This window comes from Blautia faecicola, assembly GCF_004123145.1.
Classification (GTDB): Bacteria; Bacillota; Clostridia; order Lachnospirales; family Lachnospiraceae; genus Oliverpabstia; species Oliverpabstia faecicola.
Genome location: NZ_SDKC01000001.1, coordinates 1,002,843 through 1,233,528, shown reverse-complemented (window position 1 = coordinate 1,233,528; position 230,686 = coordinate 1,002,843). Strand labels below are relative to the sequence as shown.

The 230,686-nt window shown below is 46.3% G+C and carries 172 protein-coding genes, 2 tRNA genes, 6 pseudogenes, 1 riboswitch and 1 other annotated feature (2 of these 182 only partly in view); of the genes and pseudogenes, 29 read left to right on the top strand and 151 right to left on the bottom strand.

Features of this window, described 5'->3' with window-relative positions:
- The 7 genes from ETP43_RS05500 to ETP43_RS05475 all read right to left on the bottom strand — a co-directional run.
- A protein-coding gene (locus ETP43_RS05500; protein ID WP_129257321.1) for a glycoside hydrolase family 31 protein crosses the window boundary here: on the bottom strand, positions 1-1,499 show its 5' portion. Its footprint begins 952 nt before the window's first position; only the first 1,499 of its 2,451 coding nucleotides appear in the window; the start codon lies at positions 1,497-1,499; its stop codon lies beyond the left edge, outside the window.
- 107 nt (positions 1,500-1,606) lie between these two features.
- A complete protein-coding gene (locus ETP43_RS17535; protein WP_243114198.1) occupies positions 1,607-1,945 on the bottom strand; it encodes an MATE family efflux transporter in 339 nt (112 codons plus the stop codon).
- Positions 1,881-2,144 (bottom strand): MATE family efflux transporter, encoded by a 264-nt coding sequence (locus tag ETP43_RS17530; protein ID WP_243114197.1) that lies wholly within the window; start codon positions 2,142-2,144, stop codon positions 1,881-1,883. Before ETP43_RS17530 ends, ETP43_RS17535 begins: the two co-directional genes overlap by 65 nt.
- A gap of 228 nt (positions 2,145-2,372) precedes the next feature.
- The gene (locus tag ETP43_RS05490) at positions 2,373-3,575 is read right to left on the bottom strand and encodes an FprA family A-type flavoprotein (protein WP_129257320.1); all 1,203 of its coding nucleotides are present in this window, start codon (positions 3,573-3,575) and stop codon (positions 2,373-2,375) included.
- Between the two features lie 122 nt (positions 3,576-3,697).
- Entirely contained in the window at positions 3,698-4,402 is a 705-nt protein-coding gene (gene sigE / locus ETP43_RS05485) for an RNA polymerase sporulation sigma factor SigE (protein WP_408608700.1), read from the bottom strand.
- A gap of 44 nt (positions 4,403-4,446) precedes the next feature.
- Positions 4,447-5,304 carry a sigma-E processing peptidase SpoIIGA gene (locus ETP43_RS05480; RefSeq protein WP_129257318.1) on the bottom strand — a complete coding sequence of 286 codons (858 nt, stop codon included), beginning with the start codon at positions 5,302-5,304 and terminating at the stop codon, positions 4,447-4,449.
- A gap of 195 nt (positions 5,305-5,499) precedes the next feature.
- Positions 5,500-7,158: a glycoside hydrolase family 13 protein gene (locus ETP43_RS05475; RefSeq protein WP_022400164.1), complete on the bottom strand. Its 1,659-nt coding sequence runs from the start codon at positions 7,156-7,158 to the stop codon at positions 5,500-5,502.
- A 336-nt stretch (positions 7,159-7,494) separates the two neighbouring features.
- Here ETP43_RS05475 and ETP43_RS05470 point away from each other — a divergent pair, with 336 nt between their 5' ends.
- Positions 7,495-8,397: an AraC family transcriptional regulator gene (locus tag ETP43_RS05470; RefSeq protein ID WP_129257317.1), complete on the top strand. Its 903-nt coding sequence runs from the start codon at positions 7,495-7,497 to the stop codon at positions 8,395-8,397.
- A gap of 20 nt (positions 8,398-8,417) precedes the next feature.
- Here ETP43_RS05470 and ETP43_RS05465 read toward each other — a convergent pair whose 3' ends face one another.
- Positions 8,418-9,770 (bottom strand): MATE family efflux transporter, encoded by a 1,353-nt coding sequence (locus ETP43_RS05465; RefSeq protein ID WP_129257316.1) that lies wholly within the window; start codon positions 9,768-9,770, stop codon positions 8,418-8,420.
- Positions 9,771-9,937: 167 nt separating this feature from the next.
- Complete coding sequence (locus ETP43_RS05460; protein ID WP_129257315.1) at positions 9,938-10,534, bottom strand: GNAT family N-acetyltransferase; 597 nt, start codon at positions 10,532-10,534, stop codon at positions 9,938-9,940.
- A 419-nt stretch (positions 10,535-10,953) separates the two neighbouring features.
- Between ETP43_RS05460 and ETP43_RS05455 the strand changes: the two genes are divergently transcribed.
- The 3 genes from ETP43_RS05455 to aroD all read left to right on the top strand — a co-directional run bounded on the left by ETP43_RS05455 (position 10,954) and on the right by aroD (position 14,751).
- The gene (locus ETP43_RS05455) at positions 10,954-12,954 is read left to right on the top strand and encodes an oxidoreductase (RefSeq protein ID WP_129257314.1); all 2,001 of its coding nucleotides are present in this window, start codon (positions 10,954-10,956) and stop codon (positions 12,952-12,954) included.
- A 125-nt stretch (positions 12,955-13,079) separates the two neighbouring features.
- A complete protein-coding gene (locus ETP43_RS05450; RefSeq protein WP_129257313.1) occupies positions 13,080-13,955 on the top strand; it encodes a shikimate dehydrogenase in 876 nt (291 codons plus the stop codon).
- A gap of 34 nt (positions 13,956-13,989) precedes the next feature.
- Positions 13,990-14,751, top strand: coding sequence for a type I 3-dehydroquinate dehydratase (gene aroD, locus ETP43_RS05445; protein WP_129257312.1), 762 nt, complete (start codon positions 13,990-13,992; stop codon positions 14,749-14,751).
- A 310-nt stretch (positions 14,752-15,061) separates the two neighbouring features.
- Here aroD and ETP43_RS05440 read toward each other — a convergent pair whose 3' ends face one another.
- The 5 genes from ETP43_RS05440 to ETP43_RS05420 all read right to left on the bottom strand — a co-directional run bounded on the left by ETP43_RS05440 (position 15,062) and on the right by ETP43_RS05420 (position 21,498).
- Complete coding sequence (locus tag ETP43_RS05440) at positions 15,062-16,438, bottom strand: hypothetical protein (protein ID WP_129257311.1); 1,377 nt, start codon at positions 16,436-16,438, stop codon at positions 15,062-15,064.
- 166 nt (positions 16,439-16,604) lie between these two features.
- Positions 16,605-17,795 (bottom strand): MFS transporter, encoded by a 1,191-nt coding sequence (locus ETP43_RS05435; protein ID WP_129257310.1) that lies wholly within the window; start codon positions 17,793-17,795, stop codon positions 16,605-16,607.
- Positions 17,796-17,808: 13 nt separating this feature from the next.
- Positions 17,809-18,690 carry a shikimate dehydrogenase gene (aroE, locus tag ETP43_RS05430; RefSeq protein WP_129257309.1) on the bottom strand — a complete coding sequence of 294 codons (882 nt, stop codon included), beginning with the start codon at positions 18,688-18,690 and terminating at the stop codon, positions 17,809-17,811.
- Between the two features lie 23 nt (positions 18,691-18,713).
- Positions 18,714-20,639 carry an FAD-dependent oxidoreductase gene (locus ETP43_RS05425; RefSeq protein WP_129257308.1) on the bottom strand — a complete coding sequence of 642 codons (1,926 nt, stop codon included), beginning with the start codon at positions 20,637-20,639 and terminating at the stop codon, positions 18,714-18,716.
- Between the two features lie 16 nt (positions 20,640-20,655).
- Positions 20,656-21,498: a sugar phosphate isomerase/epimerase family protein gene (locus ETP43_RS05420; RefSeq protein ID WP_129257307.1), complete on the bottom strand. Its 843-nt coding sequence runs from the start codon at positions 21,496-21,498 to the stop codon at positions 20,656-20,658.
- A 210-nt stretch (positions 21,499-21,708) separates the two neighbouring features.
- Between ETP43_RS05420 and ETP43_RS05415 the strand changes: the two genes are divergently transcribed.
- A complete protein-coding gene (locus ETP43_RS05415) occupies positions 21,709-22,617 on the top strand; it encodes a LysR family transcriptional regulator (protein WP_129257306.1) in 909 nt (302 codons plus the stop codon).
- 270 nt (positions 22,618-22,887) lie between these two features.
- Here ETP43_RS05415 and ETP43_RS05410 read toward each other — a convergent pair whose 3' ends face one another.
- A complete protein-coding gene (locus ETP43_RS05410; protein ID WP_129257305.1) occupies positions 22,888-23,673 on the bottom strand; it encodes a shikimate kinase in 786 nt (261 codons plus the stop codon).
- A 305-nt stretch (positions 23,674-23,978) separates the two neighbouring features.
- Between ETP43_RS05410 and trpS the strand changes: the two genes are divergently transcribed.
- On the top strand, positions 23,979-25,040 hold the full coding sequence (gene trpS, locus ETP43_RS05405) for a tryptophan--tRNA ligase (protein ID WP_129257304.1): 1,062 nt from the start codon (positions 23,979-23,981) through the stop codon (positions 25,038-25,040).
- Positions 25,041-25,388: 348 nt separating this feature from the next.
- On the opposite strand, the gene ETP43_RS05400 is transcribed toward trpS, so the two are convergent.
- From ETP43_RS05400 to ETP43_RS05380, 5 genes are all read right to left on the bottom strand, one after another.
- Entirely contained in the window at positions 25,389-26,825 is a 1,437-nt protein-coding gene (locus ETP43_RS05400) for an alpha/beta hydrolase domain-containing protein (RefSeq protein ID WP_129257303.1), read from the bottom strand.
- Positions 26,826-26,993: 168 nt separating this feature from the next.
- Entirely contained in the window at positions 26,994-28,448 is a 1,455-nt protein-coding gene (locus tag ETP43_RS05395) for an SLC13 family permease (RefSeq protein WP_129257302.1), read from the bottom strand.
- A 438-nt stretch (positions 28,449-28,886) separates the two neighbouring features.
- Positions 28,887-30,512 carry a hypothetical protein gene (locus ETP43_RS05390; protein ID WP_129257301.1) on the bottom strand — a complete coding sequence of 542 codons (1,626 nt, stop codon included), beginning with the start codon at positions 30,510-30,512 and terminating at the stop codon, positions 28,887-28,889.
- 85 nt (positions 30,513-30,597) lie between these two features.
- Positions 30,598-31,599, bottom strand: coding sequence for an aldo/keto reductase (locus ETP43_RS05385; protein ID WP_129257300.1), 1,002 nt, complete (start codon positions 31,597-31,599; stop codon positions 30,598-30,600).
- Between the two features lie 147 nt (positions 31,600-31,746).
- Positions 31,747-32,514 (bottom strand): nucleoside phosphorylase, encoded by a 768-nt coding sequence (locus ETP43_RS05380; RefSeq protein ID WP_022399653.1) that lies wholly within the window; start codon positions 32,512-32,514, stop codon positions 31,747-31,749.
- Positions 32,515-32,737: 223 nt separating this feature from the next.
- Here ETP43_RS05380 and ETP43_RS05375 point away from each other — a divergent pair, with 223 nt between their 5' ends.
- Positions 32,738-33,247, top strand: coding sequence for a Uma2 family endonuclease (locus ETP43_RS05375; RefSeq protein WP_129257299.1), 510 nt, complete (start codon positions 32,738-32,740; stop codon positions 33,245-33,247).
- Between the two features lie 71 nt (positions 33,248-33,318).
- Here the strand turns inward: ETP43_RS05375 and rhaD are convergent, their stop codons facing one another.
- The 7 genes from rhaD to ETP43_RS05340 all read right to left on the bottom strand — a co-directional run bounded on the left by rhaD (position 33,319) and on the right by ETP43_RS05340 (position 40,921).
- Positions 33,319-34,140 (bottom strand): rhamnulose-1-phosphate aldolase, encoded by an 822-nt coding sequence (gene rhaD / locus ETP43_RS05370; RefSeq protein WP_129257298.1) that lies wholly within the window; start codon positions 34,138-34,140, stop codon positions 33,319-33,321.
- Between the two features lie 248 nt (positions 34,141-34,388).
- Positions 34,389-35,825 carry an L-arabinose isomerase family protein gene (locus ETP43_RS05365; RefSeq protein ID WP_117524909.1) on the bottom strand — a complete coding sequence of 479 codons (1,437 nt, stop codon included), beginning with the start codon at positions 35,823-35,825 and terminating at the stop codon, positions 34,389-34,391.
- Positions 35,826-35,880: 55 nt separating this feature from the next.
- Positions 35,881-37,287 carry a rhamnulokinase gene (rhaB, locus tag ETP43_RS05360; protein ID WP_129257297.1) on the bottom strand — a complete coding sequence of 469 codons (1,407 nt, stop codon included), beginning with the start codon at positions 37,285-37,287 and terminating at the stop codon, positions 35,881-35,883.
- Positions 37,288-37,419: 132 nt separating this feature from the next.
- Positions 37,420-38,394 carry an AraC family transcriptional regulator gene (locus ETP43_RS05355; RefSeq protein ID WP_129257296.1) on the bottom strand — a complete coding sequence of 325 codons (975 nt, stop codon included), beginning with the start codon at positions 38,392-38,394 and terminating at the stop codon, positions 37,420-37,422.
- Between the two features lie 28 nt (positions 38,395-38,422).
- Positions 38,423-39,757 carry a sedoheptulokinase gene (locus ETP43_RS05350; RefSeq protein ID WP_129257295.1) on the bottom strand — a complete coding sequence of 445 codons (1,335 nt, stop codon included), beginning with the start codon at positions 39,755-39,757 and terminating at the stop codon, positions 38,423-38,425.
- A gap of 19 nt (positions 39,758-39,776) precedes the next feature.
- On the bottom strand, positions 39,777-40,238 hold the full coding sequence (locus ETP43_RS05345; protein ID WP_129257294.1) for an NUDIX hydrolase: 462 nt from the start codon (positions 40,236-40,238) through the stop codon (positions 39,777-39,779).
- 44 nt (positions 40,239-40,282) lie between these two features.
- The gene (locus ETP43_RS05340; protein ID WP_022399666.1) at positions 40,283-40,921 is read right to left on the bottom strand and encodes a hypothetical protein; all 639 of its coding nucleotides are present in this window, start codon (positions 40,919-40,921) and stop codon (positions 40,283-40,285) included.
- A gap of 190 nt (positions 40,922-41,111) precedes the next feature.
- On the opposite strand from ETP43_RS05340, the gene ETP43_RS05335 reads away from it, so the two are divergent.
- On the top strand, positions 41,112-42,509 hold the full coding sequence (locus ETP43_RS05335) for an MATE family efflux transporter (protein WP_022173092.1): 1,398 nt from the start codon (positions 41,112-41,114) through the stop codon (positions 42,507-42,509).
- Between the two features lie 163 nt (positions 42,510-42,672).
- A pseudogene (locus tag ETP43_RS05330) lies at positions 42,673-43,053 on the top strand (transposase); the annotation flags it as partial.
- Positions 43,054-43,148: 95 nt separating this feature from the next.
- On the opposite strand, the gene ETP43_RS05325 reads toward ETP43_RS05330, so the two are convergent.
- The 3 genes from ETP43_RS05325 to ETP43_RS17890 form a co-directional block, all read right to left on the bottom strand.
- Complete coding sequence (locus ETP43_RS05325; RefSeq protein ID WP_164979602.1) at positions 43,149-44,012, bottom strand: sugar phosphate isomerase/epimerase family protein; 864 nt, start codon at positions 44,010-44,012, stop codon at positions 43,149-43,151.
- 134 nt (positions 44,013-44,146) lie between these two features.
- A complete protein-coding gene (locus ETP43_RS05320) occupies positions 44,147-44,725 on the bottom strand; it encodes a DUF134 domain-containing protein (protein ID WP_129257292.1) in 579 nt (192 codons plus the stop codon).
- A 127-nt stretch (positions 44,726-44,852) separates the two neighbouring features.
- Entirely contained in the window at positions 44,853-44,987 is a 135-nt protein-coding gene (locus tag ETP43_RS17890; RefSeq protein ID WP_279222148.1) for a hypothetical protein, read from the bottom strand.
- Between the two features lie 452 nt (positions 44,988-45,439).
- Between ETP43_RS17890 and ETP43_RS05315 the strand changes: the two genes are divergently transcribed.
- The 4 genes from ETP43_RS05315 to ETP43_RS05300 all read left to right on the top strand — a co-directional run bounded on the left by ETP43_RS05315 (position 45,440) and on the right by ETP43_RS05300 (position 48,333).
- Positions 45,440-45,991 (top strand): helix-turn-helix domain-containing protein, encoded by a 552-nt coding sequence (locus ETP43_RS05315; protein ID WP_118710145.1) that lies wholly within the window; start codon positions 45,440-45,442, stop codon positions 45,989-45,991.
- A gap of 87 nt (positions 45,992-46,078) precedes the next feature.
- Positions 46,079-46,990 (top strand): AraC family transcriptional regulator, encoded by a 912-nt coding sequence (locus ETP43_RS05310; protein ID WP_118617500.1) that lies wholly within the window; start codon positions 46,079-46,081, stop codon positions 46,988-46,990.
- A gap of 144 nt (positions 46,991-47,134) precedes the next feature.
- A complete protein-coding gene (locus ETP43_RS05305) occupies positions 47,135-47,734 on the top strand; it encodes an HD domain-containing protein (RefSeq protein WP_118617502.1) in 600 nt (199 codons plus the stop codon).
- Between the two features lie 11 nt (positions 47,735-47,745).
- Positions 47,746-48,333 (top strand): sugar O-acetyltransferase, encoded by a 588-nt coding sequence (locus ETP43_RS05300; protein ID WP_118617504.1) that lies wholly within the window; start codon positions 47,746-47,748, stop codon positions 48,331-48,333.
- Between the two features lie 233 nt (positions 48,334-48,566).
- Here ETP43_RS05300 and ETP43_RS05295 read toward each other — a convergent pair whose 3' ends face one another.
- The 45 genes from ETP43_RS05295 to ETP43_RS05070 form a co-directional block, all read right to left on the bottom strand.
- Positions 48,567-49,283, bottom strand: a complete 717-nt coding sequence (locus ETP43_RS05295; RefSeq protein WP_129257291.1) for a sulfite exporter TauE/SafE family protein — start codon at positions 49,281-49,283, stop codon at positions 48,567-48,569.
- 53 nt (positions 49,284-49,336) lie between these two features.
- Positions 49,337-50,539 carry a class I SAM-dependent rRNA methyltransferase gene (locus ETP43_RS05290; protein WP_129257290.1) on the bottom strand — a complete coding sequence of 401 codons (1,203 nt, stop codon included), beginning with the start codon at positions 50,537-50,539 and terminating at the stop codon, positions 49,337-49,339.
- A gap of 96 nt (positions 50,540-50,635) precedes the next feature.
- Entirely contained in the window at positions 50,636-51,673 is a 1,038-nt protein-coding gene (locus ETP43_RS05285) for a DUF3878 family protein (RefSeq protein WP_243114196.1), read from the bottom strand.
- Between the two features lie 116 nt (positions 51,674-51,789).
- A complete protein-coding gene (locus tag ETP43_RS05280; RefSeq protein WP_129257289.1) occupies positions 51,790-55,146 on the bottom strand; it encodes a TRAP transporter large permease subunit in 3,357 nt (1,118 codons plus the stop codon).
- The gene (locus ETP43_RS05275) at positions 55,143-55,649 is read right to left on the bottom strand and encodes a TRAP transporter small permease (protein ID WP_129257288.1); all 507 of its coding nucleotides are present in this window, start codon (positions 55,647-55,649) and stop codon (positions 55,143-55,145) included. Before ETP43_RS05275 ends, ETP43_RS05280 begins: the two co-directional genes overlap by 4 nt.
- A gap of 263 nt (positions 55,650-55,912) precedes the next feature.
- Positions 55,913-56,153: a binding site (T-box leader), on the bottom strand.
- Between the two features lie 105 nt (positions 56,154-56,258).
- Positions 56,259-57,008: a YdcF family protein gene (locus ETP43_RS05270; RefSeq protein WP_129257287.1), complete on the bottom strand. Its 750-nt coding sequence runs from the start codon at positions 57,006-57,008 to the stop codon at positions 56,259-56,261.
- A gap of 338 nt (positions 57,009-57,346) precedes the next feature.
- Positions 57,347-57,847 carry an SEC-C metal-binding domain-containing protein gene (locus ETP43_RS05260; protein WP_022173103.1) on the bottom strand — a complete coding sequence of 167 codons (501 nt, stop codon included), beginning with the start codon at positions 57,845-57,847 and terminating at the stop codon, positions 57,347-57,349.
- A gap of 939 nt (positions 57,848-58,786) precedes the next feature.
- Positions 58,787-59,266, bottom strand: coding sequence for a methylglyoxal synthase (locus ETP43_RS05255; protein ID WP_022399679.1), 480 nt, complete (start codon positions 59,264-59,266; stop codon positions 58,787-58,789).
- 32 nt (positions 59,267-59,298) lie between these two features.
- Entirely contained in the window at positions 59,299-60,096 is a 798-nt protein-coding gene (locus tag ETP43_RS05250; protein ID WP_129257286.1) for a zinc dependent phospholipase C family protein, read from the bottom strand.
- A gap of 394 nt (positions 60,097-60,490) precedes the next feature.
- Positions 60,491-61,219 carry a Crp/Fnr family transcriptional regulator gene (locus ETP43_RS05245; RefSeq protein WP_129257285.1) on the bottom strand — a complete coding sequence of 243 codons (729 nt, stop codon included), beginning with the start codon at positions 61,217-61,219 and terminating at the stop codon, positions 60,491-60,493.
- 16 nt (positions 61,220-61,235) lie between these two features.
- Positions 61,236-62,426: a phosphopentomutase gene (locus tag ETP43_RS05240; RefSeq protein WP_129257284.1), complete on the bottom strand. Its 1,191-nt coding sequence runs from the start codon at positions 62,424-62,426 to the stop codon at positions 61,236-61,238.
- Between the two features lie 44 nt (positions 62,427-62,470).
- Complete coding sequence (locus ETP43_RS05235) at positions 62,471-62,890, bottom strand: cytidine deaminase (protein ID WP_129257283.1); 420 nt, start codon at positions 62,888-62,890, stop codon at positions 62,471-62,473.
- Positions 62,891-62,917: 27 nt separating this feature from the next.
- A complete protein-coding gene (deoC, locus tag ETP43_RS05230; protein ID WP_129257282.1) occupies positions 62,918-63,583 on the bottom strand; it encodes a deoxyribose-phosphate aldolase in 666 nt (221 codons plus the stop codon).
- A 33-nt stretch (positions 63,584-63,616) separates the two neighbouring features.
- Positions 63,617-64,396 carry a uridine phosphorylase gene (udp, locus tag ETP43_RS05225; RefSeq protein WP_022399685.1) on the bottom strand — a complete coding sequence of 260 codons (780 nt, stop codon included), beginning with the start codon at positions 64,394-64,396 and terminating at the stop codon, positions 63,617-63,619.
- Between the two features lie 82 nt (positions 64,397-64,478).
- Positions 64,479-65,420, bottom strand: a complete 942-nt coding sequence (locus ETP43_RS05220) for an ABC transporter permease (RefSeq protein ID WP_129257281.1) — start codon at positions 65,418-65,420, stop codon at positions 64,479-64,481.
- Complete coding sequence (locus tag ETP43_RS05215) at positions 65,420-66,523, bottom strand: ABC transporter permease (protein ID WP_129257280.1); 1,104 nt, start codon at positions 66,521-66,523, stop codon at positions 65,420-65,422. Before ETP43_RS05215 ends, ETP43_RS05220 begins: the two co-directional genes overlap by 1 nt.
- Complete coding sequence (locus ETP43_RS05210) at positions 66,516-68,060, bottom strand: ABC transporter ATP-binding protein (RefSeq protein ID WP_129257279.1); 1,545 nt, start codon at positions 68,058-68,060, stop codon at positions 66,516-66,518. Before ETP43_RS05210 ends, ETP43_RS05215 begins: the two co-directional genes overlap by 8 nt.
- 26 nt (positions 68,061-68,086) lie before the next feature.
- The gene (locus ETP43_RS05205) at positions 68,087-69,268 is read right to left on the bottom strand and encodes a BMP family lipoprotein (RefSeq protein WP_129257278.1); all 1,182 of its coding nucleotides are present in this window, start codon (positions 69,266-69,268) and stop codon (positions 68,087-68,089) included.
- 194 nt (positions 69,269-69,462) lie between these two features.
- Positions 69,463-70,458: a U32 family peptidase gene (locus ETP43_RS05200; RefSeq protein WP_129257277.1), complete on the bottom strand. Its 996-nt coding sequence runs from the start codon at positions 70,456-70,458 to the stop codon at positions 69,463-69,465.
- A gap of 12 nt (positions 70,459-70,470) precedes the next feature.
- Positions 70,471-71,784, bottom strand: coding sequence for a hypothetical protein (locus tag ETP43_RS05195; RefSeq protein WP_129257276.1), 1,314 nt, complete (start codon positions 71,782-71,784; stop codon positions 70,471-70,473).
- 133 nt (positions 71,785-71,917) lie between these two features.
- Entirely contained in the window at positions 71,918-73,291 is a 1,374-nt protein-coding gene (locus ETP43_RS05190; RefSeq protein WP_129257275.1) for a sodium-dependent transporter, read from the bottom strand.
- Positions 73,292-73,472: 181 nt separating this feature from the next.
- Complete coding sequence (locus ETP43_RS05185; RefSeq protein WP_129257274.1) at positions 73,473-74,093, bottom strand: J domain-containing protein; 621 nt, start codon at positions 74,091-74,093, stop codon at positions 73,473-73,475.
- Between the two features lie 3 nt (positions 74,094-74,096).
- On the bottom strand, positions 74,097-74,933 hold the full coding sequence (locus tag ETP43_RS05180; RefSeq protein ID WP_129257273.1) for a DUF5685 family protein: 837 nt from the start codon (positions 74,931-74,933) through the stop codon (positions 74,097-74,099).
- 63 nt (positions 74,934-74,996) lie between these two features.
- Positions 74,997-75,401, bottom strand: coding sequence for a hypothetical protein (locus ETP43_RS05175; protein ID WP_129257272.1), 405 nt, complete (start codon positions 75,399-75,401; stop codon positions 74,997-74,999).
- 49 nt (positions 75,402-75,450) lie between these two features.
- On the bottom strand, positions 75,451-75,987 hold the full coding sequence (gene bilS, locus ETP43_RS05170) for a flavodoxin family protein BilS (protein WP_129257271.1): 537 nt from the start codon (positions 75,985-75,987) through the stop codon (positions 75,451-75,453).
- A 205-nt stretch (positions 75,988-76,192) separates the two neighbouring features.
- Positions 76,193-76,807 (bottom strand): HAD family hydrolase, encoded by a 615-nt coding sequence (locus ETP43_RS05165; protein ID WP_129257270.1) that lies wholly within the window; start codon positions 76,805-76,807, stop codon positions 76,193-76,195.
- Positions 76,808-76,844: 37 nt separating this feature from the next.
- The gene (locus ETP43_RS05160; protein WP_129257269.1) at positions 76,845-77,048 is read right to left on the bottom strand and encodes a hypothetical protein; all 204 of its coding nucleotides are present in this window, start codon (positions 77,046-77,048) and stop codon (positions 76,845-76,847) included.
- 362 nt (positions 77,049-77,410) lie between these two features.
- A complete protein-coding gene (locus tag ETP43_RS05155; protein WP_181951934.1) occupies positions 77,411-77,791 on the bottom strand; it encodes a nuclear transport factor 2 family protein in 381 nt (126 codons plus the stop codon).
- On the bottom strand, positions 77,791-78,468 hold the full coding sequence (gene tsaA, locus ETP43_RS05150; RefSeq protein WP_334295511.1) for a tRNA (N6-threonylcarbamoyladenosine(37)-N6)-methyltransferase TrmO: 678 nt from the start codon (positions 78,466-78,468) through the stop codon (positions 77,791-77,793). Before tsaA ends, ETP43_RS05155 begins: the two co-directional genes overlap by 1 nt.
- A gap of 85 nt (positions 78,469-78,553) precedes the next feature.
- Positions 78,554-80,050, bottom strand: a complete 1,497-nt coding sequence (locus ETP43_RS05145; protein WP_129257267.1) for a Na+/H+ antiporter NhaC family protein — start codon at positions 80,048-80,050, stop codon at positions 78,554-78,556.
- Positions 80,051-80,663: 613 nt separating this feature from the next.
- Positions 80,664-81,866, bottom strand: a complete 1,203-nt coding sequence (locus ETP43_RS05140; RefSeq protein ID WP_129257266.1) for an LL-diaminopimelate aminotransferase — start codon at positions 81,864-81,866, stop codon at positions 80,664-80,666.
- 129 nt (positions 81,867-81,995) lie between these two features.
- A complete protein-coding gene (gene gatB / locus ETP43_RS05135; RefSeq protein WP_129257265.1) occupies positions 81,996-83,426 on the bottom strand; it encodes an Asp-tRNA(Asn)/Glu-tRNA(Gln) amidotransferase subunit GatB in 1,431 nt (476 codons plus the stop codon).
- Positions 83,427-84,899, bottom strand: coding sequence for an Asp-tRNA(Asn)/Glu-tRNA(Gln) amidotransferase subunit GatA (gene gatA / locus ETP43_RS05130; RefSeq protein ID WP_129257264.1), 1,473 nt, complete (start codon positions 84,897-84,899; stop codon positions 83,427-83,429).
- Between the two features lie 15 nt (positions 84,900-84,914).
- Complete coding sequence (gatC, locus tag ETP43_RS05125) at positions 84,915-85,208, bottom strand: Asp-tRNA(Asn)/Glu-tRNA(Gln) amidotransferase subunit GatC (protein WP_129257263.1); 294 nt, start codon at positions 85,206-85,208, stop codon at positions 84,915-84,917.
- Between the two features lie 22 nt (positions 85,209-85,230).
- Positions 85,231-86,559, bottom strand: a complete 1,329-nt coding sequence (gene aspS / locus ETP43_RS05120; protein ID WP_129257262.1) for an aspartate--tRNA(Asn) ligase — start codon at positions 86,557-86,559, stop codon at positions 85,231-85,233.
- Between the two features lie 29 nt (positions 86,560-86,588).
- On the bottom strand, positions 86,589-87,137 hold the full coding sequence (locus ETP43_RS05115; RefSeq protein ID WP_106491054.1) for an ANTAR domain-containing response regulator: 549 nt from the start codon (positions 87,135-87,137) through the stop codon (positions 86,589-86,591).
- 16 nt (positions 87,138-87,153) lie between these two features.
- Positions 87,154-88,479: a type I glutamate--ammonia ligase gene (gene glnA / locus ETP43_RS05110; RefSeq protein WP_129257261.1), complete on the bottom strand. Its 1,326-nt coding sequence runs from the start codon at positions 88,477-88,479 to the stop codon at positions 87,154-87,156.
- A 237-nt stretch (positions 88,480-88,716) separates the two neighbouring features.
- A complete protein-coding gene (locus ETP43_RS05105) occupies positions 88,717-90,201 on the bottom strand; it encodes a glutamate synthase subunit beta (protein ID WP_129257260.1) in 1,485 nt (494 codons plus the stop codon).
- A 5-nt stretch (positions 90,202-90,206) separates the two neighbouring features.
- A complete protein-coding gene (gltB, locus tag ETP43_RS05100) occupies positions 90,207-94,751 on the bottom strand; it encodes a glutamate synthase large subunit (protein ID WP_129257259.1) in 4,545 nt (1,514 codons plus the stop codon).
- Between the two features lie 14 nt (positions 94,752-94,765).
- Entirely contained in the window at positions 94,766-96,370 is a 1,605-nt protein-coding gene (locus ETP43_RS05095) for a CTP synthase (RefSeq protein WP_129257258.1), read from the bottom strand.
- A gap of 116 nt (positions 96,371-96,486) precedes the next feature.
- Positions 96,487-98,880 (bottom strand): transglutaminase domain-containing protein, encoded by a 2,394-nt coding sequence (locus tag ETP43_RS05090; protein ID WP_129257257.1) that lies wholly within the window; start codon positions 98,878-98,880, stop codon positions 96,487-96,489.
- A gap of 13 nt (positions 98,881-98,893) precedes the next feature.
- Positions 98,894-100,042: a DUF58 domain-containing protein gene (locus tag ETP43_RS05085; RefSeq protein WP_129257256.1), complete on the bottom strand. Its 1,149-nt coding sequence runs from the start codon at positions 100,040-100,042 to the stop codon at positions 98,894-98,896.
- Positions 100,043-100,048: 6 nt separating this feature from the next.
- The gene (locus tag ETP43_RS05080) at positions 100,049-100,984 is read right to left on the bottom strand and encodes an AAA family ATPase (RefSeq protein WP_129257255.1); all 936 of its coding nucleotides are present in this window, start codon (positions 100,982-100,984) and stop codon (positions 100,049-100,051) included.
- Positions 100,981-105,408: a leucine-rich repeat domain-containing protein gene (locus tag ETP43_RS05075; protein WP_129257254.1), complete on the bottom strand. Its 4,428-nt coding sequence runs from the start codon at positions 105,406-105,408 to the stop codon at positions 100,981-100,983. The genes ETP43_RS05080 and ETP43_RS05075 overlap by 4 nt, the downstream gene beginning before the upstream one ends.
- A gap of 36 nt (positions 105,409-105,444) precedes the next feature.
- Positions 105,445-107,118: an ATP-binding protein gene (locus tag ETP43_RS05070; RefSeq protein ID WP_164979600.1), complete on the bottom strand. Its 1,674-nt coding sequence runs from the start codon at positions 107,116-107,118 to the stop codon at positions 105,445-105,447.
- Positions 107,119-107,413: 295 nt separating this feature from the next.
- Between ETP43_RS05070 and ETP43_RS05065 the strand changes: the two genes are divergently transcribed.
- Positions 107,414-109,516: a glutamine synthetase III family protein gene (locus ETP43_RS05065; RefSeq protein WP_129257252.1), complete on the top strand. Its 2,103-nt coding sequence runs from the start codon at positions 107,414-107,416 to the stop codon at positions 109,514-109,516.
- A gap of 13 nt (positions 109,517-109,529) precedes the next feature.
- The gene (gene purF / locus ETP43_RS05060; protein WP_129257251.1) at positions 109,530-110,921 is read left to right on the top strand and encodes an amidophosphoribosyltransferase; all 1,392 of its coding nucleotides are present in this window, start codon (positions 109,530-109,532) and stop codon (positions 110,919-110,921) included.
- Between the two features lie 468 nt (positions 110,922-111,389).
- Here purF and cytX read toward each other — a convergent pair whose 3' ends face one another.
- The 4 genes from cytX to ETP43_RS05040 form a co-directional block, all read right to left on the bottom strand.
- A complete protein-coding gene (gene cytX / locus ETP43_RS05055; protein WP_117525123.1) occupies positions 111,390-112,559 on the bottom strand; it encodes a putative hydroxymethylpyrimidine transporter CytX in 1,170 nt (389 codons plus the stop codon).
- Entirely contained in the window at positions 112,552-113,367 is an 816-nt protein-coding gene (gene thiD, locus ETP43_RS05050) for a bifunctional hydroxymethylpyrimidine kinase/phosphomethylpyrimidine kinase (RefSeq protein WP_129257250.1), read from the bottom strand. Before thiD ends, cytX begins: the two co-directional genes overlap by 8 nt.
- A gap of 250 nt (positions 113,368-113,617) precedes the next feature.
- A riboswitch (TPP riboswitch) is annotated at positions 113,618-113,726 on the bottom strand.
- Between the two features lie 55 nt (positions 113,727-113,781).
- Positions 113,782-115,056, bottom strand: a complete 1,275-nt coding sequence (locus ETP43_RS05045) for an adenylosuccinate synthase (RefSeq protein WP_129257249.1) — start codon at positions 115,054-115,056, stop codon at positions 113,782-113,784.
- Between the two features lie 135 nt (positions 115,057-115,191).
- Positions 115,192-116,505, bottom strand: a complete 1,314-nt coding sequence (locus tag ETP43_RS05040) for a glycoside hydrolase family 32 protein (protein WP_129257248.1) — start codon at positions 116,503-116,505, stop codon at positions 115,192-115,194.
- 466 nt (positions 116,506-116,971) lie between these two features.
- Between ETP43_RS05040 and ETP43_RS05035 the strand changes: the two genes are divergently transcribed.
- The gene (locus ETP43_RS05035) at positions 116,972-118,021 is read left to right on the top strand and encodes a LacI family DNA-binding transcriptional regulator (RefSeq protein ID WP_129257247.1); all 1,050 of its coding nucleotides are present in this window, start codon (positions 116,972-116,974) and stop codon (positions 118,019-118,021) included.
- A 126-nt stretch (positions 118,022-118,147) separates the two neighbouring features.
- On the opposite strand, the gene purB is transcribed toward ETP43_RS05035, so the two are convergent.
- From purB to ETP43_RS18350, 4 genes are all read right to left on the bottom strand, one after another.
- Positions 118,148-119,581 (bottom strand): adenylosuccinate lyase, encoded by a 1,434-nt coding sequence (purB, locus tag ETP43_RS05030; protein WP_022399718.1) that lies wholly within the window; start codon positions 119,579-119,581, stop codon positions 118,148-118,150.
- 112 nt (positions 119,582-119,693) lie between these two features.
- Positions 119,694-120,452, bottom strand: a complete 759-nt coding sequence (locus ETP43_RS05025) for an amino acid ABC transporter ATP-binding protein (RefSeq protein WP_129257246.1) — start codon at positions 120,450-120,452, stop codon at positions 119,694-119,696.
- 10 nt (positions 120,453-120,462) lie between these two features.
- On the bottom strand, positions 120,463-121,110 hold the full coding sequence (locus ETP43_RS05020; RefSeq protein WP_022172854.1) for an amino acid ABC transporter permease: 648 nt from the start codon (positions 121,108-121,110) through the stop codon (positions 120,463-120,465).
- The gene (locus ETP43_RS18350) at positions 121,107-121,322 is read right to left on the bottom strand and encodes a DUF6783 domain-containing protein (protein ID WP_334295510.1); all 216 of its coding nucleotides are present in this window, start codon (positions 121,320-121,322) and stop codon (positions 121,107-121,109) included. Before ETP43_RS18350 ends, ETP43_RS05020 begins: the two co-directional genes overlap by 4 nt.
- Here ETP43_RS18350 and ETP43_RS18345 point away from each other — a divergent pair.
- Positions 121,221-121,532: a DUF6783 domain-containing protein gene (locus tag ETP43_RS18345; protein ID WP_334295509.1), complete on the top strand. Its 312-nt coding sequence runs from the start codon at positions 121,221-121,223 to the stop codon at positions 121,530-121,532. The genes ETP43_RS18350 and ETP43_RS18345 overlap by 102 nt on opposite strands.
- Here the strand turns inward: ETP43_RS18345 and ETP43_RS05010 are convergent.
- The 4 genes and pseudogenes from ETP43_RS05010 to ETP43_RS04995 all read right to left on the bottom strand — a co-directional run.
- Positions 121,450-122,250 (bottom strand): annotated as a pseudogene (locus ETP43_RS05010) (transporter substrate-binding domain-containing protein); the annotation flags it as partial. The gene ETP43_RS18345 and the pseudogene ETP43_RS05010 sit on opposite strands and share 83 nt — an antisense overlap.
- A gap of 376 nt (positions 122,251-122,626) precedes the next feature.
- Positions 122,627-123,772, bottom strand: a complete 1,146-nt coding sequence (locus tag ETP43_RS05005) for a ring-infected erythrocyte surface antigen domain-containing protein (RefSeq protein WP_129257243.1) — start codon at positions 123,770-123,772, stop codon at positions 122,627-122,629.
- A complete protein-coding gene (locus tag ETP43_RS05000; protein ID WP_129257242.1) occupies positions 123,769-125,031 on the bottom strand; it encodes a DUF5716 family protein in 1,263 nt (420 codons plus the stop codon). The genes ETP43_RS05005 and ETP43_RS05000 overlap by 4 nt, the downstream gene beginning before the upstream one ends.
- A gap of 21 nt (positions 125,032-125,052) precedes the next feature.
- A complete protein-coding gene (locus ETP43_RS04995) occupies positions 125,053-128,589 on the bottom strand; it encodes a DUF5717 family protein (RefSeq protein WP_129257241.1) in 3,537 nt (1,178 codons plus the stop codon).
- A 189-nt stretch (positions 128,590-128,778) separates the two neighbouring features.
- Here ETP43_RS04995 and ETP43_RS04990 point away from each other — a divergent pair, with 189 nt between their 5' ends.
- A complete protein-coding gene (locus tag ETP43_RS04990) occupies positions 128,779-129,876 on the top strand; it encodes a pyridoxal phosphate-dependent aminotransferase (RefSeq protein ID WP_129257240.1) in 1,098 nt (365 codons plus the stop codon).
- On the opposite strand, the gene ETP43_RS17350 is transcribed toward ETP43_RS04990, so the two are convergent.
- Complete coding sequence (locus ETP43_RS17350) at positions 129,776-130,204, bottom strand: hypothetical protein (RefSeq protein WP_129257239.1); 429 nt, start codon at positions 130,202-130,204, stop codon at positions 129,776-129,778. The genes ETP43_RS04990 and ETP43_RS17350 overlap by 101 nt on opposite strands.
- Positions 130,205-130,306: 102 nt before the next feature.
- On the opposite strand from ETP43_RS17350, the pseudogene ETP43_RS18340 reads away from it, so the two are divergent.
- Positions 130,307-130,417 (top strand): annotated as a pseudogene (locus ETP43_RS18340) (DUF6783 domain-containing protein); the annotation flags it as partial.
- Here the strand turns inward: ETP43_RS18340 and ETP43_RS18335 are convergent.
- The 37 genes and pseudogenes from ETP43_RS18335 to malQ form a co-directional block, all read right to left on the bottom strand.
- Positions 130,391-130,474, bottom strand: a pseudogene (locus ETP43_RS18335) (DUF6783 domain-containing protein); the annotation flags it as partial. The pseudogenes ETP43_RS18340 and ETP43_RS18335 overlap by 27 nt on opposite strands.
- Positions 130,475-130,642: 168 nt before the next feature.
- Entirely contained in the window at positions 130,643-131,344 is a 702-nt protein-coding gene (locus ETP43_RS04980; protein WP_129257238.1) for a hypothetical protein, read from the bottom strand.
- Positions 131,345-131,451: 107 nt separating this feature from the next.
- On the bottom strand, positions 131,452-132,600 hold the full coding sequence (locus tag ETP43_RS04975) for a hypothetical protein (RefSeq protein WP_207668913.1): 1,149 nt from the start codon (positions 132,598-132,600) through the stop codon (positions 131,452-131,454).
- The gene (locus ETP43_RS04970; RefSeq protein WP_129257236.1) at positions 132,597-143,072 is read right to left on the bottom strand and encodes a hypothetical protein; all 10,476 of its coding nucleotides are present in this window, start codon (positions 143,070-143,072) and stop codon (positions 132,597-132,599) included. Before ETP43_RS04970 ends, ETP43_RS04975 begins: the two co-directional genes overlap by 4 nt.
- A 62-nt stretch (positions 143,073-143,134) precedes the next feature.
- Positions 143,135-144,061 carry a hypothetical protein gene (locus ETP43_RS04965; RefSeq protein ID WP_129257235.1) on the bottom strand — a complete coding sequence of 309 codons (927 nt, stop codon included), beginning with the start codon at positions 144,059-144,061 and terminating at the stop codon, positions 143,135-143,137.
- Between the two features lie 907 nt (positions 144,062-144,968).
- Positions 144,969-145,688, bottom strand: coding sequence for a hypothetical protein (locus ETP43_RS04960; protein WP_129257234.1), 720 nt, complete (start codon positions 145,686-145,688; stop codon positions 144,969-144,971).
- Between the two features lie 334 nt (positions 145,689-146,022).
- Positions 146,023-146,694, bottom strand: coding sequence for a DUF4956 domain-containing protein (locus ETP43_RS04955; protein ID WP_129257233.1), 672 nt, complete (start codon positions 146,692-146,694; stop codon positions 146,023-146,025).
- Positions 146,691-147,440: a polyphosphate polymerase domain-containing protein gene (locus ETP43_RS04950; protein WP_129257232.1), complete on the bottom strand. Its 750-nt coding sequence runs from the start codon at positions 147,438-147,440 to the stop codon at positions 146,691-146,693. The genes ETP43_RS04955 and ETP43_RS04950 overlap by 4 nt, the downstream gene beginning before the upstream one ends.
- Positions 147,430-149,208 carry a CotH kinase family protein gene (locus tag ETP43_RS04945; RefSeq protein WP_243114195.1) on the bottom strand — a complete coding sequence of 593 codons (1,779 nt, stop codon included), beginning with the start codon at positions 149,206-149,208 and terminating at the stop codon, positions 147,430-147,432. Before ETP43_RS04945 ends, ETP43_RS04950 begins: the two co-directional genes overlap by 11 nt.
- On the bottom strand, positions 149,195-150,664 hold the full coding sequence (pelG, locus tag ETP43_RS04940; RefSeq protein ID WP_129257231.1) for an exopolysaccharide Pel transporter PelG: 1,470 nt from the start codon (positions 150,662-150,664) through the stop codon (positions 149,195-149,197). The genes ETP43_RS04945 and pelG overlap by 14 nt, the downstream gene beginning before the upstream one ends.
- Positions 150,645-152,069: a GT4 family glycosyltransferase PelF gene (gene pelF / locus ETP43_RS04935; RefSeq protein ID WP_129257230.1), complete on the bottom strand. Its 1,425-nt coding sequence runs from the start codon at positions 152,067-152,069 to the stop codon at positions 150,645-150,647. Before pelF ends, pelG begins: the two co-directional genes overlap by 20 nt.
- A gap of 39 nt (positions 152,070-152,108) precedes the next feature.
- A complete protein-coding gene (locus ETP43_RS04930) occupies positions 152,109-153,953 on the bottom strand; it encodes a DUF2194 domain-containing protein (protein WP_243114193.1) in 1,845 nt (614 codons plus the stop codon).
- Positions 153,941-154,834, bottom strand: a complete 894-nt coding sequence (locus ETP43_RS04925; RefSeq protein WP_129257229.1) for a hypothetical protein — start codon at positions 154,832-154,834, stop codon at positions 153,941-153,943. Before ETP43_RS04925 ends, ETP43_RS04930 begins: the two co-directional genes overlap by 13 nt.
- Positions 154,831-156,942 carry an NAD-dependent epimerase/dehydratase family protein gene (locus ETP43_RS04920; RefSeq protein ID WP_129257228.1) on the bottom strand — a complete coding sequence of 704 codons (2,112 nt, stop codon included), beginning with the start codon at positions 156,940-156,942 and terminating at the stop codon, positions 154,831-154,833. The genes ETP43_RS04925 and ETP43_RS04920 overlap by 4 nt, the downstream gene beginning before the upstream one ends.
- Before the next feature lie 52 nt (positions 156,943-156,994).
- On the bottom strand, positions 156,995-158,581 hold the full coding sequence (locus ETP43_RS04915; protein WP_164979597.1) for a GGDEF domain-containing protein: 1,587 nt from the start codon (positions 158,579-158,581) through the stop codon (positions 156,995-156,997).
- A gap of 619 nt (positions 158,582-159,200) precedes the next feature.
- The gene (locus tag ETP43_RS04910; protein WP_118252008.1) at positions 159,201-160,178 is read right to left on the bottom strand and encodes a hypothetical protein; all 978 of its coding nucleotides are present in this window, start codon (positions 160,176-160,178) and stop codon (positions 159,201-159,203) included.
- Positions 160,179-160,281: 103 nt separating this feature from the next.
- The gene (locus ETP43_RS04905; RefSeq protein WP_129257226.1) at positions 160,282-161,115 is read right to left on the bottom strand and encodes a hypothetical protein; all 834 of its coding nucleotides are present in this window, start codon (positions 161,113-161,115) and stop codon (positions 160,282-160,284) included.
- A 232-nt stretch (positions 161,116-161,347) separates the two neighbouring features.
- On the bottom strand, positions 161,348-162,424 hold the full coding sequence (locus ETP43_RS04900) for a hypothetical protein (protein WP_129257225.1): 1,077 nt from the start codon (positions 162,422-162,424) through the stop codon (positions 161,348-161,350).
- 6 nt (positions 162,425-162,430) lie between these two features.
- On the bottom strand, positions 162,431-163,114 hold the full coding sequence (locus tag ETP43_RS04895; protein WP_129257224.1) for a PilZ domain-containing protein: 684 nt from the start codon (positions 163,112-163,114) through the stop codon (positions 162,431-162,433).
- Positions 163,115-163,121: 7 nt separating this feature from the next.
- Positions 163,122-163,736, bottom strand: coding sequence for a signal peptidase I (locus tag ETP43_RS04890; protein ID WP_129257223.1), 615 nt, complete (start codon positions 163,734-163,736; stop codon positions 163,122-163,124).
- Positions 163,733-165,712, bottom strand: a complete 1,980-nt coding sequence (locus tag ETP43_RS04885; RefSeq protein WP_129257222.1) for a DUF2357 domain-containing protein — start codon at positions 165,710-165,712, stop codon at positions 163,733-163,735. The genes ETP43_RS04890 and ETP43_RS04885 overlap by 4 nt, the downstream gene beginning before the upstream one ends.
- A gap of 34 nt (positions 165,713-165,746) precedes the next feature.
- Positions 165,747-167,372 carry a hypothetical protein gene (locus ETP43_RS04880; protein ID WP_129257221.1) on the bottom strand — a complete coding sequence of 542 codons (1,626 nt, stop codon included), beginning with the start codon at positions 167,370-167,372 and terminating at the stop codon, positions 165,747-165,749.
- Positions 167,373-167,390: 18 nt separating this feature from the next.
- Entirely contained in the window at positions 167,391-168,134 is a 744-nt protein-coding gene (locus ETP43_RS04875; RefSeq protein WP_129257220.1) for a signal peptidase I, read from the bottom strand.
- Positions 168,135-168,201: 67 nt separating this feature from the next.
- Positions 168,202-169,008, bottom strand: a complete 807-nt coding sequence (locus ETP43_RS04870) for a hypothetical protein (RefSeq protein WP_129257219.1) — start codon at positions 169,006-169,008, stop codon at positions 168,202-168,204.
- A gap of 11 nt (positions 169,009-169,019) precedes the next feature.
- A complete protein-coding gene (locus ETP43_RS04865; RefSeq protein WP_129257218.1) occupies positions 169,020-169,865 on the bottom strand; it encodes a hypothetical protein in 846 nt (281 codons plus the stop codon).
- A 14-nt stretch (positions 169,866-169,879) separates the two neighbouring features.
- Complete coding sequence (locus ETP43_RS04860; protein WP_129257217.1) at positions 169,880-170,731, bottom strand: hypothetical protein; 852 nt, start codon at positions 170,729-170,731, stop codon at positions 169,880-169,882.
- A gap of 50 nt (positions 170,732-170,781) precedes the next feature.
- Positions 170,782-171,678 (bottom strand): hypothetical protein, encoded by an 897-nt coding sequence (locus tag ETP43_RS04855; RefSeq protein WP_129257216.1) that lies wholly within the window; start codon positions 171,676-171,678, stop codon positions 170,782-170,784.
- 149 nt (positions 171,679-171,827) lie between these two features.
- Positions 171,828-176,489, bottom strand: a complete 4,662-nt coding sequence (locus tag ETP43_RS04850; protein ID WP_243114192.1) for a PolC-type DNA polymerase III — start codon at positions 176,487-176,489, stop codon at positions 171,828-171,830.
- A gap of 14 nt (positions 176,490-176,503) precedes the next feature.
- Positions 176,504-177,568, bottom strand: a pseudogene (ispG, locus tag ETP43_RS04845) (flavodoxin-dependent (E)-4-hydroxy-3-methylbut-2-enyl-diphosphate synthase); the annotation flags it as partial.
- A 16-nt stretch (positions 177,569-177,584) separates the two neighbouring features.
- Positions 177,585-178,718: a toxic anion resistance protein gene (locus tag ETP43_RS04840; protein WP_129257214.1), complete on the bottom strand. Its 1,134-nt coding sequence runs from the start codon at positions 178,716-178,718 to the stop codon at positions 177,585-177,587.
- A gap of 74 nt (positions 178,719-178,792) precedes the next feature.
- Positions 178,793-180,142 (bottom strand): 5-bromo-4-chloroindolyl phosphate hydrolysis family protein, encoded by a 1,350-nt coding sequence (locus tag ETP43_RS04835; protein ID WP_129257213.1) that lies wholly within the window; start codon positions 180,140-180,142, stop codon positions 178,793-178,795.
- A 45-nt stretch (positions 180,143-180,187) separates the two neighbouring features.
- Positions 180,188-180,676 (bottom strand): dihydrofolate reductase, encoded by a 489-nt coding sequence (locus tag ETP43_RS04830; protein WP_129257212.1) that lies wholly within the window; start codon positions 180,674-180,676, stop codon positions 180,188-180,190.
- Positions 180,677-180,833: 157 nt separating this feature from the next.
- Entirely contained in the window at positions 180,834-181,685 is an 852-nt protein-coding gene (thyA, locus tag ETP43_RS04825) for a thymidylate synthase (RefSeq protein ID WP_022398417.1), read from the bottom strand.
- 226 nt (positions 181,686-181,911) lie between these two features.
- Positions 181,912-182,463, bottom strand: a complete 552-nt coding sequence (locus ETP43_RS04820; protein WP_243114191.1) for a VanZ family protein — start codon at positions 182,461-182,463, stop codon at positions 181,912-181,914.
- Positions 182,464-183,130: 667 nt separating this feature from the next.
- A complete protein-coding gene (locus ETP43_RS04815) occupies positions 183,131-184,870 on the bottom strand; it encodes an ABC transporter ATP-binding protein (protein ID WP_129257211.1) in 1,740 nt (579 codons plus the stop codon).
- Positions 184,867-186,600, bottom strand: coding sequence for an ABC transporter ATP-binding protein (locus ETP43_RS04810; protein WP_129257210.1), 1,734 nt, complete (start codon positions 186,598-186,600; stop codon positions 184,867-184,869). The genes ETP43_RS04815 and ETP43_RS04810 overlap by 4 nt, the downstream gene beginning before the upstream one ends.
- Positions 186,566-188,116: a 4-alpha-glucanotransferase gene (malQ, locus tag ETP43_RS04805; RefSeq protein ID WP_129257209.1), complete on the bottom strand. Its 1,551-nt coding sequence runs from the start codon at positions 188,114-188,116 to the stop codon at positions 186,566-186,568. The genes ETP43_RS04810 and malQ overlap by 35 nt, the downstream gene beginning before the upstream one ends.
- 269 nt (positions 188,117-188,385) lie before the next feature.
- Between malQ and ETP43_RS04800 the strand changes: the two genes are divergently transcribed.
- Both ETP43_RS04800 and ETP43_RS04795 read left to right on the top strand, forming a co-directional pair.
- Positions 188,386-188,459, top strand: a tRNA-Arg gene (locus tag ETP43_RS04800).
- Between the two features lie 277 nt (positions 188,460-188,736).
- Positions 188,737-189,114, top strand: coding sequence for a BlaI/MecI/CopY family transcriptional regulator (locus ETP43_RS04795; protein ID WP_022399405.1), 378 nt, complete (start codon positions 188,737-188,739; stop codon positions 189,112-189,114).
- Between the two features lie 119 nt (positions 189,115-189,233).
- Here the strand turns inward: ETP43_RS04795 and ETP43_RS04790 are convergent, their stop codons facing one another.
- Both ETP43_RS04790 and ETP43_RS04785 read right to left on the bottom strand, forming a co-directional pair.
- A complete protein-coding gene (locus ETP43_RS04790; RefSeq protein WP_129257208.1) occupies positions 189,234-190,946 on the bottom strand; it encodes a L,D-transpeptidase family protein in 1,713 nt (570 codons plus the stop codon).
- A gap of 222 nt (positions 190,947-191,168) precedes the next feature.
- A complete protein-coding gene (locus ETP43_RS04785) occupies positions 191,169-193,382 on the bottom strand; it encodes a L,D-transpeptidase family protein (protein ID WP_129257207.1) in 2,214 nt (737 codons plus the stop codon).
- Between the two features lie 224 nt (positions 193,383-193,606).
- Here ETP43_RS04785 and ETP43_RS04780 point away from each other — a divergent pair, with 224 nt between their 5' ends.
- Positions 193,607-194,383, top strand: coding sequence for an NTP transferase domain-containing protein (locus tag ETP43_RS04780; protein WP_129257206.1), 777 nt, complete (start codon positions 193,607-193,609; stop codon positions 194,381-194,383).
- A 101-nt stretch (positions 194,384-194,484) separates the two neighbouring features.
- Here the strand turns inward: ETP43_RS04780 and ETP43_RS04775 are convergent, their stop codons facing one another.
- Complete coding sequence (locus ETP43_RS04775; protein ID WP_129257205.1) at positions 194,485-195,159, bottom strand: YkgJ family cysteine cluster protein; 675 nt, start codon at positions 195,157-195,159, stop codon at positions 194,485-194,487.
- A 105-nt stretch (positions 195,160-195,264) separates the two neighbouring features.
- Here ETP43_RS04775 and ETP43_RS04770 point away from each other — a divergent pair, with 105 nt between their 5' ends.
- Entirely contained in the window at positions 195,265-195,783 is a 519-nt protein-coding gene (locus ETP43_RS04770; RefSeq protein ID WP_129257204.1) for a peptidylprolyl isomerase, read from the top strand.
- A gap of 137 nt (positions 195,784-195,920) precedes the next feature.
- On the opposite strand, the gene ETP43_RS04765 is transcribed toward ETP43_RS04770, so the two are convergent.
- Positions 195,921-196,586, bottom strand: a complete 666-nt coding sequence (locus ETP43_RS04765) for a YigZ family protein (protein WP_022399411.1) — start codon at positions 196,584-196,586, stop codon at positions 195,921-195,923.
- Between the two features lie 142 nt (positions 196,587-196,728).
- On the opposite strand from ETP43_RS04765, the gene ETP43_RS04760 reads away from it, so the two are divergent.
- A complete protein-coding gene (locus tag ETP43_RS04760; RefSeq protein WP_129257203.1) occupies positions 196,729-199,338 on the top strand; it encodes a transglycosylase domain-containing protein in 2,610 nt (869 codons plus the stop codon).
- Positions 199,339-199,500: 162 nt separating this feature from the next.
- Here the strand turns inward: ETP43_RS04760 and ETP43_RS04755 are convergent, their stop codons facing one another.
- The 4 genes from ETP43_RS04755 to ftsH (ETP43_RS04740) form a co-directional block, all read right to left on the bottom strand.
- Positions 199,501-200,436 carry an ROK family glucokinase gene (locus ETP43_RS04755; protein ID WP_022399413.1) on the bottom strand — a complete coding sequence of 312 codons (936 nt, stop codon included), beginning with the start codon at positions 200,434-200,436 and terminating at the stop codon, positions 199,501-199,503.
- A 3-nt stretch (positions 200,437-200,439) separates the two neighbouring features.
- Positions 200,440-201,372, bottom strand: a complete 933-nt coding sequence (gene hprK, locus ETP43_RS04750; RefSeq protein WP_129257202.1) for an HPr(Ser) kinase/phosphatase — start codon at positions 201,370-201,372, stop codon at positions 200,440-200,442.
- Between the two features lie 73 nt (positions 201,373-201,445).
- Positions 201,446-203,293, bottom strand: a complete 1,848-nt coding sequence (gene uvrC, locus ETP43_RS04745; RefSeq protein ID WP_129257201.1) for an excinuclease ABC subunit UvrC — start codon at positions 203,291-203,293, stop codon at positions 201,446-201,448.
- A 103-nt stretch (positions 203,294-203,396) separates the two neighbouring features.
- Complete coding sequence (gene ftsH / locus ETP43_RS04740) at positions 203,397-205,484, bottom strand: ATP-dependent zinc metalloprotease FtsH (protein WP_129257200.1); 2,088 nt, start codon at positions 205,482-205,484, stop codon at positions 203,397-203,399.
- A 239-nt stretch (positions 205,485-205,723) separates the two neighbouring features.
- On the opposite strand from ftsH (ETP43_RS04740), the gene ETP43_RS04735 reads away from it, so the two are divergent.
- Positions 205,724-207,208: a DUF1846 domain-containing protein gene (locus ETP43_RS04735; RefSeq protein WP_022399418.1), complete on the top strand. Its 1,485-nt coding sequence runs from the start codon at positions 205,724-205,726 to the stop codon at positions 207,206-207,208.
- 245 nt (positions 207,209-207,453) lie between these two features.
- On the opposite strand, the gene galE is transcribed toward ETP43_RS04735, so the two are convergent.
- The 4 genes from galE to ETP43_RS04715 form a co-directional block, all read right to left on the bottom strand.
- Positions 207,454-208,479, bottom strand: coding sequence for a UDP-glucose 4-epimerase GalE (gene galE, locus ETP43_RS04730; protein WP_022399419.1), 1,026 nt, complete (start codon positions 208,477-208,479; stop codon positions 207,454-207,456).
- A 301-nt stretch (positions 208,480-208,780) separates the two neighbouring features.
- Positions 208,781-209,209 carry a VanZ family protein gene (locus tag ETP43_RS04725; RefSeq protein WP_129257199.1) on the bottom strand — a complete coding sequence of 143 codons (429 nt, stop codon included), beginning with the start codon at positions 209,207-209,209 and terminating at the stop codon, positions 208,781-208,783.
- Positions 209,210-209,240: 31 nt separating this feature from the next.
- Positions 209,241-209,498, bottom strand: a complete 258-nt coding sequence (locus tag ETP43_RS04720) for a hypothetical protein (RefSeq protein ID WP_022399421.1) — start codon at positions 209,496-209,498, stop codon at positions 209,241-209,243.
- The gene (locus tag ETP43_RS04715) at positions 209,499-210,155 is read right to left on the bottom strand and encodes an HAD family hydrolase (protein ID WP_129257198.1); all 657 of its coding nucleotides are present in this window, start codon (positions 210,153-210,155) and stop codon (positions 209,499-209,501) included. It abuts the gene before it with no gap.
- A gap of 258 nt (positions 210,156-210,413) precedes the next feature.
- Between ETP43_RS04715 and ETP43_RS04710 the strand changes: the two genes are divergently transcribed.
- Positions 210,414-210,734: a hypothetical protein gene (locus tag ETP43_RS04710; RefSeq protein WP_129257197.1), complete on the top strand. Its 321-nt coding sequence runs from the start codon at positions 210,414-210,416 to the stop codon at positions 210,732-210,734.
- Between the two features lie 67 nt (positions 210,735-210,801).
- On the opposite strand, the gene ETP43_RS04705 is transcribed toward ETP43_RS04710, so the two are convergent.
- Together ETP43_RS04705 and ftsH (ETP43_RS04700) are read right to left on the bottom strand one after the other, a co-directional pair.
- Positions 210,802-212,466, bottom strand: coding sequence for a glutamine--tRNA ligase/YqeY domain fusion protein (locus ETP43_RS04705; protein WP_022399424.1), 1,665 nt, complete (start codon positions 212,464-212,466; stop codon positions 210,802-210,804).
- Positions 212,467-212,567: 101 nt separating this feature from the next.
- Positions 212,568-214,397 (bottom strand): ATP-dependent zinc metalloprotease FtsH, encoded by a 1,830-nt coding sequence (ftsH, locus tag ETP43_RS04700; protein WP_129259465.1) that lies wholly within the window; start codon positions 214,395-214,397, stop codon positions 212,568-212,570.
- Between the two features lie 167 nt (positions 214,398-214,564).
- Here ftsH (ETP43_RS04700) and ETP43_RS04695 point away from each other — a divergent pair, with 167 nt between their 5' ends.
- On the top strand, positions 214,565-215,071 hold the full coding sequence (locus ETP43_RS04695; RefSeq protein ID WP_129257196.1) for a transcription repressor NadR: 507 nt from the start codon (positions 214,565-214,567) through the stop codon (positions 215,069-215,071).
- Positions 215,072-215,097: 26 nt separating this feature from the next.
- On the opposite strand, the gene ETP43_RS04690 is transcribed toward ETP43_RS04695, so the two are convergent.
- From ETP43_RS04690 to ETP43_RS04665, 6 genes are all read right to left on the bottom strand, one after another.
- A complete protein-coding gene (locus ETP43_RS04690) occupies positions 215,098-217,143 on the bottom strand; it encodes a HelD family protein (RefSeq protein WP_129257195.1) in 2,046 nt (681 codons plus the stop codon).
- 96 nt (positions 217,144-217,239) lie between these two features.
- Positions 217,240-218,610: an aminopeptidase gene (locus tag ETP43_RS04685; protein WP_129257194.1), complete on the bottom strand. Its 1,371-nt coding sequence runs from the start codon at positions 218,608-218,610 to the stop codon at positions 217,240-217,242.
- 96 nt (positions 218,611-218,706) lie between these two features.
- Entirely contained in the window at positions 218,707-221,418 is a 2,712-nt protein-coding gene (locus ETP43_RS04680) for an AAA family ATPase (protein WP_129257193.1), read from the bottom strand.
- Positions 221,415-222,668, bottom strand: a complete 1,254-nt coding sequence (locus tag ETP43_RS04675) for an exonuclease SbcCD subunit D (RefSeq protein WP_129257192.1) — start codon at positions 222,666-222,668, stop codon at positions 221,415-221,417. The genes ETP43_RS04680 and ETP43_RS04675 overlap by 4 nt, the downstream gene beginning before the upstream one ends.
- Before the next feature lie 78 nt (positions 222,669-222,746).
- On the bottom strand, positions 222,747-223,502 hold the full coding sequence (locus ETP43_RS04670) for a hypothetical protein (RefSeq protein WP_129257191.1): 756 nt from the start codon (positions 223,500-223,502) through the stop codon (positions 222,747-222,749).
- 133 nt (positions 223,503-223,635) lie between these two features.
- Positions 223,636-223,818 carry a DUF6472 family protein gene (locus ETP43_RS04665; RefSeq protein WP_022171109.1) on the bottom strand — a complete coding sequence of 61 codons (183 nt, stop codon included), beginning with the start codon at positions 223,816-223,818 and terminating at the stop codon, positions 223,636-223,638.
- 183 nt (positions 223,819-224,001) lie between these two features.
- Between ETP43_RS04665 and ETP43_RS04660 the strand changes: the two genes are divergently transcribed.
- Positions 224,002-224,084: transfer RNA gene (locus ETP43_RS04660), tRNA-Leu, on the top strand.
- A 22-nt stretch (positions 224,085-224,106) separates the two neighbouring features.
- A pseudogene (locus ETP43_RS18330) lies at positions 224,107-224,253 on the top strand (DUF6783 domain-containing protein); the annotation flags it as partial.
- Here ETP43_RS18330 and ETP43_RS18325 read toward each other — a convergent pair.
- From ETP43_RS18325 to ETP43_RS04635, 6 genes are all read right to left on the bottom strand, one after another.
- Positions 224,182-224,355, bottom strand: a complete 174-nt coding sequence (locus ETP43_RS18325; RefSeq protein WP_334295508.1) for a DUF6783 domain-containing protein — start codon at positions 224,353-224,355, stop codon at positions 224,182-224,184. The pseudogene ETP43_RS18330 and the gene ETP43_RS18325 overlap by 72 nt on opposite strands.
- Positions 224,356-224,447: 92 nt before the next feature.
- A complete protein-coding gene (gene thrS / locus ETP43_RS04655) occupies positions 224,448-226,223 on the bottom strand; it encodes a threonine--tRNA ligase (protein WP_022399432.1) in 1,776 nt (591 codons plus the stop codon).
- 382 nt (positions 226,224-226,605) lie between these two features.
- Positions 226,606-227,598: a 2-hydroxyacid dehydrogenase gene (locus ETP43_RS04650; protein ID WP_129257190.1), complete on the bottom strand. Its 993-nt coding sequence runs from the start codon at positions 227,596-227,598 to the stop codon at positions 226,606-226,608.
- 74 nt (positions 227,599-227,672) lie between these two features.
- Positions 227,673-228,782: a DUF362 domain-containing protein gene (locus ETP43_RS04645; RefSeq protein ID WP_129259463.1), complete on the bottom strand. Its 1,110-nt coding sequence runs from the start codon at positions 228,780-228,782 to the stop codon at positions 227,673-227,675.
- 92 nt (positions 228,783-228,874) lie between these two features.
- Positions 228,875-230,029: a cell division protein FtsZ gene (gene ftsZ / locus ETP43_RS04640; RefSeq protein WP_129259460.1), complete on the bottom strand. Its 1,155-nt coding sequence runs from the start codon at positions 230,027-230,029 to the stop codon at positions 228,875-228,877.
- Positions 230,030-230,225: 196 nt separating this feature from the next.
- A protein-coding gene (locus ETP43_RS04635) for a cell division protein FtsQ/DivIB (RefSeq protein WP_129257189.1) crosses the window boundary here: on the bottom strand, positions 230,226-230,686 show its final stretch. It continues 898 nt past the right edge of the window; the window shows 461 of its 1,359 coding nt (coding positions 899-1,359); its start codon lies off the right edge, out of view — the gene reads right to left on this strand; it ends in the stop codon at positions 230,226-230,228.

Genomic DNA, 230,686 nt, shown 5'->3' with positions numbered 1-230,686 from the left:
TGTGTGATCTTGTCAAATTTCCATGGTTCTTTTCCGTTGAACGGATTGTCGGTGCTGTGCAGACGGTTAATCGGAGAGAATACTCCGTATTCTACCCATCTTGCCATCAGTTCATCGTCACGGATACCCATCATATGGCCACCGATATCATGGCTCCACCATCCATATCCAACGTTGCTTGCTGTATTGGTAAAATATGGCTGGAACTGTAAGCTTTCCCATGAGATTACACTGTCACCTGAGAATCCTACCGGATATCTGTGACTTCCCACACCTGCATATCTGGAGAAAGTCAGCGGACGATTACCCTTCCAGCTGCTGTCCAAATAATGATAATGGTTCAGCATCCACAGCGGATCCAGTCCCGGCACTTTGGTAACAGTTCCCTGCTGCCAGTCAAGCCACCAGAAATCCACGCCTTCTTCTTCCAGCGGATGATGCAGATCTTTCAGGTACACTTCCATGAAATGTGGATCTGCAGGATCAAACTGTACTGCAATCTCACTTTCAGGATCGATTCCCATCTTTTCTGCCACGCGCGGATACAGTTCCTCATATGCACGGATTCCGTCAGCCGGATGCACATTCAGTGTAATCTTCATATTGTGCTCATGCAGCCAGGACATAAATCCTTTTGGATCCGGGAAGAAGTTTTTGTTCCAGGTATATCCTGTCCAGCCACTTCCGTACTTTGGATCTACATCGTCAACGATATGCCAGTCCATATCAACAACAGCTACAGAGAACGGCAGTTTTTCGTCTTCAAAACGTTCTACCAGTTCTTTATATTCCTCCTCTGTATAACGATGATAACGGCTCCACCAGTTACCAAATGCATATCTTGGCAGCAGCGGCTGTTTTCCACACAGATAATAGAAATCTTTCAGACTTTCCAGATAACGATGTCCATATCCGAAGAAATACAGATCCTCGCCATCTCCCTGTCTCGGACTTACCCATCCGTCTTCTGTCAGTGCCATCGAATGACTGTCATCCACAACAGCAAAGCCTTTTCTTGAGATGATACCATGCTCCATTTTGACTTTACCGCTGTATTTTTCGTTCATCGGTGTGTCACCCTTCAAATAAGCATCATCACTCAGTTTCATAGCACCGTCGCATCCGTCTAGTGTACGGGCTGTTCCAAGAAGATCACTCGGTTCGTCTCCGTAATTCCAGTTTCTTCCCCAGCCGCCACCGCCACCTATGACTTTGATAGACAGACCGTTTGCTGCAAATGGTTTTCTGTTGTAATGAATCTCCAGAGAATCTGTATAAATAACCAGCTCCTCTTCATCCTCAACGACCTTGAATTCCGGTACCGGGAAATCACGGTTCAGTACGGACTGTGTTGCACGGTCCTCGAATACACCTTCGCTGTTGTATTCCAGACGTACCAGTGCAGATGTCAGCATCGTGATTCGATAGCAGTCGCCCTGAATGATCGCTTCTTTTTTGCTCACCGGATGTGATTCCAGTTTGTATCCTTCCATTCCCATTTTGTAAAAAACCTCCTTTTACTTATATTGTTCATTTTTTATTACAAACCGCCTGATCAGACCGTCACCCAACAATCTGATCCAGCGTTTCTGTACATGTATAATTTTTATACATCATCTCTCGTGATATTCTGCAGCCATTTGTAACTCTTGTAATGTTTGTATACAAACGGCATCTTGACGAACTCGTCCAGACAAAGCAGGAAATATACCCACATTGGCGGCAGCTTCAACACGAAAGCGCTGATAAAGCCAAGTGGTACCGAAAATACCCACATGTCTATTGTATCACAAATAAATCCAAAACGCGAGTCCCCACCGGAACGAAATACACCACAAATTACGGTTGTATTCATCGCCTGACCGATACTATAGTACGCGTTAATAAAGATCATGACCGTCAGATAACCTGTTGCGGTAGGTGTCAGATCCACCATACGCATCATCAGCGGCTTGAACAATAAAATAACAACGCCTCCAAGCACCGAACTTGCAAATGATAGCCGGATCTTTCTTTCCCCAGTACTGCGCTGCCAGCATTGTCGATCCCGAAGAGATTCCGGCATACACCAGCTGCAGAACGAACATCACCTGGTTGGCAAGAGACACCGCTGATAAAGCATCCTGTCCCACATAGCCTACCATAACGACATCCGCAGAGCTAACCGCTGTACTGATCAGGTTCTGTACCGCGATCGGCAGGATCAGAGCAAACAGGGAACGGTAAATCCGTTTTGCTTTGTTTGTGTCTTTTCCATAAAAAGTCCCCCAATTTCTATGGTTTTACTGTACTGATTGTACTATAGAAGTCGGGGGAATTCCTCTATTAAAATTACAAAAAAGTGTACTATTTTGACTTTTTAACTATATGTTTTATGTTAACGAAGAAGTGATCTTCTCAGCCAGCGCTTCCAGGGATGCTTCCTGTGCTTCTTTTACCGCGGAACGGATCGTAACACCTTCCTCCAGAAGTTCGATATTTTTCATACCGGCAAAGATTTCGCGCATCTGTTTTCCGGCAACCGGTGCCCAGGTTCCGTTTTCCATGATGGCTACGGTACGGTTCTGCAGGCTGTGTGCTTTCAGTTCCGACAAGACCGTTTCCATTTTGGTAAAGATACCGCCGTTATAACTCGGTGCTGCAAATACGAGATGGCTGCAACGGAAAGATTCGGATACGATCACGGAAGGATCGGTCACAGATACATCGTACATCGCGATGTTCTTTACCCCTTTGTCTGCCAGTTTGGATGCCAGGATCTCTGCTGCATTTTCCGTATTGCCATAGATGGATGCATAGGCGATCATCACTGCCTGATCTTCCGGTTTGTAGCTGCTCCAGGTGTCGTATTTTTCAATAAACCATCCAAGATTTTCTCTCCAGATCGGTCCGTGGAGCGGGCAGATCATTTTGATTTCCAGTGTTGCTGCCTTTTTCAGAAGGTTCTGCACCTGTACACCGTATTTTCCGACGATATTGATAAAATATCTTCTGGCGTCATCCAGCCAGTCTCTCTCGAAGTTCACTTCGTCTGCGAACAGATTTCCGTTGATCGCTCCGAAGGTTCCGAAACCATCCGCGGAAAACAGGATCTTGTCTACGGTATCATAAGAAACCATTGCTTCCGGCCAGTGTACCATCGGTGCCATCACAAAGGCAAAGGTATGTTTTCCGGTACATAAGGTATCCATTTCTTTTACGATCACGGTACGGTCTTCCACCGGAAAATCAAAGAACTGTTTTAACATCGGAACCGTCTTTGCGTTGCATACCAGTTTCACATCCGGATATCTTCTTACCACATCTCCGATGATCGCACAGTGATCCGGCTCCATATGGTTGACGATCAGATAATCCAGTGTTCTTCCGTCCAGAACATATTCCAGGTTTTCAAAAAACAGTCCGCTGATAGATGCGTCTACGGTGTCTAACAGAACCGTTTTTTCATCCAGCAGAACATATGAGTTATAGGAAACTCCTCTTGGAATCGGGTATACATTTTCAAATAATGCCAGTCTGCGGTCGCTTCCGCCGATCCAGTATAAGTCATCCGTTACTTTTTTCACACAATGCATGTCGTAACTCCTCACTTTCACTTTTGTTTTTCGTAACTGTTCAGTATCTTCACAGTTACATATTTTCTCCATTATACTGTTTTCTGATATCTCTTTCAAGCAATCCGCAAAAATTTCACGTTTTATTCATAGCGGACAATCTCTTTTTTCAGCCGCACCATGATCCGTTTTTCCAGTCTCGAGATATACGACTGGGAGATTCCGAGAAGATCTGCCACTTCTTTTTGCGTCTTCTCTCTTCCATCTGGCTGATTCAGACCAAAACGTAGGCAGATGATCATCTTTTCTCTGGCATTTAACTTATTGATGGCTTTCACCAGAAGTTTACACTCCACCTCATGTTCCAGATCCCGGTAGATCACATCTTCCTCCGTTCCCAGGATATCGGAAAGCAGCAGTTCATTGCCATCCCAGTCCACATTCAGCGGTTCGTCGATCGATACTTCCATGCGGGTCCGGCTGTTTCGTCTCAGATACATCAGAATTTCGTTTTCGATACAGCGGGATGCATACGTCGCAAGTTTAATCTTCTTTTCCGGATTGAAGGTATTGATTGCCTTGATCAGTCCGATGGTTCCGATCGAGATCAGATCTTCCATTCCCACACCGGTGTTATCAAACTTCTGTGCGATATAGACGACAAGGCGCAGATTGTGTTCAATCAGACTTGCCCTCGCCTGCTGGCTGTCTTCTTTTGTCAGACTCTCTATCACTGCGGATTCCTGCTGGGGAGATAACGGATTTGGCAGGACATCTGCTCCGCCGATATAATAGATTTCTCCCGGCTTTCTCCACATCACACGGGAAAAACCCGGTAACATACGCATACGAAAATGACTGGGTAATGCTGCCTGCATCATAGAATTTCCTCCTAACTGTCTATCAGATTTGGATGTAAAATCATCTGACAGTCCCCGAAATAAGAACTGTCCTCTCCTGAAAAAGCGACCACCGGATGGCGGATCACTTTCTGTACTTCCTCATTCTCCAGGTACATGGCATCCAATGTGACAGCGACCAGTAACCCGGATGAACAGCCAAGGCTGGAAAAGACCAGAAAATGCGGATGCAGTCTCTGAAAGGACACATCCTGTCCGCTTTCTGCCTTTCCCATCTGAAATTCTCGTAATTTTTCCATCGTATCTGCGTCGCAGAGCTTTTCGAGCGTTTCTTTTCGGATGATGCTCACCGGTCTTTGCAGTACCGAATCATACAGGCCGTTGCCCGTATCAAAAAATGCATCCACCTCTGTCCTGTGCTCTTCCATCTGCAATTTCACCCGACAGTGGATCTTTCCCTTTTTTCTCCACCGCGTATACAGGGAAAATACAGCAGCATACGCAAGGTAACAGACGGTTCCCGCGAGCAGCACTTCCGACATTCTGTCCAGTCCAAGGAAGCGCTTCAGGACTTCCATCATGCCTCCCATGAGAAATCCTGCTATGTACAGCCCCGCGACTCCTCCGCAGAGTCCTTTTATCGTCCGCAGTCCGCATCCGAACCTTACCATGATCGTGTTGATTGCCACATATGCCAGTATCGTATTCACCGGAAAGCTGACAGGTAAGAGGATCAGCAGACAGTACCCAAACGCTCCGAAAGCCGCCCCTCCAAGAGAAGCAAATACTCCCGCCTTTCCTCTGCACAGTTTTTTTACCAGTCTCAGTAAGAGAAAATCCATCACCAGATTCGTAACAAACAGTACGTCCGGATAGATCGTATAAGACAAAAAGCACCCCCTGTCCCACCTGGAATACTTACTGGAAAACAAGTATTATTATATGGAACCGGGAGTGCTTATTTTGTCAAAAACGAGGTGTCGAACGACAGTTTCGCTCGACACCCCATTCCTGGTTTTTCGCTTTTTCGAAATTTTTATACATATCCCTTCCGAATCAGCGGTATATTTTCCTGCTTTTTGTATTTATTTGTAGAGAATTACTCTTGTTTCATATGGCTGCAGAGCACCTGCTACATGGTTTTTGTAGTTTGTGATCAGCTCTTCGCCTTCTTTTCCTTCGAACAGATCACAAGGTACTTCTTTGTTTGTGAAGTTACAAGCTACCACCAGTTTCTCATCGCCCAGTGTTCTCTCATATGCATAGATATCATCGTTGTCTTCCAGCAGTCCGTGGAATACACCTTCTACGATTACTTCATACTGATGACGCAGCTGGATCAGTTTCTGATAGTAGTAGAATACACTGTCCTTGTCTTCGAGTGCTGCTTTTGCATTGATCTGCATATAGTTTTTGTTTACGCTGATCCACGGTGTTCCTGTGGTAAATCCGGCATTTGCGCTGTCATCCCACTGCATCGGAGTTCTCGCATTGTCACGGCTGACCATCTTCAGACAGTTCAGCATCTCTTCTTCTGTCATCAGACCGCTCTCGGTATACTCTTTGTATGCGTTGATGGCTTCGATATCTTTGTAATCATCGATGGATTTGAAATATGCATTGGTCATACCGATTTCTTCACCCTGATAGATATACGGAGAACCTTTCAGCATATGCAGACAGGTTGCGATCATCTTTGCGGATACCTCGCGGTACATCGGGCTGTCATCACCGAATCTGGATACCGCACGCGGCTGATCATGGTTATCCCAGTACAGACTGTTCCATGCTTTTCCTTCCAGGTCATTCTGCCATTTGTTCATGACCGCGCGGACTTTTTTCATTTCCGGTTTCTTAGTGGTCCATTTGCCGTATTTTCCGTCTGTTGTTCCCATGTGTTCGAACTGGAATACCATGTTCAGTTCGCTTCCATCCAGATTTGCATATTTCTTTGCTTCCTCTGTGGTAACACCTGGTGTTTCACCGACGGTGATCAGATCAAATTTGGAAAGTACACGCTGGTTCATTTCCTGCAGATATTCGTGTACATGAGGTCCGTTGCATACATATGGTGACATATCGCCGTGCAGTCCATCACGGATTTCTCCGTCCGGATATGCAGGATCTTTGGAGATCATGCTGATAACGTCCATACGGAAACCATCTACACCTTTTTCACACCACCAGGTCATCATGTTAAATACTTCGTCACGTACTACCGGGTTCTCCCAGTTCAGATCCGGCTGTTTTTTGGAGAAGCAGTGCAGATAATACATTCCTGTCTCTTCGTCAAATTCCCAGACAGAACCTCCGAAGCATGCTCCCCAGTTATTAGGCTCTTTGCCGTCTTTCGGATCTTTCCAGATATAGTAATCACGATACGGATTGTCTTTTGATTTTTTGCTTTCCAGGAACCATCTGTGTTCATCGGAGCTGTGGTTTACTACCAGATCCATCACCAGTTTGATGCCTCGTTTGTGCATCTCAGCGATCATCCGGTCAAAGTCTTCCATTGTTCCGAAATCGGTCATGATATCCTGATAATCGGAGATATCATATCCATTGTCATCATTCGGGGATTTGTAGATCGGTGACAGCCAGATCACATCCACGCCCAGTTCTTTCAGATAATCCAGATGTTCGGTAATACCATTCAGATCGCCGATACCGTCTCCGTTGCTGTCGGCGAAACTTCTTGGATAAATCTGATAAATAACACTACTTTTCCACCATGCTTTGCTCATATGTTTGTCCTCTTTTCTTTCTTCCGAAAATTTTCTGTATTTTCAGACTCGTTTTCATATATATTCAATATACTATATTTCATTTCCCATTTCTTGTAATATATTGCTATTTTTTTATACTATATTCACTTTCTGTTGTCCTGTTTTTGACACCTTTGTAATATCTTTCTGTATGTTTTTCTCTTTTTTCATAAGAAATACACAAAGCAGAATAATCGTTACTGTGATCCATGCGGTGACTCTTTCTTTTTTGAAAGTCCTGTGATATCTTTAGATTATAAACATAACATTTTCAGATAATACTCAAATATATTTTAATTAAAGGACTGTATTTACATGAATAGCTTATCTTATCACGAAAGTCACTCTCATGGTCCTCTCGGTCTTCCGTTTCAGGCATTCTCTCAGGAAGATCCTTACGGGCAATACTTTGTGCCATATCACTGGCATGAGGAAGTGGAATTTTTATATGTCACAAAAGGAAGTCTGGTGCTGCGTACCCAGAACCGTACCCGGCTGCTTCAGGAAGGGCATATCTATTTTATTAATCCCGGCACACTGCACGGACTGTTTGGAAACAGTCCGTTTTCCCATCATTATGCTCTGGTTTTCCGGCTGGATATGCTGAATTTTCTCCAGGCAGATTCCTGCCAGACCTCTTATCTGGTACCTCTTTGCACCGGAAAATATCTGTTTCCCGATGGCGAGGATCTCCCTTCGGAGCTCACTGATCCGATTGGTTCACTGATCAAAAAGGCAGCCGACGAGTACCGAAACTGCGATACCTCGCTGACTGCTGCTCTCTCGATCAAAATCACACTGTTACAGATTCTGGAACTGCTGTTTGCCAGCCAGTCCTTTATCCCCGGTACCCAGACAGGAGAGCCTTCCGGCGATGGGAATCCGTTAAAAGCTGTATTTTCTTATATTGAATCTCACTACGGAGAAAAAATATCTCTGGAAGACCTTGCCGGCACAATTCATATGAACCGGAATTATTTCTGCCGTTTCTTTAAAGAAAAGGTAGGAAAAACACCGTTTTCCTACCTGAATGAATACCGGGTCAACCAGGCGGCCTCCCAGCTGCTCTCCACCCGGCTTCCCATCACTGAGATTGCATTAAACGCCGGTTTCGAAAATATGAGTTATTTTATCCGTCAGTTCAGGCGTTGCAAAGGCTGTACCCCTTCCGCCTACCGGAATACCAAAGACCCCAAGTCTCTGCCGATTCCGTTCTGACATTCTGTACTTGTTTTTTGTCAGGCAGTCACCTGTTTTTTTGTGCGGGTTACCCACTGGAACACAATCACAAATAACACGCCTTTCACAATGGAAGTCGATGACAGTGCCCACCAGATACCGTTCAGTCCCAGGGAAGTTCCTCCGAGAATAATCGCCAGCGGGATCCGGGCACTGGTAAAGATGATGCTGATCACACTGCAAAGATGTGTCTTTCCCAGTCCGGAGAGTGCTCCCACCGTCGTCGTCTCGATACATAAAAAGGCTTCGCTGAATCCTACAATAATCAGATAATCAATCGCTGTGGCAATTGCTTTCGGCTCATGGAAGAAAATATTGGCGATCGGACGCGGCACACATACAAACAGCACCGTGATGAACAGTCCCCAGATGCCAACCGTCCACTGCGACGCCCGATAGCCCTTCTTTACACGTCCCATCTCTCCCGCACCATAGTTCTGTGCGATAAATGCATTTAACGCGGTGGCAAATCCGTCCGCCGTATTCCACGAGATCGATTCGATCTGTCCGCCCACTCGCTGTGTGGCGATTGCTTCCGCACCAAAAGCGGATACCATACGGGTGATCACCATCGAGATCACACAGTATGCCATTCCCTGCAGTGCCGTGGGAATTCCGATCTTACAGATCCCTCGCAGATATTCTGCCGGGATTTTTTCAAATACCGAGATGCCCTTTAATACATTTTCTTTTTTCTGTTTCACAATTCCCAGAATCATGATACTCATAACGATAAACTGTGCCGTTACCGTGGCGATTGCTCCGCCTGCCGCGCCCAGTTTCGGCAGTGGTCCCGGCCCGAGAATCAGGAGCGGATCCAGAATCATATTTGTCGCTAATCCGATCAGATTCGCATAAAACGGCGTTTTCGAATCTCCCTGTGCCGTATAGATACCCGTCAGAGTCACCGATAAGAACGAAAAGACGATCAGCCCGCAGGCGATCTTCGTATAAATAAACGCCGACGCATACGCCTCCGGATCTTCCAGTTTGAAAAATCTGATCATCTGCTTTGTAAAAATCAGCGCAACGATCGCATACAGAATTCCCATAATAGCTGCCAGCTGAACCGCAGCCTGTGCATACCCATGAGCCTTTTTCTTATCTCCTCTTCCGACGCACTGTGCCACCTGTACCTGTCCGCCCATCCTTGCCATGGACGCAAATCCCTGCGACAGCCAGATAAACATGCCTCCCACGCCGATACCCGCCACTGCCTTTGAACCGAGCAGTCCGATCCACGCCATATCGGTAATGTTATATAAAGTCCCCAGAAACGAAGACGCCATGATCGGTATCGCCAGTTTGGTCAGCGTCTTCAGAATAGGACCCTTCGTCAAATTTCCTTCCATATAATATAATTCTCCTTACATCATATTTTCCTTTTTGTGCTTCATCCGCTTTTTGCCCGGACAGTATCTTGACGAACTGTCACCGGCATCGTAAATTTTTCATACCTGTTCAGTATCCTCACAGGTACTGTCTGCAGAATAGTTACAGTTTTTTGTTCTCTCTGATTTTATACTTCCCATGGTGTCGGATTTTTCTTTAAAAGTTCCGGAAACGGGATCATCGCCGGCTGTTTTTTCTGATGTTCGCCGATTATTTTCTCCATCCACACCATGTGATACCAGGTATCAAACTTATACCCGCACTGATAAAATTCTCCCACCAGCCGGTATCCCAGATGATGATGAAAATCCATGCTGTTGCGGTCAAGATGTTCATCCGGCACTTCCGGCACACTGATGCAGGCATTCAGATTTGTAATATTTTGCTTTTTCAACACCTGCTCCAGTGCCGCATACATCTTCTTTCCAAGCCCTCTCTTTTTTTGATCTTCCCGGATATAGATCGTCGTCTCTACCGCCCAGTCGCAAGCAGATCGCTCATTGAACGTCCCTGCATACGCATACCCCAGAAGCTCCCCGTTTTCTTCCAGTACCAGATATGGGTATTTCGTCAGAATATGACGGATCCGTCCGGCAAAATCTTCCTCCGGCGGTACTTCATATTCGAATGTGATCGCTGTTTTCTCCACATACGGCGCATAGATTTTCAGAAGCACTTTTGCATCCTCCGGCTTTGCCACCCGGATCGTCAGTTCTTCTTTCATGCTATCCCTCTCCTTTTTCAAACATATGTTTTATCTTACCATTCCACCGCCCGATATGCAATGTGAATCCGTATTTCAGTCGTTTTTTATTTAACAAAATTTATAATAACCGATAGAATTTTTTTATCATACCGCAAATAATACGAATTAGTACTTGTTATATTTTTGTTATATAATTAACACATACATGATACCCAGAGTCAAAAAGTCGTAAGTCTGCCGCAAGCTTGCCTGCATGAAGATTTCTGACCTTGGGACTCGCCGAAAACATGAGTAAGCAGCCATTTCCCAAAGAAAAATGCGCGGATCACGAATGTTTTTGAGGATTGTAAGAGTACGAAGTACGGAATAATCCGGTATCAAATGGGTCAAAACACTTTTTGCCCCATCACCTACAAAAATCTCAGGGAGGTTTCTTTATGAAAGGCAATTATCAGCATATCTTCACCCCATTGACAGTGAAAAATATGACTATCAAAAACCGTATCACCATGATGCCAATGGGTACCAACTATGGTGAACAGAACGGTGAAATGAGTTTTCTTCATATTAACTATTATGAGCAGCGTGCCAAAGGCGGTACCGGTCTGATCATCGTGGAAAACGCCAGTGTAGACTCTCCGCAGGGCTCCAACGGTACCACTCAGCTGCGTATCGATCATGACAATTATCTGCCTCGTCTGTTCAAGTTCTGCGAAAATATCCATCGATACGGTACCTGTGTGGCTATTCAGATCAACCATGCCGGTGCTTCGGCAGTATCATCCCGTATCAACATGCAGCCGGTATCTGCCTCTGATGTACCGACCAAAGCCGGCGGCGATATCCCGCGCCCTCTGACCAAAGACGAGATCCTGGATATCGTAAAAAAATACGGACAGGCCGCAAAACGTGCACAGATTGCAGGTTTTGACGCTGTAGAGATCCATGCAGGTCATTCTTACCTGATCAGCCAGTTCCTCTCTCCTACCACCAACAAACGTACTGACGAATTCGGTGGTTCCGTAGAAAACAGAACACGTTTCTGCCGTATGGTCATCGAAGAAGTCAGAAAACAGGTAGGACCTTTCTTTCCGATCATGCTGCGTCTGAGTGCAGATGAGATGGTAGAAGGTGGAAACACACTGGAAGATACTCTGAAATATCTGGAATATGTACAGGAAGAAGTGGATATCTTCGACGTATCCTGTGGTCTGAACAGCTCCATCCAGTATCAGATCGATGCCAATTATATGAAAGACGGATGGCGTTCCTACATGCCAAGAGCTGTCAAAGAAAAATTCGGCAAACCATGTATCTCCATGGGAAATATCCGTGATCCGAAAGTTGCGGAAAAGATCCTGGCTGACGGCGATGCTGATCTGATCGGTATGGGCCGTGGACTGATCGCGGATCCGGAATGGGTAAATAAAGTTGCAACCGGTCACGAATGTGATATCCGCAAATGTATCTCCTGTAACATCGGATGTGCCGGAAACCGTATCGGCTTCAACCGTCCGATCCGTTGTACGGTCAACCCGTCCGTACTCGAAGGCGATACCTACAGATCCCAAAAAGTCAATAAAAACTGTAACGTAGTTGTGATCGGTGGAGGTACCGCAGGTCTGGAAGCTGCCTGTACAGCTGCTGAGGTAGGATGTAACACTTTCCTTCTGGAAGAAAAAGAGACTCTGGGCGGTCTGGCTGCTGAGATCTCCAAGATCCCGGCAAAGAAACGTCTGGCTGATTTCCCGCACTATCTGGAACACCGTGCAGTCGGTCTGGATAACCTCTATATCTTTACCGGAACCCAGGCAACGCCGGAAAATATCCGCAAATTCCATCCGAACCTGATCGTCAACGCGACCGGCTCCGGCCCTCTGCTTCCTCCGATCAATGGTCTGATGGATAATATTGACAAAGAAGGCGGAAATGTTTATTCTATCTTAGGTATGATCAGTCATATCAACGATTTTCCGCAGGATCTGGAAGGCAAAAAAGTCGCTGTTATCGGTGGCGGTGCCGTAGGTCTTGATGTTGTGGAATTCTTTGCGGCACGTAAAGCGGATATCTCTATCGTTGAAATGATGGATCAGATCGGCCGTGATTTGGATCCGGTAACCAAAAACGATACCAGATGCATGATGAAAAAACATGACGTACATCAGCTGACGAAAACTGCCCTTTTGGAAGTAAAAGCAGATTCCTTCCTGGTAAAAGGCAGCGAAGGTGAATACGAACTGCCATTTGACTATGGTTTCGTATGTCTTGGTATGAGAGCCAAAGGACAGCTGTATCCACAGCTTCTGGAAGCATTCGCTGATGACGATGTAGAAGTGATCAACATCGGTGACAGCCAGAGAGCCCGCCGTATCATCGACGGAACCATGGAAGGAAGAAATATTCTTTATCATCTGACCCAAAGAGGTTATCTGGATTAATTGTTATCATATATCGGCGGATTTTTCTCCACCGATATTGATGAAATAAATAAAGCGTAATCATGCTGCTCCATTTACCATTCTTGTCAGTGGAGTAGCATGATTACAGGAAAGGACAAAAAATCATGGCAGAAAGAATCACAGGACACACAGAACTTATCGGACTGATGGCATACCCGATCCGTCACTCCAGTTCACCGGCAATGCAGAACGAAGCATTTGCAAAATTAGGTTACGACTATGCATATCTGGCATTCGAAGTTGGTGCCGACGAAATCGAAGATGCAGTAAAAGCCATCCGTACTCTGAAAATGAGAGGATCCAACGTATCCATGCCAAACAAAACACTGGTAGGACAGTATCTTGACGAACTGTCACCGGCTGCTGAGCTTTGCGGCGCTGTCAATACCATTGTCAATGACAACGGCCATCTGACCGGTCATATCACAGACGGTATCGGTTTTATGCAGGCTCTGAAGGACAACAACATTGACGTCATTGGCAAAAAAATGACCATCGTAGGTGCCGGCGGCGCTGCTACAGCTATTGAGATCCAGGCAGCGCTGGACGGGGTTGCAGAAATCGTAATCTTCAACCGCAAAGATGAATTCTGGGAGCGTGCAGTATCTACTGTAGAAAAGATCAATACCAGAACTTCTTCTCATGCAGTTCTCTACGATCTGGCAGAACTTGACAAACTGAAAGAGGAAATGAACGACAGCTACCTGTTCGTCAACGCTACCGGTGTTGGTATGAAACCGCTGGAAGGACAGTCCGTAGTACCGGACAAATCTTACTTCCGTCCGGAGCTGATCGTTGTTGATGTTCCTTATTCTCCACTGGAGACAAAGATGCGTTCCATGGCTAAAGAAGTTGGATGCAAGACCATGAACGGTCTGGGCATGATGCTGTTCCAGGGATCTGCTGCTTTCGAGCTGTGGACCGGCGAACCGATGCCTATCGAACACATGAAAGAAGTTCTGAACATCAAATACGACTAAAATGTAAAAACGGTTTTCGAGAAAGGAAAACACTATGAATACTGTAAAAGTAAGAAACATTACCATCGGCGAAGGCAGACCGAAGATCTGTGTTCCGATCGTTGGTAAAACCCGCGAGGAAATTCTCAAAGAAGCCGCTACCTTCTCCGCACTGCCTGTAGATGTTGCAGAGTGGCGTGTAGACTGGTACGATGATGTCTTCAATACAGAGGAAGTTCTGACCACCGCAAAGCAGTTGAACGAAGCTTTGGGTGAGATTCCTGTACTCTTCACCTTCCGAACCTCCAAGGAAGGCGGAGAAAAAGAAATTTCACCGGAACAGTATGCACAGTTAAACAAAGCCGTGGCGGAAAGCGGCTATGTGGATCTGGTGGATGTGGAAGCATTTACCGGGGATGAGATTGTGACCTCCATCATTTCTCATGCCCATGCAAATGGCGTAAAAGTCATCGCTTCCAACCATGACTTTGCAAAAACTCCTGAGAAAGACGAGATTGTTCGTCGTCTCAGAAAGATGCAGACTCTCGGTGCAGACATTCCGAAGATTGCTCTGATGCCGACCTGCAAAAAAGACGTTCTGACACTTTTAGAAGCCACTCTGGAAATGTCAGAACAGTACGCAGACCGCCCGATCATCACCATGTCTATGGCCGGAACGGGTGTTGTAAGCCGTCTGACCGGTGAGACCTTTGGTTCCGCACTGACCTTCGGTGCCGCTTCCAAAGCTTCTGCACCGGGACAGATCGGTGTCCATGAATTGAAACAGGTTCTGGACATCATACACAAAAGTCTGTAATGCAGAAAATAACAACGCTTTAAAAACATAATTTCAAATTCCTACTTATTTCATAACCCTTTTATATAATAAACTATAAATGAGCAAATTTGAAAAAATGCACAATTGAATCCGTGATATGCGGACATTTAAGAAATCAAACCAGTTCAGTGTTCACATAATGCACACACCAGCCTATGGAATTTGTGTACTTTTCGGTATTTGCTCATTTATAGTAATAAAGATAAAAAGAGAAGACCTGCCGTAATTTCCCCTTACCACAGGCCTTCTCTTTTTGTTATCTGCTTTTTACGTTATTCTGTATTTTGCTTTACTCTTCTGTGTTCTCAATTTCTTTCTGTCCCGGTTTCCAGTTAGACAGCAGCAGGTTCAGTCCGAATCCCACACCAAGCGCCCAGGCAGAAGCCCAGGCGGTTCCCTGGGTGGCCAGAACCGCAGCCATCACACCACCGATCATCTTATCCCGGTCAGTCTTACAGTAATCCATACCGATTCTCGCACAGACAAAAGCCTGAAACAACAACGTGATCGAAGATCCCACACCGAAGATCGGCCGGAAAAAGCTTACGACCGGTATGATCATAACACTCAGAAATGTTGCCAGACGGAAGGACGCCATACCTCCCAGAAGAGATTTCATCGCTTTTTTTCCTTCCTGGTAGCGAATAGATACCGATACCGTCATACCAACCCATAACGGACCGGAAAGGGGTGGAAACGGTGCAAAAAATGCCAGCAACACATTGCGCAATCCACTGACCATATTAGAACGGCTGGAATTAAAATCAATGTACTCATCATCTCTGGACTGGCGTGCTTCCGTCACTAACGTCTCCGTGGTAACAAAATCGCCAAACGCAATCACATAACTCACCAGTGCCAGCGGCAATGCCTTGAGAAACATGGATACTGGCGGAATCCCCACACCAAAGATGCTGACTTCCGAAAACATTCTCGAAAACTCCGGAATCTTAATAAAAGTTCCGATCTCCAGTCCCGGCATATCCAGTTCTCCGACGATCAGTCCGACGATCATCGCCAGCAGATACGGAAACAGATTCCCATACCGTGCGACCATATCCAGAAATTTTGAATCTTTTCTCTTCTCCTGGTACTTATCAGAAAAACTGATCAGAAGTAAAAGTCCCACACCTGCTACGATCGCGATCGGATATTTGTGCATATTACCGCCCTCTCCGATCTGTCCCGCCATAACGGTGATTGGTGCCGCCAGCAGGATTCCTCCCTTTACCGATGCCGGAACTGCATGGACAAACTTATCTGCCAGCTTCGAGATTCCCATAAACAAAAAGACCAGTCCCACCAGCAGCTGCAGCGCAATCATTGCCTGGATACGCTCTTGCCCTATCGGAAATCCTTCCAGAAAAACAATCGTCAACGGAAGTGTCGGAGTGATCCATCCCGGAACCACCGGATCTCCCAGCAGACTGTGAAGCAGATACAGCATGGTCTCCAGAATCACACAGCTCCACGCCAGCTCATATGGAAGCCCAAGATATTGTTCCAGATAGGGAACCGCACTCAGTGCGGTTACACCGAGAATCAGTCCCTGAATAAATTCTACAGATTCTATTTTGTAATGAATAAACGGCAGTCGAACCTGAAACGGCCCGAACGGAATATAGGGCAATTCATTTTCCCTTCTTTGTCGCTTTGCATGTGCCATAAAAATTCTCCATTTCTCAATTCTTATTTTCGTTAATTTTTAGACAATTTCTGCCTAAAAAAAACCGGTCGACATTCGTTCAGGCATACATCTGGGAAGATCGACCGGAAATCATTTTACATTTTGAATTCTTATTTTCTGAAGTAACTGTTCTGTACTTTCACAGTTACTTTTTATTCTTCTTTACATACAGGGCAAGAAGGATTCCCACAATGGTAACTCCCATATTCAGAAGTAGGATCATTCTTGGAGCGGCTGCACCGCCTGTCTTCGTAATATAACTTGCCAGAGAAATAATTGTATAGTTTGCGATACTGGACGCAATCATGACCATAGAAGTCGCCGTCCCCTTATTCTCCGGGAAAAACGTTGCGGTTGTGGAGGTCGCCAGCTGGAGTACACCGCCGGCGCCTGCATAACCGATCACAAACCCGCCAATCAGACAGATCCATGGTGCCTGAATCAGAAAACACAGACCAAGCATCACGGTGGAAATCGCCGGATACAGGATCAGAATATCAATCTCTTTCAGGCCTTTTTTAATAAAGAAGGCAGTTGCCAGAACCGCAGTCGCTGTTCCCAGTGCATAGAAAGACTGGATAGCGGAGGAATCCGTCATTCCGTAAGCACGTCCCAGCTCCTGGTTACAGTTCAGCCACAGCATAAAGGTGGAAGAACTGGTAAATCCGATCAGCACAGCTGCCAGAGAAACTTTTGTCAGTTTCACTTTACTCTTCTCCTGTTTTTCACCGCTCTTCTTTTCTCTTGCCGGGAACGGAAGTAACAGGATCAGAACTCCATCTATCAGGATCGCAATTCCTGCCACCAGAAAGATGGTGCGATAGGACATATTTGCTGCCGCTACCATTCCGATAAAGAACGGCAGCAGGAACTGACTGATACACATGGAAAATTTTGTAAACAGATTCGCAATCGAAGGATTATTGACATAAATCTCCATACAGGTCGGACTTACACAGGTGTCCAGGAAGGAATTGGCGATTCCGCCCACAATGGCGAATGCATAGGCAATTCCCATCGACGGAGAAAATGCAATTCCGAAGAAAAAGATCACATAACAGATCACACCGATCATACCGCTTAACTTTCGGCCGAACTTATCCGAGATCGGTCCGGAGAACGGAAGGGATATCAGACGACCCAGTCCCAATGCTGCAATAACAGATACTACCATACTGACGTCGACAGTTCCATCACTTCCCACTGTCGCGCCCCACACTTTTGCAAACTGTGGTTTGTACTGTCCTAAAATAGACGCTCCTATTCCATGAATAAAATACGTGAAATACAATGCGAGAGATGTTATCACATAATTCTTCTTGCTGTTCTGTTTCATTTTTTACCTCATTTTATTTTGCGTTTTCCGCCTGGAACTTTTTATATTCCTCTACAGGCATATCCAGGCCGGTATATAATTTGTAGGCTGCAACTCCCTGCCACAAAAGCATACCTTTTCCGCCAATGGTCTTTGCACAGCCGGCTTCTCTTGCTTCCCGGAGGAGTCTTGTTTCTTCGGGATTGTATACAACATCGCATACTACCAGATCCGGACGAAATACGGATTTGTCCGTAATCAGAGAAACATCTTCATGAGGTTTCATCCCTGCCAGTGTTCCGTTTACCAGAATATCTGCTTTTGCGATCTCTTCTTTCAGTTTGTCCTGATCTTCGATACAGAATACCTGAACATCGCAATCCGGTACTTCTTTTTTCAGCTTTGCAGCTGTATTTTTTGCGCGATCCAGGAAAGGATCGTTCGGGTTAAAGATGGAAATAGATGCTGCTCCGTCCAGTGCACACTGCACCTGGATCGCTGTTGCGGCTCCACCGGCACCTAAAACTACCATTTTCTTTCCTTTTACATCTACACCGTGGTCTCTCAGGTTTTCAACAAATCCGATTCCGTCTGTCATATGACCGACCAGTTTTCCGTTTTCGTTGACGATTGTATTGACTGCACCGATGATTCTTGCTGCATCGGATAATTCGTCCATGTTCTGTGCTGCTGCGGTTTTGCACGGCATGGTTACGTTGCATCCTCTCATGTTAAACAGACGCATGGCATCCAGCGCTGCCGGTACCTGATCTTCTTTGATATCAAAAGCCATGTAGCAATAATCCAGATTATGATAGCGGAAGCAGAAATTGTACATATCCGGGGATCCTGAATGTCCTACCGGGCTTCCAATCAGTGCCAATAATCCTGTTGTTCCTTTGATTCTCTGTTCCATCTTCTTTTCCTCCTGTTTTGGGTCTAAATCTGAGATGCCACATCGTAGGCTTCTTTCGTTGCATCCAGTGCACGTCTTGCACGGATTGCATCACCGATTACATAGGTATCCGGTACGATAGCTTTCACCTGTTCTTCAAGAGGATTATAATTTCTGTAACCCATGGAAAGTACAACGGAATCGTAGCCTCTGGCCTCGTGATGTTCGCCGTCTGCTGTCTCATACTCTACGCCGTCTTCGAAGAATCTGCATACTTTTGCTCCGGTAATCTGACCGATACCGTATTCTTCGAAATCTTTCATCAGATATACTCTGTGCTCGTGGATCACATCTGCACCTACGGTATCTCTGAATTCAATGACTGTTACATCGTGGTTCTGTTCGCCAAGAAAGGCTGCGGTCTCACAGCCAACCATTCCGCCGCCGACTACCAGTACTTTCTTACCTGCTGCACGTTTTCCTTCCAACAGATCGGATCCGTAAATGATAGACGGATTGTCGATGCCTGCGATCGGCAGTACCAGTGTCTTAGAACCGGTTGCGATGATCACGCTGTCCGGGTTTTCCCCTTTGATGAAGTCTGCTGTCACCTCGTGGTTCAATTTTATCTCAACTCCATCTTTTTGGCAACGATGAATATAGCTGCGGATCATATTTGTGATGTCACCTTTTCCAGGCGGGTAAGCGGCAAGACGCATGTTTCCACCGAGTCTCGGGCCGGCTTCGTATAAAGTAACTTCGTGACCTCTTTCTTTTGCAACAAATGCTGCACACAGACCGGCAACACCGCCACCGATGACCATGATCTTCTTCGGTGTCTCTGCCTGTTTTAACGGCTCTGCATCATGTCCCAGGAACGGGTTGGTCAGACAGCACAGCGGTTTTCCCGCATACATGTTGGCAACACAGCCCTGCAGACAGGCGATACATGGGATCATATCTTCCAGACGTTCTTCTTTTGCTTTCTTCGGCATATGCGGATCTGCCAGACTCTGACGACCAAAAGCAACCAGGTCACAGCGTCCTTCTTTTACCATCAGTTCAGCGAACTGCGGTTCGGTATAACGTCCTACGGTGATTACCGGGATATTGACCGCACGTTTGATCTCTTCTACCAGATCTGCGGAAAATCCACCGTGAATTACGGTCGGAGCCCACATATATTCATCTTTGATATGAACGGCACGGGATACATGAATGGCATCCAGTCCGCAGGATTCCAGATAAGCTGCGATAGCTGCACTGTCATGTACATCCAGACCACCCGGTACTTCATCATCGGAGTTGATTCTCGCCAGAACAGCGATTTTTCCTTCGGTCTGTTTTTTCACTTCTTCGATGATCAGTCTGGAGAAACGCATGCGATTTTCAAAACATCCGCCGAATTCATCCACACGTTTGTTGGTACGCGGAGACATGAAGGTACTTACCAGATAACCATGAGCCATATGGATCTCTACGGCATCCACACCGGCTTCCATTGCTCTTCTGGCTGCCTCTCCATATCCTTTTACCAGTTCATACACTTCTTCGGTAGACAGTTCTCTCGGAATATCTCTTCCGCAGGCTGCCGGGATGCTGGTAGCTGCTGTGATCGGTGCACCCGCATTTTTCGCATTTCCTTCCGGACCTGCGTTCTGCAGCTGAACGGAAACTTTTGCACCTTCTGCGTGACAGGCGTCTACCACCTTTTTAAAGCTTTCGATGGTAGAATCGTCATACAGACAAGGTTTTCTCGGACCGCCTTTGGCGCCTTTGTGTACAACAGTTGCTTCGATGGTGATCAGTCCGAATCCTCCTTTTGCACGCTCTCTGTAGTAAGCAACGGACTGTTCACTCATGGTTCCGTCGGTGTTGGCAAAGTTGTTGCCCATCGGAGGAACTACAAAGCGGTTTTTCACTGTTACCGGTCCGATCTGAATCGGCTGAAACATTGCTTCAAATTTCATATCTGCTCTCCTTTTCTTAGTTCAGTACTTCCGGCCATGCCTCTCCGAGTACTTTTTTTGTATTTTCGTAAGTATGTTTTGCTGCATACTCGATACCTTTTTCCAGGTTTGCATCACTGATAACTTCTACACCGATAGCATTTGGCTCGATACCTTTTTCACGGATCATTTTTACAAATGCTGCAGTGCATCCGATACCGGTTCCCGGTGCCAGGCGGTCATGCATGGATTCATCTCTTAAGATAGTTGTTGCATACGGTCTTTCCCATACATCGTTGATCTGGATGGATACGACTTTATCTGCCGGAACATCTGCCAGTACGGAAATATCTACCGGCTGGTTTGCTCTTACCCAGTGCCAGGTATCCAGAATCAGTTTTGCATTGTCACAGTCTGCTGCTTTTACTACTGCCCATCCTTTTTTCACATCCGGGATACCGCTGTATGGCATTGGTTCTACACCGATGATATATTTTCCGGCTCTCTGGCACAGCTCACGCAGTTTCTGTGCAGTATATTCTACAGAGTAGTTTTCCATCAGACCACAGTTGATCTGTTTTACGTTAAATAATTCACACATGTGGAAGCACATCTGCTCTTTGTACTTCTGCTCATAAGAACGATGCTCTTCTGCCCACTGTACGATGTATTCTACCTCTGTGACTTTCATATCGTATTTGTCCAGAATGTTCAGGATATCCTGGTCAAATAATCCCTCATTTAAAGCATCTACGTAAGTTTCCGCACGCAGACCGATACCTTCGTATCCGGCATTCTTTGCTGCTGCAACTCTTTCTTCAAATGTACACTGATCTCCCAGTGTCCAGGAACTGATTGTGATTGGAAATCTCTTTGACATCGTATTTTTCCTCCTGAAAAACTCCTTATTTTTGTTATCTAAATTATATATCTTTGTTAAATTCAAAACAAATTGATTGTATGTGACTATTCATAGATTTTGTCAATATATCGTGGTATAATAATAGACATCAGGCGACAACATAACCTTATACTCGACACGTTTGTCTGCCTTTTTGCGGAGGATATTTTTTATAGGAGGCATTCTTTTATGAATCTTTATCATCTACGATATTTCGTTACATTGGCTCATATGGAGCACTACACCCGATCGGCGGATCTGCTGGCGATCACACAGCCCAGTCTCAGCCACGCCATCTCCTCTCTGGAATCGGAACTGGGTGTAAAATTATTTAAGAAAAACGGCCGGAATGTTACCCTTACCAAGTATGGAAAATCATTTCTTACCGATGCCGAAGAAATCCTGGAAAAGCTGGATACTTCTGTGGGCAGCCTGCAGCTGGCGGGAAAAGGAGAAGGCAGGATCGATATCGCCTTTCTCCGAACTCTGGGAAGCGATTTTGTTCCCCGGCTTTTGCGAAAGTTTCTGGACGAAAACCAGGGTAAACAGATTGATTTTTCCCTGCACTGTGACAAGGTCATTACGGACGAGATTCTGAAGGGGTTAAAAGAACAGAAATACGATATCGGCTTTTGTTCCAAGATCAATGATGAACCTCTGATCGAATTTATCCCGGTTGCCAAGCAGGATCTGGTCGTCATCGTTCCGCCGGATCATCCACTGGCTTCCAAGTCGGAGATTCATCTGGAAGAGACTCTGGAATACAAGCAGATCATCTATAAGAGCGGAAGCGGTCTGCGTCATATCATTGATCATCTGTTTGATCAGATCGGTGCTTACCCGGATGTTTCTTACGAGATAGCCGAGGACCATGTAGTTGCCGGATTCGTGGCAAATGGTTTCGGAATCGCCGTAGCACCAGATATCCCGATCATCCACTCTCTGAATCTGAAAGTTCTCCCGCTGATTTCCCCGAGCTGGCAGCGAAACTTCTATATGGCAACCCTGAAAGATGCCTACCATCCACCGGTTGTGGATGTATTCAAACAGTTCGTGATCGAACAGGCACGGAATAATCTGGATTATCGGACGATCTGATTCTGTTTCCGAAGTGAATTTTCTATATTTTACAAAACGAATCTGAACTGGTTCACCGAACTGATTCTTGCTATGTAGCACAACAAATCAAAGTTTCGTGCAAGCACGGACTCTGACTCGTAGTTATCGCGGCAATCAAAATTGGTTCACTGGACCAATTATTGATATACAATGCAACAAAGAGGCGTAAATCGTATTGCTACGACTTACGCCTCTCACTTCGTATTATCTTATAAAACTTCTTTATTTTCTCGTCTGGCTGCCATTCTTTTATTCGTTATCCATCTGGCGCAGTCTGTGGATCAGTTCTTCACAGATCTGCAGTTCACTCTTGCCATCTGTCTCGATGACGATGTCGGCTGCTGCTTCGTATTTTTCTCTACGTTTTTCCATCAGTTCCGCAATAAACGGTACTGTCTTGTTGTTTTCGATCAGCGGGCGATCATGGCTGTCTTTGACACGATCCAGAATTGTCTCCGGTTTTGCCGTCAGAAGAACGACACGACCGTTTTTCTTCATCTCAACAACGTTGCACTCTCTCATCGGTGTACCACCGCCACAGGAGATTACCACGTTGGTACGAGACTGCATCTCGATCAGAAGATTAGTCTCCAGATCACGGAAATACTGCTCTCCATATACTTCGAAGATATCGGAAATGCTCATACCCTCTCTCTCGGCGATGATCTGATCCATCTCGATCACTTCCATGGCAAATGCTGTTTTCAGGAATTCGGAAATCGTACTCTTACCTGCTCCCATAAATCCGATCAGGACGATATTGTAGTTAAACAGTTTTCTCGCCTGAATTCTCTTACTGTTCTGGGTGATGCTTCCGAATACATCTTCCACCTCTGCTTTATGACGTCTGGATTCCATCCGGCGTTCCAGCCATTCTCTCTGTTTTGCTTCCTGCTCCGGCTGCAGGATCGGGATATCATTTGCCTCTTTATATGCCATGATATCCTCTACGATACGGTTACGCATAAGCAGTGCATCCAGGATAATCTCGTCGCACTGTCCAAGACTCTCTCTTAATACTTCCAGCTGATTCATTTTTCTTACCTTCCTTATTCAAGCTTTTTCATCTCAGAATCAATCGCCATATAGGGACGTTTTCTTACATCCCATGACTTTTGATCATTCTTTTTCGTTATTATAACAGGAGTTTTTAAATATCACAATACGATTTAACGTTTTTTCACTTTAAATTGCTAAATTTTTAAAATTTATTTCGCTACTGCCTTGTTTTTCACTTTTGTGCAGTTGACAGTGTTCCGGCCGGGCTTTATAATTAATCTATATTGCTCTGTATAAGCATACTTGTAGCACATTATTTTCAGAGCACAAAGGAGAATTTTATGAAGCAAATTATTTTAACCGGCGACCGCCCAACCGGTCGTCTTCACGTAGGTCATTATGTCGGATCTCTGAAAGAAAGAGTCAGATTACAGAACTCCGGCAACTTTGACGAAATCTATATTATGATCGCCGATGCCCAGGCATTGACCGATAACGCAGAACATCCGGAAAAAGTACGTCAGAATATCATGCAGGTGGCACTGGATTACCTTGCCTGCGGTCTGGATCCGGAAAAATCCACCATCTTTATCCAGTCCATGGTTCCGGAGCTGACAGAACTGACTTTCTACTATATGAATCTGGTTACCGTATCCCGTGTACAGCGTAATCCTACCGTAAAAGCAGAGATCCAGCAGAGAAACTTCGAAGCCAGCATTCCGGTAGGTTTCTTCTGCTACCCGATCAGTCAGGCCGCTGATATCACCGCTTTCCGTGCCACATCCGTGCCGGTTGGTGAAGACCAGATGCCAATGATCGAACAGTGTAAAGAGATTGTACACAAGTTTAACAGTGTCTACGGTGAAACTCTGACCGAGCCGAAGATCATCCTGCCAAGCAACCAGGCCTGCCTGCGTCTGCCGGGTATCGATGGCAAAGCAAAGATGAGCAAATCCCTTGGCAACTGCATCTATCTGTCCGACGAACCGGAAGATATCAGAACCAAGATCATGTCCATGTTTACCGATCCGAACCACATCCGTGTACAGGATCCCGGTAAAGTAGAAGGCAACCCGGTATTCATCTATCTGGATGCATTCTGTCGTCCGGAACACTTTGAAGAATTCCTTCCGGAATACAACAACCTGGACGAACTGAAAGCTCACTACCAGCGCGGTGGTCTGGGAGACGTGAAAGTAAAGAAATTCCTGAACAACGTCATCCAGTCCGAACTGGAACCGATCCGCGAACGCAGAAAAATGTGGGAGAAAAACCTGCCGGATGTATACGACATCCTAAAAAAAGGCAGCGCCGCAGCCCGCGAAACCGCAGCAAAAACTCTGGAAGATGTACGTCATTCCATGCGTATCGACTACTTTACAGGAGATAACCTGCTGAAATAAAATCTTCAGATTCAATTTAAACCAAATTTATCAAAAAATGCTGTACCAAACTCACAAATTTCTGTGATTCGGTACAGCATTTTTTATTATCATACATATCATTCATTGATCCAGTGAACCAATTTTGATTTAAGTGAACAAAACTCGTAGCGTGTACTCCCTTTGAATATTCAATGCCCTACGAAGGGATTCCGGAATCAGATCTTCCAGTACCTTCGCCCATACAGCTTTTCTTCTACCTCCCCCTTTGAACTACCAGCTCAAAGTTGTCCTGCCCACGTTGTCCGCACCCTTTCTCCGGCTCCTGACCTGCGTCCGTCAAACGAAAACAAAAAACATATTTTAATTTTACGCCTCAAACTTAGAACTATGATTCCTGCAAGGAACCGCCAGCTTCAGCGTATCCAGTTTCATCTGGTCTGCATCTTCAATCGAGAAGAATCTCTGCTCTTCCAGCACATCAATAGCCTTGAAGATCTTATCAATATAATTTCTTCTTGTAGGATACAGTTTTTTCAGTTTCTCTTCTGAGAAATATACACAGCAGCTATCTTGGTCGTTTTTCTTAGTACCACTGCAGTAAGTCGCTACCGGCACATCCAGCTGCGGGAAGCGGAAACCACCTTTACAGTTATTGTTTTCATCCAGAACTTCCATATTATTTTCATCCACTTCGATCAGTCCCTGTGCATGTGGAGCCGGGATTCCTTCTCTTGCCCACAGATCCAGGTTGGTCAGTGCCTGACGCATGAACGCTTCCAGTGGCAGTGCGGTAATATCGGTATGCGGCAGTGCGGTAATTTTCTGAATCTGAGCGATTTCTTCGTATCCCGGACGATAAAATGCTCCGGAGAAAGAGTTGTGTGCCTGTCCTGCCAGCTCATACAGACGGAAACGGTCGCCCTGTTCATCACTGTCGGCTCTTCTCAGATTAATATGACCGGTGAAATCTTTGAAATCCCACTGGGTTACGCAGCGAAGCAGCGGAACCGGGCAGTTCTTTGTCATCTGAATCTCATCGGTCACATCAGCCGGTGATTCTTCCTGGTTCAGTGCCACCATACGGCATCCGGAATACGTCAGATAACCATCGTAAGGAACTTCTACCGGTGATACTCTGTCTGTCTCATGGAAGACATTAATATAGGTAGATAACTGCATCGAAGACTGAGAACAGCTGATCGCATATACTTTCTCTACTTCTTTTCCTGCAATCTGCGTACCCTGTTCGGATTTGAAAAGATTACCAAGTTGTGTCAGCATATCCCACAGCAGACCGTCTTCGCAGTCCGGCAGGCAGTGCTGCCACAGTAAAATATTGTGGTTTACCGGTCCCGGATTCGGGTTCGGATTCTTCCAGGAAAGTTTCTCATAACGTTTTGTATCGTACTGTTTTAATGTCTGTGTACAGATTGCACGTACGGTCACACCTACATAGATATCTCCTTCATGCAGCATTTTCTGCCATAACAGACACCACATCGGGCTGACATCCCAGCTGTTCGTGGAATTTAACAGTTCCACTACTACATTTCCGCTGAATTTTTTCGGATCTTTCGGTTTACGGATGATAAAACGGTTGGTATACGGTGCATTGGAAAATTTTACCTGTGCACGACCGTCTTTTAAGGTGTATACATCTGCCTCTCCGGAATACAGATATTCTTCCTCTTCGTAACCGTATTTTTCCAGATAAGTCGGTACCAGCTGACGGTCAGCTGCTCCCCATGGGAAGGAATTTTCTGTACGTGGAAGTAATGTTGCCTGTGGAATTCTTTTTGTCATAAATGTTCTCCTTTCTATCTTGCAGGCAGGACTTATCCCGGCCTGTTATTTTTTTCTCTTGTTGCTATGCATAGCAACGAAAAAGCGGAGACTGCCGCATCAATTCCTTGACAGCCACAGCCTCCGCTATTTTCATGAACCGCTGTGATTACGCTTCACAGTTATTTTTTACATCAGTCCGGCGAACATTCCTGTTCCGATCGGGATCAGGATAGCTGCACAGATCACGATCATGACTGCACAGAAAGCCACACTGTATTTTGCTGTTCCTTTGTATTCGATACCGATATCCGAATAAATGATTCCCATCAGCGGGCATGCGCTCAGCGTACAGATTGCAGTACCACAGATAGCGATAACGGCACATCCGAAAGCCAGAACCTGTGCCTGGTTGATTCCAGGAACGGACATCAGAGCCGGGATACAGCTGGAGCATACGATAACACCGGATACTGTATTGGAACAGAAGTTTGTTGCCAGGCTGGCAACGATCAGTCCGATGACGATAGTTACGATGATTGGCATCTTCGCAACAACCGGTCCCAGGATGTTCTGCAGACACAGAGTGATACCATAATCATCTCCACCTACAGCTCCTGCATAGAACATGATAGCACCCAGGAATACGATCATTCCCCACGGTACTTTCGCTGCTGCTTTACCGAAGTCCATAACCGGTTTTCCGTCAACTGTGATGACACACAGCAGAGCACATACTAAGGTTACAGGTGCTGCGATAGTGATACCGCTGAAGTAAGTAGCAACCGGTCCAAGGAATTCCATGGAAGCCAGGATATAGCACAGAAGGATAACTGCCATACCAGCCAGCGCGATTTTTCCTCTCCTGCTGATCGGATTTTTCTTCAGTTCTTCACGCATCGCTGCATCATCAAAGCTCTTGAACTTGGATACATCCGGTCTCATCCAGAATTTTACCATTAAGATAGCTACGATTACAGCAAACAGCAGATACAGACCTGCAAACTTGAAGTAAGTTGCTGCTGTAAAGTTTCCAAATCCCAGTCCGGCTACGATAGCAACCATAGTCAGGATGTAAGGTCTTCCCCAGATCAGAGTACCATCACACAGCTGAGATACCCAGCCGATCAGCAGACCCTGTGATTTGTAGAATCCATCTTCTTTTGTATAACCGATGGAAGTAGTTACATCTTCCAGCAGTTTGAAGAACAGTACTGCTACAACCTGCGGTGCTGTAAAGATAGAGATAATGATCATAGCCAGTGTGAACATGATCATAAACAGGGTTGGTCTTCCATGAATGAACTTTCTGGAAATGATCCATTTCACGATCCATTCAAAGGCACCACTCTCTTCCAGAACAGTAGCGACCATCAGGAACGGAATAACAGCAGCTCCTACTACGTTACCCCATAAGGTTCCGTAAGCATTGGCTCCCGCATACGTTCCGAGAAGAACTGCTACAGTCACACTCAGAAGAGATGTCCAGCTGGTTCCGCAGGTCAGCCACAGATAGATGGTTGGCAGGAACACGGACAGCATAGCGATTCCTGCTTTTGTCAGCCCGTTTGCTTCCGGCAGAAGAAAATACAGTAATACGCCTGCCAGAACAGCAATGAGAAAATGTTTCTGTTGCTTTTTCATAAGCGATCTCCTTTTGTTTAAAAATATCTTGATGATTCTTGTGCATGATCCCTTTTCCTAACTCTAAAGGATATCATTCCCTTACAGTTATTCTTTTAACACGATCGACCAAATGATTCTTTGTTCAAACCAATTATTTTTTTTGATTTTTCCAAAAACCATTCGTCACATTCACCATGATTTTATTATAAAGGATTGTTAAATTAAAAACAAATAGATGCTCTTTTTGAATTCATAGATTTTTTTTATATTTTTTGACATTTTTTCTACGATCCGTCCGATTAATAGAAAAGAACCTGTAAGTGATATGTTTTTTGGCATGTTTTCTATAGAAACGATGTCAGATACTGTTCTCTCACTTACAGACTCTTTGTTTTTTCTGCTTTTTTATTTTCTGTCTTTCTTCTTTTTGTTCTTTACGTGTTTTCTCTTTTTTTCTTACTCCCCGGTAGCTTCCCGGTAAACTTCGCTTCCCACCTCACTCCAGGATGTTTTTTCCCCGGAGATCACTTCCCCGGTCGTCTTATTCACTGCATAGAATCCGAGCAGCTGGGTATCTTTTCCTGTTTCCACCCTCTCATAGACAAACAACTCGCACTCTCCATTCTTTGATGTCCGGTCATAGACCAGACGATTGTCCCAGCTGTTACCATTCTCTTCACCGCTTTCAAAAATGGCATAAAAGTTTCCTTTTGCATTACAACTTGCAGTCACCTGGGAGACATCTCCGTCATCTGCTATCTCACCATGTTCTTTCATGTATGTATAGACTGCCTGCGCCTGAGACATCAGCGGATCTTCTGTTTCGGTATCTGCTCCGTTCTCTGCGGTTCCATCTATATTTGTATCTGCCGTATTCTCTCCGGTCGTCTGATCTTCTTCGGTTCCGCTATCGTTCTGTGTTTCCCCATCGGATGCATGCTCTGTCGAATCGTCTTCCGGCGTTTCCTCCGCAATCCCGTACGCGATGATCTCATCCGGTGTCAGCGTCCGGCGCAAAAACAGTCCTACGGATTTGTTGTAGTAATAATCCGGCGGATCCAGCCAGTTTTCATGCTTCATCTCGATCACACCATTCGGCTGTACCTCTACCTCCGCATCACTTCCAAAAATCTGAGCTACCTGCATCAGGCTATTCCCCAAAAAGAGACAGATCCAGAGAATCACCAAAAAGATCTTCTGCACAGTCTTTGCATCCTTTCCTTTTTCCGTCTGTTTTCCGATCATCCGGACCAGTTTGACCAGCCAGTACAGCGTGAGCACTGTCCACCCAAAGAAAAGGATGAAAAAGGAGACATACACGACCCAGTCTCTGTAATGATACCGCCATGACAGTAACCCATTGACACTGTAATAGACCCCGGTATACAAAATCAGAATCGCAGCCGGCATCATAATCACCGGCAAGGTAGCTTTCTGCTCCTCCCAGTCACTCACAGCAAGCACCAGTTTGTCCGGATTGCTCTCCGGTAAAAACAGGCTTTCGATTTCCTCCTGTGATAACTGCTGCGGTTTTTGTGGGATTGCATAACAACTGGTCAGCGCTTCCTGCCAGCTCTCCTGTGCATCCAGATATAGCGCTGCTGCCTGATAAAAATAAAAACTGCGAAGCTGCGCTACATTCAATTTTTCCCTTTTCACCAGCTCCAGTGCCTGCAGTGCCATCTGCGGACGGTGCAGTTCGATCTGCTGCCTTGCCATCTGAAGCAGGGTAATGGAGCGAAGTTTTTCCTTCTTTTTATATAAGGTACGGTACATGGCATAATTGTAATCATGCCGCTCCTGCACTTCCCGTTTTCTCATCCGTACGACATCGATCCGATTGCGTGCAACCAGTAACAGTGCCAGAAACACTGCCACAGAACAAAACAGCAGAACGATGGCTTTTAACATATCATTCGTATAATCGTCTCTTTTCAGTGTCAGATACAGCAGACTATAGGTAAGAATCGCTGCCAGAGCGATCAGGATACAATAGATCCGTTGTCTCCGAAGCCGCCACAACCCCAGCCGGTATCCACGGGTTGGCGGTGTGGACGGGTTGGAAAGGTCATAATAATTCATTGCGTATTCACCTCACACTATGATAATAGCTTTTATTTTTTTCTCATCTCGTTTATCTTAGCTTTTCTGTATCAGATACGCAAGACTATACGAATCGTTTACCACAGAATTCAGGTGTTTCCAGGTCAAGATACGCGATTTCTTCATCAGAAAGTTGCAACAGCAGTGCTTCCCGGTTCGCCTTCATCCTGTCTGCTTTTGACATACTCGCGATAGCGAAAATATTCAACGGATGGGAAAATATCCAGTTCATGGCAATCTGTGCTACCGTCACCCCATGTTTTTCCGCAAGGATCTCACAGCGGCGGAGGCGTTCAAAGTTATCCGGACACGCATAGCCTTTCATTGCAAAAGAATCCAGATAGTCACTGGCATGATCCGCATACTCACTTTTCATCCTGCCGGAGAAAAATCCTCTGCCCAAAGATGCATACGCGATCACCGGCATCTGATTTTTTTCATACCATGCTCTGGCCTCTTGATTTTCCGGTCCGGAGATGTTGACGCATCCACCTCCCCACGGATCTTCGATCTGTCGGGCCAGACAGAAATTCGGGCTGGAAACAGAAAACGGGATCAGGTTGTGTTTGTAGGCATATTCATTGGCCTCCTCGATCCTTGTATGTGTCCAGTTCGACGCACCAAACGCACCGATGTTTCCTTCTTCATGCATGGCATTAAACGTCTCCACAGCTACCGCCACATCGGTATCCGGATCATCCCTGTGAAGCATGTAAATATCAATATAATCGGTTTTCAACTCTTCCAGTGACTTCTTCAGGTCTTTTCGCATCTCTTTTTCGTTCACCCGTTTGTTCCACATGGCATCCGGATGGCCGCATTTGCTGAGAATGACTACCTCCTCCCGTCTGCCACTCTTTTCCAACCAGTTGCCAAAGGAATGCTCCGCTTCCATATATACCCTTGCCGTATCAAAAGCATTGATTCCATTGGTCAGAGCCGCCTCAAAAAAATCCGTTCCATCTGCCCCGTCCTGGATCGGTGAAAATGCAGTTCCTGCAAAAATTCGGGATACCTTTTTGTCCACATAAGGAATCGAAGCATATAAATTCTCCTTGTTTTTCATGTCTGTTCTTCCTTTCCCCCAATATAAAGTAACAGGTCAGAACTTTTTCTGCCCGTTTTTAATATCCCCAGTTTACCATCTGCGGCACTCAGATTCTATAGACAAAACCCTGTTTTTTACAAAAGTCATATCTTCCTCTGATTTTCTTTATACCGCCAGTACAGAATCCATACATAATGTAAGTGCATATTCATATGCATTGCCGCCCCAGTTTCTCTCATCGTATCTGTCAACCTCGGCAAGACTGTCCGCTGTATATAATATCATTCCCCAGGTCGCATCCCTGAACGCTGCACAGGCGGCAAGTGCTGAACATTCCATTTCTACTACTGAGCATCCCTCTGCCTTCCTGTATGCAACCTTTTCTTTTGTTTCACGAAAAAATCCATCGGTTGACCAGGTGATCACTTCCTGATATTTCATCCCGTGTTCCAGTATCGTCTTTTCGATCGCTTTTCTTGCCCTTTTATTAATTTCCATAAATCTCGAAGGCGCAGCATAATGGTATGAGGTTCCTTCATCACGCAAAGCTTTCTCCGGTATCAGAAAAGTTCCTTCTGCAAATTTCTCCAACGCTCCGCAACTGCCCGCGGAAATAATTTCACGCACTCCATATCCAATCAACCAGTCCAGAATCTGTGTCGCAGCCGCCGCACCCACCGGTGCCTGGCAAAGCACAATTTTTTCACCTTTATATGTTGTTATATAAACAGGATATTCTTTGGTCATACTAATAAAATACGATACAATCTGCGCTCCGGTCTTCTCCGCATATTCATCAATGTATTCGCCAAGAAAGGCAAATACACATTTTTTCGGAAGAACCAGATTCAGGTTCTCATGCACGGGGCTGATCACTGCCGTTTGTTCTGTATCAAATTCCAATATTGGTATTTCATTTTTTATAATGCTCATATGATTTCTCCTTTTCCCGATTATTTCCGAAACAGCTTTGTGCTAAGATAACATCACTAAAATCTGAAAAGCATCTGCCGGAACTGTAATTTTGGTTATTTTAACAAAGTTTTATCTGTTTTGCAAGACATCTTTATCTGCTCATCATCTACTTTCCTGTTCTTGACGAATATCCTGCAAAACCTTATAATTATCTCAATAAAGTAAGGAGGTGCAGCGCTGTATGAATGATGCCTTACCAATCGAAGATTTAAGCAAAACTTATCTTGAACACTCTATGGTTATCAATAATTTTGTTATCAAAATCGGCAGCCAGATTAAAGACAGCCTGTGTCGTGTTTTTGGCGACGGTGTACAATATGAATGGCGTGAGAATGATGATAAGATAATCATTCCTGATGTCTCCATCATCTGCAACCTGCGAGATCGTAAAAATATTTCTTTTACCGGTATTCCCCGTTTCGTAATGGAAGTTTTATCCAATTCCACGGAAGACTATGACCGACATGAGAAAATGGATATTTACTGTAAGGTGGGGGTCTCTGAATACTGGATCGTTGACTGGAGAAAAAAATCTGTGGAAATTTATCTTTTTGATTTTAGAGAAGATGGTACTGGGTATCCATATCTTTACAAAACCGTCACCGCTCAGAATAAAGACGAGCTGCAACTGGTGATGTTTCCGAATCTTAAGATAACTTTTGATGAATTATTTGATCTTGGAGAATATTAATATATAGAAAAGCAGCAGGAACTGCATGTTGCCTTGTTCCTGCTGCTTTTCACTTTCAGCTTTTTAAATTTTTATTTATCATACAGAAACTCTTCTGAAAGGGTAACGTTAAAATCTTTAGCCAGATGTCTAAAATTATCAGGTGTGATTGTCTGCAGTTTATCAGTTCTCATTGACAGCATTTTTACCAGAATCTCTGCTGACTTTTCTGCTGTATGCATGAGGCCGAATGTGAGATCAAAATCCTCTCCGGCAGCAAACATTCCATGATGTGCCCAGATGGCAAGGTCATATTTCTTCATAAGCTCACTTGTTGCAACAGCAATCTCTCTTCCACCCGGAACCATCCACGGAACTACGCCGATTCCATCAGGAAATACTACAGGACACTCAGTTGCCATTTCCCAAAGTTCTCTTGTAAAGACCTTATCCTCAAGCGGAAGGACAAATGTGAGCGCAATAATATTGGTTGTATGCGCATGATATACGACTCTGTAATTTGGATTCTGAAGCTTCTTTACTTCGAGATTCATAAGGTGGCTGGGCAGCTCGCTTGTCGGTCTTCCGCCATTCACAAGTCCCCATACGATACGATAATTTTCTCCCTTTTCATCAAGCTCTATCATGCAGATGGAATCCTCCGGCTTGATGATCACGTTTCTGAAATATTTTCCGCTTCCGGTCACAAGAAAATACTCTCCGGAAAGATTAGGCACTGTTGTCCCGATTGGCTGCCACTCCTTTGGCTCAAAATTTTCTCTTACTGACTCTACCTCATCTGCCTTTACACGATATGAGAGGTTTCCGCCGTTTCTTTCGTGCCAGCCCTGCTCCCATCCGTCATTTGCCATACGTATAAATCCTTTTACAAATTCTGCATCTAAAAATTTCATGCTATTTTCCTCACTTTTCTACTATATTTATATTATTTGTACCTGATTATCTGCAAAGCTAAAACCATACCGCACTGTACATTTTGCAGATATGACTATGCTTTTTATCTGCATACGTAACTATTCAGTACCTTCACAGTTACGTGCCAAAATGTCATCACCTTCGGTGATGGCATTTTGGCTTGTATGTCTCGGGATTTTGGCATATTCATGTCAAAACACCTCGCGGCACAGTGGCTACTGAATAGTTACCTGCATACAATATCAACCGGCACATCCAGTATCTTTGCCACCTTGCGTATGGTATCGATATGTCTGCCGACTGCTGCTGCCATGTGATGTGTAGGTCCTGCTTCGCTCCAACGGTTACAGAATTCTCTTGCTCCGATTGAAAAACGCGTTCTCATATTTGTGTCTCCGAATGTGAATATCGGGCCATCCTCGTTTACACCCTCTGCCACAACAAACTTAAATTTTCCGTTCATATCCTGGGTGATTCCAAGATAAGTTACAGCTCCGACAGGTGGATAGAACTGTGTCAGATATCCACCGCCTGTTTTTCCGTGAAATACATCTACAATCTTCATGGTCGGCTTTTTCGCCTGTGAAATATCAGCATCTCCCGAGCCTGAATGTCCGATGATACAGATATCCTCATTAAAGTCGATGGAGTACATCTCTGAAAGCTGGCCGGTACCGGCAATTGTTTTTAAGATGCTCATAGCCATAGCGACCTTCATATCTCCCTCAACTGCACAGGCTGTTCCCTGCTTTATAAGCATGGAAAACGCCGGTATCAGCATACTGTCAAGCTTTCCTGCGATTCCCCGGGCAAAACCGTCATAATGAGAGGCTATCATTCCAAGCTCTTCTTCCTTTACCCATTCTTCAAAGGCCACAACATATTTTGCCATGTCCCATACCGTCTCAACGGTAGCTGCTTTTCCGTCTTTGTCCGGTGCTATATCAAATGTCGCAAGTATATCCTCGGCCTTTGCCCTGATTGCGTTCTCGTCTGTGATATGGTCAGCGATCGCCCACATTTTCTCCCAGTCAAACTGCTTTGTGTAAAGCCCCATGCGGTTATACAGATTTGTCTCATCAATATACAGATCCATCATTCCCGGATATGGTCTTCCGATCTGCGCGATATTGGTATAGCGGAATCTTCTTCTGACCTGTGCTGCCTTGCACCACTGTGCTATCTCCGCCGCCACATAGTCATCTCCGCCTTCCACTACACCTGTGATTACTGCATGTCTCTTTCCTGCTCTTTCAAGGTCTGCAACCATCTCTCCGACTGCTCCACATGCATACAGCTCACCAAGCCATTTTGGTGTGTCCGTATTCGCATAATCCGGGGCCTTGAGCTTTTGAACGTTCACCAGAACAACCGGCACATTTAAATCTCTGATTGCCGGAAGCATATTGTAGCTTGTGGCATATGTGAGAAGCTGTAAAATCACCAGGTCCACATCCGCTGCCCTGAATCTGTCTCCCGCTTTCATGGAAAGTTCTTTTGTGGTAACCATTCCTCCATCTACCAGCTCAACAGTATCCGGAATCGTCTTTTTAAACGCCTCATACTGTGCCTCAAACTCCGGAACGAGTGTTGGAAACTGTGGCAGGTATGCACCCAGCGCTATCGAAAAAACACCAACCTTTGCTTTTGTCTCTACTAACATTTGTTTCTCCCTTCTTTTTGATAGCATTTTTGTATTTATCGTAACTATTGTTTTATTAATCCGGACAATATTCTTTTATCTCAAAAGAATCGAAAATACATTGTCTTGCAGCTTTTAAATCATAAAGTTCCTCAGCTGCAATCATCTGTGAAGCTATATTTCCTATCGCAGTGGCTTCACCCGGTCCCGCGTAAACAGTCATTCCTGTTTCCTTTGCGGTAAGCTCATTCAGGTAAGCTGCATTTGCGCCTCCCCCGACTACATGTATATGAGAGTACTTCTTTCCTGTCAGCTCTTCGATCTCCTGAGCAGTCCCTGCATAGCACTTTGCCAGACTGTTATAGATAACGGCTGCCACCTCTGCCACCGACTGTGGAATCTGCTGTCCGCTCTCACTGCAGGCTTTTTTTACTTCCTCTGTCATATTGTCCGGGGCTAAGAATCTGTCAGCGTTTGCATCCACCACGGACTTTATATTCTCTTTTGCCGCCATCTCACATATTTGGGCAAAGCTCGTATCTTGTGCGATTTCTTTCTTTACCGACTGTATCATCCACAATCCCATAATATTTTTCAGGTACCGGAATCTGTAATCATAACCGCCTTCGTTTGTCAGATTGCACTTCCTGCTGCCGGCTGAACAGTCTGCTTCTTTAAGCTCTGTTCCCATAAGTGACCATGTTCCTGAGCTGATATACAAAGCATCATCCGCCTGCGTTGGAATCGCCATAACGGCGGACGCAGTATCATGAGTCGGAGGAAGAATGACCTTGCAGTTGAATCCCACCTTTTCCTGAATGACATTTGATAAGTCTCCCAGCTCATATCCCGGACTTTTTATTTCTAAAAACAGATCCTGCGGATATCCAAGCTTCTCTATGAGCTGATAATCCCAGTCCTTTGTTTTTGCTTTTATCAACTGGGTAGTTGTTGCATTGGTATATTCCTGAGCCTTCCTTCCGGTTAAAAGGAAATGGAAGTAATCCGGTATCATAAGCATTGTCTTTGCATTTGTAAACAGTTTCCAATTTTGTTTTTTTACAGCCATCAGCTGATAAATTGTATTAAAGCTCTGCTTCTGAATACCGGTTCTTGTGTAAAGCTCTGTCTCCGATACAAACTGATACACGGCTTTGTCGATGTCCTTTGTTCTGTCATCCCTGTAGGCAACCGCATCTCCAAGCATTTTGTCGTTTTCATCCAGCAGGACAAAATCCACAGCCCATGTGTCAATTCCCATACTGTAAGGAATTTTCCCCATTTCCAGACACTTTTTCATGCCTGTAAGTATTTCCTCAAAAAGCCTGTCCACATCCCACACCTTATGACCTGCTTTTTCTGTCATGCCGTTTGGAAAGCGATAGATTTCCTCAAGCACCATCTTTCCATTTTCCATGTGTGAAAGCATATGCCTGCCACTTGAAGCACCAATATCAACAGCAAGATAATATCTTGTATCCATATGTGAGTTCCTTTCTTTTTTGTTCGCAACGGTTCTGAACAGTTACCCTTTTTCTATACTCAATATAACAAAAATAAGGACATTTTTTTAGAACCTCATTAGTTCAAAAAACTGTCCTTATTTTCCACGTTATCATTTTTTGTCTTTTCTGTTTTCTTTTCGGTATTTGTGCGGTGTCATTCCGTAACGTTTCTTAAATTGCCTGAAAAAATAGCTTTGATTTTCATACCCGACATCAAGAGCTATTTCTTCAATCGAAAGCTTTGTATCGCACAGCAGATGAACCGCCATCTGAAATCTTTTTCTTTGCAAAAGCTCCTGAAAATTGTATCCGATCTTTTGCTTTATCAGTTTACTTAAGGCGGTCATGGACTGATGCGTATCCTCTGCGATTCTCGTCAGACTGGCATTTTTACAATCGCTGTTTATATATCCGAGCACCGCCTGGACTACTGTCTCTTTATAATCCATAGAAGAGTTGTGGCTCAGATTTTCCAGATGATTCAGAAGATGCAAAAATACAATTCCCATGGAATATTGGTTTATGATATCTTCGTTCGCATATCCGTGCAGCATGGATTCCACCATGTTTTCCATAAGGTTTTCCACCTGCTCATTTTCCTGCAGGCGAAACAGAAGGTAATGCGAAACCGGATCCTTTTGTCTGAATACGCTTGTCACAAACCGGGCAAGAACATTCTCCTCACCAAGCATAGATAAAGGTACCTCAAAAAATTCAGGCAGTGCGATAAAATTGATACCTATATCCTGATAATCCGCTCTTTTTATCGAATGCACAACCTGCTGGTTCAGCATCAGAACATCACCCTTATGAAGCACCAATTCCTTTCCCTCTATGCAATGCGTGATACTGCCCTGCGCCACATACATAATCTCTACATAATTGTGCCTGTGTTCCGGGAAATCAACAAAACGGCTATGCGGACGCACAGTAATAAGCTGACCCCTTTTAAGCAGCAGTTCCCTGTCTATTTCCTCTATCTTTTCCTTTGCATACAATTGTTTTTCAATATCACCCTGACCATCCAGATATTTCTGTTCTTCTTCAGATACCTCCATCAGTTCATCTAACAGCTTCTGTTTCATGTAACATCCTCTTCATACGCTTCAATTATTAATCCTGCTGCATACTGCTCAATGCCGCCCCTGTTGCCGCTTCTTCTTCACATTCTGCCAATGCCAGTTTCACGCCAAACATTTCTTCTACAATTTCACAGAGAACCGGATTCTTTCGCAATCCGTTTCCGGATCCGATCATGCGTTTTATCTGTATTCCGGTTCCGTTCTGAATCGTCTGATACATCTGATAGAGTTCCCTGCTCATTCCCTCGAGAGTCCCGTAAACAAACGCTGCCGGTGTGAAATTGTCCGTACTGAGATTGGTAATACTTCCGGTTTGCTCCGGATGTACTCTGGTTCCGTCAAATGTTGTTTCTATCTGAAGTTTTTGCCTGTTTTCCCTTCCGGTGCAGGATGCTTTCCCGTCTCCTGCCAGTTTCTCCAGGGTTTTGTACAGAGGTTTCTCCTGTCCGGTTGCCTCTTTCACAAATTCTCTGAAGAATTTTTCCAGCAGTGCATACGCTTTTCCTCCGCACAGAGAAGCTCCTGCAAGCAGGTAAGTACCATGTAAGAAAGGTCTTGCTTCGATTCCCTCCGCTGTAAAATACTGATCTGAGAGTACTGAGATCTGTCCGCCGGTTCCCATATTTACCAGCAATGTATTATTCTCATTTCCCGCTGCTCCGAGAAAACTTGCCTGATTATCGCCGATCGCGGTGGTCACGATTCTCTCTCTGTAACTTCCCAGTGCTTCGATTCCGGTGCAGACTTGCGGAAGCCACTGTTCTTCCACGCCCATTTTGGCAAGTTTTCCTGTCATAAAAACATTTTTCGGTACGTCAAAAAAGCCAAAACTTGCAGCATTGCCTGCATGTACCAGTGCTTTTTTTCTCCCGGTCAGCCGCATCCCGAAGTAATCCATAATTGTACAGAAGCTTACTGCCGTATCTGGGATCAGATGGTATCTGAGATTATAAATATGTGTAACCATTCCATAACCGGAGGGAGCCTGCACGCTGCATGTCTGCCGGATCTCTTCTGTCAGCGAACCATTATCTTTCCCACTGAGGCTTCCTCTCGCATCCTGCCAGGTATACAGTGGACTGACGCATTTTCCTTCTTTGTCGATATAGACGATCCCATGCATCTGCCCGGTAAGTCCGATTTTTTCCACTTCCGGATATTCGTCCAGAAAATCATCCAGCATCTGTCTGCTCTTCTTTACAATCTTTTCTGCATCCTGGATCCTTTCCCAGTCCTTTGTCGTTGTAAGAAAGCTCCCGTTTTCAATTGTTTTTGCTTTAAGAATCCGAGGTTTTTGTGTTCCGTTTTTTTCCAGAACCACACCGCTTATGGTTGTTGTTCCGATATCTATTCCTACTGTTTGCATAAATCTTCCTCTCTATCTTTTAGTACAAATGAGTTTTCTTCTCCACAAGCTTATCTCCCTCATATCTTAATTTCAGCGAGAAAAATCTTTCTTCCCCGGAAAGAAGCATATCCAGAAACACTCTGTCGCCTTCCCAGGTCGGAAGTTTTGGCACAACTGTTTTATCTACCCAGCAAAGTTCTCCCTCATCGCATTCGATTAGTTCTCCTGTGTATCCATCCGCTGTGAACACACACATCAGTTCCGCTTCGCAGGTATCGCTGATAAATGTCACCACACCACGGAACCGATACGAGGTAAGTGTAAGCCCGGTCTCTTCCTTCACCTCACGCACCAGACATTCCTCCGGGCTTTCCTGATATTCCACATGACCGCCGACACCGATCCATTTTCCCTCGTTGATATCATTCTTCTTTTTTACTCTGTGAAGCATCAGGTATTTGCCTTCGTTTTCTATGTAACATAACGTTGTCGTTGTCATTTTCTCATTCTCCCGTATTTTTCCATTCCATATTTTAAAGTATACTAATCTTTCTTTGCAAGTTCTTCCAGCACCCACGCGAAGGCCCGGGCGGTCCTCATATCCGGTTCTTTAAAATGGCCTCCGTGATTCCATTCCAGTGTACACGGTATTCCTTCTTCTTTCAGCCAGGTAAACGTCTCTCTGATGCAGTTTCCCACCTGCGCCATCACCGGATTCCTTGTTTTTTCTTCTTTATCGCCAAGACTCAGGTAAATACAGTCACTTCCTACCCGCCGGCTCTTCATATCTTCCAGGAATCCCGGAAACCAGACCGAGGGAGATGTTGCTGCGACACCTTTGAAGCGATCTGTCTGCATGGCTGCCCACAGGGCAAATAATCCTGCCATCGAATATCCACCGATACAGTATTTGCGGTCGTTGTCCGTACACAATTGCAATACTTCTTCCAGTGTATTTTCCGCACCGTCTCCAAAATCTTCCGTTCCAAATACAGCCGGGGCATTCCATGGTGAAAGATCGTGATTCCAGTTTTCCACTTTTACTGCCACAAACGCAAACTCCTGATCCGTCAGTCTGTGGATCTCCCGGATCTCGTTTTCTATTCCCGGCAGATCATGATCTCCCACCATCTGAAGCAAAGTGATCGGTGAATGACTGTTCCCATAATTATATGTAATCATTGCTCTTCCCACACCTCATTTTCCTGTCTTTCGTATTGTTTTCATTATACAGTTTTCGTTTCCGGTTCTCAATGCAAAATATTATGAACTTTTTCTTTTTTCTTGAATCTTACAACAAATAGTGGTATCATACATCGTTGGCGCTTTTTTGCGCTGCGAAGCCAAACATATCATACAGATTGGAGGACCTATGACAAAAGAAAATACTTCTGCCCCTGCAGCAGAAAATAAAATGGGAACTATGCCCATCGGTAAACTTTTATTTAATATGTCGTTACCGATGATGATTTCCATGCTCGTGCAGGCACTTTACAACATCGTTGACAGTATCTTCGTGGCGAAGCTTTCCGAGAATGCCCTTACTGCTGTTTCTCTTGCCTTTCCTTTACAGACATTACTGATTGCTGTTGCAACCGGTACCGGTGTCGGTATGAATGCTCTGCTCTCCAGATCACTGGGGGAACATAAGTTTAAAGAAGCCAATAAGATCGGTGTCAATGCAGCTTTTCTGTATTTTTTAAGTTATCTTGTATTTTTGATTCTGGGATTTACCGTTGTAAAACCATTTTATGCCAGCCAGATCAAAGGTGCGGATGCTGAGATCATGGAGATGGGCATCGAATATCTTCGTACCGTTATGATTTTCTCTTTCGGTTTACTTGCACAGATTTACTTTGAACGCCTTCTAACCTCCACCGGAAAAACACTTTTCAGCATGACTTCCCAGTTATGCGGAGCTCTTACCAATATCATTCTGGATCCGATCATGATCTTCGGTCTGCTGGGATGTCCGGCCATGGGCGTTACCGGTGCCGCTGTAGCAACCGTCATCGGCCAGTGTGTCGCTGCTGTTGTTGCGTTTACCTGCAATCACAAGTTTAACACAGAGATTAAGATCCGTTTTCAGGGATTCCGTCCGGATATCAAAATCATCGGAACGATCTACGCGATCGGCGTTCCTTCGATCATCATGCAGTCTATCGGCTCTGTGATGACGTACTCTATGAACCGGATCCTGATTGCTTTCTCATCCACAGCAACCGCTGTGTTCGGTGTATATTTCAAGCTTCAGAGTTTCTTCTTCATGCCGGTGTTCGGTCTGAACAATGGTATCACGCCGATCATCGCCTTCAACTACGGGGCTCAGAACAGAAAACGTATGATCAAAACGATCAAACTCAGCCTGATCACTGCTTTCTGTCTGACCTTTGTCGGATTCTTATCTTTTGAGCTGATTCCACAGGTTCTTCTTGGAATGTTCAATGCTTCCGAAGATATGCTCGCCATCGGTATACCTGCACTGCGTATCATCGGAGTTCATTATCTGATCGCCTGGTTCTGTATCATCTGCGGAACAGTATTTCAGGCTCTCGGAAAAGCAGTATACAGCATGATCGTATCGATCCTTCGTCAGCTCGTGGTCCTGATCCCGGTAGCCTACCTTCTTTCCCGGATCGGAGGACTGCATGTGGTATGGTGGTGCTTCCCGATTGCAGAGGTTGCATCTCTTGTTGTTTCACTGACTTTCCTGTTCAGTGTCAACCGACAGATTATTTCTAAAATACCGGATGGCAGTGACATTCTGTAAAATACATGCATTTACTATACTTGTAAAAAATATCCCCTTTCACAAAAATTTTTCTTTCGTGAAAGGGGATATTTTTATCCTATCCGGATACTATATCGAAGAATTTGTGCAAATGCTCAAGGCTTGTTTTGAAATAGCATAAATTCATTGGTGTCAGGCACCTTTACACCGGAAACCTTCTGCAAAGAACGTAATGGATGCTTTAGATAAGGCAATTGAGATCACTGCGGATTGTCCGTACAGAAGAACTTTTCATTCTGATCAAGGGTGGGCTTACCAAATGAAAGCATATTCTCATAGACTAAAAGAAGAACGTATATTTCAAAGTATGTCAAGAAAGGGAAACTGCCTGGATAACTCTGTAATGGAAAACTTCTTTGGACTGCTCAAGCAAGAAATTTACTATGGTGTTGTTTACTATAGCTACGAGGAATTAAAATCTAAGATAGAACGTTTTATAAAATACTACAATGAAAAACGAATAAAAGAGAAGTTAAGATGGATGAGCCCTGTTCAATACAGGCTTCATATCCTAGCTACATAAAGAAAAACGAGACGACCGAAATCGTCTCGCAAAAATCTAACTTTTTGGGGTCACCTCATTTTCCAGAGAAGGAAGCGCGTTTTATTAAGTTTAAATCAGCCGATAACGCTTTCGAGATACTCGCGGCTTGCTTTGATGCTTGCGAAAGGCGAAAGAGGAGTGTTGTACTCTTCTTCGGTCTGACGGGCGCAGCAGTCAAGTTCAACAATAATGTAAGGAGCATAGTCAAGCTCAGTTACAGTTTTAACGATTTCGGGGATATCCATGATACCGGTGCCAACGGTGCAGATATCGGTCGGATTTGTACGGCCGAAAATCTTTTCGCAGTAGTTCTCTCTGGTCAGATCGGTAACACCCTCAATCAGGTTGATCGGATCAGCAGATTTACCCATATCTTTCTGATGGATCAGTTTTGCACGGGAACCGAGCTTTTTAATCAGTTCAACAGCCTTCTGTCCGCCGCGGGTTGCCCAGAAAGTATCGACTTCGAAGAAAACCAGTTCGGGATCGGTCAGTTCAACCAGCCATTCATAAGCGGTTTTGCCTTCAACCTGATAAAATTCCTGACAGTGGTTGTGATAATAGAAAGCCATGCCGTGTGCTTTTGCCAGAGCAGCCATTTCATTGCAGGCTGCGGCAACTGTTTTGATCTCTTCCATTGTGGTCATGATACCCATCGGCAGGATAATAGCTTCCGAATGCATCTTGACGTTGTCTTCTACAATCTTAACCATATCTTCATGGGTAGAGGTAAAAGGATCAAAATGTACGTGGCTTGCAATAGCAGTCAGACCAAGCTCTTTTACTTTATTTCCGATTTCTTCGGGGCTGTTGCCGGGAACATCTACATACTCAACATACTTATAGCCTGCTTTTGCAACATTCTCCAGAGTTTTGAGGTAGTCATTTGCCAACTCGGTCATAACCGAGAAAAGCTGTACGCCAACTTTCAGTTTCATAATAAATCGTCCTTTCTTTTGGTATAAAACCATGTTGTTTTTTATTGTACCAAGTCGCTAGCGCGACGTCTAGCCCTAAGTACATCAAACCACTACTTTTTTTTAGAGAAAAACCAAAGAAAGTACTTTATTTCCTATTGATTTTCACCATTTCCGGAACATCCGTGTTTCTCTTCACCACAGTGATGCTCGCCACAGGAGTGACCATGTTCGTGTGTGGTACAGTGTACTTCCGGATTATAGTCAAGGTTTCCTTTCAAATAAGCCTCTATCGCTTTATCTGCATTTCCTTTTACGCCTCCATATAACCGGATTCCTGCCTCTTTCAGTGCTGTCTGTGCTCCAACCTTTCTTTGAATGATTATTTTTCTGACGGATTCTTCGGATCTTTTACAGAGTCTGTTACAGCAAAATACATTCTTTCCATCACATAACTGATAGTCGCCCTCTGAAATATGTAACTTTTTTCCATTTACCACACTGTCTGCCAGTTTATAACGTGCGGATTCATAGATCTCAGTCACTGTTGTCCTTGAGATTCCCATTCGCTCTGCACACTGTTCATGTGTATATTTTTCCAGGTCAACCAGTCGAATCACTTCGTATTCATCTACGGTCATAGTAATCTCTTCTCTCACAGAGATTCCTTCCGGTTTAAAACTGTCATATGCAGGTTCTGTACAGATTTTTCTGCATCTTCTTGGTCGCGCCATAATTTCTCCTTTTTTATTTCCGTCATATGTCGATAATTATCATAATCCTGTTTCCGTATAGAATCAACTAACTAAGAAATTTATTAGTTACTTTGTTTATTTTCTTTACAGGTTTTGTTCAAACAGTTTATACTCTGTTGTTTTTCTCATGATGCACATACCTCCTTTCCTCCGTATTCTTCTGCATCACCTCCCAGACAGCGGTTATGCCCGTTGTCAGTACATCTACTTTTTGTTTGGATTTCTTACGATGATTTTCCATTCTGTTCGGCGTGTTGGCTTCCATTTGTATATGGCGGTGTCAACGTTACAATTGACCTCTATCAGAAATCTTTCTGAATACTGGCAGCTTCTTCGGGGGCACACCAGCCGTTGCCGGAGTATCTTCGGTTTCCACATACTACTCTCTGATACAGCGGTGGAATCCTGTGTTACCTTTAAGCCCCGAAAGGCACCCATACAGCTCATTCAATTTTCAAGGTTTAATAATCAAAAGTTTTGTAAGTATACATTTTTGTACCTATTTCGATTTAATGCCATTATATCCCCGTTACTGCTAATGTCAATAGCACTTCATGCGTTTTAGGTTCTTTTTTGAACTCTTTTTTATTGAATTTCTGCCAATTCGTGTTACAATATGGACAAATAGTTATTCACTTCTTGATTTTACTATCTTCACTGGATGTTTATCAGGACTAATGCAGAGGTGACTTTATGAATTTTAATCTGAAACTAAAAAAAATCCGGACATTCCGGAAAATGACGCAAAAAGAACTGTCAGAGAAGATCGGACTGACCGATCAGCATAGGATTGTACAATATGAAAAAGGCGTTCGTGTTCCCAAAAAAGATTTGGTCGATAAAATGGCACAGGCTCTTGATGTTAATCCTTATACCCTCTATGATACCGCTGGACGTGACGCTTCCGAAATGATGGAACTGCTTTTCTGGCTGGATGAATTTAATCCATCTGCCCTGCATCTGTTTCTTCCTCGGAAATTTCCCGGTGAAAAATGCAATGAAGTAGCAGACACGTCCGTTTACTATCACGACAATGATAGCTGGCCTGCCCATTCTCCTGTCTGTATGTGGTTTGATTATGGGGTTCTGAATGATTTTCTGAAAGAATGGGTGGTTCGAATGAATGAGCTGAAATCCGGTGTAATTACCAGAGATGAGTATTTTGAATGGAAAATTAACTGGCCGCAGACCTGTGATGATTGTGGAAAGTTTGAACCTAAGAAACAATGGCGAAAAAACTTTTAAAACTACAAACCGGAAATTTAAAATGGATTTCCGTATATTTTAACCCATAAAGTAGATACAAAATCCCAGATGTACAGGTGAACAGACATGAAAAATATCCATAGCATTGAATTTTATACTGGAAGCAAGGAAGAATTGCTTCCAGGTTTTGAAAAAGATTTTCCCTATATCGCTTCGAGGGCAGAACTTGACAAATATATAGGGTGTTATGTACCGTGGCACTGGCACAGGACAGTGGAACTTTTTTATATGGAAAGCGGCAGCATTGAATATGATACGCCAGGAGGAAAAATATTGTTTCCGGCCGGAAGCGGCGGCATGATAAATCCCAATGTACTCCATATGACAAAAGCAATATCGCAGAAAGAAAAGAATATACAACTACTTCATATTTTCGACGTTTCCTTACTTGCCGGAGAACAGGGAAGCAGGATTGAACAAAAATATATTTCACCTGTCATAACAGCCTCGCAGCTTGAGATAATCCCGCTTTTTCCGGGCAATGCAGAAGAAGAAAGGATTTTGAAACTGCTTGCTGCCTCATTTCGTTTATCCAGTGATGAATTTGGATATGAAATAAAACTACGGGAAGCCCTAACGGAAATATGGCTCATGCTTTTTGAACTTTCTCGTTCTATGCGTGAAAAGAAAGGGGAACATAACAAAAGCAACGATAAAATAAAGCTGATGATGATATACATTCATGAACACTACAGAGAAAAAATATCTATTCCGGAACTTGCTGCGGCAGCATATTTAAGCGAAAGGGAATGTTATAGAGTGTTCCATGACTGTCTGCACATGACACCTGTTGAGTATATAACAACTTACCGTTTACAAGTTGCCTGTCAGATGTTGGCAAAGGGGCAGGAAGCTGTTACTGTTATCAGTCATGAGTGTGGTTTAGGGAGCAGCAGTTATTTTGGAAAGGTTTTTCGGGAATATGCATATTGTTCACCTACAGAATATAGAAAAAAATGGCAGAATAGTGATAGGTAATGGCGGAAAAGAAATATTTTTCCTATGTCTTTTGCATTATAATGATACCTGTAAAGTAAATCAGCAATTTACAGGAGTAAATATTTCATTATAAAGGGACCGGGCGTTTTATTTTCCAGCCCGCCCTTTTGAAAGGAGTTAAAAATGGAGTTGAACATTCAGACCGCAGAATTGGCATTAAGGGAAGCGTCAGACTCCAATCCGGGAGCATGGGCAGATCATTCCCGGTTTGTAGCCGAAGCCTGTAAGAACATTGCATCACATTGTAAAGATTTATCTTCTGAACAGGCATATATTTTCGGGTTGTTGCATGATATTGGACGCTATGCCGGAGTGAGTTCGGAAAGGCATCTGATAGACGGCTATCGGTACTGTATAGAGCGCGGATGGGAAAAAGCCGCACAGATATGTATATCCCACGCATTTATGATTCAGGATATTGACACATCTATCGGTGTATTTGATGTCAGTGATGAGGATTACCTGTTTATGAAAGAATTTATTGCAAATGCGGTATATGATGATTATGACCGTCTTGTACAGTTATGTGACGCATTGGCTATGCCGACGGGGTTCTGTCTTTTAGAAAAGAGATTTGTAGACGTGACAATACGGTACGGTGTTCACACGGCGACAATAGACAGGTGGAAAAAGATTTTAGAGATTAAAGAACAGTTTGAAAATCAGATCGGCTGTTCAATCTATTCTCTGCTTCCAGGTATTGTGGAAAACAGTTTTCGTTAAGGGGGGATATTATGTATTACGAATCCAGTGATTTTTTGGAAACTGCGGACAGCGATACATTAAAGCAGATTGCCCGCACAAGGGAATTAACACGGGAATATTATTTTTCTGATTATGGAGATGTAGAAAAACGCACTTCCATTCTTCGGGAACTGTTGGGTGGAATAGGGGAAAATGTGGTAATCGACACGCCTTTTCACTGTGATTATGGGAAAAATATATTTTTGGGAAATGATGTGATAATCAATATGAATTGTACCTTTGTGGATAACAAAACGATCCGAATTGGTGACAGGGTATTGATCGCGTCAAATGTGCAGATGTATACATCTTCGCACCCTGTATTGCCACAGGAAAGGCTTGTGCCGAATTGGCAGGAACGCAAGACAACATTTTTCAGAACCTATGCACGTCCGATAGAGATAAAAAACAATGTCTGGATTGGCGGCGGCTGTATTCTTCTTCCCGGAGTCACTATAGGAGAAAACAGCGTGATAGGGGCTGGAAGCGTAGTTACCCGCCCTATCCCTCCTAATTGTGTTGCAGTAGGGAATCCATGCAGGGTAATACGTTATTTTGATGCGGATAGGGAAAGGTAGCAGCATGAAGTATGTCCTATTATAGCACGCAGCAAAAGAAAATACCTCATGAATCTCTCTTATCCGCTAATTCTCTCCGATAGTATCTGTAAAATAAACTCCCCGTCGTACAAACAGCCACAAAATCCGCAATCGGCTCAGCCAAAAATACACCGATGGTTGGATTCGCAACAATATCACATTGCTGTTTAATCCTATTTTTTTACTTCTTTTCCTGCATTGTTCCTGCATTTTTAAAGATTTTTCAAAATCAGCGAAATACCGGACAGTACCAGCAATACCGATGTAATCTTCTTAACATTTTTTCCATCCATATGATTGCTGCATTTGATTCCCAAAAACAGCCCCAAAAGTGCAAACGGAATCAGTTTCAAGACGGACAGAACCGTATCAAACGTAAGTAATCCAAGTGCACTGTATAAAATAATGCGAAATGTGTTGTCCACAATAAAGACCGCGCTGATATTTGCCTTAAATGAGCTGTCCTCGTCCGTCACGCGATTGACGTAAGCGGCCAGCAAAGCGCCCACACCAAAGAGCCCGCACAAAACCCCGGCTACCACACCGATGATCGCCAGCACCAGCCGGGAGGAAGGTACACGTTTTTTGCTGTACTCTCTGGAAAGCATCTCCGCACCCAGTGCGACTACTACCACTCCAAATACCAGCTTGATCGCTCTGGCATCCACATTTTTCAGCAGAAATGCTCCGGGAATACTGCCTGCCAGTACCAGGACTGCCAACGGGATATACACTTTCGGATCCAGATTTTTTCGGTTTTCCCAGGTAAGAATCACATTGGCCGGATAACCCAACAGCAGATCAATTGGAGAAATATTGGCATTTACCGATCCAAAACTGAGAATTGCTGTAAATACCAGCGTGTTGGCAAAGCCACACAAACCTTTGATAAAATAAGCGACGACTACCGCAAGCATCCATAAATACATCCTATTATCTCTTTCAGGCTTTTTTGAAATATTTTTTTATTTTTCGGAAAAAATTACTTTTCGTCAACGACCTGGAAAATAAAAAATTTTAAATAATACGACTCATCTGCCGCCCACAGGATCGGATGATCCGGGGACTGCGTGCGGAATTCTACCTGGCGGAGGCGTTTGTGGGCACTTCTTGCTGCTTCCCGGACGGTTTTTGCAAGGAGTTCCTGCGTCATGAAATGGGAACAGGAACAGGTGGCAAGGTAGCCGCCGTCTTTGACCAGTTTCAGTCCCTTGATATTAATCTCGCGATAGCCTTTGATGGCATTTTTAGTTGCCTGACGGGATTTGGTAAATGCAGGAGGATCCAGGATCACGACATCGTATTTCTCTCCCGCTTCCGCCAGGCGCGGAAGTTCATCAAAGACATTCGCACAACGGAAGATGACCCGGTCTTCCAGTCCGTTTCTTTTCGCATTTTCCGTTGCCTGGGAGACTGCATAATCAGAGATATCCAGTCCGGTTACCTCTGTGGCTCCGGCGATTCCGGCGTTCAGGGCGAACGTTCCCATATGGGTAAAGCAGTCCAGCACCCGTTTTCCCTTGCAGATGCGCTGCATCGCCAGACGGTTGTATTTCTGATCCAGGAAAAATCCGGTTTTCTGACCATTCTCCACATCTACCAGATAATGTACTCCGTTTTCCACGATCTCCACTTCCGTCTTATACGGCTCGCCGATCCATCCTTTCACTTTCGGAAGCCCCTCTTTTTTCCGCTCATTGGCATCGCTTCTCTCGAAGACACCGCGGATGATCACGCCATCTTCCGCCAGTACTTCTTTTAACAGTTTCACGATGGTTTCCTTGAACGCTTCCATGCCGAGTGCCAGACACTCCACCACCAGCACATCTTCATATTTATCTACGGTCAGTCCCGGAAGGAAATCCGCCTCGCCGAAGATCAGACGGCAGGAAGAAGTATCCACGGTGGTCTTCCGGTATTCCCATGCATTTTTTACACGCATTCTTAAAAATGCTTCGTTGATCTCCTGATGAACGTCTCTGGTCATCATACGAACCCGGATCTTGGAATTCTGATTGATAAATCCGCGTCCCATCGGGTAGCCGTCAAAATCGTGCACCAGCACGATGGAACCGTTGGTAAATCCTCCGGTAATACTCTCGATCTCATTATCAAATACCCAGGCACCGCCCGCTTTCAGGGTACGCCCTTCGCCTTTTTTCAGTGTAACTACTGCGTAACTCATATTGTCTTTTCCTCTCTTTGTCTCTGTATTCTCTGTCTGCTGACTCTCACTGTTATTCCTGAAAATTTTACTATGCATTGCTTTTTGTGCTCGGTTTTACAGGATTTCTTCAATCTTCGCCTTCTGGTTCCGGAAGCCTTTTTTCCAGATCATTACATAATATTTTCCTTCAATCGAATCTCTCGATGCTACAAACGGTTCCTCCCGAAAAATATCTGTCCGGTATCCTTTTGCTTCCCACTCTTTCGCATAGTCCTGTGCTCGTTTTCTCTGCTCCCGGAACTGTTTTTCTTCTTTTCCGGAGAATTTTCGTTCCGGATAGGCTTTTGCCGCCTGCCGTACCTGCTGCAACAGGACTTGCGCCACTTTTTTGTGTTTGCTTCTGTGAAGCTGCATGGCGATATATCTTGTCAGTATTTTCACCGGAAACATCGCATACAGACGCACCAGCCGTAACAGCTGTTTATCGCCGACTTCTTTCAGAAGTTCTTCCATCACAGCCAGCGCCTGTCCGGTCGGACGCCACGCATCGTCCCGTTCTACAAGATATTCTTTGCTGATTGCCGGATAACAGGTGTAATTCAACGGTGGAAAATCCGCCAGCGCCGCAAGCTTCTGTTCGCGCCTGTTGCAATATCTGTCACCCAGATACTCCCGTTTATCCCGGAGAATGGCAAAGGTGTACTCCAGCTGACGCAGGTATTCATACCCTTTTACCCAAAAATGACCGATTTCGCCATAATTGTACAAAGAAACTTCTTCTTTTAATCCTGTAAACAGTAACGTACAGACAGATTCTCCCTGATGGACTGTCAGAACATATTTTTTCTTTCTGCCTTCCGTTGTCTCCCGAAATGTTTCTGTTCCCTCATATTCCCGCAGTTCTGCCTCGATCTCACCGTCATACTCTCGCTGATATTCCCCGGTCATACGACCGTTTTCCAGAACAAGAAAACTCTCCACAGCATCATTCATCAGATACACCAGACGGTATCGATTTCCTTTATTTTTCTCTTCCTCATCTTCCAGAAGTTCAAATTCTCCCTGATCCAGCAACAGTTTTAATTTTTCAAAAGGATCTGATAACAACATACTGTCCTCTTTTTTCACAATCTTATCTCCTTGCAGATTCATTCATTTTTACTCATTCCCGCTCATTATAGCATATTTTTCACTTTCTGCCTTCAGAAAGTGAAAAAAGCGTGGAAAAGAACCTTGTTTGTTCCTTTTCACGCTTTTTTATTCACTTCTTACTGAAATGCAGCAATCAGTTCTTTGGCATCATCGTATCCCTGGTTTTCCAGTTCTTTCTGATACCACTCATCGATTCCGTCTACGGCATTCTTGAAGGAATCGATATCCATATCTTCCTTCTTTGTAATGGTTACACCATTTTCATTCTGCCAGCGGCTCATAATCTCGTCATCTCCGGCGCGGTTGATCTCACGTTCATAGTCGGTAGCGAGTTTTCCGCACTCATCGATGACTTCCTGCTGTTCCGGTGTCAGGCTGTTGTAGATGTCTGCGTTGATGCAGAAGAACAGGCAGTCATAGTTGGCGTTCCACAGAGAACAATATGGCTGTACTTCCTGCACACTGGCTGCATCGATGGCCGGCAGCGGATTCTCCTGTCCTTCTACGGTTTTCTGCTGCAGGGCCGTATAAGTTTCGGACCAGTTCATGTTGGTCGCATCTGCGCCCCATCTCTTATAACACTCCATCAGCAGGTTACTTCCTGCCACACGAATCTTCAGGTTTTTCATATCTTCTACGGATCTGACTTCCTGTCTGCTGTTGGTCAGCTGGCGGAAGCCATTTTCTGCAATTCCCATACAATGCAGTCCATATTCATCCAGGATTGCTTTCAGTTTTTCTCCTGCCTCTCCGTCAAGCTTTGCATCGGCATCTTCTACAGAATCAAACAGGAACGGTAAGGATACCACATTAAATCTCGGGTCAAAAGCAGAATAGATCAGGTTGCTGTGCATGGAAATCTGTACCGGATCTCCATCGATCAGAGCCTGAATACCTTCCGACTGGTTTCCGTTGGTCAGCTGATCTGCTGCATAAACATTGACTTTAATTTTACCGCCTGTCGCTTTTTCTACCAGTTCACCGAATTTTCTTCCGCCTTCTGCCCAGGTACTGGTTTCTGTGGTAGAGCAGGTGAAGTTCCAGGTCTGCTCTGTCCAACCCAGATCACTGTGATCTTCCACATCATACGTTCCGGCAGAAGCACTTCCCGCATTGCTGGTAAATGCAGCGATCAGATCTGCGGCATCCTCATATCCCTGATCTTCCAGCTCTTTCTGATACCACTCATCGATACCATCTACTGCTTCCTTGAAGGAGTCGATATCCATCTCTTCATTCTTTGTGATCGTCACGCCATTTTCTTCCTGCCAGCGAGTCATGATCTCATCATCTCCGGCACGGTTGATCTCACGTTCATAATCTACCGCTTTCTGTCCGGCTTCATCAACAACGGCCTGCTGTTCCGGTGTCAGGCTGTCGTAGATATCTCCGTTGATACAGAAGAACAGACAGTCATAGTTGGCATCCCACAGTGAACAGTACGGCTGTACTTCCTGTACACTTGCTGCATCGATTGCCGGCAGCGGATTTTCCTGGCCCTCTACGGTCTTCTGCTGCAGTGCGGTGTAGGTTTCGGACCAGTTCATGTTGGTCGCATCTGCGCCCCATCTCTTGTAGCATTCCATCAGCAGGTTACTTCCTGCCACACGGATCTTCAGGTTCTTCATATCTTCGACGGATTTTACTTCCTGTCTGCTGTTGGTCAGCTGACGGAATCCGTTTTCTGCAATACCCATGCAGTGCAGATTGTATTCATCCAGGATTGCTTTCAGTTTTTCTCCTGCTTCTCCGTCGAGTTTCGCATCTGCATCTTCTACAGAATCAAACAGGAACGGTAAAGATACTACGTTAAATCTCGGATCAAATGCAGAGTAGATCAGGTTGCTGTGCATGGAAATCTGTACCGGATCTCCGTTCATCAGTGCCTGAATACCTTCGGACTGGTTTCCGTTTGTCAGCTGATCGGCTGCATAAACATTGACTTTGATCTTACCGCCGGTTGCCTTCTCCATCAGTTCTCCGAATTTTCTTCCACCTTCTGCCCAGGTACTGGTTTCTGTGGTGGAACAGGTGAAGTTCCAGGTCTGCTCTTCCCAGCCAAGATCACTGTAATCTGCGATATCATTATAGGAATCTTCGGAACCACCGGTGCTGTCTTGTGCATCGTCTGCACTGTCAGAAGAAGCCGTTACCGTTCCGCTGTAAGCACCATTTTCTCCGGCCAGTGCTTTCGGCAGGAAGGTCGAAATTCCGGGAATATAGGTGATCAGTAACAGTACAACCACAGACGCTCCGATCATCGGCATAACAGCCTTGGAAATCTGCTGAATGGTAACTTCCATTCCTTTTTTCAATTTGACAGAAATCGCAACAAACAGGTTGACACCTACCGGAGGAGTTACCTGTCCGATGGCCAGGTTGACCGTTGCCACGATACCAAATGCTACGACATCGTATCCCAGTGCCTTACATACCGGCAGCATGATCGGGATAAAGATGTACATGGCAGAGTTTGCATCAATAAAGCATCCTGCGATCAGGAAGATCACATTGACGATCAGAAGGAATACAAACTGGTTATGCGCTACGCTTCCAAGCAGATCGGAAGCTGCCTGTGCGATACCGAATTTGGTACATACGAAGGAGAACAGGGAGGCACTTGCCACGATCAGCATGATACCACCGGTGGTCTTCGCAGAATCTACCATCAGATCCCACAGATCTTTGATCTTGATATCTTTATAGATAAATAATCCTACAAACAGACCGTATACAACGGATACGGCTGCTGCCTCGGTCGGTGTGAAAATACTTCCGTAGATACCGCCAAGGATGATAACCGGCATCAGGAAGCCCCAGAATGCATCTTTGAACGCATCCCATCTCTCTTTGGCACTTGCTTTTTTCTGTGTCGGCTGGATGTTGTGTTTTCTTGCCTCCAGCATAACAACGATCACCAGAGCCACACCCATCAGGATACCAGGAACGATACCTGCGGTAAACATATCTGCGATGGATACGCCTGTGATAGACGCATATACGACAAATGCGATACTCGGCGGAATGACGATCGCGATCGAACTCGAAGTCGCCATCAGTGCCGTGGAAAACGGTGCGGAAAATCCGCCACGCTCGATCATCGCCGGGATCAGTACCATACCCAGTGCGGCAACGGTTGCCGGACCGGAACCGGAGATTGCTCCAAAGAAGCAGGCTACGATAACACACACGATTGCGATACCACCTCTGGTGTGTCCCACGCAGGTATCAACGAAACGGATCAGTCGTTTGGAAATACCGGCTTTTGCCATGATGTTACCGGACAATACGAAGAACGGGATTGCCAGCAACAGGAATTTGCTGATACCGGAATACATGTTGGTTGCCACGATCGTCAGTGAAGTACCGGAGTACAGGATCGCACAGATCGATGATAATCCCAGGCAGATACCGATCGGGATTCCAAGGATCAGGAATACAAAAAACGAAACAAATAATACCGCACTGATCATTTTTCCTGTCCCTCCTTATCTTTTTTGCTCTTTACACAATAGTCAACAAAATATTCAATCATATGAAGTGCCATGCAGGCTGCTCCGATCGGCACGAAAGACCAGAAGATCCATTCCGGCCAGTTCAGTACGAACGTTCTCTTTCCGTTCTCTAACTGAGTGATAACCTTGTCCAGACCATATTTAAACAGCACTACAGTAAATGCAACACTCAGAACTGTGTTGATCACCATCAGTACCTTCTGTCCTTTCGCGGACAGTCTGTCCGGAACCAGTGACAGATTAACCAGCTCCCCGTCACGTGCGGCCAAAGCAGCAGCCATCAGCGTGATCAGTACAAATACCGCAACGACAAGTTCTTCGGTAAATGACCAGGACTGGTGAAGGAGCTTACGGGATAATACATTGCCCACAGTAAGCACCACAATCAGGATCGTAGCCAGGACAAGAATCAGCTTTTCCACCATAGCTACGCCGTTCATGATTTTTTTGTACGTTTTCATTACGCATCCTCCCTTGTTTTTTTGACTAGCCGTATCGTGTCCGGTTTCTTTTTTCTTTCAGGTGATTTTTTGCATAACGAGAAAAATACGCTTCGCGAATTTTTCTCGTTGCATTGCATATCAATAATTGATCCAGTAGATCAATTTTGATTATTGCGGCGGTCGCTTGCGGCATCTACCTTATACGCCGCAGTGCGCATCCTCGCGGATTTTTTTACTTTACAGGGAAGCAATTTCCTGTAAAGTAAAAAAATCCGCCCCGAACTCGGGACGGATAAAAATATTCCGCAACCACCCTGTTTCCTCCTTGAAACAAGCACGAATACAACGCACCAGCATACGCGGTTTCTGTAACGGGAAACGCCCGTGAAAGCCTATTCGATCCTTCTTTCGACTTTCCTTCTCAGAGATGATCTTCAAAGCAGGAAGGTTACTGTCTCTCACCACCGGCAGCTCTCTGAAAACGCTTACACTGTTTCTACTTCTTCTCTTCACTGAATTTCTTTCTTATATTACCACGTTAAAGTGATTCTATCGCATTTTCGTTTGTGCGTCAATATATTTTATATATATTCTTTTTTATTTTTTTATTTTGCACAAAATATATGTTTATCTTTTATGCAACATTTCCCTTGCCAATGCAAATGCTTCCCGCACCCGATAGTGATACAGCAGGACACTCTTACACGGTGCTGCGATACCACAGACTCTCTGATATCCATACCTTTTTGCCAGCAGGACACCCCGGTATACATGGAAATTGTTGGTGATAATACCCACCTCATCATGCTGATAATCCATATATTTTCGGCTGAACCGGAGATTCTGTCTGGTCGTTGTGGATTTCGCTTCCATCAATAACCTCTCTTTGCTGATTCCTGCATTTACCAGATACCGGCACATGCACTCCGCCTCCGAGATTTCTTCCAGTTTTCCCTGTCCTCCGGACAAAATCGCAATCGTCTCCGGATTCGCACGCAGATACTCTTTTGCGGTATCCAGCCGGTCTTTTAATGCTCTGCTCGGCTTCGTTCCCTTCACCTGGCATCCCAGCACGATGATATAATCGAGATTTTCCACACCCTGCGCCTTCATCCCGGTTCCGATCTGATATTCCAGATAAAAAAACATTCCAAGACCAGCCAGGATACAGACTCTCAGGATAACAACTACGGCTCCCGGCACAAAAAACGGAATACCGGCAATCTTACATCCGATCCGACATCCGCCCCAGGCAGCCAGCAACAGCCCCGCCACCAGCCAGATCCACAACCCGGACACCCGGTAACCGGCGTATCGGACACCTGCTATGTAATACAAAATAAATATCATTCCCAACAGGATCGTAATAACTCCCATACGTTCCTCCTATCTTTCTTATACACAGCCACCGTTCTCACGGTAACTGCCAGTTTTTTCGTATAAATACGAACTTTCACCTATAATCGGGTAGGATGTAAATAATTATTTTATTTACATCCTACCACACCACCTGGCATACGGTTCCGTACCAAGGCGGTTCTTTAGTTTACATAAACTACTAGATAATAGTCAAACATGGAGGTATATCCTAACTTGGCTATTATTTTATTCGAAAAGATTTGGTTCAAGACTTTCACCCATTAGAAACGTGCGCCGCAAGGCGCACACGAAAAAGAGCGGGTAGTTTCTCTGCTCCCCGCTCTTTTGCATTTTCCTTATCTTCCGCAACAGAATTTGTATTTCTTTCCGCTTCCACATGGACACGGATCGTTTCTTCCAACTTTTGCACCTTTGATGATCGTGCCGGATTTCTTCTGTTCCATGTACAGAGTTTTCTTCTTCTCCGGTGTGAAGATCTCATCCCACATCGGCAGCTCATACAGCCAGTCTGCTTTTGCGTCTACCATGTTCTTGTAAAGCAGCTCTTTATCAAATCCCAGATTGACTTCGGTATCTTCTTCCATCTCTTCGATCGGGTTCTGAACCTTTAAACTGTCATTAATACCATCCAAGAAACCTGTCATTGTCATAACATTGACTTTATATTTATCAGCCAGTTCCTTAACAGTTCCACGTACTACTTCATCCGGATTGGAAAGCAGCTGTTCGTAGATCCCTTTTTCAATTACAAAATATTCTGCCCAGAATTTCTGCAGTTTCGCTTTATCTGCCTGCTGAGAGTATGCAACATCTCTCCACTGTTTTAATAATCCCATGATTACTGTACCTTCCTTCAATTCAATTGGTAAATTATACTCCACGGATCTGCTACTGCTCATATAATTTTCTTTCAGTAGTCCAGACACTTCCGTGTGACTCTCTTTAGTATAAACGAAATACCGCAGATTTTCAAGCACAAATCACGTTTTCTCATGCTCCAGACCACACAAAAAAGTGAGTACCGAAATCTTCTTTACGATTCGATACTCACCTTACATTGCCGGCTCTATCATTGCATAACCTCTCTTTCTTAAATTATAAGGTAAATCATAAACTTTCTGGTGGTCTGTACCTCCTGCTTTTTTAAATTTTTAAATGGGGTAAATCCTTACTTTCTCATTGGACTGTACCTGACTTTCTTAAAATTTGTTTTTTAGGTGTACCTTTACGTTTTCGGTGGTCCGTACCTTCCTTTCTTGAAAATTACATCTGGAGGGATGCTGCCTTTGAACTTTACGTTAAGTTTCTGGTGGTCTGTACCTCTCTTTCAAGTTCCTTTATTATTGTGTTTCGTTCTTTTCTTTTGTTGAGTATATAGTAACTCTTCTTCCTTATTTTGTCAATAGTTTTTTATAATTTATTTTATTCTTTTAAATTTTCAGAATCTTTTATCATTCAAGTACACTTTTCTCACTTATCCAAAAGAACTTTCCAGCCACTTCCCCTTGCCTTACTCTTCCTCCCCCCACCACTACCCAGAAAGGGAGCGCAGGCAAGACGGGGACGGACAACCTTATGCTGGTGCTTTTAGCAAAGATGAGATCCAGCATTTACGAAGACTTTCGCGAGGGTCAGCCGACCCTCGTGAACATAGTCGTAGTTAATGCTTAGCTCAGCTTTGCGTTACCAGCGGTTGTCCGTCCCCGTCCTGCCTGCGCTCCCTTTCGTCCGAATAGCCGATAATCCGAGCATCCAACAAATCCGAGTAACACTCCTTACTTCTGGAAAGCCTTCACCCTCTCCTGAATCGTAACATTAAAATTCTCCACTCGTCTCTCATAAGTCTCCTCCATAAACTTCGACGTCAGCAGAAAATCCGCCGTAGCCAGATTATTCGCAACCGGAATATCATAAACCACCGCGATACGAAGCAGCGCCCGCACATCCGGGTCGTGTGGCTGTGCCTCTAACGGATCCCATAAAAACACCAGAAAATCGATACCGCCCTCAACGATCCGGGAACCGATCTGCTGATCTCCACCAAGAGGACCACTGCAGTACCCCTTCACCGGAAGACCCGTCTTCTCCGCGATCAGCTTCGCCGTAGTACCCGTGCCACACAGAAAATGATTCTTCAGTACATCCTTGTTCCGGTCACACCACTCCACCAGCTCTTTCTTCTTACCGTCATGAGCAACCAGCGCAATGTGCTTCGTCTTCTCCATCGTAAAACCGATAAACTTCTCATTTGTCATAAACATTCCTCCTTCATTCTTTATAGATTTCCTTAATGATAATCTCTCAAAAAACGACTCGAAAGCGTCGTTCCCGTTCCATACAGACACTGATACAGATTCTCTAGAATCGCCGGTGTCTCATCCAGTGCCTTCTGATAAAGCTCCATCAGCCGTGTTGTTGACTCCCTGCATGAAGGATTTGCCTTTTCCCGCATCACCTGACCTTCCAGGATATCATAACATCCCAGTACATGCATGCCGCCAAGCACGATCTTTTCCTTGATCGGATTCCTGCAGGTCAGAAGCTTATCATACATCTTCTGTCCCTCCAGCGCCCGGTGAATCTGCTTCGGTGTCACCGATGGGAACATCCGCGCGATCACCCTGCAGTTTTCCTCCGAATCATCCAGGACACTCGCCGGAAGATACACCCTCGGCTCCTTTCCCGTCTCCAGCATCAGATACCGGTCAAGTTCTGTCTCGATCTCCGCGTGAGAGATCCCCGTCTGCTTCTCAAACCTTCCCACATATCCGTGGCAGGTGCTGTCCAGCATAAAATGGCAGGCAAATCCAAACAGATACGATGCCAGCTGCGGTGACGGGCTGATCTCAAACTCCCGGATTCCTTGCTGGAAGAATCCAAACGCCGGTTCTTTGTGCATCCGCGGTCCGATCTTATTGATCCGGCTCTGCGGCAGGCGAACCGGTTTGTAATAAAAGAAAATATCCGGTCCGTGCTGACCGATCCGGTACAGTCCCTTTCCCTTTCGGATCACCGCTTTGATATGTTCCGGTAATTTCTTGTATACATCTTTTCCAAACTTGTCATGCGTATATGTTGTCGGCATATCTATCGTCCCCTTTTTTCAGTTCGGGAAATACTCCCGTTTTCTATTATCCCCTATCGTTGTTCAAAAGTTATGAATTGCAGGTTAAATTCCTGTAAACCTGCTGTGCAATTCCATTCACACAAATTATTATAATTCTTTTCGCTGCCGGAAACAAGAAAATTTATTCTGAAAAAATCTGAAACTTTTGTGTTTCTTTCTGAATATCTTCTCATTTTCCGGTCATACTATAAATAGCCGGTGGGGAGATGACACAAAGGCGTGACGCTTTTCATTGGCCCGAAAGAAAAACTGCGCCGGATCCCCCCTCCGGCCTGGAATAACGAAAGAAGAGATGAAATACTTATCCTCCCCTTTATAAGCTGTCGCCCTGTGCGGCAGCTTTTTTATTGCTTCAGTCAATATCCAGCTTTTCCGCAATCTGTGCTTTCATTCTCTCATACTGTTCCTGATTGATTTTGATCTGGTTCCCCTGTTTTTTGATCAATCCCTGTTCAGAAAGTTTTTTCACCGCCCGGTTGACGCTTTTCAGACAAAAGCCTGTCTTGTCAGCCAGACTTTTCTGCCCTTCTCTGACCCACAACACACCGCCCTGTCCGTACTGCTCAAAATAATCCACAAACAGCAGCGCCAGCCGGTCCGCTCCCTGCATCAGCAGAAGGCTCCGCTCATTTCGCGCCTGCTCTAACAGATATTCACCAACCAGCTTTGCCTCATATTTGAGGGCATGAATATCCGCATACATCCATTTTTCAAACACTGCCCTTGGAATCTTTACGATCGTGCACCGCGTAACCGTCCGCAGCGACGTCTTATACTCCTCCAGATCCATCAGAAATTCCATTCCGCCAAAAGCATACACATTTTTAAACTGCATGTAATCATACGCCACTCCGAACACCCGATAGTCTGTGGCTACCACGATCCCCTGTGCCACCAGATAGATCGTATCCGCCGGATCATTTTCCCGGACAAACGTCACTCCTTTTTCCAGTGTCTCCACCGTGAACGCATCCAGAAGCCACAAAGGAGCAGTCTGAAAATACCGTTCAAACTGCTCCCTTCTGTCTTTTTTTACATCTTTTAAAAACGGTAGCCTCTGGTACAAATATGCTTTTTCCATACTCTACCTCTCTTTTTTATACCAGTTCTTTTAAAATCGAAGTTCCGATCGTTCCCTCCGGCATCTGTACCCCGAAGTTTTCTGCGATCGTGGCACCAATGATTGCAAAGGTATCCTGATTTGGCAGTTTGCCGCCCTCTTTCATCTGTTTTGCATAGGCGATAAACGGCACATACTCTCTGGTATGATCGGTTCCGGTGTAGGTCGGATCGTTGCCATGGTCAGCGGTCAGGATCACCAGATCGTCCTCCCGCATGGTTTCCATCAGCTTTCCAAGTCCTTTGTCGAACTTTTCGATCTCTCTTCCGTAACCCTCCGGGTTTCTGCGATGTCCCCACAGAGCATCAAAGTCTACCAGGTTAACAAAACACAGTCCGTGGAAATCCTCTTTGCAGATGTCTACCGTCTGCTCCATACCGTGTAGCGAACTTTCGGAGTGGTAGGTCTTTGTGATTCCTTCGCCACAGAAAATATCATTGATCTTTCCTACGCCGATCACATCGTAGCCTGCATCTTTCAGTGCATTTAATGCGGTGGCGTTGGACGGTTTCAGGGCGTAATCGTGGCGGTTGCTGGTGCGTTTGAACTCACCTTTTTTCTTTCCGATATACGGTCTTGCGATGACGCGTCCCACTCTCCACTCATCTTTCAGTGTCAGTTCTCTCGCGATCTCGCAGCAGCGATACAGATTCGCCAGATCAAACGTCTCTTCATTTCCACAGATCTGTAACACGGAATCCGCGGATGTATACACGATCATCGCTCCGGTGTTGATCTCTTCTTCTCCCAGTTCTTCGATGATCTCCGTGCCACTCGCACTCTTGTTTCCGATGACACGCTTACCACAGCGCTTTTCCAGTTCGCCGATCAGTTCCTGTGGAAATCCGGTTTCCGTGAAGGTTTTGAACGGTTTTGTCGTGTTGATTCCCATCATTTCCCAGTGTCCGGTCATCGTATCTTTGCCGTTGCTGGTTTCGCCGATGCGAAGGTAACGTCCGATCGGGTTCTCCACGCCTTCCATCTTGCCGCCTTTGTGAAGGTTCAACATTCCGAGTTTTTTCAGGTTCGGGATATCCAGTGTTCCCATGGTATCCAGGATATGTCCGAAGGTATCCACGCCCTTATCGCCAAACCGTTCCGCATCCGGCATCGCACCGATACCCAGAGAGTCCAGTACGATTACAAATATTCTTTTATATGCTTCCATCTTAAGTCCCTCCTGTTCCTGCCATTTTTTTCATTATATCCCGTTTATGCAAGATTTGCCGGTCCGAATCCCTGTGGAAGAAGTTCTTCCAGCGTATACACATCGTATTGTTCTTTGCTCACTGCAAGGATCACTTTGAAGGTTTTCGGATCGCAGAATTCCATCATGACCTGTCTGCACACGCCACACGGTGCTGCGTATTCGGTCAGCACGCCGTCTTTTCCGCCGACGATACAGATCGCATCAAACTCCCGTACGCCTTCGCTTATCGCCTTGAAAAATGCGGTACGCTCCGCACAGTTGGTCGGTGTATACGCTGCATTTTCAATGTTGCAGCCGGTGTAATACAGACCGTCTTTTGCCAGCAGTGCTGCTCCCACGTGAAAATGAGAATACGGTACATAGGAGTATTGCAGCTGTTCGATCGCAAGATCAATCATTTCTTCTATCTGCTTTTTTTCCATCTTGTTTCCTCTTTTCCGTCTAAAATCTTAATATCCTGTTGCTTCTTCCTTTTTGATCAGTTTGATGATACGGCTCGTTCCGAGACGGTCCGCGCCGAGTTCCAGGAATTTTTCCGCATCGTCCATGCTGGAGATGCCGCCTGCTGCCTTGATCTTCACGCCCTCGCCCACATGTTTCGCAAACAGTTCAATATCGGCAAAAGTCGCACCGCCGGTGGAGAATCCGGTGGAAGTCTTGATATAATCGGCACCTGCGCGCGTTACGATCTCACACATTTTGATCTTCTCTTCGTCTGTCAGCAGACAGGTTTCGATGATTACTTTCAGGACTTTCTCCCCGCATACTTCTTTTAAGGTGCGGATCTCGTTTTCGATCGCATCGTATTTTTTGTCTTTCAGCCATCCGATGTTGATGACCATATCGATCTCATCGGCACCGTTTTCCAGCGCATCTTTTGTTTCAAATGCTTTGGTAGCTGTGGTCATATAGCCGTTCGGAAATCCGATAACGGTACAGATGGCTACTTTTCCCTGTACATACTCACTCGCCTGTTTTATATAGCTTGGCGGAATACACACGGATGCGGTCTGGTATTTTGCACCGTCATCACAGATCTGACGGATTTCTTCCCAGGTGGCTCCCTGTAATAACAGGGTATGGTCTACATGTTTTAAGATCTCATTTGTCTGCATAACTTATTCTTCCTCTCTGAATCCAGAATGAAATTATTTGTTCTGGTCTGCTTTGATCATGTTACGGATTGCCTGTACGGCTACCTGGATCGCTTTTTCGGTATCGTGTACCACCGGGTTTTCCAGTCCCAGTTTTTCTCTTTCCTGATTGGCTACGACCAGGAAACAGGAGCCAGCGCGGACTCTCAGGTGGCTTGCCACGATAAAGAGTGCTGCGGATTCCATCTCGGAAGCGAGGCAGCCCATGCGTTTCCATGCCTCCCATTTGTTCATCAGTTCGTAGCTGACCGGTTTTGTCTCCGGCTCATGCTGACCGTAAAAAGCGTCTTTGCACTGTACCACACCGGTATGATACTGGCAGCCTTCTGCTTTTGCAGCTTCCACCAGTGCATTGGTCACGGACAGATCTGCCACTGCCGGGAACTCGATCGGTGCGTACTCTTTGCTAGTTCCTTCCATACGGATCGCTCCGGTGGCAACGATCACATCACCGCTCTTTACTTCTGTCTGCATACCGCCACACGTACCGATACGGATAAAGGTGTCTGCACCGCAGCGATACAGTTCTTCCATTGCGATGGATGCGGACGGTCCGCCGATACCGGTGGAGGTCACACTTACTTTTACCCCATCAAGAGTTCCTGTATACGTTACATATTCTCTGTTGTCCGCTACAAGAACCGGATCATCAAAATATTTTGCAATCTTTGCACAGCGTTTCGGGTCACCCGGCAGGATCACATAGCGTCCCACTTCTCCTTTTGCTACCTGAATATGATACTGTCTGCTTGCATCTTCTGAATAATTTTTCATGTTTATACCCTCTCTCTGTTTCTTTTTGCAGCTGTCCGGCGTTATCCCAATGTTTGCCGGACAGTTGATGTATTTTTTATTTTTATCTCTGTCCCTTATCGTACGGGATACCTTCCGCTTTCGGTGCTCTGGATTTTCTAGAGATAAATGCCAGAACAACCAGAGAAATAATATACGGAAGCATGTTATATAAACTGCTTGGCAGTTTCAGTGCCACTAACGGGGCAAATCCTGTATACACGTTGGACAGTGCACGGAAGAATCCGAATAACAGGGCTGCCAGTCCGATATTGACCGGTTTCCACTGACCGAAAATCATAACGGCAAGTGCAAGGAAACCAAAACCTGCCACACCATTCTCAAATTTCCATTCGCTGACACCGGCGGTGATATAGACCAGACCGCCAAGTCCGCCGAGTGCTCCGGAGATCAGGACACCGGCGTAGCGCATTTTGTATACGGAGATACCTACGGAATCTGCTGCCTGCGGATGTTCGCCACATGCACAGAGGCGCAGTCCGAATCTTGTTTTGTACAGTACAATATGTGCTGCGATCAGAACGAGTACGACGATCAGCATAAACCAGTTAAATTCAAAATCTCCGATATTTACCAGAAATACCTGTTTTGCTTTCCGGTATACGATCGTGGAGGATACGTTGTCCGGGTTCTCTGCCACGTTGATGGCTCTTACGATGACAACGGCTGCCGCTGTTCCCATCAGGTTCAGTGCAGTACCTACCAGTGTCTGGTCGGCATTGAAGTTAATAGCTGCCACACCAAGAAGCAGGGAAAACAGTACACCCATCAGAAGGCTTGCCAGAACGACTAGTAAAAACATCACGATCGCCGGTACGCCTGCCGGAACGAATTTCATCGCCAGGGCTCCGCCGAGTGCTCCCATAACCATGATTCCTTCCAGCCCGATGTTGATGACACCACTGTGTTCCGAAAAGCAGCCGCCAAGGGCTACCAGCGCCAGTACAGAGGCGAAAATTAATGTATATTGAATCAGTAACAACATCAGCGGGTACCTCCTTTCTCTTCTTTCTTATCCAGATAACGGTTCAGCCAGCGTTTGAAGAAAAATACAAACGCGCACAGATAAATGATAAAGGCTGAGATCAGATCAGAAATCTGTGTACAGTATAACGTGGTATCCACATAGGTTCCACCGCTGGTGATATGCTGGATAAAGTAAGAAGCAAACAGGGTTCCGATCGGATGCAGGCCGCCAAGGAACGCAGCTGCGATTCCGTTAAATCCCATTGCCGGTACGCTGGTCTGCTGTACCATCCACTGCTCGATACCGCTTAAGTAGAAGACGCCTGCGCCAAATCCTGCCAGACCGCCTGCGATCATCATGGTCACGATGATATTTCTCTTTTCTTTCATACCACAGTATTTTGCTGCCTGTCTGTTGCTTCCGGTTGCCTTTAATTCATAACCGAATTTTGTTTTGGACAGGATCACCCATACCAGGATTGCCATCAGGATGGCTAACGGTACACCGATGGTCATGTATTTGTTATGAAACAACTGATCCAGACCCAGTTTCGGGAGCATGGCTTTCTGATTGAAGTTAAACAGCAGTTTGGTATACGGTGTGGAAGTATCTTTTACCGTTGTCAGCAGCATGTTCACGCCGTACAGAGAGATCCAGTTCAGCATGATACAGGAGATAACTTCGTTTACATTTAAGTACGCTTTCAGTGCACCGGAGATTCCTCCGACGATAGCTGCCACGATCACACCTGCCAGAAGGCATACATACCACGGCATCTCAAATTTCAGTGCCATGTACAGACATCCGCCCGCACCTACGACATACTGTCCGGCTGCACCGATGTTAAATAAGCCCGCTTTGTAGGCAAATAATACGGACAGCGCACACATTAACAGGGCAGATGCCTTGATCAGTGTCGTACCGAAATACTTCGTTGCCGCCGCTGCATTCGGATAGTAGAAAAAGTTCTTCATAATTGCCACGATTGCTTTTCCTGCGCCCGCCGGATTGATGATCAGCAGTACGATATAACCGATCAGAAGACCGATTGCGATACAGATCAGGGAGGCAAGCACCGTCTGAAAAGCATTATTTCTCAACAGCTTCTGTTTTTTATCCATTTTCTTTTGTCCCCTTTCTCTTTGAGCCTGCCATATACAGTCCCAGTTCTTCTACGGAAACTTTCTTCGGATCAAATTCTCCTACGATTTCCCCTTCGTACATTACCAGAATCCGGTCAGATACGTTCATGACCTCATCCAGTTCCAGGCTGACTAACAGTACTCCTTTTCCGGCATCTCTTTCTGCTACCAGCTGTTTGTGGATATATTCGATGGCTCCTACATCCAGACCACGGGTCGGCTGTACGGCGATCAGAAATTCCGGATTCTTGTCGATCTCTCTTGCGATGATCGCTTTCTGCTGATTACCACCGGACATGGAACGAACGGTTGTGATCGCACCCTGACCGGAACGGATATCATACTGTTTGATCAGGCGGTTTGCATAGGAACGGATCGCTTTTCTTTTCAGGAATCCAAATTTATTCGTAAATTCCGGCTCAAAATACCGTTCCAGAATGATATTGTCTTCCAGTGAGTAATCCAGCACCAGACCGTGTTTGTGACGGTCTTCCGGGATATGGCTCATACCGGAGGTGATACGGTTTCGGATGGACATATTTGTAATGTCCTGTCCGTTCATCGTGATGGTTCCTTCTTTTAAAGGCTCCAGTCCAGACAGACCGTACACCAACTCTGTCTGCCCGTTGCCGTCGATGCCGGCGATGCAGACGATCTCACCTCTCCGCACATCGAAGGATACGTGATTGACTGCGCTATTTTTGTGGCGTTTGGATGCCACGGTCATATTTTTGACGCTCAACACCACTTCTTTCGGCTGTGCTGGTTTCTTCTTTACCACGAAGTTTACGTCACGACCTACCATCATCGCAGATAATTTTTCCGGTGTGGTGTCTTTGATATCTACGGTTCCGATGTATTTTCCTTTTCGAAGGACGCTGCAGCGGTCGGCAACTGCCATGATCTCTGCCAGTTTATGGGTGATAAACAGAATACTCTTTCCTTCTGCTGCCAGGTTTTTCATGATGGTCATCAGTTCCTGGATCTCCTGCGGTGTCAGCACAGCGGTCGGCTCGTCGAAGATCAGAACTTCGTTGTCACGGTAAAGCATCTTTAATATCTCGGTTCTCTGCTGCATACCTACGGTGATATCTTCGATCTTTGCGTCCGGGTCTACTTCCAGACCATATTTTTCAGAAAGTGCCAGGACTTTCTTTCTCGCCTCGTCTTTTTTCAAGAAACCGCCTTTTGTCGTGGTTTCCACACCCAGCATGATGTTATCCAGGACAGTAAAACATTCCACCAGTTTAAAATGCTGGTGTACCATACCGATGCCCAGTGTGTTGGCATCGTTCGGATCCTGTATGTCTACTTTTTTTCCGTTTTTGTGGATTTCTCCTTCTTCCGGCTGATATAAGCCAAACAGTACGCTCATCAGGGTGGATTTTCCTGCACCGTTTTCTCCCAGGAGTGCGTGGATCTCACCTTTTTTCAGCTGCAGCGTGATATTATCATTTGCCACGATGCCAGGGAACCGTTTGGTTATGTTCAGCATTTCAATGACGTATTCGCTCATAGTTTTCTCCTTTTTCTATCTTCCTTTTATTTGATGCTGCCGTAGTCGGTTGCCTGGATCTCCGTCTCCGGGAAGCTGGTGGTGTCACCGGATACGGTCAGTTCGCAATCGTACATTCTCTGTACCAGATCTCTGTAATCATCTACGGTAAAGTTGTCATCCCACTGGGTGGTTGTTTCCGGAAGCTGTACATAGTTTTCTTCCGGGTTTGCGGATTCCAGACCGAGGTTTTCCATCTCTCCGGCATATGCATCCCAGGTACCGCCTTTGATCGCGCTCAGCACGTTGTCAATGGTTACCTGCAGACCTTTCATCGCAGATGTCACGGTCAAACCGTCTTCATACTCATCAATGGTTGCGGACTGGTCAAGGTCTACACCGATGATCTTGCCGCCGGTCTTGACTGCCGCTTCCGCTGCGGATGTATAGATACCACCGCCACAGGCAAATACGATTTCCACGCCTTTGGAACCAAACCAGGTATCCATATAAGCGGTGATGTCCGCATCGCCGTAGAACTGACCGCCACATACATATTCCACCTGTACTTCATCGGTGATGCCAAGTTCTTTTGCTGCCTGATCAGCACCCTGTACATAGCCGTAACCGTAACGGTTTACTGCCGGAACTGCCATACCGCCGAGGAATCCAAGATGACGGTAGCCAAGTTTTACTGCCGCGTAACCTGCCATGTAACCGGAAAGTTCTTCCTGGTAAGTACAGCAGAATACATTTTCTGAATGATAATAATCTTTTACATTATAGTGATCCGGGTTGTAATCGTATCCCTGACCGATTCCTTTTTCACAGATATCTCCGGCACTTACGTCGAGTGCCAGGAATTTGATGTCCGGGTACAGGTCGGACTCGTCAATGACAGTCGGTGCAAATACATAACCGGACAGCACGATCACATTCGCTCCGTCGGCAACTGCCTGATCCACACTGGCGGTTCTCGCCTCATCAGAGTCGCTCTGCGGTTTGTAATAGTTAAATTCGATATCGTTTTCTTCGCCCCATGCTTTACAGGCTTCGTAGGTCATCTGGTTAAAACTCTGGTCGGTGATATCACCGGAGTCGGTAATCATCGCAACCTTCATCACATCGTTTGCTGTATCCCCCTGTCCGTCATTTCCGCTGCCACAGCCTGCCAGCATGGACATCGACAGGATACCTGCCAGCAGGAATGCTGCTGCTCTTTTCTTCATGTTTCTTTCTCCCTTCTTTTTCCGGTCATCCGGTAAATCGTTTTTCTCTTTGCAAGTTGCTTACGTCTCACTCATTTCTGTATGCTCAGTATATGCACATTTTACACTTTCGGATAGGACATGTGTCCTTTTTTCTTTTACTTTTCTGTAATTTGTCGCTTTGTAATAATTTGCGCATATCCTTTTTGTGCATATCATCTATAATAGCATTGGCTGCTGCATCCATTCGGGAAAATCTGTTGTTTCATCTGTCTGCAATATTCTGCTTCACTCCCTGCTGTTTTCAGAATTGTCAGAGATTTGTGAAGATTCTGAATATCTGCTTTCATATCCTCACTGTGATTGCCACGCCCCACCAGTTTCAGGTGCGTGATGCCGGCTTCCTGTAACCGGTACAGCGCACACAGACCGCATCCACTCGCGCCACACAGATCATCTTCCATTTCTAAATATTCCGGTTCGGAAGAAACCGCGGATTTCCCTTCTTCTCGGAATGTTTCCAGCCGTTTCTTCCATCCGGGATCTTCTGCTTTCTGCGGTCGCAGCCAGTAGGGTGTGCGACACAGATGTCCCAGTTCATCGCAGTGCAGGGAATGGCAGAAACTTCCGGAAAACTGACACAGTTCGTTCAGCACAAACGCTTCAAATTCCGTCCTGCTTCGTTTTCCTCCTGCTTCCTTCTCTGCCGCGATCATGGATGCCATATCTTCTATCGTATTCTTTCGGTGAAAAATCATACGTTTCAGATCCAGATTCTGAAAAGTTTCCACCATTTTGCGGTTATTTTCTCCCGTCTCTCCACTCAGATGGATCTGACAGTCCACCCCCTGCTGCCGCAGATATACCATCAGTGCTGGATCCGCCAGAATAAAACTCTGAAAGCCAAGATCCATACAGCTTCGGATAATCTCCTCGATCATCGGATACTGTTCGGGGATGTAATACAGGGAATTAAAGGTCAGATGCACCGGGCGCTGATAGTCTTCCCGCATGGCAGCCAGAATCTCCAGTTCACTGTACGCTCCCAACTGTACCTGATAACAGAGCACTTCCCGGCGGTTCAATGCCAGCGTGGTTCCGTACCGTTTCGTCCACGCATACGGCACATACCCACAGAAAAATTCATCCGCTCCCGCCTCACAAAATGCCGGATAATCGTCGATACATCCGAGTCCTGCCACAATTTTCATACGCACGCCCTCCTACAGTCCGATCACCAGACGGTCGATGCCTGCCTGTTGATATGCTTTCAGCTTTTCCGGATTTTTTACAAGTTCCGCATCCAGCCCGAACAGAGAATTGTACCTTCCTGCCATATGCAGATGTTCCGGGTAAAGATACGCATACTGTTCACAGTATCCCGGACAGTGCTCCGGCAACCTCTGTTTTCCCCGCTCGCCCTCAGTACAGCTCGCATACAACGGGCAGTACTGGGAAGTATTGGTCTGGTAATATGGCAGATGCAGGCTGTTCTTTCCCTGTGGAAATACCTGCGGATACCCACAGCTTTCCCACTCATAGCGGGTGATCCCGTATGTATCCTTTAAAAACGTCCGATAAAAATCCGCCTGCAGATTACTTTCTCCCAGTCCGCGGGTACTGCCTTTTTTATAGCGCATCCGCGGATCCTTTTTCTGCTTGTTCAGAAGGACTCCGAGACAGGGTTCCAGATGCTTCCCGCTCTCTTTCACCAGTGCTGTCATTCCCCAGTCATTGACGAGAATTTCCACCCTGGTCTGCCGTTTTTCACACCAGTTGTCCACTTTTTTTAAGAGTTTTCCCCGCTCTTCCACCTGAAACTCCCGCATACAGGGGAATACCAGGGTGATTTCCACATTTTCCACAATTGCCTTTTCCATCAGGGCAAACAGCTGCTCTTCTTTCGGAAATAACAGATGGCAGAATGCATTGCCGATATACAGGCGATCGGGGATTGTTTTATACTCTTCCCAGCCGTCGATTCCATTTTCTTTCCAGTACTGCTCGGCAAATCTTTCTATTGGATTTCGTTGATACAGGTCATACCATGTGTTCCGGTCAAGTTCCAGAGCGAGTTCCATGCCCTGTACCACCGGCTGGATCCGTGCACCGGAAAACCAGATGGCTTTCTGCTCTTCCATGCTCTCCGCATGGATCTCGTCCTGATCCGCCGGATAGTTGCAGACGATCTGCGCCATCTCTCCGTCCGTTCCCTCAAGCCGTGCCCGGATATATCCGGTGTATTTCCGGAAAAGTTTCTGTACTGCCTGTACATAATCTTGCTGGAACACCTCGACGGTATAACTTACATACCACTGCTCCTGCCTTTTTTCCATGAAATGATAACTTTCTAACTCCACTTCCCGGTACATGCTTTCAGATAAATCATAGAATCCGATCCGTATATGCCGCGGTCTTTCCACCTGTTCTCTTACCCGAAAGCAAAAGCTTTCTGTGGAAATCTCCGTGATCCTCACTTCTTTGTCATCGACAAATCCTGCCAGAAGTCCGAATGGAATCATCTCCACACTCTGCATCCCGCATCACCTCCCCGTCTTTGCGCCAGATATTTTTCCTTCCTCGTAACACGAAAAACCCCTTAGTAACGTTCCTTTTGTTCCGTTACTAAGGGGTTTCCTTCACATCTATTCGCTAATACCTCTGTTTGTTTTAAGCAAAGAATTTGTCATAGATGCCATAACCAAAGATAAATAAGATCATCAGCGGCAGGATGTAAGACAGATACACACGCATCCACTCCTGCATCTTGAAACCTTTTCCTGTGTTGGCTTCTGCTTTGAAGTTTTTCCAGCCCCATCCGTAACGGCTGGTACAAAACAGCAGATATACCAGAGATCCCAATGGCAGTAAAATGTTACTTACCAGAAAATCTTCCAGGTCTAATACTGCACCGCCAAAGATGGAAAATCCATCCCAGCTCCATACATTATATCCCAGAACACATGGCAATGACAAGAGGATAATCCCAAACAGATTCACAAGACTGCTCTTTTTTCTGCTCCATCCGGTCAGTTCCATCACACAGGATATAATATTTTCAAAAACTGCCAGTACTGTAGAGAATGCCGCAAAGGTCATAAAAATAAAGAACAAACTTCCCCACAGTCTTCCCATCGGAATATGGTTGAAGATATTCGGCAGGGTAATAAAGATCAGGCTCGGTCCGGATGTCGGACTTACTCCGAAGGTAAAGCATGCCGGAAAAATGATCAGACCGGATACGATTGCCACAAATGTATCCAGAATCGCAATATTTGCAGATTCCCCAAGCAGTGATCTTTCCTTTCCGATATAGCTTCCGAAGATCGCCATAGCTCCGATACCAAGGCTCAGGGTAAAGAATGCCTGATTCATCGCCGTTACAATGGTATAGCCGATGCCCAGTTCTTTCATTCTTCCAAAGTCCGGAATCAGATAAAACTTCAGACCTTCTGCCGCTCCGTCCATCATGATACTGTTGATCGCCAGCACTACCATGATGGCAAGCAGTGCAATCATCATTACTTTTGTGATTTTCTCCAGACCATTCTGCAGCCCTCTGGAACATACAAAGATACCAATGGCCACTACAACGATCATCCAGAACGCCATAACAAGCGGCTGCGACAACATCTCATTAAATACTCCGCCGACCTGATCTGCATCAAGTCCTGCAAACTTACCGGTTGCTGTCAGATAAAAATAGTGCAGCATCCATCCTGATACAGTTGTATAAAACATCATCAGCAGATAACAGCCAATCACGGTGATGTAGCCGTGAATATGCCATTTCTGCCCCGGTTTTTCCAATGCCTGATAAGCTTTTACCGGACTTTTCTGGCTGGCTCTGCCAACGGCAAACTCCATAGTCATAACCGGCAGTCCCAGAATCACCAGAAAGATCAGGTAACACAGTACAAACGCACCGCCGCCGCCTTTTCCTGCAATATAAGGAAATTTCCAGACATTACCGATTCCGATGGCACATCCGGCAGATATCAGGATAAATCCCATACGCGACTTTAATTTTTCTCGTTCCTTCATTCATCTTTCTCCCTCATATAGATTTTTACAAAATACGTAACTGTTCAGTACCTTCACAGTTACGAGCCAAAATGCATTTAAACCTTCGGTGATGACATTTTGGCTTGTATGTCTCGGGATTTTGACATATTCATGTCAAAACACCTCGCGGGACAGTGGCTACTGAATAGTTACCAAAATACTAACAGGGCATACAACAACAGCCCGGACAGAGCATATTCATGCACAGGCACTGGCAGCACCAGTTTCCCATACCTTCTCCCGGTTTCTGATAGCCGTATCCGGTACTCATATTCTGATACCACTGTCCCTGAGACTGCAGCTGCTGATAAAGTCTCTGATACATCAGGTTGCCCGGTTCCATCTCCATCGCTGTTCTGGCATCCTCCATAGCACTTGCTGTATTTCCCGCTCCGGCACTTGCAATGGCATGATAATAATACCATTCTCCATTTTTTTCCTGCATCCTTTCCAGGACATTTAAAGCCTCCCGGTAATGACCGGCATTGATGTAGTTCACCGCCGCACGCATCTCCATGGAACGCTGATCATCCTGTGTCTGATACCCTCCGGACTGATAACCACCGTACCAGGAGTTTTGAGAAGTTCCCTGTTCCCGTTCCCTCACGATCTGATCATAAGCCTGCTGTACCTGTTTGAACATCTCTTCCGCCTGCTCTTTATTGGGATTATTGATATTCGCATCCGGATGATATTTTCTGCTTAGCTTCCGGTATGCTTTTTTGATTTCGTCCATGCTTGCATCTCGCGATACACCAAGGACGCTGTATGGATCCAACATTCCTTATTTTCTCCTCGTCTCTTTTTCCCGGGACTTTATTCTGTCATATTTTGTCCAGATACCAGAATACAATATATTTCGCAAAATGTCCACATATTCTATGATCGGAAGTTTTTCAAATTGGCGAGAAGCTTCAGCCGCTTCCATCATCAGAATCTGTCTGGCCCGGTCACCAAAGTCTTTTTCCTGTGCGATCGGCTTCCATGGGTTATAGTTTCCTTTTTTTCTGTCTTTTTCAAGATCCTCATAGGCATCCATCCGGTAGATGAATCTTCCCATGGCACAACCGATCTTTCGCATTGTATCTGCCCAGACATCTTCTTTCCAGACATAGATTTCACCAAGCATCTCTCCCGTATCTGCTGCTGCCCTGTCAAGATCCGTACTCGCTTCCTGCTCACATGCTTTCAGCTTTTGCAGATAGGTTTCGATTGCTCTCGCCTGCCGCGGATATTTTTCCTTTAAACGTTTTACGTCTTTTTTTAATGCTGATGCAAGTATAAGAGGAACCGGTTTTTTCTCGTCCTCCCAGTCGTCTAACAGATTATAATAACTCAACAGTACATTCATATCCGCCGCATAGGCAGTCCACTGGTTTCTCAGACAGAGATGCTTTTTGAACGGATGCATGGCACAGAAGTGCTCTTCCCGCTTTGTTTCCGTCTCATACAGGCCGGTCAGCAAAATTCCGAGAAAGGTCACATCATACGTCAGAGTAACCCTGGAAGTTTGTCCGTGACCTTCTTTTAGATCCTGGCAGACTCCGCAGTAAAATCCATGATAGATCCGGTAGTCTTTGATCTTCATTTCTTCCATATTGGTTGTAACGTAGCCAAACATCCTTCCTCACCTCTTTTCTTTGTTTGTCTGTTTATGATCTGTTCATCCACTTCATAAAATTAATCAGGTGCGTTTGATAAAATTACAGTTGCAATTTGGACAGTGAATCGATATTTTTCCTTTTCCTTTTGGTACCCGGACTTTTTGTCCGCAGGTCGGACATTTGTAAATTCGATGGGTGCTGTCTCTGTGACTTCCGGTCAGTTTGTTCCATTTTGTTCTTACTTTTTCACGTGCCTGGATATAATGCTGATTTTCCTGGTATCTCGCAGAGATATCTTTGGAAAGAATACGATAGTAATCATAGATCAATACGAGCAGAATCAGCAGGGAAAAGATTGAACTTCTCACAAAGAAGGATACGAGCAGAAGTCCGAACAGCAGATACATCAGAAATCTTCCCAGTTCATCTATTCTTCCGTACCTGCCCTGCATAAATCGATATAGTTTGTCTCTCCAGTTATTCATTGTTTTCTCCCCGTTCTTTTTTTACTGTCACCACATTCTCAGCTCTTTCTCACATATCTGTGCAGCTTTCTGCTTTTTCCCATGCTTCCCTGGCAAATGCAACTGCATTCTGTATATCTGCATCGTCCGGGTGCAGCAACGCTTTATCAAAGTTTCGGATCAGCATCTGTGCTTTTTCTCTCTGCTCCGGATTCTCTTCCATGACTTCATAACGTTTTCGTACCTGCATCGGCATCTTTCCCATGCAGAGAAAAGCCCCCAGACAGCTGTTGTCTTTCGGAATCCACTGTTTTACATTTTCCACAATTCTGTCATAGTATTCCTGACTCTGCCCGAATCCGCAGGTTCCAAACAGTGCGATCTGACTGTTATGTACTTTTTTCAGAAGTTCCTGCACTTCGATGGGGCAGTCTCCTTTTTCCACACAAAATCCCACATACAAAAGAGGGCTTTTCCCAGGTTCCGTATTGCAGTTGATTTCCTCGATATCTCCGTTACCAAGCTGTTGTAAACTCTGATAAATACAAACTGCCAGCCGCTGGGTGTTTCCCGTGTGACTGACATACATGATTTTATAATCTAACATGATATTGTTTCCCGCCTTTCCATCTGCCCGCTTTTTTAATTTTTCCGGTATTCAACATCTTTATTCCAGATGTCGTTTTGTCAACATGTTTACTGTATACTACTTTCCTGAGTATTACAAGGATCGGCATCTGAATTTTTTCTAAAATTTTTGTTATGTAAGCTGAAGGAGTATCTTTATAAAATACATGTTATGTTATTTCATTTTACTTTCCATTTTCTCTTTTCAGCAACGTTTCCAGGTCTTTTTTTGCCTGTTCATGGTTCTGAAACAGAATGCCGTGGATCCCACAGGCTCCGGCTCCTGCGATGTTGTCTTCCCGGTCATCAAAGAATACGGTTTCCCTAGGATTGAGTTGATACATCGTGCAGAGTTTTTCATAAATCTCTCGATCCGGTTTTGCCATTTTATAAACATAAGAAAACAATGTTCCGTCCATGTAGGGCAGAAATTTCATCTTGTGGCTGGACAGCTGATACGTATGCTCCGCATAGTTAGACAGGATATAAAGATGGTATCCCTGTTCTTTCAGGTTTTTTATCCAGCCTTCGACGTATGGCATCAGTTCCACCACATCACCAAGATTGTCATATACCATCTGCACTTCTTTTTCAAATCCCGGTGCATTTTTTCGAAAGCCATTCCAGATTTCTTCTGTTGAAAGTATCCCGCGGTCAGATGCTTCCCACAGCGTACTTTCAAAGATCACCTTACGCAGAGTCTCTACTGTTTTTTCTGAAAATCCAAGGTTCTTCAGATAGTTTTCCGGAGTATAAGACATCAGAACCTGCCCGACATCAAAAACGATATTTTTTATCATGTTTCTCTTTCCTCTTTTCTGTGTATTATTTTTCACTTTATTTGTTTCTGTTTTTCAGATAACGGTAGATCATCATGTAGGCATACAATAATACCGGTACGATGATCGTTGCTGCAATAGAGGCTTTGAACCAGCCAAGGGAGTTTTCACTTCCTGAGAGGGCAAAGATCATAGTGGAGGCGTAGAGAGCCAGCAAGAGGACTACGCCGAGGATAGCCAGGATGCGTTGTAGTTTTTTCATAGGAATCTCCTTTTTTGTTTTGCTTCTTTTATTATACTGGTTTCTTATCGGAAAGCAAGAGGAGTGTTCAAAACGGACGAAGTGGAAAGGCGGACACGGCGGAACAGACAGCCGCTGGTAACGCAAATCCGAGCTAAGTCCTAAGAAGAACTATAATGCCAGTTCGCGGAGAGCCGCTCACTGTCAAGTTCTTCTAAGGACTGGATCTCATCTTTGCTAAAAGCACCAGCAAAAGGCTGTCTGTTCCGCCGTGTCCGCCCTTCCACTTCTGACGCTTGGCTGATTTTCAGGTGTGATTGCGAATGATAACTATTGTTTATCTCTCTTTTCTGATTCATTTCTGAACAAATCTTAATCTTATTTTAAAAGTTATTCTGGGTTATTCCGTATGGATATTTGTGTTCGCATTTGGACTCGAATTCTTTGAGATTGTATATTTTTTTGTTTTCATCGAACTGTGCGATGGTTACACCGTCAAAGGCTCCCGGAGTGTCGCAGTAGTCGCACTGGAAATACCACTCAACGATTGCTGTGTTCTGACAGATGTAGATCTGTTTGATGTCCCATTTTTCTACAGTTCCTTTTTGGTTCCAGTCATAAAACCACTGTTGGATCTGCCGGATTCCCCGATATTCCGGACCGTAACATTCGCTGTAGATGATGTTGTCTGCAAATATATCGGTCAGGGGTTTCGCGTCTTTGTTCAGCCAGCAGGCAAAATAGTTTCTGATGATTTCTTCCATTATTTTTTTTCTCCTTCATTTACCTCGCATACATACAGGGTTTCTTCTTCTACGCGGAACTTGATTTCCAGACCGGCGAAGGGGAATCCGTAGATTCTTTCGGGATCCTGCTGATAGGCGGGGCGGGGATCCAGAGACAGGATCTGGATCAGGGGTTTTTGTTTTGATTGCGGAACTTTGTTCAGGAGTTCCGGCGGGAATTGTACCTGAAGGTGGTCGTCGCGATGAGCAGTTGCGAAGCTTCCCCGGGCTTCCGGGTGGCTGTCGGCATAGGGGATGTAGGGTTTGATGTCGTAGATCGGGGTTCCGTCCAGAAGATCAGCGCCCTGGATATGAATGACCGGGCCTTCGTGAGGATCCAGAGCAATGTCTGTCAGTTGCACACTGGAAAGTCCGATCGGATTGGGGCGAAACGGGGATCGGGTGGCAAAGACGCCGACTCTTGTGTTTCCTCCCAGTTTTGGCGGACGCACGGTTGGGGACCATTCTTTTCGGATGGACCGGGAAAATTCCCAGATCAGCCAGAGGTGGGAGTATTCTTCCAGTCCTCTCACAGCCTCCGGGTTCTGATATTCCGGATAAAAATGGATCTCGGCTTCAAGGTCTGTCAGACCGCTCTGCCTGGGGATTCCGAATTTGCTTGTAAAATCACTTTTTATATAAGCAACCGGACGCATCATGCGCCCGGTTGTCTCGTTGCCTTGTATATCAATAATCGGTCCAGTGGATCGATTTTGATTCTGGTTGTTATTCATATGTCGTTTACTCCAGATTTACTTTTCCACATTTTTTGATCAGCATTGCCAGTACGATCAGTTCCAGCACCAGTCCTACGATCAGAGCCAGCCAGCCGTTTCCAGTGAATCCGCCGACCAGATATCCGGCCAGGCAGCAGCCTGCTACCGTCATAGCATACGGAATCTGTGTGGACACATGATTAATATGGTTACACTGTGCACCTGCGGATGCCAGGATGGTGGTATCTGAGATCGGAGAAATATGGTCTCCGCATACAGCACCAGCCAGTACGGCTGCCACGTTCAGTGCCAGTAAGGACACGTTGTTGGTATTGATCACGGCTGTTACGATCGGGATCATGATACCGAAAGTTCCCCAGGATGTTCCTGTAGAGAAGGAAAGTCCGATCGCTACTGCGAAGAACAGTGCCGGAAGCAGTACACCGATGACAGCGTTTCCGCTTACCACATTTCCTACGAAGTTTCCAAGTGCCAGGTAATCCGCGGAGCAGATACCGGACAGCGTCCATGCCAGTGACAGGATCATGATTGCCGGTGTCATGGCTTTGAATCCCTGTACAAAGCTTTCGCAGAACTGGCTGAAGGTAATGATCTTACGGAGCAGATAAAAGAAGAAGATAAATACCAGGGTAAAGAAGGAACCCAGTACCAGACTCAGTGAGGAATCACAGTCTGCAAATGCTGTGGCTACTCCTGCTCCGTCAAGGATACCGCCGGTATACAGCATCGCGCTGATACAAAGAACGATCAGTACGATGATCGGCAGAATCAGGTCGATGACTTTTCCGTTGCCAATAATTTTGATTTCTTCGTCTCCGTCCGCGGTTTCTTCTTTTTTTCCTATCAGATCTGCATGGTATTTTGCCATCGCACCGTAATCAAAATTCTTACCGATCAGGATGATCATGAAAATGATGGTCAGGATCGCATACAGATTGAACGGAATGGTTCTTAAAAATAAGGAAAATCCGTCGATTGCGCAGTCATCCGGCAGGGAGGATCCTACTGCTGCCGCCCAGCTTGAGATCGGTGCGATGATACAGACCGGTGCTGCTGTGGCGTCGATGATGTAAGCCAGTTTTGCGCGGCTTACTTTGTATTTGTCTGTGACCGGGCGCATAACAGTTCCCACGGTCAGGCAGTTGAAGTAGTCGTCCACAAAGATGACTACGCCGAGGAGCATGGTTGAGAACAGTGCACCTCTCTGGGATTTGATTTTTCTGGATGCCCAGTCTCCATAGGATTGAGAAGCGCCTGATTTTGTGATCAGGGCTACGATGATTCCAAGGAATACCAGGAAGAGCAGAATGTTCACGTTGTCACCGATTTTCCAGTTCATGACTTCTATCATGGTCTGGGTGGCGGCAAGGATGTGGAATTTTGTAAAGAGCAGCGCTCCCGACAGAATTCCGATGAGTAGTGATAAATAGACTTCTTTGGTCCATAAGGCCAGGGCGATCGCCACGATGGGCGGGACTAAGGCCCAGATTGTTCCTGACATGTTTGTTTCCCCCTTCATGTTGGTTTTAATTTTTATGTTTTTCGGTTAATTATAGCATGGTAACGTAATGGTGTAAATGGGTATTGTGCAAACGGATGAAGAGCAAAGTTGTATACAAGACGGAACGGGCAAGGCGGACGCAGAGGAAGACGGAACGGGCAGGGGAAGCGAGGGACGTGGGCAGAGCAACTTTGAGCTAAGCATTAACTCCGACTATGTTCACGAGGGTCGGCTGACCCTCGCGAAAGTCTGCGTAAATGCTGGATCTCAAAGCTTGCTCTAAGCGCCCACAAAGTGTCCCTTCGCTTTCCCCTACCCGTTCCGTCTTCCTCTGCTGGGTTTGGGCTGAGACTGGATGCTACGGTTGTATGTTCCTTCAAGGTGATTGTAAGTGTAGAATGCTGTACTTTTTTTAATCTCAGGTGATAAGGCTTAGATTATTTTTATATTTTCTATGTTTTTATTTTCTTTTTTTACAACTACTAATTGATTGATACATAACAAACGATCCCATCCTTCTACAATTTCCCTCAGAAACAAAATTTCTGATAGTTTTTATTACAGGAGCCTGTTTCTGCTTTTCCTCTTCCACCCCTCTGCTCTTTAGGTTGGTTTATTTCGCGAAGAGTTTTTTAAAGCGGTTCATGGCTTCTACAGTGGATTCGTAGGTTCCGAAGGATGTCAGGCGGAAGTAGTTTTTGCCGTTTTCGCCAAATCCGGCACCCGGGGTTCCTACAACCTGGATGTTTTCAAGTAAGTAGTCGAAGCAGGTCCAGGAGTCCATGCCGTTCGGGCACTCGAACCAGATGTATGGGGAGTGGATACCACCGTAGAACGGGATCTGAAGTTCTGTCAGAGTGTCTGCGATGACTTTGGCATTCTTTTTGTAGTAGTTCAGGTTTTCCTGGCATTCTTTGATTCCTTCTTCTGAGAATATAGCTGCTGCCGCGTTCTGTACGATGTAGGAGGTTCCGTTGTATTTGGTGCTCTGACGGCGATTCCACATTGTGTTCAGGGACATTTCTCTTCCGTCGGAGGAGGTAAATACCAGTTCTTTCGGAACTACGGTGTAGCCGCAGCGGGTTCCGGTGAAACCGGCGGTTTTGGACAGGGAGCAGAACTCGATAGCGCATTTTCTGGCCCCTTCAATAGCATAGATGCTTCTTGGCAGTTCCGGATCGGAGATGAAGGCTTCATATGCGGAATCGTACAGGATCACGGCTTCGTTTTCCAGTGCGTAGTCTACCCATTCTTTCAGTTGTTCATAGTTATAGCATGCTCCGGTAGGGTTGTTCGGGGAGCAGATGTAGATGACATCTACATGCTGGCTGTGGTCCGGCATCGGAAGGAAATCGTTATCTGCATTACCGCTGATATACGTCACTTTATTTCCGCACATGGTATTGGAATCCACATATACCGGGTAGACCGGATCCGGGATCAGGATCACATTGTCGTGACCGAAAAGCTCAGTGATGTTTCCGGTATCGCTTTTGGCTCCGTCAGAGATAAAGATCGCATCTGCATCCACATCTACACCATTTCTTTTATAATAAGCGGCGATGGCATCTCTGGTCTTGGCATATCCCTGTTCCGGGCCGTAACCTTTGAAAGTCGCTGCCTGTCCCATCTCATCAACACTTTCATGAAGAGCTTTGATGGCGCATTCGCACAATGGACGGGTAACATCACCGATACCCAGACGGATTACCGGTTTGTCCGGATGTTTCTCGGTGTAGGCTGCTGTACGGTGTGCGATCTCTGAGAAGAGATAGCTGTCTTTCAACTGCAGATAGTTTTCATTTAATTTTGGCATGATATTGGTTTCCTTTCCTTACGCATTTTTCTTTATGGTTCTATATTAGAGCGTGTTTGAAAAATTTTTCCGCAAATATATTACAAATCAAATAAATATTTTTTCAAACACGATTCCTGATCTATGGATTTAAAGTTTCTTCCGAAGCAGTTCGTTGACCATTCCCGGATCTGCTTTTCCACGCATCTTTTTCATGACCTGACCAACCAGGAAACCAAGGACTTTTTCTTTTCCACTGTGGAATTCTTCCACGGTCTTCGGATTCTCCGCAAGTACCTGGTCAACGGCTCCTTCGATGGCGCCGCTGTCAGATACCATCAGAAGTCCTTCTTTTTCCATGTATGCCAGTGGTTCCACATCGTCTTCGAGAATTTTCGCAAATACTTTCTTGGCGTTGGCCTGGTTAATCTTTCCTCCTTCGACCGCCCGGATCAGGTCTGCCAGGTGTTTCGGGGTAAAGTCCATATCTTCGGCTTCCATTCCTTTTTCTTTCAGCAGGCGCAGTCCCTCTCCCATCAGCCAGTTGGCTGTTTTTTTCGGATTTCCGCACAGATCGGCGGTCTGTTCAAACATATCTGCCATATGTTTGGTCTGCGTCAGAATAGAGGCATCATATGCCGGAAGACCATACTGTTCTTCGTATCGGGCTGCGCGTTCTTCCTGAAATTCCGGCTGACGGCTTCGGATCTGTTCCATCCATTCGGTCGGGATCTGCATCGGCTGCAGATCCGGATCCGGGAAATAACGGTAATCTTTGGCATCTTCCTTGGAACGCATGGCATGGGAGGATTCTTTGTTGTCGTCCCAGCGTCGGGTCTCCTGAATGACTTCTTTTCCTTCTTCCAGCAGTTCGATCTGACGTTCTCTCTCGCCCTCGATCGCGTGTGTGATCGCTTTGAAAGAGTTCAGGTTCTTCATCTCGGTACGGGTTCCCATATGGTCACTTCCGACTTCTCTTACGGAGAGGTTGACGTCGGCACGCATGGAACCTTCCTGCAGTTTACAGTCGGAAATACCAAGATACTGACAGATCATACGCAGTTTTTCCAGATAGGCGATAACTTCTTCTGCGGTACGCATATCCGGCTCGGATACGATCTCGATCAGCGGGACACCGCTTCGGTTATAGTCTACCAGAGAGCAGTCTTCCCATTCATCATGGATCAGCTTTCCGGCATCCTCTTCCATATGCATCTCGTGGATCCGGATGGTTTTCTTGCCGTTTTCTGTCGTGATCTCGAGATGTCCGTCGTGGCAGATCGGCAGGTATAACTGGGAAATCTGGTAGTTTTGCGGGTTGTCCGGGTAGAAATAGTTCTTCCGGTCGAACCGGCAGTACCGGTTGATCTCACAGTTTGCTGCCATGCCAAGTGCCAGTGCATATTCCACTACTTTTTTGTTCAATACCGGGAGGGATCCTGGCATACCGGTACAAACCGGGCAGGTATGGGTATTTGGTGCTGCACCAAACTTTGTGGAGCATCCGCAAAAGATTTTCGTTGCCGTGGCAAGTTCTACGTGAACTTCCAGACCGATCACGGTTTCATACTGTTTTGCCATTTATTTTTCCTCCTTTGCCCAGGCTTTGGAAAATTCTCCCCGCAGCTGTTCGTAAGCGGCTGCTGCCCGGAGTATCTTCTTTTCCTGGAAGCAGTCACCGATCAGCTGCATACCGATCGGCAGTCCCTTGCTGTCCATACCGCACGGAAGGCTGACGGCCGGAAGACCAGCCAGGTTCACGGCCACAGTGTAGATATCGCTCAGGTACATCTGCAGCGGATCACTTAAACTGGTGCCGATCTTCGGGGCAGTGGTCGGAGAAGCCGGAGCCAGGATACAATCATATTTCTGGAATGCTTTGTCGAATTCCTTCTTGATCAGACCCTTTGCGCGCAGTGCTTTCATATAATAGGCGTCGTAGTAACCGGCGCTCAGTACGAAAGATCCCAGAAGGATTCTTCGTTTTACTTCCTCACCGAAGCCTTCTGCACGGCTCTTTTTGTACATTTCATGCAGTTCTGTCGCATCCGGGGTACGGTAGCCGTATTTTACACCGTCGAAACGCTCCAGGTTGGAGCTTGCTTCCGCGCAGGCAATGATATAATATGCCGGAATTACATAATCCACCATTCCGAGGGAGAAGAATTCTACTACAGCACCGTTTTTACTCAAGGTATGAACGGCATCTGCCAGTGCCTTTTTCACCTCTTCGTCGCAACCTTCTGCCAGATATTCTTTCGGAATACCGATACGCATACCGCTTAATCCGCCGGATACCAGGCTATCATAAGATTCCACCGGTACATCGGCGCTGGTGCTGTCTTTGCTGTCATGTCCTGCGATGATCTCAAAAAGGGCTGCACAGTCTTTTACATTTTTACCAATCGGTCCGATCTGATCCAGAGAGGATGCGTAAGCGATCAGTCCATAACGGGATACTCTTCCGTAGCTCGGTTTCAATCCGGTCACGCCACAGTAAGCTGCCGGCTGACGGATGGAACCACCGGTATCGGAACCGAGTGCCATCACCGCTTCTCCCGCTGCCACAGCTGCGCAGGAACCGCCGGAAGAGCCACCCGGTACATGCTCCGGATTCCAGGGATTTCTGGTAACGCCGAATGCGGAAGTCTCTGTCGTACTTCCCATGGCGAATTCATCCATATTGGTTTTTCCGAGGATAACCATTCCGGCATCTTCTAACTGCTTCACTGCCTGTGCATCATAGGTCGGCACAAAGTTTTCAAGCATTTTTGAAGAACAGGTGGTTTTCTGTCCTCTGGTACAGATATTATCTTTCACGGCAACCGGTACACCTGCCAGCGGACCGGTGTATCTGCCGCTTTTGATTCCTTCTTCTACTTCTTTGATCCGATGAGCCAGAATCTTTTCATCCATGGAAACATAGGCATGTACCTGGGACTCTGACTTTTGTATCTGTTTTTTGCAGGCTTCCACTGCTTCTTTTACACTGACGGAGCCGTGCCGGATCTGTTTTGACAGTTCCAGCGCAGACATCTGTAAGATTTCTTCCATTGCTTTTTCCTCCTGCTATACGGTCTTTGGTACGATGTACTGGTCTTCCTTGGCCTTTGGTGCGTTGGCCAGTGAATCCTTTCTTCCATCCCCGTTGGTCACTTCATCTTCCCGGAATACATTGACATTCGGTAAGATGTGTACCAGTGGTTCTGCCTGATCCGTATCCAGTTCATTTAACTTTTCCACATAGGTCAGTATTTTTTCCATCTCATCCATGGCTTTTTGTCTCTCTTGTGGCGTCAGTGCCAGTTTTGCCAGAATCTCTACGTTATCCATGGTTGCTTCATCTATTTTTCTCTCGCTCATTCCCTGACTCCTTTCTGCCGTCCTACGGCTCCAGTCTGCTCATATCTCTCGGGAACAAGCAGGCTTCTCTTACATTATCTTCTCCCAGTAACTGCATCGTCAGTCGTTCCAGACCGATACCCAGTCCACCGTGCGGCGGCATACCGAAGCGAAACGCATCCAGATACTGTTCCAGTCCTTCCTCTGTCATGCCTTTTGCCTCGATCTTTTCTTCCAGCATGTTCAGATCGTGGATACGCTGTCCGCCGGTGGTGATCTCAAGGCCATGATACAGAAGGTCAAAACTTAAGGTATAACGGGTATCTTCCGGATCATCCATCGCATAGAACGGACGTTTTTTACTCGGATAGTGTGTGACAAATACAAAATCCGCATTGTATTCTTCTTTAAAATATTTTCCAATCAGTTCCTCTTCTTCCGGTTCCAGGTCGAAGGGGTTTCTGATCTTTCTGTTGTATTTTTCGGAAACCAGACGTTTCGCTTCATCAAAGCGGACATAAGGGATCTTTTCCACATCCGGCAGTGTGATGTTCAGAAGTTTCAACTCTTTGCTGTACTCTTTTTCCAGCAGGTTCATCGTATACTGCAGGAAGCCGGTTTCCATCGCACAGATATCAAGGAAACTGTGGATATATCCCATCTCAAAGTCCAGACTGGTGTATTCGTTCAGATGTCTTCTGGTGTTATGTTTTTCTGCACGAAACACCGGACCGGTTTCAAAGACACGGTCGAAGACACCGACCATCATCTGTTTATATAACTGCGGGCTCTGCTGCAGAACAGCCGGTCGATGAAAATAAGAAAGCCGGAACATATTCGCGCCACCCTCGGCACTCTTCGCACCGATCTTTGGTGTGTGGATCTCGGTAAATCCCTGCTCATAGAGGAAATCACGGAAGCCTCGAACGATTCCTTCCTGAATACGGAATCTTGCCCGTTCTCTGATATTTCTCAAAGAAAGGGAGCGACGGTCTAATTTTGCTTCCAGAGAAGTGTTTAATTTCCATTTGTCAATGGGAAGTGGCAATGGACAGGATACGTGAGACAGGTGACGGATGGTGGACAGCCGTACTTCTTTCCCATGGGGAGCACGCTCTTCGTCTTTGATCTGACCGGTCACATGGATGTAATCTCCCTCTCTGATCTCAGAAAGTTCCAGATCTGTCTTTCCTTCTTCCCATACGGTCTGGATCAGTCCTTCCCTTTTTCTCAAAATCACAAATGCGATTTCACCCATATCACGGATGCTGTGCACTGCCCCTTCCAGAATAATCGTTGTTCCTTCCTCTGCTTTCAGCAGATCTTCTAATTCTGCTTCTTCCTGTTGTTTTAATCCTGTAATGAATTCCATATCACATTCTCCTTTTCATGCAATTTCCGTCAGCCTTCTTCAAACAGTAAGGTCAGGATCATCTGTGCTGTCTCTACCATGTTGGTTCCATTATCCATGCTGCTTTTTTGAATATAGCGATGAGCCTCCTCTTCACTCAGATGATTACGTTCCATTAAAAGTACTTTCGCATTTTTTATATAATTTTCTTCCCGTTCACTGCGCCGTTTCGGTTTTCTGGCTTTCTTTGCCATCCGTTCCATCTGGTGCAGTACCATCTCTGCGGTATTGACCAGATCGTAGACCTTTAACGGTGTGGTAAGAGATAAGATTCCGGTGTCTGCCGCACTGACGGTACTGGCAGATCCCAGAAGTACCAGTTCGAAGTGAGGGGGAAGGCTGTCCGCGAGTTCCGTATAATACATATCTTTCAGATGATACCCGCTGATCACCATTCCCGACTCATGTTCCCTGATCTCCGAAAGAGCAGCGGAAGCGGTAGCGTAAGCAAATACCTGAGGAAATCCATGTCCCATCAGGATCTTACGGATTTTCTTTGCGTCTTCCAGTTTTGGTAAGACGATTACCACCACACTCATCAGCTGCCTCCCTTATCTATACGCGATACAGATATCGGTTCAGTTCCCATTCGGAAACCTGTGCCAGATAATCTTTCCATTCTTTCCGTTTGGCTTTCATATACCCTTTCCGATATGTTTCTCCGAGAACCTCGAAAACCAGCGGATCCTGTCCCATCGCCTGGATCGCTTCGCCGAGATTTTCCGGCAGCATCTGAATGCCGAGAAGATTTTTTTCTTCTTCATTCAGCTTCCGGATGTCTTTGGTCAGTTCTTCCGGAGTTTTCATGCCATTTTCAATTCCTTCCATACCGGCTGCCAGACACAGGGCAAATACCAGATACGGATTGGATGCGGAATCCGGACTACGAAGTTCCAGATTGACTTCTCCGCCGCGCTCTTTTCTCACATGTACCAGTGCATTTCTCTGTGTTCTCGACCAGGTGACCTCCGATGGTGCTTCAAATCCCGGAACCAGTCGTTTGTAGGAATTGACCAGAGGATTCATCACTGCGGTCATGCCCTGGATGTGATGCAGGATGCCGGCAAGAAATGCTTCGCCCTCCGCACTTAATGTTCCGTCCTCTCCTTTAAATACATTTTTTCCATCTTTCATCAGACGCATATTCAGGTGCATCCCGGAACCGTTGACTTCCGCCCGCGGCTTCGGCATAAAGGTTGCATGCAGACCATAGCGTTTTGCGATCGTGCGGACTGCCATCTTGAATGTCATAATCTTGTCTGCGGTCTCCGTTGCATTTTCATAAGTAAAGTCAATCTCATGCTGTGCCGGGGAAATCTCATGATGGGAGGAATCGATCTCATATCCCATCTCTTCTAATGTAAGAATGATATCTCTTCTCGTATTTTCTCCAAGATCGATCGGTGAGGTATCAAGATAACCGGCTTTTTCATGCGTCAGCGTTGTCGGCATTCCGTTATCATCGGTGTGGAACAGGAAAAATTCACATTCCGGATTCACCCGCAGCGTGTATCCTTTTTCCTGTGCTTTTTTTACTACTTTTTTCAGGATCGATCTCGGACTGTCCTCGATCTCTGTTCCGTCCTCTCTGCACACATCACAGAGGAAACGTGCTACTTTTCCCTGCTGGGGTCTCCACGGCAGAATCGAAAAAGTACTCAGATCCGGTTTCAGATACAGGTCATTTTCTTCTTCCCCGGTAAATCCATCCAGAGATGCGGTATCAATGGTACAGCGGTTCTCCATGGCTTTGATCAGTCTGCTGCTCGGGATCGCCACATTCTTTAATACACCAAACATATCTGTAAACTGCAGGCGGATGAATTCGACGTCCTCTTCTTCCACCATTTGCAGAATCTCCGATTTACTATAATTCTCCATATATGTTGTTCTCCTTTTTCTTACGACTTTGTTACCGTTTCTCAGGCTTTTGGCTTCTTGCCGCTCCTCAGGATGATTTTTTACAAACCAAAAAGGGCGACCTTATCCAGAGTTCCCCTCCGGATAAGACGCCCTTGCCTTTTATGTTCCGTATTATAGCAATCGGACTTTCTCTTGTCAATACTTCTGTCGAAATTTTATCGGTATATGCCTACGGCTTGCTCCGCACCAAGCTGCTTAGAGGTTTGTATAACCCATCAAAGACTTATCCACTTCTCTTGCTGCCTCTCTTCCTTCCCGGATTGCCCAGACTACCAGGGACTGACCGCGGTGCATATCGCCGGCTGTGAAAACACCCGGAACGCTGGTTTCGTATTCGTCCGGTTTTGTCAGAACATTAGTTCTCGGATTCAGATCGGTCTTGAAGGCATCAGTGACGTATTTCTGGCTTCCCAGGAAACCGGCTGCGATCAGTACCAGCTGCGCATCTATAACTTTCTCGCTTCCCTCAACGGGAACCATCATCATACGTCCGCTCTTTTCATCTTTTTTAGGCTCCAGGCTGACAATCACTGCTTTTTTCACGTTTCCGTTTTTGTCTTTCTGGAATTCTTTTACCGTTGTTTTATAGATTCGCGGATCCTGACCGAAGACTGCGATAGCTTCTTCCTGACCGTAATCGGTTTTCAGTACCTTCGGCCACTCCGGCCACGGGTTGGATGGCAGTCGCTCCACGGACGGTTTTGGCATCATCTCCAGCTGTGTGACGGATTTTGCTCCCTGGCGGACAGCGGTTCCCACACAGTCGTTACCGGTATCGCCACCACCGATGACTAACACGTGTTTTCCTTTTGCAGAGATTGCCTTTCCATCTGCAAATCCTGAATCCAGCAGGCTCTTGGTCACAGAAGAAAGATATTCCACTGCAAAGTAAATATTGCCGCTCTCTCTTCCCGGTACATTGATATCCCTGGGGTTGGAAGCTCCGCATGCCAGGATCACCCGGTCAAACTGTTTTTTCAGTTCTTCTGCGGTAATGTCTTTTCCCACATCCACACCGGTCTTAAATTCCACGCCTTCGGCTTTCATCAGCTCGATTCTGCGATCCAGAATCTTTTTATCCAGCTTCATGTTAGGAATACCATAACGGAGCAGTCCACCGATCCGGTCATGGCGTTCGAAAACGGTCACACTGTGTCCTCTGCGGTTTAACTGCTGCGCAGCTGCCAGTCCGGAAGGACCACTTCCTATTACCGCCACTTTCTTTCCGGTACGGATCTTCGGAGTCTGTGGCTGTACCCAGCCCATCTCGTAAGCATGTTCGATGATCGCGCGCTCATTTTCCTTTGTAGATACCGGTTTTCCGTTCAGATTACAGGTACAGGCTGCCTCGCAGAGTGCAGGGCAGACACGGCTGGTAAATTCCGGAAAACTGTGTGTCTTCGAGAGTCTCTCATATGCCTGTTTCCAGTTGCCACTGTATACCAGATCATTCGTCTCCGGTACCAGATTGTGCAGCGGGCAGCCGGAAGCCATGCCAGCTAACATGGCTCCGTTCTGGCAGAAAGGAACGCCGCACTCCATACAGCGCGCTCCCTGTTTCTGCTGTTCCTCTAACGGCAGTGGAGTACGGAATTCGTTAAAATGACGGATTCGTTTCAAAGGTTCCTCTACTGCTGCGTTTTTTCTTTCATATTCCAAAAATCCTGTCGCTTTTCCCATTTTTCTTACTCCTCCGATTTGGTCTGGAAACTTTCATAGAAGGCTTCCATCTGTGCCTGCTCTGTGCTCATACCTTTCTCTTCCAGTTTTGCAGAAAGAGCGATCATCTTCTTATAATCGTTCGGGATGATCTTTTTGAATTTTGGCAGATACTCCTGGAAATGTTCCAGAATCAGCGCACCTCTCTCGGATCCTGTTGCTTCCACATGTTCCTCGATCAGTTCTTTCAGTTCTTTGATATCGTATTTGTTTTCCACTTTTTCAATGGAAATCATATCTTTGTTCAGGTTCCGGTACAGATGGCTGTTCTCGTCGAGTACATAAGCGATACCGCCGCTCATACCTGCTGCAAAGTTCTTTCCGGTCTTACCGAGAACGACCACGCGACCACCGGTCATATATTCACATCCGTGTTCTCCCACACCTTCTACAACTGCGTAGGCACCGGAGTTACGGACTGCAAAACGTTCACCTGCCACACCATTGATAAATACTTTACCGCTGGTGGCTCCATACAGGGCTACGTTACCGGCGATGATATTCTCTTCTGCTTTGTATCCTCTGTTCTTCGACGGGAAGACAACCAGTTTACCACCGGAAAGTCCTTTTCCGTAGTAATCGTTGGTATCACCGCACAGACGCAGAGTCAGTCCTTTCGGGATAAATGCTCCGAAACTCTGTCCGCCGGCACCGGTACAGTTGATGGTGATCGTATCTTCCGGCAGTCCGTCTTTGTGCTGACGGGTGATCTCTGCTCCGAGGATCGTACCGAAGGAACGGTCGGTGTTGCCGACTTTCAGATCCAGAGAAGCTTTCGTTCCTTTTTCTACGGCTTTCTCCAGTTTCTTTAACAGCACTTTCTCATCCAGAGTCTTCTCCAGCTGGAAATCATATACTTTTTCCGGAGAGAAGGTCACACTCTCTTTTTCTCCCACATATGGGTTGTACAGGATCTGTGACAGATCCATCTTTGCTGCCATCGGTGTTTTTGCGTCTTCTTTTACTTTTAACAGGTCGCTTTTTCCTACCATCTCATCGATTGTACGAACACCCAGTTTTGCCATATATTCGCGCAGTTCCTGTGCGATAAAGCGCATGAAGTTTTCTACGTATTCCGGTTTTCCTTTGAAACGTTTTCTCAGTTCCGGGTTCTGGGTAGCCACGCCGACCGGGCAGGTATCCAGGTTACAGACTCTCATCATCACGCATCCCATCGTTACCAGCGGAGCGGTTGCAAAACCGAATTCTTCCGCACCGAGCAGTGCTGCGATGGCAACGTCACGGCCGCTCATCAGTTTACCGTCAGTTTCGATTCTGACACGGTTTCTCAGACCGTTCTGTAACAGGGTCTGGTGTGTCTCTGCAAGTCCCATCTCCCATGGAAGACCTGCGTTGTGGATGGAGCTTTCCGGAGCGGCTCCGGTACCTCCGTCGTATCCGGAGATCAGGATAACCTGTGCACCGGCTTTTGCAACACCTGCCGCTACCGTTCCGACACCTGCTTCGGAAACCAGTTTTACAGAGATGCCTGCGTATTTGTTTGCATTTTTCAGATCGTAGATCAGCTGTGCCAGGTCTTCGATCGAATAAATATCATGATGCGGCGGCGGGGAGATCAGGCTTACACCCGGTGTGGAATGTCTTGTCTTTGCGATCCACGGATATACTTTTTTCGCCGGAAGATGTCCGCCTTCCCCCGGTTTTGCACCCTGCGCCATCTTAATCTGAATCTCTCTTGCACTTACCAGATATCGGCTGGTGACACCGAATCGTCCGGAAGCTACCTGTTTGATGGCAGAGCATCTGTCACGGTCGGTTCCTGCAGAATCCAGTCTGTCATCACTCTCTCCACCTTCACCGGTGTTGGATTTGCCATGCAGATGATTCATCGCGATCGCCAGTGTCTCATGGGCTTCCTGTGAAATGGAACCGTAGGACATTGCACCGGTCTTAAACCGTTTTACGATCTCGTCGACACTTTCCACTTCATCGATCGGCACACCGCCGTTTTCCGGATAGTTAAAGTCCATCAGGCTTCTCAGGTAGCCGCTCTGTTCCTCGTCTACCATCGCGGTATACTGTTTGAACATGTCATAGCTTCCGGTCCATGTGGACTGCTGCAGCATATGAATGGTCTGCGGATTATAACGGTGTTCTTCTCCACCGCTTCTTCTTTTATGTTTTCCAAGGCTGTCCAGTGTCAGATCACTTGCCAGTCCCAGCGGGTCAAATGCCTGAGAATGTCTCTCATCCACCTGTTTTGCGATATCTTCCATGGTGATACCGCCGACACGGCTGACCGTTCCGGAGAAATATTTATCAATGACTTCCTGTGAGATACCAATGGCTTCGAAAATCTTCGCGCCCTGGTAAGACTGGATGGTGGAAATACCCATCTTGGAAGCAATCTTTACGATACCGTGCAGAACGGCTGCATTGTAGTCGTCCACTGCGGCATAATAATCTTTGTCAAGCAGTCCCTCTTCGATCAGTTCCTGGATGCTGTCCTGTGCCAGATACGGGTTGACTGCGCATGCACCATAACCCAACAGGGTTGCAAAATGATGCACTTCTCTCGGTTCTCCGGACTCCAGAATCAGTGCCAGAGAGGTCTGTTTCTTTGTATTTACCAGATGCTGATGAACGGCAGATACCGCTAACAGGGACGGGATCGGCACATGGTTTTCATCCACACCACGGTCGGAAAGAACCAGGATATTTGCACCGTCTTTGTACGCTTTGTCCACTTCCACAAACAGACGGTCAATCGCACGTTCCAGTTTGGTACTCTTATAGTAAGTGATCAGAACAACCGCTACCTTGAATCCCGGTTTGTGCATCTGTTTGATCTTCAGCATATCGGTATTGGTCAGGATCGGATTGTTGATTTTTAATACCTGGCAGTTTTCCGGTTTTTCCTCTAACAGATTGCCTTTTTTTCCTACATAAATCGTGGTACTGGTGACGATCTCCTCACGGATCGCATCGATCGGTGGGTTGGTTACCTGGGCAAATAACTGTTTGAAATAGTCAAATAACGGTCTCTGTTTCTCGGACAGTACTGCCAGCGGGGTATCCACACCCATGGCTGCGATCGATTCTCCACCGTTTAATGCCATGGTACGGATGGAATTTTTATATTCTTCATAGGTGTAGCCGAATGCTTTCTGCAACTGTTTTCTCTGCTCTTTTCCGTATTCTTCCACACGTTTGTTCGGGATTTTCAGCTCTTTTAATTCTACCAGGTTGCTGTCAAGCCATTCACCATATGGCTGTTTTGTCGCATAGATTTCTTTCAGTTCTTCATCCTGATAGATTTTTCCTTTTACAGTGTCTACTAACAGCATTTTACCCGGATGCAGACGCTCTTTTAACACGATCTCTTCTTCCGGTACTTCCAGAACACCGACCTCGGAAGCCAGAATCACATCACCGCTCTTTAATACATAGTAACGGGATGGACGCAGACCGTTACGGTCAAGAACCGCACCGACCAGATCACCGTCGGAAAATACGATGGATGCAGGACCGTCCCACGGCTCCATCATCGTTGCATAATACTGATAAAAGTCTCTCTCATCCTGATCCAGCGTCTTATTGTTGGTCCATGGTTCCGGAATCGTGATCATAACAGCCAGCGGAAGCGGCATACCACTCATCACCAGGAATTCCAGGGTGTTGTCAAGCATTGCAGAGTCGGATCCTCTGGTATCTACAACCGGAAGGATCTTGTGCAGCTGATTTTTCAGATGGGAGGATTCCATGGTTTCCTCACGCGCCAGCATCTTATCGGCATTACCGCGGATGGTGTTGATCTCACCGTTGTGTACGATAAAGCGGTTCGGATGTGCTCTCTCCCAGCTCGGGTTCGTGTTGGTACTGAAACGGGAGTGTACCATGGCGATGGCAGATTCATAGTCTTTGTCCTGCAGATCGCCAAAGAAGGTACGCAGCTGTCCTACCAGGAACATACCTTTGTATACGATGGTACGGCTGGACATGGATACTACATACGTATTTTCATTACTCTGTTCAAAGACACGGCGGGCGATGTACAGTTTCCGGTCAAATTCCAGTCCTTTTTCCACACGGGCAGGTTTTTTGATGAACGCCTGCACGATGTGCGGCATACAGACTCTCGCTTTATGACCGAGAACATCCGGATAAACCGGGACTTCACGGTAACCGAGAAGTTCCAGACCTTCTTTTTCCACGATGATCTCGAACATCTTCTTTGCCTGGTTACATTTCAGTTCATCCTGTGGGAAGAAGAGCTGGGCGATACCATACTCTCTTTCTTCTCCGATCGCGATTCCCAGCTTGTCACATTCTTTTTTAAAGAATTTGTGGGAGATCTGTAACAGAATACCTACACCGTCACCGGTTTTTCCCTCTGCATCTTTTCCTGCACGATGCTCCAGATTTTCTACGATTTTCAGAGCATTTTCTACTGTGGTGTGGCTTTTGATGCCTTTGCTGTTGATGACTGCTCCGATACCACAGTTATCATGCTCAAATTGCTGTCGATATAAACCCTGATTTTCTTTCATCACATTTTCTCCTCTCACTGGTGATACGCTACTGCTGCCTGGATCAGTCCACGGAACAGCGGATGTGCGCGGTTTGGTCTGGATTTGAGTTCCGGATGTCCCTGGGTTCCCACAAAGAACGGATGACCCGGGATCTCAAGCATCTCTACGATACGTTTATCCGGTGACAGTCCGGAAAGTACCATTCCATTTTCTTCCAGTTCCTGTCGATAGTCGTTATTTACTTCATAGCGGTGACGGTGTCTCTCGCTGATTTCTTCGGTTCCGTATACTTCTCTTGCCTTGCTTCCTTCTTTCAGGACACACGGGTAAGCACCAAGGCGAAGAGTTCCGCCCAGGTTTTCCACACCGTTCTGTTCCGGCATCAGTGCGATGACCGGATGTGTGGTTTCCGGATCCAGCTCGATGCTGTTGGCATCTTTATATCCGATCACATCTCTGGCAAATTCTACAATTGCCATCTGCATACCAAGGCAGATGCCAAGGAACGGGATCTTTTCTTCTCTTGCATAGCGGATCGCTTCGATCTTTCCTTCCGTACCACGGGTTCCGAAACCTCCCGGTACCAGGATACCATCCACGCCTTTTAATTTTTCAGCTACATTTTCCGGTGTGATCTCTTCGGAATCTACCCAGCGGATCTTTACGTTTGCACGGGCTGCGATTCCGCCGTGTTTCAGCGCTTCTACCACACTCAGATAGGCATCATGCAGCTGGATGTATTTTCCGACCATTGCGATCTCCACTTCGTGGATCGGATTTCTCAGGTCTTCTACCATCTGTTTCCAGTCGGTCAGATCCGGTTCCGGGCAAGGCAGCTGAAGGGATTCACATACCACCTGTGCCAGATGTTCTTTCTCCATGGCAAGCGGTGCTTCATACAGATACTCCACATCGAGGTTCTGCAGTACATGATTGACCGGCACATTACAGAACAGTGCGATCTTGGCTTTCATCTCCTCGGAGATCTCATATTCGCTTCGGCATACCAGTACATCCGGCCACAGTCCCATTCCCTGCAGTTCCTTGACGCTCTGCTGGGTTGGTTTTGTCTTCATCTCTCCGGATGCTTTCAGATACGGAATCAGGGTTACATGGATCAGAACCGCATTCTCATGACCGATCTCATGCTGGAACTGACGGATGGCCTCCAAAAACGGCTGGCTCTCGATATCACCTACCGTACCACCCACCTCGATGATCGCAATGCGGTTTTCATCCTCTGACTTTGCTTTATAAAAATGATCTTTGATCTCATTGGTAATATGCGGAATGACCTGTACGGTTCCTCCGCCGTAATCTCCGTGGCGTTCTTTCTGAAGCACGGACCAGTAGATTTTTCCTGTCGTTACGTTTGAGTTCTTGTCCAGGCTCTCATCAATGAACCGTTCATAGTGTCCCAGATCCAGGTCTGTCTCGGTACCGTCGTCTGTTACGAACACTTCTCCATGCTGAATCGGATTCATCGTACCCGGGTCCACGTTGATATACGGATCAAACTTCTGCATCGTCACCTGATAACCTCTGGCTTTCAGAAGTCTTCCCAGGGAAGCTGCCGTAATTCCCTTTCCCAGACCGGATACCACGCCGCCTGTTACAAACACATACTTTACTGCCATCACATTTTCCTCCTCTTTTGAAAAAACTAAAAAGTAAAAAAGGCGTCAGAAACCCTTTCGGATCTCTGACGCCTTTGTCAGTGTTTTTTTAATGCTACTATTATGTCTCTTTCCTTTTATTTTGTCAATTCTTTTCTGTCGTTTTTTTTGTTTTTTCTTTTTTGCCCTGTTTTTCGACGGATTTTTCCAATTATCCGTGCAACATAGCCATAACGGAGCAGGATTCTGCCCTTTCGGTCGAGTGTTTCTTTTCCGATCTCCTGCAGCTTTTCCATAAAGCTGTCGATGGTACGCATCTCATAGGCTTCCAGTTCCATCTGTCCGTAGAGGGATTTTTCCATGATCCTGCAGACACGAAGATACGAACCGGCTTCCACACCCGGATATTTTTCATGGATTTTTTCGTCCACTTCGTCGGTCTTCCATCCAAGACTCATCGAAATTCCGAGAAATTCCAGAAGTTTTTCCATCTTCTCGGACATCATATGAATCTTCTCCTTCTGATCCACCCGTTCATACTTCCGGTGCATCGATTCGTAATCCCAGATTCTTCCGATCTCAAGGACTCCCAGCAGCACCAAAGCAAGAATGATCAACAACGTGACACCCCCCAGTATAACGGCTCCCATGCGGACAGCCACACGTTTGAGTGCATCTCCGTTCCTTCTTGATCCCGTAGTATCGGTCGCCTGATTGGCTTCAAATGACGGATCTTCCAGTACCGCATTCTTATTGACCTGATCCGGTGCACTGATCATCTGCTGTAAGGATACCGCATCGTAATAATACCCCGGTGTGGTATCCAATGGCAGCCAGCCCACACCATCAAAATAGACCTCCACCCAGGCATGTGCGTCCGCACCGGTCAGGGTGTTGGTTCCACTTTCTTCTTTTTGGATCTGATCCGCGGATAAATAGTAGCCCTCCACATAACGTGCCGGAATTCCATAGGCGCGAAATGCTTCCGTGGCTGCTGCCGCATAGTAAACATCATTTCCCTGTTTTCCTTCTGTCAGGAACCAGCGGATCGGATCTTCTCCCTCCGGAATCTGCGGCATCATCTCGGTATACGTTGTCTCACCGCTCAGACATTGCCGGATCTGATTTAACGCACTGTAGATACCGTCACTGTCCGTCTCGTAATCATCCCAGAAAATCCGCTGCATCAGCCGCTGCATGTCACTATCTATCGTGGTATAGGTATGATAAACAAATTCCCGGTAGACCGCTTCTGCCTCCTGATATTCCTGTCGACGATCCGTATCCGGATCTTCTACCCAGTTATCCGCAACCGTCAGTTCACCCGGTCTGCTTCCTGAGATCTCCTCCCAGCGATACGAACGGCTTCCAAAAAGTCCTCTGCTTGCCAGTCGACTGTCTTTTTCTTCTTTTACACTGCCGTTGATCATCCGGACATAGGAAACCGGCGTGTAAATATAATAGCGGGACGCATTTTTTACTTTTACCTGTACCTGATTCCCCTCCGGTACATCCTGTTCTTCCCCTAACTGATTGTATGCTGCGACCTGTGTCAGCGGATCAAAACTCCGCGCCTTTAACCAGGTAAACATTCCTGCATTTTTTCCGCTGTAGGCGGCATCAGACATTTCTTCCCACTGTCCGTTCTGATAACTGCCTCCTACAAATCCCCGCAGATACAGATTCTTTTCCTGCTGACCCTGTACTTCCAGCATTACTTCCGTACTTGCATGCAGTTTGCCTGCCTGATACAGATCTCCTTCCGGCAGGATATCTTTTCCATAACGGATCTCATGCACTTTTTCTTCTACCTGTTCCCGGAAATCCATGACGGTTTCCATACCGGCTCTGTCACTGCTCATACCCGCCGCACATAATAAAACGGCGATTCCCAGCGCCCAGACCACCATGCTTTTCGTAATCCAGGTTTTTCTTCCGGCGATCCACATGCCACAGAGTCCTGCCAGCAGGAATCCACATGCAACCGGGTTATAGGTAGCTCCGACAAGCTGTATGACGATCCACACCGTCACCATGACCATACATACGATCCGCTGTTTCTTTTTTACCAGAACCAGAATCCCCTCTCCCAGGACAAGTGCCATCACCAGGGAAAATGCCTGCACATTCTGTTCCGTGGTCTGCGCGTTAAAAAGGGCTACACCGCCCTCCTGTGACAGATTCCATCCGGTGATGATCGCATTGATCCAGGAAAGGAATCCGGTCAGGTATCCGTGAAACCCGGTAACGATCAGCAGGAGCAGCCACGGAATCCCGTAGAGTATCCCCTTTATAGAAGTTTTTTTCCCGTACTGTTGTGCCAGCACACTTCCCAACAGACCGATCCCTGCCGTCACCGCGATCAGGATCCCCATACCGGTCTTCTGTCCCCAACTCTCCACAAAGGAGATCAGGCTTCCGGTCATCAGTACCAGCGCCAGACAGATATCCCACAGGATCAGCTGGTATTCTTTATTTTGTTCCTGCAAGGGGATGTTCTGTATCTGTATTTCTTTTGTCTTCTGCTTCATCTCTTCTTCCCCTTTAACATAGAATCCGATAGGTTTCTTCCTGTTTTTCTCCTGCCGGGATCTCGATCAGCATACCATTCTGCTTCAGGCTGGTGTAGGAGAGTCCTTTTTTCGCTAATGACTGGATCACCGTGATACCAATCTTCTGTTCCAGTCCCCGTACCCCTTTCTCATAATCTCCACAGGACAGGACCACCAGCCGGTTAAAATACTGTTCCAGATGCTGCATCTGGAAATATTCCAGTCCCGTACCCCCGATCGCCTGTACCGGAATGGAAAGCCACTGCGGAAGTATCCTGGAAAATTCTTTTTCATTCTGTATCTCATAGAGCTGAAGTCCGTTTCTGGTGGGAATCGCAAGGCAGAAGCCTCTTCCTTTTTTCAGAAGCTCTCTCGCAGCCTCCACGCCCACAGCGATGACCGTGTTCATCTCTGCCTCTCCATCCGGTCTGTTCAGCTGATCCAGCCCGTAGTCCGGGAGCAGCAACAGTGTATGATGCGAGGGATCACTCGCCTGACGGATCACCAGATCATCCGTCTTGCTGGTCAGTTTCCAGTGAATAGCACGGATGTCATCCCCCGGTGCATATTCCCGCAGTTCAAACATCTCGCTTGGATCATTTCCTTTTCTGTTCTGAAGAAATCCATCTGTCTGAGAAGATCCTACCGTTCCTGCAATCCGCTCCATCTGTACACGCATCTTTGGCGGATACAGTACCGTATAAAAGGTCTGTCCCGCTTTCAGTGGAATGCGGAAAAGGCCCAAAAGATCCATCACCCACACACGGGTGCACTCGAAACGTGTCTGCCCGCACAGCCGCAGTTCCACCGGCAGGGAAAACGTCTGTTCCTTTCCTTTCAGTGGCAGCAGAAATTGCAGACATTCGCTCCGGTCAAACATCTCATTTTTCACTTTCAGTTCGATCTGCACCCGGTCCGCAACCCGGAGCGCACCTTTCGAATATATGGCAGCCGCCACCGGTTTTTCTTTTTCCAGACGGATCTTTATGCTCTTTCCGTCTCTCCGGATCAGGATTCCAAACACCGGGATCAACAGCAGTGACAACAGCAGAGCCACCAGCAGAAACGATTTGCCGGAGAAAAATAACAAGATTGCAAGGATTCCTGCCAAGCACCCATAGGCCAGCCGATTTTTCCACATAGCCTTCTACCTTTCTGCCTTCGGACGGATGTCATCCATGATTTCCTGAAGGATCATCCTGGCATCCTCTCCGTCAGCCTGTGCCTGCGGACGAAGTACCAGACGGTGTGCACACACATCTGTGTAGACATTCTGTACATCTTCCGGAATCACGTAGTTTCTTCCCCGGATGATCGCGCTGGCTTTTGCCATCTTTACCAAAGCGGAAACACCTCGCGGAGAGATTCCCAGCTCTACCAGCGGATGATTTCTTGTCGCTTCACACAGTAAGATCGCATACCGCAGCACATCCTCGGTCATCTGTACGGAAGTCAGATAATTCTGTACCTCGATCACGTTCTGCGCCGTCGTTGCCGGCTGCAGCTCCTGTAACGGATTCTGATAACGCTGTGCATTGATAATGTTCATCTGGTGTTCCAGTGTCGGATAGCCGATTGACAGACACACCATAAAACGGTCCAGCTGAGACTCCGGCAGCGGCTGCGTACCAGCAAATCCCAGCGGGTTCTGTGTGGCAATACAGATAAACGGAGACGGCAGATGATGTGTCTTTCCGTCCACAGTGATCGTATGTTCCTCCATCACCTCTAGAAGTGCCGACTGTGTCTTCGGGGAGGTACGGTTGATCTCATCTGCCAGAAGCAGCTGACAGTTTGCCGCACCGTCACGGTATTCAAAACTGTTGGTTTCCCGGTTAAACATCGTAAACCCTGTAATATCTGACGGCAGCGTATCCGTGGTAAACTGAATACGCTTGCAGCTAAGTCCCAGTACCTTTGAAAATGCCAGTGCCAGGGTGGTTTTTCCAACCCCCGGGCAATCCTCCAGCAGCACATGTCCTCCGGCATAAATCGTCATCAGAATTTTTTCGATAATATCGTTTTTTCCGATAAATGCCTTATTTACCTCCGCAATGATCTGCTTGGACTGTTCTACTATCATTCCTGTGTCTCCTCTCCGCTACCATTTCCGGCAGTATCTGTATTTTCCTGATTTTCTTTTTTATTTTCTGTTCCCTCCGATGTCAGAGCGTCCTTTTCCGCACTGCCACCCGTCGGGTTCTGTTTCTCTTCCTTTGAAGAATCCTCCGTCTTCTGTTCTGTGTCCGGATCTTCTTCTGTCTCTTCTTTCTTCCGATCTTCCTGTACGCCGTCCGTCTCTTTCGTTTCCTCTTCCGATCCGGAAAGTTCCTCGTCTGTTTCCGCCTCTTCACTGTCCGGCAGATTGTCGAGCGTCACACTCAGATCCTTCGGATCCGTGATCTGTTCCATACCGATCATGGCGCGCAGCTGGTTTTCCAGCGGAAGTAAACGGTTTGCCACCTCGATATCCACTGCCTGATCCGAATCATCCTCTCCTGCCTCTGCCAGTTTGGCTTTTATACTCTCACGCATGGCCGCAAGATCCTCATAACCTGCCATCGGGAAGATCCAGGACTGGATATAAGTCTCCTCGCTTCCATCCGGCAGCATCATATAGATCGGCGTACTCGTCGTGCCAAATACAAACGGGTGCTCTTCAGACCATCCTTTCAGTGCCGGCGGTGTCTCCGACATAAAATACAGCATCAGGGAATCGCTTTCCACGCCGTCAAATGCATTGGTAAAAATACCGGAAATCATATCCGGGATCAGTACCATACCCAGATTTTTTGCACGCTTAAAGGCTCCGGTTCCAATGTAATCCAGGAACCAGTTATCCGGCAGGTTATCCAGCTGCATCCACAGATTCATAACGGTGATATCCGACGGTGTTCCCGCCAGTGACAGCATCCCCTCATTGTCCAGATGGTACGGATAATAGTCTACCGGTTCGCTCACTGTTTCGGTTCCGATCATCCTGCGGATTCTGTTTTCTGCCGACAAAAGAGCTGCCTCCACCAGTTCATCCACCTCTTCATCCGAAGGGAATTCCCAGGTCAGCCAGTCCATATGCTGATATCGGATATCATACCACATATTCAGATATGCCGGATAATCCCCGGATTCCACATAGCCGGCATAAAAATACCGCCATTTTTTCACATAATTCACTTCACTGCCTTCCGGAATCCGGATCTTCAGATTGGCTTCTTCTTCCTCCTGTGTCCAGCCAAAGTTAAACTGGAAACCGGAAGTTCCCAAAACGACCAGACTTGGAGCTGTGTAGTCATTGATCGTAATGCTGGTAAGCTGATTACAGTCATTGAACAGACCGCTGTACAGTGCCACGCTGTCCTGCATCGTGCCAAACTGTGCCGTTGTCAGACTGTCACAGCCGCCAAACGTGCCCTCACCGATCTGTCCGATATTATCTCCCATCGTCACACTGGTAAGCTGATCACAGTTATACACCGCATAGCTTGCCAGGTAGCAGCTGTCGCTCAGTGTAATATCACCTCCCAGCTGCGAACTGTAAAATGCACCGCTGTCGATCCACAGCTGACCGAGATTTTCCCAGTTGACGGTATACCGTCCGCTTTGTGTGGTGGTATACTCCAGTGCCTGGCTCCAGATCTCCAACGTGGTATCCGGCAGACTGACCTGTGCATCCAGATGTCCTCCGGAACGAAGCAGCAGCCACGGTTCTCCGGCCGCATTGGTTCCGTAAAGTGCCTTTCCTGTTTCGCCCACTTCCACGACCTCAAATGAATACACTCCTGATTCTTCGGTAAACCAGATGTTTCCGTAATATCCTTCTGAATTCGTCGGTGTAAAAAATGTCCGGTTTCCAAAAGTATCTGTGAGTCCCGGATCGTAATCCTCATCCATCACGCCCTGTGGCGCATTGGACGCCACAAAACGGAGTGCTTTACACCCGTCAAATGCCTGATTTCCGATCTCGATCACATCCCGTGATTCGATGATCACACCCTGCAGTGCCGTACAGTTCCCGAACGCCTCATAGCCGATCTTTTTAACACTCTCCGGTAAACTTACCCATTCCAGATCCCCGGCTTCGCTGAATGCATAATCATCCACTGCCGTGATTGTAATCGGATTGCCTTCCTGATCCGTCATGACTCCGTCAAAACTCTGCAAACCGTCCGGAATGGAAATCAGCGTGACTTCTTTTTCTCCGTCCTCTTCCGTCACGGCATAGGAATATCCTTCCTTGGAAGTTGCCAGAAGTTCCACTTCAACATCCTCTGATGCCCCGGAACCCTTCAGCTGTTCCTGCACCACCCGGTACTGTAACTTTGTATAGCACAGAATCTTCCGGATCCCGCTGTTTTGGAAACAGTTTTCTTCGAGCCCGATATTTTCTCCGTTTTTCGGCATCAGCAGTGTCGCAACATTCTCTACGCCATCAAAAGCACCTTCCTCAATGTTGGTTACTTCCGATGCGAGCTGCACTTTATTTCCCGTTGCATCAACCAGACGCCGCATGGAACCGTTCTGATCGATCATGCAGCCATATTTCATCCGATACATTCGGGTCGGTTCACTGATCGCAACAACACAGTTTCCCGGATCATCTTTCAGGCTGTCCCAGTTTTCCTTCATAAATTCTTCCAGCAGGTCATCTTTTACCAGAATCTTACAGTTTTTCAGATTTTCATACGAGATCTCCGGCATCTCCTCCATCGAGGACGCATCGATTTTAAGGGTCTGGATCTCATTTTTCTCGCTGACTGAGACTTTGGTAACGCCTTCTTTTACCGTTATCTCCTCTTTTTCATACGGAATGTTCAAATACTCCGTTCCGCTTTTGTTAGTCAGAACTCCGTCATCCGCCATCGCATAGCACGGATTGTTCTCACCTACCGAATAACCCTTCTTTACTTTCAGTCCGTCATTATTTCCGGCAATGTAAAGAACCGTATCCGGGATATCCAAATAATCCACAGAAATATTGGCATCATCGTCCATCATAACCGCCTGGATATATTCCGGTACTTCCAGACGCGTCTCGTTCTCTCCGGCTGTTTGCAACGCACTCTTTTCCACGCTGGTCAGTGCCTGCAGGTAGCACAGGTTATCATACTGCCAACCGACATCAAACGTATCTGACATCCACACCTGTCGCAGCTGAACCGTGTACGCCAGATCCAGTGCCACCGGATCTTCCGGTTCCAGAATGTGACGGCCGACGGTGGCTATATAATACCAGTCCACCAGCTTTCCATCCTCACTCCAGCCCGGAAAAAGTGTTGTCAGCCCGTCTTCCCCAAGATACATCACCTGATACCGCAGGAGATTCAGCATGGTTCCCTCTTCCAGATGCTGATCCGAGTTCAGTACCTTTGTCGTATCCAGTACCTGATTTTCCTCGGTGATCGCCTCTGTCATGACATAGATCCTGCTGTCTTCCGGTGCATACGGAACATCCATCTGTGTCCATTCCGTATCATTTGTGGAGAAACGGTATCCCACCCGGATCACCATCTGATCAGCATCGATGTCTTTCGGGATTGTCATCGGAAACACATCGCTCCAGGTTTCTCCGCCGTCAAAGGAAACCGCCTCGATACGGATATAGTTATCGAGCGCATTGCTTCCCCATACATAGAAGCTTCTGTTTCCCTTGCTGTCATCGATATAGGCAAAGGTCTCGAGTGCATTGTAGGTTCTCGTCTTATCTATGATCTGTCCCTTATACAGCATACCATCTGTATTGAACACGGACTTCTGTATAATAACCCCTTTTGTATTTTCCGGATTCTTGAAATTATTGGATACATCTTCCGTATAAGGGTTGCTGTCTCCACCTATAATTCCCGGAGTTGCCTTGTTGCTGTCCGGATCTTTCGCGGAACTGGCAGGACGGGTTGCCGGTGTCGGCGTCGGTGTCGGGATCAGCGGATCATCCGTCTTGGAATCCGAAGAGTTCTGTCCGTTGTTGCTGTCCGTTCCCTGATTCTTATCCGTACCGGAAGAACTTCCGTTTCCATTCCCGGATTCTCCCGTACCGTTACCGTTTCCACCCTGGCTTACGGTTCCCTGAATGATCGTATCAGCATTTCCTTTATCACCCGTCAGATTGTAGATCGGCTGTCCACTTCCCTGACCGGCCGGGCTTTGTACACCACCTGTGGCGGTATCTCCAAGCACCGTAATATTATTGGTCTGATTGCTCTGGTCGAGAAGACCGTTCTCAAACAGATATTTTCCATTCTGTGATCCCGAAACAGGGCTCTTGTCCTTTGGGAAATCTGTATTTTTTTTCCAGTATTCGCTTTCTTCTCCCTGCTGCTGTTCCTGCTCGCCTGCCGCTTCCTCATCGTCAGAAAAGACAACCTGATTCTTCTGTAATTCACGATCTGTGTTAAATGGCTGAAAATCATTGCCCGCCTGATACGCAGATACCAGTGCCACCGTTCCCACAGTCAGTGCCGGGACTGCAATTGCCACAATCCCCGCTCGCTTCATCTTCTTTTCGTCCATTTTTATCCCTTGTTCTCTTTATCTTTAACCTGTTATTTATAGAAAATTTTTAATCTCATGCCGCAGCGCGATAAAATCCACCGGTTTTGCGAAATGACCGTTCATGCCACTCTCGGCAGACAGCCGTTCGTCTTCGACAAACGCATCCGCAGACAGCGCAAAGATCGGAATCTTCCGCGCATCCGCCCGGTGCATCGCCCGGATCGTCCTTACAGCTTCCCGGCCGTCCATCACCGGCATCTGTACATCCATCAAAATAAAATCAAAATATTGTTCCGGATGACTGCTGAAAGCTTCCACTGCCTCCTGACCATTCTCTGCTGTGAGTACTTCCGCACCCATCTCCTCGAGAATCTCTGTCGCAATCATCGCATTCATCTCATTGTCTTCTGCTACAAGGATCCGACGGCCGCGGAACACATCTTCTTCCTGATCCGTCTGCTCCTGTCCGGTTTTCTTCGGCAGTTCCATTGTCTCCACCGGCTTGCTTGCGATCGGAAGATGGAGATACACGGAAAAGTCCGATCCGACTTCCGGCGTACTCTCTACCACGATCTCACCACCCATCAGTTTTACCAGCTGATCGGTGATCGCCATACCCAGTCCGGTTCCTCCGTACTGTTTCGCCGTATCGGCACTCTCCTGCTCGAACGGACGGAAGATCCGCTTGATAAACTTCGGATCCATACCGGTTCCGGTATCATGTACCCGGATCATCAGATCGACGGTCTGATCCTGCAGCATCATCTGCCGGAATGTCACCACGATCTCACCCTCTTTTGTAAACTTCACTGCATTTGACAGGAAGTTGATGATGATCTGGCTGATACGGAGTTCATCCCCGACTACATAATCCACCGTCATCTCCTCGTAATTGACCGCATAACGGATGCCGCGGCTTTCCAGATTCTTCGCAAACATATCATAAAGCCGCTGTCCAAGACCTGACAGACTGAACACTTTCTGTTCCAGTTCCACTTTTCCCGCTTCGATCCTGGACATATCCAGAATATCGTTGATCAGCGAGAGCAGATGTTCGGACACTTTTTCTGCGTTTTCCAGATACAGCATCGCCGGATCTGTCTTTTTCATCTTTCCTTTTGCAAGGGTCAGCATACCCATGATACCGTTCATCGGTGTCCGGATCTCGTGGGACATCCGGTAGAGGAAACTGGTCTTTGACTGGCTTGCCTCTCTGGATGCATCCAGCTGGGTCTCATACTGCCGGATCCTGTCATGGATCCCGGTCGTTGTCTCCAGCCAGATCAGTTCATACCCTTCCTGCGGGCTTTTCTGTGCGGTCATATGCATCCACTGTCCATTACTCAGCTGCATCTCCGCCTGGAAATTTTCCCCGCCGTTCCATGCACGGTATTCTTTCCATATTTTTTCTCCCTGCGCGGGATCTTCCAATATAGTGGTAAATACCGTGATATCTTCTTTCAGCCGCTGTTCGGTAACTCCGGTCATTCCTTCCAGATCACCTGCTGTATATACCGGCATCATATCTGCTTTCCGGATCAGAATGCAGACCTCCTGCTTTCTTTTTTCCAGCGTATCCAGCAAAATCTGCTCCGGATCCGTTTTCTTTCGTTTTTTTCCGGTTCCTCCGCCTCGCATCCGTATCTTTCCGACAAGTACGATTGCCACCAGTGCCTCCGCGCCGCCAACCAGCACAAGCGGAAGATGTTCTCCTAATATTGTAAGCATTTGCGTAATCTGGATCATAATTCCTCCTTGTTTCTCCTTTAAGCGCAAAAACCTCAGTTTATTAATCAATCATAGCACTATCCCATTTTATATTCAACTGCGTAATGCTCCGTTTTCTCCAGAATCCGTAAAATTTTTTAATTTTTTTCAATTCAGGGATTGACAACCGAAAATTTCCGTGTATACTACATGGCATAAAGCAAAGGCGCTTTGAACTTGGAAACAGGTTCAGGGCGCCTTTTTTGTCTTTTGATATTCTGAAAACAATCTGGGCAATCAGAAAGGAGAACAAACCATGACACATGAAGAAATTCCTATTTTATATGGAAGCCTTGTATTCAACGATAAGGTAATGCGTAACAAACTGCCGAAGGACATGTACAAAGCCCTTCGTAAAACAATCGAAAACGGAACTCACCTGGAACTGGACGTAGCCAATTCCGTAGCCGTAGCCATGAAAGAATGGGCGGTAGAAAACGGAGCTACCCATTACACACACTGGTTTCAGCCAATGACCGGTTTCACCGCTGAGAAACACGACAGCTTCATCACACCGGTTGGTGACGGCGAAGTTATCATGGATTTCTCCGGAAAAGAACTGGTAAAAGGTGAACCGGATGCATCCAGTTTCCCATCCGGCGGACTTCGTGCTACTTTCGAAGCAAGAGGTTATACAGCATGGGATCCTACCTCACCGGCTTTCATTAAAGATGGTACTTTATATATTCCGACTGCATTCTGCTCTTACAGCGGAGAGGCACTGGATAAGAAAACTCCACTGCTCCGTTCCATGGAAGCACTGAACACAGAAGCAGTAAAAATGCTGAAACTTCTGGGAAATGAAACCGTTACCAGCGTGTCCACAACGATCGGACCGGAACAGGAATATTTCCTGGTAGACAAAGACCTGTATAAGAAGAGAAAAGACCTGGTATTCTGCGGACGTACTCTGTTTGGTGCACCTGCTCCAAAAGGACAGGAAATGGAAGATCATTACTTTGGTTCCCTGAAACCAAAGGTTGCTGCTTATATGCATGATCTGGATGTAGAGTTGTGGAAACTTGGTATCCCGGCAAAAACAAAACATAACGAAGTTGCTCCTGCACAGCATGAGCTGGCTCCGATCTTTGATACCGCAAACGTAGCCGTTGACCACAACCAGCTGACCATGGAAATCATGAAAAAAGTGGCTGACAAACATGGTCTGGTATGCCTGTTACATGAAAAACCATTCGAAGGCATCAACGGAAGCGGAAAACATAACAACTGGTCTCTCGTAACCAGCGATGGCGACAACCTGTTAAATCCCGGAAGCACACCGGCACAGAACATCCAGTTCCTGGTATTCCTGATGGCTGTTATCAAAGCCGTTGATGAATATGCAGATCTGATGCGTGTATCTGCAACCAGCGCCGGCAACGATCACCGTCTGGGCGGTAACGAGGCTCCGCCAGCAATCGTATCCATCTTCTTGGGCGATGAACTGACCGCAGTTCTCGAATCCATCGAAAACGATACGTTCTTCGGAAAACAGAAAAAAGTACAGCTGGATATCGGTGCTCATGTACTTCCACACTTCGTGAAAGATACCACAGATCGTAACCGTACTTCACCATTTGCCTTCACAGGTAATAAATTCGAATTCCGTATGCTTGGTTCTGCTGCATCTGTTGCAAACCCGAACGTGGTACTGAACACCGCAGTTGCAGAAGCTCTGGCTCAGTTCTACACCGAACTGGAAGGAACCAAACCGGAAGATATGGAACAGGCCGTACATGAACTGATCAAACGTGCCATCCGCAAACATAAAAAAGTCATCTTCAACGGCAACGGTTATACCGACGAGTGGGTTGCTGAAGCAGAAAAACGCGGATTATATAATCTGCCGTCTACTCCGGACTGCCTGCCACAGCTGTTAGCAGATAAAAACGTGGAACTGTTCACCAAACATCATGTATTTACAAAAGAAGAACTGGCTTCCCGTTATGAGATCAAACTGGAAAACTATGTAAAAACCATCGGTATCGAGGCTCGTACTCTTGCAGAGATGATCACCAAAGATTTTCTGCCGGCTGTCAGCACCTATGCCGCAGAGGTTTCCAAAAACGCAGCAGCAAAGAAATCCTTTATGGCTGCCGCTGATACTGCTTCGGAAGAAGCACTGGTTGAAAAACTGTCCACTGCTTACACTTCTCTGACTGCAGAGGTAACAGAACTGAAAACCCTGATTGATACTTCTTTCGCTCTGGAAGATACCCAGAAATGTGCAGAAGCATTCCATGATCAGGTACTGGCAAAAATGGAAGACATCCGTACTGTTGCCAGTGATATTGAAGCTTTAATTCCAGATTCTATCCTGAGCTATCCTACTTACGATCAGCTTTTGTTCTCCCTGTAGTGAGGTGGAATCTATGTGCCAGGATGAACGGATTAAAGAAGCCTGCGGTGTATTCGGTATTTATAATCCCCACGGGGAAGATGCAGCCTCTTCCATCTATTACGGGCTCTCTTCCCTGCAGCACCGTGGACAGGAATCCTGCGGAATCGCTGTGTTTGACACCAGCGGTCCCAAGGGAAATATGAATGTACAAAGAGGGATGGGACTTGTCAGTGAAGTTTTTAAAGAAGATGTTCTTTCAAATATGAAAGGAAATCTCGGTATCGGACATGTCCGTTATTCCACAACAGGGGCGGCTACATTGAGTAACGCTCAGCCCCTGGTTCTGAATTATATTAAGGGAACTCTGGCTCTCGCTCATAACGGAAATCTTGTAAATACCGAAGAGCTTCGCAATGAACTTGCGCAAAACGGAGCCATTTTCCATACAACAACTGATTCAGAGGTTATTGCTTATTATATTGCCAGAGAAAGAGTCCGTACCAAATCGGTCGAGGAAGCGATCATGAAGACCGCCGAAAAGATCAAAGGTGCTTACGGTCTGGTCATCGCAAGCCCGCGCAAGCTGATCGGTGTCCGTGATCCCCTTGGACTGAAACCTCTTTGTCTTGGTAAGAGAGATGATTCTTATATCATCGCCTCTGAAAGTTGTGCACTGACTGCAATCGGTGCACAGTTCCTCCGTGATATCAAACCTGGTGAGATCGTAACGATCACCCGGGAAGGTATCACCTCTAACCTTACCTTATGTCAGTCCCGGCAGGCTCATTGCATTTTTGAATACATTTACTTTGCCCGTCTGGACAGCAAACTGGACGGCATCTCCGTATATGAGTCCCGACTTCGTGCCGGTGCAGCGCTTGCCAAAGCCTATCCCGCAGATGCTGACCTGGTCGTCGGTGTTCCTGACTCAGGAATTACTGCCGCACAGGGATTCGCGGCGGAATCCGGAATTCCTTTTGGACTGGCATTCTATAAAAACAGCTATGTAGGCCGTACCTTTATCAAGCCTACTCAGAAGGAACGGGAATCCAGTGTACGTCTGAAATTAAGCGTTCTGGAATCCGCTGTCAAAGGAAAAAATATTGTGCTGGTCGATGACTCCATCGTGCGTGGAACCACGATCGCCAATCTGATCCACCTTCTGAAACATGCCGGTGCAAAAGAAGTGCATGTGCGCGTCAGCTCACCGCCTTTCCTGTACCCATGTTATTTCGGTACCGATGTACCGTCCAATCAGCTGTTGATCGCCTCTTCCCATTCAACGGAAGAGATCCGACAGTTAATTGGAGCTGATTCCTTAGGATATATGAAGATTGAAGATCTCCAGTCGATGGTCGGTGACCTGCCGCTGTGTAAGGCCTGCTTTGACAATCACTATCCGATGGATATACCAAATCAGTAATCGCGGAAGAAGTATTACTTCTCCGATTACATACATCACATTTTTCTTACGCAAGGGCGTATACCTCTCTCCAAGGGTATGCGCCTTTTCCCGTTGGGTTGTATTGAAAAAGGGGACGTCCCCGGCGGAAGCGTTCTCCTTGCAGCAACGTGGGCAGGGTAACTTTAAGCTAGCCACCAACTTCGACTAAGACTCTCGCGAGAGCGCTCGAGCCTAAGTCTACGTAGGTGTCGGATCTTAAAGCTTACCCTAAGCGCCCACAAAGTGTTGCTGCAAGGAGAACGCTTCCGCCGGGGACTGGTTTTTCAATGCTGTAGACCAATTCATGATATGTGATACGTCTAAAAAAGACGTAAGTCTTATTTCTATGACTCACGCCTTTCGTTTTTCAGATACACTTTTCCGACTGGATATCCGCTTACTTTTCTGGCTATCCCAATCACTTTACTATATCTGTATTTTTATTTTCTATTTCTTTTTACTGATTTTTCCCCAGATCAGACACAGTACCACCGTGATCGCAATATCCGGCAGTGTATTGCCTACCGGGATGTCTATTTTCATCAGGATCCGGTACAAGATAAAGCCGATCACCCACAGTACCATATTGGAAATCTGGATTTCTTTTTCGCTGTGGTCTTCTTCTAATAGGAAGAAATCCGCAATCTGGATCGCGATCATCGGAGCGAATACGGATCCGATCAGGTATAAGAAGTTTGTAATATTATCCATCGGATATACGATAGCTGCCAGGGCACCTACGACAGTAACCGCAATGGCGATATATTTTCCGTTCAGCTTATGGCTGAGGGTCTCACTGGAGATTCCTGCGGAATACGCGTCCAGGAAGGTCGTAGTAACGGTGGAGAAGATGATGATCAGCAGTCCCACGATACCAAGACCTGCTTTTACCATGATCTGGGCGATATCGCTCTCGCCGGTATAGATGGCTGCTCCCATACCGATCAGGTACATCCAGCAGCTGATCACACCGTAGACGATAGCGCTGACTGCGGTTGCCTTTACCGGCTGTTTTGCTTCTCTCGTATAATCACTGATCAGCGGAAGCCAGGATAACGGCATCGCCACTGCCAGTTCCACAGCAGCGCCAAAGGTCAGTCCATCAGCTGCCACGGTCTCTGCTGTATAATCTCCGAAGAAAATAACTTTACAGAGAATCAGGGTAAGGATGAATAATGCTGCCATGGCAACCGTATTCAGCTTTCCAAGGTTGGTGATACCGATCACGATCCATAAAACGATCAGCGCACCGATCACCAGACACCAGACCCAGTTGCCCACACCGGCGGCCTGATTGGCGGCCAGCGCACCGTCATAGATCATGATCGCGGTCCAGCCCACCAGCTGGATCACATTCAGAAGGGCAAAAAACAGGCTGCCTTTTTGTCCAAAACTGATCTTTACGGTTTCCATGGCACTTTTTCTTACTTTACCACCGATCACACCTGCAAGGAACAACAGGATGCATCCGATCAGATGTCCCACAAGAATCGCTGCCAATCCCTTTTTCATGCCCAGCGAAGCCAGGTACGTTCCGGTCAGGATCTCGGCGATCGATACCCCCGCTCCAAACCAGATCAGGCCGTTTTCAAATAAAGAAGTTCTTTTCTCACTCATGATCAGATGCCTCCTTTACATATTCTCCGGTAATGTCGAACCCGTGGTTCATCGGACCACTGCCCTTGCCGAGATCCAGCATAGCTGCCAGAGCACCGGAAATATAGGCCTTTGCGCGCTCTACAGACACATCCATAGGAAATCCCTTTGCCAGGTTGGAAGCGATCGCGCTGGAGAGCGTACAGCCGGTTCCATGAGTATTCGGGTTATCGATCCGTTTTCCGTAAAACCATTGGCAGGTTCCTTCATGATAAAGCAGGTCATTGGCATCATTCACCTTATGACCGCCTTTTAGCAGAACCGCACATCCGTACTGATCACCGATCACTTTAGCCGCCTCCATCATCTCCGCCTCAGAAGTGATGGTCATACCGGAAAGTACTTCTGCCTCCGGGATATTCGGTGTCAGGATCTGTGCCAGCGGAAACAGATATTCTTTTAAGGTGCTTACCGCGTCTTCACTGATCAGTCTGGCTCCGCTGGTAGCCACCATAACCGGATCAACCACGATATTTTTTGCATCATACTCTTTCAGTTTTTCTGCAATCTTTATGATCAGACCGGAGGACGAAACCATTCCGATCTTCACTGCATCCGGAAAGATATCTGTGAAAATATTGTCCAGTTCCTCTCCTAAAAATTCCTCAGTTGCCTCCATAATTGCTGTTACGCCGGTTGTATTCTGGGCTGTCAGAGCCGTGATGGCACTCATGGCATATACGCCATTGGCCATCATCGTCTTGATATCTGCCTGGATGCCGGCGCCTCCGCTGGAATCACTGCCAGCGATTGTTAATGCTGTTCTCATATTTTTTCTCCTTTGCATATGAATTCACCATTACTTTTTTATAGCGACGAAAGGTGGTGCCCCCAATCCGCCGCTTATATCAGCTCATAAAACATGCTTTGCATGTTTCATGAGCATTCGCGGTATTCGCCATAATTCCATGCAAGCATGGATTCTGGCTCATTACTCGCGTATCAAAATTGATTCACCGGATCAATTATTGATATGCAACGCAAGCCAAAACAGACACACCAAAAGGATGGTGTGCCTGTTTTTCTCTGTAAATCATCCCTACGTTGGCATTATCCAAATCAGGTTATGGGTCGAAACGCTGCCAGTCTCCTCTCAGCCTGCTTATGCAAGCTCCCCGTTTTCTATTCGGTTTTGAGGATTGCAAAATTGCACAGCAATAAAGCAATCCCGGTATAGCATTTCTTATCTGTAGATGATATCATCTCTTCCCGGACCATTGGAAATCATGGTGATCGGGAAACCAATCTTCTCTTCTACGAATTCGATGTATTTTCTGCAGTTTTCCGGCAGATCTTCGTATTTCTTGATACCGCGGATATCGCATTTCCATCCCGGCAGAGTTTCATACACCGGCTTTGCCTTTTCCAGCAGTGTGGTGGTCGGGAAGTCTGTAGTTACTTTGCCGTCGATGTCGTATCCTACACATACCGGAATCTCATCCAGATATCCCAGAACATCCAGTACGGTGAACGCTACATCGGTAGTTCCCTGCATACGGCATCCATATTTGGAAGCCACTGCATCGAACCATCCCATACGTCTCGGTCTTCCGGTTGTTGCACCGAACTCGCCGCCGTCTCCGCCTCTGCGTCTCAGCTCATCTGCCTCGTCTCCGAATATCTCGGATACGAATGCTCCTGCTCCTACTGCGCTGGAGTATGCTTTACATACGGTGATGATTTTCTTGATCTCATATGGCGGTACACCTGCTCCTACTGCACCGTATCCTGCCAGTGTGGAGGAAGAAGTTACCATTGGGTAAATACCGTGATCCGGGTCTTTTAAGGATCCCAGCTGACCCTCTAACAGGATCTCTTTTCCTTCTTTCAGTGCGTTCCACAGGAACAAAGATACGTCGCATACATATGGCTCCAGCATCTTCTTGTAGCTCATCAGCTCTTCAAAAATCTCTTCCGGTTTCAGAAGCGGTTTGTGATACAGATACTCCAGCATAACGTTCTTTTTCTCGCAGATGCCTGCTACTTTTTCTTTCAGCGCTTCCTCGTCAAACAACTCGCTGACCTGAAAACCGATCTTTGCAAATTTATCAGAATAAAAAGGAGCGATACCTGATTTTGTGGATCCGAAGGATTTGCCACCCAGACGTTCTTCTTCGTACTGATCAAACAGAATGTGATAAGACATTACCATCTGTGCACGGTCGGAAATCAGGATCTTCGGTGTCGGTACCCCTTTGGATACGATATCCTGGATCTCTTTAAAAACCAGTGGTACATTCAGTGCAACACCGTTTCCGATCACGCTTGTGGTATGATTATAAAATACACCTGACGGCAGAGTATGCAGTGCGAACTTGCCGTAATCATTTACGATGGTATGTCCGGCATTGGCTCCACCCTGGAAACGAACGATAATGTCCGCTTCTTTAGCCAGCATATCGGTAATCTTACCTTTTCCTTCATCTCCCCAGTTTGCTCCAACAACAGCTTTAATCATTTGGTTACCTCCTGACGGGTTATCATCATTTTCTTTACAAAAATGATTATACAACACTTTTCTTATTAGTAAAACTTATTATTACTTATAAATTAAAGTCAATTATAAATTTCCTTAATAAGTATACCATCTTTCTTATTTTCCCACCAGAACTTTTTCATATTTTCCGAAAATCTTTTTCGATTTTCCGTAAACCACATGGCTGAGCACATACTGACCGTCGTTGACAAAGATTTCAATCAGATGATCGTTCACCAGAATATCCAGCTGTGCCGCACCCTCGATCACCGGAGTCGCATCAACAGTTCGCACTTCGTCACATCCTTCAAGAACGGCTGACCGGTCGCCAACGATCTTTCCTTCGCTGCGGCTGATCACATACCCGCCAATATTTAAGGTTTCTCCCTCAGAAAGATCCGTCCGGATCCGGAAGACTCTTCCACTCTCTGCTGCCTCTTCGGCTGTAGTTTCCGCGCTGAGGTATGCGTCCACCTGTGGATGCATGTGGAAATACAGATGTCCCTCTTTTTCTTCCACCACGCGGGCACTGCTCATCATACCGTTCCATGCCGGGCGATCCGTACTGTCTGTCACTGCCATCGGCATACGCATCCAGGAGATCATCACTCTTCTTCCCTCCGCGTCCAGTGTCGTCTGCGGTGCATACAGATCCAGACCGTAATCCACATAACTGTGAGTATCCGGCAGCTTCAGTTCACAGGTCTTCGGATCAAATTCCGCCAGCGCCCATACAGCCTGGTCCGGATATTTCTTCTCCCCCGGTGTAAGACGCATCGGACAGCCGATGAAAATCCACTGATCATTCTGAGAAAACAGATCCGGACACTCGATCGTCCATCCGTATGATTCTGACCGGCACTGATTTGCGTAAGTCCAGTTTTCTCCGTCTTTACTCGTATAAAAGAGAACTCTTCCGGCGTCATGATACGAACTTCCCATCATCATATAATAGCTGTCTCCGTCTTTCCACACCTTCGGATCTCTCATCTTCGGCTCTCCGACCTCTTCATCATGAACAGTCGGCAGCACCTTCTTTTTATCCCAGTTATTAAAATGGAACCCGTCTTCCGATACGATCATTGCCTGGCTCGTCTGAATGGCATCGTCCAGTACCCGGTGAATATCTTCCGGGTTTGGTTTCAGATATTTTACCGCGCTGTAATAAATCTTCAGCTTACCATCTTCTTCCAGTGCAGTACCGGAAAACACACCATTCTGATCATATTCTTTGGTTGGAAACAGTGCGATTCCCTGATACTCCCAGTGCACCAGATCCTCACTGACAGTATGTCCCCAGTGCATGGTTCCCCATTCCGGTGCATGGGGAAAATGCTGGAAAAACAGGTGATATTTGCCTTTATAATAGATAAAACCGTTCGGATCGTTGATCCAGTTTCCCGGAGCTTTTACATGTACAAAATCTTTCATTCTTATCGTTTCCTTTCTTTCGATGCTTAAAGTAACCGGTTACTTTTTCTTTTATCATATCATTCCCCTGTATTTTCGTCAATCTTTTCCCGGATTTTTTCATTTCCGGTTTTCTGAATGATGTTACCGGTTACTCGCTCTTTTCTTGTTTTTTTGAGAATTTTTTGCTATACTGGATGAAGGAATTGAAATGATTTGTAACTGTTCAGTACCTTCACAGTTACAAGCAAAAATGCATTTGAAATCACCTTCGGTGATGGCATTTTTGCTCGTATGTCTCGGGATTTTGGCATATCCATGCCAAAACACCTCGCGGAATATTACCTACTGAATAGTTACAACAATTCAACTACAACGGGTCTGACACACACGATATGCCTGAGATCTTTTCCGGCAATCGTCGGAGATTTGATTTGTACGGCTTCGACTCGTTGTTCCTATAAAAAGAATGTATGAGGCAACGATTATGGCACGAAAACAGAATGTAACCTTCGCGGACATTGCAAAATATACGAATTTTTCCAAAACAACCATTTCCCGGTATTTTAATAACCCGGATTCCCTTACCGAGAAGAACCAGAAGATCATCGCAGACGCACTGGAAAAGCTGAATTATCAGGAAAATAAAGTGGCACGGATCCTGGCAAGCGGACAGACCGAATTCGTCGGTGTGATCATCCCGAACCTGTTTCTTCACTATTATTCCGAGATGCTTGACCGGATTCTTTCCACCTATGAGACGTTTGGGTATAAATTCCTGGTGTTTTTAAGTAACGGAGATGCTGACACCGAGCGGCAGTATATTCAGGAACTTCTCGCCTACAAGATCGAGGGGCTGATCATTTTAAGCCATGCGATCCCTTCAATGGAACTTGCCAACCTGCATATCCCGATCGTAGCGATCGAGCGGGAGGATGCTCACATCAGCAGCATCAACACCGATAACTACATGGGTGCGATCCAGGCGACCAGTCTGCTCTATCGTCACAACTGTGAAGTGCTTTTCCACATCAACAATCCGACCGCCAAAAGTATCCCGGCATACGGTCGAATCGAAGGGTTTGAAGATTTTTGCAGGGAACAGCAGATTCCACACCGCATCTTTCTCCATGAGATGAAAGATCAGACAGCTTCCCAGGAGCATCTGAAAGAGATCCTCTCCGAGATCGAGGCGGACTCTCCCGGCAGGAAAAAGGGCATTTTCGTCTCCAACGATACCCACGCCAGCATCCTGGTCAATCTGCTGGTACGAAAATACGGTAAACTCCCGGAAGACTACCTGATCGTCGGCTTCGACGACTCCCCCGCCTCCCGAAACGCCATCTTCCCGATCAGCACCGTGGCTCAGCAGATCGATGTGCTCGCTACTGAAGCGGTGAAACTTCTGGTGGAGCAGATTGAAGAACATAAAAACAGCAAACACACACCGGTCAGCGAACCGGTACACAAGATGATCACACCGGTGCTGATCCGCAGAGAGACAACGGAGCGGGATCCGCTGGCAGAAAACGATTAAACCACCTTTTTGTCGTATGCCTGGCAACGAAAAAACTCCCCCGATTGGAATATATGATATTGGATCTTCCAATCAGGGGAGCTTTTTTACACTTTATATTTTGTTATTTTCCGTCTTTCCGGCCTTTTATACATTGATCTCAGCAGTCATACCCAGCAGGTCTTTATTCTCTTCCAGCATCGGGTTGATGACGTTTTTCAGGAAGGCATCTACCTGTACGGAAGCGCGTCCTGTGTATTTTGCAGGATCCATGGTTTTTTCCAGTTCTTCCAGGGTCAGGTTGAATGCCGGGTCAGCAGCGATCAGCTCCAGAAGGTTGTTGTCTTTTCCTTCTACTTTGACGGTCTTTCCTGCTTCCATGGACAGTTCACGGATTCTCTCATGCAGTTCCTGACGGTCACCGCCTGCTTTTACAGCATCCATCATGATGTTTTCCGTAGCCATGAATGGCAGTTCGGAACGCAGTCTCTTCTCGATAACCTTCGGATATACCACCAGACCGTCTACCACATTCAGGCACAGATCCAGGATACCGTCGATGGCCAGGAATCCTTCCGGAACGGACAGTCTCTTATTGGCAGAATCATCCAGGGTTCTCTCAAACCACTGGGTAGCGGAAGTAATTGCCGGGTTCATCGCATCTACCATCACGAAACGGGACAGGGAAGCGATACGCTCACTTCTCATCGGATTTCTCTTATAAGCCATGGCGGAAGATCCGATCTGGCTCTTCTCGAATGGTTCTTCTACTTCTTTCAGATGCTGCAGAAGACGGATATCGTTGGAAAACTTATGTGCGCTCGCTGCGATGCCTGCCAGAATATTGACCACTCTGGTATCTACTTTTCTGGAATAGGTCTGGCCGGATACCGGATAGCACTGTTTGAATCCCATCTTTTCAGCGATCATCGGATCGATCTTATCGATGGTTTCCTGATCTCCGTCGAACAGTTCCAGGAAACTTGCCTGTGTTCCGGTTGTTCCCTTGGAACCCAGCAGTTTCATAGTGCTTAAGACATAATTCAGATCTTCCAGATCCAGCATAAACTCCTGCATCCACAGGGTGGCACGTTTACCTACGGTTGTCGGCTGCGCCGGCTGGAAATGGGTAAATGCCAGTGTCGGCAGATCTTTGTATTTTTCTGCAAATTTTGCCAGCTCTGCAATCACATTCACCAGTTTTTTCTTTACCAGTTTCAGAGCTTCGGTCATAACAATAATATCGGTGTTGTCACCTACATAACAGGAAGTTGCACCCAGATGGATGATTCCCTTTGCCTTCGGGCACTGTACACCATATGCATATACATGAGACATAACATCATGACGTACCTGGCGTTCTCTCTCTTTTGCCACATCATAGTTAATATCGTCTTTGTGCGCTTTTAATTCGTCAATCTGTTCCTGGGTGATCGGCAGCCCCAGTTCTTTCTCGGTCTCTGCCAGTGCGATCCACAGGCGTCTCCAGGTACGGAACTTCATATCCGGGGAAAAGATATACTGCATTTCTTTGCTTGCATAACGCTCAGATAACGGACTTACATATCTGTCTGTACTCATATATAATCTCCTTTTTCTTGTACTTGCCGCCTCTTTACGGACGGCTTACATTTTATCGGCTGTACGCCTCACAACAGTAAAATTATATAATACCGCCCCCGGAAACGCAAGCTTAGTTCTGATGAAATTTTCCTAAAAATTCCTTCATTCTTGTATGGTCTGCACCAAATACCTCCTCCGGTGTTCCCTCCAGTGCCACCACACCTTTATCCATAAAGATCACACGGTCAGAGATATTTTTTGCGAATTCCATCTCATGGGTCACGATCACCATGGTGATATCCAGATCCGCCAGAGATTTGATGACTTTCAGTACTTCACCGGTCAGTTCCGGATCCAGTGCGGAAGTCGGCTCATCAAAGAACAGAATCTTCGGATTCAGTGCCAAGGCTCTTGCGATAGCTACACGCTGGCACTGTCCGCCGGATAACTGATATGGATAGGCATCTGCCTTATCTTCCAGCCCCATCTTTTTCAGCAGTTCCATCGCCTCTTTGTACACCTCGCCTTTGTCCCGTTTCTGTACATGGATCGGCGCATCTGCTATATTCTTCAATACTGAATAATGTGGAAACAGATTAAAGTTCTGAAAAACCAGCCCGAAACAGGAACGGATCTCTTTCATCTCTTTTTTATCCGGATGCATCACTTTGCCGTTTTCTACCCAGGCAGCTTTTTTCCCCATGTACAGGATCTCTCCGCCGTCAATCTCCTCAAGCATCGTCGCGCAGCGAAGCATCGTGGATTTGCCGGAACCGGAAGGACCGATGATAGAAACGATTTCTCCTTCTTCCACCGCCAGAGAGATATCTTTTAAAACCCCCAGTCCGTCAAATTCTTTTTTGATATGATTCATTTCCAACAGTTTCATGTCGACCCTCCTAGCGATAATAGTTCAGTTTCTTCTCAAACAGTTCCATCACCCAGGCTACCACATAGTTAAATACATAGTAGAAAATACCTGCGATAAAGAACGGTACTACAGTAGTCTGTGCAGCTGCAATCTGTTTTGCAACGGCAAACATCTCGATATAAGATACGGAATATACCAGAGAGGTATCTTTGACCAGTGTGATGACCTCGTTGGTGACAGATGGCAAAACGATTTTTACCACTTGTGGCAGAACGATCTTGAAGAAAGTCTGTACTCTGGTGTAGCCGAGCAGCTGTGCTGCCTCATACTGTCCGGTCGGGATCGATTCGATACCGGAACGATAGATTTCCGCAAAATATGCCGCATAGTTCAGAGAACACCCCAGAATGATGGCTGTAAACTTATAACCGCCGATATTCATGCCCCACAGATAAAACGGTCCGAAATACCAGATCAGCAGCTGCAGCATCAGCGGGGTTCCACGCATGATGGAAATATAGATCTTCACCAGCCAGCTTAGTGGCTTAAACCGGCATACGCGTCCAAAATATACGATCATTCCCAGTGGAAGGGAAAAAATCAGGGTCAGAAAAAAGATCAGACAGGTCTGCCCAAAACCCGCCGTCATCTGTCGTACCATTACCTCAATACTCATTGCTTATCCTCCGTGTTATAAATACTGAAATATAGCTTTGCATTTGCCCCTTTACAGCAAACATGCCCCCCGGAAAGCCTAGAGCGTGTCTGAAAAATCATTTCCGCAATCTGCAATCCCCACTTTGCGGGAGATTTTACCCTTATTCGGTTGCCGTAGCCCGCTACGCCGCCCTCATTCGGATAAAATCTCCCACAAACTGGGACTCGCAGCTCACGAAAAGCCTTTTTCAAACACGCTCTAACGCCTCCCGAGGGGTTACATTTTTTCTTATCCGACGTTTCCGTCTTCTTATTCAGCTTTTAAAGTCACCATATCGGCAATCTCATATTTTTCTGCCAGTTCTGCAACTTTCCCTTCGTTTGCCAGTTCCTGCAAGTCTGCATTTACGATGTCACACAGTTCCTGGTTGCCTTTTTTAAAGCCGATCGCATACTGTTCAGTGTTCAGTGTCTCGTCGAGGATCTTGAATCCTTCTCCTCTGGAGTTTAACTGATATTTTGCAACTCCGACATCGATTGCCAGTGCATCCAGCGCGCCTGCCTGTAATTCGGTAAATGCGGTGTTGTAATCTGCGAATTCATTCAGAGATCCGAAGGTATCTGCCAGTTCTTTCTGTCCGCCTTCGTCTTCACTCTGTAACAGATCCAGTGCTGCGGAGGCTGCCTGTACACCGACGGTCTTTCCAGCCAGATCACTCAGCTGTTCAATACCGGAATCTTCTGCAACTACGATTACCTGGCTGTTATCTACATACGGTACGGAGAATGTGTAGTCATCTTCTCTTCCGTTCATGGTAAATCCGTTCCAGATGCAGTCGATGGAGCCAGAATTCAGTTCCATATCTTTGGAATCCCAGTTGATCGGTTTTTTCACCAGTTCCCAGCCTTCTTTGTCACATACTGCCTGCGCCAGTTCCAGGTCAAATCCGGTGTACTCGCCGTCATCATCCATGTAACCGTATGGCGGATATTCTGCATCGAAACCTACGGTGAAGGTTGTTCTGCTGCTCTCATCCGTAGTTTCTGCGGATGCATCCTCGCTGCTGTCATCGGCAGTGTCTGTGCTCTCGGTCTTGCTTGTGTCTTCAGTCGCTGTATCTTTACTGGAACCACATCCTGCAAACAGGGACAGTGCCATTGTTGCTGCTAACATCATACTTATTGTTTTCTTTTTCATAATAATTACCCTCCGGTTTTTCATATGTTAACACTCTATCATAGTAAAGTATTAATGTCAAGACATTTTTTGAAATTTGTCTTTGTACTGTGGACATTGAGAAGGAGTGACCTTCTCGATGTCTGCTTCGCAATGCACAGAATTTATGCCTGCGGATAATTCTCTGAACATCCACCTTCCATCAATAAATGATTCACCGGACCAATTATTGATATGCAATGCAACTGCCGAAAAAGCAGAGCGCATCGGTTTTATTCACCGTTTCGCTCTGCTTTTCCCGTTTTAACCTGATATTCAATTATTTTTATTTCTCATTATTTTTTATTGATATTTTTTATCAATATCCCGTACTCTTATGGTACTCTGCGGTCAGCTGTTCCAGAAGTTGTTTCATTCCCTGCTGATAATCCTCTTCTCTTCCCTGCTGTTTTTCTTCCAGCAGCTTTTTATATTCCTGACCTTCCGGAGTGTCGTAGAGGTCTTCCACAGCCTCTTCCACTTCGACATAGATCTCTTCCTGCCGTTCCTCGTCGACTTCCAGCTCTTTTGCCTTTTCCACGAAAGCATCCACGCCATGCTCCATATAAACAGCGTACAGAAGGCTCTTCACCGCACCCATCGTGTGCAGTTTTCCATAGGCGATCTCAAAGCACCGGATTGCTTCTTCCATCTGAAACAGTCTCGCATAGGCACATCCCATGTTGTGATAGATTTCCCCGATAAACTGTTTTCCGAGAAGGATCTCCTGGTGAGGAAGTTCCGGATCTGCTGCCACTTCTTCCTGTTTTTCTTCCTGCAAAGAAGTAGCATCTGTCTCCGATGTATCTTCTTCCGGTTTCTCTGACTCCTCGACATTCTCCGTTTCCGCACGCTCTTCCGGATCTTCCACCATATCGATCGTGATCGCAACCGGAGACTCCGTCTCTGCCGCTTCCTCTGTTTTTATTTCTGTCGATGCTTCTGTAGTTTCCGCCTCCTGCACGGTTTCTGCCTTTTCTGCTGCAACCGTCTCCGGTTTCCGGGTATCTGTCACCGCTGCCTCGTCCTCTGTCTCCTGGCGGAGTGCTTTCTGATAAACCTTGATGGCATTCACGTATTTTCCGTGTTCCATCAGATAATCGCCTTTTCGCTTCTGGCGCAGCACTTCCGGTTCTTTTGCAAGCTGCTGGATCTGCTGATTCAGTTTGCGGAACTCTTCCAGAGACAGATAATTGATCTCTTTAAACACCGGAAGAATAAAATCTCCCACTTTCATATCATCGTCATCCAGATGCTTATACAGATTGTCTGCCAGCTTTTTCAGTCCCAGCTGATCCCGGATCCAGAAACACAGTTCCTCGTTCAGGATCGTGCTGTCCAGCAGATAGATGTTATGATAAAAATAAAAGCACAGTTCTTCAATGGAATAAATATTTGTACTGATGTTTTCAATATAGTAAGGCAGTTTCGCCCGTTTTACCTGACATAAAATATATCCGCTCATTCTTCTGCCCCCCGACTCTTCATCGTCTCATGCCATGTGAGATTGCTTGACGGATACAGATCACCGAATCCCATATCTATCACATCAATCCTGCATTCGTCCGCTGCGGTAAATTCCAGATGTACATGCAGTCTCGTCGCTTTCGCCGGACGCTCCGGGAGTCCCGGCAGAGACATACTGTAACGCACTTTTCTTGTATTTTCCATATCAGACACGACAAATTCCAGTTCCCGGGTATCGTCCAGAATAATCTCGCAGTCTCCCATCGCCTCGTACCAGTTGACACCGGACACGATCAGCGGGTGATACGCCGATGTTCCGAACACCGTCATCTCCATACCGACATTTTCCCGCACCAGATCGTTGCCCACATACAGATAGCCTTTCAGATTCCGCTCTTCCGTCTTTTCTTTTGCCGCATAGCAGGCTCCCTTGGAAAACAGGTTGTTTCCGTAAAATACCCGGCGCTGGTGCTTGCAGAGTTCTGCCACGGATTTTTCCGCCCATTCGCGTTCAAACCCGTCACCCACCAGATAAATACTCGAGTACACTTCATTTTCCAGAGATTCCATCACAAACTGGCAGAAGTCCACATCGCGCTGCAGCGCTTCCGTATGAAGCGTGGTATGCTCGCCTCTTCTCACGCCGACGCGCACCGGACGGCTGCTCCGGTTCATCTCCAGTTTTGCATAAGATACCGCATCCTGCTCAAAGATAAACAGTCCTACATTCCGGCTCCAGATCTCCGGTTTCTGGTATAATGTATGATAATAGAAACTTTCCTCATAATCCTGCAGGAAACAGCGGTTTCTTGGAAATCCCATCTCCTGGCATGCCACCCGGATGTTTTCCACCATCGGACGCGTCAGCACCGGCGTGGTGATCATCAGTCCGCTGATGCTTTTTACCAGATCCGGAACGCCAAGGATACGAAGCGCATTGCCGATGAATTTTCCGAGAAGTTCTCCGACTTTCCATGTGGCTCCGTCCACTTCCACCGTCTCCTGTTCGAGACACAGTGTATACAGATTGTCCACAGCGATCTCATCCTGCTGCTCCACAAAATACTCCACTTCCAATCCGAAATGCCATTCATCCTCTCCCGGCTTCTTACTGAGTGCATTCGGGAAAGTATACTGTCCGGTTCCCACCTTCACTGGCAGGGAAACCGGTTCTCCCTCACGGCGGTCGTAATAACACAGCTGTGAGACTTTCTCCCCAAAATCAAATCCTACCAATATATTCCTGACTTCGTTCATTTTTCTGCCTCCATCCGTGTCTTATGCATGGAGTACCGGGAACATTTTTCTTGCAAAATGTTCTCTCTGCAGGTACTGTTCCATCGCTTTCTCTGTCTGTTCACTCCGTCCGAGTTTCTGACCTGCCAGCATCTGATTGATCAGCTGGTACTTCGTATTTCCCTCCTGTAAGGACTCTTCCATCGTCAGAAGTTTTTTATCGGTCTGTCTCGTATCATCCGGCAGTTCCACCGTCAGATAATACTCCAGCGTTTCTCCGTAAAATAACAGGAATTCCTTCACAAAGATGCCCTGATACATATTTTTCATCGGTTCGCTCTTAAAACTCTCACCGGTGTCGTTGTCCCGGATCAGACGGTAATGGATCGTCACCCTTGCGCCCGCCGGATACTGTACCTCGACGAACTGTTTGTCATCCATCTGATACGGCTTGGTCAGTCTTGCCGGGAATTTGCGGTAAAATGCAAAACGCAGACTGTTTTCGGTACACTCTTCGAGGATCTGATCTGCCAGTTTTTCCTGTTTTTCTGTATAAGTATCCAGGCTTGCATAATATTTCAGAAGTGCCAGATGGCAGATCCGGTCGACTTCCAGTTTTCTCTCACAGCACTGTTCCAGACACCGGAAAATATAAGGATCTGTCTCTTTTTTGCCCAGGAAATATCCGTATGCCCAGAAGGAACTATAGGCAAGTGCCACCGATTCTTTTCCTTTCTGCGCCATGTACTGTTCAAGCATCGCAGCACCCTGCCGCAGATAGACACGGCCAAACATCGAAAGCAGAAGGATCTCTTCTTCCAGTGCATAGGTATCCAGCTGGAAACCACGCATCCGCTCCCATAAAAGTGCCATCTGTTCCACAGAACCCAGCAGATTGTCACTCAGATACAGCAGGATGACTTCATTGTAAAGTCCCTGTTCAAATACATGCTGTGCCAGATAGACCAGTTCTTCCTGTTCCACAAAATCATAATCCAGGATCAGGTAGCTCGTAAGCTTCATCAGGCTTTCCGCACTGATTCCTTCGTATCCGTAACGGCTGATGATCTCCAGTGCCATCGTATACATGCCTTTCTGGATCAGGATCTCACACAGCAGCACTTTGTCCACGCTTGCAAATGTCATCAGATCCATCTTTTTCAGATAGGTATCCAGCGTATCATCTCCCGCATGTGCCGCGTAATATTTCAGGATCTTTCTGCATATCGTATGGCGATAAGACTCCTGGAATTCCGGCATCTGTACGATGTGCTGATAACAGCCCAGCGTTTCCAGGGTGATCGGTTTTTTGCCGTCATTCTGGCATACTGCCAGTAAAAATCCCGGTGTGGTCACATCCAGTGTCACGCATGGCTCCAGATAGGATTCTTCATCCATCAGTTTTTGCAGATTGTAATCTACTGTTGTTGCATATCTTCTTCGTTTTTCATCTTCAAACAGAATTCTCGCATCCGGGGTATACAGCTGAATATATGCCGCTCCGTCCGTACACGGATAACTTTGTTCTTCTTTCAGTTCTCCGTGGCATACGATCACGCTGCGGATCTTCGGATCATCACAGTACACCCGATAGGAGAACATCACTTTTGCCAGTGCCTCCCCGAGTGCCGGTGTGGCGATCTCCCCGATACATTCCTGATAGATCGTCGCGTAATCCTCACTGATCTTTCCTTCCATCAGTGCTTCCTGTGCGAACGCTTCCATCGCTTTGCGATAATTCTGATAGGTTGTTCTGTCTACTCCTTTGTTGCGGATTACATTTGCATACACGGATGCACGTTTTCTGCTGCTTAATGTATTGTTGTATACAAAGTACATACGGATAACCTGTGGCAGAACACTCTGGAAGCCCTGCGGCATGGTTTCGATATAATATTCATATAACCGTGTGATCCGGATGTCTGCTTCCACCGCCAGCTGATACCAGCGGAAATATTCATTCTTTGTCGGCTGACCCTTCATGATGTATTTGCAGATATGATCCACCATATCATTGTCCGGGTATGCCTCGTAGCATTTTACCAGAAGACGGTAGATCACCGGCTGGAAATTCTTCACGTATTCGGAGAGATGTCCGATCCGCATGGTCAGTTCTTCATTTAATCTGCCATGGCGTGCCGCATAGTGAAGTACCTGTACCATAAACGGAGACAGTTTCTTGAGATATCCGGCTTCTTTTTCCAGTTTTTCATACGCTGCCAGATACAGAAATGGGCTTCTGCATCCGAGATCAAACAGTTCTTCGAGCATATACATCTGTCTGCCCGGTGCATGCCGGTATTCCTCGGAAGTATCCATCAGCACCCGCAGGATCGAATAGCTGCCCGGATTCATCCGGTAGAGATTTTCGATCCGGGTCTGCGCTGTCATCTCCTGATCCGGTGTTGCCACGGATGCTTTCACAGCCATCGCGAGATACCAGGCTTCCTCTTCCATCTGTTCCTGCGTAAATTTCAGTTCCCGGAGCGGCCACAGCACCGATTTTGCATTTGCCAGATCTCCGGTCTGCTCATAGATATAGGCTTCCATCAGCTGCTGTTTCGGATAATAGCATCCGAGGTTTCTGAGTCTCTCCAGTTCTTTTAAGGAATCCTCTTTCCACTCGTCCTGTCCGATCTCTCCCAGCAGGTATTTTTCATACAGACCGGCCAATGCCGCCTGTCCTTTTTTCTCATACATCCGGTTGCTCAGTTCATAGGACACATTGCCGGAGGCTTTCACTTCATATACATACGTTCCGTACACGGTTTTGATCCGGATCTGACCGTATTTTCTTCCATTTCCCAGTTTTTCTTTCCGGATCAGGTATTCCAGACCGTAAACACTTCCGATGAAATCCTCGTTGGTGATCACTTTCTTTTCCACTTCCAGAAAATCCCCGGTCACTTCCACTTCCATGTGGGTGTAGCCCCAGGTACTTTTATACAGATTCAGACAATCCTTGACTGTGGTATCCAGATGATCCCAGGTCTGCTCGGTTTTCTCCAGACGCAGCGTCACCGGTTCTTTTTTTCCGGTTCCGATCAGAAATTCCTCCATATGCTGATAGGTAACCGGATTCTGTGACATGCCGCGGTAAAGGCTTTCATAGCTCGGATTTTCTCCCTGCAGCACTTTCAGAAAGCTCTCACTGGTATAAAGGCGGAACGCCTCCCGGTAATCGCTCTCTGCCAGTTTGATAAATGCTTCCAGACTGTCGATGGCTCCGCGGGATGTCTGGATCCCGTCATCGGTGATCACCGCGTGTACCGGCACCTGATATTCTCCCAGATTGCTGTTGATCGTGATCACACCGTCCACCGTATCCCCGGCGGAAAGTCCCTTCACATCCAGTCCGTAGGGGATGCATACGGTTGTGCCCGAAAATTTTTCTTTTGCCAGCAGTACCCGGCGGTTGGATGACATGGTCATTCCTTTGATCCTGCGGTTATCCTCCGCCGCCACATGCAATTCTCCCCGGACATTTTCCCCCTCATTGGTTGTAAGGTTGATCTGTGCATCGGAAAGAGTCAGCTTTGGTACTTCATATTCAAATCTTCCGTTTAGTAACTGTTCCATTCTTCTTTTCAAAGTATCCACCTGCGCTTCTTCTTTTATCGACCTTGACTATTTTTTTCTTATCATTATAATGAAACTGATATTATTGTTACCCGTTTCATGTTCTTTTGCAGAATCTCCTGCAAAAATACTCATAATTATATTTATTATACACTACGCAAAACTTTGTTGCAAGGAAAGAGGGATATTATGATTAAACACAAAGATCATTTTCACGGCAGTGACCTGGAAGCCATCGAAAAATATTATCATATCAAAAAGGAGGATATCGTCAGCTTCAGTGCGAATGTCAATCCGCTGGGAATTTCTTACCAGCTGCGTTCCACGCTGGCAGACAATCTGGATGCGATCACAACCTATCCGGACCGGGAATACACGGCTCTTCGCACCTGCATCGCAACGTATGCGGGCACACAGCCGGAAAATGTGATCGTCGGAAATGGTTCTACCGAGTTGATTTCTCTGTTTATCCAGACGAAGCATCCGAAAAAAGCGCTGGTGCTTGGACCGACGTATTCGGAGTATGAACGGGAGATAGCGCTTGGCGGCGGTACGACACTGTATTATCCGTTAAAAGAAGAAAATGGGTTTCATATGGATGTGGAAGACTTCTGCAAGCATCTGTCGGATCAGCTGGAACTTCTGGTGCTCTGTAACCCGAACAATCCGACTTCCACCGCAATCACCTGCAGCCAGATGCGCCGGATCCTCGATGCCTGTCTGCAATATGGAATTTTCGTGATGGTCGATGAGACGTATGTGGAGTTTGCGCCGGAGGAGAAAGAAGTGACGAGTATTCCGCTGACGAATTATTATACGAATCTGATCATTCTTCGCGGTACTTCGAAGTTTTTCGCGGCTCCGGGACTGCGTCTGGGATATGCGGTAACGGGAAATCAGGATCTGATCAAGTCGATCAATACGCGAAAGAATCCGTGGACGATCAATTCGCTGGCGGAGATTGCCGGACGGCTGATGTTTCCGGATGAGGAATATATCCGTCATACCAGAGAACTGATCTGTGGCGAGCGTGACCGGCTGTTTCAGGAGTTGTCCGGCTGGGACAGTGTGACGGTGTATGAGCCTTCGGCGAATTTTATTCTGATGAAGATCCGCAAGCCGGGCGTGACTTCTCAGGATCTGTTTGATCACTGTATCCGAAAGGGACTGATGATCCGGGATTGTTCTACGTTTCCGTTTTTGGATGATCATTTTGTGAGGTTTTGCGTGATGCTGCCGGAGCAGAATGAAAAGTTGTTAGAGGTATTTCGGGAAGTGTTGCTCTAAATTTGTAGTAATAAGAAACACGCTCTGCGAATGTCTCATTGTTCGCGTAAATAATCATCTGTTCCGGTTTTTCCGTCAATAACCAGCGTATAGTACTTTGTATTTTCCGGATCATCAGAACTTTTGGACCGTAATAGTCGTACTCTTTACCGTTCCAGATTCTGATCGTGGCATTTTCTTTGGATAGAACCTTTTTCAGTGTACCATTTGAAGCATTATCATCCACTTTCAGCGGAAGCAGATCCGAAAGATATACAGATGTGTACTTCTTCTTCGAGAAATCCTCAAAACCAGGCTTATCAGATGTCACAGTCTTATCAATTGCCATAAATGCTGCATTTGACTGTGCACTGATATTTGTGGTTGTTCCTTTAACCGTATTATTACTTACAAACCAAGCATGTGTACTTGACCCAGCGCTAGAGCGTGTCTGAAAAAGGCTTTTCGTGAGCTGCGAGTCTCAGTTTGTGGGAGATTTTATCCGAATGAGGGCGGCGTAGCGGGCTACGGCAACCGAATGAGGGTAAAATATACCGCAAAGTGGGGCTTGCAGATTGCGGAAATGATTTTTCAGACACGCTCTACAGCGGCAACACATACCATGACAACATTACTTACTGAATAGCGCTGCTTTTTAAGGCTATAATCTCATAAGAACATCTGCTTAATGATTGTAAGATCAGCTTTCGTAAGGCTTTCAGAGCGGGGATTTTTATTTCAACTTGCATTGTCAGGAATTAAGTTTAGTTTGTCAGTTAAAGACATATCAGCCCGCCATGAGATATATCATGTCCGTTTCCTTGTTGTTCTGCACTGTTTCATCCCAGGAAATGTGCAAAATATAATAATTTACATAAAACTCCCCACTCGCATCCTTCTTCTTCGGAAGCGTTTCCTGCACATTTGATTTCCAGTAAAGGGGCTCTGCAGCCTGTTGCACATTCTTGTACTCTCCATACGTATTATTGTGATAGGCGTTCGTGGCGTGCTTTCCATCCGTAGCCAGATTCAGATAATCTCCCGGCAGCGATTCACCTTTTTTATATTGTTTGCCAAGATACGTAATATCACCGTCTTGGGTCGGCGATGATGTCTTATAGATGGAATACGTAAAGCCAATATTTGTAGTATGCGCAAGCTGCAGATAATAGCTTTTTCTCGCTTCCGCACTGTATACACAAAACACCACATCTTTTGTTTTCTGATCCCCGGAGACATCGATCGTGCCAAGCTCCAGCTGCTCTATATCCTGCATATCTCCGGCTTTGATACTCAGTATATCTGGTTTCTTTATCTCTGTGATAGTTTCCATACTTCTTTGCATGTACAGCCATGCAAGAACCGGAACTGCCAGAAGGGCAAGTGCCGTCAATACCACTGCCCATATAGCCCGTCTTTTTCGTCTTTCCTGCTTCCAGTCCTTCTTTTGTTTCCTGTGCTCCTGCTGTTCTTCTGCCGGCTGGCTCATCTGCCTGTTCCCTCCTTGTAAAATAGACTCTGTCTGCTTTTGCGTAAAGCGGACATTCGCAATACATCCCTGCTGCTCTGCTGACAGAGCCCAGCTTCACGACTTGCTCACTGTGCGTCCAGCTTCAGTTTTATAAAACGGGCGTTGCTGCCCAGATGCTCATCTGCCTGATTATAATAAACAGCAAGTGTTCCGTACATGACCGGATTGAAATCTGTTCGCATCTGGTTCAGTTTCTCTGCTGTAACCGTTCCTTTAAAATCTTCACTCTCTTTCCAGTAAAAATATCGATTATCCTCTGAACTGCACATGGTCTTAAATAATGTTTCCGGAAGCTCTGTAAGATGATTCGATCCATCCTTCCAATCCTCCGGAAATAAAATCGGTCGTTTTCCAATGCTGCTTTGATCCTTCACCAGATAAGAGCCAAGCATTTCCGGCCATACCCAGTAAAGTGTAACCGGATAGGCCGTATCTTTTTTCGCATTTTGAACAGACCAGATCAGTTTTCCATTTTTATCTCTGGATAATACAACGCCTTCGGAGTCCAAAGTCATCGACCAGGGACCGGCATCTTTGGAAATCCAGCCCTTATAAGAACGTGCATCGGAATCATAGCCTGCAAACAGAAGGACATGACCCTCCAGTAACTGCTGTGCCTTCGTATCTGCCTCTTGCAAATTTGATGATGTCGCCGCTGTTTCCTCTTCCGTATAGCCGGTCAGCGTCAGATCCAGTGTCACGCTCAGTGGTCCCTCCTTATGCGAAATGATATAGAATGTCATTTTCCCACTGGCACCAGGCTCAATTCCAGCTTCTGTATTATTGTTCATATTGCTGTCATCGGTAATTGCCCAGGTGATTGAGGTATTGCTGCCATCCGTTGCCAGAAAGTTCTGGTTTTTGATGCTGCTTTTAGTTCCTTTCGGTACATCCAGCAGCTTATCATACACGCCTGCGGAAGTTTCACTATTTGGTTTGGCTGCGGCAGCAAGCTCAAACTCACTGCCTGCAGACTGAACCCTTGTCGTTGATATCGTCACCTTATTATTACTGACAAACCATGCAATGCAGGCAATAATAATCACAATCAGCGCAGCAGACATAATGATACCTGTCCTAAGAAAAACCTTCCACTCATTTTTGACCTTACTTATCTCATCCCTGGCCTGCTGCCGGTATTCCTCCGGGGTCAGTCCTTCCTTTTTTTTTCCCTGCATCCTCTCACCTCGTTTCTGCTCTTCTGTCAGCATCATTTATTTCCGGCTTCTGCGCCCTGCATTGTTTCCATAATCTGCTGATAAATGCGCGCGTTCGTATAGATAACGTAATCCGACGCTTTTGTACCATCAATTTCCTTATCATCCTGATCAAGCAGCACGGCTGTCAGGCGCACCTTATAGTTGGCATATGTATGTTCCTTTGCTTCAAATGCTTCTCCAGTAAGCGGCGTAAAATCAATATAAGCAAATTCCTGCTTATCCTCAATTGGGACAAATGACTTCGTCCACTGGCATGATTTTTCTGGTGAAGAGGAGGGCTCCCCGGCAGCTTCCATACGCACAGACATAAGATATTCTCCAATCTCTAACGGATTCTCTGCATAAGTTCCGTCCTGATTCTTTTGGAACAGTTCCAGCGTATACTGAATCTTTGCCGCCTTCTTAAGGACCTCGGAATCCACACTGGAATAATCATACTTTGCCCTCGTTTCAATCGTATCAGAAGAATTTACCGCATCGCTCGGATTAATTCCAAGCTGGCGCGTAGCATCACTAATCCCTGCGATTGCAAAATACTCCAGAATGGCTCTGGATGGATTCTCCGTATAATAGCGTTTGGTATCCTCTTGTGTGCGTTTATTCGTAGTAATCGGCAGCTGATTGTCCGTATTTGCAATACGTGAAACGGCCATAACTGATATACCACTATTGTCGTTGCTATTTGATGTATCCCGCTCTGGAAAATGATCGGATGACGTATAGGTAAGTGTGATTTCCGCCGTAACTGTTACTGCTGTGTTATCGTCCTTCGCCTTCTCCAGCGATTTTTTCATGTCACTGCCTCCGTATTGCAGCGTTAATGTATCAAGTCCCGCTACGTTCTGGCACTTATCTTCTTTCTTAACATTTAATCCATTGCCTGTCAGCGTATATGTATAAGATACATTCTCCGTACCAATCACATCATATTCACCACCGTTTAGTTCCTTCAGGTATTTTTTCAGACTGACATCAAATCTGTGATAAAATTCAGACGGACCGACTTTATCAAATCGATCTTTTCCTGCTTCTGTCAGCTTCAATGTACTTTGCAATTTTATTTTTACACTGTCTCCATTTTCCATGACCGTATCATTCATCTCACTTCCATTATGAACACGAGTCGTGGAAACCGTAAATTTCTGCTCAACGCCATTGTATACCACATAGCCGGATCCGGACTTCCTTTCATCTGACGTAATTTTAGCCGGAAGTGTTCCTTCTTTACGGGAAATTGCTCCATAATTTAACCGATTGTTGATAACGGAATATCCTGCTGTTTCCGGAACCTGAACAGTCAGATAATATCCCTCACTTCGAGCTTCTGATTTGGATGCTTCCGTGATCGTTATACGATACTTGCTGGCATCCTTATCGTTCTCTTCTGCTCTGCGGTAATAGGTCGTTCCTACTCTGACTGTTGCTTTAGCCGGATCATTTTCTATTACATAATACGTTGTTCCTTCTGCCTCATCCGTAACCGGATCTGAAACCTTCATGTTAAGTAAGTCGCAGATATAGACCGGACGAAATGCAGTCTGTCCATCTGCTGTCGTCATCTGTGCAAAATCAAATTTATGCAGATCTTCTGTACCAGTTGTCGTATAGGTATAATACTGCTTCGTCTGCCTGTCTACCAGTGTCAGACGTGTTCCGGACGGCAGCAAAGCCTTCCCGGCTTCCGCCGTACTCCCCGATGCCAGATCCATGATTTTGTCGTAAGACCAAAGCAGATTCTCTCCATTATCCAGCATCGACTGCCAGTTTGTATCTTTCTCATAGCTGTATTCTATGTAAGCAGTCAGTGGTTCATCAAAGCCAGCCGTTGCATAGTGATTGGTTGCTTCATCATTCATTGGATAATCTGCTGCACAGTAATCAGTTCCAGCAAGGAATCTTGTCTTGAAGCTGATATAGAGCACCTTTTTCACCAGCACCGGTATGTACAAATGAAATGGCTCTGCTTTATCATTGGTCGGATTTGCATAAGTGACATCCAGCAATGTAAATTGGCTGTTCTGATTGTCGTAGGCATTCGGAACGATGCTGATTTTCTTCTCCTTACTAATACTTAAGCTCGCATTTTCTTCGCTCTTTGCTTCGAAAGAACTCTTTGTGGCATCCCACTGATAAGTTGTTGCGGTAATGCTCTGGATCTGTTGTTTTGCATCTGCTCCGCTGCCGACATTCGTCATGGCAGCTATGTAATTCCAGATCATCGTATCCACATCTGCGGTGTTATTTACCACAAGTACCGGGAAATCAACGTTCTCGCTCACGTTGGTAGTTGCGCTTTCTTCTTTCCTGTACGTCGTCATGTAGGCATCATTGGCCGTATCTAAGAAATTCACAAATTCTGCTTTATTCTCCAGTAAATTCCAATAAACATCAGAAGCAGGTGTCCCTGCCTGTAAGCCCCTTAAAATAGCATTGGCTGTTGTACTGCCTTCTTGCATTCCGACACCATTACCGGTCATAACTGTGCCGTCAACAAAAGGTACACTGCTCTTCGGATTAACATCCAGCCATGGGCTGGCAGATGAAGATGGTTTGTCTGTGGAATTGATCGGCTGATAAGTCTGATCCACGGATGCATCTGCATAAACAATCGCAGCAGTTCCATTTTTTGTACCGATATCCTTCTGCGGAAAGACATCCCCCTGAACTGCAACCGCTACCAGATTGATTTTGCCATTTACGCCGACTTTACCAATCCAAAAACCTGACGTATTTATTGTTTGGATACTTGCAGTCGATAACTCGTCTATCTTTGCTTTGTTATTATAACCAAATTTACAATTCTTTGCTAACAGATTATATCCATTGACTTTGTTAGTGTACGGATTCTTAGTATTGTTTTCCGTATTACCAACTAACAATGCTGCGTATCCATTATCCTTATTATAAGTTACTCCAGTCACGTTATAAAATTCCATATTCGATGCCTGTATACTGCCATCCATAGCTCCGACAAGACCACCTGTATATCGTCCAAGAATGTTCACATTTTTTTCCTGACAATTTCGGAATGTGGCTGTTCTGTTCGGGTTGACATATCCAATAAATCCACCGATCCAGTTCATATCTGTCTTAATATTGAGATTCTCTTCACTGCTGTCACGAATCGTCACATCGACAGCTGAGTAGCCTACGAAACCACCAGTAAATTGCTGACCATTGATGACCGAATCCGACGTAATCACTACTTCTGAAATCGTCAGTGGTCCTTCGTGATATCCGATAATTCCTCCCGTGCAGGCACTTGAAGATTTCTGGTTGGAATTAATCTCTAGCGTAATCTTCATAGAAGTAAGGGAACATTTCTTCACTTCGAACGTACCACCTTTTCTTCCTGATGCCAGCAAACCACCAAGATCTCGCAGATTCTTGCCTGAAACACTCAAATTCTGTGCGCTTACATTCTCTACTTTTACGGAACTGAAATCATTTGCGCCCACAAGACCACCTGCAGCAGCTGTATAAAAGCTTTCCGCATGTGTAGTAACCGATAACCGATTCACATTTTTCACATTTTTCACATTTTCAGAACCGCCTTCATTTCCGGTAATCGTCAACTGACCATACCCTATATTCCAGCCTACTAATCCACCTGTACTTCCATCGTTATTAACCCAATTTGTTACATTTTCGTTCTGAATTGTCCAGTTGGTAAAGGATACATTCCTTGCTGCATTCTTATATCCATCGATATACCCAATGGCTCCACCCGTCATAGTCCCCCCATACACGTTTATGTATTCCAGATGAAGACCATCAAAGGATACCGTACCAGCGGAATTGGCCGTTCTTGCAGCAAAACCGCCCACACCAATATGAACTTCCGGATTTGATCTTCTTGTCACACACATTAAATTACTATTTGTATTTGTATCAAATAATCCAAGCTTAATGTTTCCTGATATCTTAAGATGTTTTACCTTACATCTATCTGTAAAGTGAAAATCCACAAACAGTCCGGCACCCTGATTTCGCCACGCACCATCGCTGTATTCCGTATGATAATCATTCTGATTCATATTTAACGTAATCACCGTGTCTGCTGCCTGATCAGCATTTATACTCTTAATCAACAGATTGCGGCGATATACTTCAGGAATACTGCAGTCATTGCTCCAAACATGCTTATTATTTCCATAGCTGGAACCAATTCCCCGGAAACCATTTCTGTAGCTGCTCATATCAATGCTGTTTGCCTTAAAGGTAAGACTGACCGGATTATTGACAGCTGTACTGCTTTTTCCTGCCAAACGAGCCGCCACTGTTCCTGTGGTATAATTCTTCACCAGATAGGACACGCGATTCTTTGCCGTATCGCTGCCTGCAGCACTTGCAACTCCGCCACAATAAGCTTCATCTGTAAGATTCGCAGCACCTGTCGCTGTTCCAATTCCTTCATAGGATGCAGTACGTGGTTTACCATATTGATAAGCATCTACGACTTTGTCCACATCGGTGTAACTGCCACCTGAGTCCATCGCCCCTGCGCCGCTATTTACAATCGCGGAAAGCAGCCACAATCCCTGGGCAGAGGTTACAGTAACATTCAGGCTTCCACTTGCTTCGCTTACCTGAAGGTCATTTGTTCCTGCTGTCAAAGTCGGAATGGTATAGTTTTTATCCGTGTTATTTACAGTGCATCCTTCCGCACAGGCATAGCCATCCAGTACGCGTCCCACATAAGGATTACGGTAAAAATAATTTCCGCCATCTGACGCTGTTTTTCCATCGACTGTGCCATCTTTCTTTACCATATTCACTGTTTTATTGGCCGCTGCCGCAGCTGTGCACGCAACCGTAAAGGTATTGGATGTTCCATCCATATTTCTAAATACCACGCCGCCACCGGTCTTTTCGTAGTCCGTGTCTTCTGTGACATGGGTTGCACCGCCGACCAGACCTACATAGCCGCCTGCTGCGATCATCTGTGGATAAGTTCCACTGAACGTCACGGAATTTTTAACATAATTTACTGACACATGATCAATGATTGTATCCCCGCCCATGCAGTAACCAACTACACCGCCAAAAAACGGATTTCTTCTGGTCCCCGGAAGACTTCCCGCCTGCATGGTGATCGTTGCCCGTGAATAATCCACGATCAGATCCTTTACGACACTTCCCCGACTATATGCAATCAGACCTCCAAAGCTGTCTTTATTCTCATTAGTTCCCGTTAAGGCAACTGTAATATTCTGAGAGGCACCTACAATGACTCCGCTGAACGGATTCTCTTTCGTACCTAGTCCGCCAAATCTTTCTGCTGACAAAGTAATATTCTTATCAATCTTATAATATGCATTCAGCAGATAATTCGTTGCTTTTTCCGTATCAGCTGCATCCCCATTCTCGTTCTTCCAGGCTTCGTTCTCCCAGGTGTAAGCAATATCTGTTCCTGTTGCATCACTGGTCGCACCATTTTGGAGATGATACCCTTCTGCAGTCTGTGTCTGATTTTCCAATACTTTTGAATTGAAAATTGCCTGGAATTTTGAAACACTGCCCGGATTCAGAATATAGGCTGCCAGTGAGCTCAGCTGATGCGCATCTTCAATAATATACGGATCTCCATACGTTCCACATCCCTTCAGAAGACCGGTTGTCTTCTGATTAATATCCAGCTCATACTTGCTCTCTGTAATATTCTGCTGTGTATGGACATAGCGAATAAAATTCGAGCTGCCATATCTTGATTTCACATATGCTTCATTGGCATTTTTCCCCTGTTCATCTGTGATATAGCTGTCACCGTCATAATATTGATACTGTTTATCCGGATTACGTCCGTTTGTTCCTGTATTCGTCAATTCTACACCGTAAGTGACCTTATCATCCGTACTATTGAAATTATACGTACCGGTACCTTCTGAAGAATACATAAAGGATTCTAAAAGAGTTGCCCTGGTAAATATTGTATGGGTTGTATGATAGTCAACCGGCACATTCCCATTGTTATAAACGGATGTAGACTTCGATGCATCCTCTTTCAGACGTCCATCCAGTGCAATATTGGAAAATGAAAGAGTCAGCTTCGTTGCCGTCGCACTGCCGACTTTACCGATCAGACTGCTTGCTGCATAAGCTGTTGTCTTACCGGATCCTTCTCCTGTCGTATAACCTTCTCCTGTAGAAAGCGCATTTACAGTTAATTTGACTGCCTGATCCATACGATTAATCAGAAGCGGTGCATAAGCTGCGCCATCTTTTGTTATCTCTGTCACACGAATTCCAGCCAGTGTCACATTATTCAGGCTGATTTCAACGATATCGCCGACCGGATCACCGATTACGCTTCCATAAATCAATGCACCGGAACTGTAGGAACCGGTCTCTGCTGTACTTTCCTTTCCTACCGTTCCCGAAAAAGAAGTATTCTTTACCGCTATATTGTGAGTGGTATGATAAAATAATCCATGCTGCATCAAATAATGTTGATGGTCAGAATCTGACAGCGGTTTATTCTTACTTTTCGTCTCTTGTGCATTCATGCCATCATAATCAAAATTCAGACTGGTCGGCGTCTGATTCGTTCCAAGATTCACTGCTCCCAGCGGTGTCACCGGATAGTAGGAATATCCAGTCAGGTCAATTGAGCCGGAGATCGTGACATCTGTCCGCTTTCCCTGCCTGAAATAGCCTCTGATATTTACTGCCGCATACTGTGCGGCACTCCAGAGCACCATATCTTCCGGTGATGTGACACTGTCCAAATTCAAAGTCGGATTATTCTTCCTGTAACTGTCCAGATTGTAGTAGTATCTTGTATTTCCATTTTTATAATTGCCTAACTGTCCGATATAGGTATTTTTCCCTGTACCTTCTGTATCAATACGCTTTGCTGTTCCATTCCCGTCACGCACTGCCAAAGAAACTACTGCATTACTGTTGCCAGCATCATCCTTCTTTGTCGTACCGACCAGTTCATCAAAGTAGTCTGAGTTGATTTCAATCATTACCGCACCACTGCCAATCTTATAAGCAGCGTCGGAAACATTTCCCCATGTACCTGCTTCGAGATACAGTGCAGACTCTACTACTTCCTTTCCACTCTGTGTCACTTTGATCAGACCGGTTCCCACCAGCAGACCGCTTGGCGTATCCTGCGTTGATTTTCCGGTAAATGTTGTTGTACTTTCCTTTTTTTCAAATATGATGCTGTTCGCAGCGGTTGCATTCCAGTATCCGGTTGCCTGATATACCAGACCGCCAAACTGGGCATTTGCATTCAATGTAGCTCCGGAAATCGTGACTCCGCTTTTGCTGGCTGTATTGTCCGCAGATGCTTCAAACACTACATTCGTATTCTTCCACTGATAGCCAATAAGTCCGCCACTGGTTGTTTTTGCATTCGCTGTATCAATTTTCTCTTCCTTCACCTGAAGATTTGATATCTTAATCGTTGTGTCTGCTGACGTAGTACCATTCTGTGTTTCGCCCCTGCTGACTGCGATCAGACCACCGACTTTAGCATTGGAAGCAGATTTTGATGTGATGTAACCGCTTAATGTACAAACGTCAACCGACACTTCACAGCCTCCCATCACTTCCGCTGCCAAACCACCAATTCTCTGATTCTCGGTAGTACGTTCATCCGTAAGCGTGGAATCGCTTCCCCATGTACAATTCTGAAAGGTCAATTCCTTACCTTCACATCTTCCCAGGAAGCCTGCCTGCCAAACGTGGAGCTTTTGGGCAACAGCTTTTTCTGCAACAGCTTCTTCTGCAACAGATACTTTGGTATTAACAGTCACATTTTTAAAAGCTGTAGTCCCGCCTGCCAGACCGATTGCCGCTGAGACGAATGCCGGATATCTGATATCATCTGATTTTTCTTCCTCATTTACATTCTGAGGAACTCTGCAGGCAACAGTGCCCGCAATTGTAAGATTCTGAATTGTCACATCACCGGCGAACGGAATCAGCGCCAGACTATAATGTGCATCTCTCTGATCACTCCTCTTTGCGTAAAGCTGCCCTGCTGCATTGTCTTCTGTACCTGAAACATTTGCACCATACGTTGTCCCGATATCCAAAGTAATCGTATGACTACTGCCTTCAAGCGTTCCTTGAAATTTCTGACCAGATACACCGTTATCTTTACCAATCCCCAGAATACCGGTGCCGGTAAGATCAATATCTTCGTTAAGTATCACTTTCTGCGGTGCTGCCGCATTTATTGGGGTAGCAAAGCTCAGCGTCGTGGAGCTTCCTCCTGTGTATGCTTTCGAGAGATCAAATGCCAGCACATATGCCGCAAATGTATTGGCACTGCCAAGCTCTGATCCGTTTCCATTATGCACCTGAACCGTGTGTGCATCTTGATCAAATGTAAACACACCATTGCTTCCTTCAGACAGTTGATCGCCAAGGCGTATTACTGCACCCCAGTTTCCGATATCAGAACCGCCTCTATCTGCACCGGTATAACGGTTAAGACTCCATCCGCTTCCGTCTGCATTCAGACCATTGCCATTACCTAGTGCATATACCAGTCCATCATCATTATTTCCTACGATCTGTCCCACATGATGGTATGCCGTCGTAATCCTCTGACCCCTTAAATCTGTTGCCCCATGCATACGCAGTACACCCTTTACCAGATGTCCCACCAGGCCACCCCGACCATCCACATTGTCAGCATCAGATGACAGGTCACTGTCATTACTACTTATTAACGTTACATCCCCAACGTTTAACAGACCATCGTTCATTTTTCCAACCAGTCCGCCAAAGCTGGCTTTAGGATCCTTCTTCATATCAGATGTAGTTACTGATACGTTTTCTATCTCAACATAACTGCTTCCAGATATGGCACCAACGATTCCACCATAAGAACTATTTACATTCGCACCGCCTGAGGTACTTGCACTGATCGCATTACCGGACTCTCCCTTGATCGTCAGCATATTGTTCATCTGCCCTGACTGATACGTTCCGATTATTCCACCAAAATTCGTAACTGCACCTGATACTTCCGACGTCACGGTAGTTGCGGTATTTGCTGAAATAGAAATCGCAGTCTTCTCTGTGCTTATATTTTTCAGTACACCAACCAGACCTCCGACATCCTGCCCGCCGGAAATCACAAGCTTCTTAAACTGATAATTAGAAAGATCACAACTAACTGCGTTCTCTTTCGTAACAAGCCAGGAACCGATCAGTCCGCCGGCTGCTGATGTACTGCCGGCTTTTACTGTAAGTGTATCTGCAAAACTAAAGGCTGTCGTCTGTTCTTCTCGCTGAATGCTTCCATCTGTTACACTGCCAACAAGCCCTCCTGCATTTCCGGAATCGGAAGTGACTTGATCTACGGAGCTTCCTGCGATTGTCAATCCTGCACCCGGCTCCATATGGCCGACAAAGCCACCTGCATCCATCTCGGCTTCCGTCGCTTCGACTTTGATGCTTCCTGCACCGGAAGCTTTCTCAAATTCTGCTGTCAGTGAAGTATTTTCAGCCATTGTATTACAAAAAAGACCCGTATGGCTCGATGTACGGATCGTTAGCTCTTTTGTGAACTGATTTTCAAAAGTCAGAGTGGCACTGGTTCCATCTTCCATTGTACCGATCAGACCACCGATGACTGCATTTGATATCTTGTCCGAATTTAGATCTCTCAGTACGATTTTACCGGTTAAAGGTTCATCCACTTCGCCCTTTTTTAACGTTCCAGCCAGCAAAGGTTCCTGCATGGAAGGTGTGCTTTCTGAAATACAAAATGGGATTGTTCCAAGATTTGCGTTTGTCGAAAGTGCATTAAAGAGAGAACGGGATGTTGCTATAGAATACTGTGTGGCAGCGGTTCCCTGATCCAGTTTAAAGCTTCCTTTATAAGGGTGGTTTTCATCACCCAGCCCAAGGAACTTGTAGCTGATTCCATTTAAGGTTACGGGCTGAGTAAGATCCCAGCCAGTTGTTGTAATTAATTGAATATTATACTCTTGATACTCTGCTGGGGAAACATTAGATAACAAAATTAATCCTTCCCCATCTGTAACCTCTACATTTTGGTGGTCCTTAACATTCAATTTGCCGGATAATTCAGCTGCAACTTCCAGCCGCAGACTCGGACTTTCTGCATTAGACTCCATCCCCTCTGCCAAAAGCTTCTGTGATAATTGAACCTGCTCCGATTCTTCCGTCGCTGCTTCTGTCTGGGTCTCCTGCTCCTTTGAGCTTTCTTCTGAATCCGATTCTGTCTGGGCCTCCTGCTCCTTTGAGCTTTCTTCTGAATCCGATCCTGTCTGGGCCTCCTGCTCCTTTGAGCTTTCTTCTGAATCCGATCCTGTCTGGGTCTCCTGCTGTACTTCTTCCGCAATTGTTTTTGACTCGCTGTCTGACTGCATCACCGAAGTCGCAAAATCGCCGTCCTCAAAATTATTCTCTGCTTCTACTGAACTCTCATATCCTTCTGTGCGTTCTGCCAATGCCGGTAACGTCGTACTCATTACCATACCTGCCGCCAGTCCGACTGATATGACACGTCTTATCCAACTATTTCTTCTCGTCATTATTTTTCTTCAACCTTTTCTGTAAAAGTAACCTTCACCAACTGTTCCAAATCAGCCCAGCTTTTTCTACTTAATTCCGATAGCTTTTCAGGGTTTCTGTAAAACTGAAATTGAACGGCCGTCGTCGCACCATCCACATCAAAAGTATAAGAGTTTGTCACCTGATTACCCCCCGTCGTCCATTTACTAAGCTGTAGACTTTCTGGCCAGGTCATCGTCACTGTTCCGGCTCCGTTTCCTGAGATTTCATAATTAAATGCATCATAATCATCTGGTGTACGTCCATTTGCCTGAGAATCAAGAAAATGTCCGGTCCAGCTTTTGACCGCTTCATAATCCGCAAAAGAAAAGACAGCCGCAAGCTTCTGACGATTTACAGTCTCCTTACTCCCTTCGGATGGCTCGGCAACCACCTGAATCTTCACCTTATCCTTTAAGTCTACCGGTATCACAAATCGATACTCGTTTTTCTTTGCACTTCCGGTCTTTAATTCCTGATTCTCCAGGGTACACGTTCCATTTTTATCAAATGGCTTGTTATTCATCTTAATGTCTGTAATATTGTCCGGAAGCTTTCCACCATCCATTGCATACAGCTGTGCGGTTACCTTATAGGTAATATCGTTTAGATTATACCGTTTACTGTCCCCCAAAATATAGTTGCAAACCTGAACGACAAAGGTAGATGTTCCGTCCTTCTCTGCAAGTGAAATACGCTTAACCGGATAATTCACATCATCCAGATTTAGCTGTGAAAGATAGTTTGAGCTGAACATAGTATCACTTTGCGTTCCGGTAGACACCACTCGTTTCACACTGTTAAAGCTTGTATACGCTGCAAAGCTTTCATATATAACAAGAGTCAGCACGCCAATGATAAAAAGAATCCCGGCCAGCCTGATCCATTTTCCTGTTTTTTTCTTCATTTTATTTCCTTCCTGCAGTTTCGTTCTCTTTTGTAAGAATATCGGTATCTCACCTTATAGTCAAGACTTTTCCGTCATAGAATTCGAATTTGCAATCGTTATCATCTATATACTCCCTCTCTGTATACTCCAACTTATATACTTCATCTCCTATGATTCATCTTTATATGCTTTGCTGCGTGTCTGGCTTTCCTCTCTGGTGTCCACAATGCTTTCTGTGCCGCGTGTTCCCTGTACCGGATAACCTCTGTATCATCATTCAGGCAGAAGATCTGCGTATTTGTCCGCAAGACTTTTTATTTTATTATATACTTCATTATTCATATTATCTGAAAGCCCCTTTCTGCTCAGGCAAAAATATCCGTATAATATATTATCATAACAAAGGCTTTCATTCAATCTGCAAACAAGCTATAGCATTAAGCATTTTTCCGCTTGCAATACAGGGTCAAATCCTGCTTATACCCCTCGGACGTGTCAATTCGTTTAACGATTTTTTTATCTGCTTTCATAAGGCTTTCAGAGCGTATAGCCGTATGCCGGCTTGCATTGTCAGAGATCTGACTTAATTTTGCCTATTTTGCACATTGTTTTTATCTGTTATACATATAACCTAGATTATTCACGGTTATGCCGTGTGAAGTGACTAAAAGCCATATAATTACTGTATTTTAATTGAATATTGCTGTTTCACCTATCAAGTGAATAAAAAAAGAGCATCCATTTGTGGTAAAATTAAGGTGTCGAATCTTAAATAATAACCCAAAGGAGCCCTTTATGAGTATTGTAAACACCTTAGCCTTAGAAAGCAATAGACAAATTAAAATTAACCTAGATTATTCACGGAACAGTATCTGAATTGATGACTGCGCCATAAATATTAAAATTGCTCCATGAATAATTCAGGTTAATTATTTATTCTGCATTTCTGCTGTAAAGTAAACTGTAACAGCATTTGTTGCAACCAATTGATCATTCTGCAGATCTTCTGTATTAACAGATGTATTTGTTTCTGCTGTTGTGTCTCCACCTTCGTAATACAGATATACATGAAGAGGTGTATCTGTTCCTGCTGTAATGCATAATCAGCTCCTGTAGCATCTGAATAACTTCCTTCAGTTCCTACTAATTTTAAGTTACCTTTCAGAGAACCATCGTTAAGATCAGTACCATAACCCGTCATAAATTTACCCTTTGTTACTCCCTGCTCTTCACCAAAAGTAGCTGGATACAGTGGCTTTGTCGCAACAGTTGTGGTAACTGATGTAGTATCAACACTACTTGCACCTGATGTACCATTTTTAATGGTCATATATGCAGCATCAGACTGTGCACTAATTGTACTGGTTGTTGCATCAACCTTATTATTTTTCACAAACCAAGCATATGTACTTGATCCCAGCGCTACAGCGGCAACGCATACCATGGCAACGTTTCTTACTGGACGATGATACTTTTGAAGGATATAATTCAAACAAAACAACCTTTTAACGATTTTATAACTTGCTTTTATAAGGCCTTCAGAGCGTATAGCCGTATACCAGCTTGCATTGTCAGGGATTAGGATAAACTTTTGATATTTTGCACATCGCTTTTTCCCAGCGTACACATATTTGCCAGAAACCACCTCCTACTGTTCCAAGGAGTCCTGGTCTCTGATTTTTTGACTTTCCAGACAAAAATAAACCCGCTGTCATCTGCAGATCTCTCCACAGACAACAACAGGTTCCCCCTGATGCATTTATTTACTTTACCATCCGTTCAATACCATCGGTCATACGGATTTCCACACACCTTCTTTGTCTCTGGTGCCTTCTCAATACTCTTCTCCCATTGTCTTTAACAGATCTGCATACAGATTCTTTAATTCCAATACTTCCTGAGTTCAATACTTCCATCCATTCTGTCCATGAAAGGGAATATATATTCTTAATGAATCAACCAGTTATAATCTTTTCATTTTATCCGTGATACTCTCCATTATACTGGATCAATGTAATATCTTCTACATTTGTGATCTTCCGGATCTTCTCTGTGAAATCGAGATCATTCTGCCGACAGAATACCTCAACTGCCATCTCTGTTTTCTCCCCACGCATCGTCTTTGACTTTATGAAGTATTTCATTCTGCCAAAGCTGCGGATGATCTCATCACCGGCTTCATCCCCCTGATAATGGATCACAGCGATATAGATTCTGCCTTTCTGCTGCTTATGATAAAACAGATAAATCATAATGATCATAACCGCTGCTGCAATCAGTGCCAACGGATACATTCCCGCTCCAGTCGTGATACCTGTCGTGATCGCCCAGAAAAGATAGAGCAGATCCATCGGATCCTTCACCGCCGTACGGAAACGTACGATAGACAATGCACCGACCATACCAAGGGAAATCACGATATTCGTACTGATTGCCAGAGTAACCATGCAAGTGAGAAGTGTCATGCCGACCAACGTAACTGCAAAGCTCCGAGAGAAGATCACCCCTACATAAAACTTGCTGTAAACCATATAGATCACTGCTCCGAGAAGCAACGCCATGATCAGCGAAATTGCCATCTTCGGTGCATTAAAGCTGCCAAATACGCCGGATTCCAGCACCGACTTCTTAATCATATCTTGTATACTCATAATAGTTTTCTCTCCTGTGTTTCATTCCAATATTCAAATCCATGCAAATACTGCGATTTTTCATAACAGAGTACATATTTTGATACTGCTGTGAATTCCTGTGCATTTGGTGGAAGCAAGTCACGCACGATCTGTGGAAGCATCTCTGTGAATTTCACTTCCATAACCAGTTTCCCCGGTTCAAGCACCGGAAGTGTCGGAAGGGACGGATCAAAGATGTCATAACTTCCAACCGCTGCCCTCACATCACTGTCAAATGTAATCCTGACTGTCCCCTCATCCATGATCCACGGTACACGATCATAGTCAACGATCGTACGTGGACGCATGAGATTGCTGACGCATTCCACATAAAATTCTCTGCACAACGGATATGGACTTCTTAATAAAAATTGATAATCCCCATCGAGGATCTTATAGAATTCTTCCTTTGTCAGCGGAGCACTTTCTTTATAAATATAACTTCCGAATTTCTTCTTCCGCTCCAACTTAATCGAACGGTCACTACAATCATAAATACGGATTCGATATTTTTTTCGCATCAGGACACCCGATTCCTTTTCCGCATAAGCGTTGTTGAAATAATCTTCAAAATAAAGGCTGCGGATCATATAACCATTTCCCTTTGCATTTGGATCCTTTTTCAGCAAATGCTTCATCCTCAGCTCCAGCAGTTCTTTTTCACTGGTACTGATCAGATATTTCCATTCATTACGGAAGCGTTCTTTTGATAAATCATTCCTCATAAATATCTTCCTCAACATTTTGTCCGCCTGTAATGTAGAAACATTTCATACCATAATTCTTTCCATCATCTGTTACATAATAATCAAAAGCATCCTGCGTCTGTCCAGATGTATTTGTCGCACGGATACGCACAAAATACTGACCATCTGCCGGAACTGTAGTCTCCGCTTCCGGAATTTGAATATTATCCTTACGAAATACAATCTTATTAAACTTATAATCTTTTGCCAGTTCAACTGTATAAGTGATCGTCTCTGCATCAAAGTCATACGATGCGTCCCAGTTGAACTTCAAAATATTTCCCTCGATCACCGGTTTTCCAATATAAAACGGCATTGGCTTTTCCAGGCTCTCCTTATAAAGTTCATAATTTTGTTCTACCTCTGAAGGGATTGCCGATGCAATTGTTTCATACTTCGCTTCAGTCAACGGTGCATACATCTGGTCCGGCATCTGATTTAAATACTTCTGAGTAACTGTACGATATTCCTCTATCATACTACTGATCCGATCCACACTGAGATAGGATCTCAGATCCTGAATCGCCGCATCAAGTTCCTCACGGAAATCCTCCGACTGCAGACATCTTTGAAAGAGAACATTTCCCCAGTAATTACTGACTCCACATTCCCAACTTCCCTGATCGAAACGATTCTGAATGTTGTATTCGGTTCTCATGAAAGAGCCGTCATTATCCCACGCGATCAGATACCATGTGTCCGAATTCTGTGGACTATATAAATATGTATTACGATTCTGTGTATCTACATTTCCGGTCAGTATCTGATACGCCATCCAGTACGTCAGATTTTCTCTGTCAAAATATTGATCCAGAATATCCTCAATCGGTTGAGAAGTATCATTCAGATCTGTCAGCATTTGAATCAGTTTCGTATGATCTGAATCTCCTTTGATCTCCAGGAGCTTTTCAAAGGCTTTCTGGTCATAGGTCGGATCGTCTTCTTTTTTTATCACATCTTCATAACGGAAAAACTCAAACGAATTAATTTTGTACAACTGTCCCTTCGAATCCATTCCATGATTCTTCATTCCTGTCTTGTTGAGCTGTTCCACCTGTGTGTACAATCCATAGTCCTGGAATTCTGAGCTGTCCCCCTCGGTAAGATCTCTTACATATAAATGTACAAACTGGGTTCTAAGTGACATCAGCTGCGGTATCCCTTTCAGAAGATCGTAGGACAGCTTATTACGGAAACGCATTCCCTCTGTCTGATGTTTATTCAGATTGATCGTGCGCTGTCCACGCCAGGTTCCCTTATTCTTCTTCAGCTCAATCTTATAGTTTTTCTGCGAATTACGGCTCGATGTCTGTCCTCTGATCTGCACGGTAGCATTCGGCACATTTTCACCATATCCAACCTCCCCGCTCTGCGGACCTGACTCATCACCAACCTGAAGAAGCGCCGCTGTCTGGTAACGTTCTACTCCCATCTTGTCATAATCATAGGCCGAATAACTGTTAATCTCCTTCCAGGTATGAGCCGTTCCCTCTGAAGAATTTCCACGGGAAACGGTGAGATACATCGTCACAACACTTGTCTCGTCATCATTTTCATAGAGCCTATCCTTATCCCTGAGGTGAACGTCGTTGATATCCTGTGTCTCTGCCTTTTTTATCTCTTCCTGTTGTTCTGTCTGTTTCTTTGAAGTATCCCCTGTTTTCTCCGGGGTGGTACATCCCGTCAGGCAACAGGACATTCCTAATAAAAGGGCACATCCCAACGCAAGTAATTTATATTTTTTCAAGCTTATCTCCCCTCTCTATTTTCTCTTCCAAAAAGCATCCAAGCCGTGTGAAGAAACCTGTTTTATCCTCTGCCACAATCGGCTGTACGCTCAAAATATAATACGGAAGTTTTTTTATAAAATATCCAAGACGCAGTGTACAGATCAAAAAGAACACTGCACTTCCCAGTAAAAATCCAAACCCATAATACACCTGTGGGAAGAATAAAGACACACAGGTAAATGTCGTCGTACACGCGGCGAACATTCCTGTTGCAAATAATGCTCCCTTGTAATCTGTAAAATAAAGTAAGATCAACATCATTGTGTTAGCAATTGCATAGAGTCCATAGCCGACACAGAGTGTCCTAAAATATCCTTCCATAAGATCATTAAATCCAAGCGGAAGATATGTCAGAAGCAGCTGTCCGATCGAAATCGCCAGTGCCGTTGTAAGTAGCTGCTTTAACGCCGTATATTTCAGCTCCATGTTTAAAACCTTTCTCATCTCATTTCCCGCCTGCAGGATATCCTTGATTTCTCCCTTGTCATTAAACAAACTATAATAATTCCGATATTTCGGATAGAAATTCACTTCCACAGATACAACGAAATTAACGGTTGTAATAAGAATCGTCAAATAGGCGATCATCGCAGGTACATCATGATACGGTGCACCATAAAATAATCCCTGAACATGTACACGGATCGGTCCGCACCACATGATAACAAGATGTGCAAATAGTCCGATGTTCGTGAACAAGCCTGTAAACGCAAGCGGAAGGAACTGATCCACCCAGCGTAAAAAGAAAAATGCACTGATCTCTCTCTGCGGAAAATAACGGTACAACAGCGTCACATCCCAAAGCAGCATGATTCCATAACCGATCGTAACTGCGATCATCAACGCCTCTACATGTGGAATCCCAATCAGGATCAATAGGAATCCGACCAACAATGATACCGCTACCGCTGTAATAAATGAAATAAGAATCCCTTTGTAATCCTTGATCGCTGTCAGATAACTCATCGCATTCCAGGTGACGATCAATTCTCCGAAAAACTCCAGACACAAAAACTGATCGATCAGATTGATTCCTGAAAACAGAAGAAAAATCCCATACATGATTCCGCCGACTACAAGCAGGATCGCTGTTGAACCCCAGAAAGAAGAAAGCACCGCCTCGTGGCGTTCTTCATACAGCATATCCGCAATATATCTCGTCACGACCATAGAGAAGAAACTGGTCACAGTCAACGAAGCGAGAAGTGTGTAAGTAATCATACAGTTCAGAAGTTCCCGGTTATGTCTCGTCGCACCGGTATGATCGCAGATAAAAGCGATTCCTACCAACAGCACGATACCAAGCAGCATCGGACCTGTACAGATCACTCCTGCATACCCATACGCTTTTGCCGTCGCTGCAAGTCCGCGCTTCTGGAATAATTTTTTTAACTCAAATCCGATTCCGGCCATCTGCCTCTTCCACCTCCTGATACATCTTCCGGTACTTTTCAATCATTTCTTCTTTTCGATAATATGCTTTCACTCGTTTCTGTGCATTCTCCCCCATGCGGAGTCTCCGAGCTCTGGAAGCGCACATCTGATCCATTGCCTGCGCGAGCCCCTCTCGATACATCGGTGGAACACAATATCCTGCTGTTCCGTATCGATCCTCCTCATTACCATTCAGAAGCTCCCTGCAGCATCCTACATCTGTAGTCACACAAGGCCGCCTTGCAGCAAATGATTCTAAAACAGACAGCGGCTGTCCTTCCGATATACTCGTCAAAATTGTAAAATCCAGCTTCTCCATATAAGAGATGATATCCACTCGTCCTGTAAAGATCACATTTTCCAGATGAAGCTGATCGACCAGCGCATAACACTCCTGCGCATACTCCTCATCATCGACGCCTCCCATAATGTGGAGACGCACATGTTCTCTTGTCGTGCAAAGCTCATAAAACGCATAGATCATCGTCTTGATATCCTTGATCGGTGCCAGACGCACGATCGCACCGATGTCAACCCATCCGTCTTCCTCTTTCAATGGAATAGGGGAAAGCCTTTCATAGTTGATTCCGTTCTCAACGACACGACATTTCTCCTTGTCACATCCCATCTGGATCTGTGCATGCATGGCATTGGTAAATAATGCTGAGACTAGAAACGCTCTCGTATAAATAATATCCGACAGCATATAGAAGAAAGAAATCCACTGCTTTTTAAATGCCGGCTGTACCCATTTTGCACGAATGATCTCTTCTTCACGCTCTCTTGTGTATATTCCATGCTCTGTCAGCAGCACTTTCTTCTTATAAACATACCCGCCTAGGCATGCAAGAAGTCCGCCATATCCTGTACAGATTGCATGGTAGACATCTGCTTTGGGCACTTCACTTCCCATTAGATAAAGGACCGGAAGTAGCATAGAACGCATTGTGTGAAATGCATCCGCAAACGGAGTATATGGATAATCTTTTATACAGCACTCCGTCAATATATTCAGGAATTTCTCACTTCTTAAAAAAGACATAGGATTCAGCTTCTGGTCATGATAGAGCCGAAACAAGATTTCCCAATTCGGGCGTCTACACAGCATCAGCTCTTTCAGGCTGTTCGTCTCTTCCTCTGTAAAGGCATGAAGCATTTTTCCTGAATCCTTCAGCCGCAAGGCGTCATCCAGAAAGACCTCGTGAACTTCTACAACATTTTTCGGAAGCTCGTAGACAAATTTCCCTTTATCCTTCGCATTTGCTCCAATCACCCACAGAACAAACTCATGTTCTTTCATTTCATTGATATACTGGTGCATCCAGGTAGATACACCTCCAAATATGTAGGGATAACACCCCTCCAATATGAGACAGATTCTCACAATTAACTCCTTATCTGTCGCGTGTTACCGCTTTGTATTTCAATCTTCTAATTTCTCAATAGTTACTGTTGGTTCCTTTGCCTGAAGCAGATAGAGATTTCCTGTCAGATGTGTAAGTTTTCCTCCCGAAACTTCACCTGGTGTTCCTTCATTGATCCTCACCATAAAATATGCTTCATCATAGAAGTTTTTAAGCTTCAATTCTATAGACTGCTCTGTCACTGTCTTTGTAAATGTAACCGCTCCATAACGCTGGATCGCACCGGATAGTTCTGAACCGGTGAGTTGTCTCAAGGACGGTGCCGAATCCACCAGCCAGTCCATATATTCAGCGAGGTTGCTCTTCATCTTTTCCCAGCCAAGCGCTGCACCGCGGTCTTCGTCCAGAAGATCATCCGGATGAATAAAATGACTGTTCACAAAATGCATATTTAATTCCGACAGTGCCGCCATCTTCATATAATCATCGATAATTGCACCGGAGATGATACGCGGCTGTTCTACAATCCCATCCTTTGCAACTTCAAATTCCTGCACATACGCAAACTCACCGGTGAAATAATTACTGGCGATCGTCCGGATCTCCGGGAAATCTTTCGCGAGCATCTCTCTTCCTTCTGCTGACAATACATTGGACGGCGGTACATAGACTGACATTGATACACTGGGAAATGTATCCTCTCCAAAATGGATCAATTCTTTTACAGCCTTTTTCATGGCCGCCTCATTTTTCCATGTATCATACGGAAGCACGTCACCATAATCCACATTTGAAAGACTCAACGGCTGATGATTGTATCCATGATACCCGAGTTCTCCACCTTGATGAAGCAGCATATTTCCAAAATACTGAAAACGTCTGGTATCCTTCTGTTTCTTAATCGTTCCATCCGTCGCATCCTCATAATTTTCAATAATCACACCGGTATAGCGAATGTTGTGATTGGATGCAAGCTCCTGCATATCCGGCCACCACACATCCATATAGAAATTACTAATGCTCATTCCATAGTCCCGCTTCACATAAGTAGCATCTCCCTCCGGAACCGGTGATGGAAAGTCATCCAGATAAAATGCTGATCCATTGATCACCGGATAAACCCCCACATCAGTAAGGAGACTGTAGGAAGCCGCATAGAATCCACGCACCGCTTTCTCATACAGTCCAAAGTTGTCTACTACAAACTTCCCTTTTCCATATTGGTTTTCCCAGATCAGCGGCGCTCCCTTTTCATCTCTGATTCTCGCATATACCTGTGCTTTTTCGCTCAACTCGACCGCCCAGGCAGCATCATACGGATCTGTGATCGTATAAGCCTGTCCCCCGCCAAGCATAAATTCCGGTTCAAAATAAATACTGTCTACAAGTGTATTGGCATATCCGGAAGAAATGATTCCAAGCTTCTGCTCAATCACTGATGAATACGCTGTTTTCTGAAGTGTCAGGGCAAAAAGTACATTCCCACCCTCTGACACCCAATCACACAGTTCCATAAGATTCTCTTTCAACGGACTTACATCACTCAGTAATACAACAACCGTTTCATAAGCATGATAATCTGGAATAGATGATGCACTCTGCAGGTCTACCACATCTGTTCCAACCTTCATATCTTTAAAAATTTGTTGAAACTGCTCCCATGCAGCCACACTCGCCTCATCTTCACTGTTACGAAGTACCAGACAAGTCTTCGGCAGTGATTTCGCAGCCATCTGTTCCGTAACCACTTCTTCCTGACTGAGATATGCGACTTTTCTGTTTTTTTCAGTATATTGAATTCCACTTCGTTCAGCAAAAAGGACGCCCGCGATCATCAGAAATACACCCAGGATCACCAGCATACTTTTAAACGGAAATGTTTTCAATGATTTTAATCCAGCCAAAAAGCCAATACCTCCTTACTCTTAGACGACAGATAGATCTGCTCCTCTTTCATCTGTCTTAAACACTGCTGCAACTCCGCTCCCTTTTTTCGTTCTGCCAGATACCGGATCTTCAAAATCCAGAACTCCTCTTTCCGATGCCATTTCTGATCCATCAGCCCTAGAATCTCTTCCGCCTGAACATAATCTCCTGTTTTCATCAGATTTTGGAACAGACGCACACATGTGGAGAGCGTCGTTTTCACCTTCAGCTTTTGTCTTAAAAGACGGATATAACGTTCCCTCTGTTCTCTCTCCATCTGGGCTTCCAGAATCCCCTGATTCAGATACTCTTCCATAAAATCACAGTACTGCTCCAGAATCTCCGGATCGTCCGGTGATGCCGCATACAGCTTCTCCATCTTCTGCAAACGAAAATCATATTCCTTGGAAAGTTCAACCATGGCTGTGATCGCATAATGGACAACCTCTACATCTTCATTCATGCGGGCCTGTTTCAGAAGATCCATATATTCTTCCGGATCATCATTTAACACATCCATGATCAGTTCACGGCGCACTCTCGGTTCGTTAATCAAAAGTGCTTCCTCTAACGGAACGATCTTTTTGTCCGTATCCGAAACTGCCTGAAAAATATTTTTATAAATCTCTTCATTTATACGAAGCTTTTCCACTCCCGGTTCTATCCTATTGTCTCTTCTGGTCAGCATTTGCAAATGCAAAAGCAGCACGCACACTATTCCCCAGAAAGGAACGAAGATCACAAGTGCCATCAGACATTTTTTCACCTTCAGCAGATGTGCCTTTATCCCCAGCCAGACCAGCACACAGCAGACAATATGTAACAGGATCAGGAATACTCCAAGCACTGTCTGAATCATAATTTTTCTCCTGTATTTGCATTCTCCACGGTATCGATCTCATGACAGACGAAGCCGTCATTTTCCAGTCTTGCAAGAATGATCGGCAAGGAACTTCTGTCCGTCTGTGAAAGAATGAGGAAGAGCTCTCCTTTTTCAGAAATCCCCCTGACATCATTTTCACGAACCGAAGCCTGTAGCGCTGTGTCTGCCTCTTCCAGTGTCATCTTCGGATACTCCAGCTTCAAAAGCACATAGGATGCCCGATTCTCCTCCCTCATAGAATGGAAGGAATACAGCCGTTCTTCAAAATACTCCTGCTTCAATATACGTGTACCCTGCACGTACTGCCTGTTCTTGATTGCCTCCTGATATTCCAGTGCGCGCAAAAGTGCTGTTTCTACCAGACCGCAGAGAATCTGGAACAGATTCAGATAATAGAGGGAAAGCTGTTCATTTCCCACTTTCTGAATGAAAATCAGCATCACGAGCTCTCCATCCTTGTGAATCCCGTTCATATACATCGGATAGCCGTCCAGGAAATTCCGGTTTACCCACACCTTTCCGGACACAATCGTCTCTTTCGCTTCCAGATAATCATCCAGACAAATGGATTTTTTCAACACATCTGTCATTCCCTGGGATGCGATCTCAAGACGTCCATAGCTCTGATTCTTTCCAACTGAATAAATCGCAAATGTATGATTCTCAAGAACTGATTCCATCACATGCAGAGTTTCAATAAAAAGCTCCTGCGGAAGAATGATATCCAGTTTTTTCGTAATATCAAAAATCTTACCAAAGCTGTCACGGCTTCCCAGAATCTGCTTCTTGTACTGCCGTTTATCAGAAAGCGTCTCCTGATACATTTCTCTCATAAACAGAAATTTATCCAGGATCAGTTTATTCTCCTCTTTCATGAATTGAATATTATCTCTGTTTTTCAGTCGGATGTAACCACAGATCGCGCCGACTGCAAAATAGAAGATAAACGGAATCCAGTTCGAAGGTTCGTAGAAAAGTGTCGTCCAGCCGATCCCGGTTTTCGTATATGCTGCCAGCAAGGAAAGTGTTTCCAGCCCCGCTGCAGCAAGCCCGTAATTAATGCCGTACAGACTGCTGAACAGCACGATGTAAACAAGCCTCAGATCGATCATCTGAAACTGCACCTGATTTCCCGCCACCCGGTTCAGTGCTTCAAAAACAAAAAATGTGAGCAGCAATTCCGCGATTTTCACGATTTTATCATGTACTTTCAAAAAAGTTTTTACTACATCGATCTTCCGTGTCTTATGGTTCGTTTTCTCACAATAATCCTCATAAATTTCTGTGAGATCCTCCAAAAGAGAAATCTTCGGAAACCAGCCGTATTCATTTCTCAGAACGTGGTCATCAGATATCCCATCCCGGATCAGCACATCTGACAAATAGGTAATGTTTGCAGCCGGAAACATCTGTGCCAGTCTCTCCCCGAACTGTTGAAAAGTAAAATGAAATACCTGCGGAACCTGAAGACAGGCGCTCCCCTCTCCCCAGTTATCAAAAATCTTGTATAATAACTCCCCAAGATCACTTAAAGCAAGAAAATGCATCTCCTGTGCCGGTGCTTCTTCAAATGTAATCTGCTTCTTATTGATCACAGTTGAGAACAGCTTGAAAAAATAATCCTCCTCATAAGTACCGGAATAAAGATACGGCACACGCAGAATCTTGACAGCGATCTGATGCAGCTCGCCGTATTGCCTGCAGAACTCTTCTGCCGAGCGGACCATCAGCGTCTTTCCTGTTGTATCTTCATATAAACTATCCGGTCCTGTAATATACAGAAGCCTGGAATTCAGATTTCCCTTATAGTAATGTAATAGCTTGCGTAAAGTCTCAATCTCACCCTCCATCGTCCCATGAAATGTAAGATAATTAGAAAAATAAATCACTCCCTCAAATTCATACGTCTTGAAAATGTCTTTGAATTCTTCCTCCGTCTTCGGCATCGGGTATACCGATAAGCTCTTATTACGATTTGACTTTTGTTCAGTCTCTCCAAGAAGAAGGATCTGACACTCAGGGAAAGCCTCCTCGATAAATTCTGTTGTAATATATCCGATATTTCCGGTCACCAGTAATTTCATACGTCACCTCGTAATCATATATTGCGCATTTCTATCATTTCCAAACTATCATTTATGCAGAAGGTGTATTTTCTTTTATCCTCTTTTTGTCTTTATACATCTTCTCGTCAGCACAATGGATCAGCTCCGGCAGATTCTTTTCCTCTGCATCTGTCCAGGCGTATCCCATTGCAACAGAGATAGGAATGTCACTTTGTTCATCGACAAATTCAATCTCCGCTCTGACTTGCCTTATGATCTCTTCTGTTTCTTCGGCTGTCTTGTTTTTCAGGATAATCACGAACTCATCACCGCCGATTCTGTAACACTGACCGTTCTGTCCAACGGCAGCTCTCATACACTTTGCGATCGTGATAATAAGCTCATCACCTTTATTATGTCCCAGACTGTCATTTATCTTCTTCAGATTGTTGGCATCCATCATTATGTAGGAAATCATTCCCGGGAAAACAGCATTACTCTTGTTCTCCTCCAGAAATGCCGTTCTGTTTCCAAGACCGGTCATCGTATCCATATAGGCCATTCTTGCATAGATCTCGACATTGGCATGCTCCTGAACCTGCTCATACATTACGATACAGGCTGCATTGATCAAAAATGCGATAAATATCGCAATACCGACCGAATAGATATAGGAATAGCTCACTACATTTCCATAATAAAATAAAACGAGTGCTATAATGCTGAAAACGCAATATGCTACACATCCATTAATAACTCTTTGCAATTTAAGATTTTTATGCTTTTTGTTCTCATTGACCCCATTCCAGATCACGCGCAGAAGTGTTACTGTCATAAACAGATGTTCACAGATAAGTATTATGATCATCATATCACATCCGCTGATATAATTTAACAGATAAAGGACTAAGTTAAAAACAAACAGCTTACGCATCACGGACAGCATCCCGTGTTTGCCCGGCATGATCTCTTTGATAAATTCCAGAAGAGGGAACGGCAATGTGAAAAAGGACAAGAATGATATCTGCTCAATAATACTGGTGTGCTGAGTGACTAACAGCAAAATCTGCGAGTCTGTCACCACCCAGATTCCTTCGGTCAAAATACAGATTCCCAGATTCCGCAGTGCACGGTAGATCTTCTCCGTTTTTCCCGCTTTCATATAAAGACAGGCGACAATACACATCACACCAAGAACAAGTGACAGTACACCGATAAGCACCGCATAAAGGTTATCCTTTATGATCTGTCTGTACATACTGGTTTTGTCTCCTATCAATATCCCCGACCTCTCAATGCCTTTCAGATTATCTTTCGTCCCACCGATAAAGCTGATCGTCAGACTGTTTCCTGATGGAATATCAAACAAATGCACCGATCCATCTCTTTTTCCGTTCCTGTGATAGATCGTCTCATCGCCCACACGCACATAATAATTTTTCCAATGGGATCTGAGAAGCAGCACCCATTCCTCGTGCTCTCCTCTATCTGAGAGACTGAAAGTGACCTCCGCCTTCGTAACACCGTCGGAAGCATCAATCGTCCACTCACCTTCCGGAGCACTTACTTTTCCTGTAAAAATTCTGTCTGGAACATTCTCATATCTCCCGCAAATGTATAATGCAGCTACCATAAAGAAGATAATTATAAGAGTAACTGCAGTATGTATCTTTTTCATAATCATTCTCTCTTATAATATTTTTTGCCATTCCGGCAGATATAATCGCGTCAGCATAACTGCTGGATTATTTCTGATTATACCATAGATTCTCATTTTTGAGTTTATTTTTAGAATAAAAATCCAACACAGTAATAAAGGGTGGTAAGTCATGAACGAAAATGAGCAGAAAGTCGGCTCAATCGCCGATCAAAAAAGTAAGATAAGGTAACGTTATAAAGGAATCACCCCTGATGAACTTGATGTGATTCCGGCTCTTCCGCAGGAAGATATCAGTATCCGCAGTGCTGGATTTTCGTCCACAATTCTCATTGCTTTCACCTGGAGTTCACGATATTCTGAGTGATTCTTTTTCAGATACTTAGTCACTCATTTCTCCACCGATTCCCATAATGTACTTTGTTCCCACATGATATCCTGCTTTTTTCGCATATTGCATTTCTCCCTTCTGAAGTTCTCTTTTCAGTTACATGACTATACCAGAAGTCGTGGAAATAGCAATTCATCAGATGTACCGAAAATGCGTGGAGGAGATTGGGGATAGTAGACAATATGGGGATATTTGGGTAAAAGAAAAGCCATGGCTTGTGCCGTGACCTCTCAATTCATATTTGCTGTCTTATTCAGCAGAAATACCTGCCAGTTTTACATTTACGTTATAAGTTGCCGGATCTTCTGCGGCTGCATTATTAATGCAGTCAGCATCCGTACCTTCCATCCAGATATATACTCGCATCTTTACGCCATCATATCCTACGGAAGAAGCAATTTTCTGTGTATCACTCGTTGCATCATAATCATTACCATTCTTTGTCGCAACCCAGTTTCTATTTTGCTGATCTGTATAATGAGTCGCATAAATATACGGGTATGTAACCATAAGCGGCTTTAACTTTCCATCATCGGCTGTACCAATATACGTCCAACCATCGACTCCTTCAGCATCATTGCCCTTGCCTGTTTCTTCATATGGTGCATAGACTACTTTCAATTCTTCGTTTCCATCATCACTGTATGTGCCATCTGCGTTTTTCTTGATATTCTGAATAGTAATACCCACACGCAGAGATTTTGGAATGGTATCCGTTGTTGGTGTTCCGTTCGTAGTCAAGGTAACTGGACTTCCTTCTGACGCATCTAAATATACATCAGCAAGACCCGTTTCGGTAATTGTGTAAAGAACATACTCACTCTTGATATATGCATAATGAGTTTCCCCACCTGCCATATATTCTCCAGGTTTTGAATTTTCTCCGGTAATAAAAGTGGGCTGCATATAGGAAGCAACTTTTCCTTCACCGTTAATTCCCTGATTCACATACCATGTTTTTAAGTCATTTGTAGATGATGGACTTATCTTTCCACCCTCTGTTGATGCCACCAATGATGTCTGTTCCCCACCATGTTGTGGTCCCTGCTTAGCAGTTGCAATCTGCAAAATAAATCCATTTGTTGTTGCACTGATATTGGTTGTGACCGCTTCAACGGTATTGTTTGCAACATACCATGCGTAAGTTGCCGATGTTAAGGCTATTCCAGATATTAAAACGGAAGCAGCAGTCGCTATTAACTGCATTCTCATTTTCTTTATGTTCATTTTCCATCCCACCTTTTTCAGTTTCTACATGCCAAAAAGTAGAAATTCTTTTCTACTCTTTGGCATGTACCCCACGCCACAACCGTGGGATACTATAACTATCTTATTTGAACTCTGTTGGTGTTGCAGAAAAAGATACTGTTGCACCAACATTCTCCTGAAGTGCTGTAAGCTGTGTTGTTTTAACCTCTTCATTTGCACCATCATAGAACGCATAAAGTTTAACATTAACATCGCCTTCTGCTTTTCCAAATGCATCAGTACGGATAATGCCAAGTTTCTTTGTCGTATCATCTGTCACAACAGTACCTGCCAGACAAGAAGCCTCAACACCTGTCGGAGAAACCAATGCCCAGTTGTTCTGATCAATATATACAAGAACTCTAATAGCACCTGCTAACTTTTTGTCAGAACCAGTAGATACTGTCATGCTATCAACTTTCAGATTTGTAAACTGTCCGTCATATGTACCAGTACCAATATAGAACTGATTCAGAAGTGCATAGTCAGCAGTAACAGCTGCAGTTGGATCACCTACAGCAAAACGAGTACCACTCTTTTCTGCTGCATTATCTTTTTCTTCAGCATAAGCAGATTCAAACTGATAAATTTTTGTATCTGCATTTTCTTTAGAAACATTAAAGTTCTTTGCCCACTGTGCTGGATAAAGTGCAGCGTCTTCATATGTCTTTCCAGTTCCAACTTCTTCGGCAGCAGTTGCTGAAGATGTAGAAGATGTACTTGTTTTCTTTGTATCAATTACCAGATAAGCAGAGTTACTCTGCGCACTGATATTTGTTGTTGTAGCTTTTACATTATTATTACTTACAAACCAAGCATATGTACTTGATCCCAGCGCTACAGCAGCAACGCATACCATGGCAATCGCAGCTGCAAGCTGTTTTTTCAGCGCTTTTACGCTTTTTGTTTCGTTCATTTTCCTTCCTCCTTAGTGTTATTTTTAAGTTCTGTTATCTTGTCGATTTCCTTTGCTGCCTGTGCACAGATCAAACTCCCACCGGGCCCGATTGAAAGAGTTTTCTCCTGCACCAGTTGGTGAGGATCTCATCTGTGACACAGGATACGCGGTCTAAACTTAAAAACCTGTTACAATATTAGTATTTATATAATCGGCAGTTGTGGTACCGGTTATAACGAATGAATGATGATTATTTGTTTCTTCTTGTTTTCCAGGTGATCTTGTCATCTGTATAATAGCTTCCATTCGGCGCTTCGTTTCCGGCTGCGTTGATCGGCTTGTTGCCTGTCAGCGTATCTTTGATGTCAGTGATAAACTTCCACAGCAGGCTGGTGTGATCGTCATAATCTGCGTCGATACGCATACTGAACTGCACGCTACCTCCGATAATGGAATCGACACATTCCGAATCATCGCCTTCCATCCAGATTACGATGGTATATTTATCGACATTTCCTACAAGGAAATCTTTTTCTTCATAGGTACATACCGTATCCTTTGATTTGAAGCTGGTACAGCCCTGCTCATCGCCGCCATCGGCGGCAGGTTCCGCATAGACGATCCGCTCTCCGTTTCGCCATACGGCAACGCGGACTGCGTCCTCCGCTCCCTTGGCACAGGAATCCAGTGTGATTTTGGCGATGTAGCCAAGATCCTCTTTTCCTGCATTTCTTACATAATAAGTATACGCCATGTAATTCTTTCCATTGTGAGCGCCTTCCACATCATCAAGATCTGCCGGAAGATCCTCTATGGATATATTGGTGGCATCTGCTACCGTCGTTGCGGTCAGTCTTGCAGTTGCCCCGTCGAAATCGCCGTTGTCAGCAATACTGATTCCTTTTCGATACAGTTCCAGACGGTCCAGGTTGATGGTGAAGTTTCCCATCTTCTCCTGCATGAACGCCGCGATAAACAGAACCACGACCAGAAGAAGCATCCCAAGCAGGGCAAGGTTTAACTTGTCCAGTCGCAGCAGTGCCGCACCGATTCTTCTTCGCTTTCTGTGCGGCAGGTACATACTGACGATGGATTCCGGATTCACTTCGTCTCCGTACTTGCTCATCATCTCCTCGAGCTCAGCGATTCGGATCAGCTGTTCCTGTCGGAACTTCTTTTTGCGCCGCCGCTTCCACCAGTTCTTCTCTTCCGGTTCCCCGTCCTCTTCGAAACTGTCTGCGGAGGTTTCCCCGGTGCTCTCTTCTGTGATCTTCGCGCCGGGTTCCTCTTTGAATTTCCTTTTCTTTTTTTCTTTCTTGTCTCTCATAGTCTCTTACAGTTTATATCTCTTTTTCACATAAGCTACATATTCCTGCATCTGTCTTCTCTCGTCCAGATTGGAGAAACGAAGCTGTGTACCTGCCAGGAAACGGAACGGACCGCCTTTCGGAAGTTCCCTCATCCAGCAGATCGCGCCTACCACTTCATGCTCCGGCTGACCGTCGCTTGCGGTTCCCAGCCGTGGCAGCGTAAAGATACAGCTTTCTCCTACTTCGAACCAGTGGTTCATATATACGGCAAGACCGTTGTTGGAAATATCCATCGTCTCGCCCTGTTCTTTATCGATCTCACCTTCCGAGTTCAGTGCCCAGGTGTCCTGCATATAAGTCACCGGAAGTTCAATCTTCATACGGACATCCCGACGCTGGATAAACTGCCGGTTCTCTGTCACCCGGCGTACCTTCCAGTAGCGGCGGATGCCTTCTTTGACTACATCGTCCACATATCCGGCAACAATCGCCTGTTCTTCGCCTTCTCCGTAGCGAAACAGGATCTTTTTCGTCTCATCTGCAACCAGCGCTTTCCCGTCCACCATAGGAACAGACACAAGAAATGCTGATTCATCCAGCGCTTTATTAAATGTACTTATCATACTGAACTGTGGTTCCTGTCCGGCGGGCACATCAAATGCCATCCGCATCTTGGTTCCATGTTTTATCTGTATATTTCCTGCCATCCTATTTCTACTCCTTGGTTTCTTTCTCTTTTGCCTCTCTGATCTCACGGAGGGCTTCTTTTACCGCCTTCTCCTCTTCCTCCTGTGCCAGCGTATTCGCCAGTTTTGCAGTTTTTACAATATTGCTGATCAAAATGATTGCCAGGGGAATCAGAATGATCGGAATAAAGATCAGAGGATTCGATACCAGACGTGCCAGTTTTCCCAGTACCAGCGATGAGGCAACGACCTTTCCGATCAGATATTTTGCATCCACCGTATAGGCATCCACCACATTGTTGGCATCTCCCTTGGTTGTATAGATCCAGTAATCTCCGTCTTTTTCCACTTCCACCACACGGTGGGTATTGACCGCCCCGTCCAGTGCGGGATCTTTCGAATAAAAAGAAATCACATCATTACTTTTTATTGTATCAGGTTCTACATTTTTCACAAGGATTAATGTATCAATTTTATATTCCGGTTCCATACTTCCCGTCGTGATCCGCAGTACCGTGTACCCGCCGATTTGCGGGGCTTCCCCCGGTTTGGTCAGTACCACGGTAAGCAGTACGACAACCGCCGCGGCTATGACCAGTACCGAGATCAGATTGACCAGTGTAAAAAATATCTTTTTTATCATTTTTTGCGCTCCCGGCGTTCCTGAAGAGCGTTGAGGATGTATTTGGACAGGCTGTTTTTTTCTGCCTTTGCAAGTGCTTTCACTTTCTCTTTTTCCGCCTGCTCGACCGCTTTCTGCGAAGCGGTTTTTACTTCGCTGATGGTCTTTTCCGTGCGTGCATTATTTTCTTCGATCGCTTTTGCCGCTTTTTTCTCTGCCATCTCCACGGATTTACGCGCTTCTTTTCTTGCTTTTTTCGCCTCGTCTTTTGCTTCTTTTGCCGCCTCCTGGGCCTTCTTCTTCTCGTTTTCAAGTTCTGCCAGTTTCCGGCGGAGGCTTTCGGCTTCTTTCTGTGCCGCCTGGAGTTTTTCTATCGCATACTGTTTTTCTTTTTCCAGTTCGGCGTCTGCTTCCCGCTGCACTTTTTCTATGGATTCTTCTTTTTCTTTTCTTGCGTTATCTACGGCTTTCTGACTTTCTGTGCGGATCTTCTCTACGGTCTGATCCCTGTCCTGATTTGCCGCCGAAACCGCTGCCGCTGCTTCTGCTTTTGCCTGTTCCACCTGGGTTTTACAGTCTTTTTTCGCTGTTTCCACGGCATCCGCCGCTTCCGTCTGCGCTTTCTGTACCTGTTCATCCCGGTCTTTTCTGGCTGCCTCGGCGATCTCTGCTGCCTCTTTCTGTGCCATATCCACAACCTTCCGCGCTTCCAGATCTGCCTGTTCCACCGCAGCCTCGGCTTCTTTTCTGGCTGTCTGCTCTTTTTCCAGCTGCGTCTCGATCTCCGTCTTTTCTTCTTCCAGCTGTGCTTTCGTATCTTCCAGGATGCCCAGCTGTTCTGCTGCGGAATCGAGCTGCCACTCCAGATCATTCACGGAATGTTCCAGTTCTTCTCTCTTCTTTGTTTCCTCGGCGAGTTTTTCTTCCGCCTCGATCTGCGCCTGTGTCACTTCTTCCACAAAGACCTTCCGGATCTCCACATCCGGGATATCCCGATCTTCCACGATCTGTTCCTCAATCTTTTTGACGAATTTCGGTTTCACCGGCTCCCGTTTCTCGGTTGCCAGTTCTGTCATATGACGCGGATCAGACTCCAACAGGCTTTTGAATACCGTATAGTTGGTAATCATATTGATATACATCTGTAACAGGTATTCCTCATCGAACTGTAATGTGGAATCCTGTTCTTCGATGGTGTATCCCACTTCGTCATAACTTTCGATGAACTGCCACAGTTTGTAACAGGTCCGGTAATCCGGATCTTTCATCATCAGGTTGGTTCTCTGGATTGGGCTTCGCACCTTGGCACACCCGTTCATGATATCACAGAAAGAACTCGTCCGGAGGATCCTTGACAGTCTCCGCACACGGTCGATTCTTTTGAACAGGTCCATGTTGTCGGTATCATTTTCCACAAGGCTCTGACGGTTTTTGATGGTCATCTCCACTTTATAGGAGATCTCCTCGTAAGCGTCATCCACCTTACTCTCCATGGACATGACATTGCAGGTCTCATCTCCGGTTGACCAGAAGATGACATCCGTTCTCTTATCTACGAATGCAAACAGACGCTGAATCAGATGGTATACAAAACGGTTTTCGTACAGGTCATAGCTTTCTTCCGTCGTTACGTTCAGGATACGGGTCGGCTGGATCTCTCCGTTTTCGTCCGATGCGATAAACTGGGTATTCTGGCTCAGATGCCGCACACTGTCTGCGGTGATCTTCTTTGCCAGAGCAACCGGAACCACCTCCTCGGAGGTCGCGATAAAACGCCGCGGTTTGTCCACAATATTAAAGATTGCTTCGATTCCCTCTTCCACTACGGTAAGCCACCGTTCGTCCACCACTTTGTGAAGTACCCGGTACTGCTGCTGCAGGGTGTTGTTACCCGCCTGCACCATCTCAAACAGATATTGAAAATACCGGTCATCTTCCAGGGCTTCTCCCACCTGGCCTGTGTATTTTTCATATAACTCACTGATCGTGTCTGCCATGTCTTTCTCCTTGCATCTGTCTTTCTCTTAACTGTTAATACAGATTCTGGATTCTTCTCAGATAGCTCTTGCTGTCTTCCATCTCTGTTTTTCCAAATGTTTTATCAATGTAATTGATCAGACCGGTGATCTCATCTCTTACAAAAGTAACGTTCATACTCTCAAATTTTTTCAGTACCTTACGCGCTATGATGTAATCCATACCGCCCAGCTCGGTTCCGCCGCATGCCACGTAAACCGGAATAAAATCGTACATCTGCTTCATGATACGGTTTCCGAAAGAAAGCTTGAATCTGGTGATCAGATAATTGTCCAGTTTCTGCATCTTCTCGAGAACTTCATCGCTGATCGGATACTGTTCTTTCGCTTTCTCGAACAGTTCCTGCAGATGTTCTGCGGTGATGTCGCAGTTCGGTTCCGGATCACACTCGAAAGCATCTGCTCTCTCGTTCAGCTCGATCGGCATCGCACGGTCGTATACCTTATCGGTGATCGTAAAGGTAGAATCATCGTTGTTGGCAGTACCGACAAACCAGGCAGCATCGGATACCTTGATCTTACCGGCATCGAATTTGACCGGATCGCCTTCCCACGCGGTCGGCACCAGATCCAGCACCCACTCGTCCTTGCTTGGCATCTCCAGTACGGACAGCATCTCGGCAAAGTAATACTCGATACGCGCCAGGTTCATCTCGTCCAGTACGATCAGGGTCGGTACCGGTGTATAATTTGCTTCATATAAAGCACGCAGGAATTCGGTTTCGTTGAATCGTTTGGAGAACTCGTTAAAGTAACCAAGTAACTCTGTACGGTCTCGGTAGGACGGCTGTACGGATACGATGGTTGCCGGATTCTCCATATATCGGCTGAAGGAATACGGCAGACTGGTTTTACCGGTACCGGAGATACCTTCCAAGATCAGCAACTTACTTGAAGCCATACCTGCAACGAATCTGCGGACGATCTCCGGCGTATAGTACAGTCCCATCTGACTTGCCGCAAATCTCCGGAAGCCTTCCACAAAGTCTTCCAGTGAGATCTCGGTGTCAAATACCGGATACTGATAATCTTCGTATTTTTCATCCACAAGGGACAGTTTCGGAAAACGATGGGTAATTTTTGCAGCCACCTTGTCGGCAATCACAGATACCGGAACCGGCGCACCGGATGCTGCCACCGCTGTTGCCGCTGCCTCTGCTGCTTTCTGCGGATCTGTGACATTTTCCACGGTCGGTATCTCATCATCCGTAAGCGCGGAAGCTCCCATATACGGGATTCTCTCCGTACCGCCCATCGCATTGACTTTCAGTGCCAGAATGCTGTTCTTTTCTTCCATCAGATCCAGCACCTGTTTGTTCAGTCTTCCGATCTCTTTGTACAGAACTTCGTTATCTACGTTATCTACTTTCAGCTGATGGCGCAGGATTGCCCGACGTACCAGCAGAATGATTGCAACAATCGGAATCGCCGCAAGTATCAGCATCAGTAATACTGATAAGATCTTTCCAACGATACTCAGCGTCGGAAAATAGGTTTTAAAAATCATGAAATATTCTGCCCAGCCTGTAATCAGCAATTTCAGGGAAGCTGCCAGCCAGGAGACAATATTATAAACAACCTGTGACAGAAGTTCATAAGCAAACTTCAAAAACTCACTCACGGCTTTTCCCTCCCTGTTTTATTTTTCTTTCTCAGACTCTTTTTTTGCTTTTTCCAGTTCTTCTTTCGCCTGAGCACGAAGTGCTTCCGCTTCTTCTTTCATTCTTCTCGCTTCTTCGAGTGCTTCCTGCGCGGACTGTACTTCACTGGCAGCCGCCTCGGCACCGGTATTTTTTGCAGCTTCGATCTCTTTTGCAGTCTCAACTGCCATTGCTTTTTTCAGTCTTACACTGATCATGATCAGATTGTATACCTGATAGATGAAGAACAGAAGCATCGGAAGTACGATGATGATCAGGAATCCGGTACTGCTTGACAGGAAATCCATCAGGGTTCCGGCTTTTGCAATATGCCCTACATATTTACCGACGATATCTCCGTCAGAGATCATATGCTGATCGGCGATTCCATCGTTGTTATCACCGATGGTGGTGAAGGTTCTTGCCTCTCCGTTGGATTCGATTTTCTGGATTCTATGGGTATTCAGTGCATATTCGTTGTCAATAATGGTATGGAAGGTGATGATATCTCCTTCTTTTAATTTTGAAGTGTCGCATTTATGTATGAAGATCAGGTCTCCTTTTTCGAAGGTCGGCGCCATGGAATCTGACTGGACTACCATCGGGGTATATCCCAGCAGACTGGACACATTCTGCTCGTCTCTTGTCGCCATCGTTGTAAATGCATATAACGCTGCCACCAGGATGATCACCCATAACAGGATGCTGACAACGATCGTTCCTACTCGTTTTACTGCTTTCATTCCTTTTTTTCTCCCTTGTTGTGTGTTTTCTTTTTTTCTTATAAGTATCTATCTTTAATAGCTTCTGCTATGAATTCTCTGAAAATGGTTTGTTATCCTCTGTGGTTCCGGTAAATCGAAGCCGGATAGCATAATCTGCTGATTTGAGGGAATCCGTACATGCCGGATCCGTTCCTTCCATCCAGATATGTACCTGAATGGCTTTGTCCGTCTCTTTTTTCAGAGAGAACATCGTGTTGGTATCGGTCAGCTTCATCGCGGAAGCAGACGGAAGTCCGAATGTTTTTACCTTGCCGGATCCGCTCGCCGTATCTCCCATGCCCGGATCGTAGATCCAGGTGGTATCGCCCTCGGTAAGGGCGATCCGCATCGCCTGCGGAAGTTCCGGATTCTTCGACAGGATCGCTGTTCCATCCTGCTGCCCGTCACCACTGTTTGCACTCGTCAGATGGACGATCATATCCTCCGCTGCCATAAAGTGCAGGGTAAATTCCAGATAGGCGCCGCTTCTCGGATCTGCCACCGAACCGTTCTCAAACGTAAAGGTGGACTGGTCGGAAGTCGTCACCGGCTGGAGCGGTGTATCCAGAAAAGAAAATCCTTTCTCCTGCTGGATCCTGTTTCCAATCTGTCGGAAAGACAGTGTTTTTACATATTGATCGATGGTACTGTGCGCATCCAGATCCATACGAAGGGATACATCCGCCATGATATCCAGGCTCATCGTTCGTACTCTTGTATTGTCCGCAATCGAGAACCAGGCAACCGTTGCCGCCGTCACACCTACCAGTGCCAGCATCGACAGCAGGATGGAGATGTACATTCTTTTTTTCACGGTAAGGGTTCCTTTTTTCTCTTGCTCGTTCTGTTTCATGTCTGACCCTCCTACTGGCTGATAACACCATAAAATGCCAGAAACAGGTCTGCCTGTTTCAGTGTGATCGACTCGGAGCAGTCCGGATCGCATCCTTCCAGATAGAAATAGATATCTACCGGATAGATCGTATTCAGTTCCATACTGTACAGCGCATTCTGCGGTACCTGGATCCCGTTATTTTCAAAAGTCACGGTATAATCCTCCGCGGAAGCACCCGGGTCGGTGACAGGACTTACGGAACCGCCGGAAGAATGAAGCACCTGATTTGCTCCCAGCGTCTGTCCGTTTACCACGGTGTGAAGCACCTGATTTGCGGAAGCATTGCTACTCTCACTTAACTTCAGGATCACCGGTGAACCTCCGTCAAATTTCAGTCCCAGTCTGGCGGCATTGAGCATCGTTCCGTCGACGTCGCTGCCCAGAATATCATCGCTCTGATCCAGATACAGGTTCAGTTTTGTTCCGCTGTCCCATCCGCTTCCCACGGCCCGCAGATACACTCTTCCATGATAATAATACTGTTCATTCTCCACCTGACGGAATACCGTTGCCTGTCCATCCTGTGTGAACGGTACATAGACAAAGTTCGTCAGGTCATCGGTGGAAACCGGCATGAGATCTCCCGCATCCGTCTGATTCACCTGCTGGATCGGAACGCTCTCCTGACTCTGAAAACTGCTTCCGCCGTATGCACTGATCTGTAATTCCAGTTTTTCTTCTCCTGTCCTCGCTGTTGCCACACTGGTCTCTACTTCCCGGTTGGCAGTGAACCATGCATAGGTAGATGCCAGAAGTGCCATCATCGCAAACACGGTGGTAATCACCTGAAACCAGGTTTTAAAACTGCGCCACATGACTCTTCTCCTTTCTAACTCTGCTGTACATCCACACCGGCAAATGCTAGTTTGATCTCTGTATTTCTGTTCTGTACCGGGTTGGAACACTGGTCATCGCATCCCTCCAGATACAGCCAGTATTCTACCGTCGCGATCTCGTCCGCATTCATCTGCACCACAATTTTATTTCCTGCCTGGTACGCACCGTCCGAACTGCCTTTTTCCGCCATATAATCTCCGATATTTTCCGCCGGATCTGTCGTGTAGGACGGCTGACCGCTCTGGGGAATCGATGATACGACCGAATTCGCTGCCGATATGGTTCTCACCGACTGTGCGCCAGAGGTGGAACCAAGATCGTCGAGTTTCCAGATCCAGGTCTTTGTTCCCGTATGGGACGTGATCTTCATTCCCAGTCGCATAGCCGCAAGTGCCTGACTGTCCGATCCGAGATTCAGTTCTTCCGGATTAAAATACACATCACAGGCTCCGCCTTCGCATTTCAGATAAACCGTTCCATGAAGCAGCTTGTCTGTCAGGCTGCTGTCGACACTTTTATATAGAAGGGAAATTCCCTCTTTGTTCTGTGCCGTCGCCTGATAAAAATTTTCCAGATTGGCAGTAGAGACCGGCTGCAGCGCATCCGGGTTGGCATCGAGCACCAGATTACAGGACTTTTCAAACGGTCCTGACCGGGCTGCCGAGATCAGCAAAGATCCGTTTCCGTCGCTGACCGTTCCGCTGACCGGTGTTACGTTGGTAGAGGATATACCGGAAAGAGTAAACCAGGCAAATGTCGTACCGCTGGCAACAACCAGCAGGAACAGTAACCATATGACTGCTTTCGCAAACGATTTTTTCAGCTGCTGCGCATCTGTTTGCATTACATATTTCCCCTCTTTGTTCCTTTTCTTTTGTTTTTTAACATTTTTCTTTATTGTACCATACCTGCAAAGGAAATTGCCAGTTTTTGCAGGGTCTGATCGCAAAGATTTGAGGTGCAGTCCTCATCACACCCCTCCAGCCAGATATACACATCCACCTGAACAGGTGTTCCCCGTGCACCGTCACTACCTCCTGTCACCGTACACAATTTTGTGGATTTCGCTTTCAGCGTGGTTTCTCCGGTTGTCTCATCGTAATTACAGTAATTTGCCTTCGTATATAAGGTATAATCACTGGTGGTATTGCCGTCTTTATCCAGCACATACCCTTCCTCACCGGTGGACGTATTGTATTCTGCCTCCGGATTCTTCGCATCGCTGATCGCGTAAATGTATTCATTTTGTATTGCATCTGTCCGTCCCGGCTGATGTACCACAAAACCGACACGGATCGCCGATGAGATCGGCGCTTCCTCACTGCTGTCTTCGAATGTGATATCCGAAATATACACATCCGTGCTCTCTCCGTTGCTTCGCAGATAGAGGCTGGTCTTATAATAGTCCTTGTATTTATCGCTGTACTCCGCATCTCCAAACAGATTGGCTACCAGGTTCGGCTGATTTTCCTTTCCGTTGGTAAAGCCGAACACCTTTCGAAATCCGTCCTGGATACGGTTTGTGGATACCGGATTCAGTTTTCCGGTAAAACTCTCCAGCATGGTGGACGATTTGTATGCGGTTTCGTCATCGTATTTGTTACTGATCTGGAGATTGATTCCCGTACCGGCAGCCATACGCACCTTCGTCGTATGCCGGCCGGTATTGTATACATACCATGCATATGTGGCTGCCATCGCTGCCAGCAGCGCGATAAAAAAGACCAGAACCGCAACAGTGAATCTTCCTTTCAGCTGTTTCGCATTATTCCCCTGTTCTGCTGTATTCATACTCGTAATACGCGGTTTCTCCCTTTCTATGTTTTCGTAACGGTTTCAGCCGTTTGTCAATTACTTTTTCCCTTCTGAAACCTTTTTATGATATCATGCTAATATTTTCTTTTCAATTACATATTTTGCTTTCAATTACTTTTTTCTGTTTATTGAAAATCAAACAGCGAAATCTGGTTCGATTCCGGGATATCGCCGAAAATATGCAGGTCATCCATAAAGTCGATAACGCTCTTGCTGACCTTTGTCCGCTGCCGGAAATCATCTTTCGACAAAAACTGTCCGTCACGCGCCGCAAGCACTACCGCGTCAGCCGCCTTATCTCCCAGTCCTTCGATGCTGTCCAGCGCCGGCATCAGCTTGCCGTCCACAACCTGGAACCGGTGTGCCTGTGCCTTGTAAAGATCCACCTCCGTAAACGAAAATCCTCTCGCATACATCTCCTGCACGATTTTCATATCTTTTACGGTATCCTGTTCTTTCTTCGTCAGTGTGTCGCTCCGCTTCTTATAATCTGCCATATAATATTCCAGACGCTCCCGTCCCATACACATCAGTTCATAGGAAAATGCAGAAGCACGGATGCTGAAATAAGCCGCATAATAAGCCAGCGGATAAAAGATCTTATAGTACGCGATCCGGTACGCCATCATAACGTACGCCGCCGCATGCGCTTTCGGGAACATGTATTTGATCTTCTTACACGACCAGATATACCAGTCCGGCACATCGTGGGCTTTCATCTCCTCTTCCCACTCCGGTTTCAGTCCCTTACCCTTACGGACACTCTCCATGATGGTAAACGAAAGCTCACTCTCCAGTCCCTTGTTGATCAGATAGATCATGATATCGTCACGGGTACAGATCGCCGTGGAAATCGTCGCCTTTCCTTCCTCGATCAGCGTCTGTGCATTGCCCAGCCATACATCCGTACCATGCGACAGACCGGAAATACGGATCAGATCGGAAAATGAGGTCGGTTTGGTATCCAGAAGCATCTGGATAACGAAATCCGTACCAAACTCCGGGATGCCAAGACACCCCAGCGGGCATCCGCCGATATCTTCCGGTGTGATTCCCAGTGCCTCCGTACTCTTAAATAACGACATGACGCTCTGATCATCCAGCGGTACCTGCTGTGCATCAAAATGTGTGATATCTTCCAGCATACGGATCATAGTCGGATCATCGTGTCCCAGAATATCCAGCTTCAGCAGGTTCGCGTCGATGGAATGGTAATCAAAATGCGTCGTGATAATATCGGTATTCACATCATTTGCCGGATGCTGTACCGGGGTGAAGGAATTGATATCTTCACCGAACGGAAGAACGATGATACCGCCCGGATGCTGTCCGGTGGTTCGCCGGATACCCGTACATCCCTGTACGATCCGGTCGATCTCGCAGTTTCGCTTGTGCACGCCACGCTCTTCGTAATAATTTTTCACATAACCGAACGCTGTCTTATCCGCCAGCGTACCGATGGTTCCGGCACGGAAGGTCTGTCCCGCACCGAAGATAACCTCTGTATATTTGTGTGCCTTACTCTGGTACTCACCGGAGAAATTCAGGTCGATATCCGGCTCCTTGTTTCCCTTAAATCCAAGGAACGTCTCAAACGGAATATCAAATCCCATCTTCTTTAACGGTTTTCCGCACCGCGGGCATACCTTATCCGGCATGTCACAACCGGCACGACCGGAGTATTCTTTCACTTCGTCCGAGTCAAAATCCACATAATAGCACTCGCCGCACAGATAATGCGGGCTCAGCGGATTTACCTCCGTGATTCCCGCCATCGTGGCAACAAAAGAAGAACCTACCGATCCTCGGGAACCTACCAGATAGCCGTCCTCGTTGGATTTCCACACCAGTTTCTGTGCGATGATGTACATAACGGCATACCCGTTGGAGATGATGGAGTTCAGCTCCCTCTCCAGACGCGCCGATACGATTTCCGGAAGATCGGGTCCGTAGATCGCATGTGCCTCGTTATAACAGATATCACGGAGCATCTGGTCTGAATTTTCAATGACCGGCGGGAATTTACCGTCTCGGATCGGGCAGACGCGGTCACACACATCCGCGATCTTGTTCGGGTTTGTGATGACAACCTCTTCCGCCTTCTCCGCTCCCAGATATTCGAATTCTTTTAACATTTCTTCTGTGGTCCGCAGATACAGCGGCGCCTGATCATCCGCATCACTGAATCCTTTTCCGGTCATGATGATTCTTCGGTAAACTTCATCCTCCGGATCAATAAAATGCACATCGCAGGTCGCAACCACCGGTTTCTGGAACTGTTCACCAAGCTTTACGATCCGCCGGTTCAGATCCCGCAGATCTTCCTCGCAGGTTACATTGTCCCGGTTTTCGTCCCGCACCATGAACATGTTATTGCCGATCGGCTGGATCTCCAGATAATCGTAGAATTCTACCAGACGGGCAATCTCCGATTCCGGCTCATCCCTTAAAATCGCCTGGAACAGTTCTCCCGCCTCGCAGGCAGATCCGATCATCAGCCCTTCTTTGTATTGCAGATAGACACTCTTCGGGATCCTCGGCCGCCGGTTATAATACTCCAGATGGGATTTTGACACCAGACGATACAGGTTCACACGTCCCACCTCGCTGGTTGCCAGAATGATCGCGTGATAGGTCGGCAGTTTTTTGATCGTATGCTCCGAGAGTTTTCCCGCCTCATTTAACGCATCCAGATCAAAGATGTCTCGTTCTTTGCACATTTTAATGAATTTTACAAAAATTTCCGCCGTACATGCCGCATCGTCCACCGCGCGGTGATGGTTCAGCAGGGAAATATTCAGCGCCTTCGCCACTGTATCCAGCTTGAACCGGTTCAGTCCCGGCAGAAGCATCCGGGCAAGACCTACTGTATCCACATAGGTAAATTCCTGTTCGATGCCAAGCCGCTTGCAGTTTTCGATGATAAAACTCATATCAAATCCGGCATTGTGTGCCACCATGACCGCACCTTTGGAAAATTCCAGGAATTTCGGCAGCACGTCTTCGATCGTCTCCGCGTCCACCACCATGCTGTCATTGATGCTGGTCAGCTGCTCGATCTTAAATGGAATCGGCACCTGCGGATTGACAAAGACGGAAAAACGATCCACGATAGAACCCTTTTCCACACGCACCGCACCGATCTCGATGATCCGGTTTGCCACCGGACTGAAACCGGTTGTCTCGATATCAAATACGACATATGACTCATCCAAACTCTGCCCCTTGCTTCCGGTGACCATGCCTTTCACATCATCTACCAGATATGCCTCCACGCCGTAAATGACTTTAAACGGCGGATAGACCTGTTTCATCTCATCCTTCGTCGCCTCCGGATGATCTTTCTGGTACTGTTTGCGGTAATCGCTGACGATATCGTCATACGCATGGTTTGCCTCCGGGAAGGACTGTACCACCCCGTGATCTGTGATTGCGATGGCTGGATGTCCCCATTTGTAGGCGCGTTTTACCAACACACTCGCATCGGTAACGCCATCCATATCACTCATCTTTGTATGGCAGTGCAGTTCCACACGTTTTTCCGGGCTGTTGTCCATCCGGCTGGTGGTAAAATCACTGATTTTCTTGATGCCCGCCAGGGAACCGATCGTGATTTCATGGTCGAACTTGTCGATCGTGGTCACACCTTTCAGCTTCAGAAAAGCACCTTTTTTGATCGCACCGCTGATCTCCGGCACCTGCTCGTTGTGCAGGAACATCTTTACCGTGATCGTGTCGGTAAAGTCTGTGATGTTGAACATGTAGATGGTCTTCTCGTTTCGGATCTCTCTGGCTTCCACGGAGGTTACCTGTCCACGGATCGTGATCTCACCCATCTCTCCGGCAATGGAATCAATCGTGATCGCATCATCGTCAAAATCTCTTCCGTAGATCACATCCGGGTTGTCCGAACGTTTCAGCGGGCGCGGACCATCACCATAACGGCCTTTCTGGAAATTGCCGCGACCGCTGTTTCTTCCACCGTTCCGATCCCGGAAGCCGCCTTTGTTCGCATCTTTCCCTTTTCCTGCCGCAGCTGCCGGCTGTTTTCCACCGTCCGCACCGATTTTCTGTGGTGCGTTCCCCTGTGGTTTCTGTTCTTTTCCATCGGCTCCGATCACCCGGTCTTCGGCAAACGGGGCTTCCACACCCTGCCCGGACAGATCTTCCTCTGCATCCCTGTCACGGTTTTTGTTACCGACTTTGGAATGTAACAGAATCTGTCTGGCTTCCTCCTGGATCCGCAGTTCACTGTTCTTTCTGCTCTTACTTTCCACCGGTTTCCGATACGCCGGATGTACTTTCAGGTTAAAACCACAGCGTTCACAGAAAATCTTTTCCAGCACCCGCACCAGTTCGTGCTCCCGGTCTCTCGCGATCACTGAATCGTTCATCACCAGATCCATCGTCTCCGGATCGCTGAATGTGATTTGTGCGGTATAAAACATGTTATATTCCAGTGCACTGTACTGCTTTAATTCCAGCAGAATACTCTGGCGGTACACATCCAGGAAATTTTCCGGCGTATACTGGCTGGAGAGTTGGAATTTTTCGATAATTTTCACCTGCAGAGGTGCATTGGCAAAAAACTGTTCTTTGATCGCCGCTTCCAGATGATAAATATGCTTTTTATGAATCCACTGCCTACTCAGAACATAAACCCGCAGACAGTCCTTCTGCGGGTTTATCGCTACTTTCATTACTTTTACTTCCCCCAGCAGGCTTTCCAGTTCCGGATCCACCTTCAACTGGGGAAATACATCTAAAAATTCTTTTTCTGTCATCATGTCTCATTCACCACTTATGCATTCCAGTGAAGTAACTCATCCCGGAGTGTCTCCAAAAGCTGATCCTCCGGTACTTTTTTGATAATCTCTCCTTTTTTGATCAGAAGTCCCACACCTTTTCCTCCGGCGATTCCGATATCCGCTTCCTTCGCTTCTCCCGGTCCGTTTACCACGCAGCCCATAACAGCCACTTTGATATTCAGAGGAATATCCTGTACCATATCTTCTACTTTGTTGGCAAGACCGATCAGATCGATCTGCGTTCTTCCGCAGGTCGGACAGGATACCACTTCGATGCCGCCGTTTCGGAGTCCCAGTGTCTTCAGGATCCGTTTGGCGGATTTGACTTCTTCGAGCGGATCTCCGGTCAGGGATACACGGATTGTATCGCCGATGCCCTGATAGAGAATGATGCCGAGTCCTACGGCAGACTTGATATTTCCGGAAAACAGGGTTCCCGCCTCGGTGATTCCCACATGGAGCGGATAATCGGTCTTTTGGGCAATCAGTTCGTGTGCTTTTGCACACATCAGAACATCCGAAGATTTGATGCTGATCACCAGCTGATCGTAACCCATATCCTCAATGATCTTTACTTTGTCAAGCGCGCTCTCCACCAGACCTTCTGCGGTCACACCGTGGTACTTTTCCACCAGTTCTTTCTCGAGAGAACCGCTGTTTACACCGACACGGATCGGAATCTGGCGTTCTTTCGCCACATCGACCACCGCCTGGATGCGCTCCCGGCTTCCGATATTGCCCGGATTGATACGGATCTTGTCCGCACCGTTTTCCATCGCTGCGATCGCCAGTTTATAATCAAAATGAATGTCTGCCACCAGCGGGATATGGATCTGTTTTTTTATCTCCCCCAGTGCTTTTGCGGCCTCCATCGTAGGCACAGCACAGCGGATGATCTGACATCCCGCCTTCTCCAGTGCCAGAATCTGTGCGACCGTTGCCGCCACATCTTCTGTTTTTGTATTCGTCATCGACTGGATCAGTACCGGATGACCGCCGCCGATCACCTGATTTCCGATTTTAATTGTTTTTGTATGTTCGCGATACATTGCTGCACCTTCCTTTTTTTGTTTATTATCGAATTTCCAGCAGTTTGTTTTTCAGTTCATCTTCCATCTTGCGAAGTTCCACTTCTGCTGCCTGCCGTTTCACTCTGCCGTCTGCCTGGATCTGCATCACTTCATCCAGTGTGGAGATCAGGGATGCATTTGTATTCTGCAGGGTTTCCAGATCTACGATACCGCGCTCGGATTCTTTTGCAGCTTCCACGGATGCCACTTTCAGCACTTCTGCATTCTTTCTTAACAGGTCGTTGGTCATATCCGTAACCTGACGCTGTGCTTTCGCTGCCTGAGACGCATGTTCCACACCGAGTGCCAGAACCATCTGACTCTTCCACAGCGGAATCGTGTTGACTACGGTTGTCTGGATCTTTTCTACCATCATGGTATCACTGTTTTGTACCAGACGGATCTGCGGTGCGGTCTGGATCGAGATCATCCGGGTCAGTTCCAGATCATGGATCTTCTTTTCGAAGCGGTCACACAGTCCAACCAGATCTTTGACTGCCTGTGCGTCCTCCGGCTGTCCACTCGCCTGTGCTTTCGCCATGAGCTGCGCCAGTTCGGTGGTCTTTACTTCTTCCAGTTTCTTCTTTCCTGCCAGAATATACATGGAAAGTTCTTTAAAATAAAGCAGGTTCTGCTCATACATATGATCCAGCATCGCCACATCTTTCATCAGTTGTGTCTGATGATTTTCCAGTGCGGTACAGATCTTTTCCACATTATTTTCTACTTTTTCGTATTTTGTCTTCATCGTGGTGATCTTATCCACCGGTTTCTTTAAGAAAGAGAAAAATCCTTTTTCTTCTTCCTGTGCGTCAAAACTTTTCAGTTCCGTCACCACATTGCTCAGCATATCGCCCACAGATCCCAGATCTTTGGTCTTTACATTTTCCAGTGCTTTCTCGGAAAAATCAGCCATCTTTTTCTGGGTTCCCGCACCATACTGCAGGATGCCGTTGGTATTGCGAATGTCGATCTGTTTCGCGAAGCTTTCCACCATCTGACGCTCTTTATCATTTAACATGCTGTCGTCCAGTTCCGCTTTTTCTTCCTGTACCGGAACGACCGGAGCTTTCTCCTCCGGCACCGGAGCCGGATCAAAGGTCAGGGTTGGCATCTCCATCTCATCTAAGGTACTCATATTTGTTCCTCCTCATCTCTTCTCTGCATATTCAGATTCTTTTTTCCCGTTGCCGACAAATGCATTTTCATTCTTTACTGCTGTTTTCTGTCTTCCGCACTCTGTTCAAAGGCTCCTTTTGTCAGTCCTTCCTGTGCAAACATCGAATGTAATACGGAAATATCCGAAGAAATGTCCATCGCACGCTCTTCAAAGAAGCTGTTCAACAGTTTTTCAAATGCCTGGTTGATCGTATCCAGGGTGTCTTCAATCTCTTTTTTGGTCTTTTCGTTCTGCTCCGTCCGGAAACTGTCCAGTTCGATTTCCCGGTAAGCATCCACCAGTTTTCTTGTCGTCGGCAGATAATAGTTCATAAATCTGCGAAGATCAGAAGCCAGATCCGGCTGTTTTTCCACTTCCTGGAAGATCCGGGTGATAATCGCCTCAAGGCGGCTCAGCTTTCTTGTGATCTCTTCTCCCGGAAGGTCGTCGTTACATTTGCGGATATAGGCAATGTATTCCTGTCCTTCTTCAAGGATCTTTCTGCACTCTTCCGGCATCCGGGAGCGCTGTTCTTTCTGTTTCTGCTGTTGCAGCTGTACCGTTTTCGCCTGTTCTTCGGTCTCAAGATACTGCTGATACATCGCATCCGTGACGATCAGACAGGTTTCTTTCTGATCCAGATGTCCCTGCCGGAACATTTTTTTATCGATCATCAGTTTCAGATCTTTGCGGACTTTTTCTTCTGTCTTTCCGGTCTTATCTGCCAGTTCTTTGATGTTGCAGTATGCCCGGTCACCGATCTGCTGTACATACTGCCGGAATCTTTTTACACGACCGCGGAGTACAGATCCGGTGATTCCCATGCCGAGACTTCCCGCTGTGATCACTCCCAGAATAGAGGTTCCGATAATTTCCGGTGCATGCGGAAAGATCGCTGTCACGATTCCCATAATGATCGTACTGAGTGCAAATACCCCGGTCAGAGAATATCCGGTGATGGCAAGAACCGTTCCTGTGATTCTTCCCGGCGGATTCGGTGAATAAATTGCAGGCAGCTGTTTTCCCTGCTGCGCCTGCTTCCATGCTCCCGATTGATACGCCGGTGCCTGATTTTTTCCATAGTTTTTCCGGTATGTCACCTCAGTTTTTCGCCATCCGGTGCTTCCCGACTCTCTCCAGGCTTCTTTCCACTCCCGCTGCGCGGTCTGCATGCCTTCCTTGAAGCCTTCCTGCAAGCCGTTTCCTGCCTGCCGCATGCCCTCTTTGAAGCCATTTTGCAGTTTTCCGCCCATATTGTACACTTCCTGTACGGATGCGCTGACCGTCTTTCGAACCTGTTCGTTTAACTGCTGATAGTCCCCGCTGTTGATGGCATCCTGGACAACTTTCATAAAGTCGCTTTCCTTGTTGTTTTTCTGATCCTGCCAGTCATTTTTTTCCATGTTGACCTACTGTCCTCCTGGTCCTTCCTGTTACTTTTTGTATTTTTACTTTCTCTCGTATTTTACGAAGGTATACTCCAGATCAAAATATGTCTGTTCATCGCTGGATGCCGTAATCTCCCACGCCGGATCCGCGTCTAGATTTGGGAAATGGGTGTCCGCCTCAAATGCGAAATCAATCTTTGTCACATGTGCCACGTTGCAATATGGAAGCATTTCTTCATAAACTCTTCCACCGCCGAGCACATAAATCTCTTCGTCATCGTAATTTTTCAGTTCTTCTAACAGCTCGTCGATGCTGTGCACGATCACTGCATCTTTCACCTGGTAGTTTTTGTCACTGGTCAGTACCACGTTGGTTCTGTTTTTTAAAGGCAGTCCGTTCGGAAAGCTCTCGAGTGTCTTTCTTCCCATGACAACGACTTTTCCCATGGTTTCCTGACGGAAAAATTTCATATCGGAAGGGATGCTCACCAGAAGTTTGTTATCTTTTCCGATGCCCCAGTTTTTATCTGCTGCTACAATAAGATTCATTGTTTTTCTCCTGTCTTATACATTTCTCACTTTCACCCGAAAATCCGTTCTTTCTTTATGATTCCGGGGGAAATTCTGTTCTTTTTCTCGTAATTTCTGCAAACCTGCTACAGTTACGCATCATATTTTATTTACAATTTTCCGCATCTACACAGTCTTACACAGCAATCGGGATATTTTTAATCTGTGGTCCGGTTACATAATCTTCCACATGGAGATCATCCACGGTAAATGCATAGAAATCCTTAACTTCCGGATTCAGCCATACCTTTGGTGCCGGATGGGTTTCTCTGCTGATCAGTTCTTTTACCAGCGGAATATGGCGGTCATAAATATGTGCGTCCGCGATCACATGGAGCAGTTCGCCCGCTTTCATATCGCACACCTGTGCGATCATCATCAGAAGCAGTGCATACTGGCAGACATTCCAGTTGTTCGCCGCCAGCACATCGTTGGAGCGCTGGTTTAACACACCGTTCAGTGTCAGTTTGTCGCTGTCTTTTTCTTTTGTCACGTTAAATGTCATCGAATACGCACACGGATACAGGTTCATCTCATGAAGATCCTGATGTACATAAATATTGGTCATGATTCTCCTGCTGTAAGGGTTGTTTTTCAGATCGTATAACACACGGTCGACCTGATCCATCATGCCTTCTTTATACTGATGTTTCACTCCCAGCTGATACCCGTAGGCTTTTCCGATGGAGCCGTCCTCGTCTGCCCAGCTGTCCCAGATATGGCTGTTCAGATCATGAATGTTGTTTGATTTTTTCTGCCAGATCCACAGAATCTCGTCAAACGCGCTTTTCAGCGCCGTTCTCCGAAGCGTCAGCGCCGGAAATTCTTTCGACAGATCGTACCGGTTGACCACGCCAAACCGTTTGATCGTATAAGCACTCTCCCCGGTATCTTCCCACACCGGACGTACTTTTTCTCCTTCCGTGCTTAATCCGTTATCGATAATATCCTGACACATGCGGATAAATAAATCGTCTGCGTAACTCATTGTTTTCCTCCTTGTTCGAACCGGCGTTTTGCCTGTTCGGAATCACTGATTTTATTATAATATAGTGGTAGTTCTAATTCAATCTTATTCTGTCTGTTCCGCTCATCTGTTTTACTGTTTTCAGACAGTCTGTTATTTCTATCTCTCTTATGATTGATCTGCTCACATCGCAACCATTTTTCACAGCAAAATCCTGAACTTTTGCATGATACTACTTTTGTCTCAATCAGCGTTCCTGCATCTTTTTTCTCTTTTGCTTTCTCTTTCGTTTCCGCTCTCTTTCCAGTTCTTTCGCACTCTTCACGGCTGCCCAGCCGACGATCTGCGTTCCTGTGATACCGATCATCGCACCAAACGTATCGATGCAGACATCCCGCACCGACGGTCCACGCCCTGCCACAAACGACTGATGATATTCATCCGTCGCCGCAAAACCGGCACATAAGAATCCCGCCAGCAAATACAGCCAGATCCCCCGGACACCGTACGCATACAACGGCACACAAAGCGTGATCGCCAGCACACAATATTCGGTCATATGACCGAGTTTTCTTACATAATGATGGTATTTGTTCGCATACATCTGAATCTCGCTGTCCGTCAGTTTCATATCCAGCACTTCTGATCCGACTTCCACCAGTTTTACACTCACTTTGAAACTCAGATCACCCGACTCCGTACCGTTCTGCGCCGAAAAAGAAAATATCATATACATAACCAGAAGAGCCGGGAGGAAGGATAAAGGTTTCAGAAGGGTGATGATGACTTTATGCAACATGGGTTTGCCCCCTTTTTGATTTTTGGATTCGTTGGTTTTGGGTGAAATAGATTTGGTCTATACTATAGCATTTTTCTGAGGATGTGTCAAAGTTTGTTGAGGTAGTGTGTTCAAGTTGTTAAGGTAGTATGTTCAAGACGGACGCAGAGGGAGCGGGCTGCAGGGGCGAGGGACGTGGGCAGGGCAACTTTAAGCTAAGCATTAACTCCGACTATATTCACGAGGGTCAGCTGACCCTCGCGAAAGTCTGCGTAAATGCTGGATCTCAAAGCTTGCCCTAAACGCCCACAAAGTGTCCCTCGCCCCTGCTGCCCGCTCCCTCTGCTGACGTTTTCTGGAACTAATACGGGCTGATATGGTTTTGTTGACTTATAAAGCTCTTTTCCCAGATGTCCCCCCTTTTGCAAACAAACAGCGGCAGGTTCCTGATGGAACGTTCGTGCAACACTTTGTGGGCGGTTAGGGGAAGCTTTGAAATCCAGCCCTTACGTAGACTTAGGCTCGAGCGCTCTCGCGAGAGTCTTAGTCGAAGTTAGGGATTAGTTCAAAGTTCCCCTGCCCACGTTGCACGAATGTTCCATCAGGAACCTGCCGCGTCACTTTTTGCATACTATTTGCCTGAACATTCCATCCGGGATCTGGCGCGTCCCTTTTTTGCATATCCTATCTACACGTTACAAAACTGACTCTGATACAACTGCGCATAGAACCCTTTCTTCTCCAGCAGTTCCTCATGTTTACCAGTCTCCAGGATATGTCCGTCTTTCATAACCAGGATCACATCCGATTCCTTAATAGTTGACAACCGGTGTGCCACCACGAAACTTGTCCGTCCTTCCATCAGCTTCTGGAAAGCTTTCTGGATACGGATCTCGGTCATGGTATCGATCGAGGATGTCGCCTCATCCAAAATCAGTACCGGCGGTTTTAACAGCATCAGTCTTGCAATACAAAGCAGCTGTTTCTGTCCCTGGGACAGGCTTCCGCCGTCCTCGCCCATTACCGTGTCATATCCATTCGGAAGACGCTTGATAAAACTGTGGGCGTGTGCCTGTTTGGCTGCTTCGATTACTTCTTCCCTTGTGGCATCCGGTTTGCCGTAAGAGATATTTTCCAGGATGGTACCCGCTTTTAACCAGGTCTCCTGAAGCACCATTCCGTAACTGGAACGGAGACTTTCCCAGGTCAGATCCTGAATCGGCACGCCGTCCAGTGTGATCTTACCTTTATTTACATCATAAAAACGCATCAGCAGATTGATCACCGTCGTTTTTCCGCATCCGGTAGGACCGACGATTGCCACACGCTGTCCCGGTTTTACTTCCAGGTTCATATGCTCGATCAGCGGAACCTCACTGGTGTAAGAGAAACTTACATCCTCGAATCCCACACGTCCTTCCACATGATCCAGTGTCTTCGCATCCGGTGCATTTTCCGGTACCGGTTCCTCATCCAGGAACTGGAAGATTCTTCCCGCACATGCCAGCGCGTTCTGAAGCTCTGTTACCACACCGGAGATCTCGTTGAACGGTTTGGTATACTGGTTCGCATAGTTCAGGAAACTGCTCAGCTGACCAACCGTGATTCTTCCCTGGATCGCAGAAAAGGCTCCGAAGATACCAACACCCGTATACACCAGTCCGTTGACAAAACGGGTGGACGGGTTGGTGATGGAAGAAAAGAACGTTGCTTTCAGACTGCATGACTGTAATCTCTGGTTAATGTCATCAAACCGTTCCTCTGCCTCTTTTTCATAGGCAAATGCTTTTACCACCTTCTGGTTTCCAACCATTTCCTCCACCAGAGAGGTCATCTCTGCTCTCGTTTCAGACTGTAACCGGAACATGGTGAAAGTACGTTTTGCGATAAAGTTTGCTACGAAGAACGATAACGGTGTGATCAGTACAACGACCAGTGTAATTCTTCCATCAATAGAGATCATAAATCCCAGAGTTCCGAGGATCGTCATCACGCCGGAAAACAGCTGGGTAAATCCCATCAGCAGACCGTCGGAGAACTGATCCACATCTGTGGAAATCCGGCTGATCGCATCACCCGGCTGGTGTGCATCCATATAGCGGAGCGGAAGAATTTCCATATGGGCAAATACGCTTCTGCGGATATCATCCACGATCTTGTACGTCATTTTGTTGGTCAGAAGGCTCATCACCCACTGAGATACCGCGGAAATCGCAGTTATGACTGCCAGCTGGATCAGTACCAGTTTCAGATCTGGAAAACTTACCAGTCCCTTTTCCACCATACAGTCGACACCTTTACCAATCAGGATCGGGGAATACAGGGTAGCCGCTACTGTGACTGCCGCCAGCACCAGAATACTGACCACCAGATACGTATACGGGCGAATCAGTTCCAGGACACGGTTTATGGTCTTTTTATTTTTCATAACTGTGCTACCTCCTGACTGGAAAACTGTGACATACAGATTTCCTTATATACGTTACAATTCTTCAATAATTCCTCATGGGTTCCTTTTCCCACAAGTTTTCCATCATCCAGAACCAGGATCTGGTCTGCATTTTTTACGGTTGCCGCACGCTGGGATACCAGGAATACGGTTGCTTTTTTCGTATTTTCTTTGATGGATCTGCGCAGTGCCGCATCCGTTGCGAAGTCCAGTGCGGATGCACTGTCGTCAAGGATCAGGATATCCGGCTCGCCGACCAGTGCTCTCGCGATGGTCAGACGCTGTCTCTGTCCACCGGAGAAGTTTCGTCCGCCGGTTTCCACTTTTTCATCCAGACCTTTCTGTTTTTTCTTCACCACTTCTTCTGCCTGCGCGATCTGTAAGGCTTTCCACAGTTCACTCTCTTTCGCGTCTTTTTTCCGCCACTGCAGATTGCTCCGGATCGTTCCGAGGAACAGAACCGCTTTCTGTGGAACCACACCGATCTTTTCACGCAGATGCTGGAACGTGTAGGTTTTTACATCCTGACCGTCCACCGTCACCGAACCTTCGGTAGCGTCATAGAACCGCGGGATCAGGTTGACCAGCGTGGATTTTCCGGATCCGGTACCGCCGATGATGCCAATCGTCTCTCCCGGCATCGCAAAAAAACTGATGTCCATCAGGGAAGCCTCCTGTGCGCCGCCATAGGTAAAGGTCACATGATCAAAAGCAACCCGCGATTTTCCGCTCTCTTTCGTGCCTTCTTTCGTTCCCTCTTCCATGGAACTGTTTACCTGGAAGACTTCATTGATACGGATCGCACATGCCAGCGCTCTTGTCACTGCCACGATCAGGTTTGCCAGGGCTACCAGCGCCAGCAGGATCTGGTTCATATAGTTGACCAGCGCTACGATCTCTCCCTGAGATACGCTGCCGATTTGTACCTGCCAGCCACCGAACCACAGGATACACAGGATCGCAATATTTACCATGACATAGGTGACCGGGTTCATCAGGGCGGAAATCTTACCTGCATACAGCTGGGTATCTTTCAGACTGCCGCTGATCTCATTAAACTGCTCTGTCTCATCTTTTTCTCTGGAAAATGCACGTACCACTCTGGCTCCCACATAATTTTCTCTCGTATGAAGCACGATCTGATCCAGAATACTCTGTACTTTTTTATAGATCGGCACGGTAATCCGCATGATCAGGTAAATCGCCAGTCCGATCAACGGCACAGCAATCAGGAAAATGATCGTCAGTTTCGCGCTGATGGTAAATGCCATCATAACCGCACCGATGACGATGAACGGAGAACGCAGGAACAGACGAAGCATCATGTTGACACCGGTCTGCGCCTGGTTGACATCGCTGGTCATACGGGTGATCAGTGTCGGTGTTCCGATCTGATCCAGTTCATTGTAACTGAGACTGTTAATGTGTCCAAACAGCGCTTTTCTCAGTGCCGTTCCAAATCCCATCGCCGCTTTTGCAGCAAAATACTGCGCCGTCAGGGAACATACCAGTCCCAGCACGCCCAGTCCGATCATCAGTGCACACATCCTCCAGATGTACGACTTGTCCCCGTTCTGGATACCGACATCGATGATGTTTGCCATAACAATCGGAACCAGCAGTTCAAAACTGGCTTCCAGCATTTTAAACAGCGGTGCGATGACCGACTCTTTTTTATATGCTTTCAGATACTGAAGCATCTGTTTCATCTTCGTTTTCCTCCTGCTCTTCTTCGGTTTTCGGAGGAACCAGCATTCTCTGGAACGTATCGGTCAGCCAGCGCAGACGTCCGATGATATCCTCACGGAACTCGCCCGGAAGCATCCTCCATTTCCAGTTTTCCCCCAGTGTCGACGGATGATTCATTCTTCCTTCACTGCCACAGCACAGAAGATCCCACATCGGAATCACTGCCAGATTGGCAACACTGGCTTCTGCCGCCCGGATAAAATCCCACGGGATATCTTCCCACGGACGGTCATAGTTATTCAGATATGCCTTTGAATACTCTCTCGCCCAGTCGTTCATGCCATAATACCAGGCTTTTGTCGTATCGTTGTCGTGCGTTCCTGTATACACGACACAGTTTCTCTTATAATGATGTGGCAGATAGAAGTTCGTATTGCCGGAATCAAAGGCAAACTGTAGGACTTTCATTCCCGGATATCCTGTCTCATCCATCAGATCAAACACCTTATCGTCCAGTGTTCCCAGGTCTTCCGCGATCACATCCATCTCTCCCAGTGCTTTTTCCATCGCCCGGAACAGATCAATGCCCGGTCCTTCTACCCATTCCCCTTCCATTGTATTTTCTGCATCTGCCGGAATCGCATAATACTCTGCAAATCCACGGAAATGGTCGATGCGAACGGTATCATACAGGACAAAGCTTCTCTTCATACGCTGGATCCACCATTTGTATCCGGTCTTTTTCTGTGCTTTCCAGTCATACAGCGGGTTCCCCCACATCTGGCCGGTTGCAGAGAAAGCATCCGGCGGGCAGCCTGCGATCGCACTCGGCACACCATCCTCGTCCATCTGGAACATCTTCGGATTTGCCCACGCATCCGCACTGTCGATTGCCACATAGATTGGAAGATCTCCGATGATCGTAATTCCCTTCTTATTGGCATACGCTTTCAGTTTGTTCCACTGACGGTCAAACTCATATTCCAGGAACTGGTAGTATTCCATCTCTTTTTCCAGTTCTTTTTTCTTATTCTGTACTTCCTTCGAACCGCTCTTTCTCAGTTCTTCCGGCCAGGTTGTCCACAGTGCTCCGTTCTGGCTGTCCTTGATCGCACGGAACAGACAGTATGGTTCCAGCCATTCCTGCTCTTTTTTGCAGAATGCATGGAATTTCTCATCCGCTGAAAAACGTTCGTAGGCTTTTCTTAAAATCTCATTTCTTGAAAAATAGATTCTCTCATAATCTACAAATCTCGGATCCCCGCCACACTGTAGCCATTCACATTCTTCTTTATAAAGAAGACCTTCTTCCACCAGCGTATCCAGATCGATAAAATACGGATTGCCTGCGAATGTGGAAAACGGCTGATACGGAGAATCTCCATATCCGGTAGGTCCTAACGGAAGAACCTGCCACTTTGACTGTCCTGCACGTTCCAGACAGTCTACAAATTCATATGCTTCTTTTGAAAAACAGCCGATTCCATATCTGGATGGCAGTGAAGAAACAGGCATCAACACACCACTTGCTCTCATTTGTATATCCTCCCTGTGTATTTTCCTCTTGACGTAACTGTTTCGTGTCTTCACAGTTACCTATTAACAGTAGCACATCGTTTCTTTCTTTTCAAGCAATCTGTACGGTTTCCTTCGGTCGGTTTTCCTCTTTCCCACTCCCTAATTTCACCTGTTTTTCTAACAATTAAAAAAATTTAATTTTTTTCAAAAAAAGTGTTGACATTTGCTCATCTCTCCCGTATAATAGGCTTTGTTGTGAGGGACATCCAAACAACACAAAATAAAATGTGCGTTTAGCTCAGCTGGATAGAGCGTTTGGCTACGGACCAAAAGGCCGGGGGTTCGAATCCTCTAACGCACGCTTAACCGTCAGAATTTACTTCTGGCGGTTTTTTGTTGTGATAACGAGATAAAATTCGCAAAGCGCATTTTATCTCGTTGTATTGCAAATCCACTTTATTTGTCTTATTTTCCATCATCTGTCATCCGACAACGCTTCCAAAAAAGTCAATAAACTGCCTGATTTTTCCATAATTCTATTGATTTTTTTCACTTTTTTCTTTATACTAGAGGAAGTTGGAAATGGGGTTTTTCGTATATTCAAATACGAAGAAAGCAATTTTACGGAGGATAGAAATATGTATGGATTGACACCCAGGGAAGAACAGATTATGAATACCATATGGAATATGGATCATCCTTGTCTGATTTCAGAAGTTTTAAAGGCAGAGCCGTCTTTAAAACGGAATACAGTAGCTCCCGCGCTGGTTGTCCTTGAAAATAAAGGTTATCTGAAAGTGGATTCGATTGGAAAATCTTATACCAGAACAGGAAAAGCGTATGTGGCTGCTATTTCAAAAGAAGCTTACAGAGAACAGAAGGCATTTTTAGATGCCATTTCTCATAGTCGTGATACAGAAACCGGAGTTCTTGATTTCCTTACCGCTTATGTAAAATCAGCAAACATGAGTCCTGATTTCCCGGAGCGGATACGGAAGGTACTTGAGAGCTGCTAAAACAGCGTGAACTCGTGTTTCCGGTAAGTTTCTCTGAAACGGACTGCTATGACAACAGAAACCAAAAAACCTTCGCAAGGTTAACCTTGCGAAGGTTTTTTATTTCTGTTACTGTTATTTTATTTTGGTGCTGCCGGATCGGTTGGATCCCATGTCTGCCATGCCGGAATCTTGATCGTTGCCGGTTTGCCAAACGGTGCTGCCAGGGAATCGCCGATCGTTACGGTGGTTCCTACTGCACAGTTGTCATAGATCCATTTTGCATCTCTTACACACAGACGTACACATCCGTGAGATGCCGGCTGTCCCAGCATATTGTAGTTGGCTGCGTTCAGGTTTTTCACAGTCATGCTATTTCCGGCTACGGAGTGGAACAGCACACCGCCTACGATTCTCGTGCAGTACTGTCCGTAGGAAGGTCCCATCAGAGTATGCCAGCGGTACTGTGCCAGCGTGTTATAAGTACCGGTCGGGGTCGGAGTTGCCGGCAGACCTACGGAACAGGCAAATGTTTTGACCGGGATATCATATCTTCCGGTTTCGCTCTTTGCATATACCATAACCTGGCAGGTTCTGCGGTTTACTGTAATATAATAGGAAGACTGGCGACCAAGTACGCTGTCGAGATCCTGTAACATTGCTCCGCTTCCGTTAAAATAATATTTGTAGGATCCGACACGGTTCCATCCGGTTGCCATAGCTCCGCTGGATTTCAGATAATACCAGCCACCGCCGTTTCTTAACCAGCCCGTCTGCATCGCTCCGTTGCTGTCTGTATAGTACCAGTTCTTTCCGTCGTTCACCCAGCCCGTCTGCATCGTTCCTGCAGCGTTACTGTAATACCAGTGTCCTCTCACCACATACCAGCCCGTCTGCATCACGCCGCTGTTTCCAAGATAGTACCAGCCCGTGTGCGTCTGTACCCAGTCTGTCTGCATCACGCCGTCCGCGTTCATGTAATACCAGTGTTTTCCATCATTCACCCAGCCCGTCTGCATCGTTCCTGCGGCATTGCTGTAATACCATTTGCCTTTTACCACATACCATCCGGTCTGCATCACACCGCTGTTGCCAAGATAGTACCAGCCGGTATGATTCTGTACCCATCCTGTCTGCATCGCTCCGCTGGCGCTCATATAATACCAGTTTTCTCCATCCTGTACCCAGCCGGTTACCATCGTTCCGTTTTCATCAAAATAATACCTGACACCTTTTACCTCATACCAGCCGGTTGTCATCGTTCCGTCTTCTTTCAGATAGTACCAACCGCTGAAACGCTGCAGCCATCCTTTGTATGGCTTTCCGTTCTGATACCAGTACCATTTGCCGTCGATCTCATTCCAGCCATCCGAAATCTTTAATGTAGCCGTTCCTTTTCCTGCATCAAAAACATATTCTTTTCCGTCTGCTGCCAAAAATGTACCGGACTGTGCAACCCCGTTTTCATCCAGGTAATACACTTTATCTCCGATAGTCTGCATACCGGTTTTCGTATAATCCCGGTTGCCGTTCTGATCGTAATAGATCCAGGTATTCGCAGCGATCTGCTGCCATCCACTCTTTACCGCTGCGGTTGCCGCATCCTCACTGTCTGCCTGCTGTCCGTTACTGTTTTCGTCCTGTCCGTCTGTCGGATCAGCTGCATCGACAGTTCCGCCTTCTTCATTTTCTGTTCCCGGGACTTCCACATTTTCCTCATCCTGGAGCACTTCCTGTACACTTTCACTCACCTGTGCGGTTCCCTGTGTTGCATCTGCCGCATACGCCGGAACAGCCATCGATAATGAAATCAAAATTCCCAGTCCAAATAACAGACGTCTTCTCTGCTTCATGATATCTCTCCTCTCGCTGGAATTTTTTTCCTTTTCATGCGTTTATTTTATTACAAATAAGCCGTCTTTTCAACCCTCGTAACGAATGTTTAAATGTTCTTCAGCAAATTGTAATCAAAATTAGTCCACCGAACCAATTATTGATATGCAATGCAAGAAAATCAGCCTTGAACACATTGCATATTCCAGGCTGATTCTCTTTTCGTTTCGTATACCAAACGCTTACTTTTTATTATTGTTTTTTCCTGCCAGAATCTTCAGTGCCACCTCATCGGTCGGATCCCAGTTCTGTCCTGACGGAATCTTGATCGTAGCCGGTCTGTCAAACGGTGTTGCCTCTGTATCGGAGATCAGAACCGTTGTGTAAAGACCACAGTTATCATAGATCCATTTTGCATCTCTTACGCACAGACGTACGCATCCGTGAGATGCCGGCTGTCCCAGCATATTGAAGTTTCCGGCGCTCAGTGCAAAGGTCGGATCCTCATTGCTACACGCTACAGAGTGGAACCAGTCACCATAGATATTGATCTGTGTTCCGTATTTTCCGTAAGACGGTCCCATCAGTTCTACCGGATTGCTCCTTTTCAGAGTCGCATACTGTCCTGCATGGGTCGGTGTACCTGCCTTTCCTACGGAACAGGTGAAGGTTTTTACCGGGATATCATATTTTCCGGTTTCACTCTTCGCATATACCATAACCTGGCATTTTACCCGGTTGACCGTGATCTGATAAGAGGACTGTCTTCCAAGGATATTGTCAAGATCCTGCTCCATTGCACAGTATTCATTGAAGTAATATTTGAAGTTGCCGATCCGTTTCCAGCCTACGGTTGCCGCACCGCCTTTTGCAGCATCCAGGTAATACCATTTTCCCTTGATTCTTGCCCATCCGGTCTGCATTGCTCCGCTGGCATCTGTATAATACCAGCCGCTCGGGCACTCTACCCAGCCGGTCATCATGGTTCCTGCTGCATTGCTGTAGTACCATTTTCCGTTGACTACATACCAGCCGGTCATCATCGCACCGTTACCGGAGAGATAGTACCAGCCGCTCGGAACTTTCAGCCATCCGGTCTGCATCGTGCCGTTGGCATCCATGTAATACCAGACACTGTTTACCTGTGTCCATCCGGTCTGCATCATTCCATTTTCATCAAAGTAATACCATTTTCCATTGACCACTTTCCAGCCGGTTGCCATTGTTCCGTCTTCGTTCAGATAATACCAGCCGCTGAAACGCTGCAGCCATCCGGTATGCATCGCACCGCTTCCGGTGAAGAAATAGTAGGTACCGTCGATCACGCACCAGCCAACCGTCATGGCTCCGTCTTCACCCATATAATATTTGGTCTTTCCGTTCGGGCTGACCCATCCGGTCGCTACGGAAGCATCGGTGTTGATCCAGTACCAGGTATTGTTGATCAGATTCCATCCTGCCTGCTCCAGTCTTGCTCCGTAGATATCGCTGTAATACAGCTTACCTGTTTCATCTTTGTAGAATCCGGTCATCATCTTGCCGTTTTCCGGGTTCATATAAAAGTGTTTGCCTTTGACAACCCGCCATCCGGTAGCAGGTTTTCCATCTTCATACCAGTAATAATCTCCGGCAACCAGTTCCCAGCAGTTATCTGCTTTTACTACTGTTCCTTTCTGTACATCACAGATATAACCGATACCGTCCAAGATCTGGAATCCTTTCTGTACGATTCCATCTTTGTTCAGACAGTAGGTTTTTCCGTTTACCTCCTGGATGCCGATCTTTGTCTCATCGCGGAAGCCGTCTGCCTGCAGATAATACCATGCGCCGTTGATCTGGTACCAGCCTTCTTCCTGTATCGCTCCGACACCTTTGTCTGCTTTTACCCAGAAACTCTGTTCTACCTGCTGCCAGCCGCTGATACCGGTATCGATGGTTCCGTCGGTTCCCATATAAAACCATGCAGACCCATCTTCCGCATCGTTGACCCATGCATTTTTCACCATGCTTCCCAGATCATCTTTTTCCGGACTCTCACCCACGTTCTGGAAGAAGTATGTACCTGCCTTCAGTGCGGCTTTTCCCGTTGTCGCATCACCGGTCGTTGTCTTTTCTACTTTTACGGTTCCTGTAACCAGATACCCCTCCTGGTCGAACCAATATGTTTTTCCATTGATCACATACGCGCCATCCGCAGCGTTTGTCTCCTGATTCAGCTGCAACATCCATTTTGTATCGTCATTCACCGAAACTTGTTTCCACTGTGGTTTTACGGCCTGTTCCGATACATCGGTCAGCAGATCCTGTTCCAGAACTTCCTGTACATCCTGGGTTACCTCCTGACTTGCAACAGACTGTTTGCCGGACTCTCTGTTTACTGCGGCTGCTGACGGAACTGCCATGGACATTGTCAGAACGATTCCCAGTGCAAGCAGTATGTTCTTTCTTTTTTTCATCTGTTCCCCTCCTTATTATTGCAGATGCCTGTTATACTCCATCTGTTCCCAATCATTGTAGTACATTTTTCCACACATTTCAATTCCATCTGTTCACAAATTTCTTACAATATTCTTATCTCCTTCTGTGCATTCCGTTTCCTTCTCTGCTTGACATTCTCCCGAAACTGCACTACAATCGATACGTTATTATTGTGTTTTAACCACAGGAGGATTCTTTCGTCATGGTAAAGTCTGAATTCGATGACTGTTTTCAAAATGGCAATTACGATGCGCTGCGTCCCTATCATGTAGATAACGCCATCATTCTTGCCGCCGGTATGTGTTCCCGGTTCAAGCCTCTGTCTGATACGAAACCAAAGGCATTTTTAAAGGTCAAGGGGGAGATCATGATCGAGCGCATGATCCGTCAGCTGATCGAGGTTGAGATCCCGGAAATTTATATCGTTGTCGGTCATCAAAAAGAAGCATTTTCTTATCTGGAAGAAAAATACGGCGTACACCTGATTGAAAATACAGAGTATGCAGTCCGGAACAATCTTTCATCCATCTATGCAGCACGAAAGGTACTGAAAAATTCTTATATCTGTTCGTCTGACCTGTACTGTATGGAAAATATTTTTGATCCTTATGTCTATGAGTCTTACTACGCGGGTGCATTTTCCGCAGAAAAGACAGCCAAATTATGTGTCACCACCGGTTTTAACGGAAAGATCTCCCGCATCCGGAGAGGCGGCAGCAACTGCTGGTATATGACCGGTCCCGCTTACTGGGACAATCAGTTTTCCGCCCGTTTCTGCGAACTGATGCTGAAAGAATACGACGCACCGGAATCCGCAGATCTCAGCTGGGAAGCTTTCTTATGCAGCCATCTGGACGAGCTTTCCATGGCGCTTCGCAAATACCCGGAGGGCATTATCCGCGAATTCAACAGTCTCGATGAGCTTTGTCTTTTCGATACTTCTTATATTCCGTACCGGGATTCACTGAAGACAACCTGACCTGTCAGACAAAGATACAACCGTCATACATCATAAAACCGGAAGAGTGGAACCAACGCGTCCCGCCCTTCCGGTTTTTTCTACTCTCGGAATCCGGGATTTTATCCTGCGATCCCGATCTGCTGTTTTGCTTCCCGGAGCCTTTCTTCAAACTGTTCATAAAAATCCCGTCCTGCCTGATACGGTTTCTGGTAAAACTGTGCCAGCAGATACAGATGAATCTTCTTTACAAGAGCCTCCTGTGAGATTCCCGCCAGCACTTTCTGTGCATCCTTCTGGAAATAATGCCACTGTGCCACAAACCGCTCGTATTTTCCAATCTCTTCCACACCGAGCCAGTTTTTGATCTTTACTTTGGACTTCGGCTCCTTTTTGCACTCATAGATCTGAAGAAAATACTGAAATCCGCCCTCGCCGTCATAGCATCTTCCCAGCGGAAACAGCCGGCAGATCCCCGGACGGATCGCATGGATGTTGCAGCGACCTTTTTCATTCAGAAACGGGCACTGTTCTTCCTTTCCCACCATCTTCATATTCGGCTGGATAAACCCGTCCACCACATGCAGTTCCACACAGGTGCTTAAGAGATCTTCAAAGGAACATTCCAGCCCCGTTGTCAGCCGGTAAATATCCATCGGATCCAGAAAGATCGAGCTTCCCATCCCCCGACAGCAGTCGGAACATCCCTGACATTCACCGCATCCTGCCTTTACCATATCTTTATTTGTATATAATTTCCCGTCGGATATTTCCTGTAAATCAATTTCTCTTTCCATAAGTTCCTCACATATTCTTTTCCTTGCGCCTTTGTTCTTTCCATATTATAATGAGTTCTGACAGCTGTAACAGCTGAAAAATGAAAAGACAAAGGAGCGTTTATCATGTCAAATCCTGTTATTACGATTACAATGGAAAACGGTGATGTGATGAAAGGCGAACTCTATCCGGAGATTGCCCCGAACACCGTCAACAACTTTATCAGTCTGGCAAACAAACATTTCTACGATGGAAAGATCTTCCACCGTGTCATTCCGGGATTTATGATCCAGGGCGGATGCCCGGAAGGAACCGGAATGGGTGGTCCGGGATACTCCATCAGGGGAGAATTCGCACAGAACGGTTTCGCCAATGACCTGAAACACACACCTGGCGTTTTGTCCATGGCACGTGCCATGCATCCGGATTCTGCCGGAAGCCAGTTCTTCATCATGCATGAGACTTCTCCACACCTGGATGGTGCTTATGCAGCTTTCGGTAAGATCACCGAAGGTCTGGATGTCATCGATAAGATCGCGACTGTACAGACCGATTTCCGTGACAGACCGCTGGAAGATCAGGTGATCGCAACAATCGTGATCGATACCCTGGGTGAGACTTATCCGGAACCAGAGACTGTTTAATAAACCAATTGCCGCTATATACTATATAGCAAGATAAAAACGTCAGTGCCGCTTTTTTGGCACCGGCGTTTTTTCAACTCCTTACTCGCATATATCCTGATTTTCTTATCTTTTCACCCATTTTCTGGCGATACTGTTTATCCTCGCAACTCCTCTCCCATCAGGATCTGTCCGTTCCACACCGCATAATAACAGCTGTCCACAATCTCCTGACTTGCCCGCGCATTCGTCGCCTCGGTCAGCAGTTTCTGAAAATGCTCCGTCTCGCTGAGCGGAAGCAGTACACGGAACCGCACTTTATCGGTATACTCTGACTCCAGCACCGGTATTTTGTTCTCTCCGATCAGATACTGTATTTTTCCGACACCATTATAATCCGTTCCGATCTCGAGGATATTTCCATACTGTTTTTCGATCAGATCGCTCTGCGCCAGTCCTTCCTGCACCGCCTTCGAATACGCGCGCACCAGTCCGCCGGTTCCAAGAAGCGTACCGCCAAAATATCTCGTCACGACAACTGCCGTATTGTACATGTCTTCTCCCAGCAGCACATCCAACATCGGTTTTCCCGCCGTTCCGCTCGGTTCTCCGTCATCACTGCAACGCACACATTCCCGCCGTTCCCCGATCACATAGGCAAAGCAGTTATGTGTGGCGTTCCAGTATTTCTTTTTCATCTCTTCGATAAACGCAAGCGCTTCCTCTTCCGTCTCCACCAGCCGTACCGTGGCAATAAAACGGGATTTTTTTTCGATGATTTCTCCCTCTTTTCCACGATAGACTGTTTTATATCGCTCCAACATGGTAATTCTCCTTAATAAACATGATTATTTTTTATTATAGGGGATTTTCCTGCACGGATGCAAGGAAAATGTGAACTTTTTAATATAGGCTTTTCTTGAATTTTGAAATTTGCTATAATAAGCAGATAAAGGAGGTACACAAATGAATTTTGGAAAAAATTCCACCCATAAAAAGCGAAAACAACTGTCTTCCGCCTCCTCGAAGAGAGGAAAACGGGCGGGTGTTACTTTTCTGCGTGTTCTGTTCCTGAGCTTTGCTGCAGTATGCGTGATCTTCTGCTGCATGGGCGTCGGCGCTTTCCGTGCCATTCTCGATACTTCACCGGATATCTCCGATGTAAATATCATGCCCAGCGGCAATGCCACCTTCGTATACGATGCAGATGGCAATCAGCTTCAGAAACTCTCCGCTCCGAACGCCAACCGTATGTCGGTATCGATCAGCAAGATTCCGCTGGACATGCAGCATGCGATTGTTGCCATTGAGGATGAACGTTTTTATGAGCATAACGGAATCGATATTCAGGGAATCCTGCGTGCCTTTGTAAACGGTGTTTCCCATGGATTTCATTTTAATGAGGGTGCAAGTACCCTGACACAGCAGTTACTGAAAAACAACGTATTTACCAACTGGACGAACGAAGGGAAGATCGAGCGTTTCAAACGTAAGATCCAGGAGCAGTATCTGGCGCTTCAGCTGGAGGCTTCCCTGACCGCAGAGGGCATGGACACAAAAAGCGTGATCCTGGAAAATTATCTGAATACCATCAACCTCTCCGCCGGAACCTATGGGATACAGGCGGCAGCACAGCGGTATTTTGGAAAAAACAGTGAAGACCTGACGCTGTCCGAATGTGCCGTACTGGCTGCAATCCCGCAGAACCCTTACGCGTACAACCCGATCCGTTTCCCGGAGGAAAATGCAAAGCGCCGCAAAAAGGTACTGACCAATATGCTCGATCAGGGGTATATTACCAAAGCGCAGTATGAGGAAGCGCTTGCCGATAATGTCTACGAACGGATTCAGGCGACGGATTCTTCGCAGGAAACCGCCACTCCGTATTCTTATTTTATCGACGAACTGACTTCCCAGATCATTACCGATCTGCAGGAGCAGAAAGGGTACACCAAGGTACAGGCACAGAATGCGCTTTACAGCGGCGGTCTCCGTATCTACACCACCCAGGATCCTTCGATCCAGTCCATTCTGGATGAGGAATATCAGAACGAAGAAAACTTCCCTGCTCATACGCAGGTTGGTATCGACTGGGCTTTAACGGTGCAGAAAGCGGATGGGACCACACAGAACTACAGTAAAGAAATGATGAAACTGTATTTTAAAGATCACGGAGACGAAAATTTCGACCTGCTGTTTGACTCGGAAGAGGAAGCACAGAATTATGTGGATCAATACAAAGCAGCTGTCGTAGGCGAAGGCGAAACTATCGTTGCCGAACGAATCAGCTTTGCTGCACAGCCGCAGTCTTCCATGGTGATCATCGACCAGCACACCGGTTATGTCAAAGCTCTCGTCGGCGGCCGCGGGGAAAAAACCGCCAGTCTGACGCTGAACCGTGCAACCGACACCTACCGGCAGCCGGGTTCTACCTTCAAACCTCTGGCTGTTTACGGACCTGCGATCAACGATCTGGGACTTACGCTGGCAGACACCTATGTAGACCAGGCGATCGCTTATGAAAATACCAACCGACCGGTCAAAAATGCCTACAGCGGTTATCGCGGTACAATGACGATCCGCGATGCCCTCAAATATTCCTGTAACACCATCGCCGTGCAGTGTTTCCGTGACATCACACCACGACTTGGCTACACGTATCTGAAAGAACTTGGCTTTGATAAGGTTACCGATCATGAAGTCATCAACGGTCAGGTATATGATGACGCGCGGGAACCTACGGCACTTGGCGGTATCACCAATGGTGTCTCCACCCTGGAACTGACCGCTGCCTATGCGGCGATCGCAAACGGCGGCACTTACACCAAACCGGTATTTTACACCAAAATCCTCGATCAGAACGGGGATGTGGTTCTGGAAAACAAGCCGCAGACAACCAAAGTGTTCCGTGAGAGCACCGCATATCTGCTGACAAGCGCTCTCGAGAGTGTTGTCAATGACGAAGGCGGTACCGGTAACGGACTGCAGCTTGACAATATGCCGGTAGCCGGTAAGACAGGTACAACCTCTGCAACCCGTGATGTGTGGTTTGCAGGATTTACCCCATATTATACCTGCGCGGTATGGGCAGGTTATGACACCAACGAATTTCTGGAAGATGACTGCAAATCGTTCCACAAAACACTGTGGAAAAAGGTTATGAGCCGGATCCATGAGGATCTTCCGTATGTAGACTTTGAGATGCCTTCTACCGTAAAGGAAGCGACGATCTGTACGTCCAGCGGACTGCTGGCAGGCTCCGGATGCCCGACCCGTACCGAATATTTCGAAACTTCCACTATCCCTACGGTTCGCTGTACCCGCCATTATGTGGCTCCGACACCGTCTCCGTGGCACTCACACGAAACGGATCCGTCAGACTCCGACGAGGATGCAGATACCGATACCGATGGAACCGATACAGACGGAGATGGAACCGATACAAACGGAGATGGAACCGACACCGTTCCGGGCGATGATTCCACCGTGCCTGCGGCTCCGGATGACACTGCCCCGGTACCGGACACTCCTGCAACACCGGATACAGCCCCTGTGCAAGATTACTCTGCCGGGTAGGGTACTCTGATATCTGCGATGGAGTTTCCATAAAGGATTTCACAAAAAAAGAATGGAACATATGTGCTAAAAATTCACATATGCTCCATTCTTTTTTATTTACTGAAAATTACTTTCCGACAGCTCCTGAATCTTTTTTACAAATGTATCAGAATACCTGTTTTACGCAACTACCAGTTTTGCAGCTCCGTAGATTCCTGCATCGTTGTCCAGCTTTGCCAGAACGATCGGTGTATCTTTGCAGCTGATAAAGGCATGTTCTTTATAATGACCTGCCACAGCGTCGATCAGAGGCTGTCCGGCTTTGGATACGCCACCGCCGATAACGATAACTTCCGGGTCAACCACGCAGGAGAAGATTGCCAGTGCGGTTCCCAGATATCCGGCAAATTTGTCCACGATCTGTTTTGCAACACCGTCACCTTCTTTGTATGCATCAAAGATGGTTTTTGCGCTGAAATCATCCAGTGTCAGTTTTGTCTCAGCAGTATTTTCTGCCATGATCTTTTTACCGATTCTTACGATACCGGTAGCGGAAGCTAACTGTTCGAGGCATCCTTTATTTCCACAGTTACAGCTTTCGGTTTCTTCCGGTTCCACACATGCATGTCCGATCTCTCCGCCTGCTCCGTGTGCACCGGTAACGATCTTTCCGTCCACAATGATACCGCCGCCGACACCGGTTCCCAGGGTAGCCATGATCAGGTTCTGTGTACCTTCTCCGCCGCCTTTCCACATCTCACCGAGCGCTGCAACGTTGGCGTCATTTCCTACCTTTACCGGGATCTGACCCAGCAGTTCTTCCAGAACATCTGCCAGCATCGTACGTCCCCAGTGCAGATTGACTGCTACCTGTACTTCTCTTTCTTTTACAACCGGTCCCGGAACTCCGACACCAACACCGATGACATCTGCTTTTGCAATGCCTTTTTCTTCCATTTTTTTCAGAATGGTCTCTGCCACATCCGGAAGAATCGCTTTTCCGTTTTCTTCTGTACGGGTTTTGATCTCCCATTTTTCCAGAAGTTCACCCTCTGTTGTAAATAATCCGCATTTTACGGTTGTTCCCCCGATATCGATTCCAAAACAGTAACTCATTTTTTAGTCCTCCTTCTTTCTTGCCAGGTTCGCCTGTACACGGTTGTACAGCTCCTGTGCCGCATTGTATCCCATCTTTTTCTGACGGTGGTTGACTGCCGCAGATTCTACGATAACAGCCAGATTTCGACCCGGACGGATCGGCAGAGAATGGCAGACAACTTTGTTGCCAAGGATCTCTGTGTATTCTTCTTTCAGTCCCAGACGGTCGTATTCTTTATCCCGGCTCCACTCTTCCAGTTTGATGACCAGATCGATGGACTGGGTATTTTTTACACTTTCCACACCGAACAGCGTCTTCACATCGATGATACCGATACCGCGCAGTTCGATAAAATGCCGGGTGATATCCGGTGCGGTTCCCACCAGTTCCACATCACTGACTTTGCTGATCTCCACCACATCGTCACTTACCAGACGATGTCCACGCTTGATCAGTTCCAGCGCAGCCTCGCTCTTACCGATGCCGCTCTCACCCATGATCAGGACACCTTCACCGTATACATCCACCAGTACACCATGGATGGAGATGCACGGTGCCAGCTGTACGTTCAGCCAGCGGATGATCTCTGCCATAAAATTGGATGTGGTTTTTTCTGTTACAAGAATCGGCACATTGTACTTTCTTCCCATATCAAGCATATCTTCATCCGGTTCCGTCATCGTCGTAAAGATCACACAGGGAATCTGTTTGGATACAAAATTCTCAAAACTGCGTTTTCTCTCTTCCGGATTCAGATGCATCAGATAGGTGTATTCTACATAACCGATAATCTGTACACGTTCAGAGGCAAAATGTTCAAAATATCCTGTCAGCTGAAGGGCAGGTCTGTTGATATCCGGAAGGGTGATGCGTACATGTTCCATGTCCACTTCCGGCGTAAGATTCTTCAGGTTCATTTCCTGAACCAGTTTGGTCAGTTTTACAGCCTTCATATCTCGCTCTCCTTTTTCAAAAACTTTATAAATATCTTATCACATGCGAGCACAGACTGCAAGAAATCAACCATCAGGAATGGAAAAATTGATAGACTTTTTGTGCAGACTGCCGATTCATCGACGGAACCTTGCCGAGTTCTTCCTCACTCGCCGCCCGGATCTCCTCGATTGATTTGAAATATTTCATCAGTGCTTTTCTCCTGGTCGGTCCGATGCCCTCGATATCATCCAGGATCGAATGTACCTGTCCCTTGCTGCGAAGCAGGCGGTGATATTCGATGGCAAAACGATGCACCTCATCCTGGATCCTCGTGATCAGTTTAAATCCCTCGCTGGTATGGCTGATTGGGATCTCATGATCCTGATAATACAGTCCTCTCGTCCGGTGATTGTCATCCTTAACCATACCACAGACGGGAATCGTCAGCCCCAGATCCGCAAGTACCTGTTCCGCCACATGCACCTGACCTTTTCCACCATCCATCAGGATCAGGTCCGGAAACTGGCTGAAACCGCTGAATTCGTCTTCTTCCTTGTCTTTCTGTTCCTCGATTCCCCTCCGGAACCGCCGGGTCAGCACTTCCTGCATGCTGGCGTAATCGTCCGGTCCCTGTACCGATTTGATCTTGAACTTACGGTAATCGTTTCTTTTTGGTTTTCCCTTTTCATAGACCACCATGGAACCTACCGACTCAAAACCGCTGATATTGGAAATATCGTAGGACTCTACTCGCTGTAAACTCTCCAGTTCCAGCAGATCACAGATCTCCTTCATGGCTCCGATCGTTCTGCCCTCTTCCCGCTTCAGCTTTTCTTTGTCCTGTGTCAGTACCATCCGTGCATTCCGTGCCGCCAGCTCCACCAATTTCTCCTTGGTTCCTTTTTTCGGCACCCGGATATGGACTTTCTGTCCCCGTTTTTTGCTGAGCCACTCTTCGAGCACATCAATCTCGTCAATCTCCCGTTGCAGCATCAGCTCTTTCGGGATAAACGGCGTTCCCGCATAAAACTGTTTGACAAAGTTCAGAAGGATCTGTGACGGTGTGGCATCCGCTGCGATCCGCAGATAAAAATGATCTCTTCCGATCATCTTGCCCTCTCTGATAAAGAAGACCTGTACCACCGCATCCTCCTCATCCATCGCCATCGCGATCACATCTTTGTCCTCGCCCTGGCTTCCGGTGATCTTCTGGCGCTCACCGATCTTCTGCACACTCTGCATCAGATCCCGGTATTCCCCGGCTTCCTCAAACCGCAGTTCTTCCGACGCCGCAAGCATCTTTTCTTCCAGTTCTTTCAGCAGCTTTTTGTAATCTCCGTTCAGAAAATCCAGCACGCCCTCGATCTGTTTCTGATACTCTTCTTTGGAAATATAGCCCTGACACGGTGCTTTACACTGTTTGATATGGTAATACAGACAGGGACGGTCTTTGCCGATATCCCGCGGAAGATTCCGATTGCAGGTACGGACATGGTACAGCTTCCGGATCAGTTCCATCGAGTCCTTGACCGCATTGGAACTTGTGTACGGTCCGAAATATTTTGCTTTATCCTTTTTCATTCTCCGCACAAACAGTACCCGCGGATATTCCTCATTGACCGTCACTTTCAGATACGGATAGGTCTTATCGTCCTTGAGCATCGTATTGTATTTTGGCCGGTGTTCTTTGATCAGATTACATTCAAGTACCAGTGCTTCCAACTCGGAATCCGTGATGATATACTCAAATCTCGCGATCTGCTGCACCATCTGCTCTTTCTTTACCCCGAGATTTCTGCTGCTCTGAAAATACTGCCTCACCCGGTTTTTCAGGCTGATCGCTTTCCCCACATAGATGATCGTATCTTTCGCATCGTGCATGATATAGACGCCCGGTTTTCCCGGCAGTTTCTTCAGTTCTTCCTGAATATCAAACATTCCCGCATCCTTCCCTTCTTTCTCTCTTTATCAGATTTCTGCTTTTGAAAAAAGGAAAATGGGGCAGTTTTCTGTTCCATTTTCCTTATTCTGTCACTTCTTTTTATTCCTGTACTGGAGACTCCTGTGGATTCTCATTCACCGGCTCCTGTACCTTCTTTTCTTCTGTATCATTACTATCCGCTGATACATCCTGTGCTCCGGTTTCTGCCACCGGTTCTGCATCCGCTTTCTTCGGTGCTTCTTCTGCAGGTTTTTCTGGCAGTTCCGGCTGCGTTTCCGCTGTACCTTCCACCTCATGGAAAATCTGCATGAATTCTTTTCCGGTGATCGTCTCGCGCTCGATCAGGAACGCAGCGATCTTATCCAGTGTTTCGCGGTGTTCAGAGAGCAGCTGTTTTGCCTGCTCATAGGATTCTTTCAGTATCTTCATCACTTCGTGGTCGATTTCTGTCGCTGTCGCATCGCCGCAGTTCAGAGTTGCACGACCGTTCAGATATTCATGTTCCACGCTTGCCAGTCCCATCAGTCCGAATTTTTCAGACATACCGTACTGGGTGATCATCGCTTTCGCGATCTGAGTGGCTTTTTCAATATCGTTTGACGCTCCGGTTGTCACATTGCCAAATACCACTTCTTCTGCAGCACGACCGCCTAGAAGACCTATCAGCATCGCTTCTAACTCAGCCTTGGTATTCAGGTATTTTTCTTCTTCCGGCACATGCATGACATAACCGAGTGCTCCCATCGTACGCGGTACGATCGTAATCTTCTGCACCGGCTCCGCATCTTTCTGCAGGGCACTTACCAGTGCATGACCAACTTCATGGTAGGACACAATCCGGCGTTCCTCCTGGCTGAGGATCCGGTCTTTCTTTTCTTTACCGACCAGTACAACTTCCACTGCCTCATACAGATCTTTCTGAGAAACCGCTTTTCTTCCGTTCTTTACAGCAAGGATCGCAGCCTCATTGATCATATTGGCAAGGTCGGAACCCACAGCTCCCGAAGTTGCCAGTGCGATGGCATCCAGATCTACGGTTTCATCCAGAGACACATCTTTGGCATGTACTTTCAGGATATTGACACGGCCTTTCAGATCCGGGCGTTCCACGATAACACGACGGTCAAAACGTCCCGGACGAAGCAGCGCCGGATCCAGGATCTCCGGACGGTTGGTTGCCGCCAGGATCAGGATACCCTTGGATGAATCAAAACCATCCATCTCCGCAAGCAGCTGGTTCAGTGTCTGCTCACGCTCATCGTTACCGCCGCCGTACCGGCTGTCACGGCTCTTACCGATCGCATCGATCTCATCAATAAAAATGATACACGGTGCGTTCTTTTTCGCTTCTTCAAACAGATCACGGACACGGGAAGCTCCAACGCCGACGAACATTTCCACAAAGTCGGAACCTGACAATGAGAAGAACGGCACATGTGCTTCTCCGGCAACTGCCTTTGCAAGCAGTGTCTTACCGGTTCCGGGAGGTCCCACAAGAAGGGCTCCTTTTGGCAGTTTTGCACCGATCGTCGTATATTTTCCCGGATTATGCAGGAAATCCACCACTTCCTGCAAGGATTCCTTCGCTTCATCCTCACCGGCTACATCCTTGAACGTAACACCGGTTTCTTTCTGTACATAGGCTTTGGCTTTGCTCTTTCCGACACCCATCATTCCGCCGCCTTTGTTCATCTTTCTCATCACCCAGTTCATCAGGAAAATCAGAAATACAAACGGTATCAGCAGACTTAAAATCGTATAGATGATTGATCCGGTCGGATCCGGCTGGATCTCGTTGAATGTGATCTCTTTTCCGGTTTTCTGTTCCGCTTCCAGAAGTCTCGCTGTCAGTGTGGTGCTGTCTTCCATCGCTGTGGTAGAATATTCAAATTCCACACCTTCCACTTTCTGTTCTCTCGGAACGATCGTCAGTACACCGCTTTGCAGTTCTACCGACTTGACTTCTCCTTTATCCAGCATCTCCAGGAATTTGTCATAAGTGATCTCTTTCGATGTGGAACTCTGTAAAATATTGCTGAATACTGTCCAGATCAGCAGGGTTGCCAGTACGCAGATCAGCAGCACCAGCAGAGATGATTTATTCTTTGGCCCTCCGGGTCCGCCATTTCCATTCGGTTCCTGTCCGTTCGACCCCTGATCATTATAATTATTCGGTCTTTGGTCCATAATTTCCTCCTTCTAATACCTTCATTATTATAAATATTTCTTTATGATAAATCAACTCTTTTCCCTCTTTCGTCACCGAATTTTCAAATTCCTGTAATTTTTTCATTTCTTTATAGCATTTCTCGCTGTTTTTGTAGTATACTAGGGAATGAATTTTTATTTTTATAACTGTCCGATAGGCGGTGTTAAAAAAACACAGAACAGTTATCTTTATTTTTTATACAGGAGGACAAGGTTAGATGAAAATCGGATTTGACAATCAAAAATATTTATCCATGCAGTCTGAGCACATCCGGGAACGTATCAATCAGTTTGACAACAAGCTCTACCTGGAGTTTGGAGGAAAGCTTTTTGATGATTACCACGCATCCCGTGTACTGCCGGGTTTTGCACCGGACAGCAAACTGCAGATGCTGATGCAGCTTTCTGATCAGGCAGAAATCGTTGTTGTTATCAGCGCCGGCGATATCGAAAAAAATAAAGTCCGCGGGGACCTCGGTATCACCTATGATGTGGATGTGCTGCGACTGATCGAGGCATTCCGCGGAAAAGGTCTGTATGTGGGAAGCGTTGCGATCACCCAGTACACCGGTCAGAAAAGTGCAGATGCCTTCAAGAAAAAACTGGAAAAACTGAATATCCCGGTATACATTCTGTATTCCATCGACGGATATCCGAACAATGTTTCTCATATCGTGAGCGACGAAGGCTATGGAAAGAATGATTACATCAAAACCACCCGTCCTCTGGTCGTTATCACAGCGCCGGGACCTGGAAGCGGAAAGATGGCTACCTGCCTGTCTCAGCTGTATCATGAACAGAAACGCGGCGTCCGCGCCGGTTATGCGAAGTTCGAGACATTCCCGATCTGGAATATCCCGTTAAAACATCCGGTTAACCTCGCATACGAAGCTGCCACCGCAGATCTGAACGATGTCAATATGATCGACCCGTTCCATCTGGAAGCTTACGGCGAAACCACTGTCAACTACAACCGTGACGTGGAGATCTTCCCGGTACTCGAAGCCATGTTTGAACGGATCTTCGGCGAGTGCCCTTACAAATCTCCGACAGACATGGGTGTCAACATGGCTGGAAATTGCATCATCGACGATGAAGTATGCCAGGAGGCTTCCCGTCAGGAGATCATCCGCCGTTATTATCAGGCGAAAGCAGGTCTGGTAGATGGCTCCAAGAAAGAAGACGAAGTCTTCAAACTGGAACTGCTGATGAAACAGGCGCATATCACACCGCAGGATCGTAAAGTTGTCGGTGCTGCCATGGAACGTGCCGAACAGACCGGTGCACCGGCTGCTGCCATGGAACTGCCGGACGGCAAGATCATCACCGGAAAAACTTCGGATCTTCTGGGACCATCCGCTGCCCTGCTTCTGAATGCACTGAAAGAACTGGCAGGCATCTCCCATGAGACACATATTCTTTCCCCGGCTGCCATCGAACCGATCCAGATCTTGAAAACCGCTTATCTGGGAAGCCGTAACCCGAGACTGCACACGGATGAGATCCTGATCGCTCTCTCCAGCAGTACCGCGCTGAACCCGGCTGCACAGAAAGCCCTCGATCAGATCCCGAACCTGAAAGGCTGCCAGGTACACACAAGCGTGATGCTGTCACAGGTGGATATCCAGACCTTCAAACGCCTCGGTATCCAGCTGACAAGCGAATCGATTTATGAGCATAAATCGATTCTTCATAATGCGTAAATAACGGTAAATATATTTCAAAAAGAGAAGCCGAAAGGAAACTTAAATGTTCCTCTTCCGGCTTCTCTTTTCACTTTTCTCAACAAATATTTGCGTTTCCAGTAAGTGCAATCTTGGACTCGTTGCCCGCGTAAACGAAATAAAATACGCTTTGCGAATTTGACTCGTTACTCGCGTAAATAAAAAACAGTCCCCGGTTCTCATTCTACAGGAAAACCGGGGACTATATGTATTACATTTCTATATTATTTTTCTTCAGTTGCATATCCATCCGGGTTCTGGCTCTGCCATCTCCAGGAATCCTGGCACATCTCTTCGATGCCGTACTGTGCTTCCCAACCCAGCTCTTCTTTTGCTTTGGTAGGATCGCAGTAGCACATAGCGATGTCGCCTGCACGTCTCGGTTTGATCTGGTATTTTACTTCATGACCGCATGCTTTTTCAAATGCGTGAACCACATCCAGTACGCTGTAGCCATGTCCTGTTCCCAGGTTGTATACACGAACTTCCGGTTTTTCTTCCAGTTTCTTCAGTGCTTTTACATGACCTACTGCCAGGTCTACTACATGGATGTAATCACGTACGCCGGTTCCATCCGGAGTATCATAGTCATTACCGAATACTCCCAGGCATTCCAGTTTGCCGATGGCAACCTGTGCAACATACGGAAGCAGGTTGTTCGGGATTCCTTTCGGATCTTCACCGATCATGCCACTCTTATGTGCTCCGATTGGGTTGAAGTAACGAAGCAGGATAACATTCCATTCCGGATCTGCAGTGTGCAGGTCTGTCAGGATCTGTTCCAGCATCCATTTGGTCCATCCATAAGGGTTGGTACAGGTTCCTTTCGGGCATTCTTCTGTGATCGGAATAAATGCCGGATCTCCGTAAACGGTTGCAGAAGAACTGAAGATAATATTTTTTACACCGTGATTTCTCATGGCATCGCAGAGATTCAAGGTACCTGCGATATTATTTTCATAGTATTCGATTGGTTTTACTACAGATTCTCCAACTGCTTTCAGACCTGCAAAATGAATCACTGCATCTACTTTTTCTTTGTCGAAGATGTCATTCATTGCCTGTTTATCACGGATGTCTGCATTGTAGAATACTACTTTCTTTCCTGTGATTTTTTCTACTCTGTCCAGAGCTTTCTCACTTGCGTTATAAAGGTTGTCCACTACAACAACGTCGTAACCTGCATTCAGCAGTTCCACGCATGTATGGCTTCCGATATAACCAGCTCCACCTGTAACTAAGATTCTCATTTGCTTTTCCCTCCTAAAGAAACTTAATCGTAACTGTTCAGTACCTTCACAGTCACGAGCTAAAATGCATTTAAAATCACCTTCGGTGATGGCATTTTGGCTTACAGGTCTCGGGATTTTGGCATATTCATGCCAAAACACCTCGCGGAATATTCCCTACTGAATAGTTACTTTAATTCTTATATCTCATTTAGTGTAGCATCATCCGTTTTAGAATTCAATGTCTTTTACAAATATTTAAATAAAAATCCAACATGCGTATACATTTTGTCTGATTTTTTCCATATATATCGATGTCCGGCTATGCATTTGCGATCAGGAGCAGGGCACTCATTCCGATCATGCCGACTGTTCCGATCGTCGCGATGACCTGTGCGATCATAAAGCTTCTCTCTCCTGCGATCCGATGAAATCCTTTCCACAAAAGCATACCAAGAGCTGCCCCCAGTGTATTGTTGATCACGTCTGTGATATCACTTGCCCCGATTGCGAACACATATTGCAGAGTTTCGAGAATCAGGCTGAATCCCGCACCGGCAAGGATCACTTTCCACCAGGATCTCTCTTTCACCAGCATACCGGCATAGACACCAAACGGTACAAAAATCAGGATATTTTCCACCAGTTCCCACACATCCAATTGTCCGTTTATGATCCCGGAATCGCCATAAAGGATCAGATTGATATTTCGAAGATGCGGCAGATCCGCCGGTGTGATGTTGAATTTCATTCTGTGTATCCGTTCTTTTATATTCGTTGTATTATCCTTCCACGATCAGATACGTTCCATCCGGCAGAGGGAAGATCTCGCTGGCTTCGAGCAGTTCTTCTTTGCTCATGCCTTCCACGTCCATACCGCTCTCATCCAGATATTCTTTTACTTCTTTGATATTTTTTACCACGACAGCCATACATTCTTCCAGAAATTCTTCTGCTTCCTCGTAAGTCTCTGCCACCGGCTCATCAAAAAGCTGTCCCTGATTTTTTAAAAAAGTTTCCACACACGCTTTGCTATACATTTATTTCTCCTCCTGTATCTTCAATAATGCTTTCGGGTGACCGATAATCTCATCCGCATGATTTTCTTCCAGTTCCTTCCGGTCCCGAAATCCCCACAGGACACCGATAGTATACATCCCTGCTGCTTTTCCGGTCTTCATATCTGTGTTCGTATCTCCCACATACATGCACTCCGACGGCTCCACCTGCAGTTTTTTGGCTATTTTCAGTGCTCCGGATGGGTCCGGCTTTTTCTTCATCCCCACTTCCAGTCCCTGAATTACCTCAAAGGTATCTGTTCCAAACAATCCTGTCACAGCCAGACAGGTCGCCTCATGCGGTTTATTAGATAGCACTGCCAGCTTTACGCCTCTGCGTTTCAGTTCTTCCAACGTCTCTTTCATTCCGTCAAATACCGTGACTTTATATAACGGATTTTCGGCAAAGATCTCACGGTACAGTCTCTGACCTTCTTCCAGATGACTCATGTCTGCTCTTGCAGCTTTCATGCACCGCTCCATCAGCACATTCCCGCCATCACCGGCATGATATTTATAGTCCTCCACAGGCTGTGCCGGCGCTCCAAAACGTTCCAGAATCTGATTTGCCACATTTGCAATCGATTCCACGGTATCCGCCAGTGTTCCATCCAGATCAAAAATACAAGCTTTATACATTCCAGTCCTCTTCCTTTCAACACCATCTGCCATTGTTTTATTTTTATCCGGCTTTTCGGACAACAATCTCAGATTTCTTTCATTATACTTCCTGCCACCACCCAGTGCAAGCAAAAACACTCTGTAAAAATAACCCTTTCCTTTTACTGTAAAATGGATTAAAATAGATACAAATATCGTAACTGTTCAGTATCTTTCATCTTTACAGTTACAGAATATCACCTGATTGGAAAGTACGAAAAAAGGAGACTGACGCAAATGAATAAAAAACTTTTAAAAACCATTACCGGCATCGCCGTTGCCGGTGCTGCTCTGGGCGCTGCTTTCGCATATGTAAAAAAATGCAAAGAAGTCAATGACCTCGGAGAAGAAGACTTCGACGACCTGTGGGACGACGAAGAAGAAAAAAATCCGGAAGTCAACAGCTGCACACCATGCCGCAGCTACACCACCATTCCTTCCGATACTCCGGTTCCGGAGGATGAGGAAGAAGAAAAAAGTAAAGAGGCTGAAACCGAAGAAGAAGCCGAAACTGGCGAAAGCGAAGAAACCGATTCTGAAAAAACAACCGAAGAATAATTGCTGAAAACCAATGGGGACGGAGAAAAGTGGCAAAAAGCCACTTTTCTCCGTCCCCATTGGTTTTCTATTTCGGCAGTTTGAATGAACTCTTCAGAGAAACGATCCGGTTGAATACCAGTGCGTCTTCTTTGGAATCTTTCGCATCTACACAGAAGAATCCGTTTCTTACGAACTGGAAGCTGTCGTATGCTTTGGCATCTTTCAGGCTCTTCTCTACATAGCAGTTTTTCAGAACGGTCAGGGAGTTCGGGTTCAGGTTCAGGGAACCGTCTTCGTTGTATACCCCTTTTTCTTCATCAATGATATTTTCATACAGACGAACCTCTGCCTGTACGTTATCCTGGGCGCTTACCCAGTGAATGGTTCCTTTTACTTTTCTTCCGTCCGGAGAATTGCCTCCCTTGGAAGCCGGATCGTAAGTACAGTGAACGGCTGTTACGTTGCCCTCTTCATCGGTATCGTAGCCGACGCAGGTTACAAAGTATGCGTTCATCAGACGTACTTCGTTGCCTGGGTACAGACGTTTGTATTTTTTCGGAGGTTCTACCATAAAGTCTTCTCTCTCGATATACAGTTCTTTGCCAAATGGTACTTTTCTGGTCCCCAGAGTTTCGTTTTCCATGTTGTTCGGAGCTTCCAGCTCTTCGATCTGACCTTCCGGATAGTTGTCGATGATCAGTTTTACCGGATCCAGGATCGCCATTACACGGGAACGTTTCAATTTCAGATCTTCACGGATACAATACTCCAGCATCGCATAATCTACGGAGCTGTTTGCCTTGGACACACCACACAGTTCCACAAACATCTTGATGGATTCCGGTGTAAATCCTCTTCTTCTCAGAGCGGCGATAGATACCAGACGCGGATCATCCCATCCGTCTACGATGCCTTCTTCTACCAGACGTTTGATGTAACGTTTTCCGGTTACCACATTGGTCAGGTACAGTTTTGCGAATTCGATCTGTTTCGGCGGATATGGATATTCCAGTTCTCTTACCACCCAGTCGTATAACGGACGGTGATCTTCAAATTCCAGCGTACAGATAGAATGAGTAACTCCCTCAATTGCATCCTCGATCGGATGTGCGAAATCGTACATTGGGTAGATGCACCATTTGTCTCCGGTGTTGTGGTGTGTCATATGTGCCACACGGTAGATAACCGGATCTCTCATATTGATGTTCGGAGATGCCATATCGATCTTGGCACGCAGAACTTTCGTTCCGTCCTCGAACTCACCGTTTTTCATCCGTTCAAACAGATCCAGGTTCTCTTCCACGCTTCTGTCACGGTACGGGCTGTTCTTTCCTGGCTCTGTCAGGGTTCCGCGGTACTCGCGGATCTGCTCTGCTGTCAGGTCACAGACAAATGCTTTTCCTTTTTTGATCAGCTTGATGGCTGCTTCATACATCTGGTCAAAATAGTTGGATGCGAAGAACAGGCGGTCTTCCCAGTCAGCTCCCAGCCATTTTACATCTGCTTTGATGGACTCTACAAACTCGATTTTTTCTTTGGTCGGGTTGGTATCGTCGAAACGCAGGTTGAATTTTCCGTTATATTCCTGAGAAAGACCATAGTTTAACAGAATGGATTTTGCATGTCCGATATGCAGGTATCCGTTCGGTTCCGGAGGGAAACGGGTGCAGATTGTCTCGTATTTTCCCTCTGCCAGGTCCTTTTCTATAATCTGTTCAATAAAGTTCTTGGAAACTACTTCTTTTTCCATTACGCTCCTCCTCAATTCAAAATGGAGCGTGCCTGAAACCAGACACGCTCTGATATAATCTTCATATTACCACATTTTTTTTAAGAATTAAAGGGCTTTTTCTATTGTCTTTCCAGAATCTGCATGAATTCTTCTCCGGTGATGGTTTCGTTTTCATACAGGTATTTTGCCAGCTCATGCAGTTTCATGATATTGTCCTGCAGAATCTGCAGTGCTTTCTCATGCTGCTGTCTTACCAGTTCGACCACTTTTTTGTCGATCAGCGTCTGTGTCTCGAACGAACAGGTCAGAGAAGAATCGCCGCCCAGGTACTGGTTGCTGACATTTTCCATTGCTACCATATCGAACTCATCGCTCATACCGTAACGTGTGATCATGCCTCTTGCCAGTTTGGTTGCCTGCTCGATATCGTTGGAAGCACCGGTCGTGATCGAATGGAAGATCAGTTCTTCCGCTGCACGTCCACCGGTAAAGGTCGCGATCTTGTTTTCCAGTTCTTCTTTGTTCATCAGATAATGTTCGCCGTCTTCCACCTGCATCGTGTAACCAAGTGCTCCGGAAGTCCTCGGGATAATCGTGATCTTGTGTACCGGTGCGGAGTTCGTCTGTTTTGCCGCTACCAGCGCATGACCGATCTCATGGTAGGATACGATCAGTTTTTCCTTCTCGGAAAGTACGCGATTCTTCTTCTGATAACCGGCGATAACCACTTCGATGCTCTCTTCCATATCTGCCTGCGTGGCAAATCTTCTGCCATCTCTGACCGCACGGAGGGCTGCCTCATTGACAATATTGGCAAGTTCCGCACCGGAAGCTCCTGCTGCCGCTTTCGCGATCGCGCTGAAATCTACGTTGTCTGCAATCTTGATCTTCTTTGCATGAACCTTCAGGATCTCTTCTCTTCCCTGCAGATCTGGCAGTTCCACCGGGATTCTCCGGTCAAAACGTCCCGGACGAAGGAGGGCAGGATCCAGGGAATCCGGACGGTTGGTCGCTGCCAGGATGACAACACCTTTCGAACCGTCAAATCCATCCATCTCGGTCAGCAGCTGGTTCAGTGTCTGCTCTCTCTCATCGTTGCCGCCGATATTGCCGTCACGCTTTTTACCGATCGTATCAATCTCATCGATAAATACGATACACGGTGCTTTTTCGTTCGCCTGTTTGAACAGGTCACGCACTTTTGCGGCACCCATACCTACGAACATCTCCACGAACTCAGATCCGGAGATGGAGAAAAACGGTACGTTTGCCTCACCGGCTACTGCTTTTGCAAGCAGGGTTTTACCGGTCCCGGGAGGACCTACCAGCAGCGCTCCCTTCGGCATCTGTGCACCGATATCCTGATAGCGTTCCGGATGGTGCAGATAATCTACGATCTCTGTCAGCAGCTCTTTCGCTTCATCCTCACCTGCCACATCAGAGAACTTGATACCGGTAGATGATTTTACATAAATCTTGGCGTTGCTCTTTCCGAACATCATACTGCCCGGACCTCCGCCCATGCTCTTTGCCATTTTCTTGGACAGCCAGTTACCGATCAGAACAAAGATCAGGATCGGGATCACCCAGCTGAAGATCAGGGTACCCAACATGGACTGTTTCTGCGGAATCACAGAACCAAACTTTACATTCGCCTGATTCAGCCGATCTACCAGCTCAGGGTCATTCATAGTTCCTGTCTTGCAGACCTCTTCCCTGCCGTTTACATTTACTTTATAGTAAATTACAGCATTCTGTTCCTGTACCTCTACTTCAGTTACATTACCGGCACTGACCTGGCTTAAGAACTCGTTATATCCGGTCTCTTTTACACTTCGCTCACTCATCCAAGGCACCAGCAGAAAGTTCAGAGCCAGCAGGACGATCAGCGCGATCGCATAATAAAAGATCACCGGTCGTTTGGGCGAATTATTCTTGATTTCATTCATATCCATCTTCGTCTCCTTTCTCATGTGCTTTATTTTATACCCTGGGAAATACTTCCTGCAAGAAAACTATCAGAAAATTTTTATAAATTTCTCATAAAATATGGCTGGAAATTCTTTTCTTTCTGGCATATACTCTTTTATAGAATGTTTACGACAGGAGGGATCTCATGACAGGCAGCGAACGCCGACAGGAATTATTACAACTTTTATCCGGAACGCAGACACCGCTTTCCGGGACTGCACTTGCAAAACATTTTGGCGTCAGCCGTCAGGTGATCGTGCAGGACATGGCTCTGCTTCGCGCGCAGGGACATGAAGTGCTTTCCACCAACCGCGGCTATCTGATCCAGGCACCGCTTCGTGTCTCCCGTATTTTCAAAGTTTTTCACACCAGCGAGCAGATCGCCGATGAGTTATGCACCATCGTGGATCTTGGCGGTACCGCGGAGGATGTCTTTGTCCACCATAAAATCTACGGACAGATCCAGGCACCCCTGCATATCTCTTCCCGCAGAGATGTACAGATCTTTCTGGAAGAATTAAAAAGCGGCAAATCCACCCCGTTAAAAGATGTTACCTCCGGATACCATTATCACACCGTCTCCGCAGATTCCAATGAGACACTCGATCTGATCGGGCAGGAGTTAGAAAAGAAAGGATATCTCTGCCAGTAATTTTCTGGCTGTGATATCCTTTTTCTTTATACCTGTTTTTCTCCTGACGCAATCTGATACATATACAGCTCATGCAGTGCCCTCGTCGCGCAGATATATTTCGCCTGCCGGATCAGTGCGTCCTCCGGCTGCCGTCCCCAGACGGTAAATACCTGATCAAATTCCAGTCCTTTCGCGAGATAGAACGTTGTCACTGTGATGCCCTTTTTGAAACGGGAGCTGTCTTTGTTCATATAGGTAACCGAATCCTCTCCCAGCCGCTCTTTCAGGGCTTTTGCCAGCTCCCAGGCTTCCTGATCCGTCATGGTGAGCACTGCGGCAGTTTCATAGCCATCCGGCTGCACCCGCAGGTGCTCCGCGATTTTTTCCACCGCTTTCTCCGGCTTCCAAAACACTTCTTCCACGACCGGTTTTCCGTGACGTTCAAACAGCTCCAGATCGGTAATTCCGGCAAGTTCCGCCGCATACTTGGCGATCTCCACCGTATTCCGGTAACTTTTGTTCATCACGATCTTTCGAAGTTTCTTTCCCAGAATCCCCGGTAAAAACTTCAGCACATCCTGCTGTTTTTCATCCATCGTCTGCGCCTTATCTCCGAGAATTGTCATCTTACACGGAAACAGCATTGCCAGGATCTGGTACTGCATCGGGGTATAATCCTGCATCTCATCGATCACCAGATGCTTGACGCCCGCCCGTTTTGCTGGCTGCACCAGCCGGTATTTCAGATAGAGTACCGGGTAGACATCCTCATACCGCAGCATCCGTTTCTCATACCACACCCGTGGAAGCGGACGCATCCCGATGGATTCGAGAAAACGGCTGTAGAGTACATAGATATCTCTCGTCTCATACATCGCCATGAACTGATCGTAAAAATACTGCTGCTCTTCCTCGTTCAGATCCCGTCCGGCAAGTGTCTCATAATCATCCACCACATACTCCCGCACCGCATCCATCCGGGATAACAGCGGAATCTCCAGAAAACGGGTGTAAAACAGCGTCAGGATCCGGGATGCTTTGATCTCATAGTTTCGATAGGTGAAATCCCGGATATCCATCAGGCTGTCTTCCAGCTCCATCAGGTATCCTTCCATCTGATTCAGGAAATCCGGAGACTGTTTTTCCCAGTACCGTCCCCGTTCCTTGGGATGCACAAGATTCCGCTCAATCATATCATACCGGTCTTCGCAGTCCGGCGCCACATCTTTCAGTTCCCGGTAGGCAAAGAGATCAAAACTCATCTCCTGAATATTTTCTTCCCCGAGTTCCGGTAAAATATGTGAAATATAATCCGAAAATACACCATTCGGCGATAAAATCAGAATATTCGAGGATTTCAGGTTTTTCCGGTCATGATATAAAAGATACGCAATCCGATGAAGTGCCACCGAAGTCTTTCCGCTTCCCGCCGCTCCCTGGATCACCAGGATCCGGTCGCTCGTATTGCGGATGATCGCATTCTGTTCCTTCTGGATCGTGCGCACGATATTTTTCAGCTGAACATCCCCGTTCGCACCCAGCTCCGCTTTCAGGATGTCATCATCGATCTTCACATCACTCTCGAAAGCGTACACCATCTTCCCGTTTTTGATCTTATATTGCCATTTGGAGACGATTTCCCCGTCCATACGTCCGCCCGGCGCCTCATACCAGGCTTCTCCCCGGTCAAAATCGTAAAACAGACCGCTGACCGGTGCCCGCCAGTCGTAGACCAGAGGCGTCTGTCCGGTTCTCTCGGCGAAGTTTCCGATGCCGATATAAAAGCTTTCCGCCTCGTCCTCTCCGTCATAGCAAAAATCCACTCTTCCAAAGAAAGGGGAATCCAGCATTTTCTGAAACCGGTGCTTCAGATGCATCTGCTGCTGGTTTGTGTTCAGCTGATTCAACAGGGCCTGCTGATTATCATAATCCTCATATCCGTACTGGTCCATCTCCGTATAGTTTTCCCAGTAATATTCGTGCATATCTTCCACTTCTTTTGCCCCTTCTTGCAGGGACAGATTCAGCTTTACGATTCGTTCGTTCAGTTTTTCTAGTACCAGATTTAAGTAAGCAGTTTGGTCTGTCATCTTCCTCTTCCTTTTACACAAGAGGCTGTTGTACGGTCTTTCCGGCACGCACCACAGCCTCTGTTTTATATCTTTTTTTATTTCTTCTTTATTTCTTTACATCTCATAAAATGCCTTGTAGCATTTGGTTGTCTCGTATACATCCGCCTTAGAACTTACCTCATACGGCGCATGCATGTTCAGGATCGGCACACCGATATCGATCACATCCATACCGTAAGCTGCCGGGATGTAAGCGATCGTTCCGCCGCCGCCCGCATCGATTCTTCCAAGTTCTGCGGTCTGATATGCAACATTGGCATCGTCAAAGGTTTTTCGCAGGCTTCCCAGATATTCTGCACTGGCATCGTTGGAACCGCTCTTTCCTCTGGAACCGGTGTATTTGCTGATGGCTGCACCTTTTCCCACATATGCGGAGTTATTTTTTTCAAATACTTCGGCATACAGCGGATCGTATCCGGCATTGACATCTGCGGACAGCATCTTGGAGTTTTTCAGGGCACGACGCAGTTTCAGGTCTGAATATGCACCCAGGCTGTTGATCACTTCTGCAACGGTATTTTCCAGGAAATGCGCATGCATACCGGTTGCTCCGACGCTTCCGATCTCTTCTTTATCCACAAACAGGCATACTTTTGTCTTTGCGGATGGTTTACTGTGTAAGAATCCCATCAGAGAGGTAAAGGCACAGATTCTGTCATCCTGTCCGTAAGCCATGATCATGCTGTTGTCCAGACCGAAATCTCTTGCCGCTCCTGCCGGTACAACTTCCAGTTCTGCGGACACAAAATCTTTTTCCTCGATACCGTACTGTTCTTTTAACAGCTGCAGCACATAGGCTTTCACCGGATTTTCCTCTTTTTCGCCTTCTTTTTTATCGATCGGCTGGCTGCCTACCAGAAGATCCAGATCCTCGCCTTCGATAACAACGCTTCCTTTTTTCTCCATCTGTTTTGCGGACAGGTGTACCAGAATATCGGTCACACCGACAACCGGATCTTCCGGTTTCTCACCGATATTTACCTGCACGGTCGTTCCGTCTGTTTTTACGATCACACCGTGGATCGCCATCGGAGAAGCTACCCACTGATATTTTTTGATTCCGCCGTAATAATGGGTATCCAGATATGCCATACCACCGTTTTCATACAACGGGTTCTGTTTGATATCCAGACGCGGAGAATCGATATGGGAACCGATCAGGAGCATACCGTTTTCGATATCATCTGTTCCGATCTCCATCATGATCACGGATTTTTTCATATTTTCTGCGTAAATTTTATCTCCGGCTTTCAGCTGTTTTCCTTCACGGATCACATCCTCCAGATTTTCAAAACCATTTTCTTTTGCGATTCTGCAGATATTACTGCTGCATTCCCGTTCTGTTTTTCCTGCATCCAGAAATTCCCGGTACATCTTTGCCAGTTTCTGGATCTCATTTTTTTCTGTCTCATGATACTGTCTCATGATTCTTACCCCTTTCTGCTGTATAACTACTTTTTGTCTTTGCAGACCATATTAAAAACAGTACCACAAATTTTGCGGTCTGCATAGGTCTTTTTCTTATTTCCACTCGACTTTACTGCCGGATTTTCCTTTTGTCACCACCAGTTTTTGCTCGATTTGTTCTTTCAGCTCTGTCACATGGGAAATGATTCCCACCAGGCGGCTGCCGCCGGAAAGTCCCTGCAGGATGCGGATTGCCTGTTCTCTCGCATTTTCATCGAGCGAGCCAAATCCCTCATCAATAAATAACGTATCGATGTGGACGGCTCCCACAGCCTGTGTGATCACATCCGTCATCCCGAGTGCCAGCGCCAGTGCCGCCATGAAGGATTCCCCGCCGGACAGTGTCTTGACATCCCGCACCTTTCCGGTGATCAGGCTGTACACATCGAGATCCAGCCCGGCATTTCCCTGAGTAGAGAGGTTTTCCAGGCTCCTGCATTTTAACAAAAACTGTCCGGCTGCCATCCGTTCCAGATGACGGTTCGCACAGCGGATCATCTGTTGAAAATACTGCCGCTGCATATACGATTCGAGATCAATCTTTGCTGTACCGGCGAGACTGCCGTTTGCGGTACGGCTGAGCGTATTCAACACCTGATACCGTTTTCGCAGTTCTTCCCTCTCCTTTGTCAGCTGTTGCAGCTTCCGGGCCGCCTGCTGATTCGTCTCTCTGCGGCTGTACAGTTTTCGGAGTTCTCTCTCCTGCATCCGCTGCTGTTCTTTTTGCTCTTTCAGCTCACTTTCCGTCTGTGCAAGATCCGGTGTTTCTTTTCCTTTCAGCTGCTGTCTCAGCCAGTTCACTTCCTGGCGGCTCTGTCTGAGCTGTTCTTCATAGGCTTCCAGCGCTTTTTCCCGGCGCTCCAGCTCTGCAGGTTTCATGCATGCGTTCTGAAAATCCTCTTCCGTCTCAAACTGCTGCTCGCTTCGCATCGCTTCATAAGCTGTCCGTTTTTCTTTTTCCTGCTCTTTGAAAATCTCACACTGTCGCTGTACCTCTTCGAGCTGCCCTTTTTTCCGGTTCTCTTCCTGTAAAAACTTTTGCAGGCTCTGCGTGGCTCGATCCAATTCTTTTTTTGAAACCTGGAGTTTTTCTTCCCCGTCTTTCAGTCGTTTCCTGGCTTTCTCTTCCCATTCTTCCCAGCGGTTTTTCATCACTTCCAGGCTTTCTTCTTCGTTCTGTTCCCTCTGCAACAGGCGCATCTGCTGTTCCCGGATAACCGCCATTTCCTGCTGATAGCGATTTTCTGTCTCCTGGTACTTCTGTCTGCACGCTTCCCGGTCATTTTCCGCCTGATTCCGGCGTTCCCGCTCCTTTTCCACCAGTTCCTGGCTCAGATTTGCCAAAGGCCGTTTCGCGGGGGAAGGGTGGTGCAGCGAGCCGCAGACAGGACACGGGGCATTCTCTTTCAGCTGTGCGGCAAGAATCCCCGCCTGTCCGGCAAGATATTCCTGATACAGTGCCTCGTAGCGTTCTGCCTGCTGCCGGTAAGCGCGATCTGCCCTCTGGTAACGGTCCGCCTCCTGCTGTCTGTGTTTTTCCAGACGTTCTGCCTCTTTCAGATGACTCTGGAGCTGTCCATACTGTTCGAGTGCCTGTCGCAGCCGTTCGAGAACCGGCACCTCTTTTTCTTCCAGTTTCTTTACATAGCTGCTCCAGGTTTCCTCTTTCTCTTTCAGTTTTCCGGTTTCCGCTTTCCGTTCCTCCAGCCATCCTTCCAGCTGTTTTTCCTGCATCTTGGCCCGTTTTCTGCTCTCCGCCGCCTCACGGTAGCCTGCATAGACCGTCTCTACTTTTGCCGCCCGTTTTGCAGCACCGATTCGTTCTTTTTCCTGATCTTTCTCCTCTCTCTCCGCTTCCAGTACGCCGAGCCGTTTTTCCAGCTGCGCAAGTTTCGCAAAACTCTGCGCCCGCTCTTTTTCCACACTGTAGCGCTGATTCAGTTTTTCCAGCACCGCAGTTGTTTTTTTCATCTCTTTTTGGCTCTGTTCATACTGCGCTTTCTCTTCTTCCAGTAAACGCTCGGCAAAGGCAAGCACTGCCTCCAGATCCGGTTCTTTCTGCCCGGTTCTCAGAAGTTCTTCCTTTTCCTGCGCCGTACTTTCTGAAACTTCCAACTGTTCTATTTCCCGCAGACACAACTTCCGGTTGTCTTCCAGTTCGCCGTAACACCGTTTGCTTCTGTTTTTCAGTTCTTCCTGCACACGACCGAAGATCCGGGTGTCAAAGATCCGGGAAAAAATTTCTTTTCGTTCATCGGACTTTGCCAGCAGCAGCCGCAGAAAATCCCCCTGCGCGATCATCGCGATCTGCATAAACTGTCTGGCATCCACCCCGAGGATCTCCACCAGTTTTCGATTAACCTCCTGTCTGGTTCCCGGATACAGACTGCCGTCTGGCTGGTACAGTTCCACACTGCCCCGCTCCTTTGTCATCGTCCGCTCGCCGTCTTTGTTCCGCCGTTTGCTCTCCCGCTCGTATTCCGGACTTCGAAGCACCCGCCAGACCTGTCCGCCGGTGGAAAATGTCAGATCCACGTACGTTTTTGTCCCGCTCGGCGCATACTGGCTGCGCATCATGGTTCCGTCTCTCCGTCCTCCACTGGTCTGTCCGTACAGTGCATAGGTGATTCCGTCAAAGATCGTTGTCTTACCTGCCCCGGTATCCCCGGTGATCAGAAATACGCCCTGCTGTACCTGTCCGAAATCTATCGTCACACAGTCCGCATAGGAGCCAAATGCGGACATCGTCAGTATCATCGGTCTCATCCTTCATCCTCCCTGACTTTCGCAAATACTTCTTCAAGCACTTCTGCCTCTTCCTCAAGCAGCTGCCGCCCCTGGATCTGGGAGAAGAACTGTTCAAAGACCAGCTTCGGATCTGTCTGTGTCTCCTCTTCCTGTCCGTCCTCCCATTCTTTCGCAAGTTTCCAGTTTCTCTCCGTACGCACTTCCAGAATATGCGTAAAGATCCGCTCCAGCTGTTCCTTCGGCTGATACAGTTCCTGTTCATCCGTCAGAACGATACTGACATAATCCTCACTGACGCGGTCTTTGTTGGCTTCCAGGATTTCTTCGAGGGTTCCCCGGATCACACATACCTCGCGCAATGGTTTCAGCGGATGCAGCCGGATGACCGGTTCCTGTCCCGGCGCTTCCAGGATCACTTCCGTCACCGATTTTTCCTGTGCCCACTCACTGACCGAATATTTTAACATCGATCCGCAGTAACGGATGCTCTCTCTTCCCATCGACTGCGGACGGTGAATATGTCCCAGCGCCACATAGGAAAATGGTGCCAGACACGCGGTTTCCACCTGATCGAGTCCGCCTACCGTTATCGTCTCGGAATCACTGGTTTTAGGTATCTCCCCGCCTGCTGTGTAGAACTGATGCGAAATCAGGATATTTCTCCTGGCAGTGTCGATGTTCTCCCTTTCGAGAAGAAATTTTACCGTCTCGTTATAATCCCTGCGGATCTCTTCCCTTTCGGTTTCCGGCTCTCTATCTGCCTCCTGGGAGCCGTAGCTTCCCTGCCCTGCTCCGTCTTCTCTGTCCGTTTTTTTCCTGCTCTCCTCCATCAGTTTTCGCACATATCCCGGCTTTACAAACGGCAGCATCCAGACATCCGTCTCGCCCCACGCATCCTGAAACGTCACTTTTTTCAGATGTTCGTTTTCTGACTGTGGACAGCTGCCCGCCACATAGACCTGCTGCCGGCTCAGAATCTCTGCCCCGAAAGACAGCCGCTCCGGGGAATCATGATTGCCGCTGATGATCAGCACCGGAATCTTCGGTTCCAGCTGACTTACCTTAGTAAGAAACCGGTCAAATACGGTAACTGCCTCCGCCGCAGGCACGGATTTGTCATAGACATCCCCTGCGATCAGGACGCCGTCCGGCCGCTCTTTATCGATCAGTTCGTAAATTTTGTTCAATATCCACTCCTGATCTTCCAGCAGTGAATAACCGTATAACTGTTTTCCGATATGCAGATCGGATAAATGAAAAAATCGCATCGTCTCGCCTTCTTTCTATTGCAAAAATCCCCGCATCGCCGGTGGCTTTCCGGCTTGCAGGGATTTTGATTTTCTGTTTTATTCTTCTGTCTTCTCCGAAGTTTCTTCTTCCTGTTCATTTTCTTCCGCAACCGTATCTTTTGCTGCTGTTTCCGGATCAGCCCCGGCGCTCTCTCCGGCTTTTTCCAGTTCTCTGGTCAGTTCCAGCGGTGTGATATCTGCCGGTGTCACCTGAGTGGCATGCTCCATCAGACTTTTTTTCTGACCTGCTTTTGCCGGCTGTACGGAAGCTTTTGCTTTTCCTTTTTCTTTCTCTTTTCCCTTGTTCCGGTTATTCGGTTCCACCGCATAGATACGATCCGGATGATTCTTCGCTACTTTTCTCAGACTGTTGACTGCCCATAACAAAAATCCCGGTAACAGCAGATTAGAAACAATCATAATTGCACTCGTCATATGAAGCAGTGTCAATGCGACACCTGCTGCCACTTCCACAACCAGAATCACCCATGCCATCTTCCACAGAAGTGCATTTTTGTCCAGACGGTTGCTCAGCCGTGCACAGAAGACTCCTACAAATACCTCGATCACTGCCTGCAGATAATAGATCACGCTGCAGATACGAAGCGTTCCGCTTGTGATACCGATCTGTTTTAATGCCTCCAGAATATCTTTGTCGCCGCCGTCTGCCATACCCGCCATTGACCAGCAGCGCATACCGTAAGACAGGCTGGATGTCAACGCTGTCACTACCAGCATGATTCCGACCAGCATAATGATCATCTTGCTGTTGAGTGCCCGGCGCATTTCTTTCTGATCCTGATATTGATACATAATTTTCCTCCGTTCTCCCTGTTTCTTTTTCTCACTTTCTGTAACTGTTTTCTTTCTTCACAGTTACCACTATCTTTCAATTCTAATGAACAATCTTTTGTTTGTCAAACCGAAACAGAGACTTTATTTTTTTTTACATTTGTTTTCTCACGATCCGATATTCATCATCCAGCTGATAATATGGACACTGATAAAAGGTATCGCTCAGAAACCGGTACATCTCATCTTCATCCAGATCTACTTCACAGCAGTAGCAATCGGATTCTTCATCGTATACGTAATTTGCACAACTCTCACAGTTTGTCTGTCCTGCCATCGCTTCTCCCCCGTTTTTCTATTTCTATGTAAAAAGCTCTGTCTTTTTATTATATCTGCTCCCTTTCTCCGATACAAGAGGAAATCCTTTTTTACTGTTTACTTTCGATACAAAAAGAAAATACTTGCTTTTTATTCACTGATATGATATCATAGATTTCGGTTTTAATAAACCATTTTCCATGCCGCTGTGGCGGAATTGGCAGACGCACTTGACTCAAAATCAAGCGGTTAACAGCCGTGCCGGTTCGAGTCCGGCCAGCGGCATCTGAGCTGTTGCATACAGAGTATGCAGCAGCTTTTTTATTTACTCATAATGAGCGCTAGAGCGTGTTTGAAAAAGGCTTTTCGTGAGCTGCGAGTCTCAGTTTGTGGGAGATTTTATCCGAATGAGGGCGGCGTAGCGGGCTACGGCAACCGAATGAGGGTAAAATATACCGCAAAGTGGGGCTTGCAGATTGCGGAAATGATTTTTCAGACACGCTCTAGCAGGCTTCCGCCTGCTAGAGCGGTATTCGCAGAATTCCCATGCAAGCATGGGACTCTGCTCATTACTCGCGTAAAAAATCCCCTGTCGGAAGGTTTCATCTCAAAACTTTCCGCAGGGGATTTCTCATACTTTATCTGTAATTAGTTTACATGAATGTGTTCTCTGGATTTTTCTTTGATCTCTGCTTTGATCTTTTCTACGAAAGTATCCAGCGGCAGAACGGTGGTTTCTTTTTCGCCATGCAGACGGAAGGAAACGGTTCTGTCATCTTTCTCGTTGAATCCGACAACCAGCAGGTACGGTACTTTTTCTACCTGACCTTCACGCATACGGTATCCCAGTTTCTCTGCACGGTCATCCAGTTCTACACGGACATCTGCTGCTTCCAGTGCATCCACGATTTCCTGTGCATAGGCATTCAGCCCTTCATCATCGGTCTTAACCGGCATAACGCGCGCCTGAACAGGAGCCAGCCAGGTCGGCAGATTTCCTTTGGTCTCTTCCAGGATGTATGCCATGAAACGATCCAGAGATCCCAGGATTGCACGGTGCAGAACAACCGGTGTCTGTTTTTCTCCGTTGCTGTCGATGTAGGACAGGTTGAATTTTGCCGGCAGGCAGAAGTCCAGCTGGCAGGTAGACAGGGTGATCTCGTTACCGATCGCCGGCTGTACGTTTACATCCAGTTTCGGACCGTAGAATGCAGCCTCTCCGATCTCTTCCGTATATTCAATGCCGATGCTGTTCATTACATCACGCAGTGCATCTTCTGCTGTGTTCCACATTTCATCATCATCATGATATTTTTCTTTGTTTTCCGGATCACGAAGAGACAGTACACAACGGTAATTGGTGATACCGAAATCTTTGTAGGTGTTGAAGATCAACTCTACTACTTTGGTAAACTCATCTTTGATCTGTTCCGGTGTTACAAACAGATGGGCATCGTTCTGGCAGAAATGTCTTCCACGCTCGATACCTTTCAGAGTTCCGCTGCTCTCATAACGGAAATCATGTGCGATCTCACCGATACGGATCGGCAGGTTTTTATAAGAATGTCTTCTGTTTGCATAGATCATCATGTGGTGCGGGCAGTTCATCGGACGAAGAACGAAAGATTCTCCTTCCATCTCCATCGGCGGGAACATGTTCTCTTTGTAGTGATCCCAGTGCCCGGAAGTCTTATACAGGTTTACCGTACCAACACACGGTGTCATAACGTGCAGGTAACCCAGTTTACGCTCTTTTTCTTTGATATAGTTTTCCAACTCCTGCCAGATTGTATATCCCTTCGGCAGGAACATCGGCAGACCACGTCCAACCAGATCGTCTACCATGAACAGGTTCATGTCTTTTCCGATCTTTCTGTGATCTCTCTCTTTTGCTTCCTCGAGCAACTGCAGATGTGCTTCCAGCTCTTCTGCGGTCGGGAAACATACACCGTAGATACGCTGCAGCATCTTATTCTTGCTGTCACCTTTCCAGTAAGCACCGGAGTGACGGATCAGTTTGAAATGTTTACAGAGTTTTACGTTGTCTACGTGAGGTCCACGACAGAGGTCGGTAAAGTCTCCCTGATCGTAAACGGTGATATTTCCGTCTTCCAGATCTGCGATCAGATCCAGTTTGTACGGATCATCGGCGAACATTTCCAGTGCTTCTTCTTTTGAAACTTCACGGCGAATGATCTTTTTGCCGGATTTTACCACTTTTTTCATCTCTTTTGTGATCTTTTCAATATCCTCATCACGGATCACATCATCGCCAAGATCGATATCATAATAGAATCCTTCCGCAACAACCGGTCCAACCCAGAACTTTGCCTGTGGATACAGATGTTTGATCGCCTGAGCCATCACATGGGCGCAGGAATGGTTCAGTGTTTTTAACTGTTCATCTTCTTTAAAATTTACCATTTTTCTTCTCCTTTTTCAGATTATCAACGCGCGACGAGATAAAATACGCTTCGCGAATTTTACTCGTTATCGCGGTACTCGCGTAAAAAAGCACCCTCAGATGACAGATTGCCACCTAAGGGTGCTGTTATGCACGGTTCCACCTTATTTTTTCTCTTACTGCCGATAACAGAGCAACCCGGTAACGCTTCGGATGAAATACATCCTTCTACGCACAGCTCAGAAGTGGTTTTCCTGCAAACTCTCCATAAGAAACTTCCACCATACATTTCTCTCTCTGTAAGGATCTGACTGCATTACTTTCTTCATCCATGCTTTTCATGCTATTTATTTCTAAATCGGTTCCATTATAATATAATACCGGTGGAAATTCAATGCTTTTTTACTCAACTTCCACTTCATTTCCTGTTCTTTCGCCTTTTGTGAATGCCATCGCATTGTTCAGTGTAGTCTCGCTGATCGCATCCAGTGCTTCGTAAGTAAAGAATCCCTGATGGGAAGTGATAATGACATTCGGGAAGGACAGCAGTCTTGCGGTGATGGAGGTCTCCATGATCTCATCCGAACGGTCCTCAAATACATTTTTTTTCTCTTCCTCGTATACATCCAGGCCGACAGCGAAGAACTTTCTCGCGCGGATACCCTCGATCAGATCCGCTGTTTTTACCAGACCGCCACGGGAAGTATTGACGAGGATCACACCGTCTTTCATCTTCTGGATGGATTCCCGGTTGATCATATGATAAGTCTCATCCATCAGCGGGCAGTGAAGGGAGATCAGATCACTCTGCGCCAGCAGCTCATCCAGAGATACATAGGTCACAAAATCCAGTGCCGGATTCTGATATTTATCATACGCAATGACATTCATACCGAATCCATGGCAGATTCTTGCCATTGCCGCACCGATCTTACCGGTTCCCACGATACCGGCTGTTTTCTTATAGAAGTTTACCCCCTGCATACCGCCAAGGCTGAAGTCATTTTCACGGACTCTCACGTACGCTTTATGGATTCTTCTGTTGGCAGCCAGTGCCAGTGCCATCGCATGTTCCGCTACGGCTTCCGGAGAATATCCAGGCACACGCATCACTTTGATTCCACACGCAGCCGCTTTTTCCACATCTACATTGTTAAATCCCGCACAGCGCATCAGGATCAGTTTAACACCGCATGCATGCAGAACCTCGATCGTCTCGGTTCCCACATCACTGCTGACAAATGCACAGATCGCATCGTAACCTTTTGCCAGTTTTGCAGTGCTCGGAACCAGTTCGGATTTCAGATATTCGATCTGAATATCCGGATAGTCTTTTGCTTTTGCTTCAAACGACTCTTTATCATAACTTTTCGTATCATAAAATAAAATCTTCACAGCATGTTCCTCCTTTTTTTCTGTCTTTTTACGTACAGAAACATTATTTTCCAGGCAGTTGCCTGTCCTCCTTATTATATCCGTTCTTCTTTTTCCTGTATACATTTTTTTAGAAAATGATAGATTTCCTCATCAGTAGGCGGACATCCCTTCAGATACGTGGCAAATCCTCTGGTACAGCTGCCGATTCCCAGTGTTCCTGTTTTCCCCCGATAGCCCTGTCCGATACAGATCTTCGTATCCAGTTTTTCCAGAAGTCCTTCTTCTTTTAACCGGTCGAGTGCCGGGATCAGATATCCGTAGCAGGCACTGCAGGATTCCACCTCTTCTACCGCATCCGCGACTTCCATGACTTTTCTCCTTCCGATCTTTACCACCTGCGAAACCGGTGGATTCAGTTCCCGGATCCGGGCGTGTGTCCAGTCTGCGCATCCTGCTCCCAGCGTTTCTGCCATCCGGATATACGGCACTTCTTCCACCGCATAGCCCATCTCCTGGCAGACAAATGCATCAACCAGCACCGGGTCTCTTCCGGCGATCAGACGGTTCATCTCTACCGGATTGCCTCCGTCCTCAAAATCCCAGTCCCCGCAGATATTGTCAACCAGAATAAAATCCTGCGGCAGACCGATTGCCAGATGAGCGATCGGTTTATGCAGTCCCATCGCATGAAAATGACGTTTTTCCCGGTTTGGAAGCAGTCCTTTCATATTTTTCAGCGCACAGGTGATCTTCGTCTGGCAATGCCCCTTCATCACCGGCACATTGATCAAAAAGTCCAGGCTCTTTGCCTCCCGGCAGATCTCCAGCTCCATCCCGCCGCACTCCGTCAGTTCTCCGGGATCTGCCTGCATATCCTTAAAGGGAACCTGATACGTTTCGCTCAGGCGATCATATCCACAGACTTCCATGGATTCTCTCGTCTTATCCCCCACCCAGGAGCCTTCCAGCATGATGAGATTCTGAAATCCCGCCTCCTGCAGATATTCGATGATTCCCGCCACAACTTCCGGATGCGTCGTCGCCCCCCAGGAAGCCTCCGACGGTGCCACCAGATTCGGCTTGATCCCGATCTTTTTATCCCGCGCTCCGATCTGTGCGGAAAGTTCTGCCGCATGCAGGATCTCTTTTGTCATCGCTTTATAATCCGTTCCGTGAATCAACAGTAATTCTTCTTTTTCCATGTTCATTCCTTTCTGTTCGTTTTCCAGGTATTTTTTTCTATTAAAGTCAAAAACCCCGGAGCTAAGCCCCCGGGGTTCGTTACTTTTCTGTTTTATCTTCTTTTCAGGAAATCCGGAATCTGGATATCTTTTCTCGGAACAGTACTGCTGGTCGGTGCTCCCGGATTTGCTTTTGGCATCTGGAAGCTCGGCATTGTCATGCCCTGAGAAAATGCAGGTTTTTCCGGTGCTGCTTCTCTTACCGGTGCAGTCTGTACCGGCTGAGCAGTTACTGCAGAAGCTTTGCTTACGCTTGCCTGTTTTGCAGTAGCATCGTTCAGTCCTGTTGCGATAACGGTGATCTTAGCGGAATCTACTGCGGTATCATCGTACATGGCACCAAAGATGATGTTTGCATCTTCGCCTGCCAGGTTCTGTACATAGCTTGCAGCATCGTTTGCATCCATAAGAGAGATATCTCCGGAGATGTTAATGATCACATGGCTTGCACCCTGGATGGTTGTCTCAAGCAGCGGACTGGATACAGCTTGCTGTACAGCTTCGAGTGCTTTGTCGTCGCCCTTTGCCTCGCCGATACCGATATGAGCGATTCCTTTGTCTTTCATAACAGTCTGAACATCTGCGAAATCCAGGTTGATCAGTGCCGGCATGTTGATCAGGTCTGTGATGCCCTGTACTGCCTGCTGCAGAACTTCGTCTGCTTTCTTCAGTGCTTCCGGCATTGTAGTACGACGGTCAACGATCTCAAGCAGTTTGTCGTTCGGGATAACAATCAGAGTATCTACGTTGTCTTTTAATTTATCAATTCCCATCAGAGCGTTGCTCATACGGGTTTTAGCCTCAAAACGGAACGGTTTTGTTACAACACCAACGGTCAGGATGCCCATCTCTTTTGCGATGCCTGCAACAACCGGTGCAGCACCTGTTCCGGTTCCGCCACCCATACCACAGGTAACGAATACCATGTCAGCACCTTCCATCAGCTGACGGATCTCTTCCATGCTCTCTTCTGCCGCTTTTTCACCGATCTCCGGTTTTGCTCCGGCTCCAAGACCTTTTGTCAGTTTCTCACCTATCTGTAATACGGTAGGAGCTTTGCAAAGAGTCAAAGCCTGTTTATCAGTGTTCACTCCGATAAACTCCACACCGCCGATTGTTTCTTCTACCATGCGGTTTACTGCATTATTACCGGCTCCACCTACACCAATTACTATAATCTTTGCAGATGATTCCGCCTCATTTGTCATAATCTCTAACAAAGTACTTCCTCCTTCTTTGCTTGCGCTTATATTTATTCCCTTCAGGGTACTTTTGCCTTATCTTAAAGAGTTACATATAGTTATATAATATAATTTCTTTTCTGATTAATCAACTATTTTTTTCAGATTTCATACTTTTTTTCGAATTTTGTAAGGTTTTTCCGGATTTTTGTTTTCCTGCGGTTTACTCCCCGGCAGTTTGCTGTGTGCCGGATGAATCTGCACCGCTTTGCGAAGCTCCGTCTGCTTTTCCGGCGCTTTCTGTCTCCTGTCCCGAAGCATCCTGCGTCGTACCGGCATCACTTCCGTCCGCAACTGTATCTTCCTGTGTGTCGCCATCCTGCGTATCTTCACCGGAAGTTGCCGGATCCGAACCCGCATCCTGGGCAGCTGTATCCCCTTCTGTATCCGCTGTATCTGCCGCCGGGTCTGTGGCTGCATCCTGTCCCGGATCCGTCGTCTCCTCACTGAAATCTTTTCCCTCGATCTGTGCGATCTCCATTTTCAGTGTATACAGTGTCTCTTTCGAGAAAATAATGTTGGTGATGTCCGTATCGTAATCTTCCAGATGAAGTATCCCTGTAAAATCCGTTAATTTCGGAAGAATCGCTGCCACCCGGGTGATTTTTTCTTCCAGCAGTCTGT

Bases quoted from the DNA above. Each gene is read 5' to 3' on its own strand.
- ETP43_RS17535 (WP_243114198.1), bottom strand. From the start codon at position 1,945: ATGATGCGTATGGTGGATCTGACACCTACCGCAACAGGTTATCTGACG.
- ETP43_RS17530 (WP_243114197.1), bottom strand. From the start codon at position 2,144: ATGGTAGGCTATGTGGGACAGGATGCTTTATCAGCGGTGTCTCTTGCC.
- ETP43_RS05490 (WP_129257320.1), bottom strand. From the start codon at position 3,575: ATGCATTGTGTGAAAAAAGTAACGGATGACTTATACTGGATCGGCGGA.
- sigE (WP_408608700.1), bottom strand. From the start codon at position 4,402: ATGCGTATGTTACCGGGTTTTTCCCGTGTGATGTGGAGAAAGCCGGGA.
- ETP43_RS05475 (WP_022400164.1), bottom strand. From the start codon at position 7,158: ATGAGCAAAGCATGGTGGAAAAGTAGTGTTATTTATCAGATTTATCCA.
- ETP43_RS05470 (WP_129257317.1), top strand. From the start codon at position 7,495: ATGAATAGCTTATCTTATCACGAAAGTCACTCTCATGGTCCTCTCGGT.
- ETP43_RS05465 (WP_129257316.1), bottom strand. From the start codon at position 9,770: ATGGAAGGAAATTTGACGAAGGGTCCTATTCTGAAGACGCTGACCAAA.
- ETP43_RS05460 (WP_129257315.1), bottom strand. From the start codon at position 10,534: ATGAAAGAAGAACTGACGATCCGGGTGGCAAAGCCGGAGGATGCAAAA.
- ETP43_RS05455 (WP_129257314.1), top strand. From the start codon at position 10,954: ATGAAAGGCAATTATCAGCATATCTTCACCCCATTGACAGTGAAAAAT.
- ETP43_RS05450 (WP_129257313.1), top strand. From the start codon at position 13,080: ATGGCAGAAAGAATCACAGGACACACAGAACTTATCGGACTGATGGCA.
- aroD (WP_129257312.1), top strand. From the start codon at position 13,990: ATGAATACTGTAAAAGTAAGAAACATTACCATCGGCGAAGGCAGACCG.
- ETP43_RS05440 (WP_129257311.1), bottom strand. From the start codon at position 16,438: ATGGCACATGCAAAGCGACAAAGAAGGGAAAATGAATTGCCCTATATT.
- ETP43_RS05435 (WP_129257310.1), bottom strand. From the start codon at position 17,795: ATGAAACAGAACAGCAAGAAGAATTATGTGATAACATCTCTCGCATTG.
- aroE (WP_129257309.1), bottom strand. From the start codon at position 18,690: ATGGAACAGAGAATCAAAGGAACAACAGGATTATTGGCACTGATTGGA.
- ETP43_RS05425 (WP_129257308.1), bottom strand. From the start codon at position 20,639: ATGAAATTTGAAGCAATGTTTCAGCCGATTCAGATCGGACCGGTAACA.
- ETP43_RS05420 (WP_129257307.1), bottom strand. From the start codon at position 21,498: ATGTCAAAGAGATTTCCAATCACAATCAGTTCCTGGACACTGGGAGAT.
- ETP43_RS05415 (WP_129257306.1), top strand. From the start codon at position 21,709: ATGAATCTTTATCATCTACGATATTTCGTTACATTGGCTCATATGGAG.
- ETP43_RS05410 (WP_129257305.1), bottom strand. From the start codon at position 23,673: ATGAATCAGCTGGAAGTATTAAGAGAGAGTCTTGGACAGTGCGACGAG.
- trpS (WP_129257304.1), top strand. From the start codon at position 23,979: ATGAAGCAAATTATTTTAACCGGCGACCGCCCAACCGGTCGTCTTCAC.
- ETP43_RS05400 (WP_129257303.1), bottom strand. From the start codon at position 26,825: ATGACAAAAAGAATTCCACAGGCAACATTACTTCCACGTACAGAAAAT.
- ETP43_RS05395 (WP_129257302.1), bottom strand. From the start codon at position 28,448: ATGAAAAAGCAACAGAAACATTTTCTCATTGCTGTTCTGGCAGGCGTA.
- ETP43_RS05390 (WP_129257301.1), bottom strand. From the start codon at position 30,512: ATGAATTATTATGACCTTTCCAACCCGTCCACACCGCCAACCCGTGGA.
- ETP43_RS05385 (WP_129257300.1), bottom strand. From the start codon at position 31,599: ATGAAAAACAAGGAGAATTTATATGCTTCGATTCCTTATGTGGACAAA.
- ETP43_RS05380 (WP_022399653.1), bottom strand. From the start codon at position 32,514: ATGAGCATTATAAAAAATGAAATACCAATATTGGAATTTGATACAGAA.
- ETP43_RS05375 (WP_129257299.1), top strand. From the start codon at position 32,738: ATGAATGATGCCTTACCAATCGAAGATTTAAGCAAAACTTATCTTGAA.
- rhaD (WP_129257298.1), bottom strand. From the start codon at position 34,140: ATGAAATTTTTAGATGCAGAATTTGTAAAAGGATTTATACGTATGGCA.
- ETP43_RS05365 (WP_117524909.1), bottom strand. From the start codon at position 35,825: ATGTTAGTAGAGACAAAAGCAAAGGTTGGTGTTTTTTCGATAGCGCTG.
- rhaB (WP_129257297.1), bottom strand. From the start codon at position 37,287: ATGGATACAAGATATTATCTTGCTGTTGATATTGGTGCTTCAAGTGGC.
- ETP43_RS05355 (WP_129257296.1), bottom strand. From the start codon at position 38,394: ATGAAACAGAAGCTGTTAGATGAACTGATGGAGGTATCTGAAGAAGAA.
- ETP43_RS05350 (WP_129257295.1), bottom strand. From the start codon at position 39,757: ATGCAAACAGTAGGAATAGATATCGGAACAACAACCATAAGCGGTGTG.
- ETP43_RS05345 (WP_129257294.1), bottom strand. From the start codon at position 40,238: ATGACAACGACAACGTTATGTTACATAGAAAACGAAGGCAAATACCTG.
- ETP43_RS05340 (WP_022399666.1), bottom strand. From the start codon at position 40,921: ATGATTACATATAATTATGGGAACAGTCATTCACCGATCACTTTGCTT.
- ETP43_RS05335 (WP_022173092.1), top strand. From the start codon at position 41,112: ATGACAAAAGAAAATACTTCTGCCCCTGCAGCAGAAAATAAAATGGGA.
- ETP43_RS05325 (WP_164979602.1), bottom strand. From the start codon at position 44,012: ATGAAACTGAAAGTTGGCGTACAGCTTTTCTCGGTTATGACCGAGTTG.
- ETP43_RS05320 (WP_129257292.1), bottom strand. From the start codon at position 44,725: ATGGCGCGACCAAGAAGATGCAGAAAAATCTGTACAGAACCTGCATAT.
- ETP43_RS17890 (WP_279222148.1), bottom strand. From the start codon at position 44,987: ATGGAAAATCATCGTAAGAAATCCAAACAAAAAGTAGATGTACTGACA.
- ETP43_RS05315 (WP_118710145.1), top strand. From the start codon at position 45,440: ATGAATTTTAATCTGAAACTAAAAAAAATCCGGACATTCCGGAAAATG.
- ETP43_RS05310 (WP_118617500.1), top strand. From the start codon at position 46,079: ATGAAAAATATCCATAGCATTGAATTTTATACTGGAAGCAAGGAAGAA.
- ETP43_RS05305 (WP_118617502.1), top strand. From the start codon at position 47,135: ATGGAGTTGAACATTCAGACCGCAGAATTGGCATTAAGGGAAGCGTCA.
- ETP43_RS05300 (WP_118617504.1), top strand. From the start codon at position 47,746: ATGTATTACGAATCCAGTGATTTTTTGGAAACTGCGGACAGCGATACA.
- ETP43_RS05295 (WP_129257291.1), bottom strand. From the start codon at position 49,283: ATGTATTTATGGATGCTTGCGGTAGTCGTCGCTTATTTTATCAAAGGT.
- ETP43_RS05290 (WP_129257290.1), bottom strand. From the start codon at position 50,539: ATGAGTTACGCAGTAGTTACACTGAAAAAAGGCGAAGGGCGTACCCTG.
- ETP43_RS05285 (WP_243114196.1), bottom strand. From the start codon at position 51,673: ATGAATCTGCAAGGAGATAAGATTGTGAAAAAAGAGGACAGTATGTTG.
- ETP43_RS05280 (WP_129257289.1), bottom strand. From the start codon at position 55,146: ATGATCAGTGCGGTATTATTTGTTTCGTTTTTTGTATTCCTGATCCTT.
- ETP43_RS05275 (WP_129257288.1), bottom strand. From the start codon at position 55,649: ATGAAAACGTACAAAAAAATCATGAACGGCGTAGCTATGGTGGAAAAG.
- ETP43_RS05270 (WP_129257287.1), bottom strand. From the start codon at position 57,008: ATGGGAGTTATTACGATCCTGTTGGGAATGATATTTATTTTGTATTAC.
- ETP43_RS05260 (WP_022173103.1), bottom strand. From the start codon at position 57,847: ATGGGATTATTAAAACAGTGGAGAGATGTTGCATACTCTCAGCAGGCA.
- ETP43_RS05255 (WP_022399679.1), bottom strand. From the start codon at position 59,266: ATGACAAATGAGAAGTTTATCGGTTTTACGATGGAGAAGACGAAGCAC.
- ETP43_RS05250 (WP_129257286.1), bottom strand. From the start codon at position 60,096: ATGCCGACAACATATACGCATGACAAGTTTGGAAAAGATGTATACAAG.
- ETP43_RS05245 (WP_129257285.1), bottom strand. From the start codon at position 61,219: ATGGAAAAAGCATATTTGTACCAGAGGCTACCGTTTTTAAAAGATGTA.
- ETP43_RS05240 (WP_129257284.1), bottom strand. From the start codon at position 62,426: ATGGAAGCATATAAAAGAATATTTGTAATCGTACTGGACTCTCTGGGT.
- ETP43_RS05235 (WP_129257283.1), bottom strand. From the start codon at position 62,890: ATGGAAAAAAAGCAGATAGAAGAAATGATTGATCTTGCGATCGAACAG.
- deoC (WP_129257282.1), bottom strand. From the start codon at position 63,583: ATGCAGACAAATGAGATCTTAAAACATGTAGACCATACCCTGTTATTA.
- udp (WP_022399685.1), bottom strand. From the start codon at position 64,396: ATGAAAAATTATTCAGAAGATGCAAGCAGACAGTATCATATTCAGGTA.
- ETP43_RS05220 (WP_129257281.1), bottom strand. From the start codon at position 65,420: ATGTTGTTACTGATTCAATATACATTAATTTTCGCCTCTGTACTGGCG.
- ETP43_RS05215 (WP_129257280.1), bottom strand. From the start codon at position 66,523: ATGGATAAAAAACAGAAGCTGTTGAGAAATAATGCTTTTCAGACGGTG.
- ETP43_RS05210 (WP_129257279.1), bottom strand. From the start codon at position 68,060: ATGAGCGAATACGTCATTGAAATGCTGAACATAACCAAACGGTTCCCT.
- ETP43_RS05205 (WP_129257278.1), bottom strand. From the start codon at position 69,268: ATGAAGAAAAGAGCAGCAGCATTCCTGCTGGCAGGTATCCTGTCGATG.
- ETP43_RS05200 (WP_129257277.1), bottom strand. From the start codon at position 70,458: ATGAAAATTGTGGCAGGACTCGGATGTATCGACGATTATCCGGCATTT.
- ETP43_RS05195 (WP_129257276.1), bottom strand. From the start codon at position 71,784: ATGCAGAGTGTGGAGATGATTCCATTCGGACTTCTGGCAGGATTTGTC.
- ETP43_RS05190 (WP_129257275.1), bottom strand. From the start codon at position 73,291: ATGAAGGAACGAGAAAAATTAAAGTCGCGTATGGGATTTATCCTGATA.
- ETP43_RS05185 (WP_129257274.1), bottom strand. From the start codon at position 74,093: ATGTTGGATCCATACAGCGTCCTTGGTGTATCGCGAGATGCAAGCATG.
- ETP43_RS05180 (WP_129257273.1), bottom strand. From the start codon at position 74,933: ATGTTTGGCTACGTTACAACCAATATGGAAGAAATGAAGATCAAAGAC.
- ETP43_RS05175 (WP_129257272.1), bottom strand. From the start codon at position 75,401: ATGAATAACTGGAGAGACAAACTATATCGATTTATGCAGGGCAGGTAC.
- bilS (WP_129257271.1), bottom strand. From the start codon at position 75,987: ATGTTAGATTATAAAATCATGTATGTCAGTCACACGGGAAACACCCAG.
- ETP43_RS05165 (WP_129257270.1), bottom strand. From the start codon at position 76,807: ATGATAAAAAATATCGTTTTTGATGTCGGGCAGGTTCTGATGTCTTAT.
- ETP43_RS05160 (WP_129257269.1), bottom strand. From the start codon at position 77,048: ATGAAAAAACTACAACGCATCCTGGCTATCCTCGGCGTAGTCCTCTTG.
- ETP43_RS05155 (WP_181951934.1), bottom strand. From the start codon at position 77,791: ATGGAAGAAATCATCAGAAACTATTTTGCCTGCTGGCTGAACAAAGAC.
- tsaA (WP_334295511.1), bottom strand. From the start codon at position 78,468: ATGCGTCCGGTTGCTTATATAAAAAGTGATTTTACAAGCAAATTCGGA.
- ETP43_RS05145 (WP_129257267.1), bottom strand. From the start codon at position 80,050: ATGTCAGGAACAATCTGGGCCTTAGTCCCGCCCATCGTGGCGATCGCC.
- ETP43_RS05140 (WP_129257266.1), bottom strand. From the start codon at position 81,866: ATGCCAAAATTAAATGAAAACTATCTGCAGTTGAAAGACAGCTATCTC.
- gatB (WP_129257265.1), bottom strand. From the start codon at position 83,426: ATGGCAAAACAGTATGAAACCGTGATCGGTCTGGAAGTTCACGTAGAA.
- gatA (WP_129257264.1), bottom strand. From the start codon at position 84,899: ATGGAAGAAATCTTACAGATGTCTGCGCTGGAACTGTCAAAACAGATC.
- gatC (WP_129257263.1), bottom strand. From the start codon at position 85,208: ATGAGCGAGAGAAAAATAGATGAAGCAACCATGGATAACGTAGAGATT.
- aspS (WP_129257262.1), bottom strand. From the start codon at position 86,559: ATGGAATTCATTACAGGATTAAAACAACAGGAAGAAGCAGAATTAGAA.
- ETP43_RS05115 (WP_106491054.1), bottom strand. From the start codon at position 87,137: ATGAGTGTGGTGGTAATCGTCTTACCAAAACTGGAAGACGCAAAGAAA.
- glnA (WP_129257261.1), bottom strand. From the start codon at position 88,479: ATGGAGAATTATAGTAAATCGGAGATTCTGCAAATGGTGGAAGAAGAG.
- ETP43_RS05105 (WP_129257260.1), bottom strand. From the start codon at position 90,201: ATGGGAAAAGCGACAGGATTTTTGGAATATGAAAGAAAAAACGCAGCA.
- gltB (WP_129257259.1), bottom strand. From the start codon at position 94,751: ATGAAAGAAAATCAGGGTTTATATCGACAGCAATTTGAGCATGATAAC.
- ETP43_RS05095 (WP_129257258.1), bottom strand. From the start codon at position 96,370: ATGGCAGTAAAGTATGTGTTTGTAACAGGCGGCGTGGTATCCGGTCTG.
- ETP43_RS05090 (WP_129257257.1), bottom strand. From the start codon at position 98,880: ATGAAGCAGAAGACAAAAGAAATACAGATACAGAACATCCCCTTGCAG.
- ETP43_RS05085 (WP_129257256.1), bottom strand. From the start codon at position 100,042: ATGTGGAAAAATCGGCTGGCCTATGGGTGCTTGGCAGGAATCCTTGCA.
- ETP43_RS05080 (WP_129257255.1), bottom strand. From the start codon at position 100,984: ATGATAGTAGAACAGTCCAAGCAGATCATTGCGGAGGTAAATAAGGCA.
- ETP43_RS05075 (WP_129257254.1), bottom strand. From the start codon at position 105,408: ATGGACGAAAAGAAGATGAAGCGAGCGGGGATTGTGGCAATTGCAGTC.
- ETP43_RS05070 (WP_164979600.1), bottom strand. From the start codon at position 107,118: ATGCTTACAATATTAGGAGAACATCTTCCGCTTGTGCTGGTTGGCGGC.
- ETP43_RS05065 (WP_129257252.1), top strand. From the start codon at position 107,414: ATGACACATGAAGAAATTCCTATTTTATATGGAAGCCTTGTATTCAAC.
- purF (WP_129257251.1), top strand. From the start codon at position 109,530: ATGTGCCAGGATGAACGGATTAAAGAAGCCTGCGGTGTATTCGGTATT.
- cytX (WP_117525123.1), bottom strand. From the start codon at position 112,559: ATGAGTGAGAAAAGAACTTCTTTATTTGAAAACGGCCTGATCTGGTTT.
- thiD (WP_129257250.1), bottom strand. From the start codon at position 113,367: ATGAGAACAGCATTAACAATCGCTGGCAGTGATTCCAGCGGAGGCGCC.
- ETP43_RS05045 (WP_129257249.1), bottom strand. From the start codon at position 115,056: ATGATTAAAGCTGTTGTTGGAGCAAACTGGGGAGATGAAGGAAAAGGT.
- ETP43_RS05040 (WP_129257248.1), bottom strand. From the start codon at position 116,505: ATGAAAGATTTTGTACATGTAAAAGCTCCGGGAAACTGGATCAACGAT.
- ETP43_RS05035 (WP_129257247.1), top strand. From the start codon at position 116,972: ATGGCACGAAAACAGAATGTAACCTTCGCGGACATTGCAAAATATACG.
- purB (WP_022399718.1), bottom strand. From the start codon at position 119,581: ATGAGTACAGACAGATATGTAAGTCCGTTATCTGAGCGTTATGCAAGC.
- ETP43_RS05025 (WP_129257246.1), bottom strand. From the start codon at position 120,452: ATGAAACTGTTGGAAATGAATCATATCAAAAAAGAATTTGACGGACTG.
- ETP43_RS05020 (WP_022172854.1), bottom strand. From the start codon at position 121,110: ATGAGTATTGAGGTAATGGTACGACAGATGACGGCGGGTTTTGGGCAG.
- ETP43_RS05005 (WP_129257243.1), bottom strand. From the start codon at position 123,772: ATGAGCGGATATATTTTATGTCAGGTAAAACGGGCGAAACTGCCTTAC.
- ETP43_RS05000 (WP_129257242.1), bottom strand. From the start codon at position 125,031: ATGAACGAAGTCAGGAATATATTGGTAGGATTTGATTTTGGGGAGAAA.
- ETP43_RS04995 (WP_129257241.1), bottom strand. From the start codon at position 128,589: ATGGAACAGTTACTAAACGGAAGATTTGAATATGAAGTACCAAAGCTG.
- ETP43_RS04990 (WP_129257240.1), top strand. From the start codon at position 128,779: ATGATTAAACACAAAGATCATTTTCACGGCAGTGACCTGGAAGCCATC.
- ETP43_RS17350 (WP_129257239.1), bottom strand. From the start codon at position 130,204: ATGGCAATTGATAAGACTGTGACATCTGATAAGCCTGGTTTTGAGGAT.
- ETP43_RS04980 (WP_129257238.1), bottom strand. From the start codon at position 131,344: ATGAGCCAGCCGGCAGAAGAACAGCAGGAGCACAGGAAACAAAAGAAG.
- ETP43_RS04975 (WP_207668913.1), bottom strand. From the start codon at position 132,600: ATGATGCTGACAGAAGAGCAGAAACGAGGTGAGAGGATGCAGGGAAAA.
- ETP43_RS04970 (WP_129257236.1), bottom strand. From the start codon at position 143,072: ATGAGTACGACGTTACCGGCATTGGCAGAACGCACAGAAGGATATGAG.
- ETP43_RS04965 (WP_129257235.1), bottom strand. From the start codon at position 144,061: ATGAAGAAAAAAACAGGAAAATGGATCAGGCTGGCCGGGATTCTTTTT.
- ETP43_RS04955 (WP_129257233.1), bottom strand. From the start codon at position 146,694: ATGAGTATACAAGATATGATTAAGAAGTCGGTGCTGGAATCCGGCGTA.
- ETP43_RS04950 (WP_129257232.1), bottom strand. From the start codon at position 147,440: ATGAGGAATGATTTATCAAAAGAACGCTTCCGTAATGAATGGAAATAT.
- pelG (WP_129257231.1), bottom strand. From the start codon at position 150,664: ATGGCCGGAATCGGATTTGAGTTAAAAAAATTATTCCAGAAGCGCGGA.
- ETP43_RS04925 (WP_129257229.1), bottom strand. From the start codon at position 154,834: ATGATTCAGACAGTGCTTGGAGTATTCCTGATCCTGTTACATATTGTC.
- ETP43_RS04920 (WP_129257228.1), bottom strand. From the start codon at position 156,942: ATGAAATTACTGGTGACCGGAAATATCGGATATATTACAACAGAATTT.
- ETP43_RS04915 (WP_164979597.1), bottom strand. From the start codon at position 158,581: ATGAAAAAGATACATACTGCAGTTACTCTTATAATTATCTTCTTTATG.
- ETP43_RS04910 (WP_118252008.1), bottom strand. From the start codon at position 160,178: ATGAACATAAAGAAAATGAGAATGCAGTTAATAGCGACTGCTGCTTCC.
- ETP43_RS04905 (WP_129257226.1), bottom strand. From the start codon at position 161,115: ATGAACGAAACAAAAAGCGTAAAAGCGCTGAAAAAACAGCTTGCAGCT.
- ETP43_RS04900 (WP_129257225.1), bottom strand. From the start codon at position 162,424: ATGAGAGACAAGAAAGAAAAAAAGAAAAGGAAATTCAAAGAGGAACCC.
- ETP43_RS04895 (WP_129257224.1), bottom strand. From the start codon at position 163,114: ATGGCAGGAAATATACAGATAAAACATGGAACCAAGATGCGGATGGCA.
- ETP43_RS04890 (WP_129257223.1), bottom strand. From the start codon at position 163,736: ATGATAAAAAAGATATTTTTTACACTGGTCAATCTGATCTCGGTACTG.
- ETP43_RS04885 (WP_129257222.1), bottom strand. From the start codon at position 165,712: ATGGCAGACACGATCAGTGAGTTATATGAAAAATACACAGGCCAGGTG.
- ETP43_RS04875 (WP_129257220.1), bottom strand. From the start codon at position 168,134: ATGAAAGCAGTAAAACGAGTAGGAACGATCGTTGTCAGCATCCTGTTA.
- ETP43_RS04870 (WP_129257219.1), bottom strand. From the start codon at position 169,008: ATGAAACAGAACGAGCAAGAGAAAAAAGGAACCCTTACCGTGAAAAAA.
- ETP43_RS04865 (WP_129257218.1), bottom strand. From the start codon at position 169,865: ATGTGGCGCAGTTTTAAAACCTGGTTTCAGGTGATTACCACCGTGTTT.
- ETP43_RS04860 (WP_129257217.1), bottom strand. From the start codon at position 170,731: ATGCAAACAGATGCGCAGCAGCTGAAAAAATCGTTTGCGAAAGCAGTC.
- ETP43_RS04855 (WP_129257216.1), bottom strand. From the start codon at position 171,678: ATGAATACAGCAGAACAGGGGAATAATGCGAAACAGCTGAAAGGAAGA.
- ETP43_RS04850 (WP_243114192.1), bottom strand. From the start codon at position 176,489: ATGATGACAGAAAAAGAATTTTTAGATGTATTTCCCCAGTTGAAGGTG.
- ETP43_RS04840 (WP_129257214.1), bottom strand. From the start codon at position 178,718: ATGAGTACCTTAGATGAGATGGAGATGCCAACCCTGACCTTTGATCCG.
- ETP43_RS04835 (WP_129257213.1), bottom strand. From the start codon at position 180,142: ATGGAAAAAAATGACTGGCAGGATCAGAAAAACAACAAGGAAAGCGAC.
- ETP43_RS04830 (WP_129257212.1), bottom strand. From the start codon at position 180,676: ATGAATCTTATTGTAGCAGCAGATAAAAACTGGGGCATCGGAAAAGAT.
- thyA (WP_022398417.1), bottom strand. From the start codon at position 181,685: ATGAGTTACGCAGACGATTTATTTATCCGCATGTGTCAGGATATTATC.
- ETP43_RS04820 (WP_243114191.1), bottom strand. From the start codon at position 182,463: ATGTTGCATAAAGTCATCATCACCCTTCTGAAACCTTTATCCTTCCTC.
- ETP43_RS04815 (WP_129257211.1), bottom strand. From the start codon at position 184,870: ATGAAAAATAAAAAGACCATAAACCGTGTCCTGGAACTGATTCGCCCG.
- ETP43_RS04810 (WP_129257210.1), bottom strand. From the start codon at position 186,600: ATGAAACAGATGCTTCAGTATCTGAAAGCATATAAAAAAGAGTCGGTC.
- malQ (WP_129257209.1), bottom strand. From the start codon at position 188,116: ATGAGAGCAAGTGGTGTGTTGATGCCTGTTTCTTCACTGCCATCCAGA.
- ETP43_RS04795 (WP_022399405.1), top strand. From the start codon at position 188,737: ATGTATGGATTGACACCCAGGGAAGAACAGATTATGAATACCATATGG.
- ETP43_RS04790 (WP_129257208.1), bottom strand. From the start codon at position 190,946: ATGAAGCAGAGAAGACGTCTGTTATTTGGACTGGGAATTTTGATTTCA.
- ETP43_RS04785 (WP_129257207.1), bottom strand. From the start codon at position 193,382: ATGAAAAAAAGAAAGAACATACTGCTTGCACTGGGAATCGTTCTGACA.
- ETP43_RS04780 (WP_129257206.1), top strand. From the start codon at position 193,607: ATGGTAAAGTCTGAATTCGATGACTGTTTTCAAAATGGCAATTACGAT.
- ETP43_RS04775 (WP_129257205.1), bottom strand. From the start codon at position 195,159: ATGGAAAGAGAAATTGATTTACAGGAAATATCCGACGGGAAATTATAT.
- ETP43_RS04770 (WP_129257204.1), top strand. From the start codon at position 195,265: ATGTCAAATCCTGTTATTACGATTACAATGGAAAACGGTGATGTGATG.
- ETP43_RS04765 (WP_022399411.1), bottom strand. From the start codon at position 196,586: ATGTTGGAGCGATATAAAACAGTCTATCGTGGAAAAGAGGGAGAAATC.
- ETP43_RS04760 (WP_129257203.1), top strand. From the start codon at position 196,729: ATGAATTTTGGAAAAAATTCCACCCATAAAAAGCGAAAACAACTGTCT.
- ETP43_RS04755 (WP_022399413.1), bottom strand. From the start codon at position 200,436: ATGAGTTACTGTTTTGGAATCGATATCGGGGGAACAACCGTAAAATGC.
- hprK (WP_129257202.1), bottom strand. From the start codon at position 201,372: ATGAAGGCTGTAAAACTGACCAAACTGGTTCAGGAAATGAACCTGAAG.
- uvrC (WP_129257201.1), bottom strand. From the start codon at position 203,293: ATGTTTGATATTCAGGAAGAACTGAAGAAACTGCCGGGAAAACCGGGC.
- ftsH (WP_129257200.1), bottom strand. From the start codon at position 205,484: ATGGACCAAAGACCGAATAATTATAATGATCAGGGGTCGAACGGACAG.
- ETP43_RS04735 (WP_022399418.1), top strand. From the start codon at position 205,724: ATGAAAATCGGATTTGACAATCAAAAATATTTATCCATGCAGTCTGAG.
- galE (WP_022399419.1), bottom strand. From the start codon at position 208,479: ATGAGAATCTTAGTTACAGGTGGAGCTGGTTATATCGGAAGCCATACA.
- ETP43_RS04725 (WP_129257199.1), bottom strand. From the start codon at position 209,209: ATGAAATTCAACATCACACCGGCGGATCTGCCGCATCTTCGAAATATC.
- ETP43_RS04720 (WP_022399421.1), bottom strand. From the start codon at position 209,498: ATGTATAGCAAAGCGTGTGTGGAAACTTTTTTAAAAAATCAGGGACAG.
- ETP43_RS04715 (WP_129257198.1), bottom strand. From the start codon at position 210,155: ATGTATAAAGCTTGTATTTTTGATCTGGATGGAACACTGGCGGATACC.
- ETP43_RS04710 (WP_129257197.1), top strand. From the start codon at position 210,414: ATGAATAAAAAACTTTTAAAAACCATTACCGGCATCGCCGTTGCCGGT.
- ETP43_RS04705 (WP_022399424.1), bottom strand. From the start codon at position 212,466: ATGGAAAAAGAAGTAGTTTCCAAGAACTTTATTGAACAGATTATAGAA.
- ftsH (WP_129259465.1), bottom strand. From the start codon at position 214,397: ATGAATGAAATCAAGAATAATTCGCCCAAACGACCGGTGATCTTTTAT.
- ETP43_RS04695 (WP_129257196.1), top strand. From the start codon at position 214,565: ATGACAGGCAGCGAACGCCGACAGGAATTATTACAACTTTTATCCGGA.
- ETP43_RS04690 (WP_129257195.1), bottom strand. From the start codon at position 217,143: ATGACAGACCAAACTGCTTACTTAAATCTGGTACTAGAAAAACTGAAC.
- ETP43_RS04685 (WP_129257194.1), bottom strand. From the start codon at position 218,610: ATGAGACAGTATCATGAGACAGAAAAAAATGAGATCCAGAAACTGGCA.
- ETP43_RS04680 (WP_129257193.1), bottom strand. From the start codon at position 221,418: ATGAGACCGATGATACTGACGATGTCCGCATTTGGCTCCTATGCGGAC.
- ETP43_RS04675 (WP_129257192.1), bottom strand. From the start codon at position 222,668: ATGCGATTTTTTCATTTATCCGATCTGCATATCGGAAAACAGTTATAC.
- ETP43_RS04670 (WP_129257191.1), bottom strand. From the start codon at position 223,502: ATGTATCAATATCAGGATCAGAAAGAAATGCGCCGGGCACTCAACAGC.
- ETP43_RS04665 (WP_022171109.1), bottom strand. From the start codon at position 223,818: ATGGCAGGACAGACAAACTGTGAGAGTTGTGCAAATTACGTATACGAT.
- ETP43_RS18325 (WP_334295508.1), bottom strand. From the start codon at position 224,355: ATGCTTGCATGGGAATTCTGCGAATACCGCTCTAGCAGGCGGAAGCCT.
- thrS (WP_022399432.1), bottom strand. From the start codon at position 226,223: ATGGTAAATTTTAAAGAAGATGAACAGTTAAAAACACTGAACCATTCC.
- ETP43_RS04645 (WP_129259463.1), bottom strand. From the start codon at position 228,782: ATGGAAAAAGAAGAATTACTGTTGATTCACGGAACGGATTATAAAGCG.
- ftsZ (WP_129259460.1), bottom strand. From the start codon at position 230,029: ATGACAAATGAGGCGGAATCATCTGCAAAGATTATAGTAATTGGTGTA.